This is a genomic window from Salmonella sp. WC3 (genome assembly GCF_042932255.1).
Classification (GTDB): Bacteria; Pseudomonadota; Gammaproteobacteria; order Enterobacterales; family Enterobacteriaceae; genus Salmonella; species Salmonella enterica.
Genome location: NZ_CP170629.1, coordinates 3,793,476 through 4,024,161 on the forward strand (window position 1 = coordinate 3,793,476; position 230,686 = coordinate 4,024,161).

A 230,686-nucleotide genomic window follows, 5' to 3' on the forward strand; every position below is an offset into this window, starting at 1 on the left:
CTGGTTGCCCTTCACCCCTAAAACTGTCACGGTGACCTCATCGCCAATCATGAGGGTCTCACCAACTCGACGAGTCAGAATCAGCATTCTTTGCTCCTTGAAAGATTAAAAGAGTCGGGTCTCTCTGTATCCCGGCATTATCCATCATATAACGCCAAAAAGTAAGCGATGACAAACACCTTAGGTGTAAGCAGTCATGGCATTACATTCTGTTAAACCTAAGTTTAGCCGATATACAAAACTTCAACCTGACTTTATCGTTGTCGATAGCGTTGACGTAAACGCCGCAGCACGAGCTGCGGCGCCAACGAACGCTTATAATTATTGCAATTTTGCGCTGACCCAGCCTTGTACACTGGCTAACGCTGCAGGCAGAGCTGCCGCATCCGTACCACCGGCTTGCGCCATGTCCGGACGACCGCCACCCTTACCGCCCACCTGCTGAGCGACCATACCAATCAATTCCCCTGCTTTAACCCGGTCGGTCACATCCTTCGACACGCCCGCAATCAGAGAAACCTTACCTTCAACAACCGTTGCCAGTACGATAACGGTAGACCCCAGTTGATTTTTCAGATCATCAACCATGGTTCGCAGCATTTTCGGCTCAATACCAGCAAGCTCGCTGACCAGGAGCTTCACGCCGTTGAGATCGACCGCTTTACTGGAAAGATTTGCACTCTCCTGCGCTGCGGCCTGGTCCTTCAACTGCTGCAACTCTTTTTCCAGCTGACGTGTACGTTCCAGCACGGCACGCACTTTGTCGCTCAGATTCTGGCTGTCGCCCTTCAGCAGATGCGCAATATCGTTTAAGCGATCGCTTTGCGCATGAACGGTGGCCATAGCGCCTTCACCGGTTACCGCCTCAATACGACGAATGCCCGCTGCGGTGCCGGACTCAGAGATAATACGGAATAGACCGATATCACCGGTACGACTGGCGTGAGTACCGCCGCACAGTTCGGTAGAAAAATCGCCCATGCTCAGAACGCGTACACGTTCGTCGTATTTCTCGCCAAACAGCGCCATGGCCCCTTTCGCCTTCGCCGCGTCGAGATCCATGATGTTCGTTTCAATCGGCAGGTTGCGGCGAATTTGCGCATTCACCAAATCTTCAACCTCACGAATCTCCGACGGCTTCATCGCTTCATTGTGCGAGAAGTCGAAGCGCAGCACTTTATCGCTAACCAGCGAACCTTTCTGCGCAACGTGTGTCCCAAGCACCTGGCGCAACGCCGCGTGCATCAGGTGCGTGGCGGAGTGGTTCAGACGGATACGTGCGCGGCGCGCTTCATCTACGTCAGCCTGTACCGCATCGCCCACTTTCAGAGCGCCCGCAGACAATTTGCCGAGGTGACCAATCGCCTGACCATATTTTTGCGTGTCGTCCACAGCGAAAGTAAATCCAGCGCCTTTCAGCTCGCCTTTATCGCCAACCTGACCGCCTGATTCCGCATAGAATGGGGTCTGATCCAGCACGACAACCGCTTCCTGTCCCGCGTTAATCGCTTCAACCGCTTTACCATCGACAAACAGCGCAGTCACTTTGCCGTTCAGTTCCAGATGGTCATAACCTTTAAATTCAGAAGCGCTATCAACGCGGATCATCGCGTTGTAGTCCGCGCCAAAACCGCTAGCTTCGCGCGCGCGACGGCGTTGCTCTTCCATGGCGGCTTCAAAACCGGCTTCGTCGACTTTGATGTTGCGCTCACGGCAGACGTCCGCCGTTAGATCGACCGGGAAACCATAAGTATCATACAGACGGAAAGCGGTTTCGCCGTCCAGGGTGTCGCCCTGCAATTTCGCCAGTTCTTCATCCAGCAGCGCCAGACCGCGCTCCAGCGTACGAGCGAACTGCTCTTCTTCCGTTTTCAGAACCTGCTCGACCTGCGCCTGCTGACGTTTCAACTCTTCGCCTGCGGAGCCCATTACCTCAATCAGCGGCCCAACCAGCTTGTAGAAGAAGGTCTCTTTCGCGCCCAGCATGTTGCCGTGACGAACCGCGCGACGAATAATGCGACGCAGCACATAACCACGGTTTTCATTCGACGGCAGCACGCCATCGGCAACCAGGAATGCGCAAGAACGGATGTGGTCGGCGATAACGCGCAGCGATTTATTACCCAGATCGGTAGCGCCGGTGACTTTCGCTACCGCTTCAATCAACGTGCGGAACAGGTCGATGTCATAGTTAGAGTTAACGTGCTGCAGTACCGCGGCAATACGCTCCAGCCCCATACCGGTATCTACAGACGGTTTCGGCAATGGTTCCATCGTCCCGTCAGCCTGACGGTTGAACTGCATAAAGACGATGTTCCAGATCTCAATATAGCGATCGCCGTCTTCTTCCGGGCTTCCCGGAGGGCCGCCCCAGATGTGGTCGCCATGATCGTAGAAGATTTCGGTGCACGGACCGCAGGGACCGGTGTCGCCCATCTGCCAGAAGTTATCCGATGCGTATGGCGCGCCTTTATTGTCGCCGATACGAATGATACGCTCGCGCGGGATGCCGACTTCTTTTTCCCAGATCTCATAGGCTTCGTCGTCGGTTTCATAGACGGTGACCCATAAACGCTCTTTTGGCAGAGCAAACCAGTTTTCACCGGTCAGTAATTCCCATGCGAACTGAATGGCGTCGTGTTTGAAGTAATCGCCGAAGCTGAAGTTGCCCAGCATTTCGAAGAAAGTATGGTGACGTGCAGTGTATCCGACGTTTTCCAGATCGTTGTGTTTACCCCCCGCGCGTACGCAACGCTGGGAAGTGGTTGCACGGGAATAATTACGTTTATCGAGCCCAAGGAAAACATCCTTGAACTGGTTCATCCCGGCATTGGTAAACAACAGAGTGGGGTCATTGTTAGGCACCAGGGAACTGCTGGCAACTACCTGATGCCCTTTACTATGGAAAAAGTCGAGAAACGCCTGACGGATCTCAGCGGTGCTCTTGCTCATAATTATCCTGAAATCAAGCTACACTTCATCCTTCAGGCCGCCTCTGCGTTGGCTGCGAGTTTCCCGGTCACGCGTTCCCGAGGCTCACTTGCCGCTTTGATGCGGCTTGAATGATTTTGTGTATTTAAGGAATATTCGTCGCAGACGCTGTTCGCCGTTAAGCAACCCGCGTCCAGACGGAAAAAGTGGGAATAAGATAAGTTTTCTTTACCGGGAAGTAAAATCCCGTATGCGCTCAATCTGCAAAATTTCGCCATATTTGCTGGATATCGTCCATCAGATACCCGCGATAGAGCAAAAAGCGCTGTACCTTAACCTTTTCTGAAAAGTTTGAAGGGAGCGGCTCGCCATATTTGCGAACGGCCTGTTCACGTGCCATTTCACTCCAGTCAATTTCACATTCTCGCATCGCTTTTTCAGTCGATTCACGGGAAATGCCTTTCTGATTCAACTCCTGGCGAATACGCGCCGGGCCATAGCCTTTGCGGCTACGACTGGCGATAAAGCGCATCACGAAGCGCTCGTCATCAAGATAGTGATGTTCGTGGCACCAGGCGATCACGCGTTCATAATCGTCTGCCGTCGCATCAATCTCTTCCGGCCCATTTTTGCCCATCACCGGCGCGGAGAGTTTACGCCGTAATTCCTGCTCGCTGTGATCGCGGACAGCAAGAATACGTACCGCACGATCAAGGAGACGAGCATAAGCGGGACGGCGCGATGTGGGTTCACTCATAAAAAACCTTAACAGGGAGAAATGCCAAAAGGGCCGCATAAATGCAGCCCTTGATGGTAATTTAACGTTTTGCTGAATGGCGGTTTCGTTTTGCCCGACCCACCATCACCTGATGATTAAAAATCTTCGTTGGTTTCTGCAACGCCTTCGCTATCGTCAACGGCGAAATCGGGCGTGGCATTCTGATTACTCAACAGTAATTCACGAACCCTTTTCTCGATCTCTTTCGCTGTCGCCGGGTTCTCTTTCAGCCAGGTAGTCGCGTTCGCTTTACCCTGGCCAATCTTCTCGCCGTTGTAGCTGTACCATGCGCCCGCTTTCTCGATCAGCTTCTCTTTCACGCCCAGGTCAACCAGTTCGCCATAGAAGTTGATGCCTTCACCGTAGAGGATCTGGAACTCGGCCTGCTTAAACGGCGCGGCGATTTTGTTTTTCACCACTTTCACACGCGTTTCGCTACCCACGACATTATCGCCCTCTTTCACCGCGCCAATACGACGGATATCAAGACGAACAGAGGCGTAGAATTTCAGCGCGTTACCGCCGGTGGTGGTTTCCGGGTTACCGAACATCACGCCAATCTTCATACGGATCTGGTTGATGAAAATCAACAGCGTGTTGGACTGTTTCAGGTTCCCCGCCAGCTTACGCATCGCCTGGCTCATCATACGCGCCGCGAGGCCCATGTGAGAGTCGCCAATTTCACCTTCGATTTCCGCTTTCGGCGTTAGCGCCGCTACGGAGTCGACCACAATGACGTCCACCGCGCCTGAACGCGCCAGCGCGTCACAGATTTCCAGCGCCTGCTCGCCGGTATCCGGCTGAGAGCAGAGCAGGTTATCGATATCGACGCCCAGCTTGCGTGCGTAAACAGGGTCAAGCGCGTGTTCCGCATCGATAAACGCACAGGTTTTACCTTCACGCTGCGCAGCGGCAATCACCTGCAGCGTCAGGGTCGTTTTACCGGAAGATTCCGGCCCGTAAATTTCGACGATACGCCCCATCGGCAGACCGCCCGCACCGAGTGCGATGTCCAGTGAAAGCGAACCGGTGGAGATGGTTTCCACATCCATAGAACGGTCTTCACCCAGACGCATGATGGAGCCTTTACCAAATTGCTTTTCAATTTGGCCCAGTGCTGCCGCCAACGCTTTCTGTTTGTTTTCGTCGATAGCCATTATTACTCCTGTCATGCAACTTGGTATTGAACCGGATAGTGAATTCGTACTGTTGAAGCAATTATACTGTATGCTCATACAGTATCAAGTGTTTTGTAGAAATTGTTGCCACAGGGTTTGTAGCGCGTACGTCGTCGCCTGTCGACGCACCGATTCACGGTCGCCGCTGAAGCATTCCCGACGCGTAATCCCTTCTCCGCTGACGCTGGCGAAAGCAAACCACACCGTACCAACCGGCTTTTCTTCACTGCCGCCATCCGGCCCGGCAATCCCGCTAATAGCGACAGCAAAATCGGCGCGAGCGGCCTTCAGCGCCCCGATCGCCATTTCGACCACTACGGGTTCGCTGACCGCGCCATGCTGCGCCAGAGTCTCTTCACGCACGCCAATCATCTGCGCTTTGGCTTCATTACTATAGGTGACAAAGCCGCGTTCAAACCAGGCGGAGCTTCCGGCGATGTCGGTAATGGCTTTCGCCAGCCATCCGCCGGTACAGGACTCTGCTGTCGTTACGGTCGCCCCGCGCGCTTTTAACGCCAGCCCGACCTGCTCGCTAAGCCGCATCAGTTCACTGTCAGTCATCATGACCTCTGTCAGTTAGAAATCCTGCCGCACAAGATAGCACTTTCTCACCAGAGATGGGGACGAGCAGTCGATTTTACGAGTCGGATTCCGAAAAAATGCCAGCAGGTTATTTATGCAGAATGAAATGAGGTAGCACATGACTAAATAGCAGTACCATGTCGCTAAATTTACACGCACGGAGAGAAAGCAAGGATGTCACTCAAAAAAACGGAAAGCACACAGCACAAACTGAAACAAACCTGTCAACTACGGCTGTGGTTAATTGTGGGTGGAGTATGTTCATTAGGAATGGGAGTACTGAATATATTGTCGTCAGGCTATTTTGAACCGTATGATGGCGGTCAAATTATCTTAGGCCTGGGATGTCTGGGATATAGTATGGCACTATCAAAGAAGATATCCCACTTGCAGGCAGAGAATCAGCCCAAAAAGCCATAATAATAGCGGAGGGGGTGCTCCCCTCCCTAAGCGTAAATTAGCGCACCCGCGCCAGCGCTACCGCCTGGCCCAGTTGCCAAACCGCCATCGCATAATGCGTGCTGTGGTTATATCGGGTAATGGTGTAGAAGTTCGGCAGACCGTACCAGTACTGGTAGCCCGTACCGATATCCAGACGCAGCAGGCTGGCTTCCTGATGATTGCCCAACGATTGCTGCGGCGTTAAGCCTGCGGCGGCAAGCTGAGAGAGGCTGTATTTTGTTTTGAAACCATTCGCCAGTCCCGGCGCCTGACCATTCGCCGGCACCGCAACCGTATCGCCTTTCACCCAACCATGCGCCTTGAAGTAGTTCGCCACACTGCCGATGGCATCTACCGGATCCCACAAGTTAATGTGCCCATCGCCATTGAAATCGACCGCATATTCTTTATAGGAAGATGGCATAAACTGGCCGTAGCCCATCGCGCCCGCAAAGGAACCTTTCAGATTGAGCGGATCGTCTTGCTCATCGCGCGCCATGAGCAGGAAGGTTTCCAGCTCGCCGGAGAAATATTCCGCCCGGCGCGGATAGTTAAATGACAGCGTCGCCAGCGCGTCCAGAATCCGCGTTTTCCCCATGATACGTCCCCAGCGGGTTTCCACGCCGATAATCCCCACGATGATTTCCGGCGGTACGCCGTATACCTGCCAGGCGCGGTTCAGCGCGTCTTCATACTGATTCCAGAACGCGACGCCGTTTTGCACGTTATCCGGCATAATAAATTGTTTGCGGTAGCGAAGCCAGGCGCCATTTGGTCCGGCGGGCGGCTGAGTGGTCGGCGCTTGTCTGTCCATCAGACGCAGGACGTAATCCAGTCTTTTAGACTGCGAGAGGATCTCCTGCAGCTGCTGACGGTCGAAACCGTGTTTGCTGACCATTTTATCAATGAACTGCTGCGCATTAGGGTTGTTGGCGAAGTCGCCGCCCATTTGCATGACGTTATGCTGCGGCTCAAGCAGGAAGCCGCCGGAAGACGTGCCAGTCGTCGCTTGAGTCTCGGAAGATTTTGGCGTGCTGCTACAGGCAGCAAGCAATACGCAAAGTGGAAGTAACGCTACATAACGACGCTTGAACATGAGAGATCCATTAAACAAATTCAGCCAGGGAGAAGTATGGTAAAGCATCCCCCGCCGCACAAGGAAGCGGCACAAGAGAATAAATCACCTTTCTCCTCTTTTCAGTTTGTATCCGCTCCCCCCGCAATCTTTCAACTTAAGATATTTTTCTTTTATTTTTCGATCACAATAACACTTTTGAATCTTTCAACATGATTACAATAAACAGGAAATTAGCAAGAAAACTAAAAACCCTACAGGAGAGAACAATGATCGAAACCATTACACATGGTGCGGAGTGGTTCATCGGGTTATTCCAGAAAGGCGGAGAGGTGTTTACCGGTATGGTGACAGGTATTCTTCCGCTACTGATAAGCCTGCTGGTTATCATGAATGCGCTCATCAATTTTATCGGCCAGCAGCGTATTGAGCGTTTTGCCCAACGCTGCGCCGGAAATCCGCTATCCCGCTACCTGCTTTTACCGTTTATCGGAACGTTTGTTTTTTGTAATCCGATGACCCTGAGTCTGGGACGCTTTATGCCGGAGAAGTACAAGCCGAGCTATTACGCGGCGGCCTCCTATAGCTGTCACTCCATGAACGGTCTGTTTCCGCATATCAATCCCGGCGAACTGTTTGTTTATCTGGGTATCGCCAGCGGACTCACCACGTTAGGGCTTCCTCTCGGCCCGCTCGCGGTGAGCTATCTGCTGGTAGGTCTGGTGACGAACTTCTTCCGCGGTTGGGTCACCGATCTCACCACCGCTATTTTTGAGAAAAAAATGGGGATTCAACTTGAGCAGAAAGTTCATCTGACAGGAGCGGTATCATGACACGGGTTCGCATTGAGAAAGGCGCCGGCGGCTGGGGCGGCCCGCTTGAACTGGACGTTACGCCAGACAAAAAGATCGTCTATATCACAGCCGGTACGCGCCCGGCGATCGTCGACAAACTGGCGCAACTAACAGGCTGGCAAGCAGTGGACGGCTTTAAAGAAGGCGAACCGCCGGAAGCGGAGATCGGCGCGGCCATTATCGACTGCGGCGGTACGCTGCGCTGCGGTATCTACCCGAAACGCCGGATCCCAACCATTAATATTCACTCGACGGGTAAGTCCGGCCCACTGGCGCAGTATATTGTTGAGGATATTTATGTCTCCGGCGTAAAAGAAGAAAACATTACTCTTGTCGGCGAAACGCCTGCCAGTCCCCAGCCTGCCAAAACGACATTAGGACGTGACTACGACACCAGCAAAAAAATCACCGAGCAGAGCGACGGGCTGCTGGCAAAAGTCGGTATGGGAATGGGCTCCGCCGTGGCGGTACTGTTCCAGTCCGGTCGCGACACCATTGATACGGTCCTGAAAACAATCCTGCCGTTTATGGCGTTCGTTTCGGCGCTGATCGGCATCATTATGGCCTCAGGTCTTGGCGACTGGATCGCCCACGGCCTGGCGCCATTAGCCAGCCATCCACTGGGGCTGGTGACGCTGGCATTGATCTGCTCTTTCCCGCTGCTGTCGCCCTTTCTCGGCCCTGGCGCGGTTATCGCTCAGGTCATTGGCGTCCTGATCGGCGTTCAGATAGGCCTGGGCAATATCCCCCCGCATCTGGCGCTTCCCGCCCTGTTCGCGATTAACGTGCAGGCGGCCTGCGACTTTATCCCGGTCGGCCTGTCACTGGCGGAAGCGAAACAAGACACCGTTCGCGTCGGCGTACCTTCTGTGCTGGTCGGACGCTTCCTGACTGGCGCGCCCACGGTACTTATCGCCTGGTTTGTTTCCGGCTTTATCTATCAATAAGAGGTTCAGACATGAGCGTGATTTATCAAACCACCATCACCCGTATCGGCCAGAGCGCGAAGGAGGCGCTCGGCGAACAGATGCTGATTACGTTTCGGGAAGGCGCGCCGGCGGATATCGAAGAATTTTGCTTCATCCATTGTCATGGCGAACTGACCGGCGCGCTGCAGCCTGGCGCGCGGTGTGAATTGGGTCAACATTGCTATCCGGTCACGGCGGTCGGCAGCGTAGCCGAGCAAAACCTGCGTGAACTGGGGCATATCACTTTGCGCTTCGATGGTCTGCGCGAAGCAGAATTTCCCGGCACCGTACACGTTGCGGGGCCTGTACCGGACGATATCGCGCCGGGCTGTATTTTGACGTTTGTCGCTTAAGGAGAAAAAACATGAATCAAGTTGCCGTTGTCATTGGCGGAGGCCAGACCCTGGGGGCATTCCTTTGCCGTGGGCTTGCAGAAGAAGGATACCGCGTGGCGGTCGTTGATATTCAAAGCGATAAAGCCGCGAATGTCGCCCAAGAAATTAACGCCGATTTTGGCGAAGGTATGGCGTACGGTTTTGGCGCCGACGCCACCAGCGAGCAGAGCGTGCTGGCGCTTTCCCGCGGCGTAGACGAGATTTTCGGGCGCGTCGATCTGCTGGTTTACAGCGCGGGTATCGCCAAAGCGGCGTTTATCAGCGATTTCCAGTTGGGCGATTTTGACCGCTCGCTACAGGTGAATCTGGTGGGCTATTTCCTCTGCGCCCGTGAGTTTTCCCGCCTGATGATCCGCGACGGCATTCAGGGGCGCATTATTCAGATTAACTCTAAATCCGGCAAAGTGGGCAGTAAACACAACTCCGGCTACAGCGCGGCGAAATTCGGCGGCGTGGGGTTAACCCAGTCTCTGGCGCTGGATCTGGCGGAATACGGCATTACCGTACACTCGTTGATGCTCGGCAACCTGTTGAAATCGCCAATGTTCCAGTCACTGCTGCCGCAATACGCCACTAAACTGGGCATTAAGCCCGACGAGGTGGAACAGTATTACATTGATAAAGTACCGCTCAAACGCGGGTGTGATTATCAGGATGTGCTGAACATGCTGCTATTTTATGCCAGCCCGAAAGCGTCTTATTGCACCGGGCAGTCGATCAACGTAACCGGCGGTCAAGTGATGTTCTGACCGTGAATTGCCGGATGGCGCCGTAGGCCGGATAAGACGGTTACGCCGCCATCAGGCAAAACAACAGGAGCACATTATGGTTTCCACTCTGATTACCGTCGCCGTTATCGCCTGGTGTGCGCAACTGGCGCTGGGCGGCTGGCAGATTTCCCGCTTTAATCAAGCTTTCGATAAACTTAGCCAACAGGGACGGGTCGGCGTCGGGCGCTCCGGCGGGCGTTTTAAGCCCCGGGTGGTGGTTGCCGTGGCGCTGGACGAACAGCAGCGGGTGACGGACACTTTATTGATGAAAGGCCTTACGGTATTCGCCAGACCGGTTAAAATTGCCGCAATGCAAGGAAAACATTTGCATGAATTACAGCCTGATGTGATCTTTCCCCATGATTCGCTCGCGCAGAATGCACTATCATTGGCGCTTAAACTGAAACATGGGTAATTTCGTTGTGAATGCGTATAGCTTGCGAAATTATCATTTTGCAACCAATACCCTAAATAATTCGAGTTGCAGGAAGGCGGCGACGCAGTGAATCCCAGGAGCGTACATCAGTACGTGACCGGGGTGAGCGAGGAAAGCCAACGCACATGCAGCGTGAAGTATGACGGGTAAATACATAAGTCAGGGTAATCACGCCTATGAAACCTCGTCAGCGTCAGGCCGCGATTCTGGAGCACCTGCAAAAACAGGGAAAATGCTCGGTTGAAGAACTGGCCCAGTACTTTGACACGACAGGCACCACTATCCGTAAAGATCTGGTCATTCTGGAAAATGCCGGAACCGTCATCCGCACCTATGGCGGCGTGGTGTTGAATAAAGAAGAGTCCGATCCGCCTATTGATCACAAAACGCTTATCAACACCCACAAAAAAGCGCTGATAGCCGCAGCCGCTGTGAAATATATCCATGATGGCGATTCCATTATTCTGGACGCCGGAAGTACCGTGTTACAGATGGTGCCGTTGCTTTCGCGTTTTAGCAACATCACGGTGATGACCAACAGCCTCCATATTGTCAACGCGCTATCGGAACTGGACAACGAACAAACTATCCTGATGCCCGGCGGCACCTTCCGTAAAAAATCGGCGTCGTTTCACGGTCAACTGGCGGAAAACGCCTTTGAGCAATTCAGCTTTGATAAACTTTTCATGGGAACTGACGGTATTGACCTGAACGTCGGTGTGACCACGTTCAATGAGGTTTACACCGTCAGTAACGCAATGTGCAATGCAGCACGCGAGGTGATTCTGATGGCGGACTCCTCAAAATTTGGTCGTAAAAGCCCCAATGTGGTGTGCAGTCTGGAAACCGTCGACAAACTGATCACGGACGCGGGGATCGATCCGGCATTTCGTCAGGCGCTGGAAGCAAAAGGGATTGAAGTAATCATAACCGGAGAAAGCTATGAGTGATGCACTACTAAACGCGGGCCGTCAGACCTTAATGCTGGAGCTACAGGAAGCCAGCCGTCTGCCGGAGCGTCTGGGCGATGATTTTGTCCGCGCCGCCAATATCATTATTCACTGTGAAGGCAAAGTGATCGTTTCCGGCATTGGCAAGTCAGGTCATATTGGTAAAAAAATCGCCGCGACGCTTGCCAGTACCGGTACTCCCGCTTTTTTTGTTCATCCGGCGGAAGCACTGCATGGCGATCTGGGGATGATTGAAAGCCGCGACGTGATGTTATTTATCTCCTATTCCGGCGGCGCAAAAGAACTCGACCTCATCATCCCGCGTCTGGAAGATAAATCCGTCGCGCTGCTGGCGATGACCGGTAAACCTCACTCTCCGCTGGGGCGAGCGGCAAAAGCCGTTCTGGATATTTCCGTCGAGCGTGAAGCCTGTCCGATGCATCTGGCGCCGACATCCAGTACCGTCAATACGCTGATGATGGGCGATGCGCTGGCGATGGCGGTCATGCAGGCGCGCGGTTTTAACGAAGAAGATTTCGCCCGTTCGCATCCGGCTGGCGCACTGGGCGCGCGTTTGCTCAATAATGTGCATCACCTGATGCGCCAGGGCGATGCAATACCGCAGGTGATGCTCGCCACCAGCGTGATGGATGCCATGCTGGAACTTAGCCGCACCGGGCTGGGGCTGGTGGCGGTTTGCGATGAGCAACATGTTGTGAAAGGCGTCTTTACCGACGGCGACCTGCGTCGCTGGCTGGTGGGCGGCGGCGCACTCACCACGCCGGTAAGCGAAGCCATGACGCCCAACGGTATTACGCTCCAGGCGCAAAGCCGCGCCATTGACGCCAAAGAGCTCCTGATGAAACGCAAAATTACCGCCGCGCCAGTGGTCGATGAAAACGGCAAACTCACCGGCGCCATTAACCTGCAGAATTTCTACCAGGCGGGGATTATCTAATCCTTCAGTCCCAGACGCTTCGCCAGCCGATGCAGGTTGGCGACGTCGGTTTCCAGCGCCCGCGCACTGGCCGCCCAGTTGTGATTATTTTGCGCCAGCGCCTGGCGAATCATCTCTCGCTGGAAGTTCTCCGTCGATTCGCGCAAATTGCGGCAGGCCGGCAGCGCCAGAAAGCTTTCCGCAGACGGCGCGGGTAAAACGTCCTCTGACAAGGCAAAATGCTGCGCCTCCAGTATCACCTCATCCCCTGCCCGGGTCGCTCTCGCCAGTACAACCGCACGGTGAATGGCATGTTCCAGCTCCCGGACGTTGCCCGGCCAGCCATAGTTGAGCAAATGGCGGCGCGCGCCGGGACTCAGCACCACGCGGGACAGCCCCAGCCGCAGTCGGCACTGCTCGCAAAAATAGCCCGCCAGCAGCACCACATCATCGCCGCGCTCGCGCAGCGGCGGCACAAAGAGCGGGAAAACGCTCAGGCGATGGAACAGGTCGGCGCGAAAACGCCCCGCCAGCACCTCTTCACGCAGGTCACGGTTGGTCGCCGCCAACACCCGCACATCCACGCGCAGGCTACGATCGTCGCCGACGCGCTGAATATCGCCATACTGCAACACGCGAAGTAGCTTGGCCTGTAGCGCCAGCGACAGTTCGCCAATCTCATCCAGAAACAGCGTGCCGTTATCCGCCATTTCAAACTTACCGCTACGATTACTGATAGCCCCGGTAAAAGCCCCTTTTACATGACCAAACAACTCGCTCTCCGCCACGCTTTCCGGCAGCGCGGCACAGTTGAGATAGACCAGCGGATTGACCGCTCTGGGGGAGCCCTGGTGAATGGCTTTCGCCACCAGCTCTTTACCAGTCCCCGTTTCACCGCCGATCAGCACGTTAAGATCGGAGCCCGCCACAATCTCGATCTCTTTTTTCAACTGCGTCATCGCCGGCGACAGGCCGATCATGTGCGTCTCTTTTATCGGTTCAAACACGCCTGACGACCCCGGCAGCATGTTCTGGCTTTCCAGTTGTTCAATTAACAGCGCATTGCTCAATGCCCCGGCGGCCAGCGCGGCGACAAGCCGCAGCTCTTCATCGCTAAATACCTCGAACTGCTCCGGCGTCATAGCATCAAGGGTCAGCGCACCGATGAGGTTCTGTCCGGCAAACAGCGGCAGACCAACACAGGCGTGGACTTTCAGGCTTTCCTGTCCGGGAATTAACCCGTCATACGGATCGGGTAAATCGCTATCAGCCGGAAAACGCACCACGTCCCCCGCGCGAGCGATGGCTTCCAGGCGCGGATGCCCTTCCAGGGTAAAACGTCTGCCGAGAACGTCCTGCGCCAGGCCATCAATCGCCAGTGGAATAAATTGTCGTGATTCATAACGCAACAGCGCCGAGGCGTCGCACGCCAGAACCTGACGCAGCGTAGTAATCAGCCGCTGAAAACGATCCTGATGCCCAATGCCGCGTTGTAACTCAATGGCGATGCCCGCCAATACCTCCACGGAAAAACTCATGGTTACCTCATTGTCATTTTGACAACCTATAGTGTCATATTGACAGCATCATTTATAGTCTTTTTGACTACACCAAAAATACAAAATTATTATAATTTAATATAAATCAATAAGATGAAAAGTTGGCACACTACCTGCAATAAGCAAAACAACTTTTTGTAAACGTTGAATGAATTGAGGTGGTTATGTCTATTCTGGTTAAAAATAATATTTATTGGGTTGGCCAGCGCGACTGGGAAGTACGTGATTTTCACGGAACCGAATACAAAACGCTGCGCGGCAGCAGCTATAACAGCTATCTCATTCGTGAAGAAAAGAATGTGCTGATCGATACCGTCGATCATAAGTTTAGCCGTGAGTTTGTGCAAAATCTGCGCAGTGAAATCGACCTCGCGGATATCGACTACATCATCATTAACCATGCCGAAGAAGACCATGCAGGCGCGCTGACCGAACTGATGGCGCAGATCCCGGACACGCCTATCTACTGTACCGCCAACGCCATTGACTCTATCAACGGCCATCACCATCACCCGGAATGGAATTTTAAGGTGGTGAAAACCGGCGATACGCTGGATATCGGCAACGGCAAGCAATTGATCTTCGTGGAAACGCCGATGCTGCACTGGCCGGACAGCATGATGACCTATATGACCGGCGACGCGGTGTTATTCAGCAACGACGCCTTTGGTCAGCACTACTGCGACGAGCGCCTGTTCAATGATGAAGTGGACCAAACCGAACTGTTTGAGCAATGCCAGCGCTACTACGCCAATATCCTGACGCCGTTCAGCCGTCTGGTAACGCCAAAAATTACCGAAATCCTCGGCTTCAACCTGCCGGTGGATATGATTGCCACCTCACACGGCGTGGTATGGCGCGACAACCCAACGCAAATCGTGGAGCTGTATCTGAAATGGGCGGCAGATTATCAGGAAGATCGTATCACTATTTTCTACGATACCATGTCGAACAATACTCGCATGATGGCGGATGCCATCGCGCAGGGTATCAACGAAGTAGACCCCAACGTGGCGGTCAAAATTTTTAACGTCGCCCGCAGCGATAAAAATGAAATATTGACCAACGTCTTCCGTTCGAAAGGCGTGCTGGTCGGCACTTCTACCATGAACAACGTGATGATGCCGAAAATCGCTGGTCTGGTGGAAGAGATGACCGGCCTGCGCTTTCGCAACAAACGCGCCAGCGCCTTCGGTTCTCATGGCTGGAGCGGCGGCGCGGTGGATCGACTGTCCACGCGCTTACAGGATGCCGGTTTTGAAATGTCCCTGAGTCTGAAAGCGAAATGGCGTCCGGATCTGGATGCGCTGGAGTTGTGCCGTCAGCATGGTCGCGACATCGCCCGTCAGTGGGCGCTTGCTCCGCTGCCGGAAACCACACAGCAAATCGCGCCAGCCGAAGAAATCACAACCTGCGCCGCCGCAGACCTCGGTCCTAAAATGCAATGCAGCGTATGCCAGTGGATTTACGACCCTGCGCTGGGCGAGCCGTTGCAGGATGTCGCGCCGGGTACGCCGTGGAGCGACGTGCCGGATAACTTCCTGTGCCCGGAATGTTCATTAGGTAAAGACGTGTTCGACGTACTGGCGACGGAGGCAAAATGAGTCGGGGGATCATCATTATTGGGTCGGGCTTCGCCGCCCGCCAGCTCGTCAAAAATATCCGTAAACAAGATGCGCATGTGCCGTTAACCCTGATTGCGGCGGACAGCATGGATGAGTACAACAAGCCCGATCTCAGCCACGTTATCAGCCAGTCGCAGCGCGCCGATGATCTCACCCGCCAGTTAGCGGGGGAATTTGCTGAACAGTTTAATCTGCGACTGTTCCCGCATACCAGGGTTGCTGACATTGATGCCGATGCCCATGTGGTGAAAAGTCAGGATAAGCAGTGGCAGTACGACAAGCTGGTACTGGCGACCGGGGCGACAGCCTTTGTGCCGCCGATTGCAGGACGTGAGTTAATGCTTACTTTGAATAGCCAGCAGGAGTACCGCGCCTGTGAGACACAACTGCGCGACGCGCAGCGAGTGCTGATTGTCGGCGGCGGTCTCATTGGCAGTGAATTAGCGATGGATTTCTGCCGCGCCGGGAAAACGGTAACGCTGATGGATAACGCCGCCAGCCTTCTCGCCTCACTGATGCCACCGGAAGTGAGCAGTCGCTTACAGCATCACCTGACCGATATGGGGGTGCATCTGCTGCTGAAATCGCAGTTGCAAAAACTGGAGAAAACCGAAGCCGGTATCCGCGCTACGCTGGTAAGCCAGCATAGTATTGAGGTCGATGCGGTGATTGCCGCCACCGGCTTACGCCCGGAAACCGCTCTGGCGCGCCGCGCCGGGGTAGCCGTCAACCGCGGCGTCTGCGTGGATAGCTATCTACAGACCAGTCACCCGGATATTTATGCGATCGGCGATTGCGCGGAGATCAACGGTCAGGTGCTGCCCTTCCTGCAACCGATCCAGTTAAGCGCGATGTACCTGGCGAAAAATCTGCTCGGCGGCAACGCGCCGCTGAAGCTACCGGCGATGCTGGTCAAAGTCAAAACGCCGGAACTGCCGCTGCATCTGGCGGGAGAAACTCAGCGCCGTGATTTAAGCTGGCAGATTACCGCAGAATCTGACGGTATGATTGCCAAAGGCATGAGTGGAGAAGGCCAGCTACGCGCCTTTGTGGTGAGTGAAGACCGCATGAAAGAGGCCTTTGCACTGCTGAAAACGTTGTCGGTATAAGCCTGTGATGCCGGATAGCGCCGCTTCGCGTCTTATCCGGCCTACGAGTGAGCATCTGTTTACAGGCCGAATAAGGCGCAGCCGCCATCCGGTGCCCTACACTTCCCTTAATGCTCGCGCTGCGGCAATCACACCCTGTCCAAACGACATCCCGCCGTCGCCCGCTGGTAACCGCTGCGGAAATAACAATTTAAAATCAGAAAGATAAAAGGCAAGACGCGCGCGAAGTAAGCGGTTGTGTATCACCCCGCCGCTGAAGACCAGAGTGGTTATCCCCCGCGCCGTAGCCTGCTGACGCATTAGCGTGGCAAACCCGCACGCCAGCGCATCATGAAAAGCCCAGGCGCGTTGCGCGGGCGTGGCCTGCCAGTTCAACCATTGCCGCCAGAAAACAGCGACGTCCAGTTGAGCGCCGTTAAGCGGCATCGTTACCGGATGCTCAACGTTAGCGCATTGAGAGGCCAGCGCCTCCAGCGCGCAGGCGGCCTCGCCCTCATAGCTAAGCGATGCTGGCGCGCAGCGAAGCGCGGCAGCCACCGCGTCAAACAACCGCCCGCAGGAAGAGGCCAACGGGGAATTGACGCCGCGCTCAATGGCGCGCGCCAGGACATTCCATTTTTGCTGTTGCAGCCCCGCTGTCTCCGGGTAATCCTGCCAGTCCGGCACAAAGCGCAGGCACTGCGCTAACAGATTACGCCACGGCTGTTTGGCAGCCAGATCGCCTCCCGGCAGCGCCACGGCGGGTAAACCACCTAAATGTTCGCATTCGCGATAATTGACCCGCAGACATTCTCCGCCCCATAGCGCGCCATTCTCACCCATGCCGATACCGTCTACCGTCAGGGCAATCACCTCTCCGCCGTCCAGCGGCCAACCATGCTCGGCCAGGCAAGCCGCCGCATGGGCATGATGGTGTAACACCGTCTCTGTCGGCAGACGCATCTCACTGGCCCACTGACTGGAAACATAGCCCGGATGCGCATCACAGACGATACGCTCTGGCGTAAAATCGTAGATTGACTGGATCAGGCGCAATGCCTCGCGCCACTGCGCCTGGATACCGTCATCGCTGAGATCGCCCAAATGTTGGCTGACAACCGCCTGTTCGCCGCGTACCAGACAGAACGTGTTTTTCAGATCCGCGCCCAGACAAAGTATCGGCGGCACATCGCGAAATCCTGGCGGCAACGCAATCGCGTCCGGCACGTATCCCCGCGAACGACGCAGCATTTCGCCGCTGTCGCGCACGACAGAGTCGTCCATGCGCTGTACAATGTCGCGATTGTGCAACAGAAAACCATCGGCAATATCGTGTAAATCGTCCAGCGCCTGTTCGTTGGTGATGGCGGGCGGTTTGCCGCTCAGGTTGCCGGATGTCATCACCAGCGGGTAATCGAGCGCCTGCAACAAGAGATGTTGCAATGGGTTGGCGGGCAGCATCACGCCCACCTCCGTAAGCCCTGGCGCGATGCCCTCACTCATCGAAGGTACATACTGCTTATCCACCAGTACAATCGGGGCCGCTGGCGTGGTCAGCAGCGAACGCGCCGCGGTCGGCAGCGTTTGCGCCGTGGGCAACATCACCGCCAATGGTTTCGCCGGACGATGTTTACGCGCCCGCAGCATCGCCACTGCGTTATCGTTGCGCGCGTCGCAGGCCAGATGAAAACCACCCAGCCCTTTAACGGCAATAATGCCTCCGGCGTTCAGTTGGGCGACCGCCGCCTGCAAAGCCGCCTCTTTTTCCGCTCGTTCATGTTGGCTCCGCCACTCAAGATGCGGCCCGCATGACGGACAGGCAACGGGCTGGGCATGAAAACGGCGATCGTACGGATCGCGGTATTCGCTGTCGCATTCCGGACACAAGGGAAACGCCGCCATTACCGTAAATGGCCGGTCATAGGGCATAGCGCGAATAATGGTGAAGCGTGGTCCACAGTGGGTGCAATTGATGAAAGGATAACGGTAGCGCCGCTCGCCTGGGGTATTCATCTCGGCAAGACATGCCGGGCAGGTCGCCGCATCCGGCACGATTTGCGTGTTCATCGAACCGCCTGCGCTCTGACGAATGGTGAAATCCGTCGGTGCGCGCTCCCATACCAACGACGCGTGTTCAACGCTGTCAATGCGCGCCAGCGGCGGGCAATCCTGATAGAGCGCGGCAATAAATTGCGACGGCTCTTCCAGCAGCCGAACGACGACGCCGTCGCCGTCATTACACACGTCGCCGTGTAATCGCAACTGCTGCGCCAGCTGCCAGACAAAAGGACGAAAACCGACGCCCTGTACTTTGCCCCGAATGCGTAGCTGTACGCCGGAAGGTGTGTCTATCGCCATCTTATTTTCCCGCCATCATCGAACCCGGATGCCTGATGGCGCGACGCTTATCAGGCCTACAACCGCACGGACCGTAGACCGGATAAGGCATTGATGCCGCCATCCGGCAATGCTTTGTGGCGTATTCTACGCGCAATCGCAGAAATCAGAAAAGCAGCGATGCCGTTGAATCCAGCGCCGCACGACGGCGTTTTTCCGCGCTTAGCTGTTCAAGCTTATTGCGGTCCACGCAGATGAGGGCGTGCGTTGGGCAAGCGGCCATACAGGCCGGACCGGCCTCACGGTGGTGACACAGATCGCACTTGTTGGCTTCGGCTTTTTCAGCACGCACGTTCAGCCCCGCGCCGCTATTGCGAACCACCGGACGTACCACCACTTCCATGGCGCCGTAAGGACATGCCACAACGCAAGTTTTACAGCCAATGCAGCGTTCCTGCATCACATGAACAAAGCCTTTGTCACGGCTGATGGCGCCATTCGGGCAAACGTTGGCGCACGGCGCGTCTTCACACTGGCGACACAGCGTTGCCGTGGAAACGTTCACGCCTTTGATGACATGGATACGAGGTAAAAAGGTTTCAGGGGTCAGCGATGCGCAATCCTGATTTTCCTGATGGGATACGACGCAAGCCACTTCACAGGTACGGCAACCAATGCATTTACTCGCGTCTGCAATGATGAAACGGTTCATCAAATTCTCCAGCAATAACAGATGATGTGCCGATATATACACGAATCGTGCCAATTTTTATTTCATTGTTATTTAAGAATATTATTTCTATTTTCGTGAGCATTTACGTGTCATCGTCACAAGTGTCGATGACACGTAATGTCGCCAGTGGTGGTCAAGATTTACAGTGATAGCCATCCGATTCTGCACCGAAACTGGCATCAATCCTGATTAACGCCCGGCAATACGTTACCGCGTATTAAACAGCGCTGCGTAAGGGAAAGATCGTCCGTTTGCGGATTCCTTCCGGCAATAGGTTTGATAATTAATTTACGGCCAGGATAGTGATTAAAGCGGGTCAGCGCCGGATAACTCAACCGGCCAAACCAGCCGTGTACGCGCTGCCAGCGGGCGTCCTTCACCTGATATAAATTGGTTATCCAGTAGCCTGAGTCAAACTGCATATCCAACAGTTGCGTGCGACCATTGCCCTGTAAATCAAGCAAATCATCGACGCCAGTATCGGTGGCGGTATAAAACCCCCACGGTTCAAAGACGCAGGGGCGGCCATTCTTGAGAAAGGTGAAAATGATGTATTGCGCGCTCGGCGCCAGGCCCAACCCAGGATTGCCCAACCAGATAACCAGATCCTGAATGCCGTTACGATCGAGGTCAGCGCGATAAAATTGCGCATTACCCGCCAAATTAATCAGCATTCCCACCGGGACAACCCACGAATTACCGGCTCTGTCTTTTCCGCTAATCCGCCATTCGTTATCTTTTTTCGGCTCCGGCAGTAGCGTCACGCCACTGACTCCGACCTGGCGAAAATACCAGGTCTGGTCGGGCGATACAGAATAAGGCAGGGTCAACAGCGGCTTCAGCGCACGCTTTTGCGCATATTCACTGTCGCTCATCGGCAGGTAACCGACAACACCGGTGGCCAGTGCGCGCGCGGCGATGCAGAAAAATAGCAGTCCGCACCATACGATAATCTTCACGTCCTTCTTATAACCTTTGCCGTGTAACACAAATTATCCCTAAATATGTGCGCATTTTACGCCTCCGGCGCTTCCAGCGCGGCAAATCCGCCGTTTCCCTGCCAGCCTTCCAGACGCTGATAGACAGTGTTTACCGCGTCCTTAATCGGTTGAGTCATCGGATAATAAAACCCGACGATATCCGGCTGGATACCAACAAAAATCACCTCGCCGACATCCTCTTTCAGCTGATCGATAAGGTAGTTGAGCGGCATATTGTGGGTGGTCATCATAAACATTTCGGCGATATCATCCGGATCGATAATGCGGATCTCGCCCGGATTAAGTCCCATATCGGTGGCGTCGACAATCAACAGACGCTGCGGGCGCAGTTCTCGAATCGCCACAATGTCGTTTTCCGGCGCGCTGCCGCCGTCGATGACAACCCAGTTGCCCTTCGGCTGCGCCACGCACATTTCCGCCAGTAATGGGCCTGCGCCGTCGTCGCCCATCATGCTGTTGCCGACACAGAGTAAAACGTCAGTCACGAAGCCTCCTCACCATCAGGTAGATGGCGCTTTCCTGATGAATGTCATGCAGCATACTGAGCATCAGTTTGCTCCATTCTTGCTGCTGCGGGGTCTGCGCGGCGCGCGCCTCATCAAACGCGCGCGCCAGCATTTGCACATGGTTGAAATCGATGACGATCTCGCCATACTTCGGCACGCCTTCCATTTTACGCCGGGCATCGCTACCGGCTTCCAGGGTGGCGATCCACGCCAGATACTCATCCCATGGGCAGGTGAGCGCGGCCTCCAGGCAATCGATAACCCCCAGGTGGTGACCAATCGCCAGGCTGTAATAGACAACCTGCTGCGCCTCGGCGGGCGTCGCATCGTTCTCATCAATAAACTTACGGCTCAGTTGACTGAACACCACCTGTTCGCTCATCGGATACGCGCCTCTTCAACAACATGATTGAGATGGGTGACAATTTCGGTTAAACGCGGATCGTTTTCCGCTTCCAGCCAACGCGCCACTTGCTGCTCGCCCTGCCCCAACTGTGTCAGGTAATCATCGGCGATCTGACGACCATAGCGATAACCCGCCAGCCGGCGCGCCGCGCGATCCACCTTCACGCGCAGCGGCTGCACCATATCCGGATGCAGGATCTCTGCGGGCTGATCGTCCAGCTCACCCGGCGCGCGGGCGTGGATTTTCTGCTCCAGCAGGCCAAGCGCCATTGCAAATCCGTACAACGTGGCGGCAGGCGTTGGCGGGCAGCCTGGAATATACACATCCACCGGGACGATTTTGTCGGTACCGCCCCAGACGCAGTACAGATCATGGAAGATGCCACCGCTGTTGCCGCAGGCGCCGTAAGAGATACAGATTTTCGGGTCCGGTGCCGACTGCCAGGCGCGCAGCGCCGGAGAGCGCATGGCGCGGGTGACCGCGCCGGTAAACAACAGAATATCGGCATGACGCGGCGACGGTACTACTTTGATGCCGAAACGCTCGGCATCAAACAACGGCGAAAGCGTCGCAAAGATTTCGATTTCACAGCCGTTACAGCCGCCGCAGTCCACGCGGTAAACGTATGCCGAACGCTTAATATTTTTCAGTAGAGACGCCTTCATGCTGGCGATGGATTCATCCACCGTCATCGGTACCGGAATGCCGTTGGCGTCACGCGGGCCTAATAAATTGCTCATTAGCTGACCTCTTTCATATGGCGAGTCAGTTCAATACGGTCGGACGGCACCAGGCATTTCTGACGCTTACAGTCCGGGCAGGTCTCAAAGCTTTCGCGGTGGTTTTCCGCGCGGCTGTCGCCGTTGTGCGCAAGCAGCGCAATGGCGTAGTCGATCTCTTTCTGTACCGCGAAAGGACGATTACACACGCGACAGTTGCACAGCGCGAAGCGGGACTGTTGCAGGAAATCTTCTTTCTTCCACACTGCCAGTTCGTACTCTTGCGACAGTTTGATCGCCGCCGTCGGGCAAACTTCTTCGCAGCGACCGCAGAAGATGCAGCGGCCAAGATTGAACTGCCACGCCAGCTCATTAGTCGCAAGATCGGTTTCCACCGTCAGCGCGTTCGACGGGCAGGCATTAACACAGGCGGCGCAGCCGATGCACTGCTGCGGATTATGTTCCGGCTTGCCGCGGAAGTTTTTATCAACCGCAATCGGCTCCAGCGGATAAGACGAGGTCGCCGTGCCGGTTTTGATAACTTTTTTGATAAAGGTAAACATGGCGATTCCTTATTTCAGCGGCGAGTTTTTACGCTCAATGCTGTAGCGCTCAAGTTCTTTGTACGGCACGACTTTGCTCTTCTTCTTACGCACATCGACCACGGTCATCCGGTCGGTACAGGAGTAGCACGGGTCGAGGCTGCCGATAATCAGCGGCGCATCGGAGACGGTGTTGCCGCGCAGCATATAGCGCAGCGTCGGCCAGTTGGCGTAGGTCGCCGCACGACAGCGCCAGCGGTAAAGCTTTTGGTTGTCGCCGGTCATGCTCCAGTGGATATCATCGCCACGCGGCGCTTCGGCAAAGCCGAGCGCAAAACGGTGCGGAATATAGGTAAAGCCTTCCACCATCAGCGGGCCGCCCGGCAGATTATCCAGACCGAAATCGATCATATTCAGCGAGGTGTAAACTTCGTTGATACGGACTTTCAGACGAGAAATCACATCGCAGCCCTGCTCGCTGTGCACTTCCATCGGCAGCAGGCCATAGCCCACAAACGGGTGGTCGGCTCGGGTGTCGCGGGCGTGACCGCTGGCGCGCACCATCGGGCCGACATTACTGAAGTCGCGGGCAATTTCCGGGTCCAGACGGCCGATACCCACGGTACGCTGTTCCATATTCGGCGTGCTCAGCAGCATGTCCACCAGCTCCTGCACGTCACGACGCATCTGCTGCGCCAGTTGACGGGTCTGGATCATGTCCTCTTTGAGCAGATCGCGGCGAATCCCGCCGATCAGGTTCAGACCGTAAGTTTTGCGCGCCCCGGTAAGGATCTCCGCCATCTTCATGGAGGTTTCACGCACGCGGAAGAACTGCATAAAGCCGGAGTCAAAGCCGGTAAAGTGGCAGGCGAGGCCTAGGTTCAGCAGGTGCGAGTGCAGGCGTTCCACTTCCAGCAGAATGGCGCGGATCATCTGCGCACGCTCCGGCACCTGAATGCCCATCGCGTTTTCCACGGAAGTGGTGTAGGCAGTGCTGTGCGCGAAACCGCAGATACCACACACGCGATCCGACAGGAAGGTGACTTCGTTATAACCCATGCGGGTTTCCGCCAGTTTTTCCATACCACGGTGGACGTAGAACAGGCGGTAGTCGGCGTCGATAATGTTTTCGCCATCGACGAACAGACGGAAGTGTCCCGGCTCATCGGAGGTGACATGCAGCGGGCCAATCGGCACCACGTTATTTTTCTTGTCACCCAGCTCGTTAATGAACTCGTAGGTTTCCGCATCGGTGGTCGGCGCCGGGCGCTGACGATAATCCATGCTGTCTTTACGCAGCGGATAGAGTTCATCCGGCCAGTCGTCCGGCAGCACCAGACGGCGCTCGTCCGGCAGACCGACCGGGATTAAACCGTACATGTCGCGTACTTCGCGCTCACCCCACACGGCAGCCGGCACGCGCGGCGTAACGGATGGGAATTCCAGCTTATTGGCATCTACTTCAACGCGAACGGTAATCCAGCACTTCGTGCCCTGCTCCATCGACAGCACGTAATAAACGGCATAGTGGCCGCACAACTGGCGTTCGTCATTACCGAACAGCACCGACAACCACCCACCCTGCTGGTAGTAAAGAAACTCCACCACTTCCGGCAGATAGTTCACTTTTACCGTAATAGTCAGCTGATCTTTGGTCTGCCAGGCTTCGTCCAGCACGACGCCCGGAAACGCCTGGTGCAGCGCCGCAAGGTATTGTTGACCTAATTTTTCTTCAGACATGCTCAAACTCTCTTAAATCACGCCGCCAGCAAGGAGACGAAGGCTAAAAACGCAAACCCAAAACCGGCCCAGGTCACGCGTGAAGTGGCGCAAAAACGCAGTCGCGCCATGCTGTTTTCAAACAGGGCGATCACCAGTACGCCGACAATCAGCTTGACGACGGCAATCACCAGCGCCAGCAACAGTCCGCCTGCGCTGAAGGTTTCCATCTGTCCCCACGGCAGAAACACGCCGACGAACATTTGCAGCACCACCAGTTGCTTAAGGCTGATGCCCCATTTCAGCACCGCAAAGCCGCTACCGCTGTATTCGGTCAACGGCCCTTCCTGCAACTCCTGCTCCGCTTCCGCCAGGTCGAACGGCAGCTTGCCCATTTCGATAAAGGTGGCGAAGGCGCAGGCGCACAGCGCCAGAATCAGCGGAATACTGCGCGCGACAGGCCAGTGATAAATGGTATCGGCGATATTGCTGATATGAGTTGAACCCGCCACCTGCGCGGCGACCCACAGACCCAGCAGCAGAATCGGCTCCACCAGCACGCCGAGCATCGCTTCACGGCTGGCGCCGATCGCGGTGAACGGACTGCCGGTATCCAGGCCTGCAATAGAGAAGAAGAAGCGCGCGATGGCGAACAGGTAAATCAGGGTGATTAAATCACCCAGTTGCGGCAACGGAGATCCAACGGTGACGACCGGCAGCGCGGTGGCGATAGTCAGCATCACGCCGACCATCACAAACGGCGTCAGGCGAAAAACCCAGCCGGAATCAGCGGGCGCAATACTCTGACGACCGAGCAGTTTGATAATGTCGCGGTACTCCTGCAACACGCCCGGCCCACGGCGATTGTGTAGACGGGCGCGCGCCACGCGAGTAATACCGGACAGCAATGGCGCAACGGCAAATAGCACCAGCGCCTGAATTAACGGATAAAACACACTCATTTTCAGGCTCCTCGTGAAACCACAATCACCACCAGCACCGCCAGCTCAATCAGCGCCAGACGACGGAACAGCACCGCGGCCGCCGCGTTCTGCCAGCCCGGCACCAGCGATACCGGGTTAAGCCATTTACGCAGTTTAAGTACCGGGGCAAAGGCCTCTTTCACCGGCATGGCGAAACCGTGCGCGGTAATCACCATCGACTGCTCATGGTCGTAGCCGCACACCCAGGCCGCGCCGCGAGAACGCGACGGCAGACGGTTGCCTTTGAATATCGCCATAATGATGAACGGCAGTAGCGGACAGGCGACCAACAGCAGCGTGATCATCGGCTGCGATACGGTGGTGTGCGCGGTTTCCAGCGGCAACGGTACCGCAGTGGAAATCATCGGCAGCAGCCACGGCGCGGCAACCCCGCCCAGTACGCAGCAAATCGCCAATGCCACCACGCTGACGCCCATCAGGATCGGCGCGCAGCTGGCATTTTCAGCTTCCTTCGTGCGCGGCGCGCCAAGGAACGTAACGCCATACACTTTCGCCATACACATCACCGCCAACGCGCCGGTAATCGCCAGGCCAACCGCCAGCAGCGGTCCTAACAGACGACCAACAAACGCGCCGCTGTTGCCCAGTTTGAAGAAGGACTGGTAAATCACCCACTCGCCGGCAAAGCCGTTCAGCGGCGGCAACGCCGCCATCGCCATCAGACCGACCAGCATGGCGATAGAAATAACCGGCATCCGTTTACCAATACCGCCCAGTTTTTCGATATCGCGATGACCGGTACGGAACCAGATGCTGCCCGCGCCCAGAAACAGCACGCTTTTGAACAGGCTATGGTTCAGCAGGTGATAGAGCCCGCCGGTCAGACCCAGCGCGATCAGTACCGGCTGATTGAGAGCAATCCCGGTAACGCCTGCGCCCAGACCGAGCAAAATGATGCCGATATTTTCCAGCGTGTGATAGGCCAGCAGGCGCTGAATGTTATGCTCCATCAGCGCGTACAAACCACCGACAAAGGCGGTGATCATCCCAAGCACCAACAGCGCCACGCCCCACCACAGCGGCGCATTGCCGCCAAGCAGAGATAGCGTGAGAATGCCCAGCAGCCCGATTTTCATCACCACGGTCGAGAACAGCGCGGCGGCGGGAGCGCTGGCGTTGGCGTGCGCCTGCGGCACCCAACCGTGTAGCGGGATAATCCCGGCCAGCAGACCAAAACCGATAACGCCGAGCAGCCAGATATCGGAGCCCAGCGGCAGTTGCTGAGCGCGTTGATCCAGCAGCCCCAGATCCAGCGTGCCGTAGCGCTGCCACACCAGCCAGCAGGCGATTGCCAGCAGCAGCGTACCGAGACGGCCCAGCGCAAACCACAGTTTGCCCTCTTTGCTACCGCCGGTGAGGAACACGGCGCAGAGCGCCATGATTTCCGCCATTACCACCATCGTCCCCAGATTACTGGCGACCACGGCGCAGACGGCTGCCGCCATCAGCAGGTTGATCAACAGTCCGTTGGCTTTTACCTGTGGATGGCGATGCCAGTCGATATTGAACAGGCTGACGAACAGACCGCACAGCCCCAGTGTAATCAGCCAGATAGCATTCAGCGGCGTAATTTGCAGCATGTGACCGGTAAACGGCATCACGCCGCTCACCGTAACGGCGCTGGTCAGTGCGATGAACCCCGCGCCAGCCGTATACAGGCTGCCGACCGCGCCGCCGATACCGGCAATCCAGCCGCTCAGCGCTTTATGAAACGAAAACAGAAACGCCAGAACGGCGGCGGCGGCAAACCACGCGACGCCGCCAGTAATCAGTGAAAGTGAACTCATTATGCATCCCCACTCTGAGCCTGCTGAAACAAGGAGAGATCGCCAAAATCGGTATTAAACGTCAGCTCACGTTTACGTTTGCTGGCGCGGGCGATATCCGTGTTATCCACCAGGTGTAGCGCTTTAGTCGGGCACATCCGCACACAGGCCGGGCCTTGCTCGTCAAAGCTGCACAGGTCGCATTTCACCGCGATAGCGCGTACGCCCGGCACCCAGTCGAGCAACGTACTGACGCGCGCAGGCGCTGGCGGCGCGGGCGGCGCTTTCGGCGTATTGGCGTTCGCCGGAATATGCAGCGGACGGCTGCCGGAAAACTCAATAGCGCCAAACGGACAGGCAATACCACACAGTTTGCAGCTCACGCACAGGCTTTCATTAAGCTGGACAGTGCCGTCAACGCGATTAATCGCGTTAACCGGGCATACCGTGGCGCATGGCGCATCTTCACAGTGGTGACAAAGCTGCGGCGCAGATTCTTTTTCATTCAGCATCACTTTCAGGCGCGGCATTGACTGCAGGCCATGCTGGCGATGCGTCTCTGAACAGGCGGCCTCACAGGTGTGGCAGCCGATACAGAGAGTGGAGTCAGCAATTACAAAACGATTCACCAGGCATTCCTCAGGTGATTGTCATTTTTGACGAAAACATGCCGTTGAAATGTCATTTTCGACACTTATCGACACGCCCATCCCCAAAACATTCATGACATGGCGCAACGCCACATCGCGAATCAAAGCGGGCAACGCCTCAGGCTTATACCGCCGGGCTGTGTCCCTTTACCAATTGACGCAAATTAACCGGCGAGTTGGTTTCTACAGCGGTATAGAGGCTGTCGTAAACGCTAGCGATTTTTTCCAGATAGTGCTCCAGCACCTGCTCGCGATCGCGGTTGTTAACCCGTTCATCAACCTTGCCGTCGATATCGAGCTGCGCCTGTGCAATCAATTGTTTATCTTCGCCATCTTTGGTTTCAACGTAGTACTCAATGGTGTGGCTGTTAAAACCATCCGCCAACGCGACGTAAATACGAAAGTGCTCAAACAGGACAAAACAAAGATCCCTTTCCGGCGCGCAGCTCATTGCGTGATGCAGGCGCGCTTTCGAGAGGGTGATCCCCTGAACCAGCGAGTTGCAGTAAATATGCCACTGGTCCTGTAGGCGACGATGCCGTTGCGCGATGTAATCGGCCTTTTCGCTTATTTCCCAAATAGTCATGTCAGGTTACCCGTTTAACAGAGATGCCTGCGTTAAGCATTTTCCATGCCAATTTTTAACTTATTGTTTTTAATGGCAGACGAGCACAGTCACTGCCGTTTCGACGCGGTGACGACATGTCATTTCGTCATCGTCGACATTAACCTGCCAGGGGATAAAAATATTGGCATAAATATTGCTTTACAGGGGCAACCACTACGGGAGGCGATATGCACGAAATCACCCTCTGCCAACGGGCACTGGAATTGATTGAACAACAGGCTTCAGCATACGGTGCAAAACGTGTGACAGCCGTCTGGATCAAAATTGGCGCATTTTCTTGCGTGGAAACCAGCGCTCTTTCCTTTTGTTTTGATCTGGTATGCCGCGGCACGATAGCAGAAGGTTGTAAACTGCACCTCGAAGAACAGGAAGCCGAATGCTGGTGTGAGCATTGTCAACAATATGTCACGTTGTTAACCCACCGTGTACGTCGTTGTCCGCAATGTCATAGCGATACGCTGCGAATTGTGGCCGATGACGGCTTACAAATTCGGCGCATAGAGATTGATGAAACTGAAGATTAATGCCGGATAGACGCTCGCGTCGCCATCCGGCAGAAAGCCTGTAACAAGAAAAAGATCAGGAGTAAGCGATGTGTACGACTTGCGGTTGCGCTGAAGGCAACCTTTATATAGAAGGCGATGAACATAATCCGCACTCAGCGTTTCGTAGCGCGCCCTTTGCCCCAGCGGCTCGCCCGGCGCTGAATATTACCGGCATTAAAACGCCTGACTTTGCCCCAAGTCAAACCGCAGAAGGCGATCTGCATTACGGCCACGGCGAAGCCGGAACCCACGCGCCTGGTATGAGTCAGCGGCGGATGCTGGAGGTTGAAATCGACGTGCTGGACAAAAATAATCGTCTGGCTGAGCGCAACCGCGCCCGTTTCGCCGCCCGCCAGCAACTGGTGCTCAACCTGGTGTCCAGCCCCGGGTCCGGTAAAACCACCCTGCTGACTGAAACGCTAATGAAATTGAAAGACCGTGTACCGTGCGCGGTGATTGAAGGCGACCAGCAGACAGTGAACGACGCCGCCCGCATCCGCGCTACCGGCACGCCCGCCATTCAGGTCAACACCGGTAAAGGCTGCCATCTTGACGCGCAAATGATCGCCGACGCCGCGCCGCGCCTGCCGCTGGATGACCATGGTATTCTGTTTATCGAAAACGTCGGTAATCTTGTCTGCCCGGCCAGCTTCGATCTGGGCGAAAAGCATAAAGTCGCAGTGCTTTCCGTGACCGAAGGTGAAGATAAGCCGCTGAAATATCCCCATATGTTTGCCGCTGCGTCGCTCATGCTGCTCAATAAAGTCGATCTGCTGCCCTACCTCAATTTTGACGTTGAGAAGTGCATCGCCAGCGCGCGTGAAGTGAACCCGGAGATTGAAATTATCCTGATTTCCGCCACCAGCGGCGAAGGCATGGCTCAGTGGCTGGCCTGGCTGGAGGCGCAGCGATGTGCATAGGCGTGCCGGGTCAAATCCGCGCCATTGACGGCAATCAGGCAAAAGTTGACGTCTGCGGCATTCAGCGCGACGTCGATCTCACATTAGTCGGCAGTTGTGATGAAAACGGTCAGCCGCGTCTGGGTCAGTGGGTGCTGGTTCATGTCGGATTCGCCATGAGCGTCATTAACGAAGCGGAAGCGCGCGACACGCTCGACGCGCTACAAAATATGTTTGATGTTGAGCCGGACGTCGGCGCACTGCTGTATGGTGAGGAGAGATAATGCGTTTTGTTGACGAGTACCGTGCGCCGGAACAGGTAATGCAGCTCATTGAACACCTGCGTGAACGCGCCGCCCTTCTTCCTTACACTGCCGAACGTCCGTTGCGCATTATGGAAGTCTGCGGGGGTCATACCCACGCAATTTTTAAATTTGGTCTCGATCAGTTACTGCCCGAAAACGTGGAGTTTATTCACGGCCCCGGTTGTCCGGTCTGCGTGCTGCCGATGGGACGTATCGACAGTTGCGTGGAAATCGCCAGCCATCCGGAGGTGATTTTCTGCACCTTTGGCGATGCCATGCGCGTGCCGGGGAAACAGGGTTCGCTGTTGCAGGCTAAAGCGCGCGGCGCGGATGTCCGTATTGTTTATTCTCCGATGGACGCGCTGAAGCTGGCGCAGGATAACCCGACCCGCAAAGTGGTATTTTTCGGGCTGGGCTTTGAAACCACCATGCCGACCACAGCCATCACGCTACAGCAGGCAAAACAGCGTGACGTGCGAAACTTCTACTTTTTCTGCCAGCACATTACGCTGATCCCGACGCTGCGTAGCCTACTGGAGCAGCCGGACAACGGCATTGACGCCTTTCTTGCGCCAGGCCACGTCAGCATGGTCATCGGCACCGAGGCGTACCAGTTTATCGCCGCCGATTTTCATCGCCCGCTGGTGGTGGCTGGATTCGAACCGCTTGATCTACTGCAAGGCGTGGTCATGCTGGTTGAGCAGAAAATAGCGGCCCTAAGCCAGGTTGAAAACCAATACCGTCGCGTGGTGCCGGATGCCGGAAACATGCTGGCGCAGCAGGCCATCGCCGATGTGTTCTGCGTTAATGGCGACAGCGAGTGGCGCGGTCTGGGCGTGATTGAATCCTCTGGCGTCCACCTGACGCCAGAGTATCAGCGCTTTGACGCCGAAGCGCATTTCCGCCCAGCGCCGCAGCAGGTCTATGACGATCCGCGCGCCCGCTGCGGCGAAGTGCTGACCGGCAGATGCAAGCCGCATCAGTGCCCGCTATTTGGTAAAACATGTAATCCAGAGACCGCGTTCGGCGCGCTGATGGTCTCTTCCGAAGGCGCATGCGCCGCCTGGTATCAGTATCGTCAGCAGGAGTGTGAAGTTTGAACAATATACAACTCGCCCACGGCAGCGGCGGCCAGGCTATGCAACAGTTGATTAATAGCCTGTTTATGGAGGCCTTTGCCAACCCGTGGCTGGCGGAACAAGAAGATCAGGCGCGTCTGGAGCTGGCGCAACTGACGGCGGAGGGCGACCGTCTGGCGTTTTCTACCGATAGCTATGTGATCGATCCGCTCTTTTTCCCCGGCGGCAATATCGGCAAACTGGCGATTTGCGGTACGGCGAACGACGTAGCGGTGAGCGGCGCGATCCCCCGCTATCTCTCCTGCGGCTTTATCCTTGAAGAAGGGCTGCCGATGGAGACGTTAAAAAGCGTGGTCAATAGCATGGCGGCGACCGCGCGGGAAGCGGATATCGCCATTGTAACCGGCGACACCAAAGTTGTGCAGCGCGGCGCGGCGGATAAATTATTTATCAACACTGCCGGCATGGGGGCGATTCCCGCCGATATTCGCTGGGGCGCGCAAACGCTGAGCGTTGGCGATGTGCTGTTAGTCAGCGGTACGCTTGGCGATCACGGTGCCACTATTCTCAACCTGCGTGAGCAACTGGGACTGGATGGCGAGCTGGCGAGCGACTGCGCAGTATTAACGCCGCTTATTCAGACGCTGCGTCATATTGACGGAGTGAAGGCATTGCGTGACGCCACGCGCGGCGGCGTGAATGCGGTCGCCCATGAGTTTGCGGCGTCCTGCGGTTATGGTATTGAATTGTCCGAATCCGCACTGCCGCTCAAACCTGCCGTGCGCGGCGTCTGCGAGCTGTTGGGGCTGGATGCCCTGAACTTTGCCAACGAAGGAAAACTGGTGATTGCCGTTGAACGGCAGGCCGCAGATCGGGCGTTGGCGGCATTACGCGCGCATCCGCTGGGACGTGATGCAGCGCTGATTGGCGAAGTCGTGGAACGCAAAGGCGTTCGCTTAGCCGGACTCTATGGCGTGAAGCGAACTCTTGATTTGCCACACGCCGAACCATTACCTCGTATATGCTAGCAGCCTGTTGGCAGCATACTGTAGGCCGGATAAGACGCATTTGCGTCGACATCCGGCATTAACGCTGCATGAACGCCTGATGGCGCTTTGCTTATCAGGCCTACGGAGTGTGTGACCAGCGAGTTTGCGGTCAGCCATCCGGCAATAACTTACGACTTATACCTATAATTCATTTACCGTTTTCGCACCGTTTTGCGGTATTTTCCTGGAAAAGCAACATGTCGTATACACCCATGAGCGATCTTGGACAGCAAGGCTTGTTCGATATCACTCGTACCTTATTGCAGCAGCCCGATTTGGCGTCGCTCAGTGAAGCGCTTTCGCAACTGGTAAAGCGTTCAGCGCTCGCCGACAGCGCCGGCATTGTGCTATGGCAGGCGCAGTCGCAACGCGCACAATATTATGCGACGCGAGAAAATGGCCGTCCTGTTGAATATGAAGATGAAACCGTACTGGCGCACGGCCCGGTACGTCGCATCCTTTCTCGCCCCGATGCATTGCACTGTAATTTCCATGAGTTTACCGAAACCTGGCCGCAGCTTGCCGCGAGCGGCCTCTACCCTGAATTTGGTCATTACTGTCTGCTTCCTTTAGCCGCGGAGGGCCGTATTTTCGGCGGCTGCGAATTCATCCGTCAGGAAGATCGCCCCTGGAGTGAAAAGGAATATGACCGTCTGCATACGTTTACCCAAATTGTCGGCGTGGTCGCCGAGCAAATTCAAAACCGGGTAAACAATAATGTCGATTATGATCTATTGTGCCGCGAACGCGATAACTTCCGTATTCTGGTTGCGATTACCAACGCCGTCCTGTCGCGTCTGGATATTGATGAGCTGGTAAGCGAAGTCGCAAAAGAGATCCACCACTATTTCAATATCGACGCAATCAGCATCGTGTTGCGCAGCCATCGCAAAAATAAGCTGAATATCTACTCCACCCACTACCTTGATGAGCATCATCCGGCGCACGAACAGAGCGAAGTCGACGAAGCCGGCACGCTCACGGAGCGCGTCTTTAAAAGTAAAGAGATGCTGCTTATCAACCTCAACGAACGCGATCCGCTTGCCCCCTACGAACGCATGCTGTTCGATACCTGGGGCAATCAGATCCAGACGCTTTGCCTGCTGCCGTTGATGTCCGGCAAGACGATGCTTGGCGTGCTCAAACTGGCCCAGTGCGAAGAAAAAGTGTTTACCACTGCCAACCTCAAGCTGCTGCGTCAGATTGCCGAACGGGTAGCCATTGCCGTGGATAATGCGCTGGCCTATCAGGAAATCCACCGACTGAAGGAACGCCTGGTCGACGAAAACCTGGCGCTCACAGAGCAGCTTAATAACGTCGACAGCGAGTTTGGCGAGATCATCGGACGCAGCGAAGCGATGTACAACGTGCTAAAGCAGGTTGAGATGGTGGCGCAAAGCGACAGTACCGTGCTAATTCTGGGCGAAACGGGAACCGGTAAAGAGTTGATTGCCCGCGCCATTCACAACCTGAGCGGACGTAGCGGGCGCAGGATGGTAAAGATGAACTGCGCCGCGATGCCGGCGGGGCTGCTGGAAAGCGATTTGTTTGGTCATGAGCGCGGCGCGTTTACCGGCGCCAGCGCGCAGCGGATTGGCCGTTTCGAGCTGGCGGATAAAAGCTCGCTGTTTCTGGATGAAGTGGGCGACATGCCGCTGGAGCTACAGCCTAAGCTGCTGCGCGTCCTTCAGGAGCAAGAGTTTGAACGTCTCGGCAGCAATAAACTGATCCAGACCGACGTGCGGCTGATCGCCGCGACTAACCGCGATCTGAAAAAAATGGTCGCCGATCGCGAATTCCGTAACGATCTCTACTATCGGCTGAATGTTTTTCCGATCCAGCTTCCTCCGTTACGCGAACGTCCGGAAGATATTCCACTACTGGTCAAAGCGTTCACTTTCAAAATCGCCCGCCGAATGGGGCGTAATATCGACAGCATTCCCGCCGAAACGCTGCGCACGCTCAGCAGCATGGAATGGCCGGGGAACGTTCGCGAGCTGGAGAATGTCGTCGAGCGCGCCGTGCTGCTGACGCGCGGCAATGTGCTACAACTGTCGCTGCCGGATATTACCGCCGTAACGCCCGATACCTCGCCTGTTGCGACTGAAAGCGCCAAAGAAGGCGAAGATGAATATCAGCTTATTATACGCGTGCTGAAAGAGACCAATGGCGTAGTGGCTGGACCAAAAGGCGCGGCGCAGCGTCTGGGGCTTAAACGAACCACCCTGCTGTCGCGTATGAAGCGATTGGGTATTGATAAAGACGCGTTAGCGTAACGGGTTGCCGGATCTGATCCGGCCTGGAGATGATGCGCGCCGTAGGCCTGGCGCTTCCCCTTCACTTCTTGCGCTGATATTTTTCCGGCAATTCCGGAACGGGGCGCTTATCGTCGATAAGGTGCCGCACGGTCAGGACAGGATGCCGCCAAAGCATTCGCGGACCTGCCCAACGCATAATCTGCTTCATCTCCTCGCGTTTAGCCGGCTGATAGCAGTGCACCGGGCACTGCTTACAGGCGGGTTTTTCCTCGCCAAATACGCATTTATCAAGACGTTTTTGCGCGTAGGCGAACAGCGCCTCGTAATGCCCCTGCACCGCTGACGCCTGTGGGCACTGGCTTTCATACAGCGCGATCATTTTTTTGATCGTCAGTTTTTCACGAGCGATACGTTTACCAGGCATCGTGCTCTCTCCGAACATTAAGGTGTATTTATTTTACACCTTATCCCTCTTTAGCACTATCACTGCATATCGTCGCCATTTCGCAAATAAGAATTATTTTCATTTATTCATGCCTTGTGCTATATAACATAGCAAAGGCTATATTCGATGATTAATTAACCACATTGTTGCGAGGGATACTATGACGAATCTACATCGTCTGAAAACACTCCTGATTGCCGGTATTGTTGCGATACTCGCGCTATCGCCAGCCTATGCAAAAGAGAAATTTAAAGTCATCACCACGTTTACCGTTATTGCCGACATGGCGAAAAACGTGGCGGGCGACGCAGCGGAAGTCAGCTCAATTACCAAGCCCGGCGCTGAAATCCATGAGTATCAGCCAACGCCCGGCGATATTAAACGAGCGCAGGGGGCACAGCTTATCCTCGCGAATGGTCTGAACCTGGAGCGATGGTTCGCCCGCTTTTATCAGCACCTTTCCGGCGTGCCGGAAGTCGTCGTCTCCACCGGTGTCAAACCGATGGGCATTACCGAAGGCCCGTATAACGGTAAACCGAACCCGCACGCCTGGATGTCGGCAGAAAACGCGCTGATTTATGTCGATAACATTCGCGACGCCCTGGTGAAGTACGATCCGGATAATGCGCAGATCTATAAGCAAAACGCCGAACGCTATAAAGCGAAAATTCGCCAGATGGCCGATCCGTTGCGTGCCGAACTGGAAAAAATTCCCGCCGATCAGCGCTGGCTGGTCACCAGTGAAGGCGCGTTCTCTTACCTGGCGCGCGATAACGACATGAAAGAGCTTTATCTCTGGCCAATTAACGCCGATCAACAGGGAACGCCAAAACAGGTGCGTAAAGTGATTGATACTATTAAAAAGCACCATATTCCCGCCATCTTTAGCGAGAGTACGGTTTCCGATAAACCGGCCCGCCAGGTCGCGCGTGAATCCGGCGCGCATTATGGCGGCGTGCTGTATGTCGATTCTCTGAGCGCCGCTGACGGCCCTGTGCCAACCTATCTGGATCTGCTGCGCGTCACGACCGAAACCATCGTCAACGGCATTAACGACGGACTGAGGAGTCAACAATGAGTCAATCTGCGATTACCGTTGATCAAGTCACGGTGACGTATCGCAACGGTCATACCGCCCTACGGGACGCCACTTTTCAGGTGCCAGGCGGTTCAATCGCCGCGCTGGTAGGCGTAAATGGCTCCGGTAAGTCTACGTTATTTAAAGCGTTAATGGGCTTTGTGCATCTTGCGCAGGGCAATATCACTATCCTGCAACAGTCAGTCAACAAGGCGCTGAAAAAAAACCTCATTGCTTATGTTCCGCAATCGGAAGAAGTGGACTGGTCATTTCCGGTGCTGGTAGAAGATGTGGTGATGATGGGACGCTACGGCCATATGGGCTGGCTACGCCGTCCCACTGCGCATGATCACGCCTGTGTTGACGCCGCGCTGGCGCGGGTGGATATGCAGGAATATCGTCACAGGCAGATTGGCGAGCTGTCCGGCGGGCAGAAAAAACGTGTGTTTCTTGCCAGGGCCATCGCTCAGGATGGACAAGTAATCCTGCTGGATGAACCTTTTACCGGCGTGGATGTAAAAACCGAAGCGCGAATCATCGATCTACTACGGGAACTGCGCGATGAAGGCCGCACGATGCTGGTCTCAACGCATAATCTCGGCTCCGTCACCGAGTTTTGCGACTATACGGTAATGATTAAAGGAACCGTACTGGCCAGCGGCCCTACCGAAACCACGTTTACCGCCGCGAATCTGGAACAGGCGTTTAGCGGCGTTCTACGTCATATCGCGCTAAGCGGAGGCGAAGAGCACATCATCACCGATGACGAGCGCCCCTTTATTTCCCGGCGCGTGGCCAGCGGAGGAAAATCGTCATGAACTGGCTTGTTGAGCCGTTTGGCTACCAGTATATGCTCAACGCGATGTGGGTCTCCGCGATGGTGGGCGGTCTGTGCGCGTTTCTCTCCTGCTATTTGATGCTCAAAGGCTGGTCGCTCATTGGCGATGCGCTATCTCACTCTATTGTGCCTGGCGTCGCTGGCGCCTGGATGTTAGGGCTGCCTTTCTCGCTCGGCGCGTTTCTTTCCGGCGGACTGGCTGCAGGCAGTATGCTCTTTCTTAACCAACGCTCACGCCTGAAAGAAGACGCGATTATCGGGCTTATCTTCTCCTCTTTTTTTGGCGTCGGCCTTTTTATGGTGTCGCTCAATCCGATGTCGGTGAATATCCAGACGATTATTCTCGGCAACGTGCTGGCGATCGCGCCAGCGGATATTGCGCAACTGGCGATTATCGGCGCAGCCTCGCTGACGATTCTGCTGTTAAAGTGGAAAGATCTGATGGTCGTCTTTTTCGATGAGACTCATGCGCGTTCTATCGGGCTTAATCCGGGTCGATTAAAGCTGTTGTTTTTCACTCTATTGTCCGTCTCTACCGTGGCGGCCCTGCAAACCGTTGGGGCGTTCCTAGTGATCTGTCTCGTCGTCACGCCGGGCGCGACGGCCTGGTTACTCACCGACCGTTTTCCACGTCTGCTCATGATTGCCGTCGTGATTGGCAGCCTGACCAGTTTTCTGGGCGCATGGCTTAGCTACTGGCTGGATGGCGCCACTGGCGGAATTATTGTCGTCATGCAAACCTTACTGTTCATCACGGCCTTTATTTTCGCCCCGAAACACGGTCTGTTAGCCAACCGTCGACGCGCCCGCCTGCAGAAGGAGCCGACATGTTCTTAACAACGTTACTGGAACCCTTTCAGTTTGATTTTATGGTGAACGCCCTTATGGTTTCGGTCATTGTGGCGATTCCCTGCGCCTTGCTGTCCGTGTTTTTAGTGTTAAAAGGCTGGGCGTTAATGGGCGACGCAATGAGTCATGCGGTATTCCCCGGGGTCGTGCTGGCATATATTGTGGGGATCCCCCTGGCGATTGGCGCTTTCATTGCCGGATTATTTTGCGCTATCGCCACCGGCTATCTGGACGATAACAGCCGCATCAAACGTGATACGGTGATGGGCATCGTCTTTTCCGGGATGTTTGGCGCAGGTCTGGTGCTCTATGTTTCTATTCAATCGGAAGTGCATCTGGATCACATCCTGTTTGGGGATATGCTGGGCGTATCGCTGGGGGATATCGTACAAACGTCAGTTATTGCACTGGGTATTGCGTTAATCATTGGGCTGAAATGGAAAGATCTCCTGCTACACGCTTTTGACCCGCACCAGGCGAAAGCCAGCGGGCTGAATACCACGCTACTGCATTATGGCCTGCTATGTATGATTGCGCTGACTATCGTCGCCACGCTGAAATCGGTGGGCATTATTCTGTCGATCTCACTGCTTATCGCCCCCGGCGCAATTGCCATTTTGCTGACGCGACGCTTTGCGCGCGCGCTGGGATTAGCGGTGAGTCTGTCAGTTATTACCGCTTTTGCGGGCGTCTATCTGTCTTTTTATCTTGATAGCGCGCCAGCGCCGACCATCGTGGTATTATTTGCCATCGTGTTTATTGCGGTATTTATTTACGCAACATGGCGCGACAGGCGTAATGAAATCGTACCAGAGGCGCAAGGTTAACACTTTTTTGCCTGCTATTCAGGAAACATACGGTCATAATATAGAGTAGTCTTATGGCGCTGGAAGGATTTCCTCTGGCAGGCAACCTTATAATTTCATTACGGTTTAAGTAAAGACTTATATTCAGCTATCCTTTTTTTATGAGCGGATATAGAGAGTTTTTTATCGTTTAGCATAACGGCATTGTTATCGAATCGCTCATAAAGCGTTTCATTCTTTTTGTTTACTATACTGCTTCCCGCCGCCGGATTGGCCTCCACATATTCATTTAATCGTTGTACGCCTTGAGTATGTTTGTAAAAACTCACCGGCAGATAGCGGTCTGCTTTATCGGACGGGAGAAAAGGTTCTTCACCACACAGACGTTCACAAATATTATCTTCATGAATTTTTACTAAGTTCATAAATTCAAGCTGAAGTTTTTTGGCGAGCGCCAGGCTAAAAATACCGCATTCAGAAGAGCTTCGTTGAATGTCCAGCTCGACCATAGCAAAATAACAATCAGGCAGTTGTTCACGTTCAAGAGCTGCTTTGGTCCTCAACGCCAGTAAAGCAGGTCCAAAAGCGCTACACGCTGCTGGTTCGAACAAAATCACCGATGTCTTTCCGTCCATAACTCTAAAATCGACGACTGAAATATGGATACCTGAACTTCCCATATTTACGAGAAATCGGGCAGATTCAACGCCTTCCATTCTGGTCTCCTTTATAGAGGAAACAAGCTCATGGACTGACATAACAAATTTAAGATTTAACTCTGGATACTTCTTATTGGCCTGTGCAACAAGAAAAGGCATCATTTCGAGATCGGTTTCCTCGTAACTGATATGAATCCAGCTGCCATCTATAATTTCACTTTCCAGACGCTCAACAATACAGGTCAATGCTTCGGTGTTTAGCTCCCCGCTGACGTCAGGCTGAGGCGATAAACTCGCCCCCATATTACGAGTCGTAGGACTTAGCATACTTTTCCCTCCACATGATAGCTCCTGCACCGAAAATATCATCTTTAACTTTTCAGATTCAATATATTGCCTGCAAAAATATGCCTCAATGATTGAGCCAGGCTACCAACCACCTCCGGATGATTATATATAAGAATTACTACTCAAAAAATCTTTTTTATAATAAAAGCTCAACACATGGTCATAAATGATAAAAAATATTTTAATTCATTCCTACCGCAATCGGTAACGCGCAATTATCGTCAGGTACAGCAGGGGTATGTGCAAAAGCAGTGCGCTGTAAATGCGCGTCTAGTTTCAGTCCCCGGAACAGCGATAGCGGTGAAGAGTCCATCCCCAAACGATACATAACCTTCTTACGATAAATACTGACGGTTTTTGTTCCCAGACCAAATTTTTTCGCCAGTTCAATTGCCGGATGTCCGGAGGATAATAATATCAGCAGCGCATATTTCGCCTGCGTGACACCGGGAGGTAGATTCCACCAGGCGTATTGATTGATATTAAACAATACCTCTTCCGGCGTCTCGCCGGCATTAAAAGCATACGTAGCAGCCACGGTTTTCTTTTGTGGCCTGTGGCAGAAACGCAGCCAGGCTTCCGGAAGACGGAGCTTCTCTCGATCCGAGCGGATAGCGCAGGATAGTTCGTCTTTTAAAACATAATCCATAACGCCAAAATATTGCAGCACACAGCGATCGATATAATACAAGCGATCTGCCACTACCAAAACTTTACGGTTCTGCAACCGCGTCAGCAACGCATGAAAAAGATAAACATGCTCATGCGGGTTCAAAGCTAAAATCAGCCCGGCGTCCGGCATATCGGATAGAGAATGCAAAAGTGCAGTTAATGAGTTACACGTTTTAACGCACTTTTCCGGATATTTTTGCTTAAAAATAGACTGTAGGGCATAACAATTAGTCCAGTTAATACCGTATATAATTACATTTCTCATTTATTTATCCTTTTTTGAAAACTGACCACAGCTTCGGTAATGATTTTTCTTCCTGGGCGACTACTGCGCAAGTAGATAACGCCTTCTTACTACAAAGGTAATAAGACCAGATACGTTATTACATGCGCAATGTCGTTACCGAAATGAATTCCTTTTACAAATCTGATAATGATTAAATTTGCTGTTTTACTTTACTGTAATCTCTTAGAGTACAACGATTGCCCGGCGCCTGGTGGCCATGTATGTCTGACAATGAACGCTTTCGATTCCCTTTCATTAACTACATATCACTGGTGTAGCGATACTGAAATATACACTACGATTAAAAAAATATTTGGTATCTGTAACGCAAACAGATAGTAACGTTTAAAATAATTTCACAAATCAATGGTTCATTGTACGCATAAAGCTAAGCGGTGTAATCTTAAAATGCCGTTTAAAAATAGCGATAAAATAAGAAGGCGTATCATAGCCACACATCGTCGCGACTTGTGAAATATTTCCAGCCCCCATACGTAATAATTTTATAGCCTGATTCATACGAGCATCCAGGTATATTTTGCTAAAACTCACCTCTTCAGCGGCCAGTTTTCGCTTCAGACTTGATACGCTCATAAACAGCTTTCCTGCCACCTCAGCCTGTGACCATTTGCGGGTGAGATCGCTGATAATAATGTTATAAACTTTCTCTTTTGTCGTAATTTTTATTGCTCGCTCAAGGAAATCAAACCCACCGGGCTTACGTACAAATGCCGATATAAGATACATCAATGAGAAATATGAATAATCATGATCATCAATACTCACATTACTACAAACCCGTGGACATGCCACACCATGCAAAATAGAGTCAAAAGTATCACTCATCCCTGGCAACAAGTCCGCATGAAAAAAATACTTTGGTTTCGTTTTTAATGATAGCTCTCGATCATTATAGTTTCTTGTACTGTAAAAAACTTTGTAGAATTTTTGCATTAAGTCATAGGAAACTTCCAGTGAAGAAAAATCAATATGCCCTTCTATTTCGCTCATACTAAGCGTGATTGTTTGATCTTTTTCCAATAAAAATAAACACGGCGCAGATTGTTCGATGAACTCCCCAAATTCGTTTTCAATTCGCAAACTGCCTTTATTAAGTTTAAACAATAAGCAGTTTGCGACATAATAGTCTCTTACGTCAGCTAATCCATTTATTAATGGAAATTTGTTCGGCTGTTGAAGGTGATTATTGCTAATGGCCTCAACTGATTTATTCATTGAAGGCAATACCATATTTTATCCTGTGTGCTATAAGGAACTCAAAATCGTTATATTCTTATAAACAAATAATTAAAACTCACAGAGATGATTTAAATCCGATTTTTTTATTATTATAGCCAATAATTACATTCCAACGCGCGTTCATTTCGTCACAAAAAGATACCCTTACAAACTTTATGCACAATTTTGTAATAAAAGCTTACAATATTAATATAATCATTTCAGAATAAAACGGCTGGCAGACATCTTAATAATCCATATACATCAATAAGATAGACACACTGGCATGGTGCATTTTCTGCATTATTTGCTGATATATACACCATACCTTATCACAAATCGCCAGCAATGGGGGTTCACCAGTCAATTGCCTCTTTGTTTTCCCCGCCCGATAAAATAATCTCCTGCATCCAGGAGGTCATTTGTGACTGTGCGTTCATTGTACCAACTAATACCCCGTTTAAAGCCTCATATAAATGGGTGCCCGGTTCAACTTTTGCTAACATGTTTTGTAGCATAGCCGTTTGCTGCTCAAAAGAAACAAAAGCCGAATCACCACTGTTAGGATCTTTGAAGGCATTCATCTCTTGATAAATGCTATCTTTAAGCGTTTCAGAAGAGGCTGACTCAGGAAGCGCCAAAAGTCGTTGGTAGAATGCATCATAAAGATCAACGTCGCCGCCATTGCTTAAAGGCGCGCTATCCACATTATTCAGCATAGCGGCCCTGGCACTCAACGAAACCACACCCGTCGCTTCAGTATCTGCTGTCGGGACCAAATAAGAAGTCGGAATCGTACCCGGTATCACCTTATAACCTCCGCTTGCGTTTTTGTCTTCCATTCATCAATAAGTGCGTTAATGGCGTTATCAGAAATTGTCCGGCAGTCTTGTGGAAGTTCATCAAGATGATGCTTAATGACGCCTACTGCCGTTTCAACAAATTGTTCAGGTGAAAATTCTGCGATCTGATCGCCGCAACTCATGATAAAGCGCTGTTCCTGGTGATATTTAAGATTAAAAGTGCCTGGCCAGTTCTCCATAAGCAACACCATCAGTTTTTGGTGATCTTTTTTCGCATTAACTGGCAGTGTTAAAAAAAGTTGCCCCTCAGGCTTATCGAAATCCCTTAGCCACTCATCCAGGACGGTTAAAAGCGTTTCGGGATGGTCGACCGCAGCTGAAAATAACTCGCGGGCATAAATCTGTATTTTTTCCATCCACTTCCAGGCCATTGTCTGATTATCAGTAAGATAAGCGGCGACCTGCTGTAACGCGTCTATCATTCCCTGCTCGTAACCTTCCTGATAGGCGTACATCCGCAAGGTCTTTGCCTCTTCTTCCGCCTCTCGCAAAATACGCTTAGCCCGTTGATGCGCCTGCTGTTCTAATCTTTCAATAGAGAAATAACGTTCCAGCGTTTTACGCTTTATCAGTATCCCCTCAACAGGCGAAAGCGGGGACGGTATTGGGATATTTTTGAGCATATTGTAAGGCCAGTAGCAAAATTGACATTTCTACAGCATCCTGCTTCAATGCCTCCTCAATAAATGGAGGAAAAAGCAAAGGAAAACGCTGTGCTAAAGATTCAGGTAAAAATTCATTTAGGGCATTTAACTGTGCATACCCGACGCTAAGTAAAAACCGGTGATTCGGCGCCTTATTGCAGACAGATAAACTTGTTCCCTGATGCATTGCCAAAAATGCTTGCGCCCAATCCGGCAGGCCAAGCAAGGCTCCCTGCCTTGCCAGATCGGCTCTCAGTTTATGGCAACCGAGTAAATACGCTACTTGCGGCAGTCGGCGCCACTGACGCAGCCACAGCTGCGTCAGTGAGTTTTGAATACACTCCTTTTCTCCGTTCTTAAGCCGCCATGCCGCCAGTATTAACTCATTTGCCGCCGCCCTGGCGGCGGGTCTGACAATCATTTCCGGCGCTATCTGCAACCGCTGAGGATGGATATACGATAACGGATCAAAAATGATTCTTTGCCAGATAATGGGTAATGGCTGCCTATTCATTTGACGATTTCGCCTTATCATCAGCCGTTATGCCTTTCTTATTGCGGGCATAATGGTTTTTGTAATACCAGACGCCAAAGCCTGCTGACATCACGGATAACAAAATAATCAACACAATCCAACTGGTTGCAAAAGAATTACGTTTTACTGGTGTGCCGGGAGCCTGTAATTGGGCATCAGAACGTTCTGACAACACAACAGAAATGTTGTCATAATCCACATCGGCAAAACTATTCTTTAAGAAACGCTTGATATCGCTGATCTGATGCGCAAGCGGCGAACCTCGTTCATATACGGCTAATGCCGACAGATGAACAGGTTTTGGCGGGCGGCCATTTTCACCAGCATCAATATCATAACTAATATGGACCCTGGCGGAGAGCACGCCCTCCATCGTCTGTAATGACTGTTCCAGTCGCTGTTCAATAGCCGAATATAACCTGGCCTTTTCAGCTCGCGGAGACGATACCAGCGAATCCGCCGGGAACATCTGCGCTATTTCCACCCGTGGCCGGGGAGGAAGCTGATAAGTTTTAATCCAGTACACCGCAGCGGTAAAATCAGGCTCAGCAACGGTAATGCTATAGCCCAATTTTCCGCTATCAATTTTATTCGCCTCTATATTGTGCATTTGCAGAACGGCAATGACCTCATTAGCCTGTTCCTGGTCCAGTCCTTTTAAAAGATCCTTATCCTTACAGCCGGCAAGGGTCATTACCAGCAGAAAAGTATATAGATATCGACGAATCATGAGCGTAATAGCGTTTCAACAGCCCCGACTCCTTTACGAGTAAGGGTACTGACCATAGAAACATACAGGTTATAATCTGAAATCATCTCTTGCGAAATAGCCAGCTCTTTAGGATCCGTCACCAGATTAGGGTCCTCAATCCTGTTGGTAATCGTCTGTTTATCCACAGCCGTGGCAATCGCCGAACCAGAAAAAGCCTGGAGTAGCCGGTCATCCAGCGAGACAATGTCCGTTTCCATAGACCTGATATTGACCGCCTGCCCTATAACGGCATTCTCAGGGACAATAGTTGCAATCGACATAATCCACCTTATAACTGATTAACGGAAGTTCTGAATAATGGCAGCATCAATATCCTTAAAGACTTTTACCGTGTTCGATTGCGCGTTACGGTACAAGTTATATTCCGAGAGCTTACTCTGATACGCCGCCAGTAGCGCCGGATCGGAGGGTTTTGCTGCTAATTTATCCAGCGCCTCTGTTACCTGCGTTTGTAGATTATCAACGCCCGTATCAAATTTTGCTGAGACGTCATCCAGATAGCCTGACCAAGGTGTTGCCATAATGACTTCCTTATTTACGTTAAATTAAAGTGGGCTTGGGAAATACCAATGGCCTGGGCTCATTTTGATATAACCTTCCGCCCCGTACTGAAATGAGCGCCCCTTGAGCCAGTCATCTTTTAATTCGATCGCAAACTGCACATAGCGTCCTCCCCATGTGCGGTAATAGCTATCGACAAATTGACGGGCTCTGAGTATTTCTACATCATCGAGCGCCCCCTGAATAACAAACGTTACGCCCCCCTTATGATTCCTGCGGGAATAAGGTAACGCCTGCTGTTTTAGCCCCGCTTCCGCCTGGCCTGCTGCGGTAACATCGTCCATCAACGTGATGTTAACCGAATCCGCGTAAGGCATTAGCGCTCTCAGCTTTTGACTTAACACCTCGAGCTCTTTCTTGCTCATCGTGTTTCGCTGGCGGCTTAGCCAGAAAACGGGTTTACGCGGCTCATCGAAATGAAGCCGATAATAAGCCAGCTGCGGATAATAGGTATCCAGCCAGGTAGAGATACGCTTATTTTCTTCGTTTTCGTTAATCACCCGCGCATTTTTATCATAATCGCCCCTCGCTAAAACCTGACGAGCCCACAGCGTATCTCTTTCATTTTGCGCAGCGACATAGAGCATTTTGTCCCGTCCTGGCAACACCTGAAAGCGCTCCTTCTCCTGCCCCAATAACGAATCGAGCTCTGCGGCCTGCCGCTGCGGCGAGTTAAGTATCCATAACGTCCCCACCGTCCCAATTCCCAATATAAAAAACCCGGCCAGTGCTGCTACAATTCCGTTTTTAAAACGCGGCTCGTTCTTTTTTGCAGACGTTTCTAACTTCTCAGGCTGCTCGGGCACCCACGGCTCGCTTTCCGGGCGAATCAGGATAAGCAATTCACCGACCTGTATTGGCGTATTTAATTGCACCGAACGAGATTCAGAATTTCCTTCTTTCAGCTCATGGAGTATAATTTCGGTCGCATCCGTATCCACCTGGATTTCAAAATTTACTCCGCCATGGTCCAGCGGGATAAAAAAGCTATCGGCAGGTATATCAGGGAGTTGACCTGAAGCAGTGAGCGCATCACTCTGACCTACCACAAAGAGTGTTCGGCCTGTCAGCAATGGAAACTCACAGCCGTTCAGTGAGCTGTTAAGTAATCGAACTATGTATGGCCCTGGGCTTGTTATCGTCTTCTCTTTTGATGTTTCCATATATACTGTTAGCGATGTCTGTCGTTCTCGATAGCAGCAGATTACCGCACAGGACACAGGGATTCCTGATGAAAATAGAATGAAAAGTGAGAAATAAAATCAATTTATTCTGTATAATGCGTCTCAACACATATTAAAAGAACCATCATCCCCATTGGGGCTTAAACTACTGTAGATAAATTACCCAAATTTGGGTTCTTTTGGTGTAACAATCAGACCATTGCCAACACACGCTAATAAAGAGCATTTACAACTCAGATTTTTTCAGTAGGATACCAGTAAGGAACATTAAAATAACATCAACAAAGGGATAATATGGAAAATGTAACCTTTGTAAGTAATAGTCATCAGCGTCCTGCCGCAGATAACTTACAGAAATTAAAATCACTTTTGACAAATACCCGGCAGCAAATTAAAAGTCAGACTCAGCAGGTTACCATCAAAAATCTTTATGTAAGCAGTTTCACTTTAGTTTGCTTTCGGAGCGGTAAACTGACGATTAGCAATAATCACGATACGATTTACTGTGACGAACCTGGGATGTTGGTGCTCAAAAAAGAGCAGGTAGTTAACGTGACGCTTGAAGAGGTCAATGGCCACATGGATTTCGATATACTCGAGATACCGACGCAACGACTTGGCGCTCTCTATGCACTTATCCCAAACGAGCAGCAAACCAAAATGGCGGTACCCACAGAGAAAGCGCAGAAAATCTTCTATACGCCTGACTTTCCTGCCAGAAGAGAGGTATTTGAACATCTGAAAACGGCGTTCTCCTGTACGAAGGATACAAGCAAAGGTTGCAGTAACTGTAACAACAAGAGTTGTATTGAAAATGAAGAGTTAATTCCTTATTTTCTGCTGTTCCTGCTTACTGCTTTTCTCCGACTCCCGGAGAGTTATGAGATCATCCTTAGCTCGGCTCAGATAACGTTAAAGGAGCGCGTTTACAACATTATATCTTCGTCACCCAGTAGACAGTGGAAGCTTACGGATGTTGCCGATCATATATTTATGAGTACGTCAACGCTCAAACGGAAACTTGCAGAAGAAGGTACAAGCTTTAGCGACATCTACTTATCGGCAAGAATGAATCAGGCAGCAAAACTTTTACGCATAGGCAACCATAATGTTAATGCTGTAGCATTAAAATGTGGTTATGATAGCACGTCCTACTTCATTCAATGTTTCAAAAAATATTTTAAAACTACGCCATCGACATTCATAAAAATGGCGAACCATTAACATTTTTTGTATCTGTCACTTAAGTAAAGATTTTTATTAAAATTGTAATAATTTAAAATTCAGACTGCGCATTAACACACTCTATCAGGATGGGAGGCTATTCAATATCATTGTTCTGTCCGGAAGACAGCTTATACTGATATCTCTGGTAATTTAAAGTAAGGCTGATTATATAACACGATTTTTGTGAACTTGTCATCGCTATGATGACTGGTAAAACGATATTGCCTTATTCACAGCGTAAGAATTCGTCCAGATGACACTATCTCCTTCCGGCTTTAACCCTGTGGATTAAGGCCGGCATTTTATTCATATTTATACATCATCCGTTCCCTCTGAGAACTATTTGCCTGAACGGTCTATACCGAAACAGTCACGCTTGTTAGCTTTCTGCCAGGCATACCTCCTCTCTTCCTCCTGATATCGATATAATGCCTGGGGCCAGCCTGAGGATGATACTGCTCATAAACCCCCTGCCTTTTTGACGCTATAGCTGAAGGGAGTAAAGAAAAGACGATATCATTATTTTGCAAAAAAAATATAAAAATAAGCGCACCATTATAAACAGTCTTTCATTTATATTTTGGAACCTAAGACAAATTACACTCTTAAACTTTCAACGAATGGTCATTTAGTGGAAATCTTCGAGAAAAATGGTTCTGATGGTGTAATTATCAGACCATTAACCATGAAGATATAATAAGCAGCATTTACACCCCAAAAAAATGCAGTAAGATAGCTACAAAACTAATCTCTATTGCAATGAGGCCAAGTTAAATATGTAAATATTTAGATGCCCGGCGCTGACTCTCTCTGCACCAGGATATACGGCAGCGTCCATTCGATAATCACAGTTAGTTATAACAATATTATTACCAACATGTCAGTTATTTAAAGCACAGGCATAAGCTAAATAATCAAATGTTAAAAACATATAAACCCGAGCCCGTAGAATATGACATTAAGCTCATAATAAAAGCTCAACCTGACCGTTAGTACTAACAGCAGAATTACTGAAACAGTAGATTCTATCCTAACGACTTGTATTAGTTATTATAACTTTTCACCCTGTAAGAGAATACACTATTATCATGCCACATTTTAATCCTGTTCCTGTATCGAATAAAAAATTCGTCTTTGATGATTTCATACTCAACATGGACGGCTCCCTGCTACGCTCAGAAAAGAAAGTCAATATTCCGCCAAAAGAATATGCCGTTCTGGTCATCCTGCTCGAAGCCGCCGGCGAGATTGTGAGTAAAAACACCTTACTGGACCAGGTATGGGGCGACGCGGAAGTTAACGAAGAATCTCTTACCCGCTGTATTTATGCCTTACGACGTATTCTGTCGGAAGATAAAGAGCATCGTTACATTGAAACACTGTACGGACAGGGCTATCGGTTTAATCGTCCGGTCGTAGTGGTGTCTCCGCCAGCGCCGCAACCTACGACTCATACATTGGCGATACTTCCTTTTCAGATGCAGGATCAGGTTCAATCCGAGAGTCTGCATTACTCTATCGTGAAGGGATTATCGCAGTATGCGCCCTTTGGCCTGAGCGTGCTGCCGGTGACCATTACGAAGAACTGCCGCAGTGTTAAGGATATTCTTGAGCTCATGGATCAATTACGCCCCGATTATTATATCTCCGGGCAGATGATACCCGATGGCAATGATAATATTGTACAGATCGAGATAGTTCGGGTTAAAGGTTATCACCTGCTGCACCAGGAAAGCATTAAGTTGATAGAACACCAACCCGCTTCTCTCTTACAAAACAAAATTGCGAATCTTTTGCTCAGATGTATTCCCGGACTTCGCTGGGACACAAAGCAGATTAGCGAGCTAAATTCGATTGACAGTACTATGGTTTACTTACGCGGTAAGCATGAGTTAAATCAATATACCCCCTATAGCTTACAGCAAGCGCTTAAATTGCTGACTCAATGCGTTAACATGTCGCCAAACAGCATTGCGCCTTACTGTGCGCTGGCAGAATGCTACCTCAGCATGGCGCAAATGGGGATTTTTGATAAACAAAACGCCATGATCAAAGCTAAAGAACATGCGATTAAGGCGACAGAGCTGGACCACAATAATCCACAAGCTTTAGGATTACTGGGACTAATTAATACGATTCATTCAGAATACATCGTCGGGAGTTTGCTATTCAAACAAGCTAACTTACTTTCGCCCATTTCTGCAGATATTAAATATTATTATGGCTGGAATCTCTTCATGGCTGGTCAGTTGGAGGAGGCCTTACAAACGATTAACGAGTGTTTAAAATTGGACCCAACGCGCGCAGCCGCAGGGATCACTAAGCTGTGGATTACCTATTATCATACCGGTATTGATGATGCTATACGTTTAGGCGATGAATTACGCTCACAACACCTGCAGGATAATCCAATATTATTAAGTATGCAGGTTATGTTTCTTTCGCTTAAAGGTAAACATGAACTGGCACGAAAATTAACTAAAGAAATATCCACGCAGGAAATAACAGGACTTATTGCTGTTAATCTTCTTTACGCTGAATATTGTCAGAATAGTGAGCGTGCCTTACCGACGATAAGAGAATTTCTGGAAAGTGAACAGCGTATAGATAATAATCCGGGATTATTACCGTTAGTGCTGGTTGCCCACGGCGAAGCTATTGCCGAGAAAATGTGGAATAAATTTAAAAACGAAGACAATATTTGGTTCAAAAGATGGAAACAGGATCCCCGCTTGATTAAATTACGGTAAAATCTGAGAGAGGAGATATGCATTATTTTTTTATCATCGTAATCTGGTTGCTTAGCATAAATACGGCATGGGCTGATTGCTGGCTTCAGGCTGAAAAAATGTTCAATATTGAATCCGAACTACTTTACGCTATCGCCCAGCAGGAATCGGCGATGAAACCTGGCGCCATTGGCCATAACCGAGATGGTTCAACCGATCTTGGCCTGATGCAAATTAACAGCTTCCATATGAAAAGGCTGAAAAAAATGGGGATTAGTGAAAAACAGTTGTTACAGGATCCCTGCATTTCTGTCATTGTGGGCGCATCCATTTTATCAGATATGATGAAAATCTACGGTTATAGCTGGGAGGCCGTTGGCGCTTATAATGCCGGGACGTCTCCGAAACGATCGGATATAAGGAAGCGTTATGCTAAAAAAATTTGGGAGAATTATAGAAAATTAAAAGAGATGTCAGCAGAAGAGAAAAACAAAAGACTTTCTATCGCGGTAAACAAATAATTATACAGAAATAGCTTACTTTCAGATAGTTCTAAAAGTAAGCTATGTTTTTATCAGCTTGCCGTCGTCATAAGCAACTGGGCTTGCATTGCTTTTAGTTGTACAAACTGTGAGGCGTCTTCCAGCATTCTATTGTTCCGTGAATTCCGGAAATCTGCACGTACCTGCTCCAGATTACTATGAGGATTATCCTTAAGTACAAGGGCCGCCGCCATCGTTCCGGTTCTTCCCACTCCGCCCAGACAATGAATCATCGGTAAATGCTTATCTGATGAACTACGCCCCGGCGCGCCATTTTGGTTACTATTTTTCACTCTATCCGCCAGGTATTCTAACTGATCAGTAGACGGTAACGGCTGGTGATCTGGCCAATTTTTCACATGCAATACCGGGATTGTATACTGCTTTTCCCCGCAGGACAGTTGCATATTGTATTGGTCTATCGCTTCTCCCTGACTGGCTGAACTCACTTTTTGGCTGTTGGTATGCACCTCGCCAAAGGTGTAGCTCCCTCTGAAATAGGCTGGTAATTGTTTTGCCTGCATCTGATCTTCCGACGTTAACACCACCAGGCACGAGCATTCTTTTTCAAGAAGCATTTTCATATGCGCTTCCAGCGCGTCCGGCGTATTTTTTGGGTACGAACCGGCTAATGCCACAGGCTTACCGTCAAAAGTTAACGTATTCACTGGCACAGGCATTCCATCGCTCAGTTTCACCTGGGTTTGCTGATTAATTGGAATGCTGCTGACCGCAAACCGTGCCAGGCCCAGTGTCGGTCCGCTCATCGTCTGTGGCATTGGCGCGCCGGCTTCTATTTTCTCAAGTTCAGCTGTAACATTTTTCAGTTCTTTAGCAATAACGTGAATTTTTTTTACAGCCTGGGTTAATTCATGAGTAGAGGCTTTATCAACCCACCTCTCAACCTCTCCTCCACAGGTTCCCCATTGTGAGAACCGGGCTACACCGACCTGAATATTTGTTAACGTTGTAACATAATCATTAAGTTGTTTAGCCTCTGGAATTTTATTTAAATTCTGTAAATTCGTCATTAATGAACGCAGCGGGCCGTTACCTGAAGCCATCTCCTGGAAGTTTTCTCGCAGGCTATTTCCATCCATTTGTTCCAGTTGCGGTAATGTTCTTTTAAGTCCCTTTAGCGCGATATCGAGTAAAGGTTGCTTACTTTCTGCTCCAACATCGTTATTTTTTTCTGCCACTTTTGTATCGCCGCCTTTTATGACTAAAGCGGCATTCCTGACACCAACATTATCCTTGCTCTTAATAAGGTTTATAAACCCTTCGTCAGCAGCTTTTACACACTCCGTGATCTGCACTGCTAAACGTTGGGTAAGGGGTTTGTTCATATTTATACGGGACATTAACAGTGCGTCATTAACCGCTGTTTCCCCATATTTTTCCGTTAGTGCCTGGAGAAATGTCTGTAAAATCTTTTGGTCCTGTACTCTGATATTTTCCGTATGTTTTTGCACCACTTCAGTGTTTTTAAATAACGGCATTTTTCCAAGCCAAGTTAATACTTTTGACGAAAGTTTTTCAGGCGCAACATATGCCTTGTCAGTATTTTCCTTAGCAATATAAAGTCGGGCATCATTCGACACACCAACTTTTGAAAACGAAGACAACGTTAAATTATTCAATTTTCTCTCCTCATACTTTAGCATATTCCTGCAGTATGTTTTTGAGCGCTTCCTGCTGATTCACAAATGACTCAAGCTGCGATATAATATGGTAAGTATTTGTCAGATCGGTAATTGCATGTATAAACAACAACGTCTCTGCAGCATCAATATACGCTAACGTACCTTCATTATTCGCAGCCAGTTCACCATTAATCACCATAATCTGCCGCCAGATAGAATCGCCACAAACAGGCGATAACGGTATAATCATACCGTTCAATAACCAGATATCATCTTTAGCTTCAATAGACGTAAAAATATCGCTATCGAGTAGTAATAAGCACTGATTGTTGTCGTCAAAAGTGAGCGGTAAACCCAATTTCTCACCAATATTAGCGATAATATCCTGGTGTGCTTGCAATTTACTTTCCTCTTAAATTATATCTTTTATAAGATTGCTTCTTCAAATTTAATCTGGTTACACAATGTCTTGATATTTTTTCGCGCCCATCGCCGGGCGCAATATTTCTCTCCTTTAATCCAGTAGAATAGCCATTCACTACGCATCGGAACACATATCAGCAACTCCTTCGGATCATTTTCAACATGACGTAACTTGCCTTTAATAACAAAACGCGAACTGTCAGCAATATCATCATATATTGCAGCCATACCTGAACCGGGTACTACATGTGTGATGATTTTCATAACAATTAATCTTATTCAATTGTTGTCAAGCGAGAGAAAAATACTACACCCTGGACTCAAGACTTTTTTTAACAACACGGCATATATCCGCAAAGGTCGTCATATCAGGAAGATCGTTTTCATTGCAACTAATGTCAAACTCCTCACTAAGACCAAATACAATATCAATTAAATCCAATGAGTCAGCGTAAAGATCCTCAACCAGATGGGTCTGACCATTGATACTATCAACATCAACGGCAATACAGGAGGTGATCACTTTTTTGACTCTTGCTTCAATATCCATATTCATCGCATCTTTCCCGGTTAATTAACGCTGCATGTGCAAGCCATCAACGGTAGTAATAACCCGATCCACGCCAGGTTTATTCAGGTATGACTCGTAAGCCGGGCCAGCTCGCCAGCTACCGTCTCCGATAAGGCCGTCCAGCACATTACTTAACACATAGTCAGTTTCCCCTTTTAGCTTGGTCAGCCCCGCCTCTCTGGCAAACTGCAGTGCAATCTCAGCCAGTTTTTCTTTTTGTGGATGATGAGTAATGACCTCTTTGAGAGTCTCCATTTTCGCTTTCAATTCTGGGTGCTTGTCAATATCGCTACATTGCGCTTTCAACGCTGCACTCTTTATCGTGTCATTGGGTAATATTTCCGCACGCAAGCCGTCAAACGCTCTGCGTACAGGGAACGGTGTGGAGGTATCTGGCTCCAGGGCTTTACGTATCACACCCAAAAACGTCTCACGGGCGTCGAAATGCATTGAATGCATATTCGTAACGCTCGGTACTGTTGAGAGGAAACTATTTTGCTTAAACTTCAAACCAGAAAATGGGCCAGTCTTATCTGTCTGACTATTATCATTATCGGTCGTACCGGCTTTATTACCTGTAATTACCGTCGTGTCTGATTGTAAGGTATCGGTTTTAACATTCTCGACGCCAGCCAGTTGACTGGCAAGCGGCTTCACATTCACAATCTCTGCCGTCTGGCTTTGCTGTTTATTATCATCAACGCCGTGCACCGTGGCCTGTACCGGCTTGCCGATAATGCTCTTGCTGGTTACGCCATCGACTTCATCAAAAGAGGTTGTTTCACCCGTAGTGCCCTTTTCTGACGTGACCACCTTTCCATCTTTACTTTCGGATGAAGCGTTGGTCACAGCCTCTGCCGTCGCATGAGCCGTGACGTCAATTTTACCCGCGATGCCATGGTCAATTGCCCCTGTGCTGGCGCTGTGTGCCGTCTCCGTTTGATGCGTAGTCGAATCCACACGCGAATGACTATGACTTACGTTGCTGCTGTTAGTCGAATGGTGTGACTCGCCATTGCGTTGGCTGTTATCAATAAATGTTCGGCTATTATCAATCGTCTTCCGGCTATTATCATGGTTGCTATTATCGATATGGCGCTGGCTATTATCGACATGGCTTCGGCTATTGTTAATATGCTTACTGTTATCCACGCTATGGTTACTGCTATCAATATTAATATTGATATTAATACCCGTAGGTTCTGCTTTTTTCCCACCATCAGGTACTGGTCCAGCCGCAGGCTCCGGAATTTTAGGGTCAGGCAGTTTATCTGCAGGAATTTGTGCAAAAACATTACGTAGCAGCAGGGGTATCAACGTTTGCATTTCAAGGTGCCGGGCTTCCCGTCCTACGCTGGTACCCTGCTCTTGCGTTAATTTTTGGTGGCACATATCAAGCGCCTCAACCGCCTTCGCCGCCGCTTTGTCAACAAGGTGCGTAAGATTGCTGCGGGTTAACGGATCTAACATACAGCCAAAGTTATGTTCAATGCAGCTGGCAATATAGGGCATCACCTCCTGCATAACAAAATTCGTCGATAATTTACTTAATTCACCGCCAGTGTTATTTTTGATAATATCTAACAGCTGCTTTTCCAGGTTTTCCAGCTTCGCTTCCGCTTTCTTTGTTTCTGGCAGCCATGGCCCAAAAGCTGACTTTTCTTTCAGGCCATCTTTTATGATTTGCGCGGTATACTCTGCCCCCACCTTCATCAGTAGCGTCTTCGCCTCAGGAGAATCACTGGTGGCGTTGAGCGCTGAACGAAAGAGCCCGGCAAACTCCATTATCGCTTTCTTACCGGCGACATTATTTGAATTGGTAAAAACTTCTTTTAACGCCTCAGCGTCTTTCCCGCATTTAAACAATGCATCCAGACTCGCCTGTTTGATCAGCGCGGGAAAATCTTCCAGTTGCGAGCCTTTAATTTCCCCTGACAGCGTCGCTGTGGCACTTTCTCTGACTGCGGAAAGATTCGCCGCAAGATTCGTGGCCTGCGTTTTGATCTCGGTCTGCATACCTGGCATTATGACGGGGGGCTGAGTCCTTACACTTGTAACCATTATTAATATCCTCTTCTGTTATCCTTGCAGGAAGCTTTTGGCGGTTTCCAGGCTGCTACTTATCGTACTGCTCAGCACTTTTACCAGGTTGTCGTACAATGAATTGGCATTGCTATATTTTTGCGTCAGCGTCTGTAATGTGGTTTTCATATTTTCTTCCTGCGCTTTAAAACCCGACTGCCAGGCTTGATATTTGGCGTTATCCATTTCGAGTTTTGAGTCTTTTCCCGGCGCGCCTAAACCATCAATATCCTGAACCATTTTTTGTAATGGCGTCAGATCAACGGTGACGACATAACCGGATCCATAAGATTTCAGGCAGCTATTCGGTAAATTCAATTCACTGAGCCACTGTCTCGCTTCCGCTTCAGTGGCTACTTTAACGCCGCTGCCTGACTGCGCTGGAAATAAAACGGTATTACTGTTTATTTGATTATATTTATTGACTAAACTGTTTAAATCATTTTTGAGTGAGGTAACATCTAGCTTAACGGTATTACCGTCCTTACCTGGTAATAACCAGCCTCCCATTTTGGAAAGAATATCACTGAAGGCCTGATAAAAATCGGTATAGACTGCGACAACGTTTTCATAAACGCCCAGATAGCTGTCACCTATCGCCGATATATTTTGGGAAACCATATCCCAAATCTCAGCATCAGAAATGGTTGTTCTCGGCTGCGCCATAGGCGAAGCGCTAAATAAGGCCGACGTCGGCGCAGAAAACGCGCTCCGCAGGTTCTCATTTTGTTCTGCGGATAATGACACGCCAGACTTCGCCAGCGCATTCAGGCTGCTGGTCAACTGCTGGCGCGCCAGCGTGCGCTCGTCATTATTCTCTTCAGAGATCGGTGGCGTTGACTGCAGCGTCTGCTGTGCCTGCTGGATTTTAGTAGCCGCCTGCGATAATGAAATGATATCTGTACCGCGATGTTCTGTGGTAGACGGTACCACGGCAGTCTCGACGTGCTCGCTCGCCGAGGGAGTCTGCGGCCGTTCGGCAACGATCCCCGGATGAGGAGAAGCGGAATAATTTTGAATATTAAGCATAATATCCCCAGTTCGCCATCAGGAGCGCGATTAAATCACACCCATGATGGCGTATAGATGACCTTTCAGATTAAGCGCGAATATTGCCTGCGATAGCAGCAAGTGCGGATGCTTTCGACTGGTTAATGCTCTCCATTGTTTTCAGCATTTCCTGAATCAGGCTGGTCGATTTACGTGAACTTTCACGGGCTTCGTCCGATGCGGTGCTGGCAACACGGTTATTCACCTGGCTAATTTGCTGCTCGGAACGTTCCTGAGTAGCGGCGTACTGCCCGGACGCCCCTGCAATACCACCGACCGTGACCGAGTTCTTCATAATCAGATCGCCCGTCATCTGCATCTTGCGCGCATCAATTCGGGTCATATCCATGGTATTCTGCTCAAGACGAATATCGGATTCGACAGACTCAAGACGTTTCGACAGAATAGCCTGATGTTCAGGGGAGATTTGTTTATTACTGTCTTTAATACCCAGACTTTCCGTGGCGCTGGTTCCGGCATTAGATTTAAGCGTCGCATCATTAAGATTTTTCGTCGCATCGGTACCGGTTTTCTTCATATTTAACGATTTCAGAGAATCGACGCCTTCAGCACCGAGTTTGACGCTATTCTGCCCGTTCAGCACGTTTTTAATACTGTGGCTTTCAGTGGTCAGTTTATCGATCTTCGCGGCATTATGTTTAAGCGCGCCTCTTTCATTCTGCAGCCCCTTATATTCCAGTTTGGCGCCCACGCCAGTGATCCCCAACTGAAGCGCGCTCTGGGAAATACTACCGGACAACGCATTCATCCCTTCGCGCATCATGGAGCTTGCTGTCGTTTTAGCTGCATCAAAACTGACTAATGACAACTTACCAGACAGTTTGCTATCAGCCTGGTTCAACGTCAGCATTAACGTATTCGCGGCAGCCAACAGCGCAACGGCACTGGAAGACATTCCGCTAATATCAAAAAACTTTCCGACTTCTGCCTGCTGCTCACGTAACTGGGTTTGCACAACCTCATTCGCTTTAGTCGTGACATTATTTGCCAGGGCATTCAAATCCTGATTCATGTCGGTATTTTGAATACTGGCTTTTAAAAAGGACGTGATCGTTCCGGGGGTTTGCGTTAATACCCCTGGCGCAGGCGCGCTCAGTGTAGGACTCAACCCCAGGTCACTGACTTTACTGCTGCTAATACCAATACTATTCAGAATATCTTTAGCGCTAACGGATTGCGAAGCTGTCTGTGAACTATTCTCAACAGAATGATTATTTAAATAAGCGGCGGGATTTATTCCCACATTACTAATTAACATATTTTTCTCCCTTTATTTTGGCAGTTTTTATGCGCGACTCTGGCGCAGAATAAAACGCGAAGCATCCGCATTTTGCTGTACCGCAGAAGACATGGCTTTTTGCAGTTCCGCCGTTACCTTCTGGTTTTCACCAAATATTTCTACGGATTGTTTAAGCCACTGCTGAATTTGATCCATGGCAAAACGGGCGAGCATAAAATCAGCAAGCGCCTCACTGGCATTTTTAATAAATACCCCCTCGGCAACACCACCGGCTGACTGGGCTGCGGTATTCGTGACTTCCATGCCCAACGCCACTTTATTTAGGGTATTACCTACCAGCTCTTTACTTAAGGCATTCGTTTGCAGGCCCATCTTGCTACCCACATTACCCAGGCCGCTAGTAATACGTTGCATCCCCTGGGTAAAGAGTTTGCTGCCGTTTTGCGCCAACTGTTTCAGCACGTTAGGCACCAACTTCTTAATCGTTTCGCCCATCATTTTGCTCAGCGCGTTACCCAGTTTCGCCGCCGCGCCTTTCCCGACAACTGCGACCACCACAATGACCGCTACCATCGCAATAGCGGCAACAATCGCACCAACAATGCTGCCTGCCATCTCTGCCGTTTTCTTATCGACGCCTAATCCTTCCAGCGCTTTGGTAATCGCCTTGCCAATCAGCTCCATTAACGGCTTCAGCACATGCTCCATAATCGGGTTTAGCGCCTGCTGAATAAACGACACCCCCGTCGCCGCCTTCACAATTTCATCGGCAACCATTATCGCAAGTCCCACCGCAGCCAGCGCCAGACTCGCCCCACCGGTAAAAACAGCGGCCACAACGCTGACAATGGTTAGCAGCGCGCCGAGGACTTTCCCGATACATCCCATAATGCGGTTCGTTTCCTCGGCTTTGCGCGTCTCTTCCTGGAATTCAGCCGATTTCTTTTCCATCTCCGCCTGACGCCCTTCCTGCAAGGCGTTGAAAAGCGCAAGATCGTTTTGCAGGCTTTCTTCCGTATTTTTGCCCACAATCTCAATAAACATGGCCATGAGCATAGTGAGGCGGGCGACATTTGACAGATTATCCTGCTCACCCTGGGAAACCTGATTCTGAGAGGCGGCATTAGCCGTTCCCTGGAATTTGGTCAGAATGTTATCCGCTTTCTCGGCTTTCGCTTTGGCGTCTGTGCCTGCTTTAACCGTCGCATCCGTGGCCTTATCTAAGGCCTCTTTCGCCTCTGTCGCTTCTTTTCCGGCCTGTTCTACCGCGGCTTCAGCTTGTGCATAGCCGGGGTCAGCCGGGTCCAGCGATTGCAATTTATTTTGCGCCTGCGTCAGTTTTTTGGCCGCAGCGTCATAAACACTCTTGGCGGTATCCGTCTTTTTGATACTGGCTTCATAGAGATCCGTCGCCTCCTGAGCCTCTCCCAGAGCCGTCTGGAATTCTTTCGATACCTGAATCCCCATCTCTTTTTGTGACTCAATCATCGCCTGCCATACCGCCAGACGAGACTCCAGTTGAGACAGCGAAACATCGCCCAGTAGCGTCATTAACTTGCCAAGCAGTAACGTCAATTGCCCTTCGCTGGAGAGTTTTTCCCGGGCGGCGTCCGTAGGCGGCTTTAGACCCACCGTATTAATAGCGCTCTCGCCGGACTTTGTTCCGGCTTTAAGGTCGCCCGCTTTCGTTGCCACCACATCTTTAAAAGCTTTATCCGCCGCTTTTAAAAAGTCCGTGTTCTTACGAACGCCTTCAAAAGCCGCCTCAGCGAGGCGCGGATTTTGGGTATATCCGCTACGGCTAATGCTACTTGCGTCATTTACCATAATTATTCCTTTTCTTGTTCACTGTGCTGCTCTGTCTCCGCCGTTTTTAGCGCCTCCAGATAGACCAACGCTTTTGCCCGCAGAGACTCATCTTCAGTACGTTCATTGACAAGTTCAAAACACTGTCTGGCTTTTGCCGCCTTACGCATTAATAATTGACACTGCCCGGTAAAAAAGACGGGGCGATAATCATTTTTAAGTAACGTAAACGCTACTGCATAAAGGTCACATGCTTTCTGAAATTGTTTTTTCAGTTGGCATACCGCCGCCAGCCCCATAGTGTAATCGGGATTGTAAAAATCATAAATGCATAAGAAACGAAAGAATGTCTCAGCTTCATCCAGTCGTCCCTGGTTATAAAACTCATAAGCATGAGCATATAAACCGTCCATCATATCTTGAGGGATCCCGTGAACGTCTTTTAGCGTGGCGCCTTCACTAACGGCATCCCAAATCATTTCCGCAACACGTTCTTCGCTGACATTATTTTGATAATCCATTACTTACTCCTGTTATCTGTCACCGACTTTGTAGAACTTAACGACTGCGTTTATCTGATGCAGTTATTAAACCCCGACGGTGGTTAGTGAACATTCAAAAAACGCCCAATGAATACATCGCTACTGCTTTACGCGGCTCAATGCCGTACCTCGTTTTCTTGTGGCTGAATAACGTCTTTGCCCGCGTTTTCTACCTCTTCCAGCCAAACCAGAAGACGTAAAACTTCATCAATTTCTTCCAGACTCACCAGATCATAACGGCGATGGGTTTTGAAAAGACTGCGCGCCAGTTTGATATCGACGATCACAGGTACGCCAACCTTCTCCGCATAGGCGCGGACGGCCAGCGCGCGCTGATTCGTTTCATACACCGAGATCATCGGAATCGGCATCAATTCGGGTTTAAAATAAATCCCGATCGTAATATGCGTGGGGTTGGCAACAATCAGGCGTGAGTTTTCAATATCGGATTTCACCTGTTCAGACAGAATTTCCATATGAACTTCACGTCTTTTAGATTTAACCTCTGGGTTCCCTTCCTGCTCCTTCATTTCACGCTTCACTTCTTCCTTATCCATTTTCATATCTTTCATGGTCAGGAAATATTCCGCAATAGCATCCAATAATAAGACAATCAATGCGCAAGCAAGGCAAGTTAATACCAATGCGAGGAGAAGTTCACGCCAAATGACGGCAATATCCACAACATTGCCATTTAACTGAGAAAAGATTTCAACCTTATATTTCTTCCAGCAAATGATGGCGGCCACCACAAAGGATGAGAGATACAGTAGGGTTTTGACCGTATCTTTAACCGTGCGCATACTAAAAAGTTTTTTCGCCCCTTCTACCGGGTTTAACGCCGATAAATTAGGTTTTAATGCTTCTGTCGCCAGCACGAAACCGGCCTGTAATAACGCCGGTAATGCGGAACACACTAAACAGAGCAGCATAAATGGAATCAGATATTTTAATCCTATCCCAAAAACGGCCAAACTGTAATCAGCCATGCTCTGATCAAAATTATCCGCAATAATGATCTTAATTATCCCCATAAACTCATTAAATGAGCCATACGACACCAGATAGGCAATTCCTCCCAGCGTCAGGCAGGCGATAATGAGATCTTTACTTTTAAATGACTGGCCTTTTTTAGCAGAGTCTTCCAGCCGTTTTTTAGTCGGTTTTTCTGTTTTATTCGAGGACATGCGTCGCCCCTCGCTCGTAAAACCAACTGCTTAACCCTGTGGCCTGGAAAGAGAGTCGCAGTACATTGTCCGGTAGTACCGGAGAGAAATAAAGCAGCATAATTAAAACGGCAATGCCGCTTTTTACCGTCAGTGAAATCGCAAAAGCGTTCATTTGCGGAGCAAAGCGCGACAATAAACCCAGGAATACTTCTGACAGCAACAGCACTAATACCACCGGGCTGGCCAGAACCAACGCGTTTTGAGCCACCTGATTAATAAACGTTAATAGCGGCGGTAATGAAGGCGTGCACTCGTTCATCGGATCGCATAGCTGATAGCTTTTATTTAACACGTCAACCATCGTGACCAGACCGCCGTTTTGTAAATAAACGACAGCGGCAAACATATTCAGGAAATTAGCCATTTCCGAGGTATCAATACCGTTTGCCGGATCGATACTACTACTTAGCGTTGCCCCTCGCTGGTTATCGATAATACAACCCAGCGCATGCATAACCCAAAAAGGCCATGACAGCAGACAGCCCAGCATGACGCCTACCGCCGCTTCTTGCAGAACTAACGGGATCATCGCCACCGATAAAAACGGCGGCGCCTCGTTCAATGCATGCGGCCATACTCCCAATGCCACCAGGATGATAATGGCGTTTCTCGGCGCGCCGCTTAATACCCCGCTATTCAAAAACGGCAGGAAGAAAAAAATCGGCGCCACGCGAGCAAACCCTAGCGCCGCAGACGCAACCAGGTGATGAATTTCAAAGTACAACGCGTAAAACATTTTTTACCCCTTAGCCAACGCCAGGAATATCACCTGACGCCCGTAAGAGAGTAAAACTTCGCCATACCAGCCAGACAGTAAAAACAAGCATAAACACACGCCAAGTAATTTAATGCCAAAAGGCAGCGTCTGTTCCTGTAATTGCGTTACCGTCTGGAATAACCCTACCAGGAGGCCGATAATCGTTGCGACAATCGTCGGCCACCCTGACAGGATCAAAACAAGATAGAGCGCCTTATTACCTGCAAACACTAAATCATCCATTTAACTATCCCGTCTCGTAATGATGTCATGTTGCAATGTCCATATACTGTAATATCAATCCCTTAGACAGTAAGGTCCAGCCATCAAGCGCGACAAAAAGCACCAGCTTAATAGGTGTAGATATCGTCACCGGACTCATCATCATCATCCCCAGCGCCAGTAGCACGCTGGATACCACCAGGTCGACGACGACAAAGGGCAAATAGAGATAAAAACCAATTTTAAACGCGCTTTTTATTTCGCTCAGCGCATAAGCAGGTAATAACGCAAATATTGATGGTTTTTCAATTTCATCTTTGTCACGCTTTACCGTCTCGGTCTCTTCTCCATACTGACGCTTCAGTTGCGCGTTTTCAAAAAACTGAACTAACTCGCGATCTGAATATTTGATCAGATAATCGCGATAACCATCCAGGCCTTCATCAACGTGTTTACTTAATGACGAAATATCATTAAAGGTGACATCTTCGTCCTCAAAATAGACGTAGGCATCATGCATTATGGGCCACATAACAAACATAGAAAGCAGCAATGCGACGCCGTTAAGCGTCATATTTGAAGGTATCTGCTGCAATCCCAGGGCGTTACGCACCATGACAAATACAATAGAAAATTTAACGAAACAGGTTCCTGACGCAATAATAAATGGCAACAGGGTGGAAAATGCCAGTAAGGCAATTAATGAGATATCATTCCCCATTACCAGACTCGCTCAGCCATTCATGGATCTCAACGCCTAAGGTGTCATTCATCTGTACCAGTTCGCCATTACCCAGCAAAACACCATTCGCCATAATTTCAACGTTAAGTTCAGCATTGGTCGGCAGTGATAATAGCTGTTGCTGCCCCATGGCTTCGAGTTCGGCGAGGGTAACGTTCTTACGATACAAAACAAATTCCAGTTTGACGGGCAATTGATTCAAGCCAGGCCGAGTTTCTGCAGTTTCAGTTGTATTATTTTCTTCTTCGATATGTTGAATATCTAACGTTTCCACAATAATTCCCCCTTCAACACGGTTGAAATGACCTAACTTTTTCGCGTAGCAATAAACTTCCGCACGGGAAGTACGAATCAGGAGTACATCTCCGATCCCGATTCGGCCCAGCAACGAACGCTGCGTATCACTGCTACCGATTACAAAGCGCAACGGCCAACGCAGCATTTTCGGCCTGCCGCCCCCGACTGCAGGCAGTTCAGGAAGATGCTCAAACCACAGGCCGCCCCGATCGCTCATAATGTGCAACAATTTCCCTTCCGGCAGCGCGCTTCCCGGCACGGGGTTCTCTACGCATAAACGCCGACAGGACAAATGCGGCACGGGCAACTCAAACGGTCGCTCTGTTGCAGCAAGCCAGGGAACGACCAGGTGCTCAGCGCCAGCAGAAACCGCCGCCCCCGCCAGAGCGGGAGAGACATGCTCAAGCCAGTCCCCAGGTTTAATCCAGGCCGACCACCGTTTTTCTGCATCGCTCAACCGAACCCACATTCCCTGTCGCGTCGGATATTCCAGCGTAGCTTCCCGGCCATGGCGCTGGCATTCTGTCGCGGTTTGCGCCAATAGCCATTCGCGACGATCAATCTGTCTCACACGCAATGACATCAGGCGTCATCCTCCTCGCCAGATTGCTGTCTGTGCTGTTGCTGCTGCGGATTTTGTTGATCGTCTCGCGTCAGGTGCCAGCGCTGGGGATTACCGTTTTGCCATTGATCATGCAAACGATGTTCAACCTGCGTATTTGACGGTATTAACGAAAACTCCCCTGCTTGCCGCGCCTGAATATTGACGGAATAGTCATTTCCCCAGCGCTGAAAACGGTAAGTCAGCGAGCTATCCTCTCCTTTCACGCCATCGGCAGTGGGAAAAATAGTCATCATCGGCTTTGATTGCGCCGCTAAAGGCATTTTTTCATCGCCGCCGGTTAATTGGCTAAGATCGGCGATAGTGGTTGGTTGCAGCGGAAGCTGAGAAACATCTTTAACCTTTTTATGATCTTTATCGTCAGGCTTACCGGTATTGGCTGCGGCCATTCGGACAGGTGCGACATCCCGCGCCAGCGGCGCGCCCTCTTTACGAACGCCTTCGCCCGCGATGGCTTTATTATCCCCAGGCAATGCCTTGATATTATCGTCAGAGATTCCCGTGGCGTTATCGGTTACTTCACTAACGGATTCCACGGCTTTTAAATCAGCAGATAATTTTTTACCGCTTACGCTTTCTAACGGCCTATTTTTAGACGATAGCAACGCTGCGGATTTATCTACTTTGGCCTCCGCAGAAATCAAACCGACAGATTTTTCAGCAGTGACTTTCAACAGTTTTTCAGCAATCCTGAGTTCGCCTTTTCCGTTATGATGCAGACCAGAAACGTTGCCATTGTGATGTTCTGATTTCGCTGGCGCGCCATGTCGCCATGCCGCCAGTAATACCGGTAAAGCCGTTTCTTTATGCATTACGAAAGCATCGCCATAGTCGCGATCTTTTTTATCACCGGAATATTCTGTCTTATGTTTTTCCACCGCTTTTTTTAATGCTTCTGATAAACCGCCAACCTCATCCTGCTGCGGCAGTAAAATGTTCCCGGATGAACTGACAGCTGACACATCGCCCATTAAATTATCTCCTCTGACTCGGCCTCTTCCTGCTGTATCTCTCGCTGGATATAGTGTCTTTTCTGACGGATTATCCAGCGTTGATAGTTCCCTTCTTTGCGCAACCAATATTTACTTTTTTTCTGAAACTCTTCCCTTTTCTTTTCCAGCTCGCTCCGTTTTTCCTGAATTTGTATAATCTGGAGTTCTAAATCTTTTATCTGCCGGCGAACAATAGACTGCTTACGTAATAACGTATAAATTTCCTCACGACTGAGCTGTCTGTTTTCTGCACGCAGCGTATCTAATAACAATTTCAGACCCGCTATTTGTTCAAGGATCGCCTCCTCCTCGGCCTGCAGCCCGCGGTCCTCATCCTGATAGCGAAGTAATATCGACTCACACTGTGAATGAAATACCGTACAGCGCCGCTGCAATACTTTAATTCTGGTCAGCGAATGCATTCATACCGCTCAACGTGTCATCAAAGGATGAATATTGCGCTACCGGCTGGCATAACCAGGCTTTCAGGCTATCCCGCATCTGCATCGCCCGATCGTTATCGATATTTTCGCCAGGACGATATTCTCCCAAGTCAATGAAAAGCTGGAGCTCTTCCAGACGCGTCATTAATTTACGCACGGCAGATGCCTGTTCAGCATGTGTCGGCGTCGTGACTTGTCCAAAAACGCGGCTTACGCTTTTCAGTACATCGATTGCCGGGTAATGTCCCTGCCCGGCCAGCTTTCTGCTCAGATACAGGTGACCGTCAAGGATAGAGCGAATTTCATCCGCCATCGGGTCCGCCTCTTCCTCGCTTTCCAGCAGTACCGTATAAAAGGCAGTAATGCTTCCCTCACTGGTCGCCCCGGGGCGTTCCAGCAAGCGGGGCAAATTATCGAATACGGAGGCGGGATAACCTCGACGGGCCGGACGCTCTCCCGACGCCAGTGCCACGTCTCGCAAAGCACGCGCATAACGGGTCATGGAATCGATAAAAAGCACGACCCGTTTTCCCTGGTCGCGAAAATATTCCGCTACGGTTGTCGCCAGTTGCGCCGCATTGCAGCGATCGACCGAGGGGAAATCGGAAGTGGCAAAAACCAGCACGCATTTTTCTTTCTTATGCGAAGCGCGCAACATATCCACGAATTCAGTGACCTCACGGCCTCGTTCACCGATAAGACCAATAACAAAGACATCCGCCTCCGTTTGCTCGATCAGCATATGCATCAGCATGGTCTTACCGCATCCTGCGGAGGCAAAAATGCCCATTCGCTGGCCTACGCCACAGGTCAATAACCCGTCAATCGCGCGCACACCGGTAATCAGCGGTTCACGGACGCCAACGCGTGAAGCGTAAGACGGCGGTGCGACATCAATAACGCGTTCTTCGCTAATCGGCGCCACTTCAGGGGTAAAACGCTCAACGATTTTCCCTGTCGGATCCAACACCGCGCCTAATACCGAGTATCCCACCCACGCCGATAACGCACGTCCAGTGGGATAAAGCACGACATCGCGGCTCAGCCCCTGGGCATTGCCGATAAGGCTCAGCACGGTGCGTTCCCGCTGTAAGCCAACCACCTGCGCACGTGCAACAACCTGTTTTTGGTGCCAGCCACGGCGTATTTCACACAGTTCGCCAATGGCCACATCGCGCAATTCCGCCTCAATAATTGGGCCGGTTATTTTTTGTGGGTAGGCCAGATATTGCAGTAAACGAGGTGTTTTCATCTCATTAGCGACCGACTAAAAACTTCCAGATAGTTGTAAAACCCATTCAAGGCAGTAGAGAACTTTTCACCGTCAGATAAAAAATCCGGATGCACTAAGGCTTTAAGCGTTAGCTCCCCATTCTGCTCCCCCAGTAGTAATTGCCCGCCGCGGGCAAAATGGCATCCTTCCATGATGGTCATTAAGATTTCATAAGCCCGCTGTTGTAATACCACCATGCTGTCAGCACCCAATTGCGCCCAGATCCATACATCATCGTCCTTGACGCTGATACAGATACTTGGCAATGCAAATAAATCCAGAACAATTGTTGAATGGCTATCTATTCCTCCGATGAGTGAAGGATCGCAACCACTTACTTCCAGTGCGGAACGAACTAATTCAGCGATATCCAAATGTTGCATAGATCTTTTCCTTAATTAAGCCCTTATATTGTTTTTATAACATTCACTGACTTGCTATCTGCTATCTCACCGAAAGATAAAACATCCAGATCCGGAAAACGACCTTCAATCATTTTCTTAATAAATCGACGGACATCGACAGACGTAAGGAGGACAAGATCTTTATGTGCAATCAATAAATCATCCAACTTAAGTGTAATGAGATCCATCAAATTAGCGGAGGCTTCCGGGTCAAGGCTGAGGAAGGTACTGCCAGAGGTCTGACGGATCCCTTTGCGAATAACATCCTCAACTTCAGCAGATACCATTACTGCTCGTAATTCGCCGCCATTGGCGAATTTATGGCAAATATAACGCGCCATTGCCCCACGAATATGCTCCACAAGGTTAATGACATCTTTTTCTCTTGGCGCCCACAATGCGAGCGCTTCCATAATTAATTTCATATTACGCACGGAAACACGTTCACTTAACAAACGCTGCAAAACTTCAGATATACGTTGTACCGTGGCATGTCTGAGCACTTCTTTAAGTAAATCAGGAAATTTCGCTTCCAGTTGGTCCAGCATATGTTTTGTTTCCTGAATACCGAAATATTCATTGACGTTGCGCGCCAGCGTCACCGCCAGACAGTGGTAAAGCTCATCAAGCGCGTTCCGCAACACATAGCCAAGCTCCCGGAGTTTCTCCCCCTCTTCATGCGTTACCCAGAAATACTGGCTGCTACCTTGCTGATGGATTGTTGGATTAATACCAAAGGACACGACTTCATCGGAATAATTTACCACTCGCATCAAATCAAAATAGACCGTAAATTGTTCAACACGGATCTCATTAATCAACAATACGATGCTGTTATCGTCCAGGCCCTCGCCATCGCGTAACAATACTTCCGGCAGGCGCACGCCATAATCAATAAAGAACTGACTACGTAGACGCTCCGCAAGTTGAGCTTTTTCCAGATCTTCACGCCGGCTCTTCGGCACAAGTAATATCAACGGTACGGTCTCTGTAGAGACTTTATCGAGATCGCCAATCAGTCCCAACGACGACCCTTCTTTTTCCTCAATACTGAGCGGCTGCTCGCCTTTGCTGGTTTTAGGTTTGGCGGCGCTACGTTTTGCTTCACGGAATTTAAAATAGAAGAGTACGCTTAAAACCACCGATAAAATAACAAAAACCGGCAGCGGGAATCCCGGCAGAGTTCCCATTGAAATGGTCAAAATAGCCGTAACAACCAATACAAATGGGTTGTTCAACAGCTGCGTCATGATATTCCGCCCCATATTATCGCTATCGCCATTTACGCGAGTCACGATAAAACCGGCACTAATCGCAATCAACAATGCGGGGATCTGGGCGACAAGACCATCACCAATGGTCAGCATGGTATAAGTAGACAGGGCGGAGGACAAATCCATACCATGGCGGGTCATCCCCACCGAAATACCGCCAATAAAGTTCACAAAGATGATAATGATGCCGGCAATAGCGTCACCTTTGATAAACTTCATCGCACCGTCAAAGGAACCGTAAAGCTGGCTTTCTCTTTCCAGTACGCTTCGCCGTTCGCGCGCGGCATCCGCATCAATAATACCGGCCTTCAAATCGGCATCAATACTCATCTGTTTACCGGGCATACCATCCAGAGAAAATCGGGCCGCGACTTCCGCGACGCGTTCTGAACCTTTGGTAATAACGATAAACTGGACCACGGTGACAATAGAGAAGACAACAAAACCCACCGCCAGGCTATCGCCAATAACGAATTGCCCGAACGTGGCGATAATTTCACCGGCATCGGCTTCAATCAAGATAAGACGGCTGGTACTGATTGATAATGCCAGACGAAAGAGCGTGGTAATTAACAGTACCGCAGGAAACGTTGAAAAACTGAGGATTCTGTCAATGTAGAACGACCCCATAAACACCAATATCGCCAGTACGATATTCAGTGCGATCAGGAAATCAACCAGATAGGTAGGTAATGGAATGACGAACATAGAAATGATCATCACCATTAGTACCAGAATCAGTAATTCAGGTCGTAAACGAGCACTGTTAAGTAGAGAAAGCAGCACTATAGGTATCCTGTTAATATTAAATTAAGACAGCTTTTCAATAGTACGACGCTGTTCTGCCATTTCATGCTTGTAGGCAATATCGGTCATACTACGTAACGCCATTAACAATTCTTCCTGCCAATATTCTTCATAAAAGAGTGAAGAGGGTATGGCTTTACATACTTGATAAAATATCTGCAAAAAGGATGCATGTTCTTTATGACTAAGCAATAACGCATTCAAACCTATAATATCGGCTAACAGCGAATCCACTTCATGTGGCTGTTGCAATAGCGAAAGCATCAGTAGTAGCCACGACGACTCCTCCTCATTAAACGCTTTGGTAAACGAATACGACAACAATGTACTCACAAACAGCAGGTCAGCGGAGCGCAACATTTTAAGTTGCGTCAGGCGTCGTAAAAGCTGGCCAAACTCCAGGCGCGAACAGCTGGCGTCATTCGCGTCAATATCGGTTAATAGCGAACCCTCGATAAAATCCAGTACCACCAGTCGACGTTGATAGCCATAACTGGCTATCCAGTCAGAGTAAATCTCCACTTCATGTGATTCACTCTGGATAAATTGCCGATAGCTGGCGCGCAATAAGCCTGGTTTTAACGATAATGTTTTCCCAAAAAGCCGGGCCTTCAACGCACAATTAATCCCTGCCTTGAGGGTCTTCGGATCGGTTTGCTCTTCAACGTGCTTAAGTAACGACTCCAGCTTTTTCCGCACGATCTCTTCCAGATCTTTACGACGAAGCAATTCGCGTAACACAAGGACTAAATCACTGGGGTCAGGAAATAAGCTACGCGCCTGACGTAAAAAATCTTCTAACGCGCCGCCATGTACGCTAATTAGCTTTAATATTTGCTTCGCCTTCGGTAAAGCCTCATCCTCCAGCACGCGTTCAAAACTGTTAGATAAATTACTGGATTTTTTTTCATAATCGCGACGGTTACGAAATTGCGCCAGCGCCGCTGACATTTCGTCCGTCGACTGGACAAATTTTTGTACTTCCGCCCCTGGAGACGAATCCTCCGCGGCCTGTTGTATTTCCGCCTGTTGCGCATCAGTATGCTGGGTCGCATCCTGGTGAGATGTCTGCCGGGACAATATTCTGGAAAATGAAATACCGGAGGTTGAGCCAGGAATCATTTAATTACCTCCTGACCTCTATCCAGATAAACACGAACCCATTTCTGTAACTTATCGTCCCCACTCCAGGCACCGCTTTGCTTCAGAATATTGTTTACCGATTCGCTGGCATCCGGCGTTAACGGGTCGACAATTTCTTTTGGTTCAATCATGAACACACGAACAACATTACTTTTATTCTTACTGGAATAACGGAACAGGCTACCAATAAGCGGTAATTTGCCTAAAAACGGAATACTTTGGACAGTATCGGTATTTGCATCCCGTGTATAACCCCCGACCAGCAAACTTTTTCCGTGCGGCACTCTCGCAATAGTGCTAATTAACGTTCGCCCGACTTCGGGTAACGCATCTACGGAGGTGGTAGTATCAGATTGCGGCGTCTTATCGTTGCCATCTTCAATGTCCAGCGACATTTCTATCTGACCATCTGCGGAAAAACGGGGCAGCACTCGGATCATTGTTCCGTATGTTACATGCTCAAGCGCCACATTACGTTCCCCAATCAGCTTGGTGTAAAACGTTCTGTTGTTATCAAAAATAGCGGGAACATTTTCCTGAGTCAGTAATACCGGGCGCGAAACCACCGTCGCCTGTTTCTTCTCTTCTAACGCATTTACCGCGGCGATGAATCGACTGCCATCGAGGGTACTTATTGAAGACTGGTTTAATGACACGCCAAGTTTGTCCCCAATAGTAATGCTGCCGCTCCATGAAGTGCCCAAACGCTCCAGATCGCTTTTATTAAGATCGACAATCCACAGGGATAATTCTACGTGACGTTTGGCGACATCCAGCGCTTTAACCAGCATTTCGATAAAATGCACCTGCTCAGCCGTTCCTTTTACTAACAAACTGTTGGTATCCGGATAGGCCACGATTTTAATATTGCCCGCCGCGGCGTTTTGCTTTAAAGCTTCCTGCAGACTCATGCCACCGGCATAATTTGCTGCTTTACCTTTTTCTCCATTCGCTGAAAACGCTGGCATCGCCGGGGGTTCGCTACTGACAATATTACCTAAGGGTTGTTCCTCTCCCTGCAATAACCTTTCAATGGCCGTGGCAATACCGGGGATAACCATTTTCTGATCGCGCAGATTGTAGGTACGATCGCCCACGAAGGTATTATTCAGACGCATCACCCCTATTTTCTGGCGTCCCAGCTCAATACCATCGTTTTGCTTGTCCATCATGGTGGCGGCGTTGACCACCATATCAACATAAACGGGTGGCCCTGAAACATAGAATGTTCCTTTACGGTTATCGCCACGTAGCGGATAATTTTTGTTATATAAGCCTGAGCGTTTTAGAAAATTGTTGAACTCATTGAGTGAGATGTTGCGTAAAGAAACCACGGCATTGCGCATTTCACTGGCGTCATAAATATAGATAGCCTGCCCATCGAAATACCAAATCAGCCCCAGTTGTAGGGAAAGCTTCTCCAGTAATGCGTTAGGATCGTGAAACTCAAAGTTGCCCGTAATTTTTTTTCGTGCCGCCATTTTGCTAACAATGACAGGCTCCTTTAGCTGTAGCGCCATGGCATCGAAAAATGTCCGCAGGCTATCGTCTTTCGCAACAAACCCACTTCCCGTTACAGGTATTTTTTCACTAGAATAACCAGGTGCAACCAGAACAAGCGCGGCACATGCCAGCACTCTGGCCAAAAGAATATGTGTCTTCATTTGTCTGCCAATTGAATAATATTTGATAATTTCCGCGGCGAAACGCCGATCAGCTCTTTGATCTCACTAGAAAAATGTGAAGGCGATGAGTAACCATGATTAACGGCTAATTGGGTGATGTTCTCGTGGCCTTCTACACTATTCAGCAGCGATTGCGCCATACGCCAGTTTCGTAATTCACTCTTCGCTTTTCCGCCCAACGCTCTGCTGCACAAACGACGAAAATGGGTATAAGAAACGCCATAGTCTTCTCCCAGCATTCTCATCGTGTTGCCGCTGGTTGACTGAGCGAGTAAATAGCCAACCAACCAGTAACTCTCGCTTTTTCGTAACAGCGCCAGTACCTTATTGAAGGCCGGAGAAGGCGTAATAATTTGCTGCAAAAACCAGTACTCGCAGCGTTTACGATCTTGCCAAATAGCGCGAAACTCAGGACTCAGCAAAACCCATTTATCGGATTCAGCATATGTCGTGTCCACTAATCCTGCGCCATCGATAAATGCCAGTAATTTGCTGAGTACTTCAATTTTTAACGGTCGAAAAACCAGGTCTCCTGATACTGGTGCGACAACGGCCTGCTCGCAAAAAAGCAGCGCGCCTTCCTGAATCAGGCAGTTTTCATTGTGTCGGCTTTCAGAAAATGACATATGCAGCTTTTGCGCGGAACACGTCTGTATAAACCATGCTTCCGGGCTGCGGATTTTCCGCTTCTCTCCTTCTTTAAGTACTTCCTGCGTATTTAGCATAGTTGTCAGCACCAGTTAAAAATCATTTTAATATGTAAACAATACCGGGAGCGGGTGGCAAAATCCTGATGCAAACATTATGAAACTGATGCCACCCGCTAATTAAATTGGCCCACTTGCACAGCGCTTGATAATTTAAAACAGAAAATCAGCTCATAGTGTATAAATTCTGGCTTATTGTTCTACAGCCGCAAAAATTCAGATATTGTCATCGGGATGGAGAATTAATTATTTATATCAGGAGTTTTTTTTGCTAGCATTCCTGAAACGCATTCGCCCCTTATCACTATTGTCAGATAACGTTCTGACGGTTGTGTAAAAACATGGCGCCTCATTCTTCTGTAGTTGGAGTTAATATGAAAAAATTTTATAGCTGTCTTCCTGTCTTTTTACTGATCGGCTGTGCTCAGGTGCCCCTCCCTTCCTCCGTGAGCAAACCGGTACAGCAACCTGGCGCTCAGCAAGAGCAACTGGCCAACGCAAATAGTATTGATGAGTGTCAGTCTCTTCCGTATGTGCCGTCAGACCTTGCGAAGAATAAATCATTATCAAACCAGAACGCTGATAATTCCGCATCAAAAAATAGCGCAATCAGCTCAAGCATTTTTTGCGAAAAATATAAACAAACCAAAGAGCAGGCGTTCACCTTCTTCCAGGAACATCCACAATACATGCGTTCGAAAGAAGATGAAGAGCAACTCATGACCGAATTTAAAAAAGTTTTGCTTGAACCCGGAAGTAAGAATTTAAGCATATATCAGACGTTACTTTCTGCCCATGAAAGACTGCAAGCCTTATAAGGCCATATCACCGTTGGCTGAACTCATCATGATATAATTAAGACCATATTTTGCATTGCCACTTAATATCAATATAATTATTATAGCTATGGTCACTTTTACGGTTGGCCATTTGTCTCTTACGTTGCATTTATCAATCTGCTTTTTGATACAGCAGCACCTCGCTGCTGCTTTTTTTATTTGTGATAAAGAACTGTCTCCCAGACTCGGGAAAATAGCCGAAACTTATACTGACAAACTATCGTCTCGTATATCGCGATAAACTGACATCCCCCTCTTGCCCCACATGTTGGCATTCTTACGATACCCCATCCACTTTTCGCGAATAACGTTCTTTTGAACTTACCCAGCAATAGTGGACACGCAACTAAGTGAGTAAACGCTCAAGCAAGAGGTGACTCACATAACAAAACCAGCATCAACCACCAAAAAGCCACGCAAGCAGCACACGCCTGAATTTCGTCAGGAGGCCCTGAAACTGGCGGAACGCATTGGGGTGGACGCTGCCGCCCGCGAGCTTAATCTGTATAAATCACAGCTCTACAGCTGGCGAAGCAAACAGCAAACTCAGCTCTCTTCTTCTGAACGTGAGCAGGAGATGTCCGCCACTTAGGGTTGTGTCCCTATTACGCGGGTAGGATCAATCAACCAGTTACGGCAAAAAAGAGAATCATGAATATATTTAGCAAACTCCCTGATGATACGTAATCAGTGAGATTAAAATAATGCAATCGCGATAAACCGAAGTTAATCCTCTGTTTAAAGACAGTGAACGACCTTCTTGCCATGTCTGGACTATATTAGCCTCACATGTACGCCTTGAAAGCGTACATATATGTATTATAATTGTACATATTGTTCATAAACAGGAGGATGAAAACCATGCCTCAGATAGCTATAGAATCTAACGAAAGGCTGTCGTTACGTGTATCGACGGATGCCAAAAAGTTGATAGTCCGCGCTGCGGCAATCCAGCAAACCAACCTGACGGATTTTGTGGTCAGTAACGTACTACCTGTCGCACAGAAGATTGTTGATGCCGCCGAACGGGTATATCTGACGGAGCGTGATACTCAAATGATCATGGAAATTTTAGATAACCCGCCAGCGCCGAATGAAAAGCTTCTTGCTGCTGCTTTCGCCCTGCCGGACATGAAGAAATGATGTTTACAGACTGGCATGAGGCCGCGATAGGGAAAACCCACAATCGAATGAATTTTGATTGTGGGGATGCCGATCTGAACCAATTCCTGCAACGCCATGCACGACAAAATCATGAGAAAGGGACAACGAAAACCTATGTTGTGCTTGATAATTCGGATGTTACACGTATCCACGGCTTTTACTCAGTCAGTCCTGCATCACTGATATATGCACAGGTTCCCGGCGCAATCAGCAAAGGATTAGGGAGATACGATGTGCCAGTGTTTCGTCTGGGTCGTTTAGCCGTAGACAAATCTATGCAGGGGCAAGGGCTGGGAGCACAACTTTTGTTATCTGCCGGAAAGCGTTGCATACAGGCGGCTTTGCAGGTCGGTGGCGTAGCCCTACTTATTGATGCCAAAAATAAACAGGTCTGCGACTGGTACAAAGGATTTGGCGCAGTACCATTAAACGATCAACCCCTTTCCTTGTTGCTGTCGTTTAAAACGCTTTATGCTGCTTTATCTGCATCTGGTAGGTTATGACAACATGAGGCTTTGTTGAATAATTCAGAATCGGCCAACGATAAGGATACAGGACTCCCACCGGAGCACTCGTTATACGAGCCTGACGCTGGACGGCATTGCCAACAACGTCATCCGGTTCAGCGCTTTGACCATCGCCATCGCTTCACCCACCTGCGCGTCATAGTTCCGCAGGCTCAGATGGCCGCCCAGCAAGGTTTTGATACGGAACATCGCTGTTTCCACTACTGAACGACGGTGATAGCCCACTTTCTTTTCCAGACCTCATTGCTGCCGCTCCGATGTTGATTTTAAACTTTTGCTTTGCCATCGGAACCCGATGCTGAAACGACAGTAACGATTAGATCCGCCAATCTCCTGAAAGTTCTATTTATTCAACAAAGCCCCTTCGGGATAGAGTTTCCGCTGAATGGGAAAGTATGCCTTTGCAATTAATCAATAAAGTGTTGCGCAAGAAATCGTGCATCTTTCAAGCACATCGTCTACTTTAATTAACCAATTCATAAAATATATACTCTCTGTTCATTTCTAGCTTGTAGGCTATTTTAATAACTGTGTATTTTAAACAATAAAAATTAATATTACCCTACTTCTTTGTTATAATACCAGCCTCCAAAATTGTGCTATAGGAACATCATGGAATTAATCCGTTATGCTGACATCAACAGCGATCTCTATCGCCACATTTGGGTCGTTGGTGATATTCATGGATGTTACTCCTTATTGTTAACCAGACTGGCTCAATTAAATTTCTCTCCTGATACCGATCTCTTGATCTCCACTGGAGATAACATTGATCGAGGAAAAGAAAACCTTGAAACACTGAGACTGTTAAATACCCCATGGTTTATTTCTGTAGTGGGTAATCATGAAGCTATGGCGCTTGACGCTTTTGAAACACAGGATGGCAATTTCTGGTATGTAAACGGTGGTTACTGGTACGACTCGGTCACCGAAAAAGACAGGCAAGAAGCCACTGAGCTATTACTAACTTTTAAGCAGCGTCCTCACATCATAGAGGTTGAAACGTCCTCAAAGAAGTACGTGATTGCCCATGCCGATTATCCAGATGACAGCTACGATTATGGGAAGCAAGTTGATATTGATAGCGTTCTATGGTCACGCGATCGTCTGCTTGGTTCGTTACAGGGGAATATCCATCCAATACGCGGTGCGGATACTTTCATCTTCGGCCATATGATTGTTGACTACACAACAACATTCGCCAATCAAATCTACATTGACACAGGTTCTTTCTGTTCAGGCAATCTGTCTTTTTTTAAAATAAAGTAATCTGGAAATAGAATTATGTAATATACGCAACGATAGCGTTACTTTATTTTGTATTCTGAGGATATATATTCAAACATAGAATTCTATCATAGCATATTAACCCTCCCTGCATTATGGGCAATGATATAGCCTTCAATAAGTACCATTGCCCATTCGTAATAGCGTCTAAATTTCGCGTTTTTCTGCCCATTTCAGCATTAAGATCGCAGGCCAAAAAAACGAAGCCGTAATCCGACGCAGGTAGTTACCCGAGCGCCTGAGACGAGTAAAGATCGCACATCTCAAGATACCTATCGGAAGAAAGCGCAATAACCGTGGTGGCGAAATGGATCGGCTTGCCTTCATGCAACACAATCTTAATACCGGCGGCGGCCGGGATGAAGTTAATGCTCTGTGAATGCCAGGTGTTTTCGGCGATATTTGTCCAGGCCGCGAATTTGCCATTACAGAAGCGAATACCTTCACGACTGATGGTGACTGCCGGCTTTGCCGCGCTTAAAAATGAGCAAGCCAGGCGCACAATAAATAACAGACTGCCGCAACAAATAAGCCCCATAAAGACGGCACCGCCAGTTTTGGGCTCCTCGGGATCGGTGGCCATACTCACCGCCAGCGCAATAAAAACTCCCATCATACAAATCCAGAACACAATACCAACCAACGTTTTAGATCTGGAATAATAGATATTGAACTCCACAGGCATGTTTTGCTGGCTGGTTTTTGATACGTACAGTTCCATTGATTCATCCTTGTATAAAAATGTCGTCAGGCGGGTAAACGCTGGGAAAGAAAGTTGAGCAGCAGCGGCTCATTGACGATAGTGGAGCGGTCGATTTTGCAGATCCGGCCCGTAGCGGTGCTAATCATCAGATAGCTCATTGAACTGCCAGCCCCCTCCTCGCGCTGGGTGCGAATACTGGCGATCTGCGCATACGGCACCGCCCGGTTTTTGTGTTCAAGCCGATCCGCCAGCGCGGTCACTTTGCCGAATTTAAGACGTCCATCGGCGGCGAGGCGCGCCCCCAGCGCAGAACCGTGTCGCCGGACAAGTTCAGCAGCCAGTCGGTCGTAAATTCCGTTGCCATCGTTCCAGAAATCAAGGTAGATGACGTACTTCTTGCCGCCACTGTGGCGCAAGATGAGTTTGTCGGATTGGTGGAGCAGACGCATTGATTCAAGCGCATCGTAATGGATAACACGATGCCCAGCCTGCAACGCGGTTTCGGTTAACGTCATCCTGCGCGGCGTAAACAGAACTGTGACGCTGAATTTCCAGATGATAAACAACAGGCCCACCAGTAGCGATATACCGGAAAGCCGATAATTCACGGTGGCTGTTGCTATGCTGAGAATAAAAAAACCGATCCCGATAGCAAACCATTTCAGCTCCGAAAGCGAAAGATGCCGGGTGTATTGACGACTTTCCATGATGGTATGGTATCCCTGATTTTACTGTCGGCGTATTACGTCAGGTTGAGTAAGGAAGCTATATCCGTTATGTTTTAGGTTATATACACTTCATCCTTCAGGCTGCCGGAGCAACTATTGTACGCTCCCGGAGATTAATGAGAGACATCCTGCCTCTCACCGAAGACCAACCACGAGCCTATACACCATTCGGTGTAAATGCCTTTCTCAGAAGTGAACGTCCAGGCGGCTACCGAACCCGAGCGTGATAATAAAGCGACTCGTTGTCATGAGCCAGTCCCTTAGCGACATTGTCCATTTTCGGATGTCGGCCTGAATTGCCAGTCACACGACCTTTTTCACTGACTCGTCCGTCGGAAACACCGTACGCTTTTGATAGCATGTTGGTTATCTATGCCCTGGTTTTTCTTCAGCAGACGATCGAACGGGCTGAGATCTTCAGGTATTTTGAGATTTTGGCCAGTGCATTAGCCAGAGCCTGCAACTGTTTTTCGTCCATAAAGCAACCAGCTTTTAATGTTGAATCGAACATATCAAAATCAGGCAATTACACAATTTTAATTACAGTCTCATTTTGAGTTCGGAAGCATCCGCTCCCCTCTTAATTTTGTTGGGATTTCTCTTTGTTGCGAGCATGGTCTGAACTAATTGCCTGGCTACTTGCCTTGTTTCGTCAATATTTGGAAAATCGAACACATTTCCAACTTTTACTTTCAAGACAGAACTTGGCTTCCTACCCTCACTGACATTACGATCTGACGAGGCTACTCTTCGCTGGATTACGTAGGTTTTTTTCGTCAAACTGGCTTTTACCCCGAAACCAGCAGGAGCTTCTCTGTGGTCATCGAAAACAATGTAGAGTTTTTGAGCTGGGTTAGCTTCGAAAACGATTTTTCCAGAGCGACTGAGTGCAGACTTAACATTGATACTTAACTTGTTGATAATGAAAGGCTGGCTGAGAGTTGTTTTCAAAGTATCACCCCTGTTGTAGTCCAGGAATGATGAGAATGTAACCTGTCACATTTTAGGCTACAGGTGAGCTACAAATTTATGGGTTTATGTGAGTTTATAAGGGTTTTACCTGGGGCCACATGAGCACTTGAAAGAATAAAAAAACGAGTAAAATCAATATGAATGAGTCATTTGATAAGGACTTCTCCAACCACACCCCGATGATGCAGCAGTATCTCAAGCTGAAAGCCCAGCATCCGGAGATCCTGCTCTTTTATCGTATGGGAGACTTTTACGAGCTGTTTTATGACGACGCAAAGCGTGCGTCGCAGTTGCTCGATATTTCGCTGACCAAACGCGGCGCATCGGCTGGCGAACCTATCCCTATGGCGGGTATCCCGCACCACGCCGTAGAAAACTACCTCGCGAAACTGGTCAATCAGGGCGAATCCGTCGCTATTTGCGAACAGATTGGCGATCCGGCCACCAGCAAAGGTCCCGTTGAACGTAAGGTCGTGCGTATCGTTACGCCTGGCACTATCAGCGATGAAGCCCTGTTACAGGAGCGTCAGGATAACCTGCTGGCGGCTATCTGGCAGGATGGTAAAGGCTACGGTTACGCCACGCTGGATATCAGCTCCGGGCGCTTTCGTCTGAGCGAACCCGCCGACCGTGAAACGATGGCCGCAGAGCTGCAGCGCACCAATCCCGCCGAACTGTTGTATGCCGAAGATTTTGCTGAAATGGCGTTAATAGAGGGACGCCGGGGTCTGCGCCGTCGCCCGTTGTGGGAGTTTGAGATTGATACCGCCCGCCAGCAGTTAAATCTGCAATTCGGTACGCGGGATCTGGTCGGTTTCGGCGTCGAAAATGCCTCGCGTGGATTATGTGCGGCAGGCTGCCTGTTACAGTACGTAAAAGATACCCAGCGCACCTCCCTGCCGCATATTCGTTCCATTACGATGGAACGCCAGCAGGACAGCATCATTATGGATGCCGCGACCCGCCGCAATCTGGAAATTACCCAGAACCTGGCCGGCGGTGTCGAAAATACCCTCGCCGCGGTGCTTGACTGTACCGTGACGCCTATGGGTAGCCGAATGCTTAAACGCTGGCTGCATATGCCGGTACGAAATACCGACATATTACGTGAACGCCAGCAGACCATCGGCGCCTTGCAGGACACCGTCAGCGAACTGCAACCGGTGCTGCGTCAGGTCGGCGATCTGGAGCGTATCCTTGCGCGTCTGGCGCTGCGCACCGCGCGTCCGCGCGATCTCGCCCGAATGCGTCACGCCTTCCAGCAGCTGCCGGAATTGCACGCTCAGCTTGAAACCGTTGACAGCGCGCCGGTACAGGCGTTGCGTAAAAAAATGGGCGATTTCGCCGAGCTGCGCGACCTCCTGGAACGCGCCATTATTGACGCGCCGCCGGTACTGGTCCGCGACGGCGGCGTTATTGCGCCCGGCTACCATGAAGAGCTGGACGAATGGCGCGCGCTGGCGGATGGCGCCACCGATTATCTCGATCGTCTGGAAATTCGCGAACGCGAGCGTACCGGGCTGGATACGCTGAAAGTCGGCTATAACGCGGTACATGGTTATTACATTCAGATTAGCCGTGGTCAAAGCCATCTGGCGCCCATCAATTATGTGCGTCGCCAGACGCTGAAAAATGCCGAACGCTACATTATTCCTGAGCTAAAAGAGTATGAAGATAAAGTTCTGACCTCGAAAGGCAAAGCGCTGGCGCTGGAAAAACAGCTATATGACGAATTGTTTGATCTGCTGTTGCCGCATCTGGCCGATTTACAGCAGAGCGCCAACGCGCTGGCGGAACTGGATGTGCTGGTTAACCTGGCCGAACGCGCCTGGACGCTGAATTACACCTGCCCGACATTTACCGATAAACCCGGTATCCGTATTACCGAAGGTCGCCACCCGGTGGTTGAACAGGTACTGAATGAGCCGTTTATCGCTAACCCGCTCAATCTGTCGCCGCAGCGCCGGATGTTGATCATTACCGGCCCCAATATGGGCGGTAAAAGTACCTATATGCGACAAACGGCATTGATCGCCCTGCTGGCCTATATTGGCAGTTACGTTCCGGCGCAAAACGTGGAAATCGGCCCCATCGACCGTATTTTTACCCGCGTCGGCGCAGCGGACGACCTGGCTTCCGGGCGTTCGACCTTTATGGTGGAGATGACCGAAACCGCGAACATTCTGCATAATGCCACGGAAAACAGTCTGGTATTGATGGATGAAATCGGGCGCGGTACCTCTACGTATGACGGGCTGTCGTTGGCCTGGGCCTGCGCGGAGAATCTCGCGAATAAGATTAAAGCGTTAACGCTGTTCGCTACCCACTACTTCGAGCTGACCCAATTACCGGAGAAAATGGAAGGCGTGGCGAACGTCCACCTGGATGCGCTGGAACACGGCGATACTATCGCGTTTATGCACAGCGTGCAGGACGGCGCGGCAAGTAAGAGCTATGGCCTGGCGGTCGCGGCGCTTGCGGGCGTCCCTAAAGAAGTCATCAAACGCGCGCGCCAAAAACTCCGCGAGCTGGAGAGCATCTCGCCCAATGCGGCGGCAACGCAGGTGGACGGCACGCAAATGTCGTTGCTTGCCGCCCCGGAGGAGACATCGCCTGCCGTTGAAGCGCTGGAGAATCTCGATCCGGACTCCCTGACGCCACGCCAGGCGCTGGAGTGGATCTATCGGCTGAAAAGTCTGGTGTAAACGTGTCAGACCCGATAGCACCGCGCTATCGGGTCCACGTCCCGGAACAGGCTTTTCAGGCTGTGACTGTCGTTTCATGTAAATGACGCCAGACTATCCGTTCTCTTTCCCTTTTTAAAATGACCGTCGACCAGCGTACCGTCTCGGCCTGGCCCGGCAGTTGCTGGCGCTCACGATAACGCAGCGCGGCGCCTTCCGGCCACTCCGCCACAAGGTCAATGTGCTCAACCACGATAACCATCCCCGGGCGACACCCGCGCTGCGCCTGGAAAAAAGCGCCAAGCGCCGGATAATCCAGACAAACACCGCCTGGCGTTATCATCGTAAAATCAGCAGCGAAACGCGCTATCAACGCCTCCATGCTCCCCATCCCCTTGCTAAGCCAGTTCTCAATCGCCGCATGGGCGTGAATAATTTCATCTTTATATGGATTCATGGTCTTTCCTTTTTCAGGCACAGAAGTGCTTGTCTATTGTTTAGACAGACAGCGTAAATAAGGGGCAGCAGGGTGATACCGGCGGCGGCAATAAAGGTCCAGCGATAAGCAACCTCAAGCGACATAACGCGCTGGAGCGCATTTAACAGCAGCGTCAACAGCGTCGCGCCAAGGAAAAAGCTGATCTGACGATTAAGATTCCATAGCGCGCTGGCGTCAGGCATGTCCCGGCGAGCAATAGTCAGGAAAGCGCCACTCTGCGCGGTACTGCTGCACAAACTGCCGCCAGCGCCCATTAAGGCGAATATCATCATCAATGTCGCAGGCGTAACGTTAGTTAAAAGCAGTATCCCTGCGGCCTGAAGAAGACAGCCGACGATAATCAGCGGACGCGGCCCAAGCCGATTGAAGTAACGTCCGGTAAGCATAATGGCGACAAATGAAGCGATCGACCAGGGGATCATCAGCGACCCCGCCGCCGCAGGCGATAGCTGCACGACGTTCTGTAGATAAAACATCCCGACCACGCTGATACCAATGAACATACCCGGTACGCACAGATAGACGATCATGGCAAAACGCAGCAGCCTGTCCGTCAACAGCGGCAGATGGAGCAATCTTGCTGACGCCATTGTCGTCGACGCGACGTTCAACCAACGATAAGCGAGCAATAAGGTGAGAACGGCCACCGGCAGCGTGGCAAAGAATATCCAGCGCCAGCCGCACGTTTCCACCAGCAGCCCGCCAATCGCAGGCGAACATGCCGGCGCCAGTAGCGCCACCATCATGACAACCGATGACACGCCAGCGCGTTCATGCGGTTTAAACTGTTGCCAGGTTAACGCCTGACCAACCGGGATCAATAAGCCACCGCCCGCCCCCTGCACAATACGCCAGAAAACAAGGCTGTGTAAGGAATCGGCAAAACCTGCGGCAGCGGCGGCAACGCTAAACAGAATGAGCGAAAATATGATCAGCCGTCGTGCGCCGAGATAACGCGAAAGAAACGCGCTAAACGGAACGATCAGCGTTAATCCTGCGATATAACCGTTACTCACCCATGCCAGCGCCGATATGGACGTATGCAGATCCACGGACATCGCAGGAAAAGCCACGCTGGCAATAAACAGATTAATCAGATCAAGAAAGAAGCCGAGCAGGTAAACCACTGCCACTTTACTGCGATACGTCATTATGCATCCTCCGTCAGAGGCGCTAATGTAGCCGTCCGGAGAAAGCCAGATAAGTCCGCGCTTCAACGATATACTGTCAAAATAATTTTGACAGTAAAGGAGCTCGCCATGCTCAATTTGCAGCGTATATCGCTGTTTATCGCCGTGGTAGATAGCGGCAGCTTCACGGCGGCGGCGGCCGCATTGGGCCAAACAAAAGCGGTAGTGAGTTTTAATATTCGGCAGCTTGAAAAAGAGCTTGGCGTAACGTTATTGCTACGTTCCACCCGACGACTGACGCTCACAGACGCCGGCGTCCTCTTTTACCAAAAAGGCGTGAATTTACTCAACGCAGCGAAAAATTTGCAGGATGAAGTGCGTGCCAGCCATAGTGGGCTGGGCGGCGAGTTACGTATTACCACTACGCCCGAGTTTGGCGAACAGGTGGTCATTCCGGTACTGGCGCAGTTTAGTCAGCGCCATCCCGATCTCCGTATTCGGCATATGTCCTCATCACATCATGCCGATTTAATTGCCGAGCGCTTTGATGTGGCGATTCGGCTTGGCTCGCTGGCCGACTCCCGCTATCGCGCCGCGCTGATATCCCGCTTTACCATTCTGCCGGTCGCCGCGCCGCAGTGGCTCGCCCGCCACCCCGTGTCGTCGCTGGAGTCGTTGGCTCAGGCGGAATGGATTATTCATAAGCGATTACCTACGCCGCTACGGTGGACAGTAACGAATAATCATGGCCAACACTCACGCCTGGAGATAAGCAAAGCCGGCAAAATTTCTGTCGACAGCGCGCGCTCGCTGATGGCCTTCGCTCTCGCAGGAAGCGGCGTCGCATTACTGCCGCAATGGTTAGTCAACACCGCACTGGAGGAGGGAACGTTAATTCACCTGTTACCCGACTATCATTTTCCCCGTCAGGGCATTTATGCCGTTTATCCGGACGCCCGCCATGTATCGACAAAAGTACGCGCATTTATTGATTTTTTACGTTCGCAATGGGATTGCGGGGAGCACGTCCCATCATTGTAGCCAGTCCGGGAGCATTACGCTCCCGGACGGATAATACCGTCTTAATCCTTAACTACCAGCTTGTCTTTGATCCCCTGCGCCTGCCAACGCACCCACAGCATAATTGCCGCCAGAACGACGATCGGCAGTAACGGATCGAGCCAACTGCCGCCGGAACCGAACAGCAGGTTAATCAGCGCCACGCCGGTGCCGCCAATCGCCCAGGCAATGGTCGTCGGTACAGACCAAACCACCATCTACTGTTTGACATCAGAGACGCCCATCATGCGGTTAACCACCCAGAACAGGCTATCGTTGAAGTAGCCGAAGAACAGCGACCCCATCGTTGCGGCCTGAGCGGCAAGCAACATATTGATGCCGGGGATCTGCGCCAGGATCGGCGCGGAAATCGAGGCGGCAGTGATCATCGCCACCGTCCCCGATCCCTGAATCAGGCGTACCAGCGTCGCCACGATAAACGGGATCAGGATCGGCGAGATCGGCAGGTTGGCAACCTGCTCCGCCAGCTGTTGTCCCGCGCCGCTGTCGCGCAGGATCGCGCCCAACGCGCCGCCAGCGCCCGTGACCAGTAAGATAATCCCGGCGCTTTGCAAGCCCTCTTCCAGACGCTCTGCGGTGGTATGTTTATCCATGCGCGGCACCAGCGTATACACCGCCAGCAGAACGCTGATGGCCAACGCGATCACCGGACTTCCCACAAAGTTGATTGCCTGTACCACCGGATGCGTCGCCAGGCCGGACCATCCTTCTACAGTCGCGAGGGTGGAACAGATAGCCTTCAGGAAGATCAGCACGATCGGCACCACAATAGGCAGCAGAGAGAGCGTCAGGCTCGGCAGATCCTTTTGCTCTTTCTCTTTATTGTACTGCTCCAGCGCGGCATTGACTTCATCGGCGTTCAGCGTGAGCGGCACGAAATCAGGGTAGCGTTTATCCAGCCACTGCGCATAGAACACAATGCCGATCACACAGGGCACCGCCAGCGCCATCCCGGTCAATAACATTGCGCCGATGTCGACGTTAAAAATTCCGGCTACCCCCAGCGGACCGGGCGTGGGAGGTACCGTATGGTGAGTGACCACCAGCCCGCCCGCCAGCGCGACGCCCAGCGTCAGTAGCGAACGCTTACCGCTTTTCGCCAGCGCTTTCGCCACCGGATAAAGAATGACAAAAGCGGAATCGACGAAAATGGGGATGCTGACAATATAACCCGTGATCGCCAGCGCCCACTCTTCACGGCGTTTCCCCAGCCATTTGATAAAGCTCCAGGCGATACGCTCCGCCGCGCCGGAAACCTCCAGCAAGCGCCCCATCATTACGCCAAGACCAATCACCAGGCCAATACTGCCCAGCGTCGTACCGAATCCGCTGGTGATGACAGAGAGCGTTTTATCAATGCCCATTCCCCCCAACAGACCGGCGATGCAGGCCGCCGCCAGCATTGCGATCAGCGCATGAACACGGGTGCGTAACACCAGCCATACCAGCACGAAAACGGCAACGATCAGACCGATAATTGGGGTCGGTAAACTTGTCATGACCTCCCCTCCATATCATCTTGTCGAAAGCGTTCGATAATGTCATCGAAGCGTTTATCGGAGACAAAACCTAACGCCAGCGCACGCTGGTTATCGATACGTCCCGGCCAGGAGGCGACAATTTTCTCGACGCCTTCGTCGCGCTGATGCGTAACCCGATCGCGCGCCGCCTGGCCGCCCGCCTGACACAACGTTTCCAGCATCTCGCCCACGGTTACGCTGATCCCGGGTAAGTTGATGCTGCTCGCCTCGCCAGGCGCGGGTAACGTTGCGGCCAGCGACAGGTTATGGATCACCGTCGCCGGGCTGGAAATCCACAGCCGCAAACTTTCCGACACCGGGCAGACGGTCGTCTCGCCCTGCAACGGTTCACGAATAATCGCGCTGACAAAAGAAGAAGCGGCGCGGTTTGGTTTACCCGGGCGAACACAGATCGTCGGCAAACGCAGCGCCAGCCCATCCACATAGCCTTTGCGGGTATAATCGTTGACCAACAGTTCACAGGCGGCCTTCTGCGCGCCATAAGACGAGCGCGGCGTGAGCGCGGTGGTATCGGTGACGCATTCCGGCAGCGTACCGCCATAAACGGCAAGCGAGCTGGAGAAGACAAAACGAATTTTCTGCGGTTGTCGACGACACGCCTCAAGTAACTGGCGGGTAAGATCCAGGTTAACTTTCCATCCCAGATCAAAATCGTCTTCCGCATGACTGCTGACAATCGCAGCGAGATGATAAACAACAGAGGTATTAGCGGTAATCACATTCTCCAGCACGCCCGGCTGGGTTAAGTCAGCTTCCAGGCAGCGTAAACGAGGGGAATCTGATAACCGTGCAGGCATTTTTAAATCAACAAGAAGCAGTTCGTTAAACGCCAGCGATGAGTTTAATAAGGCGCTTGCGAGTTTCTGGCCTAAAAAGCCGCCCCCGCCGGTAATGATAATCTGCATCCGGATGTCCTCTTTATTGTTGTGTAGGGTAGTTCAGGGTTAGCGCCAGGCGTTAAACCAGCCAAGCCCGTCCTGCGTGGTATTCCGTGGTTGGTATTCGCAGCCTATCCAGCCGCGATAACCTACGTCATCGAACAGCCGGAACAGCCATGGGTAGTTGATCTCGCCATCATCCGGTTCATGTCTGTCCGGTAGCGAGGCGATTTGTACATGGGCATAGCGGCCCGCGTACTCGCGAATCAGGTGACTCAAATTGCCATCCACTTTTTGTGCGTGGAAAGTGTCGAGCTGGATGAACACATTCGGGCGGTCAACCTCTTCTGCGATGCCCAGCGCCTGATATTGGCTGGAAAAGAGGTAGCCGGGTTTAACGCCGGGACTCAGCGCTTCGATCAAAATACGTTTATCGTGGGCGGCAAACCGGTCGGCGGCATAACGCAAATTATCGATAAACGTGGCGCGATAACGTGCGCCATCAGCGCCATCCGGCACGACGCCCGCCATGATGTGAACCTGCTCGCATTCCAGCGCCAGAGCGTATTCCAGAGCCAGATCGATATCGGCGCGCGCGTCGTGTTCGCGCCCCGGTAGCGCGGCACGTCCCCACTCGCCCGCCGCGGTATCGCCCGCCGAAGTATTAAACAGCGCCAGCGTCAGATCATGACGCGATAGCTTGGCTTTAATCTCGCTGGCAGCAAAGCCGTAGGGGAACAGAAACTCAACGGCCTGAAAACCGGCTTCGGCAGCGGCGGCAAAACGCTCGGTAAACGGCACTTCGGTAAACATCATCGACAAATTGGCGGCAAAACGCGGCATCGGGTTATCTCCTTAACTGCGCAATTTCTTCGGTGGTTAAATAACGAATCGGGCGTTCGCCAAGGATAAAAATCAGCTTTGCCGTCTCTTCCAGCTCCTCGGTATTATTAGCGGCTTCCTGCAAATTCTCCCCGCACACGACCGGCCCATGATTAGCCAGTAAAAAGGCCTGATGCCGGGCCGCCAGCGCTGCCAAATCGCGGGCAATTCGGTCATCCCCCGGGCGATAGTAGGGAACCAGCGGAATGTCGCCCATCCGCATCACCACATAGGGGGTAAACGGGCGAATCACATTTTGCGGGTCCAGCCCTTCGAGACAGGAAAGCGCCGTTGACCAGGTGCTGTGCAGATGTACCACGGCCTTGCAGCAAGGGTTATTGCGATACAACGCCAGATGAAAACGCACCTCTTTAGACGGTTTATCGCCGCTGAGCCATTCGCCCTGCGGGTCCACTTTGGATAGCCGCTGCGGGTCGAGATTACCCAGACACGAACCGGTGGGCGTCGCCAGAATATTGCCGTCCGGCAGTAACAGAGAGAGGTTGCCTGCCGAGCCGGTGGCATAGCCGCGCTGGAAAAACGAGGCGGCTATCCTGACCATCTCTTCTCGCAAAGCGTGCTCTTCTTTTGCCAGTATCGTCATACCTGAAACTCCCTTTGAGCGCGGATGAAAAAGGATTCATCGCCAAAATTACCTGACTTTAGCGCCAGCGAGACTGGCGCATGGAGCGCGTTGACCCACGGCACGCCGGGTGAAATGCACGGTCCGATGTGAAAACCGGTAATACCGAGGCTTTGCGTCACCACGCCCGAGGTTTCGCCGCCCGCCACAATAAACCGGGTGATACCGCCTTCCGCTAAGCGAGCAGCCAGCAGGGAAAAGAGCGCCTCTACCGCATGGCTGGCTTCGGTAGCGCCATATTGCTGCTGGATGGCGGCCAGCGCCTGCGTGGAGGCGGTGGCGCTAATCATTGGCGCCAGTTCGCTGTCCTGACTGAGCACCCACTGCGCCAGCGCTTCAGCGTAGGCCTCGCGCGTCTCGGATGACAGGCAGCGCGCCACATCAACGTCGCGTGTGGGAGCATGTTGTCGATAGAAAGCCACCTGCTGATTCGTCATTTGCGAACAGGAACCGGAAAGCACCACCGCGCGACCGCTCAGCGGATAGCCTGCGGAACGGGCCTGAGAAACGCCGTGCTTCGCCCACTGACGCGCCAGCCCCATTGCCAGCCCGGAACCGCCGGTCACCAGCGGGACATCACGCAAAACCTCGCCCTGAATTTCCAGGTGTCGCTCATTGAGCGCGTCAAGTACCGCGTAGCGATATCCTTCCTGCTGTAAACGCGACAGCGCCGCACGGGTCGCGGCAACGCCTTCATCAAGCGTCTGAGCCGGAATAACGCCGCAGCGCTCTTGCGCCTGCGCTTCCATCAGACGCGGCAGGTAGCTGTCGGTCATCGGATTGATAGGGTGGTGGCGCATACCGGACTCCGCCAGCAAGTGGTTCATGACAAACAGATAGCCCTGATAAACCGTGCGTCCGTTAACCGGCAGCGCGGGAGAAATCACGGTAAATGAGGTATCCAGCGCCACCATCAGCGCGTCGGTGACCGGGCCGATATTGCCTTCGGCGGTACTATCGAAAGTCGAGCAATATTTGAAATAGACTTGCTGGCAGCCCTGTTTTTCTAGCCATACCAGCGCCGCCAGCGATTGTTTTATCGCCTCTTGCGCCGGGCATGAGCGGGTTTTCAGGCTGATAACCACCGCGTCGCATCCTTCCGGTTGCGTCCCGGTTGGAACATCATTGATCTGCACTGTCGGCATCCCGTTTTCGACCAGAAAACTGGCGATGTCAGTCGCGCCGGTAAAATCATCGGCAATGACGCCAATTTTTAACATGACGGCTCCTCAGGCGTGACGCCAGGCAGAGTAATCCCCGAGAAAATTTTGATCACAGCGCTGTCATCCTCTTTGCCATAACCGGCGTTACTGGCGCTGGTGAACATATTTAACGCCGTAGAGGCCAGCGGTAAGGGGAAGCGCAGCGCTTTCGCCGTGTCGGCAACCAGCCCCAAATCTTTGACAAAAATGTCGACGGCCGAACGCGGGGTATAGTCGCCGTCAACGACATGCTGCATACGGTTTTCGAACATCCAGGAGTTGCCGGCGGCATGGGTCACGACGTCATACATCACGTCCAGAGGAATACCGGCCCGCGCGGCCAGCGCCATCGCTTCGGCCGCCGCCGCAATATGCACGCCAGCCAGCAGTTGATGAATGATTTTGACGGTTGAGCCTGCGCCCGGCGTATCGCTGATGCGATAAACGTTGCTGGCAACGGCGTCCAGCACAGGCTTCAGGCGGGTAAACGCCGCCTCGCTCCCGGAGGCCATCACCGTCATTTCGCCCTGCGCCGCTTTTACCGCGCCGCCGGAAACCGGCGCATCCAGCATGTTAAGATTCAATGCCGTCAACGCCGCGGCGATCTCTTGCGCGTCGGCGCTTGAGATCGTGGACGAAACCATCACCGCGCTTCCGGGTTTCATCAGATGGGCGACGCCATCCTCACCGAATAACACCTGTCTGACCTGGGCGGCATTGACGACCAGAATGACTAACGCATCCACGACGCCGGCGAACTCCCTGGCGCTGGCGGCAGCCCCACAAGCCCCTTCAGCGAGAAGATTCGCGCACGATTGCGGGTTAAGATCGGCCCCCCATGTGGAAAGCCCGGCGCGCAGGCATGAACGCGCAGCGCCCATTCCCATTGAGCCAAGCCCCACAATGCCGACATGAAAATCAGTTCCTGTTGTCATTATCACTCCATGTTAATTTACGTGATATTATGTTTTGTTATGTGAATATAGGCGTTTTTGTAAACAATTGCGGTGAGTTGTTTCACAAAAAATAACAAAATGTGTTATTTTTTGTGAAGGCAATCCTCATAGAACTTCACACGCTGTGACGAGAAATCGCGTAAAATCGCGACAGGACTAAAGAAAGGAGCAGACGTTGATACCTACTGAGCGTCGACAAATCATTCTTGATATGGTGGCGGAGAAAGGCATCGTCAGTATCGCTGAACTGACCGAGCGCATGCATGTATCCCACATGACTATCCGCCGTGATTTACAAAAACTGGAGCAGCAAGGCGCGGTAATCCAGGTCTCTGGCGGCGTGCAATCATCGACTCGCGTGGCGCACGAACCCTCGCATCAGATCAAAACCGAACTGGCGACGCCGCAGAAAGCGGCGATTGGCAAACTGGCCGCCAGCCTGGTACAGCCAGAAAGCTGTATCTACCTTGATGCAGGTACGACCACGCTGGCGATCGCCAGGCAGCTGGTTACGATGAATAAACTTACGGTGGTGACGAATGATTTCGTTATCGCCGATTACCTGATGGACAATAGCGATTGCACAATTATTCACACTGGCGGGGCGGTATGCCGGGAAAACCGGTCGTGCGTCGGTGAAGCCGCGGCGACGCTTTTGCGCGGGTTGATGATTGACCAGGCCTTTATTTCCGCCTCTTCCTGGAGCGTGCGCGGTATTTCAACGCCGGCAGAAGATAAAGTCACGGTGAAACGGGCCGTCGCCAGCGCCAGCCGCCAAAAAATTCTGGTGTGCGACGCGACCAAATACGGCCAGGTAGCTACATGGCTGGCGTTACCGCTGGCGGAATTCAACCAAATCGTCACCGATGACGGCCTGCCGGAAAGCGCAATTCGGGCGCTGGCCAAAGTGGATATCTCACTGCTGATGGCCAAACAATAGCGAAGCGGCGCAAGCCGCTTACGTCATCATCTTGCGAACCAGTTGCGTAAACTGTTCGCGTTCTTCAGCGCTCAGTCGCCCCAAAAACTCATCGTCAACGCGATCCCCCAGTGGTATCGCGGCGGCGAGCAACGTTTGGCCCTGAACGGTGAGATAGACAAAACGCCGACGTTTATCCAGCGGATCGTTTTCTCGCTTTACCAGCCCACGATTTTCCATCCGGCTTAACATCTCCGCCAGCGTCGCTTTAGTGCTGACCGCCGCTTCGGTCAGATCGACCTGTTCAATACCCGGATGTTCAGCAATAACGCGCATCACCGCATATTGAGGTTTGGTGAGCTCCGGTAGTTCATGCTGCCAGCGTGCGGTATGTTGCTGAAAAAGCTGGCGTAACAGATGAAACGCGGTGTTTCGTAACTCCATGAGCGCTCCGGATAAATTAACTTTTTCTATCATAACGACTTATGCACGGTTTTTTAATGACGAATGCTTTAGCTAAACGTGCGCAGGCGTCGGGAGCGATCTTGTCGCAAAGGCCGTATGGGCGTATTTTGATCAAAATGTTCGTATACGAACGATATTTGAGGTAAGAAATGAGATTGATTGTGGGGATGACCGGTGCGACCGGCGCGCCGCTTGGCGTCGAGCTACTCCAGGCATTGCGGGCGATACCTGATGTTGAAACGCATCTGGTAATGTCAAAGTGGGCGAAAACCACTATTGAACTGGAGACGCCCTACACGCCCGCTGAGGTAGCCGCCCTGGCAGATTATTGTCATAGCCCGGCCGATCAGGCGGCGACCATTTCCTCCGGCTCATTTCGTACCGACGGCATGATTATTATCCCCTGCAGTATGAAAACACTGGCGGGGGTTCGCGCCGGCTATGCCGAGGGGCTGGTGGGACGCGCTGCCGATGTCGTGTTGAAAGAGGGTCGCAAGCTGGTGCTTGTGCCGCGGGAAATGCCGCTCAGCACGATTCATCTGGAAAACATGCTAGCGCTTTCTCGTATGGGGGTGGCGATAGTGCCGCCCATGCCCGCGTTCTACAACCTGCCGCAAACCGTTGACGATATTATCCAGCACATCGTAGCGCGCGTTCTCGACCAGTTTGGTCTGGAGCATACGCGCACGCGCCGCTGGCAAGGACTGCGACAGACAGCAAATTTTTCACAGGAGAATGGATAATGGCATTTGATGATTTGCGCAGTTTTTTACATGCGCTGGATCAGCAGGGACAACTGCTGAAAATCAGCGAGGAAGTGAATGCGGAGCCGGATCTCGCCGCCGCTGCCAACGCAACGGGACGCATCGGCGATGGCGCGCCCGCGCTGTGGTTTGACAATATTCGTGGTTTTACCGACGCCCGCGTGGCGATGAATACCATCGGTTCCTGGCAGAACCATGCCATCTCACTGGGTTTGCCGCCTAACACGCCGGTTAAAAAACAGATCGATGAATTTATTCGCCGCTGGGACAATTTTCCGGTAGCGCCGGAACGACGGGCGAATCCGGGCTGGGCGGAAAATACCGTCGACGGCGACGCAATCAACCTGTTTGATATCCTGCCGCTGTTTCGTCTGAACGACGGCGACGGCGGATTCTATCTGGATAAAGCCTGTGTGGTATCACGCGATCCGCTCGATCCCGATAACTTCGGCAAGCAGAATGTCGGCATCTACCGCATGGAAGTTAAAGGCAAGCGTAAGCTGGGTCTGCAACCAGTACCGATTCATGATATCGCATTGCACCTGCACAAAGCTGAAGAGCGCGGGGAAGATCTGCCGATTGCGATCACGTTGGGTAACGATCCGATCATTACCCTGATGTGCGCAACGCCGCTGAAATACGATCAGTCAGAGTATGAAATGGCAGGCGCGCTGCGTGAAAGCCCCTATCTTATCGCCACCGCGCCGCTGACCGGTTTTGATGTGCCGTGGGGATCTGAAGTCATTCTTGAAGGGGTCATCGAAAGCCGTAAACGTGAAATTGAAGGACCGTTCGGCGAATTTACCGGCCACTATTCCGGCGGTCGCAACATGACCGTGGTGCGTATCGATAAGGTCTCTTACCGCAGCAAACCCATTTTTGAATCGCTCTATTTAGGTATGCCGTGGACGGAAATCGACTACCTGATGGGGCCGGCAACCTGCGTGCCACTGTATCAACAGCTGAAAGCCGAATTTCCGGAAGTGCAGGCGGTAAACGCCATGTACACCCACGGCCTGCTGGCCATCATCTCAACCAAAAAACGCTACGGCGGCTTTGCCCGTGCGGTGGGCCTGCGCGCGATGACGACGCCGCACGGTCTGGGATATGTGAAGATGGTGATCATGGTTGATGAAGATGTCGATCCATTCAATCTGCCACAGGTGATGTGGGCGTTGTCGTCGAAAGTGAATCCGGCAGGCGATCTGGTACAGCTACCGAATATGTCCGTCCTGGAACTGGATCCGGGCTCAAGCCCGGCGGGGATTACCGACAAGCTGATCATTGACGCCACCACGCCGGTTGCGCCAGATAACCGTGGTCACTATAGCCAGCCGGTTGTTGATTTACCGGAAACTAAAGCCTGGGCTGAAAAGCTGACCGCCATGCTGGCCAACCGTAAATAAGGAGTAACCGATGATTTGTCCACGCTGTGCCGATGCACATATTGAACTCATGGCGACTTCGCCGGTAAAAGGAGTCTGGACGGTATATCAGTGTCAGCATTGTCTGTATACCTGGCGCGATACCGAACCGTTACGCCGTACCAGCCGCGAACACTATCCACAAGCGTTTCGCATGACGCAAAAAGATATTGATGACGCGCCAATGGTGCCGAGTATCCCGCCGCTGCTGGCAGAAGACAAACGGTAAAAAAAGGCCAGTCGACAGACTGGCCTTTTTTTGACAAGGGTACTTACTCGCGGAACAGCGCTTCGATATTCAGCCCCTGCGTCTGCAGAATTTCGCGCAGACGGCGCAGGCCTTCAACCTGAATCTGACGAACACGTTCACGCGTAAGACCGATTTCACGGCCTACATCTTCCAGTGTCGCAGCTTCATATCCCAGCAGACCGAAACGGCGCGCCAGCACTTCACGCTGTTTGGCGTTCAGTTCGAACAACCATTTGACGATGCTCTGTTTCATATCGTCATCTTGCGTGGTGTCTTCCGGACCGTTCTCTTTTTCATCGGCCAGGATGTCCAGCAACGCTTTTTCGGAATCACCGCCCAGCGGGGTGTCTACCGAGGTAATGCGCTCGTTGAGACGAAGCATACGGCTGACGTCATCAACCGGTTTATCCAGTTGCTCTGCAATTTCTTCCGCACTCGGTTCGTGGTCCAGTTTATGCGACAACTCACGTGCGGTGCGCAGGTATACGTTCAGCTCTTTAACAATGTGAATCGGCAAGCGAATCGTACGGGTTTGGTTCATAATCGCCCGTTCGATTGTCTGGCGAATCCACCAGGTTGCGTATGTTGAGAAGCGGAACCCGCGTTCCGGGTCAAACTTCTCGACTGCACGGATAAGCCCCAGATTGCCCTCTTCAATCAGGTCCAGCAACGCCAGTCCACGATTGCCATAACGGCGGGCAATTTTTACCACCAGACGCAGGTTACTCTCAATCATGCGACGGCGAGAAGCGACATCTCCACGCAGTGCGCGACGCGCAAAATAGACTTCTTCTTCGGCTGTTAACAGTGGTGAATACCCAATCTCACCAAGGTAAAGCTGAGTCGCGTCCAACACACGCTGTGTGGCCCCTTGCGATAACAGCTCTTCTTCAGCCAGGTCGTTATCACTGGGTTCCTCTTCACTCAAGGCTTTTTCGTCAAAAGCCTCTACTCCGTTCTCATCAAATTCCGCGTCTTCATTTAAATCATGAACTTTCAGCGTATTCTGACTCATAAGGTGGCTCCTACCCGTGATCCCTTGACGGAACTAGCAAGTCAAAGCCTAGTTCCGCCGCTTTATCGCTGCGGTAAATAACGCAGCGGGTTTACGGATTTCCCCTTGTAACGAATTTCAAAATGCAAGCGTGTAGAGCTGGTGCCGGTGCTACCCATAGTAGCGATTTTTTGCCCCGCCTTAACTTCCTGTTGTTCCCGGACCAGCATCGTATCATTATGGGCGTAGGCACTCAGGTAATCATCGTTATGTTTGATGATAATAAGATTACCGTAACCACGCAGTGCGTTACCGGCATATACGACGCGCCCATCAGCGGTTGCGACGATAGCCTGTCCCTTACTGCCTGCAATGTCGATCCCTTTATTGCCCCCTTCGGAAGCGCCAAAGTTTTCGATCACTTTGCCATCCGTCGGCCAGCGCCATGCGGAAATCGGCGCGCTGGTTGACGTACTGCTTGCATTTGGTTCGGTCGTGCTTACCGTTGGTGCCGTTACAGGCGCTGTGACAACCGTCCCAGCAGGCTTGTTGTTTGGCAACATTTTGTTAGCACTTTGTTCACCTGAGCCCTCAGAATACGTAATTGTTGGTTGAGACGCAACTGCAACGGTGGAATTTTGTGCAGACCTGGTCACAACTCCTTGCTGTGCTGCATCCGCCTGGGTGATCGCATTTCCGCCAGTAATTGGCGTACCGGATGCGTTACCAACTTGCAAAGTTTGCCCCACATTCAGGCTATACGGGGCAGAAATACTGTTTCTCTGGGCCAGATCGCGGAAATCGTTCCCGGTAATCCAGGCGATGTAAAAAAGCGTATCACCCTTTTTCACGGTGTAAGTACTGCCACCCGTATAGCTACCTTTCGGAATATTCCCATACTGGCGATTGTATACAATTCGCCCATTTTCCATCTGCACGGGTTGTTCCGTGACCGGTTGAGTTTGCATGGGCTGCGTTACAGGACGCTGAACGGGTTGAATTTGCGGCGCTTGTTGCGGCGTCGCGCCCATTTTTGGTGGTGGTGTGATCAACATCCCGGAATTGGTATTTGATGACGACCCACTGTCCACAGACGTGACCGGCGCCGGAGGGTTTGACGAACTGGTACAACCTGCCAGCCATAGTGAAACCAGTGATAGTGCCGCAATGCGACTAACGGTGAATTTTGGGCTTCCCGCGCTCATTTATCCCCCAGGAAAAAATTTGGTTAACAACCAGTGACGTAAGAACCGTGCAACGCATTAAGTGAACACGGGAAAATGTGTTCACGATACGCTTAACCCACCGGGAATAACCAGGAAAACTCCAGGTATTCGTTTCGGCTTCATCAGGCGTAAGAGTGGGTGTTTGCAGAGCAAACTAGGCCAGCTCTCCCTTGACTAACGGGACGAAGCGAACGGCCTCCACGGTATCGATAATAAATTCGCCGCCCCGGCGACGCACGCGTTTCAAAAACTGCTGCTCATCGCCCACGGGCAGAACAAGAATGCCGCCTTCATCCAACTGTGCCATGAGCGCGGTAGGAATTTCCGGTGGCGCGGCCGTCACAATGATAGCGTCAAACGGCGCACGCGCCTGCCAGCCTTGCCAGCCATCGCCATGACGGGTAGAAACATTATGTAAATCGAGCTGCTTCAGGCGGCGACGCGCCTGCCATTGCAGCCCCTTAATCCGCTCAACGGAGCAAACGTGATGTACCAGATGCGCCAGAATCGCCGTCTGATAGCCGGAACCGGTGCCAATTTCCAGCACCCTGGATTGCGGCGTCAGTTCGAGCAGTTCCGTCATTCGCGCCACCATATAGGGCTGCGAAATCGTCTGACCCTGGCCTATCGGCAAAGCGATATTTTCCCAGGCCTTATGTTCAAACGCTTCATCAATAAATTTCTCGCGCGGCACTGCAGCAAGCGCATTAAGCACCTGCTCATCTCTGATGCCCTGCGCGCGCAATTGTTCAAGAAGAGCCTGTACACGTCCACTTACCATTGCGTGCCAACTCCCACGCTGTCTAACCAGTCTGAAACCACATCATGCGCGCTGTGCGCGGTTAAATCCACATGCAACGGCGTGACGGAGACGTAGCCTTCATCCACCGCCGCGAAATCGGTATCCGGCCCGGCATCGTATTTATCGCCCGGCGGGCCAATCCAGTACAATGTATTACCGCGCGGATCTTCCTGCGGGATTACTTTATCCGCTGGATGGCGGCTACCACAGCGAGTCACGCGGATGCCTTTAACCTGCGCTAACGGTAGATCCGGGACATTCACGTTGAGAATACGCCCGGTACGCAACGGCTCCCGGCTTAACCCTCGCAAAAGCGCGCAAGTCACGGCCGCAGCCGTATCATAATGTTGATAGCCGTTAAGGGAGACCGCTAATGCCGGAAAGCCGAGATGACGACCTTCCATCGCCGCGGCGACAGTACCGGAATAGATCACATCATCGCCCAGATTCGGACCCGCGTTAATACCGGAAACGACAATATCCGGACGCGGACGCATTAAGGCATTAACGCCCAGATAGACGCAATCGGTCGGCGTCCCCATCTGTACGGCGATATCGCCATTATCAAAGGTAAAAGTACGAAGCGAAGATTCCAGCGTGAGGGAATTAGACGCGCCGCTGCGGTTACGATCCGGGGCTACGACCTGTACATCAGCAAACTCACGCAGCGCTTTCGCCAGCGTTTGTATACCGGGCGCGTGAACCCCGTCATCGTTACTCAGCAATATGCGCATAATCACCCATTGTGTTGATCAGTTCCCTTACTACGCTGGTGGCAAAACTGCCTGCGGGCAGCCAGAAACGTAACTCGACGGTAACGTCATCCCACCAGTTCCAGCTTAATTGTTGCGGATAAAGCAGCATCGCTCTGCGCGACGCCTCTACTTTTTCGCGCAGCAACAGCGATTGCAACACCGTTTCCTGGGCAATGGCATCTTGCTCAAACGCCAGCGCCGCACGCTGTGTTCCCCACTCTCCGCTGCCCGGCAACGACGCTGTAATCATCAGCTCTTTTTCGTCTACCCGGCGCTGCAATTCAGGCAGTTCTTCAGATGTCGCGACGAACCAGCTTCCACGCCCCGCTAATTGTAGCGCATCGCCGTCAACAACTTGATTAAAGTCTGGTTTCTTCAGCCGCTGGTGAACAATTTGATTAAACAACGCGCTACGCGCCGCCGACAACCAAAAACTGCGTTTATTGCGATCGCGCACCGGCGCGTTACTTTGCGCCCAGCGCAGCGCGCCCTGCAAGTTGCTGCCGCCAATGCCGAATCGCTGTGCGCCGAAATAGTTCGGCACGCCGCCATCGCGAATCGCCTGCAATCGTGTTTCGACATCGCGGCGATCGCTTATTTCACGCAACACCAGAGTAAAGGCATTGCCTTTCAGCGCGCCTAAACGCAGCTTACGCTTGTGACGCGCGTATTCCAGCACTTTACAACCTTCCAGCTGAAAGGCGCTGAAATCGGGCATCTCTTTCCCCGGCACGCGCGCGCACAGCCACTGCTCGGTAACGGCGTGTTTATCTTTTTTCCCGGCAAAGCTCACTTCGCGAGCGTGAATTTTCAGGAATTTCGCCAGCGCGTCAGCGACAAAACGGGTATTGCAACCGTTTTTCAAAATACGCAGCAAAATGTGCTCGCCTTCACCATCCGGCGTAAAGCCTAAATCTTCAACCACCACAAAATCTTCCGGATTCGCTTTCAGCAATCCGCTACCTTGTGGTTTTCCGTGCAGCCAGATGAGATTGTCAAACTCTGTCATTTCGCCGCCTTCATCAGCAACGCGACCGCTTCGCAGGCAATGCCTTCTCCGCGTCCGGTAAATCCGAGCTTTTCCGTCGTCGTCGCCTTCACGTTAACCTCATCCATATGGCAGCCGAGATCTTCGGCGATAAAGACACGCATTTGCGGAATATGCGGCAGCATTTTCGGCGCCTGCGCAATAATGGTGACATCCACGTTTCCGAGGGTGTACCCCTTGGCCTGAATACGACGCCAGGCTTCACGCAGTAGTTCGCGGCTATCCGCTCCCTTAAATGCCGGATCGGTATCCGGGAAGAGCTTGCCGATATCGCCAAGCGCCGCCGCGCCCAGCAGCGCATCGGTCAGCGCATGTAACGCCACATCGCCATCGGAATGCGCCAATAGCCCTTTTTCATAAGGGATACGCACGCCGCCAATAATAATCGGCCCTTCTCCGCCAAACGCGTGTACGTCAAAACCGTGTCCAATTCGCATTATGCTTTCTCCTGGTGGATGGTTCGGGTCAGATAAAATTCCGCCAGCGCCAGATCTTCCGGGCGGGTGACCTTGATGTTATCCGCGCGACCTTCTACCAGCGCCGGATGAAAACCACAATACTCCAGCGCTGACGCCTCGTCGGTGATGGTCGCGCCTTCATTCAGCGCACGCGTCAGACAATCATGCAAGAGTTCGCGGGGGAAAAACTGCGGGGTGAGCGCGTGCCATAAATCGGCGCGCTCTACGGTATGGGCAATAGCGTTTTTCCCTGGTTCGCCGCGTTTCATGGTGTCGCGCACCGGACTGGCGAGGATACCGCCGACCCGGCTGTTTTCGCTGATAGCCAGCAACCGCGCAAGGTCATCCTGATGCAAACAGGGTCTTGCCGCGTCGTGCACCAGCACCCACTGCGCCTTTGCAACGGCCTGTAACCCGGCCAAAACGGAATCAGCGCGTTCGTTACCGCCATCCACAACGCTGATTTGCGGATGATTCGCCAGCGGAAGTTGGGCAAAGCGATGATCGCCAGGACTGATAGCAATAACAACGCGTGTCACCCGAGGATGCGCCAGCAGCGCATGAACTGAGTGCTCCAGAATGGTTTTATTACCGATTGAGAGATACTGCTTAGGACATTCTGTTTGCATTCGGCGGCCAAATCCGGCCGCCGGCACCACGGCGCAAACGTCCAATAAAGTGGCTGCCATGTTAAATCCCTGGATGGTTTATCGATGAGTTTGCCCCGCCGTTGCCGCGCGTTTTGAGGCGTCAGGCACCAGACGATAGAAGGTTTCGCCCGGTTTGGTCATGCTAAGTTCGTTGCGCGCGCGCTCCTCAATCGCTTCCTGGCCGCCATTGAGATCGTCAATTTCGGCAAAAAGCTGATCGTTACGCGCTTTAAGTTTGGCGTTTGTCGCCTGCTGCGCGACCACATCATCGTTGACGCGGCTATAGTCATGTATGCCGTTCTTACCGAACCACAGCGAGTACTGTAGCCAGACCAGTAAAGCCAGCAACAGCAGCGTTAGTTTACCCATCCTGCCCCCTGAAAAACGGCATCATCATCCCATAACGTCCTCTGTGACTCCACATTCAGGACGGGATTGCCGCGACAACGCCGGCAAATGTACCACATTTGCCGGATGTTACGTATACCCGAGTAAGGAGAACATAATCTCATTGTTGGTTACGGTTTGAATTATGACCGGAGGCGCAGTGATAACCCGTCTACCCTAATAGCCATATAAATAACGCGCCGAACAGCGCGCCTACGGCCAGTAGAGTAAACATGATGCTAAAAAGTATTTTGCCCTTTACCAGCAGATGCAACGCAATGCCGATAATTACCGATACCGGCATTAACGCGAGGAAAAAGGGCCAAGTATAGAGGAAAAAAAACAGCGTGTTAGGGCCATAAAGCAGAAAAGGGATCCCCAACGCCAGCAGCCATGACACAAAGCCGACCACCGCCCCCGGAAATGCACTGGTGGCGTCATCGTCGACCATGAAGGCGTCTGACCTTGTGAAAGTAATGTTATGGCTATTACGCATATTAAATCCTGTAACCTTGACCATACCGGGCATACAAGCCCGGTGGTGTCTCAGGATCTGATAATATCGCGCCGTCTCAGCAGGTCTAATAATTGGGAAACCAAATTTGTTACTAATTGTTCACCATTAAGATGAACCTGTGGCGAGTCAGGCGCTTCGTAAATGGCGTCGATGCCGGTAAAGTTACGCAACTCGCCCGCACGCGCTTTTTTATACAACCCTTTAGGATCGCGCTGTTCACAGATAGCCAGCGGCGTATTGACATAAATCTCGATAAAACGATCGTGGCCGACGCGCTCTTTTACCAGTTGCCGCTCGGCGCGGTGCGGAGAAATAAATGCCGTCAAAACAATCAGGCCGGCGTCCGCCATCAGGCTGGCCACTTCGCCTACCCGCCGGATATTCTCCTGGCGATCGGCATCGCTAAAGCCTAAATCACGGCACAAACCGTGGCGCACATTATCGCCATCCAACAGGTAGGTACTGACGCCACGCTGATGTAACGCCTCTTCCAGCGCGCCGGCCACCGTTGATTTTCCCGAACCGGAGAGTCCGGTAAACCACAGCACCACGCCACGGTGGCCGTGGAGCTGTTCACGGGCGGCGACAGTAACGGGATGAGAGTGCCAGACCACGTTCTCATCATGCAGCGCCATGTTTATCTCCCAGCAAATCTCGGGCGTCCCAGTGCGGAAAATGACGGCGTACCAGCGCATTCAGCTCCAGCTCAAACGCACTGTATTCCAAGGGCGGCGTCGCTCCGCGTTCATCCAGTTCCCGCACCATGCCAGCGCCCACGGTAACGTTAGAAAGTCGGTCGATAAAAATCAGCCCGCCCGTCACCGGATTTTGCTGATAAATATCCAGCGCGAGCGGCTCATCGAATGTCATCTCCACCAGACCAATACCGTTTAACGGCAGACTTTCGACGTCTCGTTGGGTCAGATTGTTGATATCAATCTGATAGCGAATAGCCTCGATACGCGCGCGGGTTTTCTTACCCGCAAGTTTAACATCGTAGCTTTGGCCCGGCGCCAGCGGCTGTTCCGCCATCCATACCACGTCGATCGCAGCGTGCCGCGCAGGTGCCAGCGTCTCGTTTGCCGCCAGCAGCAGATCGCCGCGGCTAATATCAATGTCGTCGTTGAGTACCAGGGTAATGGCTTCGCCCGCACAGGCTTCTTCTTTATCGCCATCAAAAGTGACGATACGCGCCACGCTGGATTCCACGCCAGACGGCAGCACTTTAATGCGCTCTCCGACTTTGACGCTACCAGACGCCAGAGTGCCGGCATACCCCCGAAAATCAAGATTCGGGCGATTGACGTATTGTACCGGAAAGCGCATCGGCTGACGGTCTACCGCACGCTGTATGTCTACCGTTTCCAGGACTTCCAGCAGCGTCGGACCGCTGTACCAGCGCATATTGGCGCTCTGCGCGGCGACATTATCCCCTTCCAGCGCCGAAAGCGGGACAAAGCGAATATCCAGATCGCCCGGCAACTGTTCAGCAAAGGTCAGGTAATCTTCACGAATACGGGCGAAGGTCTCTTCGCGGTAGTCAACGAGATCCATTTTGTTGATTGCCACCACCAGGTGTTTGATCCCCAACAGAGTGGAGATAAAGCTATGGCGACGCGTCTGATCCAGCACGCCTTTACGCGCGTCGATCAGTAGGATCGCCAGATCGCAGGTGGACGCTCCGGTCGCCATATTCCGGGTATATTGTTCATGGCCCGGCGTGTCGGCGATAATAAATTTTCGTTTTTCCGTGGAGAAATAGCGGTACGCGACGTCAATAGTAATGCCCTGCTCACGCTCGGCCTGCAGCCCATCTACCAGCAGCGCCAGATCGAGTTTTTCTCCCTGCGTGCCATGACGTTTACTGTCATTATGCAGGGAAGAGAGCTGATCTTCATAAATTTGCAGGGTATCGTGCAGCAAACGACCTATCAGCGTACTTTTACCGTCATCAACGCTGCCACAGGTTAAAAAACGCAGCAGGCTTTTGTGCTGTTGGGCAATCATCCAGGCTTCGACGCCGCCTTCATTGGCGATTTGTTGTGCAAGTATGGTGTTCATGGCGGCTCCTTAGAAATACCCCTGACGTTTTTTAAGCTCCATCGACCCCGCCTGATCGCGGTCAATCATCCTCCCCTGGCGCTCGCTGGTGGTAGAAACCAGCATCTCTCCGATAATTTCCGGCAGCGTTTGCGCGTGGGATTCCACCGCCCCGGTGAGCGGCCAACAGCCAAGTGTACGGAAGCGCACCATCCTTTTTTTGATGACTTCGCCAGGCTGGAGATCGATACGATCGTCATCCACCATCATCAACATGCCGTCACGTTCCAGAACCGGGCGTTCAGCAGCCAAATACAGCGGCACGATGTCGATGTTTTCCAGCCAGATGTATTGCCAGATATCCTGCTCTGTCCAGTTGGAGAGCGGGAAGACGCGTATACTTTCGCCTTTATTAATCTGACCATTATAGTTACGCCACAACTCTGGACGCTGATTTTTCGGGTCCCAGCGATGGAAACGGTCACGAAAGGAGTAAATACGTTCTTTCGCACGGGATTTTTCCTCATCGCGCCGTGCGCCGCCGAACGCGGCATCAAAACCGTACTTATTCAGCGCCTGCTTTAACCCTTCGGTTTTCATAATGTCGGTGTGTTTAGCGCTACCGTGAACGAACGGATTGATGCCCATCGCCACGCCTTCCGGATTTTTATGTACCAGCAATTCGCAGCCGTATGCGTTGGCGGTACGATCGCGAAAGGCGTACATCTCACGGAATTTCCAACCGGTATCAACGTGCAATAGCGGGAACGGTAACGTACCCGGATAAAACGCCTTACGCGCCAGATGCAGCATGACGCTGGAGTCTTTACCAATGGAGTACAGCATGACCGGATTAGCGAATTCCGCTGCCACTTCACGGATAATGTGGATACTTTCCGCCTCCAGTTGCCGCAGGTGGGTGAGTCGTTTTTGATCCATAACCGTTCCTTTGCAATACCGTTTTTTGCTAAACATTTCGATTACACGACTATAGGGAGCGCAGGAGAGTGAATGAAATGACGAATTGGAATGAGTAGTTCCTCAAAGGAATAACGCGGCCCAAAAACCAATATCAAAAAATGCTTAACGTACCGGATTGCCAGCATTTAGGAGCAAATGAAATTGTATTAACACGATCGCGGTTTCATACTAGCCACGTAAAATTTTGTTCTGTATTTAAGGACTCATTATGTTTTCCGCAACGCGCCGCTTTGCCGTCATTCTGGCGCTCGGCGTAGGCTTTATCCTTCCTGCACAAGCAGCATCACCAGGGCCTGGTGAAATAGCGAATACTCAGGCACGACATATCGCCACCTTTTTTCCCGGGAGAATGACTGGCTCCCCCGCCGAGATGTTGTCTGCCGATTATTTACGCCAACAATTTACCCAGATGGGATATCAAAGCGATATTCGAACGTTTAATAGCCGATTTATTTATACCACGAAGGATAATCGCAAAAACTGGCATAACGTGACGGGCAGTACGGTCATCGCCGCCCATGAAGGGCGCGTGCCGCAACAGATCATCATTATGGCGCATCTGGATACGTACGCTCCGCAGAGCGACGCTGATGTCGATGCCAATCTGGGCGGTTTAACGTTACAGGGAATGGATGATAATGCCGCGGGATTAGGCGTTATGCTGGAACTGGCGGCGCGTCTGAAAGATATACCGACCCATTACGGGATTCGTTTTATCGCCACCAGCGGGGAAGAAGAGGGAAAGCTAGGCGCGGAAAATTTACTCAAACGAATGAGTGACGCTGAGAAGAAAAATACGCTGCTGGTGATTAATCTCGATAACCTGATTGTTGGCGACAAGCTCTATTTTAATAGCGGGAAAAATACGCCGGAAGCGGTGCGTACACTGACCCGCGATCGGGCATTAGCGATTGCGCGCCGTTATGGTATCGCCGCCAACACCAATCCGGGACGCAATCCATCCTACCCCAAAGGAACGGGTTGCTGTAATGATGCGGAGGTTTTCGATAAAGCGGGAATATCGGTGCTTTCTGTTGAGGCGACGAACTGGAATCTGGGTAAAAAAGACGGATACCAGCAACGCGTGACAAATGCCTCCTTCCCGAACGGCAATAGCTGGCACGACGTACGGCTTGATAATCAACAGCATATTGACAAGGCGCTGCCAGGGCGAATTGAGCGCCGTAGCCGCGATGTAGTACGGATAATGCTGCCGTTGGTAAAAGAGCTGGCGAAGGCGGAAAAAACGTCCTGATATGCTGGTGAAACGTGTTTATCCCCGCTGACGCGGGGAACATTTTTCAGCCCTTGTCGACTGCGGAACGCCCCTCGGTTTATCCCCGCTAGCGCGGGGAACACCGCCGCCAGTTCGTCGCCAATTGCCAGCCAGACGGTTTATCCCCGCTGGCGCGGGGAACACCCCGCTATAGCGATTATCTGGCTCTCGTTTCTCGGTTTATCCCTGCTGGCGCGGGGAACACCCCGCTATAGCGATTATCTGGCTCTCGTTTCTCGGTTTATCCCTGCTGGCGCGGGGAACACCACAAAAAATAGCGTCGGCAACTGCGTGCCGTCGGTTTATCCCCGCTGGCGCGGGGAACACGGCTTCGTTACTTTTGCCAGCGCAGAACATGGCGGTTTATCCCCGCTGGCGCGGGGAACACTTAAATTCTATATAACCCAGGGCTTTGAACACCGGTTTATCCCCGCTGGCGCGGGGAACACATGGTCTTACGTATTTTATTGGAGCTGGGATCCGGTTTATCCCCGCTGGCGCGGGGAACACCGATTTTGGGGGCAAATTTGGGGGCAAAAATGCGGTTTATCCCCGCTGGCGCGGGGAACACACTAAAACTATATATTTGTTCTAAAAGCCCTTTTTTACTACCTAACAAACTACCAACGGTAAAATAACAATTCCTTATTATTAAAGAACATTCAACTTATTGATTTTCAACAGGAAGAAAAGAAACTAATCTAAGTCCATCCAAATCTACCGGAATACGTCTGTTTTCACCCCATGTCTGAAACTCAAATCCCGACTCCGTGTTGGTCGCCCAAGCCATGACGGCATTTCCGCAACCGCCAAGCTGTGTGATCTGTTGCCAAATCATTTCCCGAATACGCTTCGAGGTATCGCCAACATAAACACCTGCACGAACCTCGAGTAACCAGACGGCAAGACGTCCCCGCAGGCGCGGCGGTACGTTTTCCGTGACCACAACCACCATACTCATCAACCATGCCCCCGATGGCCGCTATCACCCAGTGATTCAGGTTCCGGTATTGCTGGCGGCAACATATCCGGCGCAGGCTGAGGTGGTTCAATTTCACCGGCAGCGAGCACCTCTTCGATCAGTGGGATCAATTTTCCGGTCAGCTTCGAACTGCGAAAAATATCACGGCAGGCCAGGCGCACTTCTTTATCAGGTTCCGCCGGGTGACGAGCAGCGATCTCAAATGCTTTGGGCACCACCGATTCAAATTTGATGATATCGGCAATGTCATAAACAAAAGAAAGCGGCTTACCACTATGGATAAAACCGATAGCTGGCGCATATCCCGCCGCCAGGATAGCCGCTTCTGAAATCCCGTACAGGCACGATGTCGCCGCGCTAATACATCGGTTGACGACATCCCCCTTCTCCCAGTCTTTCGGATCATAGTTACGACCATGCCACTTCACGCCATACTGCTTCGCCAGCAATGCATAGGTCGCCCGCACACGGGATCCTTCAATACCGCGCAGTTGCTCAACGGAACGACGGGCGGGCGGCGGTTCGCGAAAACGCAGTTCATACATTTTGCGCACCACCTTCAGCCGCAGGTCATCATCTAACGCCAGCTTTGCCTGATAAAGCAACTTATCGGCTCGTGCGCCGCCGGGTTGACCAGAGGAATAGACCCGCACTCCCGCCTCGCCCACCCACACCAACAGCGTTCCCACCGTCGATGCCAGACGCACAGCCGCATGGGAAACCCGCGTTCCCGGTTCCAGCATGATGCAGGCGACCGATCCCACCGGAATATGCGTACGAACCCCGGTTTTATTGATTAATACAAATGCCCCATCCAGCACGTCAATTTGACCGTACTGGAGGAAGATCATCGAGGTTCGATCTTTTAACGGGATCGGGTGAGCGGCACGAACGTCACGCGTCGTCTCCGGGTTTGATCATCATCATTCCGCAGCCAAACGCCCGACTTTTACCGTACCCCTGCGCCAGACGTTGCAGGAAAAGCACGGGATCGTTAATCACCAGCACGCCGGTATAGTCCACGCTGCTAAACTGAATCATCTGCCGGGATTTCTCTCGACGTATCTGCTGCTGCCGGTAAGCATCAACGCTCGCCTCGCTCAGGGTGAAGCCATTTTGCTCCCCCCTGGCGCGCCAACCACGTCAGCGCCGCCTGCTGCTGATAAGACCAAATATCCTGGCTATCACCCTGCGTTTTACGCTGGCGTTTCGCCTCCATCAGCAAATCGTGACGCTTGCCGTTTTTGCAAACCGTCGGATTGGCGCGCAAGTTAAACCGCAGCGTCTGTCCCGCGCTCAGCATTGGCGCAAACGGGCGAGTCTGCACGTCAAAAATCGCGCTAGCGGCAGGCTGTTCCTGCGAGAGGACAAAAAAACGAAACGCGCCCTGTAACTCTTCGCGGCGATAAAGAAACTGCCGTTCCTTGCCGCCGGGAAAGAGCTCCCATAACCACTGGTGCATCACGTACTCGCCGCGCTCCACCAGATGCAAGAGCTGTGCCGGCGAAAGCTCGCTGGTGTGCAGCGTTATTCTTGAGAGATACACGCGTCCTCCTTGCGGAGCCACGGCCCCTGATTCACGCTACGTTCACCGAACAACCATTGCTGGCGGCTCAACGGCATGTCGCGACGACGTAAAATTTTGTTCGCCGTTAAGCCATCGTGTTCACCTTCCCACCAGCATTCGTTCTGTAATCTGGGGAGAGGCAGTTTCAGCGCATTGAATTTATCCTGATACTGACGATACGCTTCGCGTAACACATCCGTCGCACTCCCTTCCAGCAGTTGCGGCGCAAGCGGCAACGCCAGAGGGTGACTTTTGCGCCCCAGATACAGCGGGAACACAGGATGTTGTAACGCCGCCTGAAGCTGCGCCAACGTGTAAGGCGCGTCCGGCGTCGCGCTGACAGCGATCATCCACCAGGCGTCGGTGTAGTAGTCGCGTCGGGAAATCAGCGCGCTCAGTAACTCAGGATCCTGCAACTCTTCACGGCGGCTGAAGTAACGTGCCTTACGTACCTCTTTCGGCATCTGCACCGTGTGATAATCCCGCGCCCAGCGCGGGTTGCCACTGGCGCACAGCAAAAATTGGTAATGACGATTGAAGGCGTTTAGCCGTTCCTCCTCATCGCGGCGAATACCCAGCGCCGCCGCCAGCAGCCCCAGCAGCGCCGAGCGCGAAGGCAGATCATGGCTGTGGCGCACTTCGCCTGGCGCATCCACGCCCCAGGAGGCCATCGGCCCGTGAAGCTGAAAAACCAGATATTGGCTCATAAGCCGCCCCTTACGCGCAGATGAAGTCAAGCACGTCTTTCATGCTTCCCTGCTGATTCATCACGTCGAAACTGGCGGTATCAGTCCGCTGACCATAAACCTTATTCATATTCTTATGCAGCGATGTAATACGCTTAACCGCAACGTTCAATTGGTCTGTACCGTTGATCGGTTCATAAAACGCGGCCGCCAGTGAACGTGGTTGGTCGGTGCCTTTTTCGGCCAGCGCCCACGAGGCATAGGCACAGCTGGCAAAGCTGTTCTGTTTGCCGGTCGGCGACACTTTCAGCGCCGCTTCAGTAAAGGCGCGCAGCGTTTTGTTTGCCAGTTCTTCATTGTCGTTCAGGTTTTTCACCAGCAGATCTTTGTTGATGCAGATATAGGTGTAAAACAGCGCGGAGCCAAAGCCGGTTTCGCCGAGATGGCCTGCGCCTGCATCTTCTGCCGATGCCTGGCGTAGGTCATCCACAGCAGTAAAGAAATCGTCTTCGACGATCGTTTCGCTGACGCCGAAGGCGTGGGCGACCTGGCAGGCGGCTTCAACGTTAAAATCAGTTTTCTCCGCTAACATCCGGCCAAACATGGCAATATCGACGGCCATGCGATCTTTACGTAGCAGTGCAAGCTCTTCCTCTTTTGGAGCGCGTTTTTCTTCTGCCAGACGGTGCGCTAGCGCTTTTACGCCCTCAAATTCAGCTGGGCTGATATGCACCAGTTGCCCGGTTTCAGCATTCGTCAACTCATCTTTGGGTTTCTTTTCCGCCTTTACCTTGCCAAAATAGTTAGCGATGTTCTTGACGTACTCAACCGCTTTTTTGGCGTCAATGCCGCTTTCAATCAGGATCTGCGCCGCTTCGCGCGCAATACGTCCGCTACGAATACCGATATTCCCGGCAAGCGCCTGCTCAAACAGTTCCGAGGTACGCCAGGCACGTTTCAGGCTCTGAGAGGAGATACGCAGACGCGTCGCGCCGCCAAGCACCACGGTTTTTGGCGCGCCGGTATCGTCACGGTTGAGGTTGGCGGCAGGATAAGCGGTTAATAAATGGAGCTGAATAAACGTTGTCATAAAGATATCCCTGTTAATCTTGTTCGTTATCGCCAGCCTGGTAGTATTCCAGCGCCCAGCGGATACGGAGAAATTCGGTTGGCCGCTGCTGGCGGCGATGGTGGTTCAGCAAGTCGTCTTGTTCCTGACACCAGCGGAAAATATCGTCCGCCAGAGAAATTAGATTTACCGAACCATCAAGCAACTGCACTGCACGACGCAAATGGCGTAATAGCTCGTCGGGATTTTTCACCGCAGACAGGCGGGAGAAGCGTAGTTTTGACATTACCGGATTGTCACCACTCTTCTTCTGTCCAAGCTGTGTAGCAAAACTCTGTCGCTCATCAATAAATTTGATATGCGCAGCCAGTACCGCAGTAATTGCCAATGCAGTAACATGCCAGTCTGCCTTGTTTTTCCACAACGAATGCGTCTGCATTAACAGCAAATGAAATCCCTCAGACAAGCAGGCCTCATTCACCGTTTTACTGCGCCGCAAGCTGGCCCGTGCACCCCGCTTCTCCTGCAAATCCTCATGCCATTTGCGCAGCGTGGCTTTGTGATCCTCTTGCACAATACTCATTCAGCAGCCTCCTGCTTCTTTGCTTTGGCGGCTTTCGCGCTTTGCTTTTCCGCCGATGAGGTAAAATATTTTTTGCGCGCCTTCATGATGCGCTCCAGATCGCTGCTCTCGTAGGGGTTGGTAAAGACGTGATCATCGAAGTAACAACGGGTAAACAGCCAAAGTTCTCTTTGCCATTTATTCAGCCTTTCGTCCGGCTTGTGGCCGTTTTCCAGATCGTGGATCAGATTGAGAAAGCGCCCCTGCGTCAGGTTCCAGAAATCAATGTCGATAAAACTGAAATCACCGCGGGCGCCCTTCGCATTGGCGAACCACGCTTCTTTTAGCGCACTGCGCAGCAGGCTGAGGAGTCGGGTAGCAGTTTGTGTTGCTTTACGTAAATCAGGGATCAGACCTTCCGTCATCAGCAACGGAAAGTGGTGCTCATACCAACAGCGGATTTTCATTTTTTTGAAATCGGCACCAAATCCCCACAAGCCTACTTTGATATTCCTGAGCTCTCGGGCATTAAACACTTTAATCACCTGTGCCGGATATTCGGTATTCTTTTCCGTCGGGTTTTCTTGACTTAGTCCCAGCCAATCTCGCCAAAGAAGTCCACCTGGTTGGGTTATAACAGGTTCAAATCCCTTACTATTCTTTATTTGCAGGCGATGTGGTGTTAATGGGTGCCGCCAGCGGTCATAATTAACGCCATAATTCTTGACCAACATCTGGATTAGCAGCTCATCGCTATTATTACCGCAGATATTGCACACTCCCTGACGTATTGTCGCGAAATCCAGACGGATACGGCGTGGCATCCCCCAGTATGCTTGTAATTTATTTACCTGCTCATCTGTTGTAATAGTATGAGCTGGTGGCTCGCTGGTACGTGTTGCGGCAAGCCAGGGAAATACAGCCGCATCATAGACGACAGGCAAAGGCAGATCCGCAGCATCCTGCGGCATCACGTTGAGCCACAGCTTGCGCCAGAGCGGCGTTTGCCGCTCTCCCTGATATTCCTGCAATTCAATCAATGTAGTCAGCGGCCCGCCGCCGCGCAGCCCAGTGCGGTAGCCTTGTCCGCCGGAAGGAGCGTTAAGCTGCATTGAAAACAACGCCAACGCGGCACAATGCGGGCAAAAACATTCCATTACACCACGTTTGATAAAATGATCTGTATTTAACTCAGTAGTTTGAATACCTGGTGTTTCCGGTAATAGCGAAGCTATAGTTATTTTATTGTCGGGTAATTCTTCAAAATCCTGCATAAAAGACGGCGTTTCCGCGCCAAACTGAAAAGCGTGTTCTAACTGTGCTAATGCCTTATGGAGCGCATCGGCATGCAATCCATCAAACCAGATATCCTCCCAGTTTTTGTATCTTTTCGGCGCGATACTGCATTGCAGCAATCCCAGTAGAAACTGCCAGGCCGCTCCCTGCAAATCTGCTCGCGTTGCGGCGATGTCCACCACATTTTCATCCGCCAGATCGACGGGGGCCAACTTACCCGTCGAGCCATCTTTGAAACGGACGGGGAGCCAGGGAGTTGTTAAAAGTGAAAAATTGTCCATATCTATATTCGTTATTCCCCCATCATGCCAATCAATCCCTCATTCGCCGAATAACCACAAGCGGCAAAGTCCGTCACCACAACCACCGTGGCAAAATCCTTATCCTGATGCTGTTGCGCACACCACTTGCGCAGCGGTTCACCATCTAACCGTTCAAACTCGTCTTTATGTTTATCCCACCAGCTCTGACGTACCCGCAGCACGCTCATCTCCCAGGCGTGTTCACCGCTGGCATAAGGGGTTACGACGCCATCCACGATTTTCGCCAGCCACAGCGTGACAGACTCTTCCGCCAGCCGCGTTGACATTTTCTCCGGTAGAGAATCGCTAATTTCAGCACAATAGCCCGGCGCAAAATTAAGCAGCATCTGTCTGGCAAATGCCCGGTCGCAATAAAATTTGCCTTCCTGCAATTGCTCGGTTTTTGCAAATCCAACCGGCATGTTGACATCCTCGCCGTAGACCGACTCAATCAACAATCGGGCAGATTGCGGCATCCGAATCGCCCCCTGCTCACGTAATATGCGCTGCGTCAGCCACATGCGCCCATGATCGGGATAGACATAGGCGCTGTTACGCATGGCGCTGGATAACCAGTTCTCTCGCGGCGCGTCATCCCACTCCGGAGCAAGAATGCGCAGCACTGGTGTCTCTCGCTCATCCTGCCCACTCTTTTTCACCAGACCGTTACGATCACGAATATGACGCTGTAGTCGACCGGCCCGCTGAATTAATAAATCCACCGGCGCTAAATCAGAGATCATCTCATCGCAGTCAATATCCAGACTTTGTTCGATTACCTGCGTGGCGATAATGACCTTACCGGCACGTTGCGCGCCGCTCTGTTTGCCAAAGAGATTCAGCGTCTGCGACTCAATCCGCTGACGATCGTGAAAAGCAAAGCGACTATGGAAGAGTAAAAGGTTTTCCGTGACGACGACCTTACTCAGTTGAAGCTGGCGATAGATACGAATCGCATCATCAACGGAGTTACGTATCCAAGCGATACAGTTTCCTTTTTCCACTGCTTCACCTATACGTTCAAGACACGCCTCTTCACTATGTAGCCAGCCAATATCTACGCAACGCTCAACCTCTTTGCGTGTATCAACCCGCTGAGAAATCAGCTCTGTTTGTGTGACCTGAGTCAGCCAGGGATAATCGTCATGGCCTAGCAACGGCGCCTGCACACTACGCCTCACCCCACGGGAAAATGCCGCCACCAGCTTATCTCGCTGCTGCTGCGATAGCGTCGCAGATAACAGAATAGTGGCGTTGCCATTACTGGCCTGCCGTTCGATCAAACCTTCAAGTATTCGGGACATCCAGGCATCACAGGCATGGATCTCATCAGCCAGTAAGATCTTGTTGCTAAGACCCAGTAACCGCAGGTTGTTATGTTTAAATGGCATTACCGCCATCATCGCCTGATCCAACGTGCCTACGCCAACCTCCGCCAACAACGCTTTTTTATTGCTGTCGGCAAACCAGGCGGCGCATCCCTGACTATAAGGCTGCGCTTCATCGGGTTCTTCCGTACCAGAAAGAGTGACCGACCATATTGACTGATTGAAACGATCCATTAAGCGACGCGCGCTATGCGCCAGAATCAGGCTGGGACGGGAGTCCGGCTGATACAGCGCCAGCCAGGTGTTCGCCATACGTTCAAACATCGCGTTGGCTGTCGCCATTGTCGGCAGTCCAAAATAGAGTCCCTGCGCTTTACCTGCCGCCATCAGTCGATGAGCTAATATGAGCGCCGCCTCTGTTTTTCCGGCCCCGGTGACATCTTCAAGAATAAAGAGTTGGGCGCCATCCACGTTGATATCCAGCTCAAGCGCCTTTTGTTGTAACGGTGTGGGATGCTGAATAAAAGGGAAAAGCGTTTCTATGCCCGTAAAGGCAGACACATTCGCCGCTGAGGGAAATAGCGTGATGGCAGTTTGTGCTTTAGCGAGAGCTTGCTGCCAGTAGGTATCAACAGGCATTTTTTCCGCAGTACGCGGAAAATAACGGCTGGCAGAACCAGTCCAGTCAGCCAGTACAACCGCAGCGGAAATAAACCAGGAAAGTTGCTGAAATTGGTCGATACCCTCATCTTCATCCCAGGCTTCAGGCAAAGTAATTAAAGGAAAGAGCGCTTTTATTCTCAGAAGAAAATCTCTTGCCGCGTCTTTATCCTGCTGGCGAAAATGGTCCAGCTCCTGGATTGCCTCTGGAGGGCGTCCATGATGACCTGTAGTGACTGGCATCCAAAGCGCCATAACGCGCTTACTTTTACGAACTGAAAGCGAAGAAGGAGGAAACAATTCAGGGCATTCACTTAGCCAGGAGTTCCACAACATGTATCCCAGCGTGGTATGCGCGATTTTTTCATAATGCCGTGTAGGCTCATTAAAGATATTTAAAGCCTCATGACGGTATAGTTGCTGGAAGGAATGAGCAAACTCTCCAATATCATGCCAACATAAAATCCAGGCAAAAAATTGCGCCGCCTGCTCCTTATCCTGGATGCCTAATTTTTTTAGATAGTGGTCAATAAAATAAATATTATTTATCACCATCCAGTAACCCACAGCCGCAACATCTAAAGAATGCCAGCAAAGCAAATGGTAATCATCACCGCCGTCATTTTCTCCTCGTCGAGACTTTCCCCAATAGTGATATATCGACACGTAAACTCCAACATGTGGATAATAAAAGCACTCTACGCCTTTTTAATGGTCTTTTTTGTTGATATATCTCACAAAAATTGCACTTCCTGAGATTATATTTAAATATGCTCACTCAACTTTATATATTCTTCAGAAATATTTACCCCACGAATAATTATTATAAATTTTTCCGCTCTTTTCTTCTGGAAGAAGCGATCAAAGAGGCATCTTCCAACGCCCCCTGCATAAACCAAAATTTAAAAAAACGACCATTTGCGGCGAATCATCTACCTTTTGTCTGAATTATCGTCACCACAAAGGATTACCAACCATAAATGTGCTGTATTAATAATGTCGTTCAAATTCTCTCCTGTAGTAAACTTTATCTGTTTAATAAAAAAGAGAGAATTGAACGATATATTTTACTCCGGATATTGAATAATATAAATTTGAAGGAAAATATTATGCCAGTCACTTTAAGCTTCGGTAATCATCAAAATTATACGCTTAATGAAAGTCGGCTTGCTCATCTGTTAAGCGCAGATAAAGAAAAAGCAATCCATATGGGGGGCTGGGATAAAGTCCAGGATCATTTTAGAGCGGAAAAAAAGGACCATGCGCTGGAAGTGTTACACTCCATCATTCACGGGCAGGGCCGTGGTGAACCTGGAGAGATGGAAGTTAACATAGAGGATATAAATAAAATTTACGCCTTTAAACGGCTACAACATCTGGCCTGCCCGGCTCATCAGGATCTGTTTACTATCAAGTTGGACGCTTCTCAGACACAATTTTTACTTATGGTCGGCGACACGGTGATCAGCCAAAGCAATATTAAGGACATCCTCAATATATCAGATGATGCAGTGATAGAATCTATCAGTAGAGAGGAGAGACAGTTATTTTTACAAATATGCGAGGTGATTGGTGCGAAGATGACCTGGCACCCGGAATTACTTCAGGAGTCGATTTCTACACTACGAAAAGAAGTGACGGGCAATGCACAAATCAAAGCGGCGGTTTATGAGATGATGCGTCCCGCAGAGGCTCCAGACCACCCGCTTGTCGAATGGCAGGACTCGCTTACTGAAGATGAAAAATCGATGCTGGCCTGTATTAATGCAGGTAACTTTGAGCCTACAACTCAGTTTTGCAAAATAGGTTATCAGGAGGTACAAGGTGAAGTCGCTTTTAGCATGATGCATCCGTGTATCTCCTATTTACTACATACCTATTCGCCGTTTGCAGAGTTTAAACCAACAAATTCTGGTTTTTTAAAAAACTTAATCAGGATTATAACGACTATCATGCAAAAAAAATGTTTATTGATGTAATTCTTGAAAAGCTATATCTAACCCATGAACGTTCTTTGCACATTGGTAAAGATGGGTGCAGTCGTAATATATTACTGGTATAAAGATAGTCAGTAATATACCCTTCATACTTCAAGTTGCTTATGTGTTGGCTACGCTCGTTCACCCCAGTCACATAGTTATCTATGCTCCTGGGGACTCACTCCCTTGCCGCCTTTAAGCAACTCGAATTATTTTGGGTATATAACCAATTTAAAATCCGGCTGCCTGCCGGATTTTTCATAGCAGCAAGTATAATCATGCCGCGTAAGGACAATTACCCTTCATGCAGCCCGCACTCGCGCTTCAGCCCGAAGAACCGCGTTTCTTCTTCCGCCATACCCGGCTCCCATTTGCGGGTGGTGTGCGTATCGCCCACCGACAGATAGCCCTGATCCCACAGCGGATGGTATTTCAGACCGTGCTTTTGCAGATACTGGTAAACCGTGCGGTTATCCCAGTCGATAATCGGTAGCACTTTAAACACGCCGCGCTGGATAGCGAGAACGGGTAAATGCGCGCGGCTACCGGACTGCTCGCGACGCAGACCCGCAAACCACGTCTGCGCTTTCAGCTCTTTTAGCGCCCGATTCATCGGCTCGACTTTGTTGATGTCATTGTATTTCTCAATACCTTCTACGCCCTGCTCCCACAGTTTGCCGTAGCGCGCTTCCTGCCAGGCCGGACTTTCGCCCGCGCGGTAAACTTTCAGGTTGAGTTTGAGTTTGTCCGTTAACTCATCAATAAACTGGTAGGTTTCCGGGAACAGGTAGCCGGTATCGGTGAGGATCACCGGGATATCCGGGCGAATCTGATTCACCAGATGCAGACTCACCGCCGCCTGAATGCCAAAGCTTGAGGAGAGCACGTATTCGCCGGGCAGATTTTCCAGCGCCCATGCCACGCGTTCTTCGGCGCTCAGTGTTTCCAGTTGGGCGTTGATTTCCGCCAACGCCAGTACGCGATCGACTTTTGGCAGTTCATTCAATGCGTTGAGATCGAGTTGGGACATAAGTTCCTCACTGTTTGCCTTGCCTGATGGCGCTGCGCTTATCAGGCCTACACAGACGCCATCCGGCAATTCAGGTTATTCCCAGAAATCACGCGCGGGATCGAGCACCGGGCGAATGATGCCCGCACGCACCGTAAAGTCGCCGAAGCCTTCACCCGCTTCACGCTCTTTCGCCCAGCGCCCAATCAGTTCATCCAGCGAGGCCAGAATATCCGGCTCGGCGATATTTTCTTTATACATCCGTGGGATACGACTCCCGATGCGGTTGCCACCAAGATGCAGGTTATAACGACCAGGCGCTTTCCCTACTAAGCCAATTTCCGCCAGCATCGCGCGACCACAGCCGTTCGGGCAGCCGGTCACGCGCATCACGATATGCTCATCAGGAATGCCGTGTTTTTCCAGAATCGCTTCCACTTTGTCCGTGAACGACGGCAGGAAACGCTCGGCTTCCGCCATTGCCAGCGGGCAGGTTGGGAACGACACGCAGGCCATTGAGTTTTCACGCTGCGCGCTCACGGCATTCATCAACCCGTGGTCGCGCGCCAGCGTCTCGATCTTCGCTTTCTGGCTTTCCGGCACGCTGGCAATAATCAGGTTCTGGTTAGCGGTAATACGGAACTCGCCCTGATGAATCTTCGCGATCTCCAGCAGGCCGGTTTTCAGCGGGCGCCCCGGATAATCCAGGATACGACCGTTTTCGATAAACAGCGTCAGGTGCCAGTTGTTGTCGATCCCTTTCACCCAACCGATACGATCGCCGCGACCGGTAAACTCATACGGGCGGATCGGCTCAAATTTGATCCCCGCGCGACGCTCGACTTCCGCTTTAAATGTCTCCAGTCCCACGCGCTCAAGGGTGTATTTGGTTTTGGCATTTTTCCTGTCGGTACGGTTACCCCAGTCGCGCTGCGTCGTCACTACCGCTTCGGCCACCGCCAGGGTGTGCTCCAGCGGCAGATAGCCAAACTCGCTGGCCGTACGAGCGTAGGTTTTCTTATTACCATGCTCAATAGACAGACCGCCGCCCACCAGCAGGTTAAAGCCGACCAGCTTGCCGTTCTCGGCAATCGCCACAAAGTTCATGTCGTTGGCGTGCAGATCGATATCATTTTGCGGCGGGATCACCACCGTGGTTTTAAATTTACGCGGCAGATAGGTTGCGCCGAGGATCGGTTCTTCGTCAGTGGTCGCGACCTTCTCCTGATCGAGCCAGATCTCCGCATACGCACAGGTGCGCGGCAGCAGATGTTCGGAGATCTTCTTCGCCCACTCGTAGGCTTCCGCGTGCAACTGCGATTCGTACGGGTTGGAGGTGCACAGCACGTTACGGTTCATGTCGTTAGCGGTTGCCAGCGCATCCAGCCCGACCGAATGCAGCATCTGGTGCACCGGCTTGACGTTCTTCTTCAGAATACCGTGAAACTGGAAGGTCTGGCGGTTGGTCAGACGGATACTGCCATAAATCGTGTTATCCGCCGCGAATTTATCGATCGCCTGCCATTGCGTCGTAGTAATCACCCCGCCCGGCAGACGGCAGCGCAGCAGCATGGCGTGGCGCGGCTCCAGCTTCTGCGCCGCACGCTCGGCGCGAATATCGCGGTCATCCTGCTGATACATGCCGTGAAAGCGTATTAGCAGGAAGTTGTCGCCTTTAAAACCGCCGGTGAGACCGTCGTTCAGATCTTCCGCAATGGTACCGCGCAGGTAGTTGCTTTCCAGCTTCATGCGCTCGGCATCGGACAGTTTACCTTCGACCACCAGTGGGCCTGGATGTTTTTCGCTCATTAGTAGACATCTCGCTGATAACGGCGCTCTACGCGCAGCTCACTTAAATATTCATCTGCCGATTCGAGGTCCATACCGCCGAATTCAGCGATCACTTCCAGCAATGCTTTTTCGACATCTGCGGCCATACACCTGGCGTCGCCGCAGACATAAATGTGGGCACCGTCATTGATCCAGCGCCACAGCTCCGCGCCCTGTTCGCGCAGTTTGTCTTGTACGTAGATTTTTTCTTTTTGATCGCGGGACCAGGCCAGATCGATCCGGTTCAGCACGCCTTCTTTCACGTAACGCTGCCATTCAACCTGATAAAGGAAGTCTTCGGTGAAGTGCGGGTTACCGAAGAACAGCCAGTTCTTGCCTTCCGCACCGTCGGCGGCGCGTTGCTGCATAAAGGCGCGGAACGGCGCGATACCCGTACCTGGGCCAATCATAATCACCGGAGTCTGCGGATTCGCTGGCAGGCGGAAATTATCGTTGTGTTCAATAAAGACGCGCACTTCGCCCTCTTCTTCCACGCGGTCGGCGAGGAAGCTGGAAGCACCACCCGCGCGGGCGCGGCCTTCAATATCGTAGCGCACGACGCCGACGGTTACGTGTACTTCGCTTTCGACTTCCGCCTGCGCGGAGGCGATGGAGTACAGACGCGGCGTCAGCGGACGCAGCAGGCCGATTAATGCTTCAGCGTCGAGCTGCGCCGGAGAGAAACGCACCATATCAACAATGGGCGTGGTCGCGGCGTAGTGCTGGAGCTGCGCTTTGTCGCCCACTAATGGCAACAGCGACTCACTGCGCGTCAGGGTCGCGTAGTTCTCAACAATGTTGGCGGTATTCACCGTCAGCTCGAAGTGCCACTCCAGCGCTTCGGCGAGCGGCAGGGTTTTACCATCAACCGTCACCGGCTCATCGCCTTTCAGCCACAGCAACTCAACCAGCTCCTTCACCAGAGCCGGATCGTTCTGATACCAGACGCCCAGCGCATCGCCCGGCTGATAGCGCAGGCCGGAGTCGCCTAAATCAATCTCAATATGACGCACATCTTTTTCCGAGTTGCGACCGGTGATTTTCTGATTCACGGAGAGGGTCGCGATCAGCGGCGCGTCTTTAGTATAGGGGCTGGTGTGGATGTCGTTTACCGCGCCAGTAGCGACGGATTGCGAAGGTGCCGCGACAGGTGCGCGAGACTTCAGAACATCAACCACGCGGGCGCGCCATTCGCTGGCAGTTGCCTGATATTCAACGTCAGCATCGACACGGTCGAGCAGACGTTCACCGCCCAGTTCCGCCAGTTTGCTGTCGAAATCTTTTCCGGACTGGCAGAAAAATTCATAAGAGGTGTCGCCGAGGCTAAACACGGCAAAAGCGGTGTTTTCCAGTTTCGGCGCTTTTTTGGAGAACAGGAATTTATGCAGCGCGACGGCCTCTTCCGGCGGCTCGCCTTCTCCCTGGGTGGACGTCACTATCACCAGTAGTTTTTCACTGGCAATCTGTTTGAATTTGTAGTCGCCGGCGTTCACCAGTGTCACATTAAGGTTGGCCGCCAGCAGATCATCACGCAGCGCTTCCGCCACACGACGCGCATTGCCGGTTTGCGAAGCGGAGATAAGCGTAACCCCCGGCATCTTCCCCTCAGGAGCAGGCGTGACGGCAACAGCGCCTGAGCGCGGGTTCAGTACGCCCCAAAAATAGCCGGAGACCCAGGCAAGCTGTTCGGGAGTAAGGTCGGTTGTCGCGGCCTGAAGGCGCGCCAGTTGCTCCGGATTAAGCGGAAGCAACCCAGTCAGTGGAGCCGGTGTCGTCATGCGTCGTTATGTTCCAGTAAGCAAAGCGGATCTATACACAAAATCATTCAAGTTCGCCGTAAGCTGAGCGCGCCCCAGGAGCGTACATAAATACGTGACTGGGGTGAGTAAACGCAGTCAACACAGATGCGGCTTGAAAGATGAAATGTATAAGCGATAAATCCCAAACTGAGGATAAGGTTAACGGTGAGAGGAATAACAATTAAAGAAGGGTTGGAAATAACAAATAACCAAATGAACTAACCTGTTTTAGTTATCGTGATTAACGCCAAAATCGATTTTATAATTGATTGATAATTATTAAATTTTCTGGAAATTCTTAAATTAATTGCCCGTCACAAGGCGGAGAATGGTTTTAGTTAATGATAAAAAATGCGCTTTCCGGTACCCTACGGCGGTTTTTTTATTGCCTGAGAGTTCATCATGTCCACCACGTTGTATAAAGATTTCACCTTTGAAGCCGCTCACCGCCTGCCTCACGTGCCTGAAGGGCATAAGTGCGGCCGCCTGCACGGACACTCGTTTATGGTGCGTCTCGAAATTACCGGTGAAGTCGATCCTCATACCGGTTGGATTATGGATTTCGCGGATCTCAAAGCGGCGTTTAAACCTACTTACGATCGTCTTGATCACTACTATCTGAATGATATTCCAGGGCTGTCCAATCCCACCAGCGAAGTGCTGGCAAAATGGATTTGGGATCAGGTTAAGCCCGTCGTGCCGCTACTGAGCGCCGTGATGGTGAAAGAAACCTGTACAGCCGGCTGCGTCTATCGCGGCGAATAAGGTTTATTAACGCGTGGGCTGGATGGCAGATTGATTCCAGCCCATCCACACGACGTTTCATCAGTGAAAACATTGTCCAGCGCGGTGTTAAAAGCGCAGCACATCACCGGTTGCAGGTGCGGTTATTTCCGGTAGCCACAACCGCCCCCAGGCCCCTGTACAGTGACAACCGCATAGTTTTTCAGGTTTTTGTTCTTGCAGAAAGCGCCTGACTCGCCACAGCGTGAACGGTGATGCGCAGCGGAGATGAAATCCGCCGACAAGCGCGTAAATCCGCTTTATACCGGTAATGTTCTGACAGTGCCGGACAATATTTGCGATCCCCCGATGCCCGCATCCCGTAATGATGACTAATCCTTTTGTCGATTGGTAAATCAGTACGCCCTCATCCAAAATAGAGTCCGGCTCCGCATCGTGGCCGCCAAAAATGCCGTAGGCTTCAGACGCGACCACTGGTATTTCCCCTGACCAGATAAAGTTTTCGCCAATCGGCAGGGGGTCACGCGTGTACATCATTCGGTAGCGTGAATAGTCCACCTCACACGACAATTTTTTTATTTTCCGGGTAATACCGAGAAAAGTCATTGCCGCATAACGTTCACGCGCAATATCGGGATGGCAGATGATTCGACTGTTATCAGGAAGCCACGGCACGCCGCCGCAATGATCGTAATGACCATGCGAAAGCACCACAGCAGACACATCGGACAGGTCGATCCCCATCGCCAACGCGTTTTGCATAAAACTGCCATCAGGGCCGGTATCGAACAAGATAGACGTAGACTCATCCTCGACCAACAAGCTTAATCCTGGCCGGGCCTTCAACGATTTATCCGCTCCAGCTCCCTTATGATTTTCGAGCAATACCCTGATCCTTAACGCCATGGCCTTCTCCTGTATAAAAGCCTCCCCGGGAAAACGCGGCCTTTTTACTTTACAGGTTTGTAGCAGCCATTACTGGTACACAGATTATGATTATGCAACGGCTATCCCCGCTGACGCGGGGAACACGAAATTAGTATTCGCGATAGCGTCCGTTTTTCCGGTTTATCCCCGCTGATGCAGGGAACACTAGACCGTAATCGAGGATGCAACTCTGTGAGCCGGTTTATCCCCGCTGACGCGGGGAACACAATCTGGTACGCGGCAAGCGCCGTTTCGATACCGGTTTATCCCCGCTGGCGCGGGGAACACATCAGGTTCACCTCGCGAATATCGTCGCTGCCCGGTTTATCCCCGCTGGCGCGGGGAACACAGATAAACCCAAATCTGGCCGGTGGAATTTTCCGGTTTATCCCCGCTGGCGCGGGGAACACTCCACCAATGAACAAAACTTGTGGCATTTCATCGGTTTATCCCCGCTGGCGCGGGGAACACACTAAACGTATATTGTTGTTTATAAACTATTTTTTATCAGCACCACATTCCACCAACATAATCGCAACAATTTAAATTATTAAAGAACAGCTAATTTGCTGATTTTGATGCAAAAAAGTTCATAGAATGATTTTTTCTTTAAATTTACCAAAATAGCGCGATCCGTGCATCGCTATGGAAAAATTTATCAGCGCTTTTATACACTCATCGAAATTCACATAGAGAAAATAAACAATGCAAGGTAATGGATGAGTCACAGACGGCATCGGCAGGCCGTCTGTAAGATTAGTAATGCATCAGGCGATATTTAAATATTTATGCGTTTGCATAGACAGCCGCCAGTTACGTGCAATACACGTTTCAATACACAGACGCGTCGCGTCTTCTTTCTGGCTAATGGGCTGCAAAGCAATCACGCGCGGTTTATCATCGCTCAGCGTGGCTAACAGTTCATCCAGCGCCTCAATATCACGAACTCGCCCAACGGGATGCTTGATTTCATTGGCGCGCTCCAGCGCCTGGGAAAGCACGTCATATCCCCCGCGCATATTCACTTTTGGTGAAACCGTGACCCATGTATTGGGCGTACAGCGCACTTCGTGCGTCCCGCTGGTCTCAATCTGACAACTAAAACCACTCTTTTCAAGCAGATCGGTGAGCGGCATGAGGTCGTGAATACAGGGTTCTCCACCGGTGATGACAACGTGACGCGCGGTATAGCCCTGACGATTAATCACCGCCAGCAGATCTTCACTGCTCGCAGCACCCCATTTGTCGCTCTCTTTGGTTTTTGCCAGAATGCTGAACAGAGACACTTCCCGATCGCTCAGTTTATCCCAGGTATGCTTAGTATCACACCAGGCACAGCCGACCGGACATCCCTGTAAACGAATAAAAATAGCGGGGACGCCGGTAAAGTAACCCTCGCCTTGTAGGGTCTGGAACATCTCGTTAATCGGGTACTGCATAGCGTTCTCTGTTAAGGGGATAATCGTTAATTATTGCAGATTTCGTCTGCCCGGTCATGCACAGCGGCTGCGCTATTGTACAGATACAAAAAAACCCGCCGAAGCGGGTTTTTACGTTAAGAGCTAAAAGCAGGATTACGCCTGGCCTTTGATCTCTTTACGACCGTTGTACGGTGCTTTTTCGCCCAGAGCTTCTTCGATACGAATCAGCTGGTTGTATTTAGCAACGCGGTCAGAACGGCTCATAGAACCGGTTTTGATCTGGCCTGCAGCGGTACCAACAGCCAGGTCAGCGATGGTAGCGTCTTCAGTTTCGCCAGAACGGTGAGAGATGACAGCAGTGTAGCCAGCGTCTTTCGCCATCTTGATTGCAGCCAGAGTTTCGGTCAGAGAACCGATCTGGTTGAATTTGATCAGGATGGAGTTAGCGATGCCTTTCTCGATGCCTTCTTTCAGGATTTTGGTGTTGGTTACGAACAGGTCGTCACCAACCAGCTGGATTTTGTCGCCCAGTACTTTGGTCTGGTATGCAAAACCGTCCCAGTCAGACTCGTCCAGACCATCTTCGATGGAAACGATCGGGTACTGTTTGGTCAGTTCTTCCAGGAAGTGGGTGAATTCTTCGGAGGTGAACGCTTTGTTGCCTTCGCCAGCCAGAACGTATTTACCGTCTTTGTAGAATTCAGATGCTGCGCAGTCCATCGCCAGGGTGATGTCTTTACCCAGCTCGTAACCAGCCGCTTTAACCGCTTCAGCGATAACAGCCAGTGCTTCCGCGTTGGAGCCCAGGTTCGGCGCATAGCCGCCTTCGTCACCCACAGCGGTGTTCATGCCTTTGCCTTTCAGCACTTTTGCCAGGTGATGGAAAACTTCAGAACCCATACGGATGGCTTCTTTAACCGTTTTCGCGCCAACCGGCTGGATCATGAATTCCTGGATGTCGACGTTGTTGTCAGCGTGCTCGCCGCCGTTGATGATGTTCATCATCGGAACCGGCATGGAGTATTTGCCCGGCGTGCCGTTCAGTTCAGCAATGTGCTCGTACAGCGGCATACCTTTAGCGGCAGCAGCAGCTTTGGCGTTAGCCAGAGAGACAGCCAGAATGGCGTTTGCACCGAAGTTAGATTTGTTTTCAGTACCGTCCAGGTCGATCATGATTTTGTCGATGCCAGCCTGGTCTTTAGCGTCTTTGCCAAGAATAGCCTGAGCGATCGGGCCGTTAACCGCGCCAACAGCTTTGGTTACGCCTTTACCCAGGAAACGGGATTTGTCGCCATCGCGCAGTTCCAGCGCTTCGCGGGAACCAGTAGAAGCACCTGACGGAGCCGCCGCCATACCTACGAAACCACCTTCCAGGTGTACTTCAGCTTCAACAGTCGGGTTACCACGGGAGTCGATGATTTCACGACCGATGACTTTAACGATTTTGGACATTAGGTTTTCCTCAAGTCACTAGTTAAACTAAAACTTCAGACAAACGGTGCACCGCTGAGGGTGCACCGCCGTTCTAACTTTTTTACTTCGCCTGACGTTTCTGATGCTCGTTGGCGGCTTTAACAAAGCCAGCGAACAACGGATGTCCATCACGCGGCGTGGAAGTAAATTCCGGATGGAACTGACAGGCCACGAACCACGGATGATTCGGTACCTCAATGATCTCGACTAACTGATCATCACCGGAACGGCCTGCGACACGCAGACCCGCTGCTTCAATTTGTTTCAACAACATATTGTTGACTTCGTAACGATGGCGATGACGTTCAACAATCGTCGACGCGCCGTACAACTGACGTACCAGACTGTCATCGCTAAGCTGGCACTGCTGCGCGCCCAGGCGCATGGTGCCACCCAGATCGCTCTTCTCGCTACGGACTTCAACGTTACCGTCTTCATCGCGCCACTCGGTAATTAACGCCACAACCGGGTACTTACAGTCTGGCACAAATTCCGTTGAGTTGGCGTTGTCCATGCCGGCCACGTTACGAGCGAACTCAATCAACGCAACCTGCATCCCCAGGCAAATGCCCAGATAAGGAATATTGTTTTCACGCGCATAGCGCGCAGTGGCGATTTTACCTTCAACGCCACGATAGCCGAAGCCGCCGGGGATCAGGATAGCGTCCAAATCTTTCAGAATTTCGACGCCGCGCGTTTCAACATCTTGCGAATCGATCAATTTGATATTGACGGTAACGCGGTTTTTCAGACCACCGTGTTTCAGCGCTTCGATCACCGACTTATAGGCATCCGGCAGTTCAATATATTTGCCGACCATGCCGATAGTCACTTCGCCTGCCGGGTTCGCTTCTTCGTAAATGACCTGTTCCCATTCAGACAGGTTAGCTTCCGGACAGTTCAAGCTGAATCGTTTACAAATATAATCATCAAGCCCCTGAGATTTCAACAGGCCTGGAATTTTATAAATGGAATCGACATCTTTCATTGAAATAACGGCTTTTTCCGGCACATTACAGAACAATGCAATTTTTGCACGCTCGTTGGCAGGAACCGCGCGATCAGAACGACAAATCAGAATATCGGGCTGAATACCGATAGACAGCAGCTCTTTCACGGAGTGCTGAGTCGGTTTAGTTTTCACTTCGCCCGCAGCCGCCAGGTAAGGTACCAGCGTCAGGTGCATAAACAGCGCGTGTTCACGACCGATATCTACCGCCAATTGACGAATCGCCTCAAGAAACGGCAGCGATTCGATATCACCGACGGTACCGCCGATTTCCACCAGTACCACATCGTGGCCTTCGCCGCCTTCCAGCACGCGCTCTTTAATCGCGTTAGTGATGTGAGGGATTACCTGTACGGTTGCGCCCAGATAGTCGCCACGGCGTTCTTTACGCAGAACGTCGGAGTAGATACGGCCAGTCGTGAAGTTGTTGCGGCGAGACATCTTGGTGCGGATGAAACGCTCGTAGTGCCCCAGGTCCAGGTCGGTTTCAGCGCCGTCTTCAGTAACGAACACTTCCCCGTGTTGGATTGGGCTCATAGTACCCGGATCGACGTTGATGTACGGATCCAGTTTCATGATGGTCACGTTGAGACCACGGGCTTCCAGAATGGCTGCGAGGGAGGCTGCGGCAATGCCTTTACCCAGAGAGGATACGACCCCGCCGGTCACAAAAATATAGTTCGTTGTCATGCGGAACCTGAGAAGTTAGGTTTAAAAGACGATGGAATAACCAGGACGGGAAAGCAGTATACCCGAACATGACCTACGCCACAAACTTTCATTATTCCTCCTCTTCGTCAGGCTGACATTCACACAGGGAGGGAGAAAATAGCCCCTTTGAGGTAAATGTTTTTGACGTAAATCAAGCGCTTGTTATTTAAAAAATCACACAAATCGCTCTTGACCGCCTAAAACCTTTAGAGATCAATTTCCTGGCGTTTTACTTCCTGCCAAACTTCTTCCATTGTTTCCAGGTCCACCCCGGTCATTTCCAGGCCTCTGGCTGCGACAATACGTTCAACTTCGCGAAAACGACGTTCAAATTTATCGTTCGCTTTTTGCAAAGCGAGCTCCGCTTTCGTACCTAAATGACGCGCCATGTTGACCGTGGCAAAGAGCAAATCGCCCATTTCCTCTTCCAGTTTAGCCTGATCAACAACCGCCTGCCGCGCCTCGAACATCACCTCATCGATCTCTTCATAGACCTTATCGACGACCGGTCCCAGCGTCGTCCAGTCAAAGCCCACGTTTGAACACCGTTTCTGGATTTTTTGCGCGCGCATTAAGGCCGGTAAGCTGCGCGGAATATCGTCCAGCGCGGAATGCTGCGCTTTTTGCGCGCGCTCTTCCGTTTTGATTTGCTCCCAGCGAGCTAAGACTTCTTCGCTATTATCCGCGGAAAGCTCGCCGAAAACATGCGGATGGCGGCGCTCCAGCTTGTCGCTGATGGCAGCGCAGATATCATTAAAATCGAAGCGGCCTTCTTCCTGCGCCATCTGCGCGTAAAACACCACCTGGAACAACAGGTCGCCCAGTTCGCCGCGCAAATCGTCAAAATCCTCACGCGCAATCGCATCCAGTACTTCATAGGTTTCTTCCAGCGTATAAGGCGCGATGCTGGCGAAGGTCTGCTCTTTATCCCACGGGCAGCCGTTTTCCGGGTCACGCAAGCGCTGCATGAGGGTGAGAAGATGGTCAATTTGATGGTTAGTTGTCATGGTTTTTAATCGGTTGTAAATACCAGCGACAATTGTAACGTATTATTCTTAACCATTCACGCACAGAGACACTACGACAACGCCTATATAATAAAATATATTGTTAACAGGTGTTGAATGCTACCTTTCCCGTATAACTTTAAAATTATTAATCGATACACAACAATATAATAATCATATAACTAATTTATTAAAAAAACAGATATTTGCACAAGGCATTATAAATAACATCAATTAAGTAAAAAAAATTATGCAAACACTATAAGTACCCCACCCAAAGAGCCTTCCCTTTCAAAAAAATAAATTATTTCACTTTTACGGAAAAACGAGTAGCATGCACGCCAGTTTAATATTCAAAAAAGACCACTTTTTTTGTTTTTTCTGGAACATACATGAAATAAATATATTGAAAGTATTACATATAATATTCAATGAGCAGGTACGATCATTCAGCTCATAAGAATATACTCATAAAAATGTAGAAATATAATATTTTTATTATGACCTATTTTTTACCCAAAGCCCGCAGCATGGCTCTATGCCGCATATCCCTTGGTATACGCGTACAAAATGCTGCCATAAAACACGTTAATTAAGGATAACACGATGAAGTCATCTCATTTTTGTAAACTGGCAGTAACTGCATCTTTAGTTATGGGAATTGTCTCCGGCGCTCAAGCCGCGGGTAGCAACACAGCAAAGGTCACTTTCCTTGGTAATATTGTTGACTCCCCCTGCTCTCTCACATTGGATACGGAAGATCAAACAGTCAATATGGGCTCAAGTATCGGTAATGGCACGCTGAGTAATGGTAAAACGACCATCAACAATGCCCGTACTTTTCATATCGATCTTGAGGGTTGTACCTGGGCTACCGAGAAAAATATGAATGTGGTATTCACTACAGGTAGTGGAACCACAGCGGCTACAGGCGCCACGGATAATCTCGCGCTGATGAAGACTGACGGCACCGGCGCTATTAGCAACGTAAGCCTGGCAATCGGCGATGCTGGCAAAAACAATATCAAACTGGGCGATACCTATACACAGGCCATTGCGGACCTGGACGGAGATACCATTATTGATGAGAAGCAAAGCCTGAATTTCACCGCCTGGCTGGTTGGCGCAGCAACCGGCACCGTAGGCACAGGTGAATTCAGCAGCGCCGCCAACGTCACTATCTCTTACCTGTAATTCAGTTAACAGAGTCACGACGATAATACCCTGCCGCTTTAGGTAGGGTATTCCTGTTGAGTTTTATTGCGGAATATATTTGATGAATAACACATGGAAAAGTGTTCTTTGCCCAATAGCGTGCGGAGTGGGAATGCTTCTAAGCGCCTCCCCTTATAGCGCGTCAGGCAAAGACATCGAATTTAATACCGATTTCCTCGATGTAAAAAATCGCGATAACGTTAACATTGCACAGTTTTCTCGTAAGGGTTTTATTCTGCCAGGCGTCTACCTCTTACAAATTAAAATTAACGGACAGACTCTGCCGCAGGAATTTCCTGTTAACTGGGTTATACCAGAACATGATCCACAAGGAAGCGAGGTTTGCGCAGAACCAGAATTAGTTACGCAATTGGGTATAAAACCGGAACTCGCGGAAAAACTCGTCTGGATAACGCACGGTGAACGACAATGTCTGGCGCCAGATTCACTGAAAGGCATGGATTTTCAGGCCGACCTGGGGCACTCCACGCTGCTGGTGAATTTACCCCAGGCGTATATGGAATACAGCGATGTCGACTGGGACCCGCCCGCCCGCTGGGATAATGGTATTCCCGGCATCATTCTGGATTACAACATTAATAATCAGCTCCGCCACGATCAAGAAAGTGGCAGCGAAGAGCAAAGCATCAGCGGCAACGGGACGTTAGGCGCGAACCTGGGCGCATGGCGACTGCGGGCCGACTGGCAGGCCAGCTACGACCATCGTGACGATGACGAGAACACTTCCCCCCCTCCACGATCAGAGCTGGAGCCGCTACTACGCCTATCGCGCACTACCGACGCTCGGGGCCAAACTTACGCTGGGCGAAAGCTATCTCCAGTCCGATGTTTTCGACAGCTTTAACTATATCGGTGCCAGCGTCGTTTCTGACGATCAGATGCTGCCGCCGAAACTGCGCGGCTATGCGCCGGAGATCGTGGGCATTGCGCGTTCTAACGCAAAAGTCAAAGTCTCCTGGCAGGGGCGCGTACTGTATGAAACGCAGGTGCCCGCAGGACCGTTCCGTATTCAGGATCTCAACCAGTCCGTTTCCGGTACGTTGCACGTCACCGTGGAAGAGCAGAACGGTCAGACCCAGGAGTTTGACGTTAACACCGCATCGGTTCCCTTCCTGACGCGCCCCGGCATGGTGCGCTACAAGATGGCGCTGGGCCGCCCGCAGGACTGGGATCATCACCCCATTACCGGCACATTCGCCTCGGCGGAAGCTTCGTGGGGGGTCACCAACGGCTGGTCGCTATATGGCGGCGCAATTGGAGAAAGCAACTATCAGGCCGTGGCGCTGGGAAGCGGTAAGGATCTTGGCGTGGTGGGCGCGGTGGCGGTGGACATTACGCACTCCATCGCCCACATGCCGCAAGACGACGGGTTTGACGGCGAAACGCTGCAGGGTAACTCATATCGCATCAGCTACTCCCGTGACTTTGATGAAATCGACAGCCGACTAACCTTTGCCGGATACCGCTTCTCAGAAAAGAACTTTATGAGCATGAGCGACTATCTGGATGCGAAAACCTATCATCATCTCAATGCCGGTCACGAAAAAGAACGCTATACGGTCACCTATAACCAGAACTTCCGTGAACAAGGCATGAGCGCCTATTTCAGCTACTCACGCAGTACCTTCTGGGACAGCCCGGATCAGAGTAACTATAACCTGTCTCTTTCCTGGTACTTCGACTTAGGGTCGATAAAAAATCTCAGTGCGTCGCTGAACGGCTATCGCAGCGAATATAACGGTGATAAAGATGATGGCGTCTATATCTCGCTGTCTGTTCCCTGGGGCAATGATTCCATCAGCTACAACGGTACGTTTAACGGTAGTCAACACCGTAATCAGCTCGGCTATTCCGGCCACAGCCAGAACGGCGATAACTGGCAGCTTCACGTCGGGCAGGATGAACAAGGCGCACAGGCAGACGGTTATTACAGCCATCAGGGCGCGCTGACGGACATCGATCTGAGCGCGGATTATGAAGAAGGATCGTACCGTTCGCTGGGCATGTCGCTGCGCGGCGGCATGACGCTGACCACCCAGGGCGGCGCGCTACACCGGGGAAGTTTAGCGGGCAGCACACGTTTGCTGGTTGATACCGACGGTATTGCGGACGTCCCCGTTAGCGGTAGCGGCTCGCCAACCTCAACCAACATTTTCGGCAAGGCCGTGATTGCGGATGTCGGAAGCTATTCGCGCAGCCTGGCGCGTATCGATCTGAACAAATTGCCGGAGAAGGCGGAAGCTACTAAGTCGGTTGTGCAGATCACGCTCACCGAAGGCGCCATCGGCTACCGTCACTTTGACGTGGTCAGCGGCGAGAAAATGATGGCGGTTTTCCGGCTGGCAGACGGCGACTTCCCACCGTTCGGCGCCGAAGTGAAAAACGAGCGCCAGCAGCAGTTGGGCCTGGTGGCCGATGGCGGCAACGCCTGGCTGGCGGGCGTAAAAGCCGGGGAAACATTGAAAGTCTTCTGGGATGGCGCGGCGCAGTGTGAAGCATCACTCCCGCCCACGTTTACACCGGAGCTATTGGCCAACGCGCTATTGCTGCCGTGCAAAATGCTGGAAGGTCAGCCCCCCACCGCACCGCAGAAAAGTTCTCCGCTGCCTGCGCAACCGCTAATCCAGGAACATACGCAAACCGATGGCCAACCGGCCGCGCCGGTGGCGACAACCACTCAAACCCCGCCCATACCGCTGGCTGACAACCATGCGGTGAATCGCAAGGATATGGAATAAAGGGAACCTGTAATGAACAAGACCAACCATTTTAAGCGCCAGGCGCTTATCGCTTCGGTATTACTGGCTGCGCCGCTGGTATCGCACAGCGCGATTGTGCCGGATCGTACCCGCGTTATTTTTAACGGCAATGAAAATTCAATCACCGTCACGCTGAAAAACGGCAACGCCACTCTGCCCTACCTCGCACAGGCGTGGCTGGAAGACGATAAGTTCGCCAAAGATACCCGCTATTTTACCGCCCTGCCGCCGCTGCAGCGTATTGAGCCAAAATCCGACGGGCAGGTTAAAGTCCAGCCGTTACCAGCCGCGGCTAGCCTACCGCAGGACCGGGAAAGTCTGTTTTATTTCAACGTGCGGGAAATTCCGCCGAAAAGCGATAAGCCTAATACGCTCCAGCTGGCGCTGCAAACGCGTATTAAGTTTTTCTACCGCCCGGTAGCCGTCGCCCGGCAGGTGGATAAGACGCACCCGTGGCAGACGAAGCTCACGCTGACCTACCAGGGCGATGGTGTGATCTTCGACAACCCCACACCGTTTTACCTCGTCATCAGCAATGCCGGTAGCAAAGAGAACGAGACCGCCTCCGGCTTTAAAAACCTGCTGATTGCCCCGCGTGAAAAAGTGACCTCTCCCATCAAAGGTGCCTCGCTCGGCAGCTCGCCGGTGGTGGGCTACGTCGATGATTACGGCGGCCATCGCCTGCTGGTTTTTACCTGCTCAGGGAATACCTGCAAGGTCAATGAGGAAAAAACCCGTGACGCTGAGAAGAAAGCGAATAAGTAATCCTGTGCGAAAGAGATCCATGACGATGTTGACTCGCTGGAAAATACTGGTGCTGCTGTGCGGTGGATTCGTTACCGGCACCGAGGCTGCCGGCACAAAAACCGTGCAACTGGAGCTGCATCTGGTCGTCACTCAACCACCGCCCTGTACGATAGGCGGCGCTTCCGTAGAGTTTGGCGATGTCCTGACCACCAAAGTTGGCGATGCTTCTCAAACGAAACCTGTGGGCTACAGCCTGAACTGCGATGGCAGAGCGAGCGACTATCTGAAGCTACAAATTCAGGGGACCACTACCACCATCAGCGGGGAGCAGGTTCTGCAAACTTCGGTGCAGGGGTTAGGCATCCGTATTCAGCAGGCGGGCAATAAGCAACTGGTTCCGGTTGGTATAACGGATTGGCTGAACTTCACCCTGAGCGGCAGCAATGGGCCGGAGCTGGAAGCCGTACCGGTTAAAGAGCCCACCACGCAGTTAGCCGGTGGCGATTTTAACGCCAGTGCGACGTTAGTCGTGGATTACCAGTGATGGAGAGATTCATAGTGAAAAGGGTGCTTATCCTGACGCTTTTAATCACCCAGTTTGCCTGCGCCGACAATTTGACCTTTCACGGCAAACTGATAAACCCGCCCGCCTGTACTATCAATAATGGTGAAACGCTGGAGGTCAGTTTTGGTAGCGTGATTATTGATAATATTGACGGCGTCAATTACCTGACCGAGATCCCGTGGACCCTTACCTGCGACAGCAGCTTTCGCGATGACGCATTAACTTTTACGTTGAGCTATCTGGGCACGGCGACGCCTTACTCCGCAAATGCCTTAACCACCAATGTCCCTGAGCTGGGCATTGAACTTCAGCAGAACGGCACGGTGTTTCCTCCCGGCACGTCGCTAACCATCGATGAATCATCGCTTCCCACACTAAAAGCCGTGCCGGTAAAACAGCCAGGTAAAGAGCCTGCCGAAGGCGATTTTGAGGCTTTTGCCACGTTACAGGTGGATTACCAATGAACCGTATTTTTCAAACTGCCGGGCATTTGATCGGAGGCGTAATGTTATGGGCGGTTTGCAATACGCTACCTGCCGCCACGCCTAATGTGCACTACAGCGGTAAGCTGGTTGCCGGCGCCTGTAACCTGGTAGTGGATAATGACACGATGGCGACGGTGGATTTTCATACTATTGGCAGTGACAATTTCGACGCCAGCGGGCAAACGACTCCTGTTCCATTCACACTTAGCCTCCAGGATTGCAAAACAGCGCTAGCCAACGGCGTGCTGGTGACCTTTCAGGGCATTGAAGACAGTACCCTGCCCGGACTGCTGGCGCTGGAGCCCTCGTCGGAGGCCAGTGGTTTTGCGATTGGCGTGGAAACGGCTGCACAGCAACCAGTGAGTATCAATGCAACAGTGGGTACAGCTTTTGTGCTGAAAGAAGGGATTACCACCATCAACTTGCAGGCCAGGCTGCAAAAATACGCTGGTGAAGAGGTTATGCCGGGGGAATTTTCGGGTAGCGCAACAGTGAGTTTTGAATATCAGTAACTTCTCAAGTTATATACTCATTTCTAATATTTTATTTAAATAATGGAAATTTAAATGAATCAAAAAGTATTATTTTTTCTAAGTATAATTGCATATCCTGGGATAACTCAGGCCATTAACCAAAATGTAATGATTGAACCATTAGTAATACGTGACTCAACAAATTATTTAGTACTACCTCAGGCTCAACAGGCTGAATTCTCACAATGCAAAAGCTGGCCGCATGATAGCACTGTTATTCCAGCAAAATATGAGGCAACCCTGCTTAATGGAAGTCTCATATCTATGTTTATTGGTGGCATAACAGTTAATTTATATACAACAGCAGATGTCAAAGTTAATACAGATGCCCAGTGTACATTACTCAATGGTAATTTTCCTGGTTATTACGGCATAACATGCTTTGTTACTGGTTATGACACAGACAAAGCTGTACCTGTAAGGACAGATAATGGCATGTCAATTATCGAAAGTAAATTATATGCTACAGGAACAATGAGATATATAACAGAGATCCCGATGGATGGCAGTGGCTTTCAGGGTATGGCGATTGGTGGTGCAGTAGTAATTAATACAGGCGCAATAACACCAACCCCTAATACGGGTGTTATTTCTAACATAACAATGCCACCACTATATGATCCCGGGTTTATTTTTACGGTACCTGGATGCGGTCAATACAAATATCATTCTGGGACAGGTTCTGTTTTTACGAATAACAATTCAACTTATACGGTTGCATCGCCGATTGGTTTCATAACTGCGTCTTTGGATAAGAACTCCGTGTTAAATTATAATGAACTTCATTATAACGATAAGGCAGAAAATATAGAACTAGGGAAAATTTATTTGATGTATAAGGAGAAAAATGTCACGTGGGGTGAAGGATTCGATTATACATTGGAAAATAGCACGATCAATGTAGTTTGTGCTGATAGCAGGATTAAAACAAATGTAGATTATCAATGTAGGAATGGTGATATGGGGGCATGCAACAATGGCGAACTGGGAAGAATAATCGGCAACTGGGAACGAATAAACGTTGATACTAATTGCAGCGTGACAGTTATTTTGCCCTGGCAATAGTATTTTTCTTAATAGATCTGAGTTTACGATTGCATACTTTTATACTCATATACCCTAAATAATTCGAGTTGCAGGCAGGCGGCGACGCAGTGACAAATTCGTCTGATACGAATTTGAACAGCCGAAGGCTGCCTGCGGTGGGGGACAAGGATGTCCCCCATCAATCCCCGGGGCTTACGCTGGTCAGTGACTGGGGGGAGCGAGGACAAATTGGCAAGGCCGATGTGAACGCCACTTACGGCGGCCCTTTAGGGCGAGGCCCGGAGAGCCGGGCCATGCAAACACACAAGCAACGTAAAGTATAACGGGTAGATATATCAGACTACTTTGTAGATAATAACGTTTCACTTTACCCCCCGTGCAGTCGCCGTGCATCAATCACATCCGGCACCTGGTTCAGCTTACCGAGCACCCGGCCCAGCACCTGCAGGTTGTAGATCTCGATGGTCATATCAATGGTGGCGATCTGCTGTTTAATATCGCTGCGGCTGGCGACGCCCAGCACGTTGACTTTTTCGTTAGCCAGAATGGTGGTGATATCACGTAGCAAGCCGCTGCGATCGTTGGCCTGGACGCGCACCACCAGCGAATATCCCGCCGAATAGCTTTCGCCCCATACCGCCTCTACGATCCGCTCCGGCGCATGGGAGCGCAGTTCCGCCAGCTGTTCGCAGTCGGCCCGGTGCACGGAAATTCCCCGCCCCTGAGTAATGAAGCCGACAATTTCATCGCCAGGAATCGGCTGGCAGCAGCGGGCAATGTGGTGCATCAGGTTACCAACCCCTTCCACCACCACGCGCCCGTCGTCTTTACGACGATTTTGCGGCGCGTATGTTTTTTGCTGAAGCTGTTTCAGCGCCGCTGCATCCTGCTCCTCCGCACTCGGCTTATTGAACTGCGATTGCAGGAAATTCACCATCTGATTAAGACGGATATCGCCGCCGCCTATCGCCGCCAGCAACTCTTCCAGCTCATTAAAGTTGTAGCGCGGCAGCAGATGTTTCTCGGCCTCTTTCAGGCTAATCCCCAAATGCGCCAGCTCATCGTCGAGGATCTGCCGTCCAGCCTGGATATTTTTGTCACGATCCTGCTTGCGGAACCAGGCGTGAATTTTCGAGCGTCCGCGGCTGGTCGTCACATAGCCCAGGTTTGGATTCAGCCAGTCGCGGCTGGGATTCGGCTGCTTCTGAGTGATAATTTCAACCTGATCGCCCATCTGCAACTGATAGGTGAATGGCACAATACGCCCACCAATTTTCGCGCCGATGCAGCGATGCCCGACATCGCTGTGGATGTGGTAAGCAAAATCGAGCGGCGTAGATCCGGCAGGCAAGTCAACCACGTCGCCTTTTGGCGTAAAAACGTAGACCCGATCGTCAAACACCTGGCTGCGCACTTCATCCAGCATTTCGCCGGAGTCGGCCATCTCTTCCTGCCAGGCGATCAGCTTACGCAGCCACGCAATTCTGTCTTCATGACCGGAACGCACGCCGCCGGACGCGGCGCCTTCTTTATACTTCCAGTGTGCCGCCACGCCCAGTTCGGCGTCTTCATGCATCTGTTTGGTACGGATCTGGATCTCAACGGTTTTACCGCCCGGCCCCAGGACCACGGTGTGGATAGACTGGTAACCGTTCGGTTTCGGGTTAGCGACATAATCATCGAATTCATCCGGCAGGTGGCGATAGTGCGTATGCACTATCCCCAACGCGGCGTAGCAGTCTTGCAGACGTTCAGCGACGATACGCACGGCGCGCACGTCAAAGAGTTCATCAAACGCCAGATGCTTTTTCTGCATTTTGCGCCAGATGCTATAAATATGTTTTGGTCGTCCGTAGACTTCCGCCTGCACGCCTTCGTTTTTCATTTCGGCGCGCAGATGTCCAACAAACTCTTCGATGTAATGTTCGCGATCGAGACGGCGCTCATGCAGCAGTTTGGCGATGCGTTTGTATTCCGCCGGATGCAGGTAGCGGAAACAGTAGTCTTCCAGTTCCCACTTCAGTTGCCCGATGCCCAGACGATTAGCGAGCGGCGCATAGATGTTGGTACATTCTTTCGCCGCCAGCACGCGCTCATCTTCCGGCGCCTCTTTCACTTCGCGCAAATGAGCGATTCGCTCGGCCAGTTTGATCACCACGCAGCGGAAATCATCCACCATCGCCAATAACATTCGACGGACGTTATCAACCTGCTCCGAAGAAACAGAGTCGTTATGAGTGGCGTTTAACTGGCGGATCGCCGCCATATCGCGCACGCCATGAATCAGGGTAACGATAGATTTGCCGACGCTTTCGCGCAGTACATCTTCGCTGACTACGTTGGCGTCGGCCAGAGGGAACAGTAGCGCCGCCCGCAGCGTGTCGATATCCATACTCAGCGTGGAAAGAATTTCTACCATCTCCACGCCACGCCACAGCAACAGATCCGCATCCGGATGTCCTTGTGTCTGTTGCAGGCAATACGCCCAGGTTTCGGCTAAGCGCTCACACGACTGCTGGCTGGAAATTCCCAGGCTTGCGATCCACTTCTTCGGATCAAATTCACCAGCTTTATTAATATGTGCACTTCTTACCGCGACCATCGTCCTCTCCTTAAGGGACCAGGCCTACCGAAGTCGGTAAGCCGGTAATCATTACATGCGCTCGAACAGAACCATTGATTCCAGATGTCCTGTGTGCGGGAACATGTCGAGCATCGCTAAACGCGTAACCTCATATCCCGCATTGACCAGCGCTTCACTATCGCGCGCCAGCGTCGCCGGGTTACAGGATACATAAACAATGCGAATAGGTTTTAATTTTATAATATGTCGCATCACTCCTGTAGCCCCCGCACGCGCAGGATCGAGTAAGACTTTGTCAAAGCCGTTTTTCGCCCACGGCTGCTTCGTGACATCTTCCTCCAGGTTCTCATGGAAGAATGTCACATTATGTAAACCATTGCGGATGGCGTTTTCACGGCCTTTTTCTACCAGCGCCGGAACGCCCTCAACCCCTACCACGCTTGCCGCGCGCGTTGCCAGCGGCAGCGTAAAATTCCCCATTCCGCAGAACAGATCCAGGACACGATCCTCGGCGCGCACATCAAGCCACTCCAGCGCGCGGGCGACCATTTGCTGGTTTACCGCCTCATTAACCTGAATAAAGTCTCGCGGACTGAAGGCTAAACGTAAGCCGTGCGAATCATACCAGGGCGCCTCGCCAGATACCGTTTCCAGTATCTCGCTAAACGGCGCCAGAAACAGAGACAATCCCTCAGAATGCGAAAAGCGTTCCAGTTTTTCTTTATCCGCCGCACTTAATGGCGCGGTATGGCGCAGAATCATCAGCGTACCGCTTCCCGCCTGTACCAGCTCAACATGCCCAAGATGTCGGGTGCCGTGTAAACTCGCCAGACACGCCCTGATTCGGGGCAGCAATGCTTCAAGCTGGGGCGCCAAAACGGGGCACTGTTCGACATTGACGATATCGCTGGAACCCGCTTTGCGAAATCCCATTTGCAGCGGTTTATCCGGCGGGCAATTCAGACTTAACCGCGCACGACGCCGATAACCCCAGGGCGCGCCGGCGATGATGTCATTCACCTCGTGTTTCATCAAACGCACCAGCGCCGCGCTTTTGCTACGTTGTTGCAGGGCGATGCTGACATGCTGCTGCTGACAACCGCCGCAGACGCCAAAATGCGGGCAGCGCGGCGTTTCTCGTTCCGGGCTATCATTCAAACGGCGCGAAACGCGTGCGCGGGCAAATTGCTTTTTATCTTCTGTAATAATGACTTCTGCGCTTTCCTCAGGCAATAAACCGGGGATAAACAGCGCCTTTCCGTTATGACGGGCTACGCCCTGACCAAATGAATCGAGGTCATTGACTTTAACGGTTATGATCTGACGCGTCGTCACGCGCCGTTTTGCAGAGTAGAATTGCGCCATCGACCAGCTTTTTCTCAATTTAACAGTGTGACCCTAATTGTCCCATAACGGAACTCCATGACCAACTACAGCCTGCGCGCACGCATGATGATTCTGATCCTGGCCCCGACCGTCCTGATAGGTTTGCTGCTCAGTATCTTTTTTGTAGTGCACCGCTATAACGACCTGCAGCGTCAACTGGAAGATGCCGGCGCCAGTATTATTGAACCGCTCGCCGTCTCCAGCGAATATGGTATGAACTTACAAAACCGGGAGTCTATCGGCCAACTTATCAGCGTCCTGCACCGCAGACACTCTGATATTGTGCGGGCGATTTCCGTTTATGACGATCATAACCGTCTGTTTGTAACGTCTAATTTCCATCTGGACCCCTCACAGATGCAGCTTCCCGCCGGAGCGCCGTTTCCACGTCGTCTGAGCGTTGATCGCCACGGCGATATTATGATTCTGCGCACCCCAATTATCTCGGAGAGCTATTCGCCGGACGAGTCAGCGATTGCTGACGCGAAAAATACCAAAAATATGCTGGGGTATGTGGCGCTTGAACTGGATCTCAAGTCGGTCAGGCTACAGCAATACAAAGAGATTTTTATCTCCAGCGTGATGATGCTTTTTTGTATTGGCATTGCGCTGATCTTTGGCTGGCGGCTTATGCGCGATGTCACCGGGCCTATCCGTAATATGGTGAATACCGTTGACCGCATTCGCCGCGGACAACTGGATAGCCGTGTGGAAGGATTTATGCTGGGCGAACTGGATATGCTGAAAAACGGCATTAATTCCATGGCGATGTCGCTTGCCGCCTATCACGAAGAGATGCAGCATAATATCGATCAGGCCACTTCAGACCTGCGTGAAACCCTTGAGCAGATGGAAATCCAAAACGTTGAGCTGGATCTGGCGAAAAAGCGCGCCCAGGAAGCGGCGCGTATTAAGTCGGAGTTCCTGGCGAACATGTCGCACGAACTGCGAACGCCGCTGAACGGCGTCATTGGCTTTACCCGCCTGACATTAAAAACGGAGCTGAACCCCACCCAGCGTGACCATCTGAACACCATTGAGCGTTCTGCGAATAATCTGCTGGCGATCATTAATGACGTGCTCGACTTCTCCAAGCTGGAAGCCGGTAAACTCATTCTGGAAAGTATCCCTTTTCCACTGCGTAATACGCTGGATGAAGTGGTTACGCTGCTGGCCCACTCGTCGCATGATAAAGGGCTGGAGTTGACGTTAAATATTAAAAACGACGTCCCGGATAATGTGATTGGCGACCCGCTGCGCCTGCAACAGGTCATTACTAATCTGGTGGGTAATGCCATTAAGTTCACCGAGAGTGGCAATATCGATATTCTGGTAGAAAAGCGGGCGCTCAGTAACACCAAAGTACAGATTGAAGTGCAGATCCGCGATACGGGGATCGGCATTCCGGAGCGCGACCAGTCGCGACTGTTTCAGGCGTTTCGCCAGGCCGATGCCAGTATTTCTCGCCGTCACGGCGGCACCGGGCTTGGGCTGGTGATTACGCAAAAGCTGGTCAACGAAATGGGCGGGGATATCTCTTTCCACAGCCAGCCTAATCGCGGCTCGACCTTCTGGTTTCATATTAATCTTGATCTTAACCCAAATGTCATTATTGACGGGCCGTCGACCGCGTGTCTGGCCGGGAAACGGCTGGCTTATGTCGAACCGAATGCTACCGCCGCGCAATGTACCCTGGATCTGCTGAGCGACACGCCGGTGGAAGTGGTTTACAGCCCGACCTTCTCCGCGCTGCCGTTAGCGCACTACGATATTATGATTTTGAGCGTTCCGGTGACCTTCCGCGAGCCGCTCACCATGCAGCATGAACGTCTGGCGAAAGCAGCGTCAATGACGGACTTTCTACTGCTGGCGCTACCTTGCCATGCGCAAATTAACGCCGAAAAGCTGAAACAAGGAGGCGCGGCGGCCTGTCTGTTAAAACCATTGACGTCAACGCGCCTGTTGCCAGCGCTGACGGAATATTGCCAGTTGAATCACCATCCTGAACCGCTGCTAATGGATACCAGTAAAATCACCATGACGGTTATGGCGGTTGATGATAATCCCGCTAATCTGAAGCTTATCGGCGCGTTACTGGAAGATAAAGTCCAGCACGTAGAGCTTTGTGATAGCGGACATCAGGCGGTGGATCGGGCGAAACAAATGCAGTTTGATCTGATTTTGATGGATATTCAGATGCCGGATATGGACGGCATACGCGCCTGCGAATTGATTCACCAGCTTCCTCATCAGCAGCAAACACCGGTTATTGCCGTTACGGCACATGCGATGGCCGGGCAAAAAGAGAAGTTGCTCAGCGCGGGCATGAACGACTATCTGGCTAAACCGATAGAAGAAGAGAAGTTGCATAATCTGTTGCTGCGCTATAAACCTGGCGCCAACGTAGCAGCGCGTCTGATGGCGCCGGAACCAGCTGAATTTATCTTCAATCCGAATGCAACGCTCGACTGGCAGCTTGCGCTCCGCCAGGCTGCCGGTAAGCCCGATCTGGCGCGGGATATGCTGCAAATGCTGATTGATTTTCTGCCGGAAGTGCGCAACAAAATTGAAGAACAACTGGTGGGAGAAAATCCCAACGGCCTGGTCGATCTGGTCCATAAGCTACACGGGAGCTGCGGCTATAGCGGCGTACCGCGGATGAAGAACCTTTGCCAGCTTATTGAGCAACAGCTTCGCAGCGGCGTCCACGAAGAGGAGCTGGAGCCTGAGTTTCTGGAGCTGCTGGATGAGATGGATAATGTCGCGCGTGAAGCGAAGAAGATATTAGGCTGATATTCGCCGGATGGAGGCGTGACCGCCTTATCCGGCCTATAACTCAGCGTAACTGTTGCCCCGCTTTCAGCGTTGCAGCCACGTTGCGCGCGGTCATTCGTACGTTTTCACTCGCATTCTTCAGCGCGTCCTCCAGCGTGCAGATGGTATAAATCACGCTGAAAACGGCATCAAGCCCATGTTCATGAACCACGCCAACGTCCGCCGTCAGGCTACCCGCTATACCAATTACCGGCTTGTTATACCGTTTGGCGATGTTTGCCACGCCAATAGGGACTTTACCGTGAATGGTCTGGCTGTCGATGCGTCCCTCGCCGGTGATGACTAAATCAGCATCCGCAAGACACGCTTCCAGATGAAGCGCATCGGTGACAATCTCAATGCCACGCCGTAGCTGCGCGCCGCAAAACGCGTATAACGCCGCCCCCATGCCGCCTGCCGCTCCGCCGCCTGCCAGATCCAACACATCGACATGCAGAGCGCGGGCAATCAAATGCGCATAGCGAGTCAATGCCGTATCCAGGCGTTCAATCATTTCCGGCGTCGCCCCTTTTTGCGGACCAAAAACCGCAGACGCGCCCTCTTTGCCGGTAAGGGGATTCGTGACATCGCAGGCGACCTCTATATGGCACGCCGACAAACGCTTATCCAGGCCGCTGATATCAATGCTGGCGAGTGTTTCCAGCCCAATGCCGCCTTGCGCAATATCATTGCCCTGCGCATCCCGTAGCCTGGCACCCAGCGCCTGTACCATCCCCGCGCCGCCATCGTTGGTGGCGCTACCGCCGATACCAATAATGATATGCTCAACGCCCGCATCCAGCGCATGACGGATCAGCTCGCCGGTTCCCCATGATGTGGTCTTCAACGGATCGCGTTGCGCGGGCGGCACCTGCTCCAGCCCGCTGGCGGCCGCCATTTCAATGAACGCGGAACGCGCATCGCCGGAAAGCCCATAAAACGCATTGACGCGATGCCCCAACGGCCCGGTGACCTCAACATGCACGATTCGACCCGCCGTCGCTTCAACCATCGCTTCGACAGTACCTTCTCCGCCATCAGCCAGCGGCAATTTCAGGTAATCGGCGTCAGGCCAGATCTCGCGAAATCCTTGTTCAATGGCGGTCGCTACCTCAAGAGCACTCAAACTTTCCTTATACGAGTCTGGTGCGATCACTATTTTCATAAGTCGTCCTTACGCATGTTGATCCTGTTAAGCATACACCCAGAGAAGAACCGGTTCCTTACGGAACCGGCTCTGACTTAACGCACCATGCAAGGACGCTTATTATCAAACGTCCAGCCAGGAATTAAGTACTGCATTCCCATCGCGTCGTCACGCGCGCCTAAGCCATGTTTTTGATAGAGCTCATGCGCTTTCATCACCTGATCCATATCGAGCTCAACGCCCAGACCCGGTTTGGTCGGTACTTGCACCATGCCGCCTTTAATTTCAAACGGTTCTTTAGTCAGACGTTGGTTGCCTTCCTGCCAGATCCAGTGGGTATCGATCGCGGTGATCTTGCCCGGCGCCGCCGCGGCAACATGGGTAAACATCGCCAACGAAATATCAAAGTGGTTGTTAGAGTGCGAGCCCCAGGTCAGACCGAACTCATGACACATTTGCGCCACGCGTACAGAGCCTTGCATAGTCCAGAAGTGCGGGTCCGCCAGCGGGATATCGACGGATTGCAGCGACAGCGTATGCCCCATTTGACGCCAGTCGGTCGCTATCATATTGGTGGCCGTCGGTAATCCGGTCGCGCGACGGAATTCCGCCATCACTTCACGTCCGGAAAAACCCTGCTCCGCGCCGCACGGATCTTCTGCATAGGCCAGAGAACCTTTCAGGTATTTACCAATGCTGATCGCTTCGTTCAGCGACCAGGCACCGTTTGGATCGAGCGTGACGCGCGCTTGTGGGAAACGTTTCGCCAGCGCCACGATTGACTCGGCCTCTTCTTCGCCCGCCAGCACGCCGCCTTTCAGTTTGAAGTCGTTGAAGCCGTATTTTTCATAGGCGGCTTCCGCCAGACGCACTACCGTTTCCGGCGTCATCGCCTCTTCATGGCGCAGACGATACCAGTCGCATTGCTCATCCGGCTGGCTTTGATACGGCAGCGGCGTAGCCTTGCGATTGCCGACAAAGAACAGATAACCCAGCATTTCGACTTCGCTGCGCTGCTGACCGTCGCCTAACAGCGAAGCGACGTTGACGCCCAGATGTTGGCCCAAAAGGTCAAGCATTGCCGCTTCAATGCCCGTCACCACATGGATAGTGGTACGGAGATCGAATGTTTGTAAACCGCGTCCGCCCGCATCGCGATCGGCAAACTGGTTGCGAACGGCGGTCAGGACATTTTTATATTCACCCAGCGTTTTTCCCACCACCAGTGGGATCGCATCTTCCAGCGTTTTGCGAATTTTTTCGCCGCCCGGAATCTCGCCGACCCCGGTATGGCCGGAGTTATCTTTAATAATGACGATGTTGCGCGTGAAGAACGGGGCGTGCGCGCCGCTCAGGTTCATCAGCATACTGTCATGACCCGCAACCGGGATAACCTGCATTTCAGTGACTACAGGCGTCGTAAATTGAGTACTCATAACTGTGTCCTTATTCAGAATTAGTGACGACCAAAAACAGGGCGTTTGCGGTCAAAAGTCCAGCCGGGGATCAGGTATTGCATCGGGCCTGCATCATTACGCGCGCCGCCTGGCAGCTTTTTATACGCGTCATGCGCTTTTCGCACCTGTTCCCAGTCAAGCTCCACGCCCAGTCCTGGCGCATCCGGAACGGCAATTTTGCCGTTTTTAATTTCCAGCGGATTTTTAGTCAGGCGGCAATCGCCCTCCTGCCAGATCCAGTGCGTATCAATAGCGGTGGGTTTGCCTGGCGCCGCCGCGCCGACATGGGTAAACATCGCCAGTGAAATATCAAAATGGTTATTCGAATGGCAGCCCCAGGTTAGCCCCCAGTCATCGCACAGTTGCGCCACGCGAACGGCGCCGGTGAGGGTCCAGAAATGCGGGTCGGCAAGAGGAATATCTACCGCGTTGAGCATCACCGCGTGTCCCATTTCACGCCAGTTGGTGGCAATCATATTGGTCGCCACCGGCAGTCCTGTCGCGCGGCGGAACTCCGCCATGACTTCACGACCAGAGAATCCTTGCTCCGCGCCGCACGGATCTTCCGCGTAGGTCAGTACATCATTCAGCCCTTTGCACAACGCAATGGCTTCATCCAGTAGCCAGGCGCCGTTCGGATCCACGGTAATACGCGCGTCCGGGAAGCGTTTTTTTAGCGCGCGAACAGTATCAATCTCTTGTTCGCCCGGCAGCACGCCGCCCTTGAGTTTAAAATCTTTAAAGCCGTAGCGATCCTGAGACGCTTCCGCCAGCCGCACGACCGCGTCGCTGTTCAGCGCTTCCTGATGGCGCAGACGATACCATTCATGACTGCCCGGCGTGCTTTCCAGATACGGCAGATCGGTTTTAGTGCGATCGCCAATATAGAAGAGATAGCCCAACACGGTGACGGCATCGCGCTGTTTACCTGGCCCTAACAGTTCACAGACCGGCACATTAAGCGCCTGTCCCAGTAGATCAAGCAGCGCCGCTTCCAAAGCCGCCACCGCGTTAACCCGCAGTTCAAACGTCCATGCGCCTTTGCCAAAGGTGTCAAAATCAGCGGCCTGGTTGCCTTTATGCACCTGCTGCACCACTTTGTTCAGGCGGGCGACTTCCTGGCCTAATACCATCGGAATAGCATCGACCAGCGTCTGATAAATCACTTCTCCGCCCGGCGCCTCGCCGACGCCAGTATGCCCGGCGTTATCGGTGAGGACGACGATGTTACGGGTGAAGTACGCGTTATGCGCGCCGCCGATGTTGAGTAGCATACTGTCATGTCCGGCAACCGGAATGACCTTCATGTCCGTAATAACGGGACTGGATTGCGTTGTCATGATAATTGTCCTGCGACAGGTTTCAGTTCAATACGCTTAATATCGCCTACCAGCACCAGATAGCTGATGATGGCCACCAGGGCATGTACGCCGACATAGATCAACGCGCCGTTGAAGGAACCGGTGGTGCCAACGATGTAACCAATCGCGATTGGCGTCACAATACCGGAGATATTGCCGAACATATTAAACAAGCCGCCGGAAAGACCGCTGATCTCTTTCGGCGCGGTATCCGCCATTACTGCCCAGCCCAACGCGCCGATACCTTTACCGAAGAAGGCCAACGCCATAAAGCCGATGATCATCCATTCCACGTTCACATAGTTACAGAACACCATAACCATTGACAGCAACATCCCCAGCACAATCGGCGTCTTGCGCGCGATATTCAGGGAGCCAGTACGACGCATCAGCCAGTCGGAAATGATGCCGCCCAACACGCCGCCGATAAAGCCGCAGACCGCAGGAACCGAGGCGACAAAGCCCGCTTTGAGAATCGACATGCCGCGCGCCTGGACCAAATAGACCGGGAACCAGGTAATAAAGAAATAGGTCAATGCGTTAATACAGTACTGACCGATGTAAACGCCAATCATCATACGAGAGTCCAGCAGCTGTTTGATCTGGCCCCATTTGACGCTAAACGGTACTTTCGCTTTGGTGTCTTTCTGATCCATATTGATCAGCGCGCCGCCTTCTGCGATGTACTCCAACTCTTTCTTATTTACGCCCGGATGGTTATTTGGTTCATGGATAACTTTCAACCAGATAAAGCTGATGATGATCCCTAACCCGCCCATAAAGAAGAAGACATGCGACCAGCCCACTTCGTGCGTCAGCCAGCCCATAATCGGCGCGAAAATAACCGTGGCAAAGTATTGCGCGGAGTTAAATATGGCCACCGCCGTTCCCCTCTCCTGCGCCGGGAACCAGGCTGCAACGATGCGACTGTTACCCGGGAAAGAAGGCGATTCCGCCAGACCAACCAGGAAACGAAGCGTAAAGAGGGCGACAATAATGCCGAAACCACTAAAGATATCGACAAAACCCTGCAACAGGGTGAAGACTGACCAAATGAAAATAGACCAGAAATAGACGCGTTTGGAACCAAAGCGGTCCAGCAGCCAGCCGCCCGGGATCTGCCCGATAACATAGGCCCATGAAAAAGCAGAAAAAACATAGCCCATGCCTACCGGATCAAGGCCGATATCTTTGGCCATTTCTGAGCCGGCAATGGACAATGTGGCGCGGTCGCCGTAGTTGAAGGATGTGACGATAAACAGCATCACCACTATCCAGTAGCGGGCGTTCGTGCGTTTCTCCGCACTGCTCGCCGCGTGACTTAATGAACTCATTGTTGCACTCCTGAAATTTCGCGTTAGCTACGCTCACTCTGAACTGCACAACCGGTAGGGAATCAGAGATAACGTTTCCTTGTTGCAGCTTTTATTAGGTCGTTTGCTTTGCACGCTGCATGCTTTTATTCACTGGCAGGAGAAGTATAAAAAGCGCGCCACACACACTCACCGTGCAACAACACAGTATTTTGGCGATGAATTACGCCTGTTTATGGCAAAAGCCCAGGACAGTGGAAGCCACTTCACGGAAATGAAATCAGAAGGCGCCAGGCGTCGACGCAGGAGGAATAAAAAGAGAAGAATGTGAAACAGGTCGCTTGATTACATGAAAACGCCCGTAAAAAACTGCCGCTTTTGCGGGCATATGCCCAAAGCTAACACGATTCAGTTACTTTACACTGTATACAGGTCGTGATTTTGCTTACTGGCAACGCAAGCAAACGAAAAGGTACCCTCCCGTAGGGGGGAGGGATTTACCTCAGGAAAGTAAAGTTCCCCAGTTTTCAACCCAGGGATTGGACTGGCTCTCCGGCTCCGGATGTTCGCTGGCGTCAATGAATAACATCTCCCCCACCCGCTGCGCGCTTTGCTCTTGCAACAGGGCATCAAACTGTTTGCCGCCATTACAGAAATTGGGGTAGCTGCTATCACCTAGCGCAATCACCCCGTAACGCAGGTTTGGCTGAAAACCCAACGTATCTTTAATGCCGTGAAAGAGCGGCGCAATGCTATCCGGTAGATCGCCCTGCCCGGTCGTCGAGGTAACGACCAGCGCAACCTTATCCTGATATTGCTGCCAGTCGGACAGTTCAGGATCTTCAAACACGGTCGCGCTGTGGCCCTGTCTGGCGAGGATCGCTTCCGCTTCTTCCGCCACCAGCAGTGAGTTGCCATACATGGTCCCGACAAAAATACCAATTTCCGCCATTATGCGTATCTCCCTGAATTATGTCAGATGAGTCTCATCCTGCCGGGACGCCGCCGTAAACTCAACCCTTTCATTGTCAGGGAGAAGTCCACGCCAGCCAAACTGCGTCAGCGCCTGCATCCAGGTTTCATCCAACCCGGCCTGGATTATCAACGGCTGTCCGGTAAAGGGGTGCGCCAGCTCAAGCCGACTGGCATGAAGCATCAGGCGACGACAGGCAAAATGCTCTGCGGCGCTGCGGTTTTGTCGCAAATCGCCATGTTTACTGTCGCCGATGATAGGATGACGCAGATGCGCCAGATGACGACGGAGCTGGTGCTTACGTCCCGTTTTTGGTTCTAGCTCAACCAGACCATAACGCGTGGTGGGATAACGCCCGGTCGGTACCGCCATTTCGACCGTCGCCAGTCCGCGATACTGCGTTACAGCCGGCTGGGGCGCTTTATCTTCGCGGGCGAATTTATCGGCAATTTTATCGCGCTCTTCCACCAGCGGATAATCCAGTACCGCGTCATCCATCAGCCAGCCGCGCACAATGGCATGGTAGCGTTTACGGATGTGGTGCTGCTCGAACTGCTGCGCCAGACGGCGTCCCGCTTCGCTGGACAGTCCCATTAACAGTACGCCCGACGTGGGTCTGTCGAGACGGTGGGCGGTAAAAACATGCTGGCCGATTTGGTCGCGCACCGTTTGCATGACCACGACTTTTTCGTCGCGATCCAGCCAGCTCCGGTGAACAAGCCAGCCTGCGGGTTTATTCACGGCAACCAGCCACGGGTCTTGATAGAGGATCTCCAGCATCAGGATTTATCGCGGGCGAATAGCGCATCCAGATCCTGCAAAACCGCCAGGATCGCCTCCCGCTGCGGATGATCCGCCGCCAGCGCCATTTCATAATAAGGGGCGACGGCAAACGCCTCGGGCAGCGGCTGCGCATTATCAAGTAGGGTATGCATACGTGGGATCAATACCCATTGCAGCCATTCCAGCGGTTCCATGGTATCCATAAAAAATGGTTGGGTGCTGGTAAACAGGTGCGCCTGCGGCGCATCCTGCCGCCAGTGGCGATGCTCGCGCAGCAGCGTTTCAAGCGTATGTAACTGCTGACGCACACGGTCATGAGTCGTCATGTTAAAAACCTCAATGATGAAAATCTGGCGCGAAGAATAACAAAAAAAAGGGAGCACTGTATAAACAGTGCTCCCGGTTCGTTTCGCAGCATTCCAGCTACTTTTCGTGCTCCCTGCTCATCCGTGACAACTTTTCCTGTGACCTTACGGCCTGTTCATCCTGAACGTTTGCATCCTGCGCACATCGCCCGATGTGATAGCTTCTTCCTGAAGCGTCCCTGGTCATCCAGACCCGCCGAACATCCTGATCGGCTCTCGTTCTCCGTCCTGGAGGTGTCCTTTAACGCATCCTGCGCTTTCCACTTTGCTTCATCCTGAAGCCTTTCCTTGTAACACCATCCTGGCGTGTCCTGCTGAAACGTCATCATCCTGACGTTCGCTTCGTTGTACGACTCCCTGTCGACGAAGATAGAATCGCCTGTTTCACCTTGTCTTACAAGACGCTTACAGACAATACCTTAAGTAAATTTTCATATGAAAGTGCGCAAAAACATTTTAATTAGTTGTTTTATATAGACTTACATAAGAAAACGGGGCTCAGTATCCGCTGATATCCTGGCGATCTCCTACAGACTTTGTAAGAGATCTCTCACACCTGTTAGGGCAAACGATTACAGAAGAGGATTAAGTTGCGTAAGGAATTCCGCAAGCGTTGCGGCAAGAACGGTACGATTGCGGGTGCCCAGCGTTTCTTTAATCACCTCGCCGGACAGATTACAGACCGAAATGACCTCAAGCTCATTTTCCTGCGTCGCAATAAAAAGCGTGGGAGGAAGCTTGAGCCGCTTTTGCGTGACCAGGTGGCCTATCAGATTTTCCTGCACGCGCCGAAAGTCATCCTGACTCCAGGTTTGCAGTAGCGTAAGCTTTTCATCCGCAAACTGCGCGGGCATGTCGCCAGCAAACTGCGTGGTGTAAAACGCGTGGAGCGCAGGTTGTACCATAATATCAAAGGCGCGTTCAACCGCGTTTACATTTTCTTCGCCTTCAAAAGGTTGCGGCTGCCAGTAAACGGCATCGCGGGTTGAAGAAATAATGCACGGAGAAGGTACGCCATACAGTTCTTCGCTCAACGGCCAGCTACCGTGTTTTTCTTGCCACGCGTCGCAGTAACGCGTCGTAAAGGCTTTCAATGCCTGCGCTGTCAGTTCGTCCACCAGTTTCTCTCTTCATAAAAGCCAGGATACACTTGGCGCATAGTGTATCTGGTTTATGACGGTGAAACATGTCTTCTTATGAAAACCATCAGGCTCTTGATGGCCTGACTCTCGGAAAATCAACGGATTACCGGGACAATTATGACGTCAGCCTGCTGCAGGGCGTACCGCGCAGTTTGAATCGTGACCCGCTCGGATTAACAGCCGATAATTTGCCGTTCCACGGCGCGGATATCTGGACGTTGTATGAACTTTCCTGGCTTAACAGCCAGGGTCTTCCGCAGGTCGCCGTCGGGCATGTCGAACTGGATTACACCAGCGTTAATTTAATCGAATCCAAAAGCTTTAAACTGTATCTGAACAGCTTTAACCAGACGCGCTTTGACACCTGGGAGACGGTTCGCCAGACGCTGGAGCGCGATCTGCGCGCCTGCGCGCAGGGCAACGTTAGCGTGAGGCTTCATCGTCTTGATGAGCTGGAAGGACAGCCTGTCGCCCATTTCCACGGCACCTGTATTGACGATCAGGATATCAGTATCGACAACTACCAGTTTACTACCGACTATCTGCAACATGCGGTCAGCGGCGAGAAGCAAGTAGAAGAGACGCTGGTCAGTCATCTGTTGAAATCCAACTGCCTGATCACCCACCAACCGGACTGGGGCTCGATACAAATTCAGTATCGCGGGCGCAAAATCGACAGGGAAAAACTGCTGCGTTATCTGGTTTCCTTCCGTCACCATAATGAATTTCACGAGCAGTGCGTAGAGCGTATTTTTAATGACATTCTGCGCTTCTGCCAGCCGGAAACGTTAAGCGTTTATGCGCGCTATACTCGCCGCGGCGGGCTGGACATTAATCCCTGGCGCAGCAATACCGATTTCGTGCCCGCCACGGGCAGGCTGGCGCGACAGTAATTTTTTTGTCAATTTTGCGTGCCGGATTGCGCATGTAAGGTTGTGAAAGGTCATCAGCCAGGGCTATTGTAATCAACAGGGAATGGCGTGTTGCGTCCCATAAGGAGTTTACTTGATTACACATATTAGCCCGCTTGGCTCAATGGATATGTTGTCGCAACTGGAAGTGGACATGCTGAAACGCACGGCCAGTAGCGACCTGTATCAACTGTTTCGTAACTGTTCACTTGCCGTTCTTAACTCCGGCAGCCTGACCGACAACAGCAAAGAGCTGCTGTCCCGCTTTGAAAATTTCGATATTAACGTACTGCGCCGCGAGCGCGGCGTGAAGCTGGAATTGATTAACCCGCCTGAAGACGCTTTTGTTGACGGGCGGATTATTCGTGCGCTACAGGCTAACCTGTTCGCGGTGCTGCGCGACATTCTCTTTGTGAATGGGCAGATCCACAATGCCGGCCGTTTCCAGCATCTGGATCTTGAAAGCTCAACACATATCACCAATCTGGTGTTCTCCATTTTGCGCAACGCCCGGGCGCTGCACGTCGGCGAAGCGCCAAACATGGTGGTATGCTGGGGCGGCCACTCAATTAACGAAAACGAGTACCTGTATGCCCGTCGCGTCGGCACGCAGTTGGGATTACGCGAGCTGAACATCTGCACCGGCTGCGGCCCTGGGGCGATGGAAGCCCCCATGAAGGGCGCGGCGGTCGGTCACGCACAGCAGCGCTATAAAGACAGCCGCTTTATCGGCATGACTGAACCTTCCATTATTGCGGCTGAACCGCCTAACCCGCTGGTGAACGAACTGATCATCATGCCGGATATCGAAAAACGCCTGGAAGCGTTCGTCCGTATCGCACACGGTATCATCATCTTCCCGGGCGGCGTGGGTACGGCGGAAGAGCTGCTTTATTTGCTGGGGATTCTGATGAATCCAGCCAATAAAAATCAGGTGCTGCCGCTGATCCTGACCGGACCAAAAGAGAGCGCCGATTACTTCCGCGTGCTGGATGAGTTTATTACCCATACGCTGGGCGAAGCGGCCCGCCGTCATTACCGCATCATCATTGACGATGCGGCGGAGGTAGCGCGGCTGATGAAGAAAGCGATGCCGCAAGTGAAAGAGAATCGCCGCGATACTGGCGACGCCTATAGTTTTAACTGGTCGATGCGTATTGCACCGGATCTGCAGGTGCCGTTTGAGCCGTCGCATGAGAATATGGCCAACCTGAAACTGTACCCGGATCAGCCGGTTGAGATTCTGGCGGCGGATCTGCGACGCGCCTTCTCCGGTATTGTCGCGGGGAACGTGAAGGAGGTCGGGATACGCGCCATTGAAGCTAATGGTCCGTATAAAATCCACGGCGATCGAGAAATGATGCGTCGCATGGACGATCTGCTGCAGGGATTCGTCGCGCAGCATCGTATGAAATTGCCGGGTTCCGCCTACATCCCCTGTTACGAGATCTGCGCTTAGCGCTTATGCCCGGTTGCCGCCAGCAGCCGGGCGCTTCTCCCATTCCTTTCATTGCGGTATGGCAATTAACGTATGCCTTCATTTTTTATGATGATCATCAGAGGCATAGCCCGCATTGTTTTATAAACACCATTTATAATTCATCATAAATAGATTGCCAGGCAAACGTTTACTTCACTCTTCTTACCGTGATTTATCGGTTCAAACTCTTATTCTTCGCCAGAATCCACTAAAAACCTTGATTTTTATAGTCAAACCTCCGTATCTTGCGCCCCAATCTTTCCGGCCTTATATCGTTAATGGTAGCCTTCGCGCCCGGAAATTCGTTATGACGTTTTTTTAATAGATTAATGGTCCAAATTTATCCATGTAAGAAGCGGATTATTGCATTTGAGATCGGGATCACTGATAGATTCATCACTTAAATGTATCTTTCCGCCCGAAAATTATTACGGCGAAAAATTATATAAAAAGCGTCCCTAAGCAGATTTCATTTTACGATCAGGTCTTTTTTCATTGGATTAGACCAGCAACCTGATTTTTAGCATCCTCCAGGAGAAATAGATGGAAACCACTCAGACCAGCACTATTGCTTCGATTGACTCTCGAAGCGCATGGCGCAAAACGGATACCATGTGGATGCTGGGCCTTTACGGCACGGCTATCGGCGCGGGCGTTCTGTTCCTGCCGATCAACGCAGGCGTCGGCGGCATGATTCCGCTCATCATCATGGCGATTCTCGCTTTCCCGATGACCTTTTTCGCACACCGTGGTTTAACCCGCTTCGTGCTGTCCGGTAAAAATCCGGGTGAAGACATCACTGAAGTCGTTGAGGAACACTTCGGTATCGGCGCAGGTAAACTGATTACCCTGCTTTACTTCTTCGCGATTTACCCCATCCTGCTGGTTTACAGCGTGGCGATTACTAATACCGTGGAAAGCTTCCTGACCCACCAGTTAGCGATTAATCCGCCGCCGCGGGCGATTCTTTCCCTGATCCTGATTGTTGGCATGATGACCATCGTGCGCTTCGGCGAGCAAATGATCGTTAAGGCGATGAGTATCCTGGTATTCCCGTTCGTCGCTGCGCTGATGCTGCTGGCCTTGTACCTGATCCCGCAGTGGAACGGCGCGGCGCTGGAAACTCTGTCCTTTGATTCCGCCGCGTCTACCGGTAACGGTCTGTGGATGACGCTGTGGCTGGCGATTCCGGTGATGGCTTTCTCTTTCAACCACTCCCCGATCATCTCCTCCTTCGCGGTTGCGAAGCGTGAAGAGTACGGTGAAGGCGCTGAGAAGAAATGTTCTAAAATTCTGGCCTTCGCCCACATCATGATGGTGCTGACCGTGATGTTCTTCGTCTTCAGCTGCGTGCTGAGCCTGACGCCGGCAGATCTGGCAGCGGCAAAAGAGCAGAACATCTCTATTCTGTCTTACCTGGCGAACCACTTTAACGCGCCGATCATCGCCTGGATGGCGCCGATCATTGCGATGATTGCTATCACCAAATCCTTCCTCGGCCACTACCTGGGCGCGCGTGAAGGCTTTAACGGGATGGTGATTAAATCGCTGCGTGGTAAAGGTAAATCCATCGAAATCAACAAACTGAATAAAATTACCGCGCTGTTCATGCTGGTCACCACCTGGATTGTGGCGACGCTGAACCCCAGCATCCTGGGCATGATTGAAACCCTGGGCGGCCCGATCATCGCGATGATTCTGTTCCTGATGCCGATGTATGCCATCCAGAAAGTACCGGCAATGCGTAAGTACAGCGGTCATATCAGCAACGTATTCGTTGTGATTATGGGCCTGATTGCCATCTCCGCTATTTTCTACTCACTGTTCAGCTAAGTCCTTTAGCGCCGCTTACCGCGGCGCTTCTCTATGATACAACCGCAATGGATGCCCTATGATTAGCGTATTCGATATTTTTAAAATCGGCATTGGCCCTTCCAGTTCTCACACCGTCGGACCAATGAAAGCAGGCAAGCAGTTCACGGACGATCTGATTGCCCGCCATATCCTTACAGATGTCACCCGCGTCGTGGTGGATGTCTACGGCTCTCTGTCATTGACGGGTAAAGGCCACCACACTGATATCGCCATTATTATGGGCCTGGCGGGGAATCTGCCGGACACCGTCGATATCGACGCCATTCCGTCCTTTATTCAGGATGTGAACACCCATGGGCGTTTACTACTGGCCAATGGGCAGCATGAAGTCGAATTTCCGGTCGATAAGTGCATGAATTTCCACGCCGACAACCTGTCTCTGCATGAGAACGGGATGCGTATTACCGCGCTGGCGGGCGATAAAGTGCTCTACAGCCAAACCTACTACTCCATTGGCGGCGGCTTTATCGTCGATGAAGAGCACTTTGGTTTGACAAATAGCGAACCCGTTAACGTACCGTATCCTTATAAAACCGCCGCGGATTTACAGCGCCACTGCCAGGAGACGGGTCTGTCGCTCTCCGGTCTGATGATGCAAAACGAACTGGCTCTGCACAGTAAAGAAGCGCTGGAGCAGCACTTCGCCAGGGTCTGGGAGGTAATGCGCAGCGGCATTGAGCGCGGTATCACCACCGAGGGCGTATTGCCGGGCAAACTGCGCGTTCCGCGTCGCGCGGCGGCGCTGCGTCGGATGCTGGTCAGTCAGGATAAGACCACCACCGATCCGATGGCGGTCGTTGACTGGATCAATATGTTCGCGCTGGCGGTGAACGAAGAGAATGCTGCAGGCGGACGAGTAGTCACTGCGCCGACTAACGGCGCATGTGGTATTGTGCCGGCGGTGCTGGCGTACTATGACAAGTTTATCCGCGAAGTAAATGCTAACTCACTTGCTCGCTATATGCTGGTCGCCAGCGCGATTGGCTCGCTGTATAAGATGAACGCCTCTATTTCCGGCGCCGAAGTGGGTTGTCAGGGAGAGGTCGGCGTGGCCTGTTCCATGGCGGCAGCGGGTCTGGCCGAGCTGCTGGGCGGTAGTCCGGCGCAGGTGTGTATCGCCGCAGAAATCGCCATGGAGCATAATCTGGGGTTAACTTGCGATCCGGTTGCCGGCCAGGTACAGGTTCCCTGCATTGAGCGTAACGCGATTGCTTCAGTCAAAGCAGTCAACGCCGCGCGTATGGCGCTGCGCCGTACCAGCGAACCGCGTGTATGCCTCGATAAAGTGATTGAGACCATGTACGAAACCGGTAAAGACATGAACGCTAAGTACCGCGAAACTTCGCGCGGCGGCCTGGCGATGAAGATCGTTACCTGCGATTAATTCTCAGCACATTTTAGGATCTGTAGGCCGGATAAGGCGCTCGCCGCCATCCGGCTTTTGTTGCCTGATGGCGCCTCGCTTATCAGGCCTACGGATAGCGCTATTTCGCAATGCTCGCCTCCCCCCGCCGTGAATGTTACCCTACGCGCAGGTTTGTAAGGGAGAACACCGTGGCTGCTCATCTGCTTATCGTCGACGCGCTCAATTTGATTCGCCGTATTCACGCCGTTCAGGGATCGCCCTGTGTGGAAACCTGCCAACACGCGCTCGATCAATTGATTATTCACAGCCAGCCAACCCATGCCGTAGCGGTATTTGATGACGACGCGCGCAGCAGCGGCTGGCGTCATCAGCGTTTGCCGGACTACAAAGCAGGACGTCCGCCGATGCCTGACGATTTACATAATGAAATGCCCGCCCTACGCGCCGCATTTGAACAGCGCGGCGTACGCTGTTGGGCATCAGATGGTAACGAAGCGGACGATCTGGCGGCGACGCTGGCGCTAAAAGTTACCGAAGCCGGACACCAGGCAACCATTGTGTCAACCGATAAAGGCTATTGCCAGTTGCTCTCTCCGGGATTGCGCATTCGCGACTACTTCCAGAAACGCTGGCTGGACGCGCCGTTTATTGAAAAAGAGTTTGGCGTACTTCCCCGGCAGTTGCCGGATTACTGGGGTCTGGCAGGAATCAGCAGTTTGAAAGTCCCCGGCGTTGCCGGTATCGGCCCCAAAAGCGCGACCCAGCTGTTGATTCAGTTTCAAAATCTGGAGGGAATTTACGCCCATCTGGACGAGGTGCCGGAAAAGTGGCGCAAAAAGCTTGAGACGCATAAAGAAATGGCATTTCTTTGCCGCGATATTGCACGTCTGCAAACCGATTTACATATCGACGGAAACTTACAGCAGCTACGGCTGGCGCGGTAGTTTTGTTGCCGGATGGCGGCGTGAACGCCTTATCCTGCCTACAGGACTGCACGAAATGTAGAGCGGATAAGCGCAGCGCCATCCGGCAAAATTACCAGGCGATATGATACAGTTCGACAATGTCCGCCAGACTCGCTTCACGCGGATTGCCGCCCGTACAGACATCATCGAACGCTGCCTGCGCCAGCGCCGGGATATCCTCTTTTCGAACGCCGACATCACGCAAATGCAGCGGAATTCCCACATCGCGATTTAGCGTAAATACGGCTTCCACTGCGGCATTACGCGCCTCTTCAAGGCTCAATCCTTCTACCTTCACCCCCATCGCCCGGGCGATATCACGGAATTTCTCGTTGGTAGACCCGGCATTGAAACGCATCACATGCGGGAGCAAAATAGCATTCGCGACGCCATGCGGCGTGTTGTAAAACGCGCCCAGCGGATGCGCCATCCCATGCACCAGCCCCAGCCCCACATTGGAAAACCCCATCCCGGCAACGTATTGCCCCAGCGCCATCGCCTCACCGGCCTCTTTTTCTCCGGCTACGGCGCCGCGCAGCGCGCCAGCAATAATCTCAATGGCTTTGATATGTAATGCATCCGTCAGCGCCCATGCGGCCCGGGTAATATAGCCTTCAATAGCATGGGTTAGCGCATCCACGCCCGTTGCTGCTTTCAGCGCGGGCGGCATACCGTCCATCATATCGGCATCGATAAATGCCGCCTGCGGAATATCATGCGGATCGACACAAACGAATTTGCGCCGTTTCTCTTCATCGGTAATCACATAATTGATAGTGACTTCCGCCGCAGTTCCCGCCGTTGTCGGGATCGCCATAATCGGCACGCTGGGTTTACGGGTCGGCGATAGCCCTTCCAGACTGCGCACATCGGCAAATTCCGGATTGTTACTGATAATACCGATCGCTTTGCAGGTATCCTGCGGAGAACCGCCGCCAATGGCGATGAGATAGTCCGCGCCGCTTTGGGTAAAGACCTTAAGCCCTTCCTGGACAACGGAAATCGTAGGATTAGGGATCACGCCCGCATAGATCTCCCACGCCAGCCCTGCGGCATCCATTCTGCTTGTCACCTTATCGACCACACCGCATTGCACCAGCGTTTTATCGGTAACAATCAGCGCTTTATGATAACCGCGGCGCGTCACCTCATCGGTTAATGCGTCCACCGCTCCCCGGCCAAACCATGCCGTTTCATTCAGAATCATTCTGTTCGCCATCGCCTGTCTCCTGACATCACTCTTCAATACGTAATCCGTAAGTTTTAAATTTCTCCAGTACGATAGCGATCGCCTCGTCATCCAGTACCGGTACCGGATCGACAATGGCCAGCGTACTTAAATAGAGCTGCGCCAGCACTTCCACTTCATGCGCCAGCCACAACGCTTTGTCTAAATTTTCTTCACAAGCGATAAGCCCGTGATGCTGTAACAGCGTCGCTTTACGATTTTTAAGCGCCACGGCAACATGGTCAGAAAGTTCGCGGGTGCCAAAAGTGGCGTAGGGCGCGCAGGGAATAGAGTTTCCTCCTGCGGCGGCAATCATGTAGTGAATCGCCGGAATCGGGCGATTCAGGATCGAGACTGCCGTACAATGGACAGCGTGGTTATGTACCACGGCATTGGCGTCAGGGCGCGTCTGGTATGCCGCCATATGAAAACGCCACTCGCTGGAAGACAGCTTGCCCTGCTCATGCTGACCGTCAGCATCAATAAAGACAATGTGCGACTCTGTCAGCTTCTCGTAGGGGATCCCCGTCGGCGTAATCAGCATTCCGCCCTGATAACGTACGCTCACGTTACCTGCCGTCCCCTGATTTAACCCTAACCGCGTCATTTCCAGACAGGTATCAATAATCTGCCGCGCCAGTCTATTTCGTTCCATTATTTACCTCTCTCTGTGATTCAAAATGAGACAACAAAACCGCCTTTCGCATCGCGCTGCTGTCCTGTTGAAATAATCGAATAGTTAGCAACTATCATCATACTGAATAAAGAGAAGGGAATTTAAATAACGATATTTTGTGATTCACATCAATTAATTCGCCACGATAAACCAGACGACTACCGTTTCTCTCGCCGATAAATGCCCGCTCTTAATAATATTTTTTAAAACGGGCAAAGATGAAGAATAAGTTACTACTGCCCGTTTTCGTGGCAATAATTTAATTCGGGCATTCAGTCTGTGGTTTTTTAAATTAAACATCTCAAACGGTCATTTTTTTATGAAAAATTAAAGTGATGATAATCACAGAACGCTCTGCTCTCAGGTATAAATGTGACCACCATCATATTAAAAGGCCTTTTTTATTTGAAAATGACTCCATGAGTTCATTCCGGACGCCAATTTATTACCGGAAAGAAAAGCGAACTCACCTAATTTAACGGTCTGGTGACCAGAACCGACCGCACGCAAAAGCTTCTGAACCGATGAGGATGCTATGGGAAACACAACAATACAAACGCAGAGTTTTCGTGCTGTGGATGCAGAGCAAAGCAAGAGCAAGCGCTACATTATTCCATTCGCCTTACTTTGCTCGCTATTTTTTCTGTGGGCCGTCGCCAATAATCTGAATGACATTTTATTACCGCAGTTTCAACAAGCTTTTACGCTAACTAACTTTCAGGCCGGGCTTATTCAGTCAGCCTTTTATTTCGGTTATTTCGTCATTCCAATTCCCGCTGGGATTTTGATGAAAAAACTCAGTTATAAAGCAGGGATTATCACCGGGCTTTTTTTGTATGCTGTTGGCGCCGCATTATTCTGGCCTGCCGCCGAGATAATGAATTACACATTATTTTTAATTGGCCTGTTTATCATCGCCGCCGGTTTAGGCTGCCTTGAAACTGCGGCCAACCCTTTTGTTACGGTATTAGGTCCAGAAAGCGGCGGACATTTCCGGCTTAATCTGGCGCAAACTTTTAACTCCTTTGGCGCTATTATCGCCGTTGTGTTTGGGCAAAGCCTTATTTTGTCTAACGTGCCGCATCAATCGCAAGAAGCGCTTGATAAAATGACGCCGGATCAGCTTAGCGCCTATAAACACAGCCTGGTGTTATCGGTACAAACGCCATACATGATTATCGTCGCCATCGTATTAGTAGTTGCGCTGCTGATTATGCTGACCAAATTTCCGGCCCTGCAAAGTGACGATCATAGCGATGCTAAACAAAGCTCTTTCTTATCTTCTCTCTCCCGACTCATCCGTATCCGCCACTGGCGCTGGGCGGTGCTGGCGCAGTTCTGCTACGTGGGGGCGCAAACCGCCTGCTGGAGCTATCTGATCCGCTACGCCATTGAGGAGATCCCTGGAATGACGCCCGGTTTCGCCGCCAACTACCTGACCGGCACGATGGTGTGCTTCTTTATCGGCCGTTTCACCGGGACTTGGCTTATCAGCCGCTTCGCGCCGCATAAAGTGCTGGCCGCCTACGCCCTGTTTGCCATGCTCCTGTGTCTGATTTCCGCCTTTAGCGGCGGACATATCGGCCTGCTGGCGCTGACGTTGTGTAGCGCATTTATGTCAATCCAGTATCCGACCATCTTCTCGTTGGGTATCAAAAATCTGGGACAGGACACTAAGTACGGCTCGTCTTTTATCGTCATGACCATTATTGGCGGCGGTATTGTCACGCCAGTAATGGGCTTCGTTAGCGACGCCGCAGGCAAAATCCCGACCGCCGAACTGGTCCCGGCATTGTGCTTTGCCGTCATCTTCATCTTTGCCCGTTTCCGTTCACAAGCGGCGACAAACTGAACATTTATCCGAATAACGTGAGGAATCTGTCATGAAAAAAATCAGCTTACCGAAAATCGGTATCCGCCCGGTGATTGATGGACGTCGTATGGGCGTACGCGAGTCGCTCGAAGAGCAAACCATGAACATGGCGAAAGCGACGGCGGCGCTCATCACCGAGAAAATGCGCCACGCCTGTGGGGCACAAGTGGAGTGCGTCATTGCGGATACCTGTATTGCCGGAATGGCGGAATCCGCCGCCTGTGAAGAAAAATTCAGTAGCCAGAACGTGGGCGTGACCATTACCGTTACGCCGTGCTGGTGCTATGGCAGCGAAACCATTGATATGGACCCGATGCGTCCGAAAGCCATCTGGGGCTTTAACGGCACAGAGCGTCCCGGGGCGGTTTACCTTGCCGCGGCGCTGGCGGCGCACAGCCAGAAAGGCATTCCGGCGTTCTCCATTTATGGCCATGACGTGCAGGATGCCGACGATACCTCCATTCCTGCCGACGTCGAAGAAAAACTGCTGCGTTTTGCGCGGGCAGGGTTAGCGGTAGCCAGCATGAAAGGCAAAAGCTACCTCTCCGTCGGCGGCGTGTCGATGGGGATCGCGGGTTCCATTGTCGATCATAACTTCTTTGAATCCTGGCTGGGCATGAAGGTGCAAGCGGTAGATATGACCGAACTGCGCCGCCGTATCGATCAAAAAATTTATGATGAGGCCGAACTGGAGATGGCGCTGGCGTGGGCGGATAAAAACTTCCGCTACGGCGAAGATCAGAACGCCTCACAGTATAAGCGCAATGAAGCCCAGAACCGCGCGGTGCTAAAAGAGAGCCTGCTGATGGCGATGTGTATTCGCGACATGATGCAGGGCAACAAGACGCTGGCGGACAAAGGGTTAGTTGAAGAATCGCTGGGCTACAACGCCATTGCCGCCGGCTTCCAGGGCCAGCGCCACTGGACCGATCAATACCCGAACGGCGATACCGCCGAAGCGCTGCTCAATAGCTCTTTTGACTGGAACGGCGTACGCGAACCGTTTGTCGTCGCCACCGAAAATGACAGTCTGAACGGAGTAGCGATGCTGTTTGGCCATCAACTCACCGGTACCGCGCAGATATTCGCCGACGTGCGAACTTACTGGTCGCCGGAAGCCGTAGAACGCGTCACCGGCCAGGCGCTCAGCGGCCTGGCGGAACACGGCATTATTCACCTGATTAACTCCGGTTCTGCCGCGCTGGACGGTGCCTGTAAACAGCGCGACAGCGAAGGCAAGCCGACCATGAAACCGCACTGGGAAATCAGCCAACAAGAGGCGGATGCGTGTCTGGCGGCCACTGAATGGTGCCCGGCAATTCACGAATACTTCCGCGGCGGCGGCTACTCATCCCGTTTTCTGACCGAAGGCGGCGTGCCATTCACCATGACCCGCGTGAATATCATCAAAGGCCTGGGACCAGTACTGCAAATCGCCGAGGGGTGGAGCGTCGAACTGCCGAAAGCGATGCACGATCAGCTTGATGCCCGCACCAACTCTACCTGGCCTACCACCTGGTTTGCGCCGCGTCTTACCGGCAAAGGCCCGTTTACCGATGTCTATTCGGTGATGGCGAACTGGGGCGCTAACCACGGCGTACTCACCATCGGCCATGTAGGGGCAGACTTTATTACTCTCGCCGCGATGCTGCGTATCCCGGTATGTATGCACAACGTGGAGGAGGCGAAGATCTACCGTCCTTCCGCCTGGACAGCTCACGGTATGGATATCGAAGGCCAGGATTATCGCGCCTGCCAAAATTATGGCCCGCTGTATAAACGTTAATGCGGCTTAGCCCGGTGGCGCAGGCTTACCGGGCCTACGGGCGCGTGAACCGTAGGCCGGATAAGCGTAGCGCCATCGGGCGGCGTTTATGGAGTTATCTATGAAACAAGACGTTATCCTGGTTCTCGACTGCGGTGCGACAAACGTTCGGGCGATCGCCGTTGATCGCCAGGGGAAAATTGTCGCCCGCGCCTCAACCACTAACGCCAGCGACATTGCCGCAGAAAATAGCGCCTGGCATCAGTGGTCTCTGGACGCCATCCTGCAACGTTTCGCCGACTGCTGCAGGTCACTCTCCAGCGCCCTGTCGGAGTGTGTTGTTCGCGGTATTACGGTGACTACGTTCGGCGTCGATGGCGCGCTGGTCGATGCGCAGGGTAAGCTGCTCTACCCGGTCATCAGTTGGAAATGCCCGCGAACCGCCGCCGTGATGGAAACGATTGAGCGCTTTATCTCGCCCCGGCAATTGCAGACGCTCTCCGGCGTCGGCGCGTTCAGCTTTAACACGCTGTATAAACTGGTCTGGCTTAAAGAGAATCATCCGCGCCTGCTGGAACAAGCTCACTGCTGGCTGTTTATCTCGTCGCTGATTAACCACCGTCTGACCGGCGAGTTTACAACCGATATCACTATGGCAGGCACCAGCCAGCTACTGGATATCCATCAGCGCGACTTTAGTCCGGAAATCCTGCAGGCGACGGGCCTGGCGCGCCGCCTGTTCCCGCGTATCGTGGAAGCAGGCGCCCAGATAGGCACGCTACAGACAGACGCGGCCAGGCTACTCGGTCTCCCGGCGGGTGTGCCGGTGATCTCTGCCGGACACGATACTCAGTTCGCGTTATTCGGCGCTGGCGCGCAGCAAGGTGAACCGGTGCTCTCCTCCGGAACATGGGAGATTCTGATGGTACGCAGCGGTCAGGTGGATACCTCGCTGCTCAGTCAGTATCCGGGCTCGACCTGTGAACTGGACAGTCAGTCGGGGCTTTATAACCCCGGAATGCAGTGGCTGGCCTCCGGTGTACTCGAATGGGTACGAAAACTGCTGTGGACGCCGGAAACACCATGGCAAACGCTGATCGACGAAGCGCGCGCTATTCCCGCTGGCGCGGAAGGCGTACGGATGCAGTGCGATCTGCTCGCCTGCCAAAATGCAGGCTGGCAGGGCGTGACGCTCAATACCACCCGCGGCCATTTCTATCGCGCCGCGCTGGAAGGCCTGACGGCGCAACTGCAGCGTAATCTGCGCACGCTGGAGAAAATCGGTCATTTTAACGCCACAGAACTGTTACTGGTTGGCGGCGGCAGTCGCAACGCTTTGTGGAATCAAATTAAAACGAATCAGCTTGATATCCCTATCAAAGTGCTGGACGACGCGGAAACAACCGTGGCCGGCGCTGCCATGTTTGGCTGGTACGGCGTAGGCGAATTTAGTAGCCCGGAACAGGCGCGCGCGCAGGTCAATTATCAGTATCGCTATTTCTGGCCGCAAACCGAACCTGAAATTATTGAGGGAGTATGAAATGCTAAAAACCATTTCACCGTTAATTTCCCCGACACTGCTCAAAGTGCTGGCCGAGATGGGCCACGGGGACGAAATCATTTTTTCCGACGCTCACTTTCCCGCGCATAGCCTGGGCCCACAGGTGATTCGCGCCGATGGTCTTAGCGTCAGCGATCTACTGCGGGCAATTATTCCGCTCTTTGAGCTGGATAGCTACGCCCCGCCGCTGGTAATGATGGCCGCCGTGGAAGGCGACACGCTCGACCCCAGCGTTGAAGCGCGCTATCGCGATGCTTTGTCATTAGAAGCGCCGTGCCCGGATATCGTTCGTATCGACCGTTATGCGTTTTATGAGCGGGCGCAAAAAGCGTTTGCGATCGTTATCACAGGTGAGTGCGCGAAGTACGGAAATATTCTTTTAAAAAAAGGGGTAACGCCGTAATCTCTTGCCGGTGCGCCCGCATGACGCGGGCGTTCATCGAATGATGGGGTGAGAAAAATGAAAGCGGCACGCCAACAAGCGATAGTCGATCTGCTGATCAATCATAAAAGTCTGACCACCGAAGCGCTGGCCACCCGGCTTAACGTCAGTAAAGAGACCATCCGCCGCGATCTCAGTGAACTACAGACGCAGGGAAAAGTGCTGCGTAATCACGGACGAGCTAAATATATTCATCGTGAAAATCAGGACAGCGGCGATCCATTCCATATCCGCCTGAAAAGCCATTATGCGCACAAAGCCGATATTGCCCGTGAAGCGTTAGCGTGGATAGAAGAAGGAATGACGATTGCGCTGGATGCCAGTTCAACCTGCTGGTATCTGGCCCGCCAGTTGCCGGATATTCCCATTCAGGTTTTTACCAATAGCCATCCTATCTGTCAGGAGCTGGGAAAACGCGAACGCATTGCGCTGATAAGTTCCGGCGGCCAGCTTGAACGTAAATATGGCTGTTATGTTAATCCGTCGCTTATCTCACAGCTAAAATCGCTTGATATCGATCTGTTCATCTTTTCCTGTGAGGGGATCGACGGCGGCGGCGATCTGTGGGACTCCAATGCGATCAACGCCGATTTTAAATCTATCCTGCTCAGGCGCGCCTCGCAGTCTTTATTATTGATTGATAAAAGTAAATTTAATCGTTCAGGAGAGGCGCGCATCGGCCATCTGGATGATGTGACGCATATTGTTTCAGATGCGCCGCAATCGTAGACCGGATAAGCGTGCGTCATCCGGCGCTGATGACGCGCCGGACGACGGCAACGCGTTTTTATCGCTCGTCGCGACGTCCGCCAACAGCCGCCCACAACCGACGCACGTGTACCGTCACTTCTTCGCGATCGTGATAAAGCTGACGCGCCTGGATCTGCGCATTAACGCCGTGCTCATCCAACTGCGCCTGAAGATACGCCAGGTTATGCGACACCTCTTCATAGCGTTTTTTCATCGGCAGTTTAAGGTTAAAAATCGTCTCCCGACACCAGCCGTTCACCAGCCACTGCGCCATTAACGCGGTGACTTTGGCCGGCTTCTCCACCATATCGCAGACCATCCATGAAATATTATTCCGGTTCGGACGGTACCTGAAGCCATCCTCACGCAACCAGGTCACCTGTCCGGTGTCCATCAGGCTTTGCGCCATCGGGCCGTTATCTACGGAGTAGACCCACATATTGCGCTTCACTAACTGGTACGTCCATCCGCCGGGACAGGCGCCCAAATCCACCGCATACATGCCGTTCGCCAGACGTTCATCCCACTCATCTTCCGGGATGAAAACGTGGAGCGCCTCTTCCAGTTTCAGCGTTGAGCGGCTCGGCGCATCAGACGGAAACTTCAAACGCGGGATGCCCATATAAAACGGTGAATTGTTATGTGTGAACGAATAGCCGGTATAGCAGCATCCTGGCGCGATAAAAAAGACATGAACGACCGGACGCTTCGGCGTTTCATAATTCGTCAATACGCCCGCATCACGCAAAGCCGCGCGCAGCGGCACCGTAAATTTGCGGCAGAACTTCATCAGTTCTTTACTTTCATTGGTGTCGGCGACTTCAACCCGCAGCTCGCCGCCCTTTTCCACTACGCCCTGCAACATGCCGACAATCGGCGTAATTCTGTCTTCCGGCGGTAAATGTTGCAGCAGTTCCCCCACCACAAACCACTGGCGGGCGAAAATCAGCGAACTGAACGGCAGTTCTGAAATCAGCTTTTCGCCATCTTCCGGCTGGTAGCATTCATAAATGACATAGCCTGCGTTCTCTTTTACGCGTGCAAAACCAAATATTTCCCGTTTTCCCGCTTTATCGGTAATTTCTGCAGCGCACTCTTTTTCAAACCCCGGACGGCAGAGCAATACAACTTTATTCATGGCTCGCGCCCTTACGTTTCATACGAATGGCGCCAATCAGCAATAGCGCCCAGCCCACCAGGAAACTGACGCCGCCGACAGGCGTGATATACGCCCACAGGCGCAGATGCGAAAGCGCAAGGCAGTACAGGCTGCCGCTAAACAGCACCGTGCCCAGCGCCAGAAAAACGCTGCTCCAGTAAAACCAGATGCTGATACGGCGCTGCATCGCCACCGCCAGGCCAAAGATCGCCAGCGTATGGAACGCCTGATATTGCAGGCCGGTCTGAATCCAGCCCATTTCAACCACGCCCAGGGTTTTACTCAAAACATGCGCCCCGAACGCGCCCAGAGCAACGTAAATAAAACCGCTGATAGCGGCGACAATCAGCATAAAACGGCTGGTCATGGTCATACCCTAAGTTAATTATTGTTCGTAACGAAAACGGAATTTTTCTTGCTCCGTCGCCGCCTTCGCCAAAATCCACTGACGGAAGGCGGCTATTTTACCCAGTTCTGCCTGGCTGTCATGACAAACCAGATAAAAAGCATTCTTACTCACCAGAACATCGTTAAATGGACACACCAGTCGCCCGGCTTCAATTTCCGACTGCGCCATAACATTATTCGCCAGCGCGATCCCCTGTCCGTGAATAGCGGCCTGTAGCACCATCGCGCTGTGGCTAAATATCGGCCCTTGCTGAACGTTAATATGGTTGAGCCCTAACTGACGAGTATAGGCCTGCCAGTCACGCCGGGAGGCGTCGTGCAATAGCGTGTGTTTCGCCAGATCTTCCGGCGTTTTTAACGGTTTTTCGCCTGTGAGTAATAAAGGAGAACAGACGGGCAGTAAATATTCTGCGTATAATTTTTCGACGCGCAAGCCCGGCCAGTTTCCCCGGCCATAAAAAATCGCGACATCGACATCGTCTGCCAGTTTATCTTCCTGACGGTCAACGGCTTGTATCCGAACGTCAATTCCCGGATAAGCTGAGTTAAAGCTGGAGAGCCTGGGCACCAGCCACTGGATGGCAAAACTGGGCGGTAAACTCACCGTCAGCGCCCCTTTGGCACTGCGCGCCTGGAGCTTACGCGTTGCTTCCGTGAGCTGGGAAAATATCTCTTTAATGTCGAGAAAATAGCTTTGGCCTTCTTCCGTCAGCAGCAGCGAACGATTGCGGCGGCGGAACAGTTTTAGCCCCAAAAAATCCTCAAGTGACTTAATTTGGTGGCTTACTGCGGCCTGCGTCACAAAAAGTTCTTCCGCTGCTCGCGTAAAGCTCAAATGGCGCGCGGCAGCATCAAAAACGCGTAACGCATTTAAAGGAGGTAATCGTTTTGACATGGCCTCTGGACTTAATGTCGAATGAATTTAACAAATAGGTAACAACATGTAACCTATTAGTTTTTTTAATCTGAGACATTATAAATTGTCCGTTGAGGTTCTACCAGCAAATACCTATAGTGGCGGCACTTCCTGAGCCGGAACGAAAAGTTTTATCGGAATGCGTGTTCTGATGGGCTTTTGGCTTACGGTTGTGTGTTGTGTTGTTGTGTTTGCAATTGGTCTGCGATTCAGACCACGGTAGTGAGACTACCCTTTTTCACTTCCTGTACATTTACCCTGTCTGTCCATAGTGATTAATGTAGCACCGCCATATTGCGGTGCTTTTTTTTGTATAACAAACGGTTAGTTTTCCAGAGCCACCATCTCTTTCACGTCAGTACGATTGATCTGCTGTTTGTTGCCATTAGCGTCTTTATACGAAATCATACCGGTATCGTTATCGGTCTGGGGTTTACCGTCGGTCACAATGCTACGTCCATCATTGGTGTGCATAACGTAATTAGGACCGGAACAGGCGCTCAGGGCAAAAGTCAGCATACATGCAGAGATAATTGCGGCAGTCTTTTTCATCTTCTTCTCCTTAAAGCTGTTTGTGCTATTTAAAGCGGACTCCGTAACAGGCTTAAACATTCGCCTAACATTATTCAGCATAACCTCCTTTACATAATTCGCCAGGATATACAGACGATTCCGATGGTTAGGACAAACCTTGTATCAGCCGTGCTTTTACGCCACGATCGGTAAACTGAACCGAGGAATATCATGAACGCTTTTAATCCCACGCAGTTTCGCGCGCAGTTTCCCGCGCTAGCCGATGCGGGTGTTTATCTCGATAGCGCCGCCACGGCATTAAAGCCACAGGCAGTCATTGACGCCACGCACCAGTTTTATTGTTTGAGCGCCGGTAACGTTCATCGTAGCCAGTTTGCGCAGGCGCAGCGCCTGACGGCGCAATATGAAGCGGCCAGAGCAAAAGCAGCGCGGCTGTTAAACGCGCCCGATGAAAAAAGTATCGTCTGGACACGCGGCACCACCGAAGCGATCAACATGGTGGCGCAGTGTTACGCCCGTCCTCGTCTGCGCCCCGGCGATGAAATTATCGTTAGCGTCGCCGAGCATCACGCCAACCTTGTGCCCTGGCTGATGGTGGCGCAACAAACCGGCGCGCAGGTCATAAAACTGCCGCTTAATGACCGACGTCTTCCTGATGTTGAGCGTCTGCCGGAACTGATCACGTCGCGCAGCCGCATTCTGGCGCTGGGGCAAATGTCGAACGTAACGGGCGGCTGCCCGGATCTCGCAAGCGCTATCAGCACCGCTCACGCAGCGGGAATGGTCGTGATGGTAGATGGCGCGCAAGGCGCGGTACACTTCCCGGCGGATGTCCAGCAGCTTGATATCGATTTTTATGCTTTTTCCGCTCACAAACTGTATGGCCCGACCGGCATCGGCGTGCTGTACGGTAAGCCGGAGCTTCTTGAGGCGATGTCGCCCTGGCTCGGCGGCGGCAAGATGATCCGTGACGTTAGCTTTGAAGGCTTCACCACTCAAAGCGCTCCCTGGAAGCTGGAAGCGGGGACGCCGAACGTCGCCGGGGTCATCGGCCTGAGCGCTGCGCTGGAATGGCTGTCCGATATCGATATTGAACAGGCCGAAAACTGGAGCCGGGGGCTGGCGACGCTGGCGGAAGACGCACTGGCGAAACGCCCGGGCTTTCGTTCGTTCCGCTGCCAGGACTCCAGCCTGCTGGCCTTTGATTTTGTCGGCGTGCACCACGGCGATATGGTGACGCTGCTGGCGGAATACGGTATTGCGCTCCGGGCCGGGCAACATTGCGCCCAGCCATTGCTGGCGGAACTTGGCGTCACAGGGACTCTGCGCGCCTCTTTTGCGCCGTATAATACCCAACATGATGTGGATGCGTTGGTTAACGCCGTTGACCGCGCGCTGGAACTGCTGGTGGATTAATGACAAACCCTCTTTATACCGGACACCCGTTCGGCACAACGGTAACGGAAGAGACGTTACGCGCTATCTTTCTCCCGCTGACCCAGTGGGAGGATAAATATCGTCAGTTGATTCTGTTAGGAAAACAGCTCCCCGCTCTGCCGGATGAATGCAAAGCGCAGGCGAAAGAGATAGCCGGCTGCGAGAACCGCGTCTGGCTGGGCTTTACCCGATCAGATAACGGAACGATGCACTTTTTCGGCGACAGTGAGGGGCGGATTGTCCGCGGCCTGCTGGCGGTATTGCTCACCGCGGTGGAAGGAAAAAACGCCGCCGAGTTGCAGGCTCGTTCACCGCTGGCGCTGTTTGATGAGCTGGGTTTACGCGCCCAGCTTAGCGCCTCACGTAGTCAGGGGCTGAACGCGCTGAGCGAAGCGATTGTTGCCGCAACGCATAAGGGTTGAAATAGCGTAAATATTCTGTCGCCTGACAGCGCCGCCCGCAGCGGTCAGGCGATGCAGATAAAATAATCCAGTCACTTTATTAGTTTCGGCGTCAGATTTCCCTGATAAGCATTCTTTTGATTTTTATCAGCTATCACAATGAAATTACAATGTTAGAATCCATGTTAAAACGGCGTGAAGATTTTAGAGTAAATAAAGCCACTCGATGTAGCGTAGCAGGAGAACTGGAAAATTCATACGCATCGGGTGAAGTTATAACAGGATATGGATAAGTGGAAAAATATCTGCGTAGCGGTACCATGTTTGTGGTACTGGCATTTATATTATGGGGGTTAACACCTTTATATTATCAATATTTATCAGGGGGGAATCTCGCACAAATATTGATATACCGGGTGTTCTGGTCAATTCCATTATTACTGGCAGTAAGATTGTTATTTCGGCAGCGAACGCGATTTCATGATGCCTGGAAAGATAAAAAATCTTTTTTCTTCTGCATGATCGCCGGACTTTTGATGATTGTCTCATGGTCATCTTTTATTTATGCGCTAACCCATCATCTGGTGCTTGATGCCAGCCTCGGCTATTTTATCAACCCGCTATTTGTTATTGCGCTGGGATGCATTTTTCTTAAAGAAAAACTGTCGTTGTTTCAGGCCATCGCCGTTTTTTCCGGTGTCTGCGGCCTGACTTTTCAAATTATCATGCTACGGCATTTCCCGGCGCTGGCGCTAACCATGGGATTATCATTTGCGCTATATGGCCTGGCGCGAAAGTTTATACATTATGATGTGATGACATCGATAACGATTGAAACATTATGGGCATTGCCTGTCTCACTATTAATTTTTCTCTTTAGCGATACCGGACCACTTATATCCGCTAATACTCCTTTCTTTTTGTATGTCATGACGGCGCCAGTGACGATCATTCCACTGGTATTATTTGCCATCGCGTTAAATCACACCTCGTTGATTGTCACCGGACTGGCGCAATATATAGAGCCGTCTTTACAGTTCTTACTTGCCATTATGATATTTGGCGAGCACATTAATTACGCGGAACTGCTCTGCTTTTGTGCGGTATGGTTCGGGTTGTTTTTATGCATATCTGAAAATTTATATTCCCATTATCTCCGCGCCCGTCTGAAACCGGTGTTCAGCAGGGTACAGCGCTTCTTTCGCTAACGAAGGGCGCAGGGCCGGATACGCGTCTGCGTGACACTCCGCCCCGTCCTTTTATTCTTGTCGCGCCGCTTTAGCCATGATCTTCTTCAGCGCATGGGAAACGGCGACAAAACCGAACGTTGCCGTCACCATCGTCGCCGCGCCGAAGCCAGAGGCGCAATCCATCCGTTTTGGCCCTTCTGCGGTAGCTTTCATCGCGCATACGGAACCGTCCGCCTGTGGGTAAACCAGCGCTTCAGTGGAAAAAACGCAGTCCACGCCCAGTTTACCTTTACTGTTCTTCACTACGCCAAAATTATGTTTCAATCTCTCACGCAGTTTTGCCGCCAGCGGATCCTGGATAGTTTTCGCCAAATCAGCGACCTGGATTTGCGTCGGATCGATCTGCCCGCCCGCGCCGCCTGTGGTCACTAAAGGAACCTTATATCGGCGACAGTACGCAATCAGCGCGGCTTTTGGACGAACGCTGTCAATGGCGTCAATGACATAGGTAAAACCCGCGTTCATATAACCCGCCACATTATCCGGCGTGATGAAATCATCGATAACCGTTACCCGGCACTCCGGGTTAATTTGCCGAATCCGTTCGGCCATCACTTCCGCTTTCGCCAACCCGACGTTATCACGCAACGCATGGATCTGACGGTTCGTATTGGTCACGCAGACATCGTCCATATCAATCAGCGTAATCGCACCGATGCCCGTACGCGCCAGCGCCTCTGCCGCCCATGATCCCACCCCGCCGATTCCCACGACGCAGATATGCGCCTCAGCAAACCGCTGCAGCGCTTTTTCACCGTACAGACGCGCGGTGCCGCCAAAGCGTTGGCGCCAGGCATCACTTATCACCACTGACATATGACCTCAGAATAAAAAAAGGCGAGGTTATTCCTCACCCCTGCTCACTATTTTCAGGCCCGATAGCGATCGCGTTATCGGGCAATCCGGTTGTCGCAGAATACCACAATCAGCCGCTAAACACGTTACCGGCGCCCGGCGCGCTTTTTAACACCCAGACGCGACCATAGTGATTATACCATCCGGCACGATGCCCGGCATCCGGGCCAATCCCCTGGTAAATATCAAAGTGCTGGCCTTTAATCGCTCCGCCGACATCCAGCGCGACCATCAAACGTAGCTCATACTGACCGCTAAATTTACCGTTGTTATCCAGCAACGGTACTTCCGCCAACAAGGTCGTGCCAGGCGGAATGATGCTGCGGTCGGAGGCGACGGATGCTCGCCCAATCAGCGGTACAGCGCTGGCGCCTTTGACCGGCGCAAAAGATTGCGGCTTAAAGAAGACGAACGACGGGTTCTGCTCCAGTAATTCACGCACTTCCGCTTCGCTATGCTTCTCTCCCCATTCGCGTATAGCCTGCATCGACATATCTTCTTTTTTCACTTCACCGCGATCGATAAGCACTTTACCAATACTGCGATAAGGCCAGCCGTTTTTACCGGCATAACTAAAGAAGTTCAGCGGACTACCATCACCGAAATCAATATAACCGCTGCCCTGGACATCCATAATAAAGTTATCCATCAGCGAATTACTCCAGGCCAGGATGTACTTATCGCTCAGCGCGCCTGCGTAGATCTGAGCGCGGGACGGTAAGCGTCCGCGTTTTGGCGGCATACTATAGATAGGATACTGGAACGCACCCTGGCGCGTATGGCGAGCCTGAACGACGGGCGTATAGTAGCCCGTGAACTGGACGTTACCGTAGTTGTCGGTGCCTTCCATCTGCCAGGCATCAATACCAAACTGGCGCATAGTGCGCGTATCGCCTCCGGAACGTAACCAGTTCTGGACAGCGTTATAGACGTTGCTTTGATTGGTGTATAAACGCGGCGACGCGGAACGGATCTGGTTGACCTGCTCGGCAAAGTCACCAGCATTAATCGGCGCGCCCACCGCGTCCGGCTGGTTTACCAGGGAGAAGGGCTGGGTAAATTTCCCGTCCTTATATTGCTGACCGCGATCGGTCGGTTTTGATGAACAGGCAGCCAGCATTGCCAGCATTACGCCTGTCGCCACATATTTTGCCCAACGTCCTTTCATGGTGTCTCGTCTTCTGCGTAATCGAAAGTGCCCGGTGAAGATAACAAACCGTCCGAAGTAATGAAATGCGATCGCGATCTCATTATGTAAATTCGTTTAAAAATCGCGCTATCTGCGGTGTATTTGCGCAATTCATGAGAAATTAGCGATTTATATGAAAAAAGGGTTGCAACAAAAGCTCAGCGGAGTATAGTGCGCATCCACGGACGCGGGGTGGAGCAGCCTGGTAGCTCGTCGGGCTCATAACCCGAAGGTCGTCGGTTCAAATCCGGCCCCCGCAACCAATTACAATGAGAATGCAAGTTTAGACGGACGCGGGGTGGAGCAGCCTGGTAGCTCGTCGGGCTCATAACCCGAAGGTCGTCGGTTCAAATCCGGCCCCCGCAACCAACTTAATGAACACCCTTACGGGTGTTTTTTTGTACCTGTCGTCTGGTCCGCAACGACAGTGCGGGCAGCATCCTACTTACCCGCGCAATAAACTCGCCGTCATCTCAGGTTAACTTCTTCTCGCCAGCGTCGCCCCATCGGCAAAATACGCTTTAATGCCCGCCAGAATCGACTCTGCGACCTGTTGCTGGAACGTCGCGGTCTTGAGCTTGCGTTCTTCTTCAATGTTACTGATAAACGCCGTCTCGACCAGAATAGACGGAATATCGGGCGCCTTTAACACCGCAAACCCCGCCTGCTCGACCTTGTTTTTATGCAGGTCATTAATTTTACCAAGCTGCTTCAACACCGCTTTACCGAATTTCAAACTATCGGCAATGGTCAGCGATTGCACCATATCGAACATCGTATGGTCGACATAACGGTCACCGCTTTTGCTCACGCCGCCAATTAAGTCCGAGGCGTTCTGCGTTTGCGCCAGATATTTCGCCGCGGTACTGGTGGCGCCTTTGGTCGATAGCGCGAATACGGATGAACCGCTAGGCTGCCGGCTGGTGAAGGCATCCGCATGAATAGAGACAAACAGGTCGGCGCGCTGTTTCTGCGCTTTCGCCACCCGGACTTTTAACGGAATGAAGATGTCTTCATTGCGCGTCATATAGACCTTCATGTTGCCTTCTTTTTCGATCAACGCGCGCAGGCGGCGGGCTATCTGGAGCACCACGTCTTTTTCACGCGTTTTGTATTTGCCTATCGCGCCGGGGTCTTCGCCGCCGTGTCCCGGATCAAGCATAATGACAATGGGACGATCGCGCCCCGCTTTACCGGGCTGCGGCCCGCTTTGCGAAGGCGGCACCTGTTTATCCAGATCGCCTTTATTGTAGTCTTCCAGCAGCGCCAGCAGCGGATCCTGCATATCCTGCGCATTGGCAGGATAAAGATCCATCACCAGACGTTCTTTAAAGCCTGCCACAGGCGCCAGCGCAAATAGCTGCGGCTTCACGTTTTGTTTTAGCTCAAAGACCATACGCACAGTCTTAGGATCAAACTGCCCTACCCTTGCGGATTTGATATACGGATCGTCGCTGCGAATCTGCGCGCCAATGCCTTTAAGCACCGAGTTCAGATTCACATCCTCAATATCTACCACCACGCGGTCCGGGTTACTTAAGGCAAATTGTTTATATTTCAGCAGACGATTCGACTCTACCGTGACGCGGGTATAGCTGGACGCAGGCCAGATACGCACCGCAACGACCTGGCTTACGGCAGCCAGCCCGACCTGGCTCACGCTTAATAGCCACATGGCGCCCGCGCCTTGTAGTAAACGGCGACGGCTGATTGCTGAATTGGCTCCCGACATGCTTCTCCCGAGCAAAAACTAAATAGAGATCATACAAAGTTCATCCAAATTGACCGGAAACTTTAGCGAATGACGCATAATCTGTCATCTATAAAAGGGTAAACATTCTTTTTATATTCACGGCATTACTAAGAAAAGCGATCGGACCGCATAAAATTTACGCTTGCACAGAGGGCAAAAACAGAATAAAAATACACTAATTTCGAATAATAATTCACTAGTGGGGCGAGCAATGATAAAGGAACGTAAAACCGAACTGGTAGAAGGGTTTCGCCATTCAGTTCCCTATATCAATACCCATCGCGGAAAAACCTTTGTCATTATGCTCGGCGGCGAAGCCATTGAGCATGACAATTTTTCCAGCATCGTTAGCGATATCGGGCTACTGCATAGCCTCGGTATTCGCCTTGTCGTGGTGTATGGCGCGCGACCGCAAATCGACGCCAATCTGGCCGCGCATCATCATGAACCGATTTACCACAAAAACACACGGGTGACGGACGCCAAAACACTGGAGCTGGTGAAACAGGCCGCCGGTTTACTCCAGCTTGATATTACCGCCCGTCTGTCGATGAGTCTGAACAATACGCCGTTGCAGGGCGCGCACATTAATGTCGTCAGCGGCAATTTCACCATTGCGCAGCCGCTGGGCGTTGATGATGGCGTGGACTACTGTCATAGCGGCCGTATCCGGCGCATTGATGAAGATGCGATCAACCGCCAGTTGGATAACGGCGCGATCGTTCTGATGGGGCCGGTCGCCGTCTCAGTGACCGGCGAAAGTTTTAATCTGACCTCAGAAGAGATTGCCACTCAACTCGCCGTTAAACTGAAAGCGGAAAAAATGATCGGTTTCTGTTCTTCTCAGGGCGTTACCAATAGCGAGGGCGGCATCATTTCTGAACTCTTCCCGAATGAAGCGCAGGCACGGGTGGAAGAGTTGGAAGCGCAGGGCGATTACAACTCCGGTACCGTACGTTTTTTGCGCGGCGCGGTAAAAGCCTGTCGTAGCGGCGTTCGTCGTTGCCATCTGATCAGCTATCAGGAAGATGGCTCGCTATTACAGGAACTGTTCTCGCGTGATGGTATCGGTACGCAGATCGTCATGGAGAGCGCCGAGCAGATCCGCCGCGCCACCATCAACGATATTGGCGGTATTCTGGAGCTTATCCGCCCACTGGAACAGCAGGGCATTCTGGTACGCCGTTCCCGTGAACAACTGGAGATGGAGATCGATAAATTTACCATTATTCAGCGCGATAATATGACTATCGCCTGCGCGGCGCTGTATCCTTTTGTGGAAGAGAAAATAGGCGAAATGGCCTGCGTAGCGGTACATCCGGATTACCGCAGCTCATCGCGTGGAGAAGTGCTTCTGGAGCGGGTTGCCGCCCAGGCACGGCAAATGGGGCTGCGTAAATTGTTTGTGTTGACGACGCGCAGTATTCACTGGTTCCAGGAGCGCGGTTTTACGCCTGTCGATATTGAGTTACTGCCTGAGAGCAAGAAAAAAATGTATAACTATCAGCGACGTTCAAAGGTGCTGATGGCAGATTTAGGATAACAAGGTGGGCCTGATGGCGCTGCGCTTATCAGGCCTACGCTCGAAAGCATCATTTGGAGGCCGGATAAGACGCTACGCGTCGCCATCCGGCGAGAACTCGTCTTATCCGGTACGACTGACTTCATCAAATAAGGTGGCTAATCCGCTGCTCCGCTCCGTGCGCGTCACAATCGCGCCTGCCAGGATCCGTTCATCGGCATACAGCGATAACCGCCGCCGCGCCCGCGTAACAGCGGTATACACCAGCTCCCGCGTCACGACCGGCGAACGCTGGCTGGGTAAAATCAGCGCGGCGTGATCAAATTCAGACCCCTGAGATTTATGTACCGTCATCGCCCAGGTTGTATCATGTTCCGGCAGACGGCTGGGCTGAACGGACTTGATCGTGCCGTCCGGCATCACAAACCAGACGCGTAACCCCTGCCCGCGATCGAGCGCAATCCCAATATCGCCGTTAAATAGCCCCAACGCGCTATCGTTGCGCGCAATCATTACCGGACGCCCTTCATACCAGCGAGAATGCGGGTGCCGCTGAATTTTTCGTTGCTGCACCATCGCCTGCTCAATGCGGTCATTCAATCCCCTCACGCCAAATGGGCCTTCGCGCAGCGCGCAAAGCAGTTGATACTCATTGAAAGCCTGAAGGATTGCCTCCGGCGCCGCTTTTTCATGCAGCAACCGCAGGTAGCGCCCATAGCCCGCCAGCGCTTCATCCAGCATCCCGGCATAATCGTCGCTGCTTTGCAATGTACGCTTCTCTATATCGCTAAACCCCTGCTGAAAAACAGCCTGGATTGCCGACCTGTCGCCGCAGTTAATCGCCGCCGCCAGCTTGCCGATGCCAGAATCGCTGCCGAAACGGTAGCTCTTTTGCAATAAACAGAGGCTATCGCGTAAAGATGCGGCTTGCGTTCCGGCCCCCGCCGGAATGGCGCTCCCTGTTAGTCGACTTAGCTGTCGGGCGCGTTCCGCCGTAAACCCTGCGTTGACATAGGCGCAAATATCGCCCAACACAGCGCCCGCCTCAACGGATGCCAACTGATCGCGATCGCCAAGAAAAATGACCCGCCCGTGCGGCGGCAGAGCGTCAATCAAACGTGACATCATCGGCAAATCAATCATTGATGCTTCATCGACCACCAGCACGTCCAGATGCAGCGGGTTGCCCGCATGATGGCGTAATCGCTGGCTGCCGGGCTGTGCGCCTAGCAGTCGGTGCAGCGTACTGGCGTCCTCCGGTATACGCTTTTTCTGCGCATCGGTAAGTGGAAGCTGACGCAACGCCGCGCCGAGCGACTCCGTCAGGCGTGCGGCCGCTTTCCCGGTCGGCGCTGCCAGCCGGATACGGCAACGTTCGCCATCCGCCATTTGAATTAATGCCGCCAGCAGCTTCGCGACGGTGGTGGTTTTACCGGTGCCGGGACCGCCTGAAATCACGGAGATACGGCGAGTTAGCGCTACGGCGGCGGCCACCTTTTGCCAGTTCACCTCGTCTGTCGGAGGGAATAGCGCGTCCAGAATACGGGATAACTGATCTTCATCTACGGCGATGGCCTGGTTAACCTCGTTAAAAAAGCGCGCAACCGTACGTTCGTTGCACCACATGCGATTCAGGTAGAGACGCTCGCCGCACAGAATTAACGGCGCGGGGCTATCGCCGCAGCTAACCGCCGCAGACGCCAGTAACCGCTTTTTCCAGTCGATTGGCGTAGCCGTTTCGCTTATACAGGCGACCAGTAAGGGATGCGCCTCCTCCGTTAACGTTAAACGCGACAACGGCAGACACACGTGACCTTCACCTGCGTCATGACTAAGCAGCGCTGCCGCCAGCGTCACGGCGGGATCGTCGTTACCGGCGACGGTTAAAGCAAACTGGGCATCAATGGGCCGTAAGAGTTTTTGTTCAACGGCCTCCAGCAACCGCTCCTGGATTGTCATTGCGCCTCCTCACTCATTTCACCTGCAAACATATCATCCAGTTGGTTAATTAACGCCGCCGCAGGACGAGTGGTAAAAATACCCTGCTGCGGACGTTCGCTATCCACCCCGCGTAAAAAGAGATAGATGACGCCGCCGAAATGGCGTTCATAGTCGTAATTCGCCATTCGATGACGAAGGTAACGGTGCAATGCCAGCGTATAAAGCTGGTACTGCAAATCATAGCGATGCGCCTGCATCGCCGCAGCCATCGCCGTCTGGGTATAAGCGGCGCTATCCTCGCCCAGCCAGTTAGATTTATAGTCGAGCAAGTAATAGCGCCCCTCATAACGGAACACCAGGTCGATAAAGCCCTTTAACATGCCGCGAACCTGCATGAAATCCAGCGCAGGGCAACCTGCTGAAAGCGGGTCGTACCGACGAATCAACGCATCCAGCTCTCCGGCGGTAAGCGGCTGGGCAATCGGCAGATAAAACTCCATTTCGACCTGTTTTTCACGCTCGGTCAGCACGCTCAGACTAACGCCCGTCTCGTTAAGGGGAACGTGTAACACGGTGTCCAGCCAGCGGGTAAGTACGGGCTCCCATCGCGTTTCAAAACCACTCAGCTCCAGTTTTTCCTGTACCCATTGGGGGTCTATCGGTTGAGTAAAATCAAGCTCTTCAAACAGGCTGTGCAAAAATGTTCCCGGCGATGCCCCGCGAGGAAAGTGATGCGGCGTCATTGCCGGCGCTTCCGCCGCTTCGCCAACGCCTGCGGCGTCAATGTCGAGACGAGGAATAAGATCTTGCGCCACGCTATGTCCCCGCTGCTGCAAACCGGAATAACTGGTGACGCGCCAGCTATCATAAAGCAGGCGTTGCAGCGCTCTGGCGCTGAGTTCCGCATGCGATGCAGCGGCAATTTGCCAGCGATCGTTATCCGTGTTGCCTGGCGTTCGACACACGATATCCTCGTCGCATAGCGCCTCAATACAGGCGCGAAGGCCTGCGGCATCCATCGGTTCGCCTTTTTGCAGGAGTCGCCCAAGCGCGCTTTGGTGCACATCCGTCTCGCCTTTCTTATCGCTGCGACGCCGTACCAGCGGCGCGACGCCGAGGCTGCAATGCCACACTGCACGGGTCAGCGCGACATAAAGTAGGCGCAGGTCTTCCGCCAGGCGCTCGGCTTCCGCCAGTGCTACGCTCTCTTCGGCGTGACTAAGGTCCAGCACCGCCTCGTAGGAGTGCCTGTCGTGATAAAAAGCCTGGTCCTGCACGCGGAAATGGGTGATAAAAGGTAACCAGACCAGCGGGTATTCCAGACCTTTCGATTTATGAATGGTGACGATTTGCACCAGATGCTTATCGCTTTCCAGACGTAGTTGCTGGCTGGAAGCATTGCTATCGGGTTCAAGGATATGCTGCGCCAGCCAACGCACCAGCGCATGTTCGCTTTCCAGCTGCGAACCGGCTTCCTGTAACAGCTCGCTAATATGCAAAATATCCGTCAGCCGACGTTCGCCTCCCGCCGTCGCCAGCAGGTTTTCAGCAATATTGCGCGCCGACATTAGCGCGCGCAGCATAGGCATCACGCCGCGTTTATGCCAAATCTGTCGGTAGCCATCAAACTCTTCGACAACCGCATCCCACGCATTTTCATCATTGTTAAGCGTTTCGATATCCAGCGCGGTAAGGCCCATCATTGATGTCGCCAAAGCGCTACGCAGCGTATTCTCACGTTCGGGCGCCATCACCGCCTGCAACACCCACAGCATCTCCTGCGCTTCGAGCGTTTCGAATACGCTGTCGCGGTTAGAAAGATAGACGGAGGGGATCGCCAGTAAGGTCAGCGCATCCCGTATCAGCGCGGCTTCCCGCCTGCTGCGCACCAGCACGCTGATATCCGAGGCACGAACGGGCCGCGACGAATCGCCGTTCGTCAGCAGCGCGTCGCCCGTTTGCCCGGCACGCAGCCAGTCGCGAATTTGTGTGGCGCACACCTGCGCCATATAACTTTGATAATCGCCCGAACCGCAGCTTTCTCCCTCCATTAGCCACAGGGTCATCGCCGGTTGAGGCGCGTCATTCACTTTAAATTGCAGCGACTGGTTTCTGGGCGCAAACTTTACCGGACTGAAGGGAATATCGCGGAACATAAAGGTGTCATTCATCTGACTGAACAGCTTGTTAACGCTATTCACCATCCCCGGCGCGGAGCGCCAGTTAGTGTCAAGGGTATAGTGCGCGCTCACTTCGCTGCGAGCCTTCATGTAGGTAAAGATATCCGCGCCACGAAACGCATAAATCGCCTGTTTAGGATCGCCAATCAGCAATAGCGCCGTATCGGGTTGATGTCGCCAGATACGGCGAAAAATACGGTACTGCTGTGGGTCGGTATCCTGAAATTCATCGATCATCGCCACCGGAAAACGGGTACGAATCGCCGCAGCCAGCGCCTCGCCGCTTTCACTACGCAGCGCGGTATCTAAACGGCTGAGCATATCGTCAAACCCCAGCTCGCCGCGCCGGCGTTTTTCCTGAGCCACCGTTTCACGGATCTCTGATAGAGCTCGGGTAAGAACCAGATCTTTAATCGATAGCGGTTCGCCCAACAGGTTATCAATGGCGACAAACAATGGGTGCTGGGGCGTCACGCCGCCAGCTTTGGTGCGCTCAGCTAAAAAACGCTGTGAAAATTTTCCCAACGCCTCGGGTAATTGATAGTTTTTCATCTCTTCTTGCGCCCACGCGGTGATCTTTTCGATCCATTTCGCCTGATTGCCGCGGTTGAACTTTCTGCGATCGATGCCGGATGATTCGATCAGCGCGTCCAGCTCGCTAACCGCCTCACACCACTGCTGCTTCACCTGGTTGATGCGCGCCAGGATCTGTTCATGACGCGATGCCAGCGTCTCCTCCTGCGATGGCGGCGCTTTAATGACCGGCGCTTCGCCCTGCAGATAACGATCGATATCCTTTAAGAGCGCCTTCGGTCCCTTCCACACGTCAAACACCACCTGCGCGATGTCGCGCGGCAGCGGATAGCAATGACGCCGCCAGAAATCGGCGCAGGCCTGATAACGCAACAAAGATTCGTCTTCAATAAGCTGTTGCTCAAACAACATACCGGATTCGAAAGCGTTCAGGCTGAGCATACGCTGGCAAAAACCGTGGATGGTAAAAACCGCGGCCTCGTCCATTTGTCGTTCCGCCAGTAATAACCACTGTGCGGCCTGCTTTTTGTCGCTAATTTCTTCCAGCAAGCGGGCATAAAGCGGATTATCCGTGCTTTCCCGCAGACAGGCGATGCGCAACTCATGGATATTACTGCGGATTCGCCCACGCAGCTCTTCAGTGGCGGCCTCCGTAAAGGTTACCACCAGCAGTTCTTCAACGGTCAACGGGCGGGGAAATGCGGCACTGCCGCCCAGGCCGAGCAATAACCGCAGATACAGCGCCGCGATAGTAAACGTTTTGCCTGTGCCCGCTGATGCTTCAATCAAACGCTCGCCTGTAAGGGGCAAGCGCAGAGGATCAAGAGTCTCGGCGACATCATTCATTCTTTTCGCTCATTAGAGGTAACGTTTGCTGCAAAGCGCTGACGTTATCCCACACTTTCCAGCCTGTCGGATGCACGTATTCTGCTTTTCCATTCTGGCTACCAGCAATCTGTGACAATATTGCCATACCTTGTGGTTCCACCACCGCCTGGTGGAAGAAGTCAGCAAACTTTTGTGGCGTCAGCAATTTTATCTGAGCGATGATTTTATCACGCGAGTCAAAGCGCATATTACCCCGATCGAAATCCTTGCTTAAACGGGATGCTTCTTCGCCCAACGTTTGCGGCGCCTGGCGCATTTGCGTAATGATCGCCTGCTGAATTTGGGCGAACTCTTCCGGCTTCATCGCCCTCAGCTTCGCCTCGGCGTCAGGGAAAAATGCCTGATAGCGTTGCCACAGGTAAGAGGGCTGTTTATCGTTGCTCTGTAGCAGGAATCCCATTCCCCACTGACGGCCAACGCTCATCGGAAAGGCGAAAACGGCGTATCCCAGTTGCTCTTCGGTTCGTAGCTGATTGTAAAACCACGGTTGAACAATCTGACCTAACATCGCGCTGTAGGCGGCGCTGACATACTCGTCGTAGCCGACCGGGACAAAGACCGCGGCTAACGCGGAGTCGGTGCTACTGCCCGCTTTTTCAAATATTACGGACTGCTTTTTCTCAACCACCACGTCTTTGTTACGACACCACGCCGATCCGTTCGCCGCGAGCTGTTTTTGGACATCTTGCGCCAGAGAGGTCGCCTGGGCTTCGCTCATATTTCCTATAACCAGAAATTCCGGACGAGCGCCCGTTTTTAACGCATTACGATAGGCCATCACCTCTTTTAACGTAATGGACGGCAGCAAAGCGCGACGTTCATCACGGGAAAAATAAGGCACCTGCGAAATCATCTGCACCGGCATAATCGCCTGTTCGTAGGCTTTTCCCTTCTCCGCAGAATCCATCATCTGCGTATACCAGGATTTCGCCTGCGCCAGCTGTTCCTCCGTGGCGTCGTAGCTAAAATATCCTTCCAGCAACGCCAGGAAAAGCTGCGGCAAACGCTGGGTATAACCGTTCGCAGTGACCATCAGACCATTGTTGGCGTTAGTGGAAAAGCTAATGCCGCCCACTGCCGCCTGGTTGCTGAGCTGATCGAGCGCCATTCCCGCCAGATAATCATTAAGGGCGAACAGTACCTGATTGCGGGCGCTGTCCATCGCCTGCGGGTTACGCAATACCACGCTCACGTCAGCTTTTGGCTCGCTGGCGAAATAACGACTCGGCGCATAAACCACGCGCAAATCCGCTTTATCGACAATCAGTTCTGGCCGCACGTAGTTTTTGTCATTCTTAACAAGCGTGAAATCATCAGGAATATAGGGGTTTAACTCCGGCAGCGACAACGCAATGCTCTGTGCTTTTTGCTGCCAGTTTTTAAACGTCTGTTCGCTAATCTTATCGACCTGATAAGGCGCATCCACAAAATACGCCGTCTTATTATGGGGTTCCTGGGGACTGATGTACCAGATGCGCGCATTCTGCGGCGTCATCATCGCCAGGCGATTTTTGATAGCGGCAGGATCGTAACGATCGGCGATATTCGCCGCATCCAGCGTATGCGCTACCAGGACGCGGATCATAGTGTCCGCCAGCCATTCGACATAGTCCATATCGCGGGTAATCGACGGATAGCGGAAGTCGAGATCCAGCACATGCGCCAGCTCGTCAAAGTAACGTTTATCTATCCCTTTTTCACGTAACGTATTGAGATAGCTAAAGATAGCTGCGACGACTTCATCACGATTGGCCAAACCTTTATCGGTCAGCGTTGCCGAAATGGCAAATACGCCGCTGTTACCATTAACAATCGGATCGGAATCCGCGCTAATACCTTCGACCAGTCCTTGTTTTTGCAGCCAGTCAGAGAGCGTCCCCGGGCTACGATTGCCAATCAGATAAGAGACCAGTTCATCGGTCTTGCTACGGAACTGCGCGCTATTGTTATCAATACGAAACTCCACGCGCAGCACTTTACGCGGTAGCGCCGGCACGTAATGAATAATGATGCCCTTCTGCGCCTCGGTGATGACAGGTACGTTAATTTCCGGTTTTTTAATCGGTTTATTCGGCACGCGACCATAGGTTGCGGCGGCAATACTCGCCAGTTCCGGCAAGGGTTTATTACTGTAAATCACCGCCTTCATCAGATTAGATGAATAGTATTTTTCATGAAAAGCGATCAACGCCTGTTGCACCGGATTTCCCGGCTTATCGCTTAGCGTTTCCAGATTGCCGCCAGAAAAGTGCGAGCCTGGATGCGCCGGGTTAATGGTTTCGGCGCTTACCTGCGCCATACGCATACCGTCGCGGGTGCGCGCCATCGTCAGCTCGGCATTCACCGCGTTTCGTTCGCGTTCGGCATACTTTTTATCGAGCAATGGCGCGGCAATGGCGTCGGCCAGGCGATCTACGGCGCCTGGAAGCGCGTCGTTTTCAACCTCCAGGTAGAAGGCTGTTCGATAAGGCGCGGTGCTGGCGTTGTGGCTACCGCCATGTCTTTTAAGGTATTCGGCAAGGCTATCCGCCTGCGGATATTTTTTTGACCCCATCAGGCACATATGCTCAAGATAATGAGCAAGCCCCTGATGAGCCTCAGGATCTTCAAGCGATCCAACGGGCACCACTAACGCTGAAAGAGACTTTACAGCCTGCGGATCGGATACCAGCAACACCACCATGTCATTATCAAGACGTATCGCCTGATACTGCCGGGTATCTTTATCGCTTTTACGGATAGTTTCTTGCAGCGGTTGCCAACCGATATCCGCCTGAACTGCAGGCCCCCAGAGGGCGACCAATAACAATAACGCTTTGAACCAGGTGCTGCGGGGCATTCACGGACCTCATCATTAACTTTCATTCCCACTCACCTCGATGGTCACATAAACCATCGACCTGAGCGGAACGGGATATTATTGTGCTGAACCAGGCAGCATCTTTTTATCAGTAATCAGTCCGTGACGAAGAGCGCATCATAGTCGAAGCCTTTTAATTGCGCGATTTTCATACAATCAACGAGACTGATTAAAACGAAACAGCGGTAACAGGTAATGCCGGGACTGCGCAATGATAGCCTGCAACGTTTCAGATTCCAGCTGACGCCAAAGACGTTGATACCAGATATCTTCGCCTTCGCCGCTCACCATCATGTTGCCTTCATAAGCCTGTAGAAACTTTGTTCTGGCCTTCTGTAAGGTGTCATCGTCGTCTAACATGACATCATTTTCAGCGTCATAACAGGCTTTTATCCATGCGCCGCCGCTTTCCGGCAGTACCAATAGCGGAGAAGACATGCCTTCCCGGTAGCCTTCAATCAGTTGCGCCAGGTAAGCCATTGCCTGCGCTTTATCAAGTGGCGGAAATCGCCATTCTCCCTCTTTGCGCAAAAACAGACGACTTTCGCCACTCCCGCCGCTGGCACAATAGACAAGGTGTTCCAGCCAAAGTTTCACACCTTGCGCAACGCTGATTAAAGCGGGACGCCAGCGCAATAATCCATCCTCCTGTACCTGCGGTAGCCAGCCGGTTAGCTGAACGCCATTGCAAAGCAGATCCACTTCCAGGCTTTGGCTCGGCTTACGACAGGCGATAACCCGGCTTGCCAGTTGCTGCATCTCCTGACATTGCGCATCCCAGAATATTTCGCCAAACGCGCCGTAAGGCAACTCTCCCGCAGCCCGGAAACGGCGGAACAAGCGTTCGGCGTCGTCCTCTTCAACCAGCGTATTGAGCAACTGTTGGTTAAGTTGATATCGCGTCAATCCCTCTAATTCAAACGGTTCCGCATCAGGAATCTCACTCTCTTCCGAGCGGAAATTAACCTGAAGCCGCATCTGAAAAAATGCGCGTACCGGATGGGCCCAAAAACGCTGCAGACTTTCCAGAGTCAATGTTTCCGGCATCGTAAAAGGAAGCGGCTGCACAAAGTCAGAATGCGCTTTTCCCGACTGACTCGCCGCGGGCAACCACTCTCTGGCATAACTTTGCTGTTCGCCGGGTTGGTAATTTTGCGCATCAAAAGGCATACGGGTATGCAGACGCGTAATATGCGCTTTGACTCGTGCTTCGCTCTCATCACAGGTCAGCGTTTCGTCGCCCGGCAAATAGTGGCTTTGCCCGATGTAATCCACCAATTCTTGCACCAGTACAGAGGGAAAGCGTTCGCTATTATCCTGGATGGAGCGACCGATGTAGCTGATATACAGCGTTTGCTGCGCCGAAATTAACGCTTCCAGAAACAGGTAGCGGTCATCGTCGCGACGGCTTCGATCCCCGCGCATGGGTTTTTGGCTCATCAGGTCAAAGCCCAACGGCGCAAGCTGGCGCGGGTATACGCCGTCGTTCATTCCCAGCAGGCAAACGACTCTGAACGGAATGGAACGCATCGGCATCAGCGTACAAATATTGATGGGGCCCGCCAGGAAGCGCTGGCTAATACGTTCCTGATCCAGACGCTGCGCCAGTTCATCCCGCAGTAGCGAAATCGGTACCGCGTCGCCATATTCCGCCGCGACGCCTTCGGCGATAATGGCCTGCCACTGCTGTTCAATCAATGTCATTGCCGCTTCCGTGTCCGCATCGGGCAGGAAGAAATCATTGAGCATGTCGCGACAAACGGGCAGCCACTCTTCCAGCGGTCGCTCCTGCGCCAGACCGCGCCGCCAGATATTAAGCTGCATCAGCAGCGAAGCCAGATGCCCGACCAGCTCGGCAATCAGACCGCTGGATTCGTCATAAGGCAGAACCGACTGCCACTCGCCCTGGGCGCTTTCCATCGCATACCCCAGCAGCATACGCGTCAGGCCAAATTGCCATGTATGCTGCCCTGTGGCAGGAAGTTCCAGCTCGCGTACGTTGTCATCGTCAATTCCCCAGCGAATGCCTGACTCATTGACCCACAAGCGCAAATAACGCAGCCCTTCTTCGTTGATCGTAAAGCGGGCAGCCAATACCGGTACGTCTAACAACGCCAGAACATCCTCGGAGACGAAGCGGCTGTCCGGTAACGAAAGCAGGCTGATAAATGCCTGTAACACCGGATGTGACTGACGCGCCCGCCGATCGGAAATGGCATAAGGCAGATAGCGCTCCGTTGGCGCGCTACCAAATACCGCCTGGATAAACGGGCTATAGCTGTCAATATCAGCCACCATAACGATAATGTCGCGCGGCGTTAGCGTCGGATCGGCTTCCAGCATCGCCAGCAGGCGATCGTGCAGTATCTCCACCTCGCGCTGCGGGCTGTGACAAACGTGAAAAGAGAGGCTGTTATCCTCGGGATCGAGCAGACGCTTATTGTCGCTGCGCGAATACTCCTCAAGATTTACGCCCGCCACCGCATGGCTTTCCAGTTCAAGGATGTCCGCCTGAATCCGATGCAAAAGATTATCTGGCGTAATATCAACAAACGCATCCAGCTCCTGGCTGTTTTCCAGTTCAGATAGCAGGTAGATATAATCCCGTCCCAGTTTTCCCCATGAGGCCAGTAGCGGATTCCCGATATCCTGTTCACCGTCGCTGTTAAATAAGGCTTCCGGATTCTGGTTTTCACGGAACAACGGTAAATGACGGTCTTCAAAACTGTGACGACGCTGGCGAGCCATGAGTTTTGCCAGCCAGGCTGGGTCTTTAATATCCCCCCAGTAATACCGACACGGATTAGTAAAAAGGAGATGGATTTCAATATGTTTACCCAGCGCCTGCAATGCTCTGAGATACACTGGCGGTAACGCGGAAATGCCGCAAATAAAAACGCGGGACGGCAACCCTGGCGGGCAGGCGGTCGCGCTCTCCAGCGTCTGAATAAAGCGTTGGTAGAGATTGGCGCGATGCCAGCGCGGCTGCCCCAGCGCGGCGGTATATTCCACCAATGCTTTCCACAGCGGCGCCTGCCAGTTTTGCGCCTCCCCCAGACCTTCCACGGTTTTTCCCGCTTCCCACTGCGTAAGCCAGTCAGGCCGATAAACCAGATACTGATCGAACAGGTCGGCGGCGCGCGCGGAAAGCTGAAAGAGTTTGCGTTTATCGGTGTCGTCGGTCAGATAATGGCGCAGCAGTACAAACTCATCCTTATCCAGCAACTGCGGCAGCAAGGTCATCAGTTTCCAGCTCATGCTTTGTTTGCTGAAAGCGCTTTCTTTGGGGATATCCGGCAACACGCGGACAAACATCTCCCAGATAAAACTCGCCGGTAATGGAAAAGCGATATTCGCCGCAATACCAAACTTTTGTGAAAGGGTCATCTGCAGCCACTGCGCCATACCCGTGCTTTGCACCAGAATCATTTCTGGTTCAAAGGGATCATCCAGCCGCTCGCGTTCGACGATGAACTCCATCAACGCTTCCAGCACATCCAGACGATTGGAGTGGTAGACCCTTAACATAATTACTCCTGACGATTAACGATTTGGACAATGCAAGCGCGTCATTTGCCCCTGCCTGCCAGAGGGTGAAACCATCGTGACGCTGATGCTGACACATCCCGATTGCGTTGTCTGCATCCGGTTGGCCTTCCAGCTGTCAGCAGGCGAAAATGGATACAGCGCCGTTTGCTGCCACGCCTGCCGCCAGATCTGGAGATACTGATGTCGTAATGCAAAACTGTGCATTAATACCCGCTGATAGCCTGACAGCGCGGTGACGATCATTACCATTAGAACCATCGCCACTAAAACTTCCGGGAGGCTAAACCCGCGTTGTAAATTCAGGGGATGCGACATAACGCCACCTCTTTTAACGGACAAAAATCGCTCCAGCCGTGGGGAGAAAAGACAATGCTTCCCTGAATGACGTTGCCCAAACGCCATAACGTCATGCCGTCATCTTGCGCCGCCATCACCACCTCATCCCCCGATAATCTCCGCAAACAGACTCTTGCTCCTGAAGAGGAATAGCGCCGACATTCCATTTCGGTTACGCCTGACCATAGCTGCCCCCGCCCCCATTCCAGCGCCGACTGCACAAGCGCCTGGCGTTGTATCGCCATGCTCTGCGTCGTCACGCGGGCGGCATAGCTGGCCTGCTGCTGATTTACGCCTTGCAGTAGCAGACTGCCCAGAATCAGTATTAAAAGCGCCAGTATTAGCGAAGAAGCGCCACGTTCCCGATTCACAGATTAAATCCCGTTACGCTGTATTGCGCGTCAATAACCGTCTGAGGCTCGGCTTTGCTGGCGCCACGCAGATGCAGCATGAGCACTGGCGAGAATCCCGTTATATCCCGGCGCTCAACGTTAAACGCCGTGATGAGTACCGTATTGGGATCGGTCATTTTTTCCCATCCCTTACCCTGGCAAGATGTTGCTCCGCGTAATGTCTCCAGAACGTTATCCTTCATACGGAACCCGGTCTGGTCGGCCTCTTTCGCCGGTATGGTATCCCAGACCCCGTTATTATTCCCGTCCCACTGAACGATGACGCATTGCCCCTGTTCGGCAAGATGTAGCCCTTCGCCGATACAGTGGCCATGACAATAACCCGCACGTTGAAGATGCTTCGCTACGGTATAGGTTCGCTGCCAGATTTCATCTTCCAGCGATAACTGTCGCGTGTTGTGCCAGATCTCACGCTGTAGCGCCGGTAAAAATCGTGCGGACCCAAGCAGTAAAATGGAACCTATCGCCATCGCCAGCACAACTTCCAGTAGCGAGAACCCCCGCGTGGTTATTGACACGTGGCGGCCTCGTTACGCTCGCATAGCCTGATTCGCCCCCAGGAGGAGACGACCAGACGCCACTCTCCGGCAGCGTTTTTCAGTACGATGTGCCCTGCCCATGCCGTATTGCGCAGGCCAAAGAAGGCTAACGACGGCGTGATATCGGCAAGGACGACATCACGCCAGTCGGGCGTAAACACAAAGGGGGAAGATGGCGTACACGATGTTTGCGTAGCAACAGAGCTGACAAAGCACCATGAACCGCCTTCGCTGACCACGCGAAGAATGTGATCGCGGTTATGCCAGTGAGCATCCTCACGAAGTTGCAGCAGGTAATCCCGCACCTGACATGCGGTTTGCCACAGGCGCTGTTGCTGCTGCCAGCGTTGCCAGCCATAAAGTCCTGTGGCGCTGAGAATGATAATGAGCGACATCGCGACCACCGTTTCAATGAGCGTATAGCCCTGTTGTTTTTTCATGTCGGCAGTATGGCGGGCGGAAGAAAAATAACGAGCGCCAAATACAGATTGTTCGGCGCGTTACGGAAAAAAGTTCATGTCTTGCAGCGCGTTGCAAAATTTCAGGAATCCGCGCCGAAGATTGAGACGAAGGGTAAAAAAAACCGACGCGCAATGACGTCGGTTATGGCAGGATCGTCAGCGCTTAGATAGCGACCGGCGCTTTAATACCGGGGTGCGGATCATAGCCTTCAATTTCGAAATCATCGAACCGGTAGTCAAAAAGCGAATCGGGTTTACGCTTAATCACCAATTTCGGCAGCGCGCGAGGTTCACGGCTTAATTGCAGGTGCGTCTGCTCCATATGGTTGCTGTACAGGTGCGTGTCGCCGCCGGTCCAGACAAAATCGCCGACGTCCAGGTCGCACTGTTGCGCCATCATATGCACCAGTAACGCGTAGCTGGCAATGTTGAACGGCAGACCGAGGAACACATCGCAGGAGCGCTGATAAAGCTGACAGGAGAGTTTTCCATCTGCGACATAAAACTGGAAAAAGGCGTGACACGGCGCCAGCGCCATCTTATCCAGCTCGCCGACGTTCCACGCAGAAACGATAATACGACGAGAGTCCGGGTCGTTTTTAAGCTGGCTTAAGACCGTGGCGATCTGATCGATATGGCGGCCATCCGGTGTTGGCCATGCACGCCACTGCTTACCATAAACCGGGCCTAAATCGCCGTTCTCATCGGCCCATTCGTCCCAGATGGTGACATTATTTTCGTGCAGGTAAGCGATGTTGGTATCGCCCTGCAAAAACCATAGCAGTTCGTGAATAATTGAACGTAAATGGCAGAGTTTCGTCGTCACCAGAGGAAAGCCTTCCTGCAGGTTAAAACGCATCTGATGGCCAAAAATGGAAAGCGTGCCGGTGCCGGTACGGTCGTTTTTCTGTGTGCCTTCATCCAGCACTTTTTGCATCAGTTCTAAATACTGTTTCATGGTTCCTCAGGAAACGTGTTGCTGCGGGCGGCGGCGATATGCCCAAACCATCATGATCGCGCCAGCGATAATCATCGGGATAGAGAGAATCTGCCCCATGCTGATGTACTGTACCCACGCGCCGGTAAATTGCGCGTCCGGCTGGCGGAAGAATTCAACAATGATACGAAACGCGCCATAGCCAATCAGGAATAATCCGGAGACTGCGCCCATCGGACGCGGTTTGCGAATAAAGAGATTAAGGATGATAAACAGCACCACGCCTTCTAATGCCAGTTCATACAACTGGGAAGGGTGGCGCGGCAATACGCCGTAGGTATCAAAAATAGGCTGCCATTGCGGATGTGACGGCAGCAACGCAATATCTTCCGCGCGTGAGCCAGGAAAGAGCATGGCAAACCGGAAGTCAGGATCGACGCGCCCCCACAATTCACCGTTGATAAAGTTGCCCAGACGCCCGGCGCCCAGGCCGAACGGAATTAACGGCGCAATAAAATCAGACACCTGAAAGAACGAGCGCTTCGTGCGCCTGGCGAAGATAATCATCACCAGTATCACGCCGATAAGCCCGCCGTGGAAGGACATGCCGCCGTCCCAGACGCGGAATAAATAGAGCGGGTTATCCAGAAACAGAGGGAAGTTATAAAACAGGACATAGCCAATACGTCCCCCCAGGAAGACCCCCAGGAAACCTGCATAGAGTAAATTTTCAACTTCGTTTTTGGTCCAACCGCTTCCCGGACGGTTAGCGCGACGCACCGCCAACCACATCGCGAAAACGAACCCCACCAGATACATCAAGCCATACCAGTGAAGCGCGACGGGCCCAATTGAGAAAATGACCGGATCAAAGTCCGGAAAATGCAGATAGCTACTGGTCATCTGTCACCACAATTTCTTGTTATTTCGCTGAAGAGATAGCGATTGATAAGCGCGCCTGCGCGTTGCAGACGCTCCAAAGGTGCGAATAATAGCACAAGGGTTAAAAGCGAGATGCCGATTACCGTTAAAAGATATGTATACGCATTGTCTTTCATCTTGCAGGCGTGTTGTCTGCGCCGTGAATCCACAGTCACTCTCTTTTCCCGCTCCAGTCGTTACAACCCTCCGCGAATCAATCCCCCCATCCCGCGGCGCTCCATAAACGCCGCCACCTGATGACGCACTTCGGTCGCCATCTGCGCCTCAAGGCTGCGTCTGGCAAGGGTTTGCGCGTCTTCAAAATCGATATGCCGCAGCAGATATTTCACACGCGCTACCGAACGGCCATTCATCGAAAGATGGCGATATCCCAGACCGATAAGAATCGCCACGCACATCGGATCGCCCGCCATCTCGCCGCACAAGCGAAGATCGAGGCCATTTTTTTCGGCTTCCTGCGCAATCATGCTCAGTGCGCGCAGCATAGCCGGATGCAGACTGTCGTAAATACTGGCCACGCGGGTATTGTTGCGATCTACCGCCAGGATATATTGCGTTAAATCGTTGGTGCCGACCGAGATAAAGTCGATCCGGTTAGCCAGATGCGGCAGCATAAATACCATTGACGGTACTTCCAGCATAATGCCGATACGCGGTTTCGGGATCGCATAGCCGATCATCTCCTCGACCTCGCTCCCGGCGCGTTCGATCAGACGCCGCGCTTCATCGACTTCATCAATACTGGTGACCATCGGCAACAAAATGCTGAGGTTGCCAGTCGCCGCATTGGCGCGCAGCATCGCGCGGACCTGGATCAAAAAGATCTCCGGCTGATCCAGCGTAATGCGGATCCCGCGCCAGCCCAGACACGGGTTCTCCTCGCTGATCGGCATATAGGGCAGTTGCTTATCCGCTCCCACATCCAGGGTCCGCAGCGTCACCGGTTTATCGTTAAACATTTGCAGCATCCCTTGATACTGCGCCACCTGCTCTTCTTCCGAGGGAAACCCGCTTTGCAGCATAAAGGGAATTTCAGTACGGTACAGGCCGATACCGTCGATCCGACTGCCTAACTTTTCCTCATGCTCGGGACTGAGCCCGGCATTCAGCATCACTTTGATACGCTCGCCGCTTTTCAGTTGGGCGGGAAGATTGACGTCGTCCTCCGCCAGACGACTGAGTTCTATCTCTTCACTAATGAGCCGCTGATATTCCTGAATAAGTACGGGTTCAGGATCGACCACTAATTCACCGCGATAGCCATCCACCACCAACGTACGGCGATGTAGCACCGAAGGCTGGATATCCGCACCCATGACGGTCGGGATACCGAGCGCGCGCACCATAATCGCCGCATGCGAGTTTGCCGCGCCGTCGCGCACCACAACGCCCGCCAGCCTGTCCTGCGGCAGCTCCGCCAGGGTGGTCGCCGACAGCTCATCCGCGACCAGAATAAAACGTTCCGGCCAGGCGTTTGGCCCCTGAACTGAATCATCAAGATGGAATAACAGCCGCTGCCCCAGCGTGCGTAAGTCTCCCGCACGTTCTTTGAGGTAGTTATCGGTTAGCGCCGCAAATTGCTCGGCAAATTTTTCGATGATTTTTTTAACGGCCCACTCCGCAACAGCGCCTTTGTCGACCTCGGCGAAGAGTTCGCGACGCAGTCTGGCGTCTGAAAGCAGGTGTGAGTACAGATCGAAAATGGCCGCCGTCTCTTTTTGCGCGCCGGCGGCAAAGCGTTTGCTGTATCGTCGGAATTCGTTCGCCGCCTCTTCCAGCGCGCCGGTCAATCGTTCGCGTTCAAGAGAGGTATCCAGCGTAGACGCTTCGTAAACCTGTTCCATCAGCGGCATGGTCGCGTCTTGCCAGCCCGTTGCGATAGCCACGCCCGGCGCCGCAGGAAGCGCACGAATTCGCGTCTGCCGGTATTGCCCGAACAGCGCTGTGACCTGCGACTGTGACAGGATAGCCGCCATCTGCGTAGCGAGCGTGACGAGGAAAGACTCTTCGCTTTCATCGTACTGGCGCAATTCGCGCTGCTGTACGACCAGCACGCCGAGAAGTTGGCGACGCTGAATGATCGGCACGCCGAGAAACGCGCGAAAACGCTCCTCTTTTACCGAAGGAATGTATTTAAAGCTGGGATGTTTTTGCGCATCGGCAAGGTTAATGGGTTCCGCCAGTCTGCCCACCAGACCGACGATCCCCTCATCAAACGCAAGCGCAACGGTTCGACCACGCGGTTTTTTCAACCCCCGCGTCGCCATCAGGTAATAACAGCGTCGGTCATGATCGGCCAGGTAAACCGAGCAAACCTCTGTATCCATCGCAAGACAGATATCCGTGACCAGAATATTCAGCGCCTCGTTCAGACGCGGCGCACTGGCCACTTTTTCGACTATTTCGCGCAGGCGAGTGAGCATAATTTGCGTGGCTTAACCTCTTTTACGTCGATAAGCAGGCGCGCTTTGTAGCTTAGGGGGATTATCCTGAAGCGCCATGACAACACTTGCAAACTCTTTCATTACCCTGCGGTAGACATCGCGTTTAAATGACACCACTTGTCGAACCGGATACCAGTAACTTACCCAGCGCCAGCCGTCAAACTCCGGCGTACTGCTGGTTTGCATATTGATTTCGGCGTCGGCGCTCATTAACTGCAAAAGAAACCACTTTTGTTTCTGGCCGATACATACCGGCTTTGTGTCCCAACGCACCAAACGTTTTGGTAACTTGTAACGCAACCAGTTGCGAGTAGAAGCAAGGATCCGCACATCTTTACGGCTTAACCCAACTTCTTCAAACAGTTCCCGGTACATCGCCTGTTCTGCCGACTCCCCTGGATTTATCCCGCCCTGCGGGAACTGCCAGGAGTGCTGACCAAATCGCCGGGCCCACATCACCTGCCCCTGACGATTACAAATTACGATACCTACATTTGGGCGGTAGCCATCGTCATCAATCACCGGACTACCTCAACATAAACCTTATATATGAACGATTGTTTCATACTCCAGTGAGGCGGTAAACCACTCTGTAATAGTGACACAGCCTAATAACAATTGAATAACTCACAGTAAATAGCCGAGTTATAAACAGATGATGACGCCCTTGCGCCATTTTATTCACCTTTTCTGTGGATATAGTTGTGAAGAAGTATGGAATTACCACGGGAAAACCCAGAACAGTCTGAATTCCTCATGCTGGAGACAGTAAAAATAGTGCCTTATATTCATTGCGTTATAGACAAATCTTACATGCTACCTTCATAAAGCGTGACCAGCATCACATCTAAGATCCTTATGCTGATGAAAGATCAACCAGCGTCGGTTTTATCCACAGATTGTGCCAATAACTTACGCACTATTTGTCTGAATTTTCGATTTTCGTCGCACGTCAAGGCTGTAAATGGAAACAGTAGTGGTGGTTTTACACAGTTATCCCAACTTTCTGTGGATAACATAGTGTAAGATCCTGTTTATTGTCAGTGACCAGAATTGGAAAACCCGCTTCAGCGTTGCGCAACACGAGGAAACAACACAAAAAAGGCAATAAAAATCAGTCTATTGAATATAAGACACAGAAAAAGATAAACTCTGCCCATACGGTATAAAATCACTGCTCATTTTTTGACCTAAGGTAATTGTCATGTCCGCTCTTTGTCCGCTACTGACTCCGCCTGCTTCGGAAGCATTGCTGTTAGCCCAGGCGCGGCAGCTTTCCGGCTATACGTTAGGCGAGCTGGCGGCGATGGCCGGCATTACCACGCCTAAAGATTTGAAGCGAGACAAAGGCTGGATCGGCGTCTTGCTGGAGATCTGGCTCGGCGCCAGCGCCGGGAGCAAGCCGGAGCAGGATTTCGCCGCATTAGGCGTAGAACTGAAAACCATCCCGGTGGATAGTCTGGGTCGTCCTCTGGAAACAACCTTTGTTTGCGTGGCGCCGTTAACCGGTAACAGCGGCGTGACCTGGGAGACAAGTCACGTACGGCATAAATTGAAGCGCGTGCTATGGGTGCCGGTCGAAGGCGATCGCAGCATACCGTTAGCCGAACGCCGCGTAGGTTCGCCGCTACTCTGGAGTCCGAGTGAAGAAGAGGACAGGCAGCTACGCCTCGACTGGGAAGAGCTGATGGACATGATAGTGCTGGGCCAGGTGGAACGCATTACCGCCCGCCATGGCGAAGTCTTGCAACTACGACCCAAAGCCGCCAATGCCAGGGCGCTCACCGAGGCTATCGGCGCGCGCGGGGAACCTATTTTGACGCTACCGCGTGGATTTTATCTGAAAAAAAATTTTACGCAGGCGCTGCTGGCTCGCCATTTTTTATTGCAGAATCCGTAACGTCCATTACACGCAAATGCGCCTCCGCTATGGCTACGCGTCGGACCGACGCTCGATAAACGTAAGCGTATTGTCGCCGCTATTTTACACCGTTCCTGGTTGCGCAAATTCAGCCTGGGCTTTCGCCCGTCACTCGACGGGCCTATAATTACCGCTTCTTTTTTTGGCAGGACTTTGTTCGATGTTATTTGCATGGATAACCGATCCTAATGCCTGGCTGGCGCTCGGTACGCTGACGCTGCTGGAGATTGTACTTGGGATCGACAACATTATTTTTCTTTCTCTGGTGGTAGCAAAACTTCCTACGGCGCAACGGAACCACGCACGGCGGCTTGGGTTGGCGGCGGCGATGGTCATGCGCCTGGCGCTGCTGGCGTCAATCGCCTGGGTCACTCGTCTGACTAATCCGCTGTTTGAGCTTTTCGGCGAAGCGATTTCCGCCCGCGATCTCATTCTTCTACTGGGCGGGTTATTTTTAATCTGGAAAGCCAGCAAGGAGATCCATGAGTCCAACGAAGGCGAAGAAGAAGGGTTAAAAACTCGGGTTTCTTCTTTCCTGGGCGCAATAGTGCAGATTATGCTGCTGGATATTATTTTCAGCCTTGATTCAGTTATCACAGCGGTTGGCCTCTCCGATCATCTGTTTATTATGATGGCGGCAGTCGTTATTGCCGTGGGCGTCATGATGTTTGCGGCACGGCCCATCGGCGAGTTTGTCGATCGTCATCCGTCGGTAAAAATGCTGGCGCTCTCCTTTCTGATCCTGGTTGGCTTTACCCTGATTCTGGAAAGTTTCGACGTTCACGTTCCGAAAGGGTATATCTATTTCGCCATGTTCTTCTCTATCGCAGTAGAGAGCCTGAACCTGTTGCGTAATAAAAAGAATCCGCTGTAATCCTGTCTCGCTCCCCCGCTGGGGGAGCGAATACTCACTTTATTTCCTTTCTTCTCACAGATTAAGATTTTGCTGCTTCCGACATGCAGAGCTGCGCGTTATTACTAGACTATTATCAGACATATGATTAACAGACTATTATCAGATGCAGGCTACGTGAGGACAAACGGATGAAAAAGTGGGCAGTTGTAATTTCCGCAGTAGGGTTGGCTTTTGCGGTATCCGGATGCAGCAGCGATTATGTAATGGCGACGAAAGATGGTCGTATGATCCTGACCGATGGAAAACCGCAAGTTGACGATGATACCGGTCTGGTCAGCTATACCGATGCACAGGGAAACGAGATGCAAATCAACCGTGACGAAGTGTCTCAAATCATCGAACGTTAAGCGGTGGCCTGTGATCGAGGTCAGCGTTCTGCAAGCCTTCAGGCTGCGTCCCGTAACGGTGCGTGGCGACCACGCCCGGTAACAATTACGCCGCGCAGCCTGCAATTTTACTTTCCCTTTTGCCTTCCCTCTGCCATTTTTATTGTCCTTTGTCGGGAATTTCTGACTTCATAATAAAAAGGAAACGGCTATGCACTATCACCGTATACCCCACAGCTCGCTCGAAGTAAGTACGCTAGGGCTGGGCACAATGACATTTGGTGAACAAAACAGCGAAGCCGACGCTCACGCACAGCTCGACTATGCCATCGCAAATGGCATTAACCTTATCGACGCCGCCGAAATGTATCCGGTACCGCCGCGCCCGGAAACACAAGGGCTGACGGAGTCCTATATCGGTAACTGGCTCGCCAAACGCGGCAACCGTGAAAAACTGATCATCGCCAGCAAAGTTAGCGGACCGGCACGTAATAATGATCAAGGCATCCGGCCTCATCAGGCGCTGGATCGTAAAAATATTCGCGAAGCGCTACACGACAGTTTGACCCGGTTGCAGACCGACTATCTGGATTTGTATCAGGTGCACTGGCCGCAGCGCCCCACTAACTGCTTCGGTAAACTCGGCTATAACTGGACGGACTCCACGCCAGTAGTAAGTCTGCTGGAGACGTTAGACGCGCTAAGTGAGTTTCAGCGAGCGGGTAAGATTCGTTATATTGGCGTTTCAAATGAGACAGCGTTTGGCGTTATGCGCTATCTGCACCTGGCGGAAAAACATGACCTGCCGCGTATTGTCACGATCCAGAACCCCTATAGCCTGTTAAACCGCAGCTACGAAGTCGGGCTGGCGGAAGTCAGCCAGTATGAAGGTGTTGAATTGCTCGCCTACTCCTGTCTGGCGTTTGGCACATTAACCGGTAAATACCTGAACGGGGCCAACCCCGCAGGTGCGCGGAATACCTTGTTCAGCCGCTTCACACGTTACAGCGGCGAACAGGCACAAAAAGCCGTTGCCGCCTACGTCGATATCGCGAAGCGTCACAATCTTGATCCGGCGCAGATGGCGCTGGCCTTTGTTCGCCGCCAGCCGTTTGTCGCCAGTACGTTACTGGGCGCAACCACGATGGCGCAGCTCAAGACGAATGTGGAAAGTCTGCATCTGACGTTAAGCGAAGAGGTCCTGGCGGAGATAGAGGCGGCGCATCAGGTTTATACCTATCCGGCGCCGTGATGGTCAGTGCCCGGTGGCGCTACGCTACCGGGCTTACAGAGACAATGTAAGCCGGATAACGCGCACTCGCCGCCCGGCATATTAACTCAGTATGATGCCTGCCGGCGCTGCCAGATCCACAGCGCCGCGATCGCCAGCGCGAACAGCACGCCAAAGCCGATACCTATCGCCACAGCCGGAACGCCAACCAGCACCGCCAGCGAGTACAGTCCCAGCATTAATAGCATGGCGCTATTCTCGCCCAGATTTTGTACGGCAATGGCATTCCCGGCGCCAACGCTCTTCTTACCACGCTCCTGGAGCAAAGCGTTGAGCGGCACCACAAAAAAGCCGCCCAGCATACCTATCAACAGCAACAAGGCATAAGCAGGCAGCAATGCGTGCTGTAATGAGAAGATCGCAACCACAACGCCAATCAAAATCCCGGCGGGCATACAGCACGATACGGTCTCCAGCGTCACCAGTTTTGCCGCCGCGCCCGCGCCGACCACAATGCCTACCGCCACCATGGCGTTCAGGTAAGTCGGCGTGGCGTTATCCGTAATACCCAGCGCCACCGGCACCCACAGCACCAGCAGAAAACGCAGCGTCACGCCTGCGCCCCAGAATAGCCCGGTCCCCACCAGCGAAAACCGCGTTTCACCGTTACGCCAAAGGACAACGCAAGCGCTGAAGAAACTACGCGTCATCGCCGACAACCGCCAGGATTGTCCTGGACGCGCCGCCACAAGCTTCGGGATAAACAGGTTCGCCGCCACTGCGCCAGCGTAGGCCAACGCGCAGGCAACCAGCGCGGCGATGACATGCCAGTCGGCCAATACGCCGCCCGCGACGGAACCGAGCAAAATCGCCGCAATCGTAGAGGCTTCCATCAGGCCATTGGCTTTCACCAGCTTATCGCCCGTCGTCAGTTCGCCCAGAATACCGTATTTCGCCGGAGAATAAGCCGCCGCGCCAATCCCGACCAACGTATAACCGACAAAAGGATTTATGCCGAGGCAGATACCTGCCGCTCCCGCCAGTTTAAGACCATTGGCGACCATCATCACCCGGCCTTTGGCAAAGCTGTCCGCTATCTGGCCGACAAACGGCGCAAAAAGAATGTAAGCGCCCACAAACACCATTTGCAAAACAGGCTGGCTCCAGTCCGGGTAAAACTGAGCTTTCAGCAGTGCCAGCGTCGCGAACAGCAGCGCATTATCGCCAAAAGCCGAGAGAAACTGCGCGACAATCACCGACAGCATCCCTTTCGACCAGATGGAGGTGTTAGTACGTACTGACTCACTCATGATGTTGTTCCGGCGCATCCACCCAACTTTTCAGCGTCACAAAATCGGGTTTCCCGCTGCCAAGCAAGGGAAGCTGTTTCAGATAACGGATATCACGCGGGACGGCAAGTTCCGGAATACCGTGTTCACGGGCATAGTGCTGTAATTTTTCTCGGGTGAGTTCGCTGTCAGTCGTAAACAGTACCAGCGCTTCACCTTTGCTGGCATCGCTTTTAATGGCGGTAGCGTGCATTTTGTCCGCCGAAACGCCAAGCGCCAGTTGCTCGACCATCTCCAGCGAGACCATTTCGCCAGCAATTTTCGCAAAGCGTTTCGCGCGCCCCTGAATCTGCACAAAACCATTTTCATCGAAGCGTACAATATCGCCCGTGTCGTACCAGCCGCGCTCGGTTTCGCCTCTGGCGTTTTCCGCCGACGGCACCTCCAGCACGCCCGGTTTTTCCACACGCAGATAGCCATTCATGATATTAGGCCCTTTCAGCTGTAGCCGACCGCCGTTTTCAATACCGGGCACCGCCAGCAGACGCGCGTCCATGCCAGGCAGAATGCGGCCAACAGTGCCAGGCTTAGCCGCCATCGGCACGTTAATCGAGACTACTGGCGCGCATTCCGTTACCCCGTAGCCCTCAAGAATGCGCAAACCGAATTTATCCTGCCACAGTTGTTTGGTGCTCTCCTGAAGTTTTTCCGCACCGGCCACCACATAGCGCAGGCGATAAAAATCATACGGATTGGCAAAGCGCGCATAGTTGCCGAGGAAGGTTGACGTACCAAACAACACGGTACAGTTACGGTCATAGACCAGTTCCGGCACAATGCGGTAGTGCAGCGGACTTGGATAAAGAAACACTTCCGCGCCGGTCAACAACGGCGTAAACAGGCCCACCGTCAAACCGAACGAGTGAAAGAGCGGCAGCGCCGACATAAAACGGTCATTGGCGGTGAAATCCGCAATCGTTTTTATCTGCTCGACGTTCGCCAGAATGCTTTTATGGCTGTGCACCACCCCTTTCGGGTGCCCTTCCGAGCCGGAGGTAAAAAGAATGATCGCCGCGTCTTCCGGCTGCTGTTTTACCTGCGCCAGTCGCGGCGCCAGGAGGTGGGCAAAAATCCACAGCTTGTCGGCGGGTGTGACGTCCGCTTTTAAATCTTCCAGGTAAACCCAGCGAACCTGCGTTAGCTGCTCCGGCAGGTGCCACAATTTACCTTTATCGAGGAACTGGCGGGAGGTAAAAATCGTTTTAATTTCCGCCGCGGTAATCGCGCTGGTCAGCCCTTTTACCCCCGCCGTGTAGTTCATCATGGCCGGAATGCGGCGACGAGAAACCGCGCCGAAAATCACCGCCGCGCTGATGGCGGCATTCGGCAGCATTAAACCGATTTTCTCGCCCTCAACGCTGTACTTTTCCAGAATCCGGCCAACAAAAAGCGTCTTGGTCAGTAACTTACGATACGTATCCGGCGTAAAGTTAATGTCCTCAATACAGTTTTTACCCGCGCCGTAACGATATTGCGCCGCCAGCAACGATTCGTATAACGTCTCGCGCGGGCGCACCGCCATACGCGCTTCCATCATGATCTGGTGCAGCATCTCACCCGCTATCTTACGTCTGTCGCGCGCGCGCGGCGCTTCCGGCATCGGTATTTGCGTCGGCGGTAAAATATGAAGCTGAATGCGGGGGAATAAGCGCCGTTTAACCAGACCTTTCAGGCGACTGAAAGGGGTCAGCTCCGCGCCGTCAATACGGAGCGGAATGACGGTTGCGCCCGATTTTGCCGCCACAAAGCCTGCGCCGTCATAAATTTTCATCAGCGAGCCGGTCACGGAAATCCGCCCTTCCGGGAAAATCACCACTGGACGCCCCTGCTCCACCAGACGCACCAGGTGTTTAATGGACATGGGTTTAGTGGGATCGAGCGGTACAAAATCGATCAGCGGCGTTAACCAGCGCATATACCATTGCTGGCTGATGGAGGTATATACCGCAAAGACAGGCCGTACCGGCAAAAACAGCGCCAGTAGCATACCATCGATAAATGAAACGTGATTGGGGGTAATTAAGACCCAGTTCCCCTGTAGCGCCCGGACATCGCCAGTGACGCGCACACGATAAAGCACGCGAAACAGGTTACGGAAAAATCCAAACAGCATTTCAACTCCCTTTGGCCGACAATTCGCTAAAACATGAATTGTGGCAGATTACACGAGTTGCGTAACAGGAGCGATAGCAAAATAGGTTCGAAAAAAAACCTGCGCATCCGCGCAGGTTGGTGCAAGAGACAGGTACGAAGAGCGTACCGAATAATCTCACCAATCAATACCTCTGGGATCTTGATTGTGGGCTTCGCGCGTCTGCATCGCCAGTCCGAAAACGCAAAGGAATAAACGGAAATGCAACGAGTTGTGTAAATTATCCGTTACTGTTACAGGTTCAGGCGAAACAAAAAAAACCTGCGCATCTTTACGCAGGTTGGTGTAATTCGTGTGATCAACAATGACGTTGATTCCACCTATCAATACCTCTGGGATCACCACTCTATCAACCTGACTCGCTGGCCTGCCAGCAGACAATCGCAACAGCGCTTCGCAAACTGTAACGAAAGATTTGTATTGTCACTTTACAGACGCATTTCTCCCGTGCAGGTCACATTTGCCCGACACGGCGGGGCAAGAGGCTTGAACAGACGTTCATTTTCCGTAAAACTGGCGTAATGTAAGCGTTTACCCACTATAGGTATTATCATGGCGACCATAAAAGATGTAGCCCGACTGGCCGGTGTTTCAGTCGCCACCGTTTCTCGCGTTATTAACGATTCGCCAAAAGCCAGCGAAGCGTCCCGGCTGGCGGTGACCAGCGCAATGGAGTCCCTGAGCTATCACCCTAACGCCAACGCGCGCGCGCTGGCACAGCAGGCAACGGAAACCCTCGGTCTGGTGGTCGGCGACGTTTCCGATCCTTTTTTCGGCGCGATGGTGAAAGCCGTTGAACAGGTGGCGTATCACACCGGCAATTTTTTACTGATTGGCAACGGGTATCATAACGAACAAAAAGAGCGTCAGGCTATTGAACAGTTGATTCGTCATCGTTGCGCAGCGTTAGTGGTACACGCCAAAATGATTCCGGATGCGGACCTGGCCTCATTAATGAAGCAAATCCCCGGCATGGTGCTGATTAACCGCATTTTACCGGGGTTAGAACACCGCTGTGTCGCGCTGGATGACCGTTACGGGGCATGGCTGGCGACCCGACATCTGATCCAGCAAGGTCATACGCGTATTGGGTATATCTGTTCCAATCACACTATCTCTGATGCCGAAGATCGCCTGAGGGGCTATTACGATGCGCTGGCGGAAAGCCATATCCCGGCTAACGATCGGCTGGTGACGTTCGGCGAACCGGATGAAAGCGGCGGCGAGCAGGCGATGACTGAGTTATTAGGTCGCGGCAGAAATTTTACCGCGGTGGCCTGCTATAACGACTCGATGGCGGCCGGCGCGATGGGAGTATTAAATGATAATGGCGTGGGGGTGCCGGGCGAAGTATCGCTCATCGGTTTTGATGATGTACTGGTCTCACGCTATGTGCGTCCCCGACTGACCACCATTCGGTATCCGATCGTCACCATGGCGACACAGGCGGCGGAGCTGGCCTTAGCGCTGGCAGGGAAATGCCCTACGCCAGAAGTAACTCATGTATTTAGTCCGACACTGGTACGCCGACATTCGGTGTCCACGCCGACGGATACCGGGCACCTGTCGACAACCGATTAATCAGGGTAGCATGATGGCGACAATGCTGGATGTTTCCCGCCATGCGGGCGTATCAAAGGCCACCGTCTCACGAGTGCTGAATGGGACGGGGCAGGTAAAAGAAAGCACGCGCCAGAAAGTGTTTACGGCGATGCAGGCTCTGGACTATCGCCCCAACCTGCTGGCACGCTCGCTGGCAAATCGCACCAGCAACAGCATCGGTCTGGTCGTCTCTACGTTTGACGGCTTCTATTTTGGCAGTTTGTTGCGCCGGGCGTCGCGCCAGGCGGAGTTTCATAACAAGCAGTTGATCGTCACCGATGGTCACGATACGCCGGAACGAGAGCAGAAAGCCGTACAAATGTTGGCCGACAGACAGTGCGACGCTATTATTCTTTACACTCGCTATATGGATGAGCCGGCGATTTTGTCGTTGATTGACGCCACGGAAATGCCGCTGGTGATTATTAATCGCAACGTCACTCAGGCCCGCGATCGCGCTATTTTCTTCGAGCAGGAGACGGCGGCATTCCAGGCGGTGGAATATCTGATTACGCAGGGCCATCGCGATATCGCCTGTATTACGCTGCCTGTTCATACTCCCACCGGCACATCACGCGTAGCGGGTTATCGCAAGGCGCTGGAAAAGTATGGCATTCCCTGGCAACCGGCAAAAGTGAAATACGGCGATTACACGCTGACGCGCGGCTATGACGCCTGCCGGGAATTACTGGAGGAAGGCGTCACGTTTAGCGCGCTATTCGCCTGTAATGATGACACGGCGCTGGGCGCGGCAAAAGCGCTGCGCCAGGCCGGATTACGCATCCCACAGGATGTGTCGCTGTTTGGTTTTGACGATGCGCCGGGCGCAACCTGGCTTGAGCCGGGGCTTTCAACAGTCTATTTATCCATCGAGGATATGATAGCCACCGCGATCGATCAGGCCGTTCGTCTGGCGAACAGCGAGCCGGTCGCCCCGATCCCGCCCTTTACCGGCACGCTGATTCTGCGCGAGTCCGTCGCCGCGGGCCCGTTTTTTCAACGTCCGGCCTAATGAGGCGCTTCAGAGCATCTCCAGCGCTAACAGCTCTTCAATGGTCTGACGACGGCGGATCAGCCGCGCCTGTCCATTGTCAAACAGTACTTCCGGCAGGAGCGGGCGGCTGTTGTAATTCGATGACATAGACGCGCCGTACGCGCCGGTATCGTGCAATACGAGGTAATCGCCGGGGATGACCGCAGGTAAGGCGCGTGTTTCAACCATTCCCCCTTCCTGCTGCGTAAAAACATCGCCTGATTCGCATAGCGGCCCGGCTACCACCGTCTCGACCCACGGGCCATTTTCAAGCGCGCGACCATCCGCCGCCAGCGCCGAAATACGGTGATAGCTACCGTACATCGCCGGGCGCATCAGATCGTTAAAACCCGCATCTACCAGCACGAAATGGCGGCTTCCCATCTGTTTTACGCTACGTACCTGCGTTACCAGCACGCCCGATTGCGCCACCAGAAAACGTCCGGGTTCGATCTCAAGTTTGACCGCATGTCCCAGATGGCGGGCGATTTGCTCGCGCGCCGCGTTCCACAGACCATAGTAATGGCGCGTATCAACGGGCTCTTCTCCCTCATGATAAGGTATCGAGAGTCCGCCGCCTGCCGAAATCGCGTCCAAATCCTGACCACATTCCAGCACCTGGCGAACCATCGCGCCGCAAACCTGCTCCAGATGACCATAATCGACGCCGGAACCAATGTGCATATGGATACCGACAAGTTTCAGTCGGTATTTCTGCATTACCGCCAGCGCCGCCGGAAGATCGCTATGCCAGATGCCGTGTTTGCTGTTTTCGCCCCCGGTGTTGGTTTTCTGGCTGTGGCCGTGACCAAAGCCAGGATTCACGCGCAACCAGATGCGATGCCCAGGCGAAACCTGACCAAGCTGCGTCAGCATATCTACCGAACCGGCATTGACCGGAATATGCAGTTCGCTGACGCGCGCCAGCGTGGCGGCGTCAATCACATCGGCGGTAAAAACGATATCATCAGGGCACGTTTGCGGATCGTAGCCCGCCGCCAGCGCACGTTCGATCTCCCCCAATGAAACAGAATCCACCTTGACACCCTGCGCGCGCATTAAGCGCAGGATATGAATGTTCGAACAGGCTTTTTGCGCAAAACGCACAACGTCAAACTGCTGCAGGGCGGCTATCTGACGGCGAATAATGTGCGCGTCATAGACCCAGACCGGACAGCCGAATTCAGCAGGCAATCTGAGCAAATTTTCAGCGTTAAGGTCGGTTTCAGCGTAATAATGCGGCAATGACATAACAAACTCCGGAACAGGCTTTTTAACGATTACGCCATACCTTAGAAAGAATAAAAAATATCGTTTTATTGTCAGTCTATGCAAAAATGATATGGGATAAATGATTCAGGGAAACGTATGGCTGCCGTTAATTTACGTCACATTGAAATTTTTCATGCCGTAATGACCGCCGGAAATCTCACCGAAGCGGCGCGGCTGCTGCATACCTCGCAGCCTACCGTCAGTCGCGAGCTGGCGCGTTTTGAGAAAGTGCTGGGATTAACGCTGTTTGAGCGCACACGCGGGCGCTTACATCCGACGGTGCAAGGGCTACGCCTGTTCGAAGAGGTACAACGCTCCTGGTATGGGTTGGATCGCATCGTCAGCGCGGCGGAAAGTCTGCGCGAGTTCCGTCAGGGCGAACTCTCTATCGCCTGCCTGCCGGTGTTTTCACAATCCTTTTTGCCGCCGTTACTACCGCCTTTTCTGGCGCGTTATCCGGATGTCAGCCTGAATATTGTGCCGCAGGAGTCGCCGTTGCTGGAAGAGTGGCTCTCCGCCCAGCGCCACGACTTAGGGCTGACGGAGACGCTTCATGCCCCGGCAGGAACAACCCGTACCGAGTTACTAACGCTAAATGAAGTGTGCGTACTGCCCTGCGACCATCCGCTTGCCGCCAAAACGGTACTGACGCCAGACGATTTTCAGGGGGAAAACTTTATCAGCCTCTCCCGCCTGGACAGCTATCGACAGTTATTGGATACGTTATTTGCCGAACATCAGGTGAAGCGCAGAATGGTGGTGGAAACGCATAGCGCGGCCTCCGTCTGCGCGATGGTGCGCGCCGGGGCGGGCGTTTCGATCGTTAACCCGCTGACCGCGCTGGACTATGCCGCCAGCGGCGTCACCGTTCGCCGCTTCAGCATTGACGTGCCCTTTACCGTCAGCCTGATTCGCCCGCTACACCGCCTTGCCTCCGCGCTGGTTGACGCCTTCAGTAAGCATTTACAAACGCACCTTTCGCGCCTGGTCGAACCGCTGGAGGTTATTCTGGGGCCGATGACGAAAGCATAAAGCTCACGGCATCTGCGGCATGAATTGCCGTGGTATCGAAAACCGGTAGCGCGCTTTGCGTCTGGGGAACAAGCAAACCTATTTCAGTGCAGCCAAAAATAACGCCCTGCGCGCCTTGCGCAGCCAGTTGTTCGATAACCTGTAAATAATAGTGGCGCGACGCGTCGGTGAATGTCCCCTGACAGAGCTCGTCAAAAATGACCTGATTGATACGCGCCCGATCGTCCGCCTCCGGCACGATGGTCTCAATCGCAAATTGCTGTTCCAGCCGCCCGCGATAAAAATCCTGCTCCATCGTATAGCGGGTCCCTAATAGCGCCACGCGATGCAACCCCTGACGGGCGATGGCTCGCCCGGTAGCATCCGCGATGTGTAGGAAAGGCAGAGAACAACGAGATTCAATAATGTGCGCGATTTTATGCATGGTGTTGGTACACAGCACAATGCCTTCTGCGCCCGCCTGCTGTAACCCCTGCGCGGCCTGCGCCAGGATATCGCCCGCTTTATCCCACTCGCCGCGGCGTTGACATACTTCAATATCGTGGAAATCTACGCTATGCAGCAGTAAGCTCGCCGAGTGCAGGCCTCCCAACTGCTGTTTAATGCCTTCATTGATTAAACGGTAATAAGGGATAGTCGATTCCCAGCTCATACCACCCAACAGTCCGATCGTTTTCACTGCGCTCTCCTTTTTGTAAGGCATTATGGCAGTGAAGCAAACTTACACATCCGTTTCCAGTCTATTTTTCATCATGCCGGATAACAGGCGTCATCCGGCATGGGAGGGGGGATTACACGCCAATATTTCTTAGCTTCTCGCCCGCCATTAGCTTGCGTTCGATATGCTCCAGGGTGACATTTTTGGTTTCCGGAATCAGCCAGAAAGTGATACCGATAAAAGCGATATTCAGCGCGGTGTAGAGCCAGAATGTACCTGCCGCGCCAATGCTGTCCAACAGTGTCAGGAATGTCGCGCCGATGATCATGTTCGATACCCAGTTTGTCGTGGTTGAACAGGTAATGCCAAAATCACGACATTTCAGCGGCTGGATTTCCGAACACAGTATCCACACCACCGGAGCGGCGCTCATCGCGTAACCGGCGATACACATCATCGTCATCCCAACGGAAAGCCAGGAGAGACCGCTTGATGCCGTACCGTTATCAAACTGCATCAGGCAGTAGCCCAACACCAATGTCCCTAACGCCATTACGCTGAAACCGATTTTTAACGCCGGTTTACGCCCGGCCTTATCGACCGTAAAGACGGCGATAAAAGTCGCGAACATAAAGGTCAGTCCGACCACCAGCGTAGCGATCATTTGCTGTTCCGTGGTGGTAAAGCCGGCCATTTTAAAAATGCGCGGCGCATAGTACATAATGATGTTCATGCCGGTGAACTGCTGCATTGCCTGTAGCAGCATACCGAGGAACACGGCGCGGCGAACATTGCGGTTAGCTTTAAATAATGCCCACCCGCCCTGCTTGAGTTTGAGGCTTTCCCGAATCTCATTCAGTTCATCACGGGCTTTTTCCGAGGTATCGCGCAGCATACGCAGCACCTCTTCCGCTTCAATATGGCGACCTTTTTGCGCCAGCCAACGCGGACTATTCGGCAAGAATACCACCAGAATAATGAGCAACACCGCAGGCAGCGCCAGTACGCCCAACATCGCGCGCCAGTTGCCGCTGTAGCTGAATGCCGTATCGGATAAAAAAGCCAGCACAATGCCTAACGTCACCATCAGTTGATACATACTGATCATTTTGCCGCGAACATTTTCGCTAGCCATTTCAGAGAGATAAAGCGGCGCGGTATAGGACGCAATCCCTACTGCTACGCCCAGTATCACGCGGGCGCCAATCAATACTTCCACGCTGGAAGCAAACGCCGACCCCAGCGAGCCGAGCACGAACAAAATCGCGCCGGCCATCAGGCTATACTTACGCCCCAGCCGAAATGAAAGCCAGCCGTTAAATAATGCGCCAATTGCCGCGCCAAGCATCATACTGCTGACGACCCATTCCTGCAGCCGACTGGTCAGCACGAAATGGTCGGTAATAAAAGGCAGCGCCCCGGCGATAACGCCGATATCCAGACCAAATAACAGTCCCGCTACCGCCGCAGAAACCGAAACAAACATATTCATACGTCGTGTGTCGCGAAGCGAACGCGGCGTTAAAGCAGAGTCATTAATAGAGACCATATTTTCCTGCCACCACAGAGTAAGACATAGCCTGAAAGTACGGGATACTCTTCCTCAAGTGTCAGGCTGGAAACGGCATAAATATGGATTAAATGGCTACGCTATAGCGATATGTGATGGATATTACACTTTTTAAATTTAACGCCGTTGCCAGGTATTTTTTCAAACCACCAATATTTCAATAAGTTAAATCATTGATTATAGCTATTATTTAATAATATATGGATTAAGTTAAACCCACAATATGGACTATGCTAATGAGATCATAAAAAAACCCTGTCCGAGGACAGGGCTTTATCAGTTTTTTCGGCCAAAGAGTCGATTTTCCCAGAAACGCATTTGTCAGTAGCGGATTAACGCGCCAGCCAACCGCCATCTACCGCTATGGTATAGCCGTTAATATAATCAGCGGCGCTGGATGCCAGGAAGACTACCGGGCCCATTAAATCGCCCGGTAGCCCCCAACGTCCAGCCGGAATACGGTCGAGAATTTCGGCGCTACGTTGTGCATCAGCGCGCAATTGCTGGGTATTATTCGTGGACATATAGCCCGGCGCGATGGCGTTTACATTGATATTGTGTTTCGCCCACTCGTTCGCCATCAGACGCGTTATTCCCATTACGCCGCTTTTCGACGCGGTATAAGACGGAACGCGAATACCTCCCTGGAAGGAGAGCATTGACGCGATATTAATAATTTTGCCGCCGTTGCCCTGGGCAATAAAATGTTTTGCCGCCGCCTGAGACATAAAGAACACGCTCTTAATGTTCAGGTTCATGACGTCATCCCAGTCTTTTTCCGTGAAATCAATCGCATCTTCACGACGGATCAAACCCGCGTTATTCACCAGAATATCAATATGACCGTATTCCGCCACCGCCCGTTCCAGTAGCGCCGGAATACCATCGATTTGGCGCAGATCGGCCGTCAGGCTTAAAAAACGACGTCCCAGAGCGGTGACGCGCGCAATAGTTTCCGTCGGTTCAACAATGTTAATACCGACAATGTCACAGCCCGCTTCCGCCAGCCCTAACGCCATCCCCTGCCCCAATCCGGTATCGCACCCCGTCACAACTGCGACTTTACCTTCAAGAGAAAATGCATTCAAAATCATTGTTAATCCTTATTTTTGTCATGCCTGTCACGCACAGGCGTTATCACCGGTCGCGACTAGCGCAGATCTTGTACCGCAACGTGATCCATGTCATCGAAGACCTGATTTTCTCCCACCATGCCCCAAATAAACGTATAGGCTTTGGTGCCAACGCCGGAATGTATTGACCAGCTTGGGGAAATAACCGCCTGTTCATTACGCATCACAATATGACGGGTTTCCTGAGGCTGCCCCATCATATGGAAAACGCAACTGTCCTCTTCCATATTGAAATAGAGGTAAACTTCCATACGGCGCTCATGGGTATGGCATGGCATGGTGTTCCATAGATTGCCGGGCGCCAGTTCGGTGAGTCCCATACTGAGCTGACAGGTTTCCAGTACATCCGGTACGAAGTATTTATTGATGGTGCGACGGTTACTGGTGAGGTTATCGCCTAAGGTGACGGGCGCAACGTCGGCAGGCGACACTTTTTTCGTCGGATAAGCGGTGTGCGCTGGCGCGCAGTTGTAATAAAACTTCGCCGGTCTGCTCGCCTCATTGCTGACGAAGACCAGCTCTTTCGCCCCTTTACCAATATACAGAGCATCACGATGACCAATGTCATGGCGCTGCCCGTCAACAATAATGGCGCCCGCGCCGCCAATATTAATGACGCCCAGCTCGCGGCGGTCCAGTAACCGGGAAACGCCAAGCTGTTTACCCACCTCTCCGCCGATTTCAACGGGATGGCTGACGGGCATAATGCCGCCGACAATAATACGGTCGATATGGCTGTAGACCATCGTATATTCATCTGCGACAAAAATATTTTCTATTAAAAACTCGCGTCGCAGCGCCTGGGTGTCCAGCGTTTTAGCATGCTCGCTATGGATACTTTGCCTTACGTCCACTTTTCCCTCCAATGATAAATCGATCGCAACGGCATAAAATCAAAACACTGTTTTGATTTATTTAACGGCATCATAGTCGCCTGGATAAAGGTTTTCAACAATAAATAAAACAACGTTTCATTTTTATGTCTGGTTATTTTTAAAACTGCTGTAGCGATCACGATCAGCGCTAAAACTTACGCATTTGTCTGATTTTCAGACATGCGCGCCAGATGCTGTATGCGGTTACCCAGATAAAAATTAGAGCTTGTTTTAGAACGAGGTCTGATGTGCGAATTGAATTAAAAGCGGTATGCGTCTGCAATACCCGACGCGGCAAAACGTCCTGTGCTATAACGAAAAAGGGGGGCTGTCACTGGCTTTGCCCTCGTGATAGAGGGCTTTTTATGACGGAATACTGAAACAGGGAAAGGATGGCTGGCGTAGGATCAGTCGCGTTCAATGGTTAAAGCAACGCCCTGACCGCCACCGATACACAGCGTCGCCAGGCCTTTACGCGCGTCGCGTTTAACCATTTCGTGAACCAGTGAAACCAGAATTCGACAGCCGGAAGCGCCAATGGGATGCCCCAGCGCAATCGCGCCGCCATTAACGTTTACCCGTCGCTCATCCCATTCCAGCATTTTTCCTACCGACAACGCCTGGGCGGCAAACGCTTCGTTGGCTTCGATAAGGTCGACCTCCGTCAGTTGCCAGCCGGCACGCTCCAGACAGCGCCGGGTAGCATATACCGGCGCAATCCCCATTAGCGCAGGATCGACGCCGACGCTGGCAAACGCGCGGATGCGCGCCAGCACCGGCAGCCCCAGCGCCTGGGCTTTCGTCTCGCTCATCATCATCACCGCGGCAGCGCCATCGTTGATTGAGGAAGCATTACCCGCCGTCACCGAACCTAAACTATCAAACGCCGGATGCAGCAGGGCTAACCCCTCCGCACTGGCGTCGGCCCGCGGTTGTTCATCCGTATCGACAATTGCGGTCTGCCCATTACGTTGCGTGACGATGGGGACAATCTCATCTTTAAAACGCCCGGTATCAATCGCGGCCCTGGCTTTTTGCTGCGAACTGAGCGCATAAGCATCCTGTAACTCGCGGCTGATGCCATATTCCCGCGCCAGGTTTTCTGCCGTCACGCCAATGTGATAATCGTTGAAGGCATCCCATAAGCCATCATGTACCAGACTATCCACCAGATTGTCGGCATCAGGCAACGCGCCGGTACGGCTGTCATTGAGGACATGCGGCGCACGGCTCATATTCTCCTGCCCGCCCGCAATAACAATGTCCGCTTCGCCGCACTGAATAGCCTGCGTCGCCAGGTGCAACGCTTTTAAACCGGAACCACAAACGTCATTAATGGTAATAGCGGAAACGGTAGTCGGCAGCCCTCCTTTGATGGCTGACTGGCGCGCCGGATTCTGCCCGGCGCCAGCCGTCAGTACCTGACCGAGGATGACCTCATCGATAGCGTTAGCGTCCACGCCGGTGCGCTCAATTAACGCTTTTACGACCATGCTCCCCAGCTCGACGGCGGAATGACGGGCCAGCGTTCCCTGAAAACAGCCGATGGGTGTCCGTAAAGCCCCCACTATCACAACCTCTTTCATTACCACCTCAGCGCAAAATGACACCGCCATAGTAGAGCATTGTTAAAATTAGTTATCTTGATTGTTTAAAAAAAGTGAGTTTTATCACAAAGGAAATAACGCTGATTTGACGGTGACGCAGCTTATTTCTGCTGCAAATGGTAGCGAAGCCAGTTCCCTGCCGTTCCGGGCGGCGTCTTCTTGTTCCACAGCAAATCAATAGCAATCGCCCTCGGCCAGCCAGGAACATCCAACTGCGCCAGCGGTTTTTCTGCCGCAAACTCTTCCACCAGCGCGCAGGGCAATACGCACCAGCCAAATCCCTGAACCGCCATGCTCAACAGCAATAAATAGTTTGGCGCTGACCAGGCCGGGCCGCGCGTAATGTTGGCGTTAGATTCAAGGTAGGTATTCAGACGCAGCTAGCGCCAGGTATGCAGTTGCTCCCATTGCAGGTTCGTCTGCGACGCCAACGGATGCGTGGTCGCCACATAAACCCCCATCCAGCTTTGAACAGGCAGACGCGTCGCGCCAATGTTTGTGGGATAGTCATCACGCGCTTCAATCAGGCCTATCTGGGCGCGCCCTTTTTGCAGCAGGTCGATGACATCATCATTTTCTCCGATCAAGCATTCAAACTCGGTATGCGGAAATTGACGATCAAACTGCGCCATTAACTCTTCCAGACTGTCAGGGTGCAGGGTATCAGAGAGGACGAACGTGAGTCTTGCCTCCGTCTCGCCGGATAACGTCAGCGCCACCTCATCCAAACGATCGCTCGCCAATAAAATAGCCTGAACATAGCTAAGCACCCGTTTTCCTTCTTCGGTCAGAACGGGCTGGCGCGAAGATCGATCAAATAATGAAAATCCCAGATCCGCCTCCAGATGCGCAATGGCGGTACTAATGGTGGACTGGCTTTTACGCAGGCGGCGCGCCGCAGCAGAAAACGAACCGCAAGAGACGGTCTCAACAAATGCCATTAACGCTTCAGGTGAGTAACGCATAACCTATCTACTTTATCGATGGATGTTATCTTTTAGGTATCACATTAAACGATAAAATAGCGGAAATTTCTTTAGTTTGATTAAGAGTAAGGTTTTTTCGTTTATGCAACATGACGCCATACAACGTCGCTCGCTGCCGGAGCGTATTTTCCATGCTGTCTGTTTTGAAGGTATTGCGACTGCGATACTGGCGCCAACGACCGCCTGGCTAATGCAGCGCTCGGTGCTGGAGATGGGCGGCCTGACGATATTGCTGGCAACGACGGCCATGATCTGGAATATCATTTATAACGCTCTGTTTGATCGACTGTGGCCCGCGCATCAGGTGAGACGAACCGCCAAAGTGCGCGCACTCCATGCGTTAGGATTTGAAAGTGGGTTTATTGTCATTGGCGTGAGTATTGTCGCCTGGGTACTGAATGTCAGCCTGCTACAAGCATTCACCCTGGAAATTGGTTTCTTCCTGTTCTTTTTGCCGTACACGATGCTGTACAACTGGGCATACGATGTTTTACGCCAGCGAATAGTGACCCGCCGCCAACAGCGCGTTAGTGCATGATATTGCTCTTTTTTGCCGGGATCGCAACGCTCCCGGCCCTCCGCCTCCACGACATCCATCTGCTTAAAACGCCCCCAACTGACGCTATTTATGGTAAATTGCGCTTCTTTTTGTGTGTTTTATAGTTGATAAATTCAAATAATGTCTAAAATTTGGTCAAAAGATGAGACTCTCTGGAGTTTTGCATTATACGGAACGGCTGTAGGCGCAGGCACTCTTTTCCTTCCCATCCAGTTGGGATCGGCAGGCGCAATCGTGCTATTTATTACCGCGCTGGTCGCCTGGCCTCTGACATACTGGCCGCATAAGGCGCTGTGTCAGTTTATTCTTTCCTCAAAGACTTCTGCAGGTGAGGGAATTACTGGCGCCGTTACTCATTATTACGGCAAGAAAATCGGCAGTATTATTACCACGCTTTATTTCATTGCGTTTTTTGTCGTGGTATTAATTTATGCTGTGGCGATTACCAATTCCCTGACAGAGCAATTAGCGAAGCATATTCAGATAGATATTCGCATCCGGATGGCAGTTAGCTTCGGCGTAGTACTTATCCTGAATATGATTTTCTTAATGGGAAGACATGCCACTCTTCGCGTAATGGGCTTTTTAGTCTTTCCACTTATCGCTTACTTCTTGTTCCTTTCGCTCTACTTAACCGGAAGCTGGCAACCCTCGTTACTGACCGGGCAGATGTCTTTGGATAGTCACACGTTGCACCAGGTATGGATTTCTATTCCGGTGATGGTTTTTGCTTTTAGCCATACGCCCATTATTTCGACGTTTGCCATCGACAGACGGGAAAATTTTGGCGATCAGGCCATGGATAAATGCAAAAAGATCATGAAGGTCGCCTATCTGATTATCTGCCTGAGCGTGCTGTTCTTTGTCTTTAGCTGCCTGCTCTCCATTCCGCCGTCATACATTGAAGACGCACGCAACGAAGGCGTTACCATCCTTTCCGCGCTCTCGATGATGCCCAATGCGCCGGCCTGGCTCTCTATTTCCGGTATTATCGTTGCCGTCGTGGCCATGTCGAAATCTTTCCTCGGCACCTATTTCGGCGTCATCGAGGGCGCAACCGAAATGGTAAGAACCACCCTACAGCAGGTTGGCGTGAAAAAAAGCCGGGCGTTCAATCGCGCGCTGTCTATCATGCTGGTTTCCGGGATTACGTTTATTATTTGCTGTATTAACCCGAATGCCATCTCTATGATTTATGCCATTAGCGGCCCGCTCATTGCGATGATTCTGTTTATTATGCCCACGTTGTCAACGTACCTGATACCGGCATTGAAACCCTACCGTTCAGTAGGTAATTTCATTACGTTGGTCGTCGGTTTACTTTGCGTATCGGTGATGTTTTTCGGCTAAAGTAAAAGATAGCCGGGATATAACTCCCGGCTATTTTATATAAGAATCCAGCACCTTTAATATTACGTCCAGATCTTCTTCACGTCTGGCTTCATCACTCTGATGAACGATATGCTCGGTCAGATGCCCTTTAATCACCTCACGCATTAAGCCATTTACCGCGCCGCGAATCGCCGCGATCTGTTGTAACACGGCCGCGCATTCATGCGGTTCATCCAGCATTTTTTTTAGCGCTATCACCTGTCCCTGAATCTTGCTGGTTCTGGCTTTAAGCTTTTGTTTGTCCCGGATGGTATGTGACATTGCAACACCTCACTAACATTAACGAATACAAATTATAGCATTACGATGCTACTGGGGGTAGTATTCCATACTGGGGGGGGGGGAGTAGAATGACGCCCCACATAAAACAACTAAGAATCATTCTCATGGGTGAATTTTCGACACTTCTTCAGCAAGGAAACGGCTGGTTCTTCATTCCCAGCGCCATTTTATTAGGTATTTTGCACGGGCTTGAACCAGGGCACTCCAAAACTATGATGGCGGCTTTTATCATTGCCATTAAAGGTACGGTTAAACAGGCTGTCATGCTCGGTCTGGCAGCAACGCTTTCTCATACCGCGATCGTCTGGTTAATCGCGCTGGGTGGGATGTATCTTAGCCGGGCATTCACCGCACAATCAGTGGAACCATGGCTGCAGTTAATTTCTGCGATCATTATTCTGAGCACCGCGTGCTGGATGTTCTGGCGGACATGGCGAGGCGAGCAGCAGTGGCTGGCGGGAAACCACCATCACGACCACCATCACGACCACCATTACGACCATGACCATGACCATGACCATGACCATGACCATCATGGTCACATACATCCGGAAGGCGCAACGTCAAAAGCGTATCAGGATGCCCATGAACGCGCCCATGCTGCCGATATTCAACGCCGTTTTGATGGTCAAACAGTGAATAATGGACAGATCCTGCTGTTCGGCCTGACCGGAGGGCTTATCCCCTGTCCGGCTGCGATCACCGTTTTACTGATTTGTATCCAGCTTAAAGCGTTTACGCTGGGTGCCACGATGGTGCTGAGCTTTAGTCTTGGCCTGGCATTAACGCTGGTGACGGTAGGCGTTGGCGCGGCGATAAGCGTTCAACAGGCAGCAAAGCGCTGGAGTGGTTTTTCGACGCTTGCCCGGCGGGCGCCCTATTTTTCGAGCATTCTGATTGGTCTGGTCGGCGTGTATATGGGAATTCATGGCTATACCGGGATCATGCAGTAAATATGTAACGCTTCTGCTCAGGCCGTATCATTCACGTCGGGTTTCATTCCAGAAGCGTTTTTACTTATCAAACGGTATGAAAGGCCATACATTCAGCGTCCCGCCTGAATTCTGTATTTTACTCCACTACAGGCAAAACATACCCCACCGCCACCGGGTGTAGCCGGCGTGTCAGTGTTTCTGGATAGGGTCGCCGGAGGCGGGTTATTGCGGAGCGATAAACGGAGTTCGCTGCAGTGATTTACAAAACCGGGTACCAAACAGCAGTTCCCGTAATCGGTTCCGCATTCCCAGCTTCACCAGTAACCGGTATTTGTCCTGCCAGATTTGCTTCTCCTGTGTATTCAGCCTTCCACACAACGCTGACAACCTTCCTCGTCCACGGTAAACTTCCTGAAGCAAGCGTAATTGGGCCAGGCTCACTCCACATGCCAGTATCTCCCGGTGCATCAACTGGTCCATATAGTTCATCAACCGCTTCGGATTGTTAAATATCGGTGGCACTTCCAGAAAGCCCGTCACCGGAGCCGGAGATAACAAAAAGGCGTCCAGCTCTCCTGTCCTGCGCAGGCGTGCGCCCCCGGCCCACTGTTCACCCCGCCGCCCCCGGATAAGTATCTCCGCCAGTTCCGGCTCCAGCAGCGCCGGGATGCCGCCGTATACCTTCAGTACCACCCGGTCGCTGAAAAACAGCTCATCGCTGATAACCATAACCGGGTAGTCCGGCAGTATCTGTCTCAGGGAATAGAACAAAAAGAGATGTTCACGGGGACGCAGACACAGTATCAGTATGGCCTCCGGTTTCCGACGTAATTGCTGCAACAGAACAGGCAGCCTGTATGCGGTTTCACAGTTGCAGCCCGGCAGAAATCTTCGGACCAGGTGTGCCACGGCGATCGTCACCGGCCAGCAGTCACCGTAAACGATAATCTGCCGGGCCGGCATCCGGTTATGTTCCGTCATCCTCATCCTCCTTCTTTTTCAGGATTTTCCCCGCATTTCTGTTACTGCACAGCCGGTTCCACAGTTCATTTGCCATCGACCTGTCACCATTACCGACCCGGCGTTTTGATACCGGCGGCGGTCCGGCCTTTTCACGGCGCGTGGACGGGGTGGGACTGTCAAGAACCCGTATAACATAAATCTCATAGCGTCGTGCTTTATTGGGCAGGGTCTGGTGACGGCAGATGCTAACCACCCGCGATGTTTTGCTTCGCAGATAGGCAATCAGGTAGCTGGCCCGTCTGGCCGTGATGTGAAACGCCTCTGCTATCTGGTTACGCTGAACCCAATTCTGCTGTAACAGGCACCAGTGTGCCACGATGATATACAGGGGCTCGCCGGCATACTGGCGGACACTTACCGGAATAAAACAGGCATCATGGTTGGTCTGTCCGGGATAATGAATATCGTTACCTGAAAAAACTATCTTCTCTTTTGATTTATCAGAAGACATGCAGACTCTCCGTTTTTTAGTGAAAAAGACCGAGAAGAAAAAAATAATCATAAAGATAAATTTATATCTATTTTTAATTAACTATCAGGAAATGGTATTTAATTCTGCTAATTGTAAGTAACAATCACTGTCATTGCGGCTGAAAAAGCACCTGTTTTAATTACCGCACCGGGTATAGCTTCGACCTTTGCTTTATACTGTTTTATAATTTTGCCACCAGCACCGTTATCAAGATGGATAGTTCCCATATCTGTTTTCATATTAAATTTAACTGGTGTGTTATTATCCACATCAATTACCGACAGTCTGAATCCATTGTTTTCTTGTTTATTATTCTTAAGAATTACGGTGCTGTCAGCATCTGCCAGTGTCAGATCGTTGGTCCTGAACTCTATAGCCAGTGGGGCGTCGAACGGGATCTGCGTTCCGACATTCTGTTGTGCTGTAACGGTGAAAGGTACTTCCCTGGGCACCATGGTTTCCTTATATTCCGTATAAAAATGCCCCATTTTGATGGTAGCAGAAGGAGAAATAATAACCTTGCCTGAGTTGTCAGGAATCATCCTGATATTAAAGGCAGAAACCGACAAAGGTGTATACGGTTTAGTTGGTGGCGGTACGGTTGATGGTTTATAGGGAAGAATATCAAATGTACTTGCCGGAACGTTTATGTTCAAAAAAACATATTTAAAACTTTGTTCAACATAAATACGTACAGTAAGTTTTCCACTCAGATTATATGTTTTATTCTGTTCCAACTCTTGACCAAATATCTTTGAGCTGGACCAGCCGACAAAACCTGCCTGTATCTCCCGCCATGAAAATTTAACAGGATCTCGACTACCCTCCTGAATAAACAACTCCATACCAAGACCGCTCTTTTTCAGGGCTTCCACCATTGGTTGCACATTCTTAAGACTGATAGTGGCATTATAAGGTTCTGAATAAGTATTAATTGCAGTTATGCAGGTATAACTGAAGGGAATGTCTTTAATTGTCTGTAGTTCATCACCTGTGCCATATTGCCCTGCTTTAATATTAATATTCTGGATGTTAACACTCCCAGTGGCATTACAATATGACCATTCGATAGCTGCCTGCGCAGAATCACAGACAGCAAAGAAAAAAAATACACCTGACAGTATCAGTGATTTCATATTGAATAATCTTCCTGTCATGATGTCGCCCCTGCGTCCTTAAACGCACAGTTCAGGGCATCGCAGGCGTAGCGGTTCATCTGCAGTCCCCCGTAATCATCAATATACCCCACCCACAGCGTCCGGGTTTCTGCCGGCAAAACAGCCTTTAAAGGCAGGCTCCCCAGGGGCGGCACCATCACGCCCTCGCTGAAACCGCTGAGCCTGTGGCTGCGGTCTGCTCCCAGCCACGCCACAGTGATGTAGTACGGCGTCGGGTTTCTGAGGGTCAGATGTCCCGCATTCCGCTCAGCAGTCAGCTTTCTTTCCGGCTGGTCACTGCTGCTTCTGATAATGGCTTTCGGACGGTAAAACAGTTTCAGCTGACTCTGCATGGCCAGTTGCAGGACGTTGTCGTCTTCTGACTTCGGGGGAACGCCCCGCACGTTAAACCAGAACAGTGTTTCCCTGTCCTGAGGGAGCTTATCTGTCAGCCCGCGAACCTGGGTGATACGGACCTGGGATTTCTGTCCGGCATCAATACGCTGCAGCGGCGGCAGCGCCATCAGCGCATCGGTTCTCACCCCGTCAGCATCCGTCACCCAGGACTGCGCCAGGAACGGCGTGGTTTTGTCATCGTTATTCAGCGTGATGGCCACCGTTTTCTGCGGCGCATCCATGATAATACGGGTCCGGTCAACATTGACGGCCGCCGGGCTGTACTGGCTCCATGCTGCCGCCAGTGCGAGTAAAATCACACGGCTTCTTCTGCTGTTTTTCACCTGTTTTCTCCTTTAGACCTGCTCTGTGACAGGGATATTTTTATCTGCAGGGCAGTAACAGCGGCCCCCGGCTGAGTGTCACCGTTTCCGGCAGGGTGAGTCTGCACTGCACCCGGCCATCCCAGGACACATTCAGGGTCCGGCGGTCTTCCCCGCTGAGACCTGTCAGGTAGGCCAGACCGCCATCTCCGACCATCCCCGCGGTTCTGCCGGTTTTCCCGGACACCACCAGGGCGCCAAACGGCGGACTTGCGCCATCAGCCAGCCGGATATGACCGAGCACCTGCTCCCCCTGGCTGGCGTCAATCTTCCGGTAGCCCACCGCGCCCTCCGTCAGTACCTGACTGACGACGGAGCTGCTGACGTCCACGTCCTCCGGCAGGGCGGCCACATCAACCGAAATATCGCTGCGGCGATAGCTGCTGCCGGCGCTCACCACGCCCACCCCGAAGCGGTTGGTCACCCCGCTGTTGCCGTTCACCGGCACACCGGCCACGTCTCCGGTATCTATCATCATGCGGGGCTCATTCCCGGCCATCGACTGGCTGAAAGCGGCACCGTGGGCGGTGGCAGTCACCGAGCCGTACCAGCTCAGGCCCAGGCTGCGGTACTGTCCGGGCTGCAGGGTGGCGTCCGCTGCCGCCTGGCCCCACGGCAGACGGCTCTGCACGCTGCCGCTGAAGCTGCTGTTGCTGCCGGTGTCATAACGGTTATGACCGGCGCTGATGTTCCATGTAGTGTCCGGGTTATGGAAATCGCTGTAATTCACGGTCTGCTGCAGGCCGCCCCGGTTATCTTTCTGTACGCTGTAACTCACCTGGCGGCTGTCTCCCCACGGGATACTGATGGTGGCGTAGACCTGGTTCTGGCTACCCCCGCCGGTGTACTGGTTACGGGCAAACGACACCGAGGCCGAGAGTCCCTGAAGGTCGCCGAGACTGAACACCTTGTTGAGGCTGAGCATGTAGTTATTGTTGGACTGTGCGTTCCAGTAATTGAGCCGGCTTACCGAGAGGGCCGCGCTCATGTTGAGTACCGGAACGGACTGGCTATAAGTCACGGTGTAGCTCTGTTTTTCATGCCATGCATCGCCGCCGTCAGTGGTCCGACGCTGCAGGTACTCCGGCATGGACAGAAAATGGCGGTCCGAGAAGCGGTATCCGACGAACGCCAGGGTACTGCCGGTTTTATCAAACGTTTTGGCATAGTTGATACGGTAGCTGTAACCGGACTGCTTCTGCCCATGCGGCAACCGCGCATCTGAGCGGGTGACGTCCGCAGACAGAGCGCCCAACAGCCCCATATTCTGGCCGATCCCGAGCGCCGCGGACTGGTAGTCGCCGGTGGAGGCAATGAGGCCGCCATACAGCGACGTGTTGTTAAATGCTCCCCAGGTGGCCTCCCCGAGCAGAAAGTCAGGGCTGACCGTGCTGTTGTTATGCGTCCCGCCGTACAGCGGACGTCCGGCGGCCACCTTATAGCGAACCTGTCCCTGGCGTGCCATAAAGGGGACGCTGGCCGTGTTGACCTGCCAGGTCCGGACGCTACCGTCGCTTTCCCGGACGCTGACATCCAGGTTGCCGCTGATATTCTGGCTCAGGTCGGGAAGCTCAAAAGGCCCCGGCGACACCCGGGTCTGGTACAGAATGCGACCATTCTGGCTGACGGTGACCTGTGCATTACTGTTCGCAATGCCGCTAATTTTCGGGGCATACCCCTGAAGAGAGGGCGGCAGCATGCGCTCATCGCTGGCCAAAGTGAGCCCGGCAAAGCGGAAGGAGTCAAAAATAGCGGAGCTGAGGTACGTCTGTCCGAGCGTCAGTTTTGAGCGCAGTGCTGGCAAGGCACGGAACAGATACGTCTGCGGCAGATAAAAATCGGACTGTGATGCGCCCTGCCCACTGTCAAAACGGCTGTACTGGTAATCGCTCCGCAATCGCCAGGCGCCGAGATTAAACCCGGCGGTGCCGTAGAGGCTGTAGCTGGTAGAGGCTTCCCCCTGCTGCGGCATATAGCGGTTGACCATCAGGCTGTAATCAAGCAGGCCGGCGGTGACGCCGTCGCTCCAGCGTGAAGGGGGCACCCAGTCCGGGTCCTGATAACGCATCCAGGCCTGGGGAATAATGAAGGTCAGACGCTGATTTTCAGCGCTGTACCGTACCTGACTGTCAGCGGAGCGCAGCTCAAGGCATTGCTCGTCCGGGATACCGGTAACGGGTTTCAGGCCATGAATAATCTTATCCTTAAGACCCAGCATGGCCACCATGTCTGTTGTCACACAGATGACGGCCGCGTCGAGTCCGGCAACCGGTACAACCCTGACCGGATACTGTTCCCGTACCGGCTGGTCATTGAGCCAGATATCGAGAATATAGTTACCGGGCGCCACATACCCCTTGCGGCTGAAGGCCGTGAGGTCCACGTTAGACAGGTTCCCGCTGTCCAGCAGGCTGGCATTGAACTCCGTGGCCTGCGACTTCAGGACGGAAAATGTCAGGGTAATCAGAATGGCAAGCCGGGTAATTTTCATGGCATGGCGCTTTCGTGTTGTCGTCCGTGTAACAGACAGCCCGCAGGCACAGTCAGATATAAAAGCCGTCCGATCCCCTCCGTGGACGGCTTCTCCCTGTCGTTATTTACCGCGTGAAATCACAGGTATTTCAGGGTGTAGGTGACGGATGCGTTAACATCGCCAGGAGTTGCGGCACCTGTCAGGGCTATCAGGCGGGCAAAGAAGTTGAGTTCGTTATTCCCGGCTTGCAGTTGCTGAGCTTCGCCATCCGGCATCGGGGTATTAGGTGTAATCAGTGAGGTATTGTCACTTTTCAGAAGCTGCACACCAACATGCTGGGCACTGCCGGTGTGACGTAAGCTTTACCTGAGGTATCAGCTGTGCCACTGAAAGAGACGGTTACTTTAGACATTTTCCCTGCGGAGCCAGCAGGATTTGAACCTGCATCATTCGGATCGAAGGCGCAGTTCTGCAGATGAATGGTGAACGGTTTTGATTCCGTAGTTGCGTCGGCGGTATTCAGTTTACGGTAAGAAATCTGTCCAAACGGAACGGTGATCGCATCGTCGCCCGGTGCGATATCACAGGGTGAGTTGGTGATGGTACCAGTGAAAAGAATTTTACCTGAGCCGAACGGGCCTGCTGTGGGTGGATCGACTGCATATACAGAAGCGCCATACATCATACCGGCAGCCGCCATGGCAAGTATTATTTTATTACGCATAGATAATATGTCCTTTGGGTGAATGAGAATTATTTTGCAAAGGCTGAAAACAACTCTGAGGGTATTAATGAAAGCGTTCAGAAAAGATTCGTATGAATAATAAACGCCTGGTGTTAAACGAAGCACCTGAACTTTCCATCGAAAAATATTGATTTCAGCTAATGCCTAATCAGTTGTAAGAAAATTCTTATTCAAATTAAAACAATAAAAATAGATCGATACGATCGATGATTATGATCGTAATTTAAGAATAATCATCAAAGAAATACTTTTTAATGTAATTATAAGCGGGTGAATACCTAACAGACAGATATTCGCAGCGGACATGAAATATTTTGTAATATGTTATCGGGAATGTATGTTTTGCTTTTCCATTACACTGGATATTTACAAAACATAATACTAATCATATATAACAATGAAATTACTAGTAGCATAAAAAACTGGATATAACGCAAGTAAAAGGCATTTAATTCCAAAACATTAACTTAATAAATCATTATGAACCATCATAAGTGGAAGGAATAAAAAATAATAAATGAAATGATATTCTTCTGTATTTGTGATGGGCATCACAATAGATATAAATGCAGGTACCCTGACATTTCTGAACTTCGCGGATGAAATTTAAAAACAATGCCGACAGCAAAGAACAAACTGGTAATAGCTGTCAGACATAATGCTGCCTGCTGTAATGTATACAGCAGGCTGGGGGATATTAATGCGCGGCGTCGTGCTGCACGGAGTGCGTGGGTGATTCCTGAACTGACTGAGAGTCTACAACTATGCCATCCTGAGCTGATTTCAGTAACAGACCTGCCTGATAGTATTTTCCTTCGTTCATCAAGGAAAGCGCTGTGGTCACATCCTTACGGGTTTGCTGAAGAGGAATGAGTTCCTGATTTTCAATAACACTGACGCCTGCTAGTTTCAGGGCCTCTATAGTTCCTTTTTTATCTCCTTCTTTCATTTTCTGGTTTGCTTTATTAATAGCATCATTTTTCTGGCCCGCAGGGAGATAATCTTCTGCTACCGTAATCGATGAATTTATCCGAATATAGTGGTCTCCTTCAACTGGGGCTTTTTTATCTGATTTGACATACAGATTCCAGTCAGTGCTGTCATCGTTCAGGAGTTTTTCTGCTTGCGCAGCCAGTTGTTCCGCCTTTTGGGTGCGACCATTAAACAACTCGAATCGCGACATTCCGATATCACGCATGGCCTGCCAGGCCTGTCCGGATATCTTGTCATTATTCAGAGTAACGTTATCAGTCATGTTTGTTGCGGCCATAATATTTCCTGAAAACAGGATAACCATCAGCGCAACGCCTGGCATAATATGGCTTTTCATAATCCATCATCTCCACAAAGTAACATTTTTTATCGGATTATCCTATTCAGAACCGGTAACCCACGCCAAGATTAAAACCATTGCTATTAAGGCTTCCGCTGTTATGGGTAGCATCAAAATCCGCTCCCTCATAACCCAGAGTTATAGCGACACTACTGACCGGGGTATAAGCCACGCCAGCAGAATAACCATATCCGACCTTACTGTCAGACTCATTTATCCCGTGATCACGCTGATGCAATAATACGGGACCCACTTGACTATACAGACTTAACTGGTTATTTATTTTCCATGAGGGGCCTGCAAGCAGGGAGTAATAACGGGTTGTTACACGACCATTACTGCTTTCATCGGAATAGCGCTGGCTTCCATTTAGCCAGGCAAATGAGGTTGTCAGCCCCCAGTCCGGTGACATTTCATAGTTGTTTGCCAGCCGAACCCCACGCAACGTCCCGGCGTGATTAGTATGGGACTGGGCGTATCCAAGTGAAAATGTACTGGCATTATCGTCTGCCCATACCGGACTGGCTGCAGCAGACAGCAGAACAATACCGGCACTTCCGGCTAATAGCATTTTGTTCATCTTCTTCTCTCCGGTTATTTTTACCTGATGCCTTACTGGCATGTATTAAGTTAAAATCTTTCCGTGATAACAAACTATAAATAAATCTTTTAAATTATGAGCGCTGTTACTCCAGCAAATACCTTTATCTCCGGCTGTCGGGAGGCTATTCACGAAAATATATCCAGGCCAGAAACAGTATTTAATAATAAATAAACTGAAAAATAAAAACTGACAAAAATAGAAGTTCACTGATATATACCCAAAATAATTCGAGTTGCTTAAAGGCGGCAAGGGAGTGAGTCCCCAGGAGCATAGATAACGATGTGACTGGGGTGAGCGACAAATCTGCCGGGAACAGATTTGAACGTCGCGTGCGACGGCCGTCAGGGCGAGGCCCATGGATGGACTGAGTAATCCGTAGCCAACACATAAGCCACTTGAAGTATGAAGGGTATATAACGGGAAAGAAGGCATATCGGCCTGGTAAATCAACGTCTGTGACTTAGTTGCAGGAAACGGCTATGGTGAGGGGGGGGGGGGGGCGGCAGTTATCGGGCAGTAACGGCATTGTTCAGTGAGTATCCAGGAAACAAAAAAAGAAGGGAGCGGTACTCCCTTCGTAAACATGTCAGAATACGACATTTTGGTACTCTTTTATTTATTATCTGGCCGTAAAAGTTATGCTGTTGGCAGATATCTCCAGTCAACATAAAAAAATACCACCAGCTAAAAATGTGATGCAAACCACCATTAAGCAGGTAACCAAATTGACTGTGCCACTAAATCCGGAAAAGAGTTTGAATCCGGGGATAACATCTGATGCAGAAATTAGCACCAGTCTTCGATTCGGATACCCGGAATGCGTTCAAACTCGCGGAGATTGTTTGTGACGACGACCAGTCCGCGGCTACGGGCATGGCCAGCAATCATCTGGTCATAAGGCCCGACAGGTGTTCCCTTGCGGGCCAGTTCGGCACGGATTTGACCGGTATGTATCGCTGCCTGTGTATCGTAATCCAGAACCTCAAGGCGGGAGATAAATCCCTCCACGATGGCAAGATTACGCTCCGGCGCCAGGCTTTTTTCAGCACCGTAAATCAGCTCCATTAAGGTGATGGAGCTGATACACATTCGGGATGTATTGAGGTTGAAGCGTTCTCTGATGTGTTCGGGCTTATTTTTGATGGTGAAAATACAGGTATTGGTATCAAGCATGAATTTCAGCATCAGAATCCTTCCCGTTCCTGTACTGCGGGTTGTTCTCTGGTACTCATAAAATCAGTACTGGCGCCTTCGCCATCGAACCAGCTGTCCCAGGATTCTCCGACTGGAGTAATGATTCTGCTTCTACCAACCGCAATGATTTCGACATGTTTCACATCATCCGGAAAGGATATCGATTTAGGCAATCTGACTGCCTGGGTCCGGTTACTAAAAAAAAGTGTTGTGTGCATAACTGCCTCCTTTCTGGATATACAACGAGTATATCCATTATGAGTAGAGGCGATGTATATGTCAAAGAGATATACAGGAAAAAATAATCCAGTCACATGACGCGCACTCCGCAGGGCATCCTTGCCAACCCCGGCAATCGGGGAAAGCGAGTTTCCCCGACTCCGGCATTTCTGAATACATCCAATGAAGGAAATACCATGCAAACAATGCATAAAAAACATATGTGCCCATGGCTTCTGCCCGGTTTGCTCGGTCTGGCTCGGTGTGCGCCAGTACCGCATACTTACGCAGCCATCATTGAGGCAGGATTTTATCCGGAAGGTACAGATCTCCAGCTTGTTCTTAAGATAATTGAGACCGCGCGACAGGAAATCCGTCTGATGGACTATTCCTTCACCTCTTGGGAGGTGGTCCGGTTCGAACATTCAGTGAGTACAAAATTCTCCATGTCAAAGTGATCGTCAGCGACGACCGCCACACCGAGGTGGACACGTCAGAATCGCTGATCGGACACGTCGCAATCTACACTCTGACTTATAAGCCAGCCTTAAGGGGCATGTTGGCTTTGACGATCAGGCAAAAAACAACGGCGAATAAAGTCGTATGATGATCTTCACATTTATCATCATCAGCGTTCATATTACTCAACCTGTAATCAACCTCTGGCGTTTTTCTGTATCCATCACAACCATTTCCGGTAAAGGTAAAAAAGGGATTTGAACCTTTCCGGAGATGATAATGAAGGTAAATACATGGACAATTTTGCTTATGTCGGCGCATCTGACGGCCTGTGCCGTCCCTGGCACAGAAAAATATCAGACCAGCATGGACAGCGTTACGGCAGAAAAAATAAGCCGGATTATCCAGTCGGATGTCATTCCTTATAAAGGCGAAAACCATGGAGAAGTTATCAGCCGCGTATCGTCTGCTTTTCTCGGAACACCTTATCAGGCGGATACGCTCATCGGTGGGCCCGGCATCCCCGAAGTCCTTGTAGCGAATTTCAACGGCGTGGACTGCTTTACCCTGGCTGATTACGTTGAAGCCCTGGCCCGCAGCGATAATCAGAAATCGTTTCTGCATAATCTTGCCAGGACTCGCTACGCCGCGGGCAAAGTTGCTTATCTCAGCCGCCGGCACTTCTTCTCTGACTGGTTCGCCGCAACACCGCGTAATGCACGGGATGTAACGCCGGATATCAGCCCTGATTATGTCGTTGTTGACAAGCAGCTTAACCATAAACCTGATGGCGGCGAGTACATTCCTGGTCTGGGCATCCATCCTCGTAAAATAAATTACATTCCCGGAAGAGCCATCAACCAGCAGGTCATGAACCACCTAAAAAACGGGGATTATATCGGTGTCTACTCCCCGCTTGACGGGCTGGACGTTTCACATGTGGGTATCGTAGTTCGCCATGATGAACAGGTGTGGTTCAGGAACGCCTCCTCATTGGCCGCAAACAGAAAAGTGGTGGATACACCGTTTATGGAATACATGCATTCCAGACCGGGCATCGTTGTGCTGCGGGCTGAATGATAAAGTCATTACCGGAGTCGCCAGCTGATAATAGCCGTCCGACATAGGTATTGAAACCCTGTGTGCTGTGGGGCCGACACGGAAAATTGCTGTAAATTCGTGGTTTTAGTAAATACTAGAAGATATTTGTCTGGAGCGGGCGAAGGGAATCGAACCCTCGTATAGAGCTTGGGAAGCTCTCGTTCTACCATTGAACTACGCCCGCTTTGAGATGCGTAAGGCATTATAAACCTTACGCTCTGGTTGGCAAGAGACTTACTGGCTGACTGGCGATTAATTCGCCGTCAGCACTTCGATTTACTCCCCTGCGGCGGCAGATAACGCAGCGGATCGATGGCCGTCGCCCGGTAGCGAATCTGGAAGTGTAGTCTTACGGATGCGGCATCCGTGCTGCCCATCGTAGCGATTTTTTGCCCCGCTTTAACGCTTTGTCCATTATTAACCAGCATGGTGTCATTATGAGCGTAAGCCGTAATGTAATCTTCATTGTGCTTAATCATGATGAGATTGCCGTAACCGCGCAGCTGGTTCCCGACATAGACAACTTTACCCGCTCCCGCCGCATAAACAGGCGTTCCGCGCGCGCCCGCAATATCGATCCCCTTATTTCCGCCCTCCGCGGTGGAATAAGGTAAAATCACTTTACCGTTAGCAGGCCATACCCAACAACGCTGCCCCACCGGCGGCCAGGAGGATTTTGGCACCGAAGATGACGGTCTGACCGCAGCAGTTTTTGTTGCTGTTTTATTGCTGGTTTTGCGTGTTGAACTGCTACTCTTTGCGCTGCCGCGCACTTTAATTCGCTGCCCCACCTCAATAGTATAAGGCGGAGAAATGCCATTCAGTCGGGCCAGTTCTTTCACGCTGGTTCCCGTAGCGCGCGATATACGATACAACGTATCGCCGCGCTTAACGGTATAGACGGAGCCGGAATACGTTCCTGAGCCGGAATTACTGGAACACCCCGCCAGCAGCAGCCCTGTGCATAACAGCACCGCAATACCCAGGCTATTTTTGTTCAGGCGTCCTGCGCTCAAAACCATTCCTCACTCTATTGACAGACGCCTTATGATAGCAGCCAAATGCCGTATGCCCAATCCATTGACGCCGGAAAGGGTCCGCGTGGATGATGATGCCGCGAATATCCGATATGCCAGCATAATATCGAATCACGGCACAATGGCGCTCGTCTGCGTTCTGTCAGGGCCTGTTTTGGTAATGCCTTTCTTTCTGTTATGCGCTACGCTGATCGTCTGAGTATATGGCCTGGCCATGCTGCCGGG

Annotated in this window: 208 protein-coding genes, 3 tRNA genes, 10 pseudogenes and 2 CRISPR repeat arrays (1 of these 223 running past the window's edge); of the genes and pseudogenes, 74 read left to right on the forward strand and 147 right to left on the reverse strand. The window is 52.0% G+C overall.

The annotated features are described in order from the left end of the window. The 5 genes from csrA to pncC all read right to left on the reverse strand — a co-directional run. Positions 1-87, reverse strand: partial view of a carbon storage regulator CsrA gene (gene csrA / locus ACFK9X_RS18555; protein WP_000906486.1) — the 5' end (the start) only. Its footprint begins 99 nt before the window's first position; only the first 87 of its 186 coding nucleotides appear in the window; it begins with the start codon at positions 85-87; its stop codon lies beyond the left edge, outside the window. Positions 88-321: 234 nt separating this feature from the next. Then, complete coding sequence (gene alaS, locus ACFK9X_RS18560; protein WP_151117296.1) at positions 322-2,952, reverse strand: alanine--tRNA ligase; 2,631 nt, start codon at positions 2,950-2,952, stop codon at positions 322-324. Positions 2,953-3,187: 235 nt separating this feature from the next. After that, positions 3,188-3,688, reverse strand: a complete 501-nt coding sequence (gene recX / locus ACFK9X_RS18565; protein ID WP_001294863.1) for a recombination regulator RecX — start codon at positions 3,686-3,688, stop codon at positions 3,188-3,190. A 116-nt stretch (positions 3,689-3,804) separates the two neighbouring features. Beyond that, positions 3,805-4,866, reverse strand: coding sequence for a recombinase RecA (gene recA / locus ACFK9X_RS18570; protein WP_000963150.1), 1,062 nt, complete (start codon positions 4,864-4,866; stop codon positions 3,805-3,807). Between the two features lie 84 nt (positions 4,867-4,950). Next, entirely contained in the window at positions 4,951-5,448 is a 498-nt protein-coding gene (gene pncC, locus ACFK9X_RS18575) for a nicotinamide-nucleotide amidase (protein ID WP_000132239.1), read from the reverse strand. Positions 5,449-5,643: 195 nt separating this feature from the next. On the opposite strand from pncC, the gene ACFK9X_RS18580 reads away from it, so the two are divergent. Continuing rightward, the gene (locus ACFK9X_RS18580; protein ID WP_151117298.1) at positions 5,644-5,889 is read left to right on the forward strand and encodes a hypothetical protein; all 246 of its coding nucleotides are present in this window, start codon (positions 5,644-5,646) and stop codon (positions 5,887-5,889) included. 37 nt (positions 5,890-5,926) lie between these two features. On the opposite strand, the gene mltB is transcribed toward ACFK9X_RS18580, so the two are convergent. After that, complete coding sequence (mltB, locus tag ACFK9X_RS18585; RefSeq protein ID WP_151117300.1) at positions 5,927-7,006, reverse strand: lytic murein transglycosylase B; 1,080 nt, start codon at positions 7,004-7,006, stop codon at positions 5,927-5,929. A 248-nt stretch (positions 7,007-7,254) separates the two neighbouring features. Here mltB and srlA point away from each other — a divergent pair, with 248 nt between their 5' ends. From srlA to gutQ, 7 genes are all read left to right on the forward strand, one after another. Continuing rightward, positions 7,255-7,818 (forward strand): PTS glucitol/sorbitol transporter subunit IIC, encoded by a 564-nt coding sequence (srlA, locus tag ACFK9X_RS18590; protein WP_000573335.1) that lies wholly within the window; start codon positions 7,255-7,257, stop codon positions 7,816-7,818. Continuing rightward, a complete protein-coding gene (locus ACFK9X_RS18595) occupies positions 7,815-8,786 on the forward strand; it encodes a PTS glucitol/sorbitol transporter subunit IIB (RefSeq protein ID WP_151117302.1) in 972 nt (323 codons plus the stop codon). Before srlA ends, ACFK9X_RS18595 begins: the two co-directional genes overlap by 4 nt. Before the next feature lie 11 nt (positions 8,787-8,797). Then, on the forward strand, positions 8,798-9,160 hold the full coding sequence (srlB, locus tag ACFK9X_RS18600; protein WP_000111553.1) for a PTS glucitol/sorbitol transporter subunit IIA: 363 nt from the start codon (positions 8,798-8,800) through the stop codon (positions 9,158-9,160). 11 nt (positions 9,161-9,171) lie between these two features. Then, on the forward strand, positions 9,172-9,951 hold the full coding sequence (gene srlD, locus ACFK9X_RS18605) for a sorbitol-6-phosphate dehydrogenase (RefSeq protein ID WP_001077372.1): 780 nt from the start codon (positions 9,172-9,174) through the stop codon (positions 9,949-9,951). Between the two features lie 76 nt (positions 9,952-10,027). Continuing rightward, the gene (gutM, locus tag ACFK9X_RS18610; RefSeq protein WP_023259044.1) at positions 10,028-10,387 is read left to right on the forward strand and encodes a transcriptional regulator GutM; all 360 of its coding nucleotides are present in this window, start codon (positions 10,028-10,030) and stop codon (positions 10,385-10,387) included. Positions 10,388-10,584: 197 nt separating this feature from the next. Further along, the gene (gene srlR, locus ACFK9X_RS18615) at positions 10,585-11,358 is read left to right on the forward strand and encodes a glucitol operon DNA-binding transcriptional repressor SrlR (RefSeq protein WP_151117304.1); all 774 of its coding nucleotides are present in this window, start codon (positions 10,585-10,587) and stop codon (positions 11,356-11,358) included. Then, the gene (gutQ, locus tag ACFK9X_RS18620) at positions 11,351-12,316 is read left to right on the forward strand and encodes an arabinose-5-phosphate isomerase GutQ (protein ID WP_151117306.1); all 966 of its coding nucleotides are present in this window, start codon (positions 11,351-11,353) and stop codon (positions 12,314-12,316) included. Before srlR ends, gutQ begins: the two co-directional genes overlap by 8 nt. On the opposite strand, the gene norR is transcribed toward gutQ, so the two are convergent. Beyond that, complete coding sequence (gene norR, locus ACFK9X_RS18625; protein ID WP_151117307.1) at positions 12,313-13,833, reverse strand: nitric oxide reductase transcriptional regulator NorR; 1,521 nt, start codon at positions 13,831-13,833, stop codon at positions 12,313-12,315. The two genes, gutQ and norR, sit on opposite strands and share 4 nt — an antisense overlap. Positions 13,834-14,018: 185 nt before the next feature. Here norR and norV point away from each other — a divergent pair, with 185 nt between their 5' ends. Then, positions 14,019-15,458, forward strand: coding sequence for an anaerobic nitric oxide reductase flavorubredoxin (norV, locus tag ACFK9X_RS18630; RefSeq protein WP_151117309.1), 1,440 nt, complete (start codon positions 14,019-14,021; stop codon positions 15,456-15,458). Next, positions 15,455-16,588 carry an NADH:flavorubredoxin reductase NorW gene (gene norW, locus ACFK9X_RS18635; protein WP_127821145.1) on the forward strand — a complete coding sequence of 378 codons (1,134 nt, stop codon included), beginning with the start codon at positions 15,455-15,457 and terminating at the stop codon, positions 16,586-16,588. The genes norV and norW overlap by 4 nt, the downstream gene beginning before the upstream one ends. 96 nt (positions 16,589-16,684) lie before the next feature. Here the strand turns inward: norW and hypF are convergent, their stop codons facing one another. The 12 genes from hypF to hycA form a co-directional block, all read right to left on the reverse strand. Next, entirely contained in the window at positions 16,685-18,925 is a 2,241-nt protein-coding gene (gene hypF, locus ACFK9X_RS18640; RefSeq protein ID WP_151117311.1) for a carbamoyltransferase HypF, read from the reverse strand. A gap of 145 nt (positions 18,926-19,070) precedes the next feature. After that, the gene (hydN, locus tag ACFK9X_RS18645) at positions 19,071-19,616 is read right to left on the reverse strand and encodes an electron transport protein HydN (RefSeq protein ID WP_001078791.1); all 546 of its coding nucleotides are present in this window, start codon (positions 19,614-19,616) and stop codon (positions 19,071-19,073) included. Positions 19,617-19,816: 200 nt separating this feature from the next. Next, complete coding sequence (locus tag ACFK9X_RS18650) at positions 19,817-20,626, reverse strand: hypothetical protein (protein ID WP_151117313.1); 810 nt, start codon at positions 20,624-20,626, stop codon at positions 19,817-19,819. 26 nt (positions 20,627-20,652) lie between these two features. After that, positions 20,653-21,123, reverse strand: a complete 471-nt coding sequence (gene hycI, locus ACFK9X_RS18655) for a hydrogenase maturation peptidase HycI (protein WP_151117316.1) — start codon at positions 21,121-21,123, stop codon at positions 20,653-20,655. Continuing rightward, a complete protein-coding gene (locus tag ACFK9X_RS18660; protein WP_000003725.1) occupies positions 21,116-21,526 on the reverse strand; it encodes a formate hydrogenlyase maturation HycH family protein in 411 nt (136 codons plus the stop codon). Before ACFK9X_RS18660 ends, hycI begins: the two co-directional genes overlap by 8 nt. After that, positions 21,523-22,290: a formate hydrogenlyase subunit HycG gene (hycG, locus tag ACFK9X_RS18665; protein WP_000067419.1), complete on the reverse strand. Its 768-nt coding sequence runs from the start codon at positions 22,288-22,290 to the stop codon at positions 21,523-21,525. The genes ACFK9X_RS18660 and hycG overlap by 4 nt, the downstream gene beginning before the upstream one ends. After that, entirely contained in the window at positions 22,290-22,832 is a 543-nt protein-coding gene (hycF, locus tag ACFK9X_RS18670) for a formate hydrogenlyase subunit HycF (protein WP_000493767.1), read from the reverse strand. The genes hycG and hycF overlap by 1 nt, the downstream gene beginning before the upstream one ends. A 9-nt stretch (positions 22,833-22,841) precedes the next feature. Further along, positions 22,842-24,551: a formate hydrogenlyase subunit HycE gene (gene hycE, locus ACFK9X_RS18675; protein ID WP_001288155.1), complete on the reverse strand. Its 1,710-nt coding sequence runs from the start codon at positions 24,549-24,551 to the stop codon at positions 22,842-22,844. A 17-nt stretch (positions 24,552-24,568) separates the two neighbouring features. Beyond that, positions 24,569-25,492, reverse strand: coding sequence for a respiratory chain complex I subunit 1 family protein (locus ACFK9X_RS18680; protein WP_000110563.1), 924 nt, complete (start codon positions 25,490-25,492; stop codon positions 24,569-24,571). 2 nt (positions 25,493-25,494) lie between these two features. Beyond that, complete coding sequence (gene hycC / locus ACFK9X_RS18685) at positions 25,495-27,321, reverse strand: formate hydrogenlyase subunit 3 (RefSeq protein WP_151117318.1); 1,827 nt, start codon at positions 27,319-27,321, stop codon at positions 25,495-25,497. Beyond that, positions 27,321-27,929 carry a formate hydrogenlyase subunit HycB gene (gene hycB / locus ACFK9X_RS18690; RefSeq protein ID WP_151117320.1) on the reverse strand — a complete coding sequence of 203 codons (609 nt, stop codon included), beginning with the start codon at positions 27,927-27,929 and terminating at the stop codon, positions 27,321-27,323. Before hycB ends, hycC begins: the two co-directional genes overlap by 1 nt. Positions 27,930-28,074: 145 nt before the next feature. Next, on the reverse strand, positions 28,075-28,536 hold the full coding sequence (hycA, locus tag ACFK9X_RS18695; RefSeq protein WP_000158074.1) for a formate hydrogenlyase regulator HycA: 462 nt from the start codon (positions 28,534-28,536) through the stop codon (positions 28,075-28,077). Between the two features lie 209 nt (positions 28,537-28,745). Here hycA and hypA point away from each other — a divergent pair, with 209 nt between their 5' ends. The 6 genes from hypA (at position 28,746) to flhA (ending at position 34,731) form a co-directional block, all read left to right on the forward strand. Further along, positions 28,746-29,102 (forward strand): hydrogenase maturation nickel metallochaperone HypA, encoded by a 357-nt coding sequence (gene hypA / locus ACFK9X_RS18700; RefSeq protein WP_000544461.1) that lies wholly within the window; start codon positions 28,746-28,748, stop codon positions 29,100-29,102. A 68-nt stretch (positions 29,103-29,170) separates the two neighbouring features. Further along, positions 29,171-30,043: a hydrogenase nickel incorporation protein HypB gene (gene hypB, locus ACFK9X_RS18705; RefSeq protein ID WP_151117322.1), complete on the forward strand. Its 873-nt coding sequence runs from the start codon at positions 29,171-29,173 to the stop codon at positions 30,041-30,043. Then, complete coding sequence (hypC, locus tag ACFK9X_RS18710; RefSeq protein ID WP_000334871.1) at positions 30,034-30,306, forward strand: hydrogenase 3 maturation protein HypC; 273 nt, start codon at positions 30,034-30,036, stop codon at positions 30,304-30,306. Before hypB ends, hypC begins: the two co-directional genes overlap by 10 nt. Continuing rightward, the gene (gene hypD, locus ACFK9X_RS18715; RefSeq protein ID WP_001212958.1) at positions 30,306-31,427 is read left to right on the forward strand and encodes a hydrogenase formation protein HypD; all 1,122 of its coding nucleotides are present in this window, start codon (positions 30,306-30,308) and stop codon (positions 31,425-31,427) included. Before hypC ends, hypD begins: the two co-directional genes overlap by 1 nt. Continuing rightward, a complete protein-coding gene (hypE, locus tag ACFK9X_RS18720; RefSeq protein ID WP_001059953.1) occupies positions 31,424-32,434 on the forward strand; it encodes a hydrogenase expression/formation protein HypE in 1,011 nt (336 codons plus the stop codon). Before hypD ends, hypE begins: the two co-directional genes overlap by 4 nt. 218 nt (positions 32,435-32,652) lie before the next feature. Then, a complete protein-coding gene (gene flhA, locus ACFK9X_RS18725; protein WP_000122692.1) occupies positions 32,653-34,731 on the forward strand; it encodes a formate hydrogenlyase transcriptional activator FlhA in 2,079 nt (692 codons plus the stop codon). A gap of 61 nt (positions 34,732-34,792) precedes the next feature. Here flhA and ACFK9X_RS18730 read toward each other — a convergent pair whose 3' ends face one another. Further along, positions 34,793-35,137 carry a nitrous oxide-stimulated promoter family protein gene (locus tag ACFK9X_RS18730; RefSeq protein WP_001117944.1) on the reverse strand — a complete coding sequence of 115 codons (345 nt, stop codon included), beginning with the start codon at positions 35,135-35,137 and terminating at the stop codon, positions 34,793-34,795. 181 nt (positions 35,138-35,318) lie between these two features. Between ACFK9X_RS18730 and sitA the strand changes: the two genes are divergently transcribed. From sitA to sitD, 4 genes are read left to right on the forward strand one after another with little or no spacing between them, the layout of a single operon-like run. Next, positions 35,319-36,236, forward strand: coding sequence for an iron/manganese ABC transporter substrate-binding protein SitA (sitA, locus tag ACFK9X_RS18735; protein WP_000182930.1), 918 nt, complete (start codon positions 35,319-35,321; stop codon positions 36,234-36,236). Further along, positions 36,233-37,054, forward strand: coding sequence for an iron/manganese ABC transporter ATP-binding protein SitB (gene sitB, locus ACFK9X_RS18740; protein ID WP_023181876.1), 822 nt, complete (start codon positions 36,233-36,235; stop codon positions 37,052-37,054). The genes sitA and sitB overlap by 4 nt, the downstream gene beginning before the upstream one ends. Further along, complete coding sequence (gene sitC, locus ACFK9X_RS18745) at positions 37,051-37,911, forward strand: iron/manganese ABC transporter permease subunit SitC (protein WP_001104333.1); 861 nt, start codon at positions 37,051-37,053, stop codon at positions 37,909-37,911. The genes sitB and sitC overlap by 4 nt, the downstream gene beginning before the upstream one ends. Further along, a complete protein-coding gene (gene sitD / locus ACFK9X_RS18750) occupies positions 37,902-38,750 on the forward strand; it encodes an iron/manganese ABC transporter permease subunit SitD (RefSeq protein ID WP_000480209.1) in 849 nt (282 codons plus the stop codon). The genes sitC and sitD overlap by 10 nt, the downstream gene beginning before the upstream one ends. Before the next feature lie 98 nt (positions 38,751-38,848). Here sitD and avrA read toward each other — a convergent pair whose 3' ends face one another. The 10 genes from avrA to prgH all read right to left on the reverse strand — a co-directional run bounded on the left by avrA (position 38,849) and on the right by prgH (position 46,471). After that, entirely contained in the window at positions 38,849-39,757 is a 909-nt protein-coding gene (gene avrA, locus ACFK9X_RS18755) for a type III secretion system YopJ family effector AvrA (protein WP_077905364.1), read from the reverse strand. 160 nt (positions 39,758-39,917) lie between these two features. Next, on the reverse strand, positions 39,918-40,673 hold the full coding sequence (gene sprB / locus ACFK9X_RS18760) for a transcriptional regulator SprB (RefSeq protein ID WP_151117324.1): 756 nt from the start codon (positions 40,671-40,673) through the stop codon (positions 39,918-39,920). Positions 40,674-41,057: 384 nt separating this feature from the next. Further along, positions 41,058-41,945, reverse strand: coding sequence for an invasion transcriptional regulator HilC (hilC, locus tag ACFK9X_RS18765; protein WP_000243998.1), 888 nt, complete (start codon positions 41,943-41,945; stop codon positions 41,058-41,060). 344 nt (positions 41,946-42,289) lie between these two features. Further along, complete coding sequence (locus tag ACFK9X_RS18770; RefSeq protein WP_000612179.1) at positions 42,290-42,742, reverse strand: type III secretion system effector protein OrgC; 453 nt, start codon at positions 42,740-42,742, stop codon at positions 42,290-42,292. Next, on the reverse strand, positions 42,739-43,419 hold the full coding sequence (gene orgB / locus ACFK9X_RS18775) for a type III secretion system linker protein OrgB (RefSeq protein WP_000916654.1): 681 nt from the start codon (positions 43,417-43,419) through the stop codon (positions 42,739-42,741). The genes ACFK9X_RS18770 and orgB overlap by 4 nt, the downstream gene beginning before the upstream one ends. Next, a complete protein-coding gene (gene orgA / locus ACFK9X_RS18780) occupies positions 43,376-43,975 on the reverse strand; it encodes an oxygen-regulated invasion protein OrgA (protein ID WP_001574876.1) in 600 nt (199 codons plus the stop codon). Before orgA ends, orgB begins: the two co-directional genes overlap by 44 nt. Continuing rightward, positions 43,947-44,705 carry a type III secretion system inner membrane ring lipoprotein PrgK gene (prgK, locus tag ACFK9X_RS18785; RefSeq protein ID WP_000621238.1) on the reverse strand — a complete coding sequence of 253 codons (759 nt, stop codon included), beginning with the start codon at positions 44,703-44,705 and terminating at the stop codon, positions 43,947-43,949. Before prgK ends, orgA begins: the two co-directional genes overlap by 29 nt. Continuing rightward, on the reverse strand, positions 44,702-45,007 hold the full coding sequence (gene prgJ / locus ACFK9X_RS18790) for a type III secretion system inner rod protein PrgJ (protein ID WP_000020431.1): 306 nt from the start codon (positions 45,005-45,007) through the stop codon (positions 44,702-44,704). The genes prgK and prgJ overlap by 4 nt, the downstream gene beginning before the upstream one ends. Positions 45,008-45,025: 18 nt before the next feature. Further along, a complete protein-coding gene (gene prgI, locus ACFK9X_RS18795) occupies positions 45,026-45,268 on the reverse strand; it encodes a type III secretion system needle filament protein PrgI (RefSeq protein ID WP_000235228.1) in 243 nt (80 codons plus the stop codon). 24 nt (positions 45,269-45,292) lie between these two features. Then, complete coding sequence (gene prgH / locus ACFK9X_RS18800; RefSeq protein ID WP_000450196.1) at positions 45,293-46,471, reverse strand: type III secretion system inner membrane ring protein PrgH; 1,179 nt, start codon at positions 46,469-46,471, stop codon at positions 45,293-45,295. A gap of 315 nt (positions 46,472-46,786) precedes the next feature. Here prgH and hilD point away from each other — a divergent pair, with 315 nt between their 5' ends. The 3 genes from hilD (at position 46,787) to iagB (ending at position 50,969) form a co-directional block, all read left to right on the forward strand. After that, a complete protein-coding gene (hilD, locus tag ACFK9X_RS18805; RefSeq protein ID WP_000432699.1) occupies positions 46,787-47,716 on the forward strand; it encodes a transcriptional regulator HilD in 930 nt (309 codons plus the stop codon). 1,091 nt (positions 47,717-48,807) lie between these two features. Continuing rightward, positions 48,808-50,469 (forward strand): transcriptional regulator HilA, encoded by a 1,662-nt coding sequence (gene hilA, locus ACFK9X_RS18810; RefSeq protein WP_001120085.1) that lies wholly within the window; start codon positions 48,808-48,810, stop codon positions 50,467-50,469. 17 nt (positions 50,470-50,486) lie between these two features. Next, positions 50,487-50,969: an SPI-1 type III secretion system invasion protein IagB gene (gene iagB / locus ACFK9X_RS18815; RefSeq protein WP_000558927.1), complete on the forward strand. Its 483-nt coding sequence runs from the start codon at positions 50,487-50,489 to the stop codon at positions 50,967-50,969. Between the two features lie 53 nt (positions 50,970-51,022). Here the strand turns inward: iagB and sptP are convergent, their stop codons facing one another. The 22 genes from sptP to invF all read right to left on the reverse strand — a co-directional run bounded on the left by sptP (position 51,023) and on the right by invF (position 72,884). Beyond that, entirely contained in the window at positions 51,023-52,654 is a 1,632-nt protein-coding gene (gene sptP / locus ACFK9X_RS18820) for an SPI-1 type III secretion system effector GTPase-activating protein SptP (protein WP_151117326.1), read from the reverse strand. After that, positions 52,641-53,033: a chaperone SicP gene (gene sicP / locus ACFK9X_RS18825; RefSeq protein ID WP_001147851.1), complete on the reverse strand. Its 393-nt coding sequence runs from the start codon at positions 53,031-53,033 to the stop codon at positions 52,641-52,643. The genes sptP and sicP overlap by 14 nt, the downstream gene beginning before the upstream one ends. A 26-nt stretch (positions 53,034-53,059) precedes the next feature. Then, a complete protein-coding gene (locus tag ACFK9X_RS18830; RefSeq protein ID WP_000692253.1) occupies positions 53,060-53,320 on the reverse strand; it encodes a hypothetical protein in 261 nt (86 codons plus the stop codon). A 43-nt stretch (positions 53,321-53,363) separates the two neighbouring features. Then, positions 53,364-53,612, reverse strand: a complete 249-nt coding sequence (locus ACFK9X_RS18835; RefSeq protein WP_001055579.1) for an acyl carrier protein — start codon at positions 53,610-53,612, stop codon at positions 53,364-53,366. A gap of 18 nt (positions 53,613-53,630) precedes the next feature. Continuing rightward, complete coding sequence (gene sipA, locus ACFK9X_RS18840; protein ID WP_151117328.1) at positions 53,631-55,688, reverse strand: SPI-1 type III secretion system effector SipA; 2,058 nt, start codon at positions 55,686-55,688, stop codon at positions 53,631-53,633. Between the two features lie 18 nt (positions 55,689-55,706). Further along, positions 55,707-56,738: an SPI-1 type III secretion system needle tip complex protein SipD gene (gene sipD / locus ACFK9X_RS18845; RefSeq protein WP_000932249.1), complete on the reverse strand. Its 1,032-nt coding sequence runs from the start codon at positions 56,736-56,738 to the stop codon at positions 55,707-55,709. 70 nt (positions 56,739-56,808) lie between these two features. Further along, entirely contained in the window at positions 56,809-58,038 is a 1,230-nt protein-coding gene (gene sipC, locus ACFK9X_RS18850) for an SPI-1 type III secretion system needle tip complex protein SipC (RefSeq protein ID WP_000909019.1), read from the reverse strand. 27 nt (positions 58,039-58,065) lie between these two features. Continuing rightward, the gene (sipB, locus tag ACFK9X_RS18855) at positions 58,066-59,847 is read right to left on the reverse strand and encodes an SPI-1 type III secretion system needle tip complex protein SipB (RefSeq protein ID WP_151117330.1); all 1,782 of its coding nucleotides are present in this window, start codon (positions 59,845-59,847) and stop codon (positions 58,066-58,068) included. Between the two features lie 2 nt (positions 59,848-59,849). After that, positions 59,850-60,347 carry a SycD/LcrH family type III secretion system chaperone SicA gene (gene sicA / locus ACFK9X_RS18860; RefSeq protein WP_000386309.1) on the reverse strand — a complete coding sequence of 166 codons (498 nt, stop codon included), beginning with the start codon at positions 60,345-60,347 and terminating at the stop codon, positions 59,850-59,852. Positions 60,348-60,484: 137 nt separating this feature from the next. Then, positions 60,485-61,555, reverse strand: coding sequence for an SPI-1 type III secretion system export apparatus protein SpaS (gene spaS, locus ACFK9X_RS18865; RefSeq protein ID WP_000097721.1), 1,071 nt, complete (start codon positions 61,553-61,555; stop codon positions 60,485-60,487). After that, a complete protein-coding gene (spaR, locus tag ACFK9X_RS18870) occupies positions 61,542-62,333 on the reverse strand; it encodes an SPI-1 type III secretion system export apparatus protein SpaR (RefSeq protein WP_000498965.1) in 792 nt (263 codons plus the stop codon). Before spaR ends, spaS begins: the two co-directional genes overlap by 14 nt. 3 nt (positions 62,334-62,336) lie before the next feature. Next, positions 62,337-62,597 carry an SPI-1 type III secretion system export apparatus protein SpaQ gene (gene spaQ / locus ACFK9X_RS18875; RefSeq protein ID WP_000342503.1) on the reverse strand — a complete coding sequence of 87 codons (261 nt, stop codon included), beginning with the start codon at positions 62,595-62,597 and terminating at the stop codon, positions 62,337-62,339. Positions 62,598-62,622: 25 nt separating this feature from the next. Next, positions 62,623-63,297: an SPI-1 type III secretion system export apparatus protein SpaP gene (gene spaP / locus ACFK9X_RS18880; RefSeq protein ID WP_000526016.1), complete on the reverse strand. Its 675-nt coding sequence runs from the start codon at positions 63,295-63,297 to the stop codon at positions 62,623-62,625. Beyond that, a complete protein-coding gene (gene spaO, locus ACFK9X_RS18885) occupies positions 63,287-64,198 on the reverse strand; it encodes an SPI-1 type III secretion system protein SpaO (protein ID WP_151117332.1) in 912 nt (303 codons plus the stop codon). The genes spaP and spaO overlap by 11 nt, the downstream gene beginning before the upstream one ends. Further along, positions 64,198-65,208 (reverse strand): SPI-1 type III secretion system protein SpaN, encoded by a 1,011-nt coding sequence (gene spaN, locus ACFK9X_RS18890; RefSeq protein WP_058331191.1) that lies wholly within the window; start codon positions 65,206-65,208, stop codon positions 64,198-64,200. The genes spaO and spaN overlap by 1 nt, the downstream gene beginning before the upstream one ends. Beyond that, the gene (spaM, locus tag ACFK9X_RS18895; RefSeq protein ID WP_000555884.1) at positions 65,208-65,651 is read right to left on the reverse strand and encodes an SPI-1 type III secretion system protein SpaM; all 444 of its coding nucleotides are present in this window, start codon (positions 65,649-65,651) and stop codon (positions 65,208-65,210) included. The genes spaN and spaM overlap by 1 nt, the downstream gene beginning before the upstream one ends. Next, the gene (gene invC, locus ACFK9X_RS18900; protein ID WP_000856766.1) at positions 65,629-66,924 is read right to left on the reverse strand and encodes a SctN family type III secretion system ATPase InvC; all 1,296 of its coding nucleotides are present in this window, start codon (positions 66,922-66,924) and stop codon (positions 65,629-65,631) included. Before invC ends, spaM begins: the two co-directional genes overlap by 23 nt. Next, positions 66,921-67,328: an SPI-1 type III secretion system chaperone SpaK gene (gene spaK, locus ACFK9X_RS18905; protein WP_001164066.1), complete on the reverse strand. Its 408-nt coding sequence runs from the start codon at positions 67,326-67,328 to the stop codon at positions 66,921-66,923. The genes invC and spaK overlap by 4 nt, the downstream gene beginning before the upstream one ends. A 23-nt stretch (positions 67,329-67,351) precedes the next feature. Then, the gene (gene invA, locus ACFK9X_RS18910; RefSeq protein WP_151117334.1) at positions 67,352-69,409 is read right to left on the reverse strand and encodes a type III secretion system export apparatus protein InvA; all 2,058 of its coding nucleotides are present in this window, start codon (positions 69,407-69,409) and stop codon (positions 67,352-67,354) included. 24 nt (positions 69,410-69,433) lie between these two features. Continuing rightward, positions 69,434-70,552, reverse strand: a complete 1,119-nt coding sequence (gene invE, locus ACFK9X_RS18915; RefSeq protein ID WP_053868766.1) for a type III secretion system gatekeeper InvE — start codon at positions 70,550-70,552, stop codon at positions 69,434-69,436. Continuing rightward, positions 70,549-72,237, reverse strand: coding sequence for a type III secretion system outer membrane ring protein InvG (gene invG / locus ACFK9X_RS18920; protein ID WP_151117336.1), 1,689 nt, complete (start codon positions 72,235-72,237; stop codon positions 70,549-70,551). Before invG ends, invE begins: the two co-directional genes overlap by 4 nt. Continuing rightward, entirely contained in the window at positions 72,234-72,884 is a 651-nt protein-coding gene (gene invF / locus ACFK9X_RS18925; protein WP_001674874.1) for a type III secretion system transcriptional activator InvF, read from the reverse strand. Before invF ends, invG begins: the two co-directional genes overlap by 4 nt. Before the next feature lie 455 nt (positions 72,885-73,339). Between invF and invH the strand changes: the two genes are divergently transcribed. The 4 genes and pseudogenes from invH (at position 73,340) to ACFK9X_RS18945 (ending at position 75,471) form a co-directional block, all read left to right on the forward strand. Continuing rightward, complete coding sequence (gene invH, locus ACFK9X_RS18930; RefSeq protein ID WP_151117339.1) at positions 73,340-73,783, forward strand: SPI-1 type III secretion system invasion lipoprotein InvH; 444 nt, start codon at positions 73,340-73,342, stop codon at positions 73,781-73,783. Between the two features lie 403 nt (positions 73,784-74,186). Beyond that, positions 74,187-74,387, forward strand: a pseudogene (locus ACFK9X_RS18935) (transposase); the annotation flags it as partial. A 269-nt stretch (positions 74,388-74,656) separates the two neighbouring features. Further along, the gene (locus ACFK9X_RS18940) at positions 74,657-74,947 is read left to right on the forward strand and encodes a DUF1778 domain-containing protein (protein WP_000855694.1); all 291 of its coding nucleotides are present in this window, start codon (positions 74,657-74,659) and stop codon (positions 74,945-74,947) included. Continuing rightward, positions 74,944-75,471, forward strand: coding sequence for a GNAT family N-acetyltransferase (locus tag ACFK9X_RS18945; protein ID WP_151117341.1), 528 nt, complete (start codon positions 74,944-74,946; stop codon positions 75,469-75,471). The genes ACFK9X_RS18940 and ACFK9X_RS18945 overlap by 4 nt, the downstream gene beginning before the upstream one ends. 72 nt (positions 75,472-75,543) lie before the next feature. Here ACFK9X_RS18945 and ACFK9X_RS18950 read toward each other — a convergent pair. Continuing rightward, positions 75,544-75,758: pseudogene (locus tag ACFK9X_RS18950) on the reverse strand (IS5/IS1182 family transposase); the annotation flags it as partial. A gap of 349 nt (positions 75,759-76,107) precedes the next feature. On the opposite strand from ACFK9X_RS18950, the gene pphB reads away from it, so the two are divergent. Next, positions 76,108-76,764 (forward strand): protein-serine/threonine phosphatase, encoded by a 657-nt coding sequence (pphB, locus tag ACFK9X_RS18955; RefSeq protein ID WP_000420452.1) that lies wholly within the window; start codon positions 76,108-76,110, stop codon positions 76,762-76,764. Between the two features lie 244 nt (positions 76,765-77,008). Here pphB and ACFK9X_RS18960 read toward each other — a convergent pair whose 3' ends face one another. The 3 genes and pseudogenes from ACFK9X_RS18960 to ACFK9X_RS18970 all read right to left on the reverse strand — a co-directional run. Continuing rightward, positions 77,009-77,503, reverse strand: coding sequence for a hypothetical protein (locus ACFK9X_RS18960; RefSeq protein WP_151117343.1), 495 nt, complete (start codon positions 77,501-77,503; stop codon positions 77,009-77,011). Between the two features lie 26 nt (positions 77,504-77,529). Beyond that, entirely contained in the window at positions 77,530-78,192 is a 663-nt protein-coding gene (locus tag ACFK9X_RS18965; RefSeq protein ID WP_079916208.1) for a hypothetical protein, read from the reverse strand. Positions 78,193-78,765: 573 nt separating this feature from the next. After that, positions 78,766-79,164 (reverse strand): annotated as a pseudogene (locus ACFK9X_RS18970) (cytoplasmic protein); the annotation flags it as partial. Positions 79,165-79,322: 158 nt separating this feature from the next. Here ACFK9X_RS18970 and mutS point away from each other — a divergent pair. After that, entirely contained in the window at positions 79,323-81,890 is a 2,568-nt protein-coding gene (mutS, locus tag ACFK9X_RS18975) for a DNA mismatch repair protein MutS (RefSeq protein WP_001005807.1), read from the forward strand. A gap of 55 nt (positions 81,891-81,945) precedes the next feature. On the opposite strand, the gene ACFK9X_RS18980 is transcribed toward mutS, so the two are convergent. Both ACFK9X_RS18980 and ACFK9X_RS18985 read right to left on the reverse strand, forming a co-directional pair. Continuing rightward, entirely contained in the window at positions 81,946-82,326 is a 381-nt protein-coding gene (locus ACFK9X_RS18980) for a DUF4440 domain-containing protein (RefSeq protein ID WP_151117345.1), read from the reverse strand. After that, positions 82,323-83,519 (reverse strand): MFS transporter, encoded by a 1,197-nt coding sequence (locus ACFK9X_RS18985; RefSeq protein ID WP_151117347.1) that lies wholly within the window; start codon positions 83,517-83,519, stop codon positions 82,323-82,325. The genes ACFK9X_RS18980 and ACFK9X_RS18985 overlap by 4 nt, the downstream gene beginning before the upstream one ends. A gap of 87 nt (positions 83,520-83,606) precedes the next feature. On the opposite strand from ACFK9X_RS18985, the gene ACFK9X_RS18990 reads away from it, so the two are divergent. Further along, positions 83,607-84,539 carry a LysR family transcriptional regulator gene (locus tag ACFK9X_RS18990; RefSeq protein WP_151117349.1) on the forward strand — a complete coding sequence of 311 codons (933 nt, stop codon included), beginning with the start codon at positions 83,607-83,609 and terminating at the stop codon, positions 84,537-84,539. Positions 84,540-84,580: 41 nt separating this feature from the next. On the opposite strand, the pseudogene ACFK9X_RS18995 reads toward ACFK9X_RS18990, so the two are convergent. The 6 genes and pseudogenes from ACFK9X_RS18995 to ltnD form a co-directional block, all read right to left on the reverse strand. After that, a pseudogene (locus tag ACFK9X_RS18995) lies at positions 84,581-86,077 on the reverse strand (GntP family permease). Beyond that, positions 86,074-87,024: a D-erythronate dehydrogenase gene (gene denD, locus ACFK9X_RS19000; protein ID WP_151117351.1), complete on the reverse strand. Its 951-nt coding sequence runs from the start codon at positions 87,022-87,024 to the stop codon at positions 86,074-86,076. Before denD ends, ACFK9X_RS18995 begins: the two are co-directional and overlap by 4 nt. 39 nt (positions 87,025-87,063) lie before the next feature. Continuing rightward, positions 87,064-87,840 carry an HPr family phosphocarrier protein gene (locus ACFK9X_RS19005; protein WP_001136942.1) on the reverse strand — a complete coding sequence of 259 codons (777 nt, stop codon included), beginning with the start codon at positions 87,838-87,840 and terminating at the stop codon, positions 87,064-87,066. Positions 87,841-87,844: 4 nt separating this feature from the next. Next, positions 87,845-88,483, reverse strand: coding sequence for an aldolase (locus tag ACFK9X_RS19010; RefSeq protein WP_000153636.1), 639 nt, complete (start codon positions 88,481-88,483; stop codon positions 87,845-87,847). Next, positions 88,480-89,742: a 3-oxo-tetronate kinase gene (gene otnK / locus ACFK9X_RS19015; RefSeq protein WP_151117353.1), complete on the reverse strand. Its 1,263-nt coding sequence runs from the start codon at positions 89,740-89,742 to the stop codon at positions 88,480-88,482. The genes ACFK9X_RS19010 and otnK overlap by 4 nt, the downstream gene beginning before the upstream one ends. Next, on the reverse strand, positions 89,736-90,659 hold the full coding sequence (gene ltnD / locus ACFK9X_RS19020; protein WP_000206967.1) for an L-threonate dehydrogenase: 924 nt from the start codon (positions 90,657-90,659) through the stop codon (positions 89,736-89,738). The genes otnK and ltnD overlap by 7 nt, the downstream gene beginning before the upstream one ends. A 196-nt stretch (positions 90,660-90,855) precedes the next feature. Here ltnD and ygbI point away from each other — a divergent pair, with 196 nt between their 5' ends. Then, on the forward strand, positions 90,856-91,620 hold the full coding sequence (gene ygbI / locus ACFK9X_RS19025; protein WP_000613179.1) for a DNA-binding transcriptional repressor YgbI: 765 nt from the start codon (positions 90,856-90,858) through the stop codon (positions 91,618-91,620). A gap of 18 nt (positions 91,621-91,638) precedes the next feature. On the opposite strand, the gene ACFK9X_RS19030 is transcribed toward ygbI, so the two are convergent. Beyond that, the gene (locus ACFK9X_RS19030; RefSeq protein WP_000423338.1) at positions 91,639-92,043 is read right to left on the reverse strand and encodes a MarR family winged helix-turn-helix transcriptional regulator; all 405 of its coding nucleotides are present in this window, start codon (positions 92,041-92,043) and stop codon (positions 91,639-91,641) included. A gap of 170 nt (positions 92,044-92,213) precedes the next feature. On the opposite strand from ACFK9X_RS19030, the gene ACFK9X_RS19035 reads away from it, so the two are divergent. The 3 genes from ACFK9X_RS19035 to ACFK9X_RS19045 are packed head-to-tail and all read left to right on the forward strand — an operon-like array spanning position 92,214 to position 94,481. After that, positions 92,214-92,807, forward strand: a complete 594-nt coding sequence (locus ACFK9X_RS19035; protein WP_001237182.1) for a non-oxidative hydroxyarylic acid decarboxylases subunit B — start codon at positions 92,214-92,216, stop codon at positions 92,805-92,807. Then, positions 92,807-94,234 (forward strand): non-oxidative hydroxyarylic acid decarboxylases subunit C, encoded by a 1,428-nt coding sequence (locus ACFK9X_RS19040; protein WP_151117355.1) that lies wholly within the window; start codon positions 92,807-92,809, stop codon positions 94,232-94,234. Before ACFK9X_RS19035 ends, ACFK9X_RS19040 begins: the two co-directional genes overlap by 1 nt. A 10-nt stretch (positions 94,235-94,244) precedes the next feature. Then, positions 94,245-94,481 (forward strand): non-oxidative hydroxyarylic acid decarboxylases subunit D, encoded by a 237-nt coding sequence (locus ACFK9X_RS19045; protein WP_000562964.1) that lies wholly within the window; start codon positions 94,245-94,247, stop codon positions 94,479-94,481. A gap of 43 nt (positions 94,482-94,524) precedes the next feature. Here ACFK9X_RS19045 and rpoS read toward each other — a convergent pair whose 3' ends face one another. Beyond that, positions 94,525-95,517 (reverse strand): RNA polymerase sigma factor RpoS, encoded by a 993-nt coding sequence (gene rpoS / locus ACFK9X_RS19050; protein WP_000081498.1) that lies wholly within the window; start codon positions 95,515-95,517, stop codon positions 94,525-94,527. 62 nt (positions 95,518-95,579) lie between these two features. Further along, positions 95,580-96,650, reverse strand: a complete 1,071-nt coding sequence (gene nlpD, locus ACFK9X_RS19055) for a murein hydrolase activator NlpD (protein ID WP_223151137.1) — start codon at positions 96,648-96,650, stop codon at positions 95,580-95,582. Between nlpD and ACFK9X_RS19060 the strand changes: the two genes are divergently transcribed. Beyond that, entirely contained in the window at positions 96,580-96,738 is a 159-nt protein-coding gene (locus tag ACFK9X_RS19060; protein WP_223148970.1) for a peptidase, read from the forward strand. The two genes, nlpD and ACFK9X_RS19060, sit on opposite strands and share 71 nt — an antisense overlap. Positions 96,739-96,876: 138 nt before the next feature. On the opposite strand, the gene ACFK9X_RS19065 is transcribed toward ACFK9X_RS19060, so the two are convergent. The 10 genes from ACFK9X_RS19065 to cysD all read right to left on the reverse strand — a co-directional run bounded on the left by ACFK9X_RS19065 (position 96,877) and on the right by cysD (position 104,318). Continuing rightward, positions 96,877-97,503 (reverse strand): protein-L-isoaspartate(D-aspartate) O-methyltransferase, encoded by a 627-nt coding sequence (locus ACFK9X_RS19065; RefSeq protein ID WP_000253545.1) that lies wholly within the window; start codon positions 97,501-97,503, stop codon positions 96,877-96,879. Then, positions 97,497-98,258, reverse strand: a complete 762-nt coding sequence (gene surE, locus ACFK9X_RS19070; RefSeq protein WP_001221538.1) for a 5'/3'-nucleotidase SurE — start codon at positions 98,256-98,258, stop codon at positions 97,497-97,499. The genes ACFK9X_RS19065 and surE overlap by 7 nt, the downstream gene beginning before the upstream one ends. Further along, on the reverse strand, positions 98,239-99,288 hold the full coding sequence (truD, locus tag ACFK9X_RS19075; RefSeq protein WP_151117357.1) for a tRNA pseudouridine(13) synthase TruD: 1,050 nt from the start codon (positions 99,286-99,288) through the stop codon (positions 98,239-98,241). Before truD ends, surE begins: the two co-directional genes overlap by 20 nt. Then, positions 99,285-99,764, reverse strand: coding sequence for a 2-C-methyl-D-erythritol 2,4-cyclodiphosphate synthase (gene ispF / locus ACFK9X_RS19080; protein ID WP_001219245.1), 480 nt, complete (start codon positions 99,762-99,764; stop codon positions 99,285-99,287). The genes truD and ispF overlap by 4 nt, the downstream gene beginning before the upstream one ends. After that, positions 99,764-100,474 (reverse strand): 2-C-methyl-D-erythritol 4-phosphate cytidylyltransferase, encoded by a 711-nt coding sequence (ispD, locus tag ACFK9X_RS19085; protein ID WP_001582170.1) that lies wholly within the window; start codon positions 100,472-100,474, stop codon positions 99,764-99,766. The genes ispF and ispD overlap by 1 nt, the downstream gene beginning before the upstream one ends. An 18-nt stretch (positions 100,475-100,492) precedes the next feature. Further along, a complete protein-coding gene (gene ftsB, locus ACFK9X_RS19090; RefSeq protein WP_000517480.1) occupies positions 100,493-100,804 on the reverse strand; it encodes a cell division protein FtsB in 312 nt (103 codons plus the stop codon). A gap of 190 nt (positions 100,805-100,994) precedes the next feature. Beyond that, entirely contained in the window at positions 100,995-101,318 is a 324-nt protein-coding gene (locus ACFK9X_RS19095; protein WP_001537530.1) for a DUF3561 family protein, read from the reverse strand. Between the two features lie 50 nt (positions 101,319-101,368). After that, positions 101,369-101,974: an adenylyl-sulfate kinase gene (gene cysC, locus ACFK9X_RS19100; protein ID WP_001173663.1), complete on the reverse strand. Its 606-nt coding sequence runs from the start codon at positions 101,972-101,974 to the stop codon at positions 101,369-101,371. Next, positions 101,961-103,400 (reverse strand): sulfate adenylyltransferase subunit CysN, encoded by a 1,440-nt coding sequence (gene cysN, locus ACFK9X_RS19105; RefSeq protein ID WP_151117359.1) that lies wholly within the window; start codon positions 103,398-103,400, stop codon positions 101,961-101,963. Before cysN ends, cysC begins: the two co-directional genes overlap by 14 nt. 9 nt (positions 103,401-103,409) lie before the next feature. Then, positions 103,410-104,318 (reverse strand): sulfate adenylyltransferase subunit CysD, encoded by a 909-nt coding sequence (gene cysD / locus ACFK9X_RS19110; RefSeq protein WP_151117361.1) that lies wholly within the window; start codon positions 104,316-104,318, stop codon positions 103,410-103,412. Between the two features lie 250 nt (positions 104,319-104,568). On the opposite strand from cysD, the gene ACFK9X_RS19115 reads away from it, so the two are divergent. Then, entirely contained in the window at positions 104,569-105,615 is a 1,047-nt protein-coding gene (locus ACFK9X_RS19115; protein ID WP_151117364.1) for an aminopeptidase, read from the forward strand. Between the two features lie 14 nt (positions 105,616-105,629). After that, positions 105,630-106,207: direct repeats of the CRISPR family, unit length 29 nt; unit sequence CGGTTTATCCCCGCTGGCGCGGGGAACAC. A 96-nt stretch (positions 106,208-106,303) separates the two neighbouring features. Here the strand turns inward: ACFK9X_RS19115 and cas2e are convergent. The 8 genes and pseudogenes from cas2e to cas3 form a co-directional block, all read right to left on the reverse strand. After that, positions 106,304-106,597 (reverse strand): type I-E CRISPR-associated endoribonuclease Cas2e, encoded by a 294-nt coding sequence (gene cas2e / locus ACFK9X_RS19120; protein WP_023204590.1) that lies wholly within the window; start codon positions 106,595-106,597, stop codon positions 106,304-106,306. Further along, positions 106,597-107,516 (reverse strand): annotated as a pseudogene (gene cas1e / locus ACFK9X_RS19125) (type I-E CRISPR-associated endonuclease Cas1e). Before cas1e ends, cas2e begins: the two are co-directional and overlap by 1 nt. Then, positions 107,513-108,164: pseudogene (gene cas6e, locus ACFK9X_RS19130) on the reverse strand (type I-E CRISPR-associated protein Cas6/Cse3/CasE). Before cas6e ends, cas1e begins: the two co-directional pseudogenes overlap by 4 nt. Further along, on the reverse strand, positions 108,146-108,892 hold the full coding sequence (gene cas5e, locus ACFK9X_RS19135) for a type I-E CRISPR-associated protein Cas5/CasD (protein ID WP_064047350.1): 747 nt from the start codon (positions 108,890-108,892) through the stop codon (positions 108,146-108,148). The pseudogene cas6e and the gene cas5e overlap by 19 nt, the downstream one beginning before the upstream one ends. A 10-nt stretch (positions 108,893-108,902) precedes the next feature. Continuing rightward, complete coding sequence (gene cas7e / locus ACFK9X_RS19140) at positions 108,903-109,961, reverse strand: type I-E CRISPR-associated protein Cas7/Cse4/CasC (RefSeq protein ID WP_151117368.1); 1,059 nt, start codon at positions 109,959-109,961, stop codon at positions 108,903-108,905. A gap of 13 nt (positions 109,962-109,974) precedes the next feature. Next, positions 109,975-110,523, reverse strand: coding sequence for a type I-E CRISPR-associated protein Cse2/CasB (gene casB / locus ACFK9X_RS19145; protein ID WP_000029526.1), 549 nt, complete (start codon positions 110,521-110,523; stop codon positions 109,975-109,977). Next, entirely contained in the window at positions 110,520-112,079 is a 1,560-nt protein-coding gene (gene casA, locus ACFK9X_RS19150) for a type I-E CRISPR-associated protein Cse1/CasA (RefSeq protein WP_151117370.1), read from the reverse strand. Before casA ends, casB begins: the two co-directional genes overlap by 4 nt. 11 nt (positions 112,080-112,090) lie before the next feature. Beyond that, positions 112,091-114,754 carry a CRISPR-associated helicase Cas3' gene (cas3, locus tag ACFK9X_RS19155; protein WP_151117372.1) on the reverse strand — a complete coding sequence of 888 codons (2,664 nt, stop codon included), beginning with the start codon at positions 114,752-114,754 and terminating at the stop codon, positions 112,091-112,093. A gap of 314 nt (positions 114,755-115,068) precedes the next feature. On the opposite strand from cas3, the pseudogene sopD reads away from it, so the two are divergent. Further along, positions 115,069-116,150: pseudogene (gene sopD / locus ACFK9X_RS19160) on the forward strand (SPI-1 type III secretion system effector SopD). Positions 116,151-116,362: 212 nt separating this feature from the next. On the opposite strand, the gene cysH reads toward sopD, so the two are convergent. The 3 genes from cysH to cysJ form a co-directional block, all read right to left on the reverse strand. After that, the gene (gene cysH, locus ACFK9X_RS19165) at positions 116,363-117,097 is read right to left on the reverse strand and encodes a phosphoadenosine phosphosulfate reductase (protein WP_024157825.1); all 735 of its coding nucleotides are present in this window, start codon (positions 117,095-117,097) and stop codon (positions 116,363-116,365) included. Positions 117,098-117,172: 75 nt separating this feature from the next. Then, on the reverse strand, positions 117,173-118,885 hold the full coding sequence (gene cysI / locus ACFK9X_RS19170) for an assimilatory sulfite reductase (NADPH) hemoprotein subunit (protein WP_151117374.1): 1,713 nt from the start codon (positions 118,883-118,885) through the stop codon (positions 117,173-117,175). Further along, on the reverse strand, positions 118,885-120,684 hold the full coding sequence (gene cysJ, locus ACFK9X_RS19175; RefSeq protein ID WP_151117377.1) for an NADPH-dependent assimilatory sulfite reductase flavoprotein subunit: 1,800 nt from the start codon (positions 120,682-120,684) through the stop codon (positions 118,885-118,887). The genes cysI and cysJ overlap by 1 nt, the downstream gene beginning before the upstream one ends. A gap of 423 nt (positions 120,685-121,107) precedes the next feature. Here cysJ and queD point away from each other — a divergent pair, with 423 nt between their 5' ends. Beyond that, entirely contained in the window at positions 121,108-121,470 is a 363-nt protein-coding gene (queD, locus tag ACFK9X_RS19180; protein WP_000108313.1) for a 6-carboxytetrahydropterin synthase QueD, read from the forward strand. 87 nt (positions 121,471-121,557) lie between these two features. On the opposite strand, the gene ACFK9X_RS19185 is transcribed toward queD, so the two are convergent. From ACFK9X_RS19185 to mazG, 5 genes are all read right to left on the reverse strand, one after another. Then, the gene (locus ACFK9X_RS19185; protein WP_151117379.1) at positions 121,558-122,355 is read right to left on the reverse strand and encodes an MBL fold metallo-hydrolase; all 798 of its coding nucleotides are present in this window, start codon (positions 122,353-122,355) and stop codon (positions 121,558-121,560) included. A gap of 97 nt (positions 122,356-122,452) precedes the next feature. Continuing rightward, positions 122,453-122,847: a CRISPR direct-repeat array (repeat unit 29 nt; unit sequence CGGTTTATCCCCGCTGGCGCGGGGAACAC). Positions 122,848-123,143: 296 nt separating this feature from the next. Then, positions 123,144-123,815, reverse strand: coding sequence for a 7-carboxy-7-deazaguanine synthase QueE (gene queE / locus ACFK9X_RS19190; protein ID WP_001199961.1), 672 nt, complete (start codon positions 123,813-123,815; stop codon positions 123,144-123,146). A gap of 135 nt (positions 123,816-123,950) precedes the next feature. Further along, the gene (gene eno / locus ACFK9X_RS19195) at positions 123,951-125,249 is read right to left on the reverse strand and encodes a phosphopyruvate hydratase (protein ID WP_000036734.1); all 1,299 of its coding nucleotides are present in this window, start codon (positions 125,247-125,249) and stop codon (positions 123,951-123,953) included. 82 nt (positions 125,250-125,331) lie between these two features. Continuing rightward, on the reverse strand, positions 125,332-126,969 hold the full coding sequence (pyrG, locus tag ACFK9X_RS19200) for a glutamine hydrolyzing CTP synthase (RefSeq protein WP_000210863.1): 1,638 nt from the start codon (positions 126,967-126,969) through the stop codon (positions 125,332-125,334). A gap of 227 nt (positions 126,970-127,196) precedes the next feature. Beyond that, on the reverse strand, positions 127,197-127,997 hold the full coding sequence (gene mazG / locus ACFK9X_RS19205) for a nucleoside triphosphate pyrophosphohydrolase (RefSeq protein ID WP_151117381.1): 801 nt from the start codon (positions 127,995-127,997) through the stop codon (positions 127,197-127,199). A 606-nt stretch (positions 127,998-128,603) separates the two neighbouring features. Here mazG and ACFK9X_RS19210 point away from each other — a divergent pair. The 7 genes and pseudogenes from ACFK9X_RS19210 (at position 128,604) to ACFK9X_RS19240 (ending at position 135,387) form a co-directional block, all read left to right on the forward strand. Beyond that, positions 128,604-129,191, forward strand: a complete 588-nt coding sequence (locus ACFK9X_RS19210) for a fimbrial protein (RefSeq protein WP_151117383.1) — start codon at positions 128,604-128,606, stop codon at positions 129,189-129,191. A gap of 82 nt (positions 129,192-129,273) precedes the next feature. Then, positions 129,274-131,971, forward strand: a pseudogene (locus ACFK9X_RS19215) (fimbrial biogenesis outer membrane usher protein). Positions 131,972-131,983: 12 nt separating this feature from the next. Continuing rightward, positions 131,984-132,757, forward strand: coding sequence for a fimbria/pilus periplasmic chaperone (locus ACFK9X_RS19220; protein WP_001044459.1), 774 nt, complete (start codon positions 131,984-131,986; stop codon positions 132,755-132,757). Positions 132,758-132,776: 19 nt separating this feature from the next. Continuing rightward, complete coding sequence (locus tag ACFK9X_RS19225) at positions 132,777-133,283, forward strand: fimbrial protein (RefSeq protein ID WP_000178258.1); 507 nt, start codon at positions 132,777-132,779, stop codon at positions 133,281-133,283. A 14-nt stretch (positions 133,284-133,297) separates the two neighbouring features. After that, the gene (locus ACFK9X_RS19230; protein ID WP_000832396.1) at positions 133,298-133,768 is read left to right on the forward strand and encodes a fimbrial protein; all 471 of its coding nucleotides are present in this window, start codon (positions 133,298-133,300) and stop codon (positions 133,766-133,768) included. Then, the gene (locus ACFK9X_RS19235; RefSeq protein ID WP_080110666.1) at positions 133,765-134,301 is read left to right on the forward strand and encodes a fimbrial protein; all 537 of its coding nucleotides are present in this window, start codon (positions 133,765-133,767) and stop codon (positions 134,299-134,301) included. Before ACFK9X_RS19230 ends, ACFK9X_RS19235 begins: the two co-directional genes overlap by 4 nt. A gap of 54 nt (positions 134,302-134,355) precedes the next feature. Then, entirely contained in the window at positions 134,356-135,387 is a 1,032-nt protein-coding gene (locus ACFK9X_RS19240; RefSeq protein ID WP_001072353.1) for a hypothetical protein, read from the forward strand. 349 nt (positions 135,388-135,736) lie between these two features. On the opposite strand, the gene relA is transcribed toward ACFK9X_RS19240, so the two are convergent. Together relA and rlmD are read right to left on the reverse strand one after the other, a co-directional pair. Next, complete coding sequence (gene relA / locus ACFK9X_RS19245) at positions 135,737-137,971, reverse strand: GTP diphosphokinase (protein WP_000226842.1); 2,235 nt, start codon at positions 137,969-137,971, stop codon at positions 135,737-135,739. Between the two features lie 51 nt (positions 137,972-138,022). Then, positions 138,023-139,318: a 23S rRNA (uracil(1939)-C(5))-methyltransferase RlmD gene (gene rlmD, locus ACFK9X_RS19250; protein WP_151117385.1), complete on the reverse strand. Its 1,296-nt coding sequence runs from the start codon at positions 139,316-139,318 to the stop codon at positions 138,023-138,025. Positions 139,319-139,375: 57 nt separating this feature from the next. Between rlmD and barA the strand changes: the two genes are divergently transcribed. After that, complete coding sequence (barA, locus tag ACFK9X_RS19255; RefSeq protein ID WP_000186400.1) at positions 139,376-142,132, forward strand: two-component sensor histidine kinase BarA; 2,757 nt, start codon at positions 139,376-139,378, stop codon at positions 142,130-142,132. 43 nt (positions 142,133-142,175) lie between these two features. On the opposite strand, the gene ACFK9X_RS19260 is transcribed toward barA, so the two are convergent. The 8 genes from ACFK9X_RS19260 to syd all read right to left on the reverse strand — a co-directional run bounded on the left by ACFK9X_RS19260 (position 142,176) and on the right by syd (position 150,670). After that, positions 142,176-143,318, reverse strand: a complete 1,143-nt coding sequence (locus ACFK9X_RS19260) for a glycerate kinase (protein ID WP_151117387.1) — start codon at positions 143,316-143,318, stop codon at positions 142,176-142,178. Positions 143,319-143,395: 77 nt separating this feature from the next. Continuing rightward, a complete protein-coding gene (gudD, locus tag ACFK9X_RS19265) occupies positions 143,396-144,736 on the reverse strand; it encodes a glucarate dehydratase (protein WP_000107113.1) in 1,341 nt (446 codons plus the stop codon). A gap of 20 nt (positions 144,737-144,756) precedes the next feature. Next, positions 144,757-146,097 (reverse strand): enolase C-terminal domain-like protein, encoded by a 1,341-nt coding sequence (locus tag ACFK9X_RS19270; protein WP_000211806.1) that lies wholly within the window; start codon positions 146,095-146,097, stop codon positions 144,757-144,759. Next, complete coding sequence (gudP, locus tag ACFK9X_RS19275) at positions 146,094-147,452, reverse strand: galactarate/glucarate/glycerate transporter GudP (protein ID WP_151117388.1); 1,359 nt, start codon at positions 147,450-147,452, stop codon at positions 146,094-146,096. The genes ACFK9X_RS19270 and gudP overlap by 4 nt, the downstream gene beginning before the upstream one ends. 481 nt (positions 147,453-147,933) lie before the next feature. Beyond that, positions 147,934-148,383: a flavodoxin gene (locus ACFK9X_RS19280; RefSeq protein WP_000807736.1), complete on the reverse strand. Its 450-nt coding sequence runs from the start codon at positions 148,381-148,383 to the stop codon at positions 147,934-147,936. Between the two features lie 18 nt (positions 148,384-148,401). Then, positions 148,402-149,184: a tRNA pseudouridine(65) synthase TruC gene (gene truC, locus ACFK9X_RS19285; protein WP_151117390.1), complete on the reverse strand. Its 783-nt coding sequence runs from the start codon at positions 149,182-149,184 to the stop codon at positions 148,402-148,404. Next, positions 149,184-149,513, reverse strand: coding sequence for a YqcC family protein (locus tag ACFK9X_RS19290; protein ID WP_001522911.1), 330 nt, complete (start codon positions 149,511-149,513; stop codon positions 149,184-149,186). Before ACFK9X_RS19290 ends, truC begins: the two co-directional genes overlap by 1 nt. A gap of 611 nt (positions 149,514-150,124) precedes the next feature. Next, on the reverse strand, positions 150,125-150,670 hold the full coding sequence (syd, locus tag ACFK9X_RS19295) for a SecY-interacting protein (RefSeq protein ID WP_000343990.1): 546 nt from the start codon (positions 150,668-150,670) through the stop codon (positions 150,125-150,127). A gap of 68 nt (positions 150,671-150,738) precedes the next feature. Here syd and queF point away from each other — a divergent pair, with 68 nt between their 5' ends. From queF to xni, 5 genes are all read left to right on the forward strand, one after another. Then, a complete protein-coding gene (queF, locus tag ACFK9X_RS19300; protein ID WP_000100474.1) occupies positions 150,739-151,587 on the forward strand; it encodes an NADPH-dependent 7-cyano-7-deazaguanine reductase QueF in 849 nt (282 codons plus the stop codon). Positions 151,588-151,699: 112 nt separating this feature from the next. Continuing rightward, entirely contained in the window at positions 151,700-153,064 is a 1,365-nt protein-coding gene (gene ppnN / locus ACFK9X_RS19305) for a nucleotide 5'-monophosphate nucleosidase PpnN (RefSeq protein ID WP_000627973.1), read from the forward strand. A 564-nt stretch (positions 153,065-153,628) separates the two neighbouring features. Beyond that, positions 153,629-154,918 carry an HAAAP family serine/threonine permease SdaC gene (sdaC, locus tag ACFK9X_RS19310; protein WP_151117394.1) on the forward strand — a complete coding sequence of 430 codons (1,290 nt, stop codon included), beginning with the start codon at positions 153,629-153,631 and terminating at the stop codon, positions 154,916-154,918. Between the two features lie 58 nt (positions 154,919-154,976). Then, a complete protein-coding gene (sdaB, locus tag ACFK9X_RS19315; RefSeq protein ID WP_000626381.1) occupies positions 154,977-156,344 on the forward strand; it encodes an L-serine ammonia-lyase II in 1,368 nt (455 codons plus the stop codon). A gap of 170 nt (positions 156,345-156,514) precedes the next feature. Beyond that, entirely contained in the window at positions 156,515-157,270 is a 756-nt protein-coding gene (xni, locus tag ACFK9X_RS19320) for a flap endonuclease Xni (RefSeq protein ID WP_191964507.1), read from the forward strand. 91 nt (positions 157,271-157,361) lie between these two features. Here the strand turns inward: xni and fucO are convergent, their stop codons facing one another. After that, the gene (gene fucO, locus ACFK9X_RS19325) at positions 157,362-158,510 is read right to left on the reverse strand and encodes a lactaldehyde reductase (protein ID WP_000013564.1); all 1,149 of its coding nucleotides are present in this window, start codon (positions 158,508-158,510) and stop codon (positions 157,362-157,364) included. Between the two features lie 16 nt (positions 158,511-158,526). After that, positions 158,527-159,174, reverse strand: coding sequence for an L-fuculose-phosphate aldolase (fucA, locus tag ACFK9X_RS19330; RefSeq protein ID WP_151117398.1), 648 nt, complete (start codon positions 159,172-159,174; stop codon positions 158,527-158,529). A gap of 556 nt (positions 159,175-159,730) precedes the next feature. Here fucA and fucP point away from each other — a divergent pair. From fucP to fucR, 5 genes are all read left to right on the forward strand, one after another. Beyond that, on the forward strand, positions 159,731-161,047 hold the full coding sequence (gene fucP, locus ACFK9X_RS19335) for an L-fucose:H+ symporter permease (protein ID WP_000528622.1): 1,317 nt from the start codon (positions 159,731-159,733) through the stop codon (positions 161,045-161,047). 31 nt (positions 161,048-161,078) lie between these two features. Next, a complete protein-coding gene (gene fucI / locus ACFK9X_RS19340) occupies positions 161,079-162,854 on the forward strand; it encodes an L-fucose isomerase (RefSeq protein WP_151117400.1) in 1,776 nt (591 codons plus the stop codon). A gap of 100 nt (positions 162,855-162,954) precedes the next feature. Further along, a complete protein-coding gene (gene fucK / locus ACFK9X_RS19345; RefSeq protein ID WP_151117402.1) occupies positions 162,955-164,373 on the forward strand; it encodes an L-fuculokinase in 1,419 nt (472 codons plus the stop codon). Position 164,374: 1 nt separating this feature from the next. Further along, positions 164,375-164,797 carry an L-fucose mutarotase gene (gene fucU, locus ACFK9X_RS19350; RefSeq protein ID WP_000920848.1) on the forward strand — a complete coding sequence of 141 codons (423 nt, stop codon included), beginning with the start codon at positions 164,375-164,377 and terminating at the stop codon, positions 164,795-164,797. Positions 164,798-164,854: 57 nt separating this feature from the next. Next, on the forward strand, positions 164,855-165,565 hold the full coding sequence (gene fucR / locus ACFK9X_RS19355; protein ID WP_000642330.1) for an L-fucose operon activator: 711 nt from the start codon (positions 164,855-164,857) through the stop codon (positions 165,563-165,565). A 58-nt stretch (positions 165,566-165,623) separates the two neighbouring features. On the opposite strand, the gene rlmM is transcribed toward fucR, so the two are convergent. The 4 genes from rlmM to ACFK9X_RS19375 all read right to left on the reverse strand — a co-directional run bounded on the left by rlmM (position 165,624) and on the right by ACFK9X_RS19375 (position 168,621). Beyond that, positions 165,624-166,724: a 23S rRNA (cytidine(2498)-2'-O)-methyltransferase RlmM gene (rlmM, locus tag ACFK9X_RS19360; protein ID WP_017465992.1), complete on the reverse strand. Its 1,101-nt coding sequence runs from the start codon at positions 166,722-166,724 to the stop codon at positions 165,624-165,626. Beyond that, a complete protein-coding gene (locus tag ACFK9X_RS19365) occupies positions 166,717-167,112 on the reverse strand; it encodes a DUF423 domain-containing protein (protein WP_000203913.1) in 396 nt (131 codons plus the stop codon). The genes rlmM and ACFK9X_RS19365 overlap by 8 nt, the downstream gene beginning before the upstream one ends. Positions 167,113-167,130: 18 nt before the next feature. Next, positions 167,131-168,048, reverse strand: coding sequence for a glycine cleavage system transcriptional regulator GcvA (gene gcvA / locus ACFK9X_RS19370; protein ID WP_000044409.1), 918 nt, complete (start codon positions 168,046-168,048; stop codon positions 167,131-167,133). Between the two features lie 345 nt (positions 168,049-168,393). Further along, positions 168,394-168,621 (reverse strand): YgdI/YgdR family lipoprotein, encoded by a 228-nt coding sequence (locus ACFK9X_RS19375; RefSeq protein ID WP_000750393.1) that lies wholly within the window; start codon positions 168,619-168,621, stop codon positions 168,394-168,396. Between the two features lie 192 nt (positions 168,622-168,813). Between ACFK9X_RS19375 and csdA the strand changes: the two genes are divergently transcribed. The 3 genes from csdA to rarD all read left to right on the forward strand — a co-directional run bounded on the left by csdA (position 168,814) and on the right by rarD (position 171,649). Further along, the gene (gene csdA / locus ACFK9X_RS19380) at positions 168,814-170,019 is read left to right on the forward strand and encodes a cysteine desulfurase CsdA (protein ID WP_000991056.1); all 1,206 of its coding nucleotides are present in this window, start codon (positions 168,814-168,816) and stop codon (positions 170,017-170,019) included. Continuing rightward, positions 170,019-170,462, forward strand: a complete 444-nt coding sequence (gene csdE, locus ACFK9X_RS19385; RefSeq protein ID WP_000184198.1) for a cysteine desulfurase sulfur acceptor subunit CsdE — start codon at positions 170,019-170,021, stop codon at positions 170,460-170,462. Before csdA ends, csdE begins: the two co-directional genes overlap by 1 nt. 299 nt (positions 170,463-170,761) lie before the next feature. Then, the gene (gene rarD / locus ACFK9X_RS19390; protein WP_077911869.1) at positions 170,762-171,649 is read left to right on the forward strand and encodes an EamA family transporter RarD; all 888 of its coding nucleotides are present in this window, start codon (positions 170,762-170,764) and stop codon (positions 171,647-171,649) included. A gap of 51 nt (positions 171,650-171,700) precedes the next feature. Here the strand turns inward: rarD and tcdA are convergent, their stop codons facing one another. Both tcdA and mltA read right to left on the reverse strand, forming a co-directional pair. Then, entirely contained in the window at positions 171,701-172,507 is an 807-nt protein-coding gene (gene tcdA / locus ACFK9X_RS19395) for a tRNA cyclic N6-threonylcarbamoyladenosine(37) synthase TcdA (protein ID WP_000117748.1), read from the reverse strand. A gap of 109 nt (positions 172,508-172,616) precedes the next feature. Then, complete coding sequence (gene mltA, locus ACFK9X_RS19400) at positions 172,617-173,714, reverse strand: murein transglycosylase A (protein WP_000678626.1); 1,098 nt, start codon at positions 173,712-173,714, stop codon at positions 172,617-172,619. 207 nt (positions 173,715-173,921) lie between these two features. Here mltA and ACFK9X_RS19405 point away from each other — a divergent pair. Continuing rightward, a tRNA-Met gene (locus ACFK9X_RS19405) sits at positions 173,922-173,998 on the forward strand. Between the two features lie 29 nt (positions 173,999-174,027). Further along, a tRNA-Met gene (locus ACFK9X_RS19410) sits at positions 174,028-174,104 on the forward strand. Positions 174,105-174,213: 109 nt separating this feature from the next. Here the strand turns inward: ACFK9X_RS19410 and amiC are convergent. Further along, the gene (amiC, locus tag ACFK9X_RS19415) at positions 174,214-175,467 is read right to left on the reverse strand and encodes an N-acetylmuramoyl-L-alanine amidase AmiC (RefSeq protein WP_000011919.1); all 1,254 of its coding nucleotides are present in this window, start codon (positions 175,465-175,467) and stop codon (positions 174,214-174,216) included. Positions 175,468-175,699: 232 nt separating this feature from the next. On the opposite strand from amiC, the gene argA reads away from it, so the two are divergent. Further along, positions 175,700-177,031 (forward strand): amino-acid N-acetyltransferase, encoded by a 1,332-nt coding sequence (gene argA, locus ACFK9X_RS19420; protein ID WP_000588970.1) that lies wholly within the window; start codon positions 175,700-175,702, stop codon positions 177,029-177,031. A 102-nt stretch (positions 177,032-177,133) separates the two neighbouring features. Here the strand turns inward: argA and recD are convergent, their stop codons facing one another. From recD to rppH, 12 genes are all read right to left on the reverse strand, one after another. Further along, entirely contained in the window at positions 177,134-178,969 is a 1,836-nt protein-coding gene (recD, locus tag ACFK9X_RS19425; RefSeq protein WP_151117404.1) for an exodeoxyribonuclease V subunit alpha, read from the reverse strand. Beyond that, positions 178,966-182,511, reverse strand: coding sequence for an exodeoxyribonuclease V subunit beta (recB, locus tag ACFK9X_RS19430; protein WP_151117406.1), 3,546 nt, complete (start codon positions 182,509-182,511; stop codon positions 178,966-178,968). The genes recD and recB overlap by 4 nt, the downstream gene beginning before the upstream one ends. Then, entirely contained in the window at positions 182,504-185,392 is a 2,889-nt protein-coding gene (gene ptrA / locus ACFK9X_RS19435) for a pitrilysin (protein WP_151117408.1), read from the reverse strand. Before ptrA ends, recB begins: the two co-directional genes overlap by 8 nt. A 177-nt stretch (positions 185,393-185,569) precedes the next feature. Beyond that, a complete protein-coding gene (gene recC, locus ACFK9X_RS19440; protein ID WP_000946829.1) occupies positions 185,570-188,941 on the reverse strand; it encodes an exodeoxyribonuclease V subunit gamma in 3,372 nt (1,123 codons plus the stop codon). 15 nt (positions 188,942-188,956) lie between these two features. Further along, positions 188,957-189,277: a prepilin-type N-terminal cleavage/methylation domain-containing protein gene (locus ACFK9X_RS19445; RefSeq protein WP_000019290.1), complete on the reverse strand. Its 321-nt coding sequence runs from the start codon at positions 189,275-189,277 to the stop codon at positions 188,957-188,959. Beyond that, a complete protein-coding gene (locus tag ACFK9X_RS19450) occupies positions 189,262-189,669 on the reverse strand; it encodes a DUF2509 family protein (protein WP_001078536.1) in 408 nt (135 codons plus the stop codon). Before ACFK9X_RS19450 ends, ACFK9X_RS19445 begins: the two co-directional genes overlap by 16 nt. Beyond that, positions 189,666-190,229, reverse strand: coding sequence for a prepilin peptidase-dependent protein (locus ACFK9X_RS19455; protein WP_000029148.1), 564 nt, complete (start codon positions 190,227-190,229; stop codon positions 189,666-189,668). Before ACFK9X_RS19455 ends, ACFK9X_RS19450 begins: the two co-directional genes overlap by 4 nt. Further along, on the reverse strand, positions 190,220-190,690 hold the full coding sequence (locus tag ACFK9X_RS19460) for a prepilin peptidase-dependent protein (RefSeq protein ID WP_000744668.1): 471 nt from the start codon (positions 190,688-190,690) through the stop codon (positions 190,220-190,222). The genes ACFK9X_RS19455 and ACFK9X_RS19460 overlap by 10 nt, the downstream gene beginning before the upstream one ends. A 184-nt stretch (positions 190,691-190,874) precedes the next feature. Beyond that, positions 190,875-191,669 (reverse strand): thymidylate synthase, encoded by a 795-nt coding sequence (thyA, locus tag ACFK9X_RS19465; protein WP_151117410.1) that lies wholly within the window; start codon positions 191,667-191,669, stop codon positions 190,875-190,877. Between the two features lie 6 nt (positions 191,670-191,675). Further along, the gene (lgt, locus tag ACFK9X_RS19470) at positions 191,676-192,551 is read right to left on the reverse strand and encodes a prolipoprotein diacylglyceryl transferase (protein ID WP_000204645.1); all 876 of its coding nucleotides are present in this window, start codon (positions 192,549-192,551) and stop codon (positions 191,676-191,678) included. 215 nt (positions 192,552-192,766) lie between these two features. Next, positions 192,767-195,013 (reverse strand): phosphoenolpyruvate--protein phosphotransferase, encoded by a 2,247-nt coding sequence (gene ptsP, locus ACFK9X_RS19475; RefSeq protein WP_151117412.1) that lies wholly within the window; start codon positions 195,011-195,013, stop codon positions 192,767-192,769. Positions 195,014-195,025: 12 nt separating this feature from the next. Beyond that, positions 195,026-195,556 (reverse strand): RNA pyrophosphohydrolase, encoded by a 531-nt coding sequence (gene rppH, locus ACFK9X_RS19480; protein WP_000564481.1) that lies wholly within the window; start codon positions 195,554-195,556, stop codon positions 195,026-195,028. 682 nt (positions 195,557-196,238) lie between these two features. On the opposite strand from rppH, the gene mutH reads away from it, so the two are divergent. The 4 genes from mutH (at position 196,239) to ACFK9X_RS19500 (ending at position 199,449) form a co-directional block, all read left to right on the forward strand. Then, on the forward strand, positions 196,239-196,934 hold the full coding sequence (gene mutH, locus ACFK9X_RS19485) for a DNA mismatch repair endonuclease MutH (RefSeq protein WP_001274930.1): 696 nt from the start codon (positions 196,239-196,241) through the stop codon (positions 196,932-196,934). 181 nt (positions 196,935-197,115) lie between these two features. Further along, entirely contained in the window at positions 197,116-197,829 is a 714-nt protein-coding gene (locus ACFK9X_RS19490) for a TerC family protein (protein WP_151117414.1), read from the forward strand. Positions 197,830-197,999: 170 nt separating this feature from the next. Next, entirely contained in the window at positions 198,000-198,218 is a 219-nt protein-coding gene (locus tag ACFK9X_RS19495; protein ID WP_000758662.1) for a YgdI/YgdR family lipoprotein, read from the forward strand. A gap of 190 nt (positions 198,219-198,408) precedes the next feature. Beyond that, a complete protein-coding gene (locus tag ACFK9X_RS19500) occupies positions 198,409-199,449 on the forward strand; it encodes an NADP(H)-dependent aldo-keto reductase (RefSeq protein WP_023201367.1) in 1,041 nt (346 codons plus the stop codon). Positions 199,450-199,535: 86 nt separating this feature from the next. On the opposite strand, the gene lplT is transcribed toward ACFK9X_RS19500, so the two are convergent. From lplT to ACFK9X_RS19515, 3 genes are all read right to left on the reverse strand, one after another. Further along, positions 199,536-200,738 (reverse strand): lysophospholipid transporter LplT, encoded by a 1,203-nt coding sequence (gene lplT / locus ACFK9X_RS19505; protein WP_151117417.1) that lies wholly within the window; start codon positions 200,736-200,738, stop codon positions 199,536-199,538. Further along, complete coding sequence (gene aas / locus ACFK9X_RS19510; protein WP_151117419.1) at positions 200,731-202,890, reverse strand: bifunctional acyl-ACP--phospholipid O-acyltransferase/long-chain-fatty-acid--ACP ligase; 2,160 nt, start codon at positions 202,888-202,890, stop codon at positions 200,731-200,733. Before aas ends, lplT begins: the two co-directional genes overlap by 8 nt. A gap of 156 nt (positions 202,891-203,046) precedes the next feature. After that, the gene (locus ACFK9X_RS19515) at positions 203,047-203,274 is read right to left on the reverse strand and encodes a hypothetical protein (RefSeq protein ID WP_391025632.1); all 228 of its coding nucleotides are present in this window, start codon (positions 203,272-203,274) and stop codon (positions 203,047-203,049) included. A gap of 207 nt (positions 203,275-203,481) precedes the next feature. Here ACFK9X_RS19515 and galR point away from each other — a divergent pair, with 207 nt between their 5' ends. Then, positions 203,482-204,510, forward strand: a complete 1,029-nt coding sequence (gene galR, locus ACFK9X_RS19520; RefSeq protein WP_000201030.1) for an HTH-type transcriptional regulator GalR — start codon at positions 203,482-203,484, stop codon at positions 204,508-204,510. A gap of 10 nt (positions 204,511-204,520) precedes the next feature. Further along, positions 204,521-205,543 carry a LacI family DNA-binding transcriptional regulator gene (locus tag ACFK9X_RS19525; RefSeq protein ID WP_151117972.1) on the forward strand — a complete coding sequence of 341 codons (1,023 nt, stop codon included), beginning with the start codon at positions 204,521-204,523 and terminating at the stop codon, positions 205,541-205,543. Between the two features lie 9 nt (positions 205,544-205,552). Here ACFK9X_RS19525 and lysA read toward each other — a convergent pair whose 3' ends face one another. Beyond that, a complete protein-coding gene (lysA, locus tag ACFK9X_RS19530; protein WP_151117421.1) occupies positions 205,553-206,815 on the reverse strand; it encodes a diaminopimelate decarboxylase in 1,263 nt (420 codons plus the stop codon). A gap of 117 nt (positions 206,816-206,932) precedes the next feature. On the opposite strand from lysA, the gene ACFK9X_RS19535 reads away from it, so the two are divergent. After that, positions 206,933-207,868 carry a LysR family transcriptional regulator gene (locus ACFK9X_RS19535; RefSeq protein WP_151117424.1) on the forward strand — a complete coding sequence of 312 codons (936 nt, stop codon included), beginning with the start codon at positions 206,933-206,935 and terminating at the stop codon, positions 207,866-207,868. On the opposite strand, the gene ACFK9X_RS19540 is transcribed toward ACFK9X_RS19535, so the two are convergent. The 6 genes and pseudogenes from ACFK9X_RS19540 to ACFK9X_RS19565 form a co-directional block, all read right to left on the reverse strand. Continuing rightward, positions 207,840-208,547: an aspartate/glutamate racemase gene (locus ACFK9X_RS19540; protein WP_000848629.1), complete on the reverse strand. Its 708-nt coding sequence runs from the start codon at positions 208,545-208,547 to the stop codon at positions 207,840-207,842. The two genes, ACFK9X_RS19535 and ACFK9X_RS19540, sit on opposite strands and share 29 nt — an antisense overlap. Positions 208,548-208,659: 112 nt before the next feature. Continuing rightward, positions 208,660-210,075, reverse strand: a complete 1,416-nt coding sequence (gene araE / locus ACFK9X_RS19545; RefSeq protein WP_000253635.1) for an arabinose-proton symporter AraE — start codon at positions 210,073-210,075, stop codon at positions 208,660-208,662. 353 nt (positions 210,076-210,428) lie between these two features. Continuing rightward, the gene (kduD, locus tag ACFK9X_RS19550) at positions 210,429-211,190 is read right to left on the reverse strand and encodes a 2-dehydro-3-deoxy-D-gluconate 5-dehydrogenase KduD (RefSeq protein WP_000602490.1); all 762 of its coding nucleotides are present in this window, start codon (positions 211,188-211,190) and stop codon (positions 210,429-210,431) included. A gap of 56 nt (positions 211,191-211,246) precedes the next feature. Beyond that, positions 211,247-212,083, reverse strand: coding sequence for a 5-dehydro-4-deoxy-D-glucuronate isomerase (kduI, locus tag ACFK9X_RS19555; protein WP_000383270.1), 837 nt, complete (start codon positions 212,081-212,083; stop codon positions 211,247-211,249). 428 nt (positions 212,084-212,511) lie between these two features. After that, on the reverse strand, positions 212,512-213,690 hold the full coding sequence (locus tag ACFK9X_RS19560) for an acetyl-CoA C-acetyltransferase (RefSeq protein ID WP_000665983.1): 1,179 nt from the start codon (positions 213,688-213,690) through the stop codon (positions 212,512-212,514). Positions 213,691-213,812: 122 nt separating this feature from the next. After that, positions 213,813-214,676, reverse strand: a pseudogene (locus tag ACFK9X_RS19565) (LysR family transcriptional regulator). 103 nt (positions 214,677-214,779) lie between these two features. Between ACFK9X_RS19565 and ACFK9X_RS19570 the strand changes: the two are divergent. Continuing rightward, positions 214,780-215,235: a multidrug/biocide efflux PACE transporter gene (locus ACFK9X_RS19570; protein ID WP_001519547.1), complete on the forward strand. Its 456-nt coding sequence runs from the start codon at positions 214,780-214,782 to the stop codon at positions 215,233-215,235. A 141-nt stretch (positions 215,236-215,376) separates the two neighbouring features. Beyond that, positions 215,377-216,606 (forward strand): amino acid permease, encoded by a 1,230-nt coding sequence (locus ACFK9X_RS19575; RefSeq protein WP_000036837.1) that lies wholly within the window; start codon positions 215,377-215,379, stop codon positions 216,604-216,606. Between the two features lie 30 nt (positions 216,607-216,636). Here the strand turns inward: ACFK9X_RS19575 and rcnR are convergent, their stop codons facing one another. After that, on the reverse strand, positions 216,637-216,909 hold the full coding sequence (rcnR, locus tag ACFK9X_RS19580; RefSeq protein WP_000019953.1) for a Ni(II)/Co(II)-binding transcriptional repressor RcnR: 273 nt from the start codon (positions 216,907-216,909) through the stop codon (positions 216,637-216,639). A gap of 125 nt (positions 216,910-217,034) precedes the next feature. On the opposite strand from rcnR, the gene ACFK9X_RS19585 reads away from it, so the two are divergent. Continuing rightward, complete coding sequence (locus ACFK9X_RS19585; protein WP_151117426.1) at positions 217,035-217,883, forward strand: nickel/cobalt efflux protein RcnA; 849 nt, start codon at positions 217,035-217,037, stop codon at positions 217,881-217,883. A gap of 204 nt (positions 217,884-218,087) precedes the next feature. Here the strand turns inward: ACFK9X_RS19585 and ACFK9X_RS19590 are convergent, their stop codons facing one another. From ACFK9X_RS19590 to vapB, 10 genes and pseudogenes are all read right to left on the reverse strand, one after another. After that, the gene (locus tag ACFK9X_RS19590; RefSeq protein ID WP_000134797.1) at positions 218,088-218,846 is read right to left on the reverse strand and encodes a transcriptional regulator; all 759 of its coding nucleotides are present in this window, start codon (positions 218,844-218,846) and stop codon (positions 218,088-218,090) included. Continuing rightward, positions 218,833-219,339 (reverse strand): CaiF/GrlA family transcriptional regulator, encoded by a 507-nt coding sequence (locus ACFK9X_RS19595; protein WP_000093331.1) that lies wholly within the window; start codon positions 219,337-219,339, stop codon positions 218,833-218,835. Before ACFK9X_RS19595 ends, ACFK9X_RS19590 begins: the two co-directional genes overlap by 14 nt. Before the next feature lie 107 nt (positions 219,340-219,446). Then, on the reverse strand, positions 219,447-220,517 hold the full coding sequence (locus ACFK9X_RS19600; RefSeq protein WP_151117428.1) for a fimbrial protein: 1,071 nt from the start codon (positions 220,515-220,517) through the stop codon (positions 219,447-219,449). Further along, a complete protein-coding gene (gene stdC / locus ACFK9X_RS19605; protein WP_000798505.1) occupies positions 220,514-221,257 on the reverse strand; it encodes a fimbrial biogenesis chaperone StdC in 744 nt (247 codons plus the stop codon). The genes ACFK9X_RS19600 and stdC overlap by 4 nt, the downstream gene beginning before the upstream one ends. 40 nt (positions 221,258-221,297) lie before the next feature. Further along, the gene (stdB, locus tag ACFK9X_RS19610) at positions 221,298-223,787 is read right to left on the reverse strand and encodes a fimbrial outer membrane usher protein StdB (RefSeq protein WP_151117430.1); all 2,490 of its coding nucleotides are present in this window, start codon (positions 223,785-223,787) and stop codon (positions 221,298-221,300) included. A gap of 119 nt (positions 223,788-223,906) precedes the next feature. Next, positions 223,907-224,493, reverse strand: a pseudogene (locus ACFK9X_RS19615) (fimbrial protein). Positions 224,494-225,211: 718 nt separating this feature from the next. Next, a complete protein-coding gene (locus tag ACFK9X_RS19620; RefSeq protein ID WP_000835265.1) occupies positions 225,212-225,844 on the reverse strand; it encodes a YfdX family protein in 633 nt (210 codons plus the stop codon). 46 nt (positions 225,845-225,890) lie between these two features. Then, the gene (locus ACFK9X_RS19625; RefSeq protein ID WP_001038502.1) at positions 225,891-226,427 is read right to left on the reverse strand and encodes an STM3031 family outer membrane protein; all 537 of its coding nucleotides are present in this window, start codon (positions 226,425-226,427) and stop codon (positions 225,891-225,893) included. A gap of 810 nt (positions 226,428-227,237) precedes the next feature. Further along, on the reverse strand, positions 227,238-227,636 hold the full coding sequence (gene vapC, locus ACFK9X_RS19630) for a tRNA(fMet)-specific endonuclease VapC (protein ID WP_151117435.1): 399 nt from the start codon (positions 227,634-227,636) through the stop codon (positions 227,238-227,240). After that, a complete protein-coding gene (gene vapB / locus ACFK9X_RS19635; protein WP_000557545.1) occupies positions 227,636-227,863 on the reverse strand; it encodes a toxin-antitoxin system antitoxin VapB in 228 nt (75 codons plus the stop codon). The genes vapC and vapB overlap by 1 nt, the downstream gene beginning before the upstream one ends. A gap of 207 nt (positions 227,864-228,070) precedes the next feature. Here vapB and ACFK9X_RS19640 point away from each other — a divergent pair, with 207 nt between their 5' ends. Both ACFK9X_RS19640 and ACFK9X_RS19645 read left to right on the forward strand, forming a co-directional pair. Further along, positions 228,071-228,322, forward strand: coding sequence for a hypothetical protein (locus ACFK9X_RS19640; RefSeq protein WP_001540858.1), 252 nt, complete (start codon positions 228,071-228,073; stop codon positions 228,320-228,322). A gap of 274 nt (positions 228,323-228,596) precedes the next feature. After that, positions 228,597-229,403: a DUF1460 domain-containing protein gene (locus tag ACFK9X_RS19645; protein ID WP_001574939.1), complete on the forward strand. Its 807-nt coding sequence runs from the start codon at positions 228,597-228,599 to the stop codon at positions 229,401-229,403. A gap of 131 nt (positions 229,404-229,534) precedes the next feature. Here ACFK9X_RS19645 and ACFK9X_RS19650 read toward each other — a convergent pair. Both ACFK9X_RS19650 and actS read right to left on the reverse strand, forming a co-directional pair. After that, positions 229,535-229,608 (reverse strand) — tRNA-Gly (locus ACFK9X_RS19650). A 79-nt stretch (positions 229,609-229,687) separates the two neighbouring features. Then, on the reverse strand, positions 229,688-230,446 hold the full coding sequence (gene actS / locus ACFK9X_RS19655) for an amidase activator ActS (RefSeq protein ID WP_151117437.1): 759 nt from the start codon (positions 230,444-230,446) through the stop codon (positions 229,688-229,690). Positions 230,447-230,686 lie beyond the last annotated feature (240 nt).

What these genes read in the sequence shown, in the direction of transcription:
- alaS (WP_151117296.1), bottom strand. Translation starts at nt 2,952, where the DNA reads ATGAGCAAGAGCACCGCTGAGATCCGTCAGGCGTTTCTCGACTTTTTC.
- recX (WP_001294863.1), bottom strand. Translation starts at nt 3,688, where the DNA reads ATGAGTGAACCCACATCGCGCCGTCCCGCTTATGCTCGTCTCCTTGAT.
- recA (WP_000963150.1), bottom strand. Translation starts at nt 4,866, where the DNA reads ATGGCTATCGACGAAAACAAACAGAAAGCGTTGGCGGCAGCACTGGGC.
- pncC (WP_000132239.1), bottom strand. Translation starts at nt 5,448, where the DNA reads ATGACTGACAGTGAACTGATGCGGCTTAGCGAGCAGGTCGGGCTGGCG.
- ACFK9X_RS18580 (WP_151117298.1), top strand. Translation starts at nt 5,644, where the DNA reads ATGTCACTCAAAAAAACGGAAAGCACACAGCACAAACTGAAACAAACC.
- mltB (WP_151117300.1), bottom strand. Translation starts at nt 7,006, where the DNA reads ATGTTCAAGCGTCGTTATGTAGCGTTACTTCCACTTTGCGTATTGCTT.
- srlA (WP_000573335.1), top strand. Translation starts at nt 7,255, where the DNA reads ATGATCGAAACCATTACACATGGTGCGGAGTGGTTCATCGGGTTATTC.
- ACFK9X_RS18595 (WP_151117302.1), top strand. Translation starts at nt 7,815, where the DNA reads ATGACACGGGTTCGCATTGAGAAAGGCGCCGGCGGCTGGGGCGGCCCG.
- srlB (WP_000111553.1), top strand. Translation starts at nt 8,798, where the DNA reads ATGAGCGTGATTTATCAAACCACCATCACCCGTATCGGCCAGAGCGCG.
- srlD (WP_001077372.1), top strand. Translation starts at nt 9,172, where the DNA reads ATGAATCAAGTTGCCGTTGTCATTGGCGGAGGCCAGACCCTGGGGGCA.
- gutM (WP_023259044.1), top strand. Translation starts at nt 10,028, where the DNA reads ATGGTTTCCACTCTGATTACCGTCGCCGTTATCGCCTGGTGTGCGCAA.
- srlR (WP_151117304.1), top strand. Translation starts at nt 10,585, where the DNA reads ATGAAACCTCGTCAGCGTCAGGCCGCGATTCTGGAGCACCTGCAAAAA.
- gutQ (WP_151117306.1), top strand. Translation starts at nt 11,351, where the DNA reads ATGAGTGATGCACTACTAAACGCGGGCCGTCAGACCTTAATGCTGGAG.
- norR (WP_151117307.1), bottom strand. Translation starts at nt 13,833, where the DNA reads ATGAGTTTTTCCGTGGAGGTATTGGCGGGCATCGCCATTGAGTTACAA.
- norV (WP_151117309.1), top strand. Translation starts at nt 14,019, where the DNA reads ATGTCTATTCTGGTTAAAAATAATATTTATTGGGTTGGCCAGCGCGAC.
- norW (WP_127821145.1), top strand. Translation starts at nt 15,455, where the DNA reads ATGAGTCGGGGGATCATCATTATTGGGTCGGGCTTCGCCGCCCGCCAG.
- hypF (WP_151117311.1), bottom strand. Translation starts at nt 18,925, where the DNA reads ATGGCGATAGACACACCTTCCGGCGTACAGCTACGCATTCGGGGCAAA.
- hydN (WP_001078791.1), bottom strand. Translation starts at nt 19,616, where the DNA reads ATGAACCGTTTCATCATTGCAGACGCGAGTAAATGCATTGGTTGCCGT.
- ACFK9X_RS18660 (WP_000003725.1), bottom strand. Translation starts at nt 21,526, where the DNA reads ATGAGCGAACAGGTGGTGTTCAGTCAACTGAGCCGTAAGTTTATTGAT.
- hycG (WP_000067419.1), bottom strand. Translation starts at nt 22,290, where the DNA reads ATGAGCAATTTATTAGGCCCGCGTGACGCCAACGGCATTCCGGTACCG.
- hycF (WP_000493767.1), bottom strand. Translation starts at nt 22,832, where the DNA reads ATGTTTACCTTTATCAAAAAAGTTATCAAAACCGGCACGGCGACCTCG.
- hycE (WP_001288155.1), bottom strand. Translation starts at nt 24,551, where the DNA reads ATGTCTGAAGAAAAATTAGGTCAACAATACCTTGCGGCGCTGCACCAG.
- ACFK9X_RS18680 (WP_000110563.1), bottom strand. Translation starts at nt 25,492, where the DNA reads ATGAGTGTGTTTTATCCGTTAATTCAGGCGCTGGTGCTATTTGCCGTT.
- hycC (WP_151117318.1), bottom strand. Translation starts at nt 27,321, where the DNA reads ATGAGTTCACTTTCACTGATTACTGGCGGCGTCGCGTGGTTTGCCGCC.
- hycA (WP_000158074.1), bottom strand. Translation starts at nt 28,536, where the DNA reads ATGACTATTTGGGAAATAAGCGAAAAGGCCGATTACATCGCGCAACGG.
- hypA (WP_000544461.1), top strand. Translation starts at nt 28,746, where the DNA reads ATGCACGAAATCACCCTCTGCCAACGGGCACTGGAATTGATTGAACAA.
- hypB (WP_151117322.1), top strand. Translation starts at nt 29,171, where the DNA reads ATGTGTACGACTTGCGGTTGCGCTGAAGGCAACCTTTATATAGAAGGC.
- hypC (WP_000334871.1), top strand. Translation starts at nt 30,034, where the DNA reads ATGTGCATAGGCGTGCCGGGTCAAATCCGCGCCATTGACGGCAATCAG.
- hypD (WP_001212958.1), top strand. Translation starts at nt 30,306, where the DNA reads ATGCGTTTTGTTGACGAGTACCGTGCGCCGGAACAGGTAATGCAGCTC.
- flhA (WP_000122692.1), top strand. Translation starts at nt 32,653, where the DNA reads ATGTCGTATACACCCATGAGCGATCTTGGACAGCAAGGCTTGTTCGAT.
- ACFK9X_RS18730 (WP_001117944.1), bottom strand. Translation starts at nt 35,137, where the DNA reads ATGCCTGGTAAACGTATCGCTCGTGAAAAACTGACGATCAAAAAAATG.
- sitA (WP_000182930.1), top strand. Translation starts at nt 35,319, where the DNA reads ATGACGAATCTACATCGTCTGAAAACACTCCTGATTGCCGGTATTGTT.
- sitB (WP_023181876.1), top strand. Translation starts at nt 36,233, where the DNA reads ATGAGTCAATCTGCGATTACCGTTGATCAAGTCACGGTGACGTATCGC.
- sitC (WP_001104333.1), top strand. Translation starts at nt 37,051, where the DNA reads ATGAACTGGCTTGTTGAGCCGTTTGGCTACCAGTATATGCTCAACGCG.
- sitD (WP_000480209.1), top strand. Translation starts at nt 37,902, where the DNA reads ATGTTCTTAACAACGTTACTGGAACCCTTTCAGTTTGATTTTATGGTG.
- avrA (WP_077905364.1), bottom strand. Translation starts at nt 39,757, where the DNA reads ATGATATTTTCGGTGCAGGAGCTATCATGTGGAGGGAAAAGTATGCTA.
- sprB (WP_151117324.1), bottom strand. Translation starts at nt 40,673, where the DNA reads ATGAGAAATGTAATTATATACGGTATTAACTGGACTAATTGTTATGCC.
- hilC (WP_000243998.1), bottom strand. Translation starts at nt 41,945, where the DNA reads ATGGTATTGCCTTCAATGAATAAATCAGTTGAGGCCATTAGCAATAAT.
- orgB (WP_000916654.1), bottom strand. Translation starts at nt 43,419, where the DNA reads ATGCTCAAAAATATCCCAATACCGTCCCCGCTTTCGCCTGTTGAGGGG.
- orgA (WP_001574876.1), bottom strand. Translation starts at nt 43,975, where the DNA reads ATGATAAGGCGAAATCGTCAAATGAATAGGCAGCCATTACCCATTATC.
- prgK (WP_000621238.1), bottom strand. Translation starts at nt 44,705, where the DNA reads ATGATTCGTCGATATCTATATACTTTTCTGCTGGTAATGACCCTTGCC.
- prgJ (WP_000020431.1), bottom strand. Translation starts at nt 45,007, where the DNA reads ATGTCGATTGCAACTATTGTCCCTGAGAATGCCGTTATAGGGCAGGCG.
- prgI (WP_000235228.1), bottom strand. Translation starts at nt 45,268, where the DNA reads ATGGCAACACCTTGGTCAGGCTATCTGGATGACGTCTCAGCAAAATTT.
- prgH (WP_000450196.1), bottom strand. Translation starts at nt 46,471, where the DNA reads ATGGAAACATCAAAAGAGAAGACGATAACAAGCCCAGGGCCATACATA.
- hilD (WP_000432699.1), top strand. Translation starts at nt 46,787, where the DNA reads ATGGAAAATGTAACCTTTGTAAGTAATAGTCATCAGCGTCCTGCCGCA.
- hilA (WP_001120085.1), top strand. Translation starts at nt 48,808, where the DNA reads ATGCCACATTTTAATCCTGTTCCTGTATCGAATAAAAAATTCGTCTTT.
- iagB (WP_000558927.1), top strand. Translation starts at nt 50,487, where the DNA reads ATGCATTATTTTTTTATCATCGTAATCTGGTTGCTTAGCATAAATACG.
- sptP (WP_151117326.1), bottom strand. Translation starts at nt 52,654, where the DNA reads ATGCTAAAGTATGAGGAGAGAAAATTGAATAATTTAACGTTGTCTTCG.
- ACFK9X_RS18830 (WP_000692253.1), bottom strand. Translation starts at nt 53,320, where the DNA reads ATGAAAATCATCACACATGTAGTACCCGGTTCAGGTATGGCTGCAATA.
- ACFK9X_RS18835 (WP_001055579.1), bottom strand. Translation starts at nt 53,612, where the DNA reads ATGAATATGGATATTGAAGCAAGAGTCAAAAAAGTGATCACCTCCTGT.
- sipA (WP_151117328.1), bottom strand. Translation starts at nt 55,688, where the DNA reads ATGGTTACAAGTGTAAGGACTCAGCCCCCCGTCATAATGCCAGGTATG.
- sipD (WP_000932249.1), bottom strand. Translation starts at nt 56,738, where the DNA reads ATGCTTAATATTCAAAATTATTCCGCTTCTCCTCATCCGGGGATCGTT.
- sipC (WP_000909019.1), bottom strand. Translation starts at nt 58,038, where the DNA reads ATGTTAATTAGTAATGTGGGAATAAATCCCGCCGCTTATTTAAATAAT.
- sipB (WP_151117330.1), bottom strand. Translation starts at nt 59,847, where the DNA reads ATGGTAAATGACGCAAGTAGCATTAGCCGTAGCGGATATACCCAAAAT.
- sicA (WP_000386309.1), bottom strand. Translation starts at nt 60,347, where the DNA reads ATGGATTATCAAAATAATGTCAGCGAAGAACGTGTTGCGGAAATGATT.
- spaS (WP_000097721.1), bottom strand. Translation starts at nt 61,555, where the DNA reads ATGTCCTCGAATAAAACAGAAAAACCGACTAAAAAACGGCTGGAAGAC.
- spaR (WP_000498965.1), bottom strand. Translation starts at nt 62,333, where the DNA reads ATGTTTTACGCGTTGTACTTTGAAATTCATCACCTGGTTGCGTCTGCG.
- spaQ (WP_000342503.1), bottom strand. Translation starts at nt 62,597, where the DNA reads ATGGATGATTTAGTGTTTGCAGGTAATAAGGCGCTCTATCTTGTTTTG.
- spaP (WP_000526016.1), bottom strand. Translation starts at nt 63,297, where the DNA reads ATGGGGAATGATATCTCATTAATTGCCTTACTGGCATTTTCCACCCTG.
- spaO (WP_151117332.1), bottom strand. Translation starts at nt 64,198, where the DNA reads ATGTCATTGCGTGTGAGACAGATTGATCGTCGCGAATGGCTATTGGCG.
- spaN (WP_058331191.1), bottom strand. Translation starts at nt 65,208, where the DNA reads ATGGGCGATGTGTCAGCTGTCAGTTCATCCGGGAACATTTTACTGCCG.
- spaM (WP_000555884.1), bottom strand. Translation starts at nt 65,651, where the DNA reads ATGCATTCGCTGACCAGAATTAAAGTATTGCAGCGGCGCTGTACGGTA.
- invC (WP_000856766.1), bottom strand. Translation starts at nt 66,924, where the DNA reads ATGAAAACACCTCGTTTACTGCAATATCTGGCCTACCCACAAAAAATA.
- spaK (WP_001164066.1), bottom strand. Translation starts at nt 67,328, where the DNA reads ATGCAACATTTGGATATCGCTGAATTAGTTCGTTCCGCACTGGAAGTA.
- invE (WP_053868766.1), bottom strand. Translation starts at nt 70,552, where the DNA reads ATGATTCCTGGCTCAACCTCCGGTATTTCATTTTCCAGAATATTGTCC.
- invG (WP_151117336.1), bottom strand. Translation starts at nt 72,237, where the DNA reads ATGAAGACACATATTCTTTTGGCCAGAGTGCTGGCATGTGCCGCGCTT.
- invF (WP_001674874.1), bottom strand. Translation starts at nt 72,884, where the DNA reads ATGTCATTTTCTGAAAGCCGACACAATGAAAACTGCCTGATTCAGGAA.
- invH (WP_151117339.1), top strand. Translation starts at nt 73,340, where the DNA reads ATGAAAAAATTTTATAGCTGTCTTCCTGTCTTTTTACTGATCGGCTGT.
- ACFK9X_RS18940 (WP_000855694.1), top strand. Translation starts at nt 74,657, where the DNA reads ATGAAAACCATGCCTCAGATAGCTATAGAATCTAACGAAAGGCTGTCG.
- ACFK9X_RS18945 (WP_151117341.1), top strand. Translation starts at nt 74,944, where the DNA reads ATGATGTTTACAGACTGGCATGAGGCCGCGATAGGGAAAACCCACAAT.
- pphB (WP_000420452.1), top strand. Translation starts at nt 76,108, where the DNA reads ATGGAATTAATCCGTTATGCTGACATCAACAGCGATCTCTATCGCCAC.
- ACFK9X_RS18960 (WP_151117343.1), bottom strand. Translation starts at nt 77,503, where the DNA reads ATGGAACTGTACGTATCAAAAACCAGCCAGCAAAACATGCCTGTGGAG.
- ACFK9X_RS18965 (WP_079916208.1), bottom strand. Translation starts at nt 78,192, where the DNA reads ATGGAAAGTCGTCAATACACCCGGCATCTTTCGCTTTCGGAGCTGAAA.
- mutS (WP_001005807.1), top strand. Translation starts at nt 79,323, where the DNA reads ATGAATGAGTCATTTGATAAGGACTTCTCCAACCACACCCCGATGATG.
- ACFK9X_RS18980 (WP_151117345.1), bottom strand. Translation starts at nt 82,326, where the DNA reads ATGAATCCATATAAAGATGAAATTATTCACGCCCATGCGGCGATTGAG.
- ACFK9X_RS18985 (WP_151117347.1), bottom strand. Translation starts at nt 83,519, where the DNA reads ATGACGTATCGCAGTAAAGTGGCAGTGGTTTACCTGCTCGGCTTCTTT.
- denD (WP_151117351.1), bottom strand. Translation starts at nt 87,024, where the DNA reads ATGCAGATTATCATTACCGGCGGGGGCGGCTTTTTAGGCCAGAAACTC.
- ACFK9X_RS19005 (WP_001136942.1), bottom strand. Translation starts at nt 87,840, where the DNA reads ATGCCGCGTTTTGCCGCCAATTTGTCGATGATGTTTACCGAAGTGCCG.
- ACFK9X_RS19010 (WP_000153636.1), bottom strand. Translation starts at nt 88,483, where the DNA reads ATGACGATACTGGCAAAAGAAGAGCACGCTTTGCGAGAAGAGATGGTC.
- otnK (WP_151117353.1), bottom strand. Translation starts at nt 89,742, where the DNA reads ATGTTAAAAATTGGCGTCATTGCCGATGATTTTACCGGCGCGACTGAC.
- ltnD (WP_000206967.1), bottom strand. Translation starts at nt 90,659, where the DNA reads ATGACAACAGGAACTGATTTTCATGTCGGCATTGTGGGGCTTGGCTCA.
- ACFK9X_RS19030 (WP_000423338.1), bottom strand. Translation starts at nt 92,043, where the DNA reads ATGGAGTTACGAAACACCGCGTTTCATCTGTTACGCCAGCTTTTTCAG.
- ACFK9X_RS19035 (WP_001237182.1), top strand. Translation starts at nt 92,214, where the DNA reads ATGAGATTGATTGTGGGGATGACCGGTGCGACCGGCGCGCCGCTTGGC.
- ACFK9X_RS19040 (WP_151117355.1), top strand. Translation starts at nt 92,807, where the DNA reads ATGGCATTTGATGATTTGCGCAGTTTTTTACATGCGCTGGATCAGCAG.
- ACFK9X_RS19045 (WP_000562964.1), top strand. Translation starts at nt 94,245, where the DNA reads ATGATTTGTCCACGCTGTGCCGATGCACATATTGAACTCATGGCGACT.
- rpoS (WP_000081498.1), bottom strand. Translation starts at nt 95,517, where the DNA reads ATGAGTCAGAATACGCTGAAAGTTCATGATTTAAATGAAGACGCGGAA.
- ACFK9X_RS19065 (WP_000253545.1), bottom strand. Translation starts at nt 97,503, where the DNA reads ATGGTAAGTGGACGTGTACAGGCTCTTCTTGAACAATTGCGCGCGCAG.
- surE (WP_001221538.1), bottom strand. Translation starts at nt 98,258, where the DNA reads ATGCGCATATTGCTGAGTAACGATGACGGGGTTCACGCGCCCGGTATA.
- truD (WP_151117357.1), bottom strand. Translation starts at nt 99,288, where the DNA reads ATGACAGAGTTTGACAATCTCATCTGGCTGCACGGAAAACCACAAGGT.
- ispF (WP_001219245.1), bottom strand. Translation starts at nt 99,764, where the DNA reads ATGCGAATTGGACACGGTTTTGACGTACACGCGTTTGGCGGAGAAGGG.
- ispD (WP_001582170.1), bottom strand. Translation starts at nt 100,474, where the DNA reads ATGGCAGCCACTTTATTGGACGTTTGCGCCGTGGTGCCGGCGGCCGGA.
- ftsB (WP_000517480.1), bottom strand. Translation starts at nt 100,804, where the DNA reads ATGGGTAAACTAACGCTGCTGTTGCTGGCTTTACTGGTCTGGCTACAG.
- ACFK9X_RS19095 (WP_001537530.1), bottom strand. Translation starts at nt 101,318, where the DNA reads ATGCGTAATAGCCATAACATTACTTTCACAAGGTCAGACGCCTTCATG.
- cysC (WP_001173663.1), bottom strand. Translation starts at nt 101,974, where the DNA reads ATGGCGCTGCATGATGAGAACGTGGTCTGGCACTCTCATCCCGTTACT.
- cysN (WP_151117359.1), bottom strand. Translation starts at nt 103,400, where the DNA reads ATGAACACCATACTTGCACAACAAATCGCCAATGAAGGCGGCGTCGAA.
- cysD (WP_151117361.1), bottom strand. Translation starts at nt 104,318, where the DNA reads ATGGATCAAAAACGACTCACCCACCTGCGGCAACTGGAGGCGGAAAGT.
- ACFK9X_RS19115 (WP_151117364.1), top strand. Translation starts at nt 104,569, where the DNA reads ATGTTTTCCGCAACGCGCCGCTTTGCCGTCATTCTGGCGCTCGGCGTA.
- cas2e (WP_023204590.1), bottom strand. Translation starts at nt 106,597, where the DNA reads ATGAGTATGGTGGTTGTGGTCACGGAAAACGTACCGCCGCGCCTGCGG.
- cas5e (WP_064047350.1), bottom strand. Translation starts at nt 108,892, where the DNA reads ATGAGCCAATATCTGGTTTTTCAGCTTCACGGGCCGATGGCCTCCTGG.
- cas7e (WP_151117368.1), bottom strand. Translation starts at nt 109,961, where the DNA reads ATGACAACGTTTATTCAGCTCCATTTATTAACCGCTTATCCTGCCGCC.
- casB (WP_000029526.1), bottom strand. Translation starts at nt 110,523, where the DNA reads ATGAGTATTGTGCAAGAGGATCACAAAGCCACGCTGCGCAAATGGCAT.
- casA (WP_151117370.1), bottom strand. Translation starts at nt 112,079, where the DNA reads ATGGACAATTTTTCACTTTTAACAACTCCCTGGCTCCCCGTCCGTTTC.
- cysH (WP_024157825.1), bottom strand. Translation starts at nt 117,097, where the DNA reads ATGTCCCAACTCGATCTCAACGCATTGAATGAACTGCCAAAAGTCGAT.
- cysI (WP_151117374.1), bottom strand. Translation starts at nt 118,885, where the DNA reads ATGAGCGAAAAACATCCAGGCCCACTGGTGGTCGAAGGTAAACTGTCC.
- cysJ (WP_151117377.1), bottom strand. Translation starts at nt 120,684, where the DNA reads ATGACGACACCGGCTCCACTGACTGGGTTGCTTCCGCTTAATCCGGAG.
- queD (WP_000108313.1), top strand. Translation starts at nt 121,108, where the DNA reads ATGTCCACCACGTTGTATAAAGATTTCACCTTTGAAGCCGCTCACCGC.
- ACFK9X_RS19185 (WP_151117379.1), bottom strand. Translation starts at nt 122,355, where the DNA reads ATGGCGTTAAGGATCAGGGTATTGCTCGAAAATCATAAGGGAGCTGGA.
- queE (WP_001199961.1), bottom strand. Translation starts at nt 123,815, where the DNA reads ATGCAGTACCCGATTAACGAGATGTTCCAGACCCTACAAGGCGAGGGT.
- eno (WP_000036734.1), bottom strand. Translation starts at nt 125,249, where the DNA reads ATGTCCAAAATCGTTAAAGTCATCGGTCGTGAAATCATCGACTCCCGT.
- pyrG (WP_000210863.1), bottom strand. Translation starts at nt 126,969, where the DNA reads ATGACAACGAACTATATTTTTGTGACCGGCGGGGTCGTATCCTCTCTG.
- mazG (WP_151117381.1), bottom strand. Translation starts at nt 127,997, where the DNA reads ATGACAACTAACCATCAAATTGACCATCTTCTCACCCTCATGCAGCGC.
- ACFK9X_RS19210 (WP_151117383.1), top strand. Translation starts at nt 128,604, where the DNA reads ATGAAGTCATCTCATTTTTGTAAACTGGCAGTAACTGCATCTTTAGTT.
- ACFK9X_RS19220 (WP_001044459.1), top strand. Translation starts at nt 131,984, where the DNA reads ATGAACAAGACCAACCATTTTAAGCGCCAGGCGCTTATCGCTTCGGTA.
- ACFK9X_RS19225 (WP_000178258.1), top strand. Translation starts at nt 132,777, where the DNA reads ATGACGATGTTGACTCGCTGGAAAATACTGGTGCTGCTGTGCGGTGGA.
- ACFK9X_RS19235 (WP_080110666.1), top strand. Translation starts at nt 133,765, where the DNA reads ATGAACCGTATTTTTCAAACTGCCGGGCATTTGATCGGAGGCGTAATG.
- ACFK9X_RS19240 (WP_001072353.1), top strand. Translation starts at nt 134,356, where the DNA reads ATGAATCAAAAAGTATTATTTTTTCTAAGTATAATTGCATATCCTGGG.
- relA (WP_000226842.1), bottom strand. Translation starts at nt 137,971, where the DNA reads ATGGTCGCGGTAAGAAGTGCACATATTAATAAAGCTGGTGAATTTGAT.
- rlmD (WP_151117385.1), bottom strand. Translation starts at nt 139,318, where the DNA reads ATGGCGCAATTCTACTCTGCAAAACGGCGCGTGACGACGCGTCAGATC.
- barA (WP_000186400.1), top strand. Translation starts at nt 139,376, where the DNA reads ATGACCAACTACAGCCTGCGCGCACGCATGATGATTCTGATCCTGGCC.
- ACFK9X_RS19260 (WP_151117387.1), bottom strand. Translation starts at nt 143,318, where the DNA reads ATGAAAATAGTGATCGCACCAGACTCGTATAAGGAAAGTTTGAGTGCT.
- gudD (WP_000107113.1), bottom strand. Translation starts at nt 144,736, where the DNA reads ATGAGTACTCAATTTACGACGCCTGTAGTCACTGAAATGCAGGTTATC.
- ACFK9X_RS19270 (WP_000211806.1), bottom strand. Translation starts at nt 146,097, where the DNA reads ATGACAACGCAATCCAGTCCCGTTATTACGGACATGAAGGTCATTCCG.
- gudP (WP_151117388.1), bottom strand. Translation starts at nt 147,452, where the DNA reads ATGAGTTCATTAAGTCACGCGGCGAGCAGTGCGGAGAAACGCACGAAC.
- ACFK9X_RS19280 (WP_000807736.1), bottom strand. Translation starts at nt 148,383, where the DNA reads ATGGCGGAAATTGGTATTTTTGTCGGGACCATGTATGGCAACTCACTG.
- truC (WP_151117390.1), bottom strand. Translation starts at nt 149,184, where the DNA reads ATGCTGGAGATCCTCTATCAAGACCCGTGGCTGGTTGCCGTGAATAAA.
- ACFK9X_RS19290 (WP_001522911.1), bottom strand. Translation starts at nt 149,513, where the DNA reads ATGACGACTCATGACCGTGTGCGTCAGCAGTTACATACGCTTGAAACG.
- queF (WP_000100474.1), top strand. Translation starts at nt 150,739, where the DNA reads ATGTCTTCTTATGAAAACCATCAGGCTCTTGATGGCCTGACTCTCGGA.
- sdaC (WP_151117394.1), top strand. Translation starts at nt 153,629, where the DNA reads ATGGAAACCACTCAGACCAGCACTATTGCTTCGATTGACTCTCGAAGC.
- sdaB (WP_000626381.1), top strand. Translation starts at nt 154,977, where the DNA reads ATGATTAGCGTATTCGATATTTTTAAAATCGGCATTGGCCCTTCCAGT.
- fucO (WP_000013564.1), bottom strand. Translation starts at nt 158,510, where the DNA reads ATGGCGAACAGAATGATTCTGAATGAAACGGCATGGTTTGGCCGGGGA.
- fucA (WP_151117398.1), bottom strand. Translation starts at nt 159,174, where the DNA reads ATGGAACGAAATAGACTGGCGCGGCAGATTATTGATACCTGTCTGGAA.
- fucP (WP_000528622.1), top strand. Translation starts at nt 159,731, where the DNA reads ATGGGAAACACAACAATACAAACGCAGAGTTTTCGTGCTGTGGATGCA.
- fucI (WP_151117400.1), top strand. Translation starts at nt 161,079, where the DNA reads ATGAAAAAAATCAGCTTACCGAAAATCGGTATCCGCCCGGTGATTGAT.
- fucK (WP_151117402.1), top strand. Translation starts at nt 162,955, where the DNA reads ATGAAACAAGACGTTATCCTGGTTCTCGACTGCGGTGCGACAAACGTT.
- fucU (WP_000920848.1), top strand. Translation starts at nt 164,375, where the DNA reads ATGCTAAAAACCATTTCACCGTTAATTTCCCCGACACTGCTCAAAGTG.
- fucR (WP_000642330.1), top strand. Translation starts at nt 164,855, where the DNA reads ATGAAAGCGGCACGCCAACAAGCGATAGTCGATCTGCTGATCAATCAT.
- rlmM (WP_017465992.1), bottom strand. Translation starts at nt 166,724, where the DNA reads ATGAATAAAGTTGTATTGCTCTGCCGTCCGGGGTTTGAAAAAGAGTGC.
- ACFK9X_RS19365 (WP_000203913.1), bottom strand. Translation starts at nt 167,112, where the DNA reads ATGACCAGCCGTTTTATGCTGATTGTCGCCGCTATCAGCGGTTTTATT.
- gcvA (WP_000044409.1), bottom strand. Translation starts at nt 168,048, where the DNA reads ATGTCAAAACGATTACCTCCTTTAAATGCGTTACGCGTTTTTGATGCT.
- ACFK9X_RS19375 (WP_000750393.1), bottom strand. Translation starts at nt 168,621, where the DNA reads ATGAAAAAGACTGCCGCAATTATCTCTGCATGTATGCTGACTTTTGCC.
- csdA (WP_000991056.1), top strand. Translation starts at nt 168,814, where the DNA reads ATGAACGCTTTTAATCCCACGCAGTTTCGCGCGCAGTTTCCCGCGCTA.
- csdE (WP_000184198.1), top strand. Translation starts at nt 170,019, where the DNA reads ATGACAAACCCTCTTTATACCGGACACCCGTTCGGCACAACGGTAACG.
- rarD (WP_077911869.1), top strand. Translation starts at nt 170,762, where the DNA reads ATGTTTGTGGTACTGGCATTTATATTATGGGGGTTAACACCTTTATAT.
- tcdA (WP_000117748.1), bottom strand. Translation starts at nt 172,507, where the DNA reads ATGTCAGTGGTGATAAGTGATGCCTGGCGCCAACGCTTTGGCGGCACC.
- mltA (WP_000678626.1), bottom strand. Translation starts at nt 173,714, where the DNA reads ATGAAAGGACGTTGGGCAAAATATGTGGCGACAGGCGTAATGCTGGCA.
- amiC (WP_000011919.1), bottom strand. Translation starts at nt 175,467, where the DNA reads ATGTCGGGAGCCAATTCAGCAATCAGCCGTCGCCGTTTACTACAAGGC.
- argA (WP_000588970.1), top strand. Translation starts at nt 175,700, where the DNA reads ATGATAAAGGAACGTAAAACCGAACTGGTAGAAGGGTTTCGCCATTCA.
- recD (WP_151117404.1), bottom strand. Translation starts at nt 178,969, where the DNA reads ATGACAATCCAGGAGCGGTTGCTGGAGGCCGTTGAACAAAAACTCTTA.
- recB (WP_151117406.1), bottom strand. Translation starts at nt 182,511, where the DNA reads ATGAATGATGTCGCCGAGACTCTTGATCCTCTGCGCTTGCCCCTTACA.
- ptrA (WP_151117408.1), bottom strand. Translation starts at nt 185,392, where the DNA reads ATGCCCCGCAGCACCTGGTTCAAAGCGTTATTGTTATTGGTCGCCCTC.
- recC (WP_000946829.1), bottom strand. Translation starts at nt 188,941, where the DNA reads ATGTTAAGGGTCTACCACTCCAATCGTCTGGATGTGCTGGAAGCGTTG.
- ACFK9X_RS19445 (WP_000019290.1), bottom strand. Translation starts at nt 189,277, where the DNA reads ATGTCGCATCCCCTGAATTTACAACGCGGGTTTAGCCTCCCGGAAGTT.
- ACFK9X_RS19460 (WP_000744668.1), bottom strand. Translation starts at nt 190,690, where the DNA reads ATGAAAAAACAACAGGGCTATACGCTCATTGAAACGGTGGTCGCGATG.
- thyA (WP_151117410.1), bottom strand. Translation starts at nt 191,669, where the DNA reads ATGAAACAGTATTTAGAACTGATGCAAAAAGTGCTGGATGAAGGCACA.
- lgt (WP_000204645.1), bottom strand. Translation starts at nt 192,551, where the DNA reads ATGACCAGTAGCTATCTGCATTTTCCGGACTTTGATCCGGTCATTTTC.
- ptsP (WP_151117412.1), bottom strand. Translation starts at nt 195,013, where the DNA reads ATGCTCACTCGCCTGCGCGAAATAGTCGAAAAAGTGGCCAGTGCGCCG.
- mutH (WP_001274930.1), top strand. Translation starts at nt 196,239, where the DNA reads ATGTCCGCTCTTTGTCCGCTACTGACTCCGCCTGCTTCGGAAGCATTG.
- ACFK9X_RS19490 (WP_151117414.1), top strand. Translation starts at nt 197,116, where the DNA reads ATGTTATTTGCATGGATAACCGATCCTAATGCCTGGCTGGCGCTCGGT.
- ACFK9X_RS19495 (WP_000758662.1), top strand. Translation starts at nt 198,000, where the DNA reads ATGAAAAAGTGGGCAGTTGTAATTTCCGCAGTAGGGTTGGCTTTTGCG.
- ACFK9X_RS19500 (WP_023201367.1), top strand. Translation starts at nt 198,409, where the DNA reads ATGCACTATCACCGTATACCCCACAGCTCGCTCGAAGTAAGTACGCTA.
- lplT (WP_151117417.1), bottom strand. Translation starts at nt 200,738, where the DNA reads ATGAGTGAGTCAGTACGTACTAACACCTCCATCTGGTCGAAAGGGATG.
- aas (WP_151117419.1), bottom strand. Translation starts at nt 202,890, where the DNA reads ATGCTGTTTGGATTTTTCCGTAACCTGTTTCGCGTGCTTTATCGTGTG.
- galR (WP_000201030.1), top strand. Translation starts at nt 203,482, where the DNA reads ATGGCGACCATAAAAGATGTAGCCCGACTGGCCGGTGTTTCAGTCGCC.
- ACFK9X_RS19525 (WP_151117972.1), top strand. Translation starts at nt 204,521, where the DNA reads ATGATGGCGACAATGCTGGATGTTTCCCGCCATGCGGGCGTATCAAAG.
- lysA (WP_151117421.1), bottom strand. Translation starts at nt 206,815, where the DNA reads ATGTCATTGCCGCATTATTACGCTGAAACCGACCTTAACGCTGAAAAT.
- ACFK9X_RS19535 (WP_151117424.1), top strand. Translation starts at nt 206,933, where the DNA reads ATGGCTGCCGTTAATTTACGTCACATTGAAATTTTTCATGCCGTAATG.
- araE (WP_000253635.1), bottom strand. Translation starts at nt 210,075, where the DNA reads ATGGTCTCTATTAATGACTCTGCTTTAACGCCGCGTTCGCTTCGCGAC.
- kduD (WP_000602490.1), bottom strand. Translation starts at nt 211,190, where the DNA reads ATGATTTTGAATGCATTTTCTCTTGAAGGTAAAGTCGCAGTTGTGACG.
- ACFK9X_RS19560 (WP_000665983.1), bottom strand. Translation starts at nt 213,690, where the DNA reads ATGAAAGAGGTTGTGATAGTGGGGGCTTTACGGACACCCATCGGCTGT.
- ACFK9X_RS19570 (WP_001519547.1), top strand. Translation starts at nt 214,780, where the DNA reads ATGCAACATGACGCCATACAACGTCGCTCGCTGCCGGAGCGTATTTTC.
- ACFK9X_RS19575 (WP_000036837.1), top strand. Translation starts at nt 215,377, where the DNA reads ATGTCTAAAATTTGGTCAAAAGATGAGACTCTCTGGAGTTTTGCATTA.
- rcnR (WP_000019953.1), bottom strand. Translation starts at nt 216,909, where the DNA reads ATGTCACATACCATCCGGGACAAACAAAAGCTTAAAGCCAGAACCAGC.
- ACFK9X_RS19585 (WP_151117426.1), top strand. Translation starts at nt 217,035, where the DNA reads ATGGGTGAATTTTCGACACTTCTTCAGCAAGGAAACGGCTGGTTCTTC.
- ACFK9X_RS19590 (WP_000134797.1), bottom strand. Translation starts at nt 218,846, where the DNA reads ATGACGGAACATAACCGGATGCCGGCCCGGCAGATTATCGTTTACGGT.
- ACFK9X_RS19595 (WP_000093331.1), bottom strand. Translation starts at nt 219,339, where the DNA reads ATGTCTTCTGATAAATCAAAAGAGAAGATAGTTTTTTCAGGTAACGAT.
- ACFK9X_RS19600 (WP_151117428.1), bottom strand. Translation starts at nt 220,517, where the DNA reads ATGACAGGAAGATTATTCAATATGAAATCACTGATACTGTCAGGTGTA.
- stdB (WP_151117430.1), bottom strand. Translation starts at nt 223,787, where the DNA reads ATGAAAATTACCCGGCTTGCCATTCTGATTACCCTGACATTTTCCGTC.
- ACFK9X_RS19620 (WP_000835265.1), bottom strand. Translation starts at nt 225,844, where the DNA reads ATGAAAAGCCATATTATGCCAGGCGTTGCGCTGATGGTTATCCTGTTT.
- ACFK9X_RS19625 (WP_001038502.1), bottom strand. Translation starts at nt 226,427, where the DNA reads ATGAACAAAATGCTATTAGCCGGAAGTGCCGGTATTGTTCTGCTGTCT.
- vapC (WP_151117435.1), bottom strand. Translation starts at nt 227,636, where the DNA reads ATGCTGAAATTCATGCTTGATACCAATACCTGTATTTTCACCATCAAA.
- vapB (WP_000557545.1), bottom strand. Translation starts at nt 227,863, where the DNA reads ATGCACACAACACTTTTTTTTAGTAACCGGACCCAGGCAGTCAGATTG.
- ACFK9X_RS19640 (WP_001540858.1), top strand. Translation starts at nt 228,071, where the DNA reads ATGCATAAAAAACATATGTGCCCATGGCTTCTGCCCGGTTTGCTCGGT.
- ACFK9X_RS19645 (WP_001574939.1), top strand. Translation starts at nt 228,597, where the DNA reads ATGATAATGAAGGTAAATACATGGACAATTTTGCTTATGTCGGCGCAT.
- actS (WP_151117437.1), bottom strand. Translation starts at nt 230,446, where the DNA reads ATGGTTTTGAGCGCAGGACGCCTGAACAAAAATAGCCTGGGTATTGCG.